At 64.7% G+C, this 225,716-nt stretch carries 211 protein-coding genes, 2 tRNA genes and 1 pseudogene (2 of these 214 only partly in view); 104 read left to right on the top strand and 110 right to left on the bottom strand.

Annotation, left to right across the window (positions count from 1 at the left end):
- Together LB551_RS08905 and LB551_RS08900 are read left to right on the top strand one after the other, a co-directional pair.
- Window positions 1-234 carry the 3' portion of an acyl--CoA ligase gene (locus LB551_RS08905; protein ID WP_224658932.1) on the top strand. It extends 1,287 nt beyond the left edge of the window, so only the last 234 of its 1,521 coding nucleotides appear in the window; its start codon lies beyond the left edge, outside the window; the stop codon is at window positions 232-234.
- A 2-nt stretch (window positions 235-236) separates the two neighbouring features.
- The gene (locus tag LB551_RS08900) at window positions 237-1,217 is read left to right on the top strand and encodes a 2-dehydropantoate 2-reductase (RefSeq protein ID WP_224626629.1); all 981 of its coding nucleotides are present in this window, start codon (window positions 237-239) and stop codon (window positions 1,215-1,217) included.
- A 206-nt stretch (window positions 1,218-1,423) separates the two neighbouring features.
- Here the strand turns inward: LB551_RS08900 and LB551_RS08895 are convergent, their stop codons facing one another.
- From LB551_RS08895 to LB551_RS08865, 7 genes are all read right to left on the bottom strand, one after another.
- On the bottom strand, window positions 1,424-3,319 hold the full coding sequence (locus LB551_RS08895) for an ABC transporter ATP-binding protein (RefSeq protein ID WP_140551672.1): 1,896 nt from the start codon (window positions 3,317-3,319) through the stop codon (window positions 1,424-1,426).
- Between the two features lie 208 nt (window positions 3,320-3,527).
- The gene (locus LB551_RS08890; RefSeq protein ID WP_224626634.1) at window positions 3,528-4,472 is read right to left on the bottom strand and encodes an acetamidase/formamidase family protein; all 945 of its coding nucleotides are present in this window, start codon (window positions 4,470-4,472) and stop codon (window positions 3,528-3,530) included.
- Window positions 4,462-6,105, bottom strand: coding sequence for an ABC transporter substrate-binding protein (locus LB551_RS08885; protein ID WP_224626637.1), 1,644 nt, complete (start codon window positions 6,103-6,105; stop codon window positions 4,462-4,464). Before LB551_RS08885 ends, LB551_RS08890 begins: the two co-directional genes overlap by 11 nt.
- Before the next feature lie 34 nt (window positions 6,106-6,139).
- Window positions 6,140-7,060, bottom strand: coding sequence for an ABC transporter permease (locus tag LB551_RS08880; protein ID WP_224626640.1), 921 nt, complete (start codon window positions 7,058-7,060; stop codon window positions 6,140-6,142).
- Complete coding sequence (locus tag LB551_RS08875; RefSeq protein ID WP_411910496.1) at window positions 7,057-7,965, bottom strand: ABC transporter permease; 909 nt, start codon at window positions 7,963-7,965, stop codon at window positions 7,057-7,059. Before LB551_RS08875 ends, LB551_RS08880 begins: the two co-directional genes overlap by 4 nt.
- Complete coding sequence (locus tag LB551_RS08870) at window positions 7,943-8,560, bottom strand: ANTAR domain-containing response regulator (RefSeq protein ID WP_224626643.1); 618 nt, start codon at window positions 8,558-8,560, stop codon at window positions 7,943-7,945. Before LB551_RS08870 ends, LB551_RS08875 begins: the two co-directional genes overlap by 23 nt.
- The gene (locus LB551_RS08865) at window positions 8,557-9,651 is read right to left on the bottom strand and encodes a transporter substrate-binding protein (RefSeq protein WP_140551678.1); all 1,095 of its coding nucleotides are present in this window, start codon (window positions 9,649-9,651) and stop codon (window positions 8,557-8,559) included. Before LB551_RS08865 ends, LB551_RS08870 begins: the two co-directional genes overlap by 4 nt.
- Window positions 9,652-10,636: 985 nt before the next feature.
- Here LB551_RS08865 and LB551_RS08860 point away from each other — a divergent pair.
- The 3 genes from LB551_RS08860 (at window position 10,637) to LB551_RS08850 (ending at window position 13,313) form a co-directional block, all read left to right on the top strand.
- Window positions 10,637-11,491, top strand: a complete 855-nt coding sequence (locus LB551_RS08860) for a MetQ/NlpA family lipoprotein (protein ID WP_224626646.1) — start codon at window positions 10,637-10,639, stop codon at window positions 11,489-11,491.
- A gap of 93 nt (window positions 11,492-11,584) precedes the next feature.
- Window positions 11,585-12,679, top strand: a complete 1,095-nt coding sequence (locus LB551_RS08855; protein WP_224658930.1) for a methionine ABC transporter ATP-binding protein — start codon at window positions 11,585-11,587, stop codon at window positions 12,677-12,679.
- The gene (locus LB551_RS08850) at window positions 12,660-13,313 is read left to right on the top strand and encodes a methionine ABC transporter permease (RefSeq protein WP_224658929.1); all 654 of its coding nucleotides are present in this window, start codon (window positions 12,660-12,662) and stop codon (window positions 13,311-13,313) included. The genes LB551_RS08855 and LB551_RS08850 overlap by 20 nt, the downstream gene beginning before the upstream one ends.
- A 43-nt stretch (window positions 13,314-13,356) precedes the next feature.
- On the opposite strand, the gene LB551_RS08845 is transcribed toward LB551_RS08850, so the two are convergent.
- Both LB551_RS08845 and LB551_RS08840 read right to left on the bottom strand, forming a co-directional pair.
- Entirely contained in the window at window positions 13,357-15,042 is a 1,686-nt protein-coding gene (locus tag LB551_RS08845) for a hydantoinase B/oxoprolinase family protein (RefSeq protein ID WP_224658927.1), read from the bottom strand.
- Between the two features lies 1 nt (window position 15,043).
- The gene (locus tag LB551_RS08840; RefSeq protein ID WP_224658925.1) at window positions 15,044-17,128 is read right to left on the bottom strand and encodes a hydantoinase/oxoprolinase family protein; all 2,085 of its coding nucleotides are present in this window, start codon (window positions 17,126-17,128) and stop codon (window positions 15,044-15,046) included.
- A 222-nt stretch (window positions 17,129-17,350) separates the two neighbouring features.
- Here LB551_RS08840 and LB551_RS08835 point away from each other — a divergent pair, with 222 nt between their 5' ends.
- From LB551_RS08835 to LB551_RS08815, 5 genes are all read left to right on the top strand, one after another.
- On the top strand, window positions 17,351-18,178 hold the full coding sequence (locus LB551_RS08835) for a ferredoxin--NADP reductase (protein ID WP_140551684.1): 828 nt from the start codon (window positions 17,351-17,353) through the stop codon (window positions 18,176-18,178).
- A 209-nt stretch (window positions 18,179-18,387) separates the two neighbouring features.
- On the top strand, window positions 18,388-19,428 hold the full coding sequence (deoC, locus tag LB551_RS08830; protein ID WP_224658923.1) for a deoxyribose-phosphate aldolase: 1,041 nt from the start codon (window positions 18,388-18,390) through the stop codon (window positions 19,426-19,428).
- A gap of 229 nt (window positions 19,429-19,657) precedes the next feature.
- A complete protein-coding gene (locus LB551_RS08825) occupies window positions 19,658-22,030 on the top strand; it encodes an aldehyde dehydrogenase family protein (protein WP_224658921.1) in 2,373 nt (790 codons plus the stop codon).
- A gap of 181 nt (window positions 22,031-22,211) precedes the next feature.
- Complete coding sequence (locus LB551_RS08820; protein ID WP_224658920.1) at window positions 22,212-22,943, top strand: SDR family oxidoreductase; 732 nt, start codon at window positions 22,212-22,214, stop codon at window positions 22,941-22,943.
- A gap of 166 nt (window positions 22,944-23,109) precedes the next feature.
- A complete protein-coding gene (locus tag LB551_RS08815; RefSeq protein WP_140551688.1) occupies window positions 23,110-23,955 on the top strand; it encodes a fumarylacetoacetate hydrolase family protein in 846 nt (281 codons plus the stop codon).
- A 173-nt stretch (window positions 23,956-24,128) separates the two neighbouring features.
- Here LB551_RS08815 and LB551_RS08810 read toward each other — a convergent pair whose 3' ends face one another.
- The 6 genes from LB551_RS08810 to LB551_RS08785 form a co-directional block, all read right to left on the bottom strand.
- Window positions 24,129-25,127 carry an ABC transporter ATP-binding protein gene (locus tag LB551_RS08810; RefSeq protein ID WP_224658918.1) on the bottom strand — a complete coding sequence of 333 codons (999 nt, stop codon included), beginning with the start codon at window positions 25,125-25,127 and terminating at the stop codon, window positions 24,129-24,131.
- A gap of 226 nt (window positions 25,128-25,353) precedes the next feature.
- Window positions 25,354-26,415 carry a Gfo/Idh/MocA family protein gene (locus LB551_RS08805; protein WP_224625279.1) on the bottom strand — a complete coding sequence of 354 codons (1,062 nt, stop codon included), beginning with the start codon at window positions 26,413-26,415 and terminating at the stop codon, window positions 25,354-25,356.
- Window positions 26,416-26,539: 124 nt separating this feature from the next.
- Window positions 26,540-27,379 (bottom strand): carbohydrate ABC transporter permease, encoded by an 840-nt coding sequence (locus tag LB551_RS08800; protein WP_224658917.1) that lies wholly within the window; start codon window positions 27,377-27,379, stop codon window positions 26,540-26,542.
- Window positions 27,380-27,600: 221 nt separating this feature from the next.
- Window positions 27,601-28,530, bottom strand: a complete 930-nt coding sequence (locus LB551_RS08795; RefSeq protein WP_224658916.1) for a carbohydrate ABC transporter permease — start codon at window positions 28,528-28,530, stop codon at window positions 27,601-27,603.
- A gap of 250 nt (window positions 28,531-28,780) precedes the next feature.
- Window positions 28,781-30,040, bottom strand: a complete 1,260-nt coding sequence (locus LB551_RS08790; protein WP_140551693.1) for an ABC transporter substrate-binding protein — start codon at window positions 30,038-30,040, stop codon at window positions 28,781-28,783.
- 117 nt (window positions 30,041-30,157) lie between these two features.
- On the bottom strand, window positions 30,158-31,108 hold the full coding sequence (locus tag LB551_RS08785) for an N-acetylmuramic acid 6-phosphate etherase (RefSeq protein WP_140551694.1): 951 nt from the start codon (window positions 31,106-31,108) through the stop codon (window positions 30,158-30,160).
- Between the two features lie 199 nt (window positions 31,109-31,307).
- Between LB551_RS08785 and LB551_RS08780 the strand changes: the two genes are divergently transcribed.
- The 5 genes from LB551_RS08780 to LB551_RS08760 are packed head-to-tail and all read left to right on the top strand — an operon-like array spanning window position 31,308 to window position 36,311.
- Window positions 31,308-32,186, top strand: a complete 879-nt coding sequence (locus tag LB551_RS08780) for an N-acetylglucosamine kinase (protein ID WP_140551695.1) — start codon at window positions 31,308-31,310, stop codon at window positions 32,184-32,186.
- Window positions 32,183-32,965 (top strand): GntR family transcriptional regulator, encoded by a 783-nt coding sequence (locus tag LB551_RS08775; protein WP_224625284.1) that lies wholly within the window; start codon window positions 32,183-32,185, stop codon window positions 32,963-32,965. The genes LB551_RS08780 and LB551_RS08775 overlap by 4 nt, the downstream gene beginning before the upstream one ends.
- A complete protein-coding gene (locus LB551_RS08770) occupies window positions 32,962-34,014 on the top strand; it encodes an SIS domain-containing protein (protein ID WP_224658915.1) in 1,053 nt (350 codons plus the stop codon). The genes LB551_RS08775 and LB551_RS08770 overlap by 4 nt, the downstream gene beginning before the upstream one ends.
- The gene (gene nagA / locus LB551_RS08765) at window positions 34,011-35,189 is read left to right on the top strand and encodes an N-acetylglucosamine-6-phosphate deacetylase (protein WP_224658914.1); all 1,179 of its coding nucleotides are present in this window, start codon (window positions 34,011-34,013) and stop codon (window positions 35,187-35,189) included. The genes LB551_RS08770 and nagA overlap by 4 nt, the downstream gene beginning before the upstream one ends.
- Before the next feature lie 9 nt (window positions 35,190-35,198).
- Complete coding sequence (locus tag LB551_RS08760; RefSeq protein ID WP_224658913.1) at window positions 35,199-36,311, top strand: NAD(P)/FAD-dependent oxidoreductase; 1,113 nt, start codon at window positions 35,199-35,201, stop codon at window positions 36,309-36,311.
- A gap of 106 nt (window positions 36,312-36,417) precedes the next feature.
- On the opposite strand, the gene LB551_RS08755 is transcribed toward LB551_RS08760, so the two are convergent.
- The 5 genes from LB551_RS08755 to LB551_RS08735 all read right to left on the bottom strand — a co-directional run bounded on the left by LB551_RS08755 (window position 36,418) and on the right by LB551_RS08735 (window position 45,825).
- On the bottom strand, window positions 36,418-37,947 hold the full coding sequence (locus LB551_RS08755; protein ID WP_224658912.1) for a malonate--CoA ligase: 1,530 nt from the start codon (window positions 37,945-37,947) through the stop codon (window positions 36,418-36,420).
- A gap of 217 nt (window positions 37,948-38,164) precedes the next feature.
- Window positions 38,165-38,908 carry a GntR family transcriptional regulator gene (locus tag LB551_RS08750; protein WP_224658911.1) on the bottom strand — a complete coding sequence of 248 codons (744 nt, stop codon included), beginning with the start codon at window positions 38,906-38,908 and terminating at the stop codon, window positions 38,165-38,167.
- Between the two features lie 265 nt (window positions 38,909-39,173).
- Complete coding sequence (gene rpe / locus LB551_RS08745) at window positions 39,174-39,851, bottom strand: ribulose-phosphate 3-epimerase (RefSeq protein WP_224658910.1); 678 nt, start codon at window positions 39,849-39,851, stop codon at window positions 39,174-39,176.
- A gap of 213 nt (window positions 39,852-40,064) precedes the next feature.
- Complete coding sequence (locus tag LB551_RS08740; protein WP_224658908.1) at window positions 40,065-43,835, bottom strand: DUF11 domain-containing protein; 3,771 nt, start codon at window positions 43,833-43,835, stop codon at window positions 40,065-40,067.
- Window positions 43,836-43,845: 10 nt separating this feature from the next.
- Window positions 43,846-45,825 (bottom strand): hypothetical protein, encoded by a 1,980-nt coding sequence (locus LB551_RS08735; protein WP_224658906.1) that lies wholly within the window; start codon window positions 45,823-45,825, stop codon window positions 43,846-43,848.
- Between the two features lie 568 nt (window positions 45,826-46,393).
- On the opposite strand from LB551_RS08735, the gene dnaK reads away from it, so the two are divergent.
- The 9 genes from dnaK (at window position 46,394) to LB551_RS08690 (ending at window position 53,701) form a co-directional block, all read left to right on the top strand.
- Entirely contained in the window at window positions 46,394-48,310 is a 1,917-nt protein-coding gene (dnaK, locus tag LB551_RS08730; protein WP_140551705.1) for a molecular chaperone DnaK, read from the top strand.
- Between the two features lie 213 nt (window positions 48,311-48,523).
- Window positions 48,524-49,654, top strand: a complete 1,131-nt coding sequence (dnaJ, locus tag LB551_RS08725) for a molecular chaperone DnaJ (RefSeq protein ID WP_140551706.1) — start codon at window positions 48,524-48,526, stop codon at window positions 49,652-49,654.
- 206 nt (window positions 49,655-49,860) lie between these two features.
- Complete coding sequence (gene pmtA / locus LB551_RS08720) at window positions 49,861-50,466, top strand: phospholipid N-methyltransferase PmtA (RefSeq protein WP_140551707.1); 606 nt, start codon at window positions 49,861-49,863, stop codon at window positions 50,464-50,466.
- 105 nt (window positions 50,467-50,571) lie between these two features.
- Window positions 50,572-51,168: an NADPH-dependent FMN reductase gene (locus LB551_RS08715; protein WP_224625293.1), complete on the top strand. Its 597-nt coding sequence runs from the start codon at window positions 50,572-50,574 to the stop codon at window positions 51,166-51,168.
- Between the two features lie 11 nt (window positions 51,169-51,179).
- Window positions 51,180-51,878, top strand: a complete 699-nt coding sequence (gene pyrF, locus LB551_RS08710; RefSeq protein ID WP_263495733.1) for an orotidine-5'-phosphate decarboxylase — start codon at window positions 51,180-51,182, stop codon at window positions 51,876-51,878.
- A gap of 28 nt (window positions 51,879-51,906) precedes the next feature.
- The gene (locus LB551_RS08705; protein WP_140491638.1) at window positions 51,907-52,194 is read left to right on the top strand and encodes a DUF1330 domain-containing protein; all 288 of its coding nucleotides are present in this window, start codon (window positions 51,907-51,909) and stop codon (window positions 52,192-52,194) included.
- A gap of 279 nt (window positions 52,195-52,473) precedes the next feature.
- Window positions 52,474-52,794: an ArsR/SmtB family transcription factor gene (locus LB551_RS08700; RefSeq protein WP_140551710.1), complete on the top strand. Its 321-nt coding sequence runs from the start codon at window positions 52,474-52,476 to the stop codon at window positions 52,792-52,794.
- Complete coding sequence (locus LB551_RS08695) at window positions 52,791-53,255, top strand: SRPBCC family protein (RefSeq protein WP_224658903.1); 465 nt, start codon at window positions 52,791-52,793, stop codon at window positions 53,253-53,255. Before LB551_RS08700 ends, LB551_RS08695 begins: the two co-directional genes overlap by 4 nt.
- Window positions 53,256-53,284: 29 nt before the next feature.
- A complete protein-coding gene (locus LB551_RS08690) occupies window positions 53,285-53,701 on the top strand; it encodes a GFA family protein (protein ID WP_224658902.1) in 417 nt (138 codons plus the stop codon).
- Between the two features lie 55 nt (window positions 53,702-53,756).
- Here LB551_RS08690 and LB551_RS08685 read toward each other — a convergent pair whose 3' ends face one another.
- From LB551_RS08685 to LB551_RS08655, 7 genes are all read right to left on the bottom strand, one after another.
- Complete coding sequence (locus LB551_RS08685) at window positions 53,757-54,830, bottom strand: D-alanine:D-lactate ligase-like protein (RefSeq protein WP_224659016.1); 1,074 nt, start codon at window positions 54,828-54,830, stop codon at window positions 53,757-53,759.
- Window positions 54,831-54,948: 118 nt separating this feature from the next.
- Window positions 54,949-55,830 carry an SMP-30/gluconolactonase/LRE family protein gene (locus LB551_RS08680; RefSeq protein WP_224658901.1) on the bottom strand — a complete coding sequence of 294 codons (882 nt, stop codon included), beginning with the start codon at window positions 55,828-55,830 and terminating at the stop codon, window positions 54,949-54,951.
- Window positions 55,830-56,468 (bottom strand): 2-dehydro-3-deoxy-6-phosphogalactonate aldolase, encoded by a 639-nt coding sequence (locus tag LB551_RS08675; protein ID WP_140551714.1) that lies wholly within the window; start codon window positions 56,466-56,468, stop codon window positions 55,830-55,832. The genes LB551_RS08680 and LB551_RS08675 overlap by 1 nt, the downstream gene beginning before the upstream one ends.
- Window positions 56,465-57,439 (bottom strand): 2-dehydro-3-deoxygalactonokinase, encoded by a 975-nt coding sequence (locus tag LB551_RS08670; RefSeq protein WP_224658900.1) that lies wholly within the window; start codon window positions 57,437-57,439, stop codon window positions 56,465-56,467. Before LB551_RS08670 ends, LB551_RS08675 begins: the two co-directional genes overlap by 4 nt.
- On the bottom strand, window positions 57,436-58,203 hold the full coding sequence (locus LB551_RS08665; protein WP_224658899.1) for an SDR family NAD(P)-dependent oxidoreductase: 768 nt from the start codon (window positions 58,201-58,203) through the stop codon (window positions 57,436-57,438). Before LB551_RS08665 ends, LB551_RS08670 begins: the two co-directional genes overlap by 4 nt.
- 154 nt (window positions 58,204-58,357) lie before the next feature.
- Window positions 58,358-59,707: a putative bifunctional diguanylate cyclase/phosphodiesterase gene (locus LB551_RS08660; RefSeq protein WP_140551717.1), complete on the bottom strand. Its 1,350-nt coding sequence runs from the start codon at window positions 59,705-59,707 to the stop codon at window positions 58,358-58,360.
- A 152-nt stretch (window positions 59,708-59,859) separates the two neighbouring features.
- Window positions 59,860-61,656, bottom strand: a complete 1,797-nt coding sequence (locus LB551_RS08655; RefSeq protein WP_224658898.1) for a GtrA family protein — start codon at window positions 61,654-61,656, stop codon at window positions 59,860-59,862.
- Between the two features lie 163 nt (window positions 61,657-61,819).
- Between LB551_RS08655 and LB551_RS08650 the strand changes: the two genes are divergently transcribed.
- From LB551_RS08650 to LB551_RS08635, 4 genes and pseudogenes are all read left to right on the top strand, one after another.
- On the top strand, window positions 61,820-62,830 hold the full coding sequence (locus LB551_RS08650) for a glycosyltransferase (protein WP_224658897.1): 1,011 nt from the start codon (window positions 61,820-61,822) through the stop codon (window positions 62,828-62,830).
- 4 nt (window positions 62,831-62,834) lie between these two features.
- Window positions 62,835-63,208 (top strand): annotated as a pseudogene (locus LB551_RS08645) (GtrA family protein).
- Between the two features lie 73 nt (window positions 63,209-63,281).
- Entirely contained in the window at window positions 63,282-64,223 is a 942-nt protein-coding gene (gshB, locus tag LB551_RS08640; protein WP_224658896.1) for a glutathione synthase, read from the top strand.
- Window positions 64,224-64,408: 185 nt separating this feature from the next.
- Complete coding sequence (locus LB551_RS08635; protein ID WP_224658895.1) at window positions 64,409-65,941, top strand: YifB family Mg chelatase-like AAA ATPase; 1,533 nt, start codon at window positions 64,409-64,411, stop codon at window positions 65,939-65,941.
- Between the two features lie 56 nt (window positions 65,942-65,997).
- On the opposite strand, the gene LB551_RS08630 is transcribed toward LB551_RS08635, so the two are convergent.
- The 7 genes from LB551_RS08630 to LB551_RS08600 form a co-directional block, all read right to left on the bottom strand.
- Window positions 65,998-68,169, bottom strand: a complete 2,172-nt coding sequence (locus tag LB551_RS08630; protein WP_224658893.1) for a malate synthase G — start codon at window positions 68,167-68,169, stop codon at window positions 65,998-66,000.
- A 162-nt stretch (window positions 68,170-68,331) separates the two neighbouring features.
- Window positions 68,332-70,371 carry a hydantoinase/oxoprolinase family protein gene (locus LB551_RS08625; protein ID WP_224658891.1) on the bottom strand — a complete coding sequence of 680 codons (2,040 nt, stop codon included), beginning with the start codon at window positions 70,369-70,371 and terminating at the stop codon, window positions 68,332-68,334.
- A gap of 309 nt (window positions 70,372-70,680) precedes the next feature.
- Complete coding sequence (locus LB551_RS08620) at window positions 70,681-71,307, bottom strand: CDGSH iron-sulfur domain-containing protein (RefSeq protein ID WP_224658890.1); 627 nt, start codon at window positions 71,305-71,307, stop codon at window positions 70,681-70,683.
- 107 nt (window positions 71,308-71,414) lie between these two features.
- Window positions 71,415-71,786 (bottom strand): hypothetical protein, encoded by a 372-nt coding sequence (locus LB551_RS08615; protein ID WP_140491675.1) that lies wholly within the window; start codon window positions 71,784-71,786, stop codon window positions 71,415-71,417.
- A gap of 113 nt (window positions 71,787-71,899) precedes the next feature.
- On the bottom strand, window positions 71,900-72,256 hold the full coding sequence (locus LB551_RS08610) for a hypothetical protein (protein WP_224625308.1): 357 nt from the start codon (window positions 72,254-72,256) through the stop codon (window positions 71,900-71,902).
- A 48-nt stretch (window positions 72,257-72,304) separates the two neighbouring features.
- Window positions 72,305-73,789, bottom strand: a complete 1,485-nt coding sequence (locus LB551_RS08605) for a pyridoxal phosphate-dependent decarboxylase family protein (RefSeq protein WP_224658888.1) — start codon at window positions 73,787-73,789, stop codon at window positions 72,305-72,307.
- Between the two features lie 12 nt (window positions 73,790-73,801).
- Entirely contained in the window at window positions 73,802-74,890 is a 1,089-nt protein-coding gene (locus LB551_RS08600; RefSeq protein WP_224658886.1) for a PLP-dependent cysteine synthase family protein, read from the bottom strand.
- 233 nt (window positions 74,891-75,123) lie between these two features.
- Here LB551_RS08600 and LB551_RS08595 point away from each other — a divergent pair, with 233 nt between their 5' ends.
- Both LB551_RS08595 and LB551_RS08590 read left to right on the top strand, forming a co-directional pair.
- On the top strand, window positions 75,124-77,193 hold the full coding sequence (locus LB551_RS08595) for a transcriptional regulator (RefSeq protein WP_224658884.1): 2,070 nt from the start codon (window positions 75,124-75,126) through the stop codon (window positions 77,191-77,193).
- 96 nt (window positions 77,194-77,289) lie between these two features.
- A complete protein-coding gene (locus LB551_RS08590; protein ID WP_181165187.1) occupies window positions 77,290-77,466 on the top strand; it encodes a hypothetical protein in 177 nt (58 codons plus the stop codon).
- Window positions 77,467-77,647: 181 nt separating this feature from the next.
- On the opposite strand, the gene LB551_RS08585 is transcribed toward LB551_RS08590, so the two are convergent.
- The 10 genes from LB551_RS08585 to LB551_RS08540 form a co-directional block, all read right to left on the bottom strand.
- Window positions 77,648-77,732 (bottom strand) — tRNA-Leu (locus LB551_RS08585).
- A 138-nt stretch (window positions 77,733-77,870) separates the two neighbouring features.
- Window positions 77,871-78,491, bottom strand: a complete 621-nt coding sequence (locus LB551_RS08580) for a 2,3-bisphosphoglycerate-dependent phosphoglycerate mutase (RefSeq protein WP_224658882.1) — start codon at window positions 78,489-78,491, stop codon at window positions 77,871-77,873.
- 92 nt (window positions 78,492-78,583) lie between these two features.
- Window positions 78,584-79,426: a 4-hydroxy-tetrahydrodipicolinate reductase gene (gene dapB / locus LB551_RS08575; RefSeq protein ID WP_140551731.1), complete on the bottom strand. Its 843-nt coding sequence runs from the start codon at window positions 79,424-79,426 to the stop codon at window positions 78,584-78,586.
- Window positions 79,423-81,294: an ABC transporter ATP-binding protein gene (locus tag LB551_RS08570; protein ID WP_224658881.1), complete on the bottom strand. Its 1,872-nt coding sequence runs from the start codon at window positions 81,292-81,294 to the stop codon at window positions 79,423-79,425. The genes dapB and LB551_RS08570 overlap by 4 nt, the downstream gene beginning before the upstream one ends.
- A 163-nt stretch (window positions 81,295-81,457) precedes the next feature.
- The gene (locus tag LB551_RS08565; protein WP_224658878.1) at window positions 81,458-82,483 is read right to left on the bottom strand and encodes a glucokinase; all 1,026 of its coding nucleotides are present in this window, start codon (window positions 82,481-82,483) and stop codon (window positions 81,458-81,460) included.
- A gap of 133 nt (window positions 82,484-82,616) precedes the next feature.
- Window positions 82,617-83,192: a cation transporter gene (locus LB551_RS08560; protein ID WP_224625445.1), complete on the bottom strand. Its 576-nt coding sequence runs from the start codon at window positions 83,190-83,192 to the stop codon at window positions 82,617-82,619.
- 61 nt (window positions 83,193-83,253) lie between these two features.
- The gene (mepA, locus tag LB551_RS08555; protein ID WP_224658877.1) at window positions 83,254-84,327 is read right to left on the bottom strand and encodes a penicillin-insensitive murein endopeptidase; all 1,074 of its coding nucleotides are present in this window, start codon (window positions 84,325-84,327) and stop codon (window positions 83,254-83,256) included.
- Between the two features lie 167 nt (window positions 84,328-84,494).
- Window positions 84,495-85,397: an SDR family oxidoreductase gene (locus LB551_RS08550; protein ID WP_224658876.1), complete on the bottom strand. Its 903-nt coding sequence runs from the start codon at window positions 85,395-85,397 to the stop codon at window positions 84,495-84,497.
- Window positions 85,394-86,548 carry a tRNA epoxyqueuosine(34) reductase QueG gene (gene queG / locus LB551_RS08545; protein ID WP_224658874.1) on the bottom strand — a complete coding sequence of 385 codons (1,155 nt, stop codon included), beginning with the start codon at window positions 86,546-86,548 and terminating at the stop codon, window positions 85,394-85,396. The genes LB551_RS08550 and queG overlap by 4 nt, the downstream gene beginning before the upstream one ends.
- A complete protein-coding gene (locus LB551_RS08540) occupies window positions 86,529-87,221 on the bottom strand; it encodes a glutathione S-transferase family protein (RefSeq protein WP_140551738.1) in 693 nt (230 codons plus the stop codon). Before LB551_RS08540 ends, queG begins: the two co-directional genes overlap by 20 nt.
- A 317-nt stretch (window positions 87,222-87,538) precedes the next feature.
- Here LB551_RS08540 and LB551_RS08535 point away from each other — a divergent pair, with 317 nt between their 5' ends.
- On the top strand, window positions 87,539-88,345 hold the full coding sequence (locus tag LB551_RS08535) for an undecaprenyl-diphosphate phosphatase (protein ID WP_140551739.1): 807 nt from the start codon (window positions 87,539-87,541) through the stop codon (window positions 88,343-88,345).
- A gap of 200 nt (window positions 88,346-88,545) precedes the next feature.
- Window positions 88,546-90,186: an ABC transporter substrate-binding protein gene (locus tag LB551_RS08530; RefSeq protein ID WP_224658873.1), complete on the top strand. Its 1,641-nt coding sequence runs from the start codon at window positions 88,546-88,548 to the stop codon at window positions 90,184-90,186.
- 661 nt (window positions 90,187-90,847) lie between these two features.
- Here LB551_RS08530 and lepA read toward each other — a convergent pair.
- A complete protein-coding gene (gene lepA, locus LB551_RS08525; RefSeq protein ID WP_224658871.1) occupies window positions 90,848-92,653 on the bottom strand; it encodes a translation elongation factor 4 in 1,806 nt (601 codons plus the stop codon).
- A 210-nt stretch (window positions 92,654-92,863) separates the two neighbouring features.
- On the opposite strand from lepA, the gene LB551_RS08520 reads away from it, so the two are divergent.
- The 4 genes from LB551_RS08520 to msrA all read left to right on the top strand — a co-directional run bounded on the left by LB551_RS08520 (window position 92,864) and on the right by msrA (window position 96,265).
- Window positions 92,864-93,943 (top strand): TadE/TadG family type IV pilus assembly protein, encoded by a 1,080-nt coding sequence (locus tag LB551_RS08520; protein ID WP_224658870.1) that lies wholly within the window; start codon window positions 92,864-92,866, stop codon window positions 93,941-93,943.
- Between the two features lie 354 nt (window positions 93,944-94,297).
- On the top strand, window positions 94,298-95,002 hold the full coding sequence (locus tag LB551_RS08515; protein ID WP_224658868.1) for a DUF1223 domain-containing protein: 705 nt from the start codon (window positions 94,298-94,300) through the stop codon (window positions 95,000-95,002).
- A 126-nt stretch (window positions 95,003-95,128) separates the two neighbouring features.
- Window positions 95,129-95,407 carry a hypothetical protein gene (locus LB551_RS08510; protein ID WP_224658867.1) on the top strand — a complete coding sequence of 93 codons (279 nt, stop codon included), beginning with the start codon at window positions 95,129-95,131 and terminating at the stop codon, window positions 95,405-95,407.
- A 132-nt stretch (window positions 95,408-95,539) separates the two neighbouring features.
- Window positions 95,540-96,265: a peptide-methionine (S)-S-oxide reductase MsrA gene (gene msrA, locus LB551_RS08505; protein WP_224658866.1), complete on the top strand. Its 726-nt coding sequence runs from the start codon at window positions 95,540-95,542 to the stop codon at window positions 96,263-96,265.
- Window positions 96,266-96,495: 230 nt separating this feature from the next.
- Here msrA and LB551_RS08500 read toward each other — a convergent pair whose 3' ends face one another.
- From LB551_RS08500 to LB551_RS08490, 3 genes are all read right to left on the bottom strand, one after another.
- The gene (locus tag LB551_RS08500; RefSeq protein WP_224658865.1) at window positions 96,496-99,108 is read right to left on the bottom strand and encodes a mechanosensitive ion channel family protein; all 2,613 of its coding nucleotides are present in this window, start codon (window positions 99,106-99,108) and stop codon (window positions 96,496-96,498) included.
- Between the two features lie 140 nt (window positions 99,109-99,248).
- Window positions 99,249-100,253: a cytochrome d ubiquinol oxidase subunit II gene (locus LB551_RS08495; protein WP_224625322.1), complete on the bottom strand. Its 1,005-nt coding sequence runs from the start codon at window positions 100,251-100,253 to the stop codon at window positions 99,249-99,251.
- A gap of 9 nt (window positions 100,254-100,262) precedes the next feature.
- Complete coding sequence (locus LB551_RS08490) at window positions 100,263-101,624, bottom strand: cytochrome ubiquinol oxidase subunit I (RefSeq protein ID WP_224658864.1); 1,362 nt, start codon at window positions 101,622-101,624, stop codon at window positions 100,263-100,265.
- Between the two features lie 363 nt (window positions 101,625-101,987).
- Here LB551_RS08490 and LB551_RS08485 point away from each other — a divergent pair, with 363 nt between their 5' ends.
- Both LB551_RS08485 and LB551_RS08480 read left to right on the top strand, forming a co-directional pair.
- Window positions 101,988-102,914, top strand: a complete 927-nt coding sequence (locus LB551_RS08485) for an ABC transporter ATP-binding protein (protein ID WP_224625324.1) — start codon at window positions 101,988-101,990, stop codon at window positions 102,912-102,914.
- On the top strand, window positions 102,911-103,672 hold the full coding sequence (locus LB551_RS08480; protein WP_140551751.1) for an ABC transporter permease: 762 nt from the start codon (window positions 102,911-102,913) through the stop codon (window positions 103,670-103,672). Before LB551_RS08485 ends, LB551_RS08480 begins: the two co-directional genes overlap by 4 nt.
- A gap of 155 nt (window positions 103,673-103,827) precedes the next feature.
- Here the strand turns inward: LB551_RS08480 and LB551_RS08475 are convergent, their stop codons facing one another.
- Window positions 103,828-104,865 carry a phosphatidylglycerol lysyltransferase domain-containing protein gene (locus LB551_RS08475; protein ID WP_224625325.1) on the bottom strand — a complete coding sequence of 346 codons (1,038 nt, stop codon included), beginning with the start codon at window positions 104,863-104,865 and terminating at the stop codon, window positions 103,828-103,830.
- A gap of 330 nt (window positions 104,866-105,195) precedes the next feature.
- Here LB551_RS08475 and LB551_RS08470 point away from each other — a divergent pair, with 330 nt between their 5' ends.
- Window positions 105,196-106,377: a flavin-containing monooxygenase gene (locus LB551_RS08470; protein ID WP_224625326.1), complete on the top strand. Its 1,182-nt coding sequence runs from the start codon at window positions 105,196-105,198 to the stop codon at window positions 106,375-106,377.
- Window positions 106,378-106,436: 59 nt separating this feature from the next.
- On the opposite strand, the gene LB551_RS08465 is transcribed toward LB551_RS08470, so the two are convergent.
- Window positions 106,437-108,440, bottom strand: a complete 2,004-nt coding sequence (locus tag LB551_RS08465) for a PhoX family protein (RefSeq protein WP_224625327.1) — start codon at window positions 108,438-108,440, stop codon at window positions 106,437-106,439.
- 287 nt (window positions 108,441-108,727) lie between these two features.
- Between LB551_RS08465 and LB551_RS08460 the strand changes: the two genes are divergently transcribed.
- Window positions 108,728-109,222 carry a hypothetical protein gene (locus LB551_RS08460; RefSeq protein ID WP_224625328.1) on the top strand — a complete coding sequence of 165 codons (495 nt, stop codon included), beginning with the start codon at window positions 108,728-108,730 and terminating at the stop codon, window positions 109,220-109,222.
- 188 nt (window positions 109,223-109,410) lie between these two features.
- Here the strand turns inward: LB551_RS08460 and LB551_RS08455 are convergent, their stop codons facing one another.
- Window positions 109,411-110,067 carry a response regulator gene (locus LB551_RS08455; RefSeq protein WP_140491751.1) on the bottom strand — a complete coding sequence of 219 codons (657 nt, stop codon included), beginning with the start codon at window positions 110,065-110,067 and terminating at the stop codon, window positions 109,411-109,413.
- The gene (locus LB551_RS08450; protein ID WP_140551757.1) at window positions 110,064-111,455 is read right to left on the bottom strand and encodes a sensor histidine kinase; all 1,392 of its coding nucleotides are present in this window, start codon (window positions 111,453-111,455) and stop codon (window positions 110,064-110,066) included. Before LB551_RS08450 ends, LB551_RS08455 begins: the two co-directional genes overlap by 4 nt.
- Before the next feature lie 160 nt (window positions 111,456-111,615).
- On the opposite strand from LB551_RS08450, the gene LB551_RS08445 reads away from it, so the two are divergent.
- From LB551_RS08445 to LB551_RS08430, 4 genes are all read left to right on the top strand, one after another.
- Entirely contained in the window at window positions 111,616-111,954 is a 339-nt protein-coding gene (locus LB551_RS08445; RefSeq protein WP_140493450.1) for a hypothetical protein, read from the top strand.
- Window positions 111,955-111,985: 31 nt separating this feature from the next.
- Window positions 111,986-112,687: a phosphatase PAP2 family protein gene (locus LB551_RS08440; protein WP_224658863.1), complete on the top strand. Its 702-nt coding sequence runs from the start codon at window positions 111,986-111,988 to the stop codon at window positions 112,685-112,687.
- A gap of 291 nt (window positions 112,688-112,978) precedes the next feature.
- The gene (locus LB551_RS08435; protein WP_140491757.1) at window positions 112,979-113,257 is read left to right on the top strand and encodes a helix-turn-helix domain-containing protein; all 279 of its coding nucleotides are present in this window, start codon (window positions 112,979-112,981) and stop codon (window positions 113,255-113,257) included.
- 67 nt (window positions 113,258-113,324) lie between these two features.
- Window positions 113,325-115,058, top strand: coding sequence for a SulP family inorganic anion transporter (locus LB551_RS08430; RefSeq protein ID WP_224658862.1), 1,734 nt, complete (start codon window positions 113,325-113,327; stop codon window positions 115,056-115,058).
- A gap of 39 nt (window positions 115,059-115,097) precedes the next feature.
- Here the strand turns inward: LB551_RS08430 and LB551_RS08425 are convergent, their stop codons facing one another.
- Entirely contained in the window at window positions 115,098-115,703 is a 606-nt protein-coding gene (locus LB551_RS08425) for a DNA-3-methyladenine glycosylase (RefSeq protein ID WP_411970936.1), read from the bottom strand.
- A gap of 73 nt (window positions 115,704-115,776) precedes the next feature.
- Window positions 115,777-116,637: an SMP-30/gluconolactonase/LRE family protein gene (locus tag LB551_RS08420; RefSeq protein WP_224658861.1), complete on the bottom strand. Its 861-nt coding sequence runs from the start codon at window positions 116,635-116,637 to the stop codon at window positions 115,777-115,779.
- 114 nt (window positions 116,638-116,751) lie between these two features.
- On the opposite strand from LB551_RS08420, the gene LB551_RS08415 reads away from it, so the two are divergent.
- Entirely contained in the window at window positions 116,752-117,555 is an 804-nt protein-coding gene (locus LB551_RS08415) for a helix-turn-helix domain-containing protein (RefSeq protein ID WP_224625333.1), read from the top strand.
- Window positions 117,556-117,576: 21 nt separating this feature from the next.
- Here the strand turns inward: LB551_RS08415 and LB551_RS08410 are convergent, their stop codons facing one another.
- A complete protein-coding gene (locus tag LB551_RS08410; RefSeq protein WP_224658860.1) occupies window positions 117,577-118,515 on the bottom strand; it encodes a CHAD domain-containing protein in 939 nt (312 codons plus the stop codon).
- The gene (locus LB551_RS08405; RefSeq protein ID WP_224658858.1) at window positions 118,512-118,985 is read right to left on the bottom strand and encodes a CYTH domain-containing protein; all 474 of its coding nucleotides are present in this window, start codon (window positions 118,983-118,985) and stop codon (window positions 118,512-118,514) included. The genes LB551_RS08410 and LB551_RS08405 overlap by 4 nt, the downstream gene beginning before the upstream one ends.
- Before the next feature lie 93 nt (window positions 118,986-119,078).
- Here LB551_RS08405 and LB551_RS08400 point away from each other — a divergent pair, with 93 nt between their 5' ends.
- The 5 genes from LB551_RS08400 to LB551_RS08380 all read left to right on the top strand — a co-directional run bounded on the left by LB551_RS08400 (window position 119,079) and on the right by LB551_RS08380 (window position 123,297).
- A complete protein-coding gene (locus tag LB551_RS08400) occupies window positions 119,079-119,768 on the top strand; it encodes a CerR family C-terminal domain-containing protein (RefSeq protein WP_224658856.1) in 690 nt (229 codons plus the stop codon).
- Entirely contained in the window at window positions 119,765-120,718 is a 954-nt protein-coding gene (locus LB551_RS08395) for an HlyD family secretion protein (RefSeq protein WP_224625337.1), read from the top strand. The genes LB551_RS08400 and LB551_RS08395 overlap by 4 nt, the downstream gene beginning before the upstream one ends.
- On the top strand, window positions 120,715-121,635 hold the full coding sequence (locus tag LB551_RS08390) for an ABC transporter ATP-binding protein (protein WP_224658854.1): 921 nt from the start codon (window positions 120,715-120,717) through the stop codon (window positions 121,633-121,635). The genes LB551_RS08395 and LB551_RS08390 overlap by 4 nt, the downstream gene beginning before the upstream one ends.
- Complete coding sequence (locus LB551_RS08385) at window positions 121,632-122,768, top strand: ABC transporter permease (RefSeq protein WP_140559144.1); 1,137 nt, start codon at window positions 121,632-121,634, stop codon at window positions 122,766-122,768. Before LB551_RS08390 ends, LB551_RS08385 begins: the two co-directional genes overlap by 4 nt.
- 223 nt (window positions 122,769-122,991) lie before the next feature.
- Entirely contained in the window at window positions 122,992-123,297 is a 306-nt protein-coding gene (locus LB551_RS08380) for a DUF1236 domain-containing protein (protein WP_140491773.1), read from the top strand.
- A 93-nt stretch (window positions 123,298-123,390) separates the two neighbouring features.
- Here LB551_RS08380 and LB551_RS08375 read toward each other — a convergent pair whose 3' ends face one another.
- A complete protein-coding gene (locus LB551_RS08375; protein WP_224658852.1) occupies window positions 123,391-124,371 on the bottom strand; it encodes a threonine/serine dehydratase in 981 nt (326 codons plus the stop codon).
- Between the two features lie 146 nt (window positions 124,372-124,517).
- Entirely contained in the window at window positions 124,518-124,841 is a 324-nt protein-coding gene (locus LB551_RS08370; protein WP_140491777.1) for a hypothetical protein, read from the bottom strand.
- Between the two features lie 176 nt (window positions 124,842-125,017).
- Between LB551_RS08370 and mbfA the strand changes: the two genes are divergently transcribed.
- A complete protein-coding gene (gene mbfA / locus LB551_RS08365) occupies window positions 125,018-126,001 on the top strand; it encodes an iron exporter MbfA (protein ID WP_140491779.1) in 984 nt (327 codons plus the stop codon).
- A 164-nt stretch (window positions 126,002-126,165) separates the two neighbouring features.
- On the opposite strand, the gene LB551_RS08360 is transcribed toward mbfA, so the two are convergent.
- Both LB551_RS08360 and LB551_RS08355 read right to left on the bottom strand, forming a co-directional pair.
- Complete coding sequence (locus LB551_RS08360; protein WP_224658850.1) at window positions 126,166-126,510, bottom strand: antibiotic biosynthesis monooxygenase family protein; 345 nt, start codon at window positions 126,508-126,510, stop codon at window positions 126,166-126,168.
- Entirely contained in the window at window positions 126,507-126,839 is a 333-nt protein-coding gene (locus LB551_RS08355; RefSeq protein WP_224658849.1) for an NIPSNAP family protein, read from the bottom strand. The genes LB551_RS08360 and LB551_RS08355 overlap by 4 nt, the downstream gene beginning before the upstream one ends.
- 160 nt (window positions 126,840-126,999) lie before the next feature.
- Between LB551_RS08355 and LB551_RS08350 the strand changes: the two genes are divergently transcribed.
- A complete protein-coding gene (locus LB551_RS08350) occupies window positions 127,000-127,674 on the top strand; it encodes an ArsR/SmtB family transcription factor (protein WP_224658847.1) in 675 nt (224 codons plus the stop codon).
- 78 nt (window positions 127,675-127,752) lie between these two features.
- Here the strand turns inward: LB551_RS08350 and ligD are convergent, their stop codons facing one another.
- From ligD to LB551_RS08335, 3 genes are all read right to left on the bottom strand, one after another.
- Window positions 127,753-130,266 carry a DNA ligase D gene (gene ligD / locus LB551_RS08345; RefSeq protein WP_224658846.1) on the bottom strand — a complete coding sequence of 838 codons (2,514 nt, stop codon included), beginning with the start codon at window positions 130,264-130,266 and terminating at the stop codon, window positions 127,753-127,755.
- 12 nt (window positions 130,267-130,278) lie between these two features.
- The gene (locus LB551_RS08340) at window positions 130,279-131,157 is read right to left on the bottom strand and encodes a Ku protein (protein WP_224658844.1); all 879 of its coding nucleotides are present in this window, start codon (window positions 131,155-131,157) and stop codon (window positions 130,279-130,281) included.
- A 107-nt stretch (window positions 131,158-131,264) separates the two neighbouring features.
- Window positions 131,265-131,771, bottom strand: a complete 507-nt coding sequence (locus tag LB551_RS08335) for a ferritin-like domain-containing protein (RefSeq protein ID WP_224625345.1) — start codon at window positions 131,769-131,771, stop codon at window positions 131,265-131,267.
- Window positions 131,772-132,167: 396 nt separating this feature from the next.
- On the opposite strand from LB551_RS08335, the gene LB551_RS08330 reads away from it, so the two are divergent.
- On the top strand, window positions 132,168-132,308 hold the full coding sequence (locus tag LB551_RS08330; RefSeq protein WP_013892047.1) for a hypothetical protein: 141 nt from the start codon (window positions 132,168-132,170) through the stop codon (window positions 132,306-132,308).
- 301 nt (window positions 132,309-132,609) lie between these two features.
- Here the strand turns inward: LB551_RS08330 and LB551_RS08325 are convergent, their stop codons facing one another.
- From LB551_RS08325 to LB551_RS08315, 3 genes are all read right to left on the bottom strand, one after another.
- The gene (locus LB551_RS08325) at window positions 132,610-132,993 is read right to left on the bottom strand and encodes a DUF1850 domain-containing protein (RefSeq protein WP_224658842.1); all 384 of its coding nucleotides are present in this window, start codon (window positions 132,991-132,993) and stop codon (window positions 132,610-132,612) included.
- Entirely contained in the window at window positions 132,990-135,110 is a 2,121-nt protein-coding gene (locus tag LB551_RS08320; RefSeq protein WP_224658840.1) for a TRAP transporter permease, read from the bottom strand. Before LB551_RS08320 ends, LB551_RS08325 begins: the two co-directional genes overlap by 4 nt.
- Before the next feature lie 223 nt (window positions 135,111-135,333).
- Window positions 135,334-136,293: a TAXI family TRAP transporter solute-binding subunit gene (locus LB551_RS08315; RefSeq protein ID WP_224658838.1), complete on the bottom strand. Its 960-nt coding sequence runs from the start codon at window positions 136,291-136,293 to the stop codon at window positions 135,334-135,336.
- Window positions 136,294-136,555: 262 nt separating this feature from the next.
- Between LB551_RS08315 and LB551_RS08310 the strand changes: the two genes are divergently transcribed.
- Together LB551_RS08310 and LB551_RS08305 are read left to right on the top strand one after the other, a co-directional pair.
- On the top strand, window positions 136,556-136,924 hold the full coding sequence (locus tag LB551_RS08310) for a YciI family protein (protein WP_140554494.1): 369 nt from the start codon (window positions 136,556-136,558) through the stop codon (window positions 136,922-136,924).
- 7 nt (window positions 136,925-136,931) lie between these two features.
- On the top strand, window positions 136,932-138,176 hold the full coding sequence (locus LB551_RS08305) for an RNA polymerase sigma factor (protein ID WP_224658837.1): 1,245 nt from the start codon (window positions 136,932-136,934) through the stop codon (window positions 138,174-138,176).
- 34 nt (window positions 138,177-138,210) lie between these two features.
- Here LB551_RS08305 and LB551_RS08300 read toward each other — a convergent pair whose 3' ends face one another.
- The 6 genes from LB551_RS08300 to hrcA all read right to left on the bottom strand — a co-directional run bounded on the left by LB551_RS08300 (window position 138,211) and on the right by hrcA (window position 143,744).
- Complete coding sequence (locus LB551_RS08300) at window positions 138,211-138,837, bottom strand: glutathione S-transferase family protein (RefSeq protein WP_224658836.1); 627 nt, start codon at window positions 138,835-138,837, stop codon at window positions 138,211-138,213.
- 173 nt (window positions 138,838-139,010) lie between these two features.
- Window positions 139,011-139,991: a cysteine synthase A gene (gene cysK / locus LB551_RS08295; protein ID WP_140554498.1), complete on the bottom strand. Its 981-nt coding sequence runs from the start codon at window positions 139,989-139,991 to the stop codon at window positions 139,011-139,013.
- A 192-nt stretch (window positions 139,992-140,183) separates the two neighbouring features.
- The gene (locus LB551_RS08290) at window positions 140,184-140,801 is read right to left on the bottom strand and encodes a LysE family translocator (protein ID WP_224625351.1); all 618 of its coding nucleotides are present in this window, start codon (window positions 140,799-140,801) and stop codon (window positions 140,184-140,186) included.
- Between the two features lie 126 nt (window positions 140,802-140,927).
- The gene (locus LB551_RS08285) at window positions 140,928-142,298 is read right to left on the bottom strand and encodes a PQQ-dependent sugar dehydrogenase (protein WP_224658834.1); all 1,371 of its coding nucleotides are present in this window, start codon (window positions 142,296-142,298) and stop codon (window positions 140,928-140,930) included.
- 116 nt (window positions 142,299-142,414) lie between these two features.
- Window positions 142,415-142,609: a hypothetical protein gene (locus LB551_RS08280; protein ID WP_140554504.1), complete on the bottom strand. Its 195-nt coding sequence runs from the start codon at window positions 142,607-142,609 to the stop codon at window positions 142,415-142,417.
- A gap of 37 nt (window positions 142,610-142,646) precedes the next feature.
- On the bottom strand, window positions 142,647-143,744 hold the full coding sequence (gene hrcA / locus LB551_RS08275) for a heat-inducible transcriptional repressor HrcA (RefSeq protein WP_140554505.1): 1,098 nt from the start codon (window positions 143,742-143,744) through the stop codon (window positions 142,647-142,649).
- 229 nt (window positions 143,745-143,973) lie between these two features.
- On the opposite strand from hrcA, the gene rph reads away from it, so the two are divergent.
- From rph to LB551_RS08250, 5 genes are all read left to right on the top strand, one after another.
- The gene (gene rph, locus LB551_RS08270) at window positions 143,974-144,690 is read left to right on the top strand and encodes a ribonuclease PH (protein WP_140554507.1); all 717 of its coding nucleotides are present in this window, start codon (window positions 143,974-143,976) and stop codon (window positions 144,688-144,690) included.
- A 183-nt stretch (window positions 144,691-144,873) separates the two neighbouring features.
- A complete protein-coding gene (locus tag LB551_RS08265) occupies window positions 144,874-145,284 on the top strand; it encodes a VOC family protein (RefSeq protein ID WP_224658832.1) in 411 nt (136 codons plus the stop codon).
- A complete protein-coding gene (rdgB, locus tag LB551_RS08260) occupies window positions 145,284-145,946 on the top strand; it encodes an RdgB/HAM1 family non-canonical purine NTP pyrophosphatase (protein ID WP_224658831.1) in 663 nt (220 codons plus the stop codon). The genes LB551_RS08265 and rdgB overlap by 1 nt, the downstream gene beginning before the upstream one ends.
- The gene (gene hemW, locus LB551_RS08255; protein ID WP_224658830.1) at window positions 145,943-147,121 is read left to right on the top strand and encodes a radical SAM family heme chaperone HemW; all 1,179 of its coding nucleotides are present in this window, start codon (window positions 145,943-145,945) and stop codon (window positions 147,119-147,121) included. The genes rdgB and hemW overlap by 4 nt, the downstream gene beginning before the upstream one ends.
- 168 nt (window positions 147,122-147,289) lie before the next feature.
- Entirely contained in the window at window positions 147,290-147,724 is a 435-nt protein-coding gene (locus tag LB551_RS08250) for an EamA family transporter (protein ID WP_140550510.1), read from the top strand.
- Between the two features lie 73 nt (window positions 147,725-147,797).
- Here LB551_RS08250 and LB551_RS08245 read toward each other — a convergent pair whose 3' ends face one another.
- Window positions 147,798-147,977, bottom strand: a complete 180-nt coding sequence (locus tag LB551_RS08245; RefSeq protein ID WP_140491829.1) for a hypothetical protein — start codon at window positions 147,975-147,977, stop codon at window positions 147,798-147,800.
- Between the two features lie 199 nt (window positions 147,978-148,176).
- On the opposite strand from LB551_RS08245, the gene rsmI reads away from it, so the two are divergent.
- On the top strand, window positions 148,177-149,088 hold the full coding sequence (gene rsmI, locus LB551_RS08240) for a 16S rRNA (cytidine(1402)-2'-O)-methyltransferase (RefSeq protein ID WP_224658828.1): 912 nt from the start codon (window positions 148,177-148,179) through the stop codon (window positions 149,086-149,088).
- Window positions 149,081-149,458 (top strand): YraN family protein, encoded by a 378-nt coding sequence (locus tag LB551_RS08235; RefSeq protein WP_224625355.1) that lies wholly within the window; start codon window positions 149,081-149,083, stop codon window positions 149,456-149,458. Before rsmI ends, LB551_RS08235 begins: the two co-directional genes overlap by 8 nt.
- Window positions 149,459-149,475: 17 nt before the next feature.
- Here LB551_RS08235 and LB551_RS08230 read toward each other — a convergent pair whose 3' ends face one another.
- The 8 genes from LB551_RS08230 to LB551_RS08195 all read right to left on the bottom strand — a co-directional run bounded on the left by LB551_RS08230 (window position 149,476) and on the right by LB551_RS08195 (window position 158,775).
- On the bottom strand, window positions 149,476-150,432 hold the full coding sequence (locus tag LB551_RS08230; protein WP_224659014.1) for an alpha/beta hydrolase: 957 nt from the start codon (window positions 150,430-150,432) through the stop codon (window positions 149,476-149,478).
- A 28-nt stretch (window positions 150,433-150,460) separates the two neighbouring features.
- On the bottom strand, window positions 150,461-151,141 hold the full coding sequence (locus tag LB551_RS08225) for an isochorismatase family protein (protein ID WP_140550514.1): 681 nt from the start codon (window positions 151,139-151,141) through the stop codon (window positions 150,461-150,463).
- 283 nt (window positions 151,142-151,424) lie between these two features.
- Window positions 151,425-152,729 carry a M24 family metallopeptidase gene (locus LB551_RS08220; RefSeq protein ID WP_224658827.1) on the bottom strand — a complete coding sequence of 435 codons (1,305 nt, stop codon included), beginning with the start codon at window positions 152,727-152,729 and terminating at the stop codon, window positions 151,425-151,427.
- A 147-nt stretch (window positions 152,730-152,876) separates the two neighbouring features.
- Window positions 152,877-153,842, bottom strand: coding sequence for a GlxA family transcriptional regulator (locus LB551_RS08215; RefSeq protein ID WP_224658825.1), 966 nt, complete (start codon window positions 153,840-153,842; stop codon window positions 152,877-152,879).
- 110 nt (window positions 153,843-153,952) lie between these two features.
- Window positions 153,953-155,122 (bottom strand): trans-sulfuration enzyme family protein, encoded by a 1,170-nt coding sequence (locus LB551_RS08210; protein ID WP_224658823.1) that lies wholly within the window; start codon window positions 155,120-155,122, stop codon window positions 153,953-153,955.
- Window positions 155,119-156,576 (bottom strand): pyridoxal-phosphate dependent enzyme, encoded by a 1,458-nt coding sequence (locus LB551_RS08205; protein ID WP_224625359.1) that lies wholly within the window; start codon window positions 156,574-156,576, stop codon window positions 155,119-155,121. Before LB551_RS08205 ends, LB551_RS08210 begins: the two co-directional genes overlap by 4 nt.
- A 374-nt stretch (window positions 156,577-156,950) precedes the next feature.
- On the bottom strand, window positions 156,951-158,291 hold the full coding sequence (locus LB551_RS08200) for an FAD/NAD(P)-binding protein (protein ID WP_224658822.1): 1,341 nt from the start codon (window positions 158,289-158,291) through the stop codon (window positions 156,951-156,953).
- Between the two features lie 25 nt (window positions 158,292-158,316).
- The gene (locus tag LB551_RS08195) at window positions 158,317-158,775 is read right to left on the bottom strand and encodes an RrF2 family transcriptional regulator (protein ID WP_140550521.1); all 459 of its coding nucleotides are present in this window, start codon (window positions 158,773-158,775) and stop codon (window positions 158,317-158,319) included.
- Window positions 158,776-159,496: 721 nt separating this feature from the next.
- Between LB551_RS08195 and tauA the strand changes: the two genes are divergently transcribed.
- The 4 genes from tauA (at window position 159,497) to LB551_RS08175 (ending at window position 162,518) form a co-directional block, all read left to right on the top strand.
- On the top strand, window positions 159,497-160,510 hold the full coding sequence (gene tauA, locus LB551_RS08190; RefSeq protein ID WP_224625360.1) for a taurine ABC transporter substrate-binding protein: 1,014 nt from the start codon (window positions 159,497-159,499) through the stop codon (window positions 160,508-160,510).
- A 152-nt stretch (window positions 160,511-160,662) separates the two neighbouring features.
- Entirely contained in the window at window positions 160,663-161,436 is a 774-nt protein-coding gene (locus tag LB551_RS08185; RefSeq protein WP_224625361.1) for a taurine ABC transporter ATP-binding protein, read from the top strand.
- A complete protein-coding gene (locus LB551_RS08180; protein ID WP_224658821.1) occupies window positions 161,433-162,293 on the top strand; it encodes an ABC transporter permease subunit in 861 nt (286 codons plus the stop codon). The genes LB551_RS08185 and LB551_RS08180 overlap by 4 nt, the downstream gene beginning before the upstream one ends.
- Window positions 162,294-162,311: 18 nt before the next feature.
- Window positions 162,312-162,518, top strand: a complete 207-nt coding sequence (locus LB551_RS08175; protein ID WP_224625363.1) for a hypothetical protein — start codon at window positions 162,312-162,314, stop codon at window positions 162,516-162,518.
- A gap of 7 nt (window positions 162,519-162,525) precedes the next feature.
- On the opposite strand, the gene LB551_RS08170 is transcribed toward LB551_RS08175, so the two are convergent.
- Entirely contained in the window at window positions 162,526-162,786 is a 261-nt protein-coding gene (locus LB551_RS08170; protein ID WP_411910489.1) for a hypothetical protein, read from the bottom strand.
- A gap of 234 nt (window positions 162,787-163,020) precedes the next feature.
- Here LB551_RS08170 and LB551_RS08165 point away from each other — a divergent pair, with 234 nt between their 5' ends.
- The 4 genes from LB551_RS08165 to LB551_RS08150 all read left to right on the top strand — a co-directional run bounded on the left by LB551_RS08165 (window position 163,021) and on the right by LB551_RS08150 (window position 166,265).
- On the top strand, window positions 163,021-163,389 hold the full coding sequence (locus LB551_RS08165; RefSeq protein WP_224625364.1) for a septal ring lytic transglycosylase RlpA family protein: 369 nt from the start codon (window positions 163,021-163,023) through the stop codon (window positions 163,387-163,389).
- Between the two features lie 230 nt (window positions 163,390-163,619).
- A complete protein-coding gene (locus tag LB551_RS08160) occupies window positions 163,620-164,897 on the top strand; it encodes a polyhydroxyalkanoate depolymerase (RefSeq protein ID WP_224625365.1) in 1,278 nt (425 codons plus the stop codon).
- A 172-nt stretch (window positions 164,898-165,069) separates the two neighbouring features.
- Entirely contained in the window at window positions 165,070-165,690 is a 621-nt protein-coding gene (locus LB551_RS08155; protein ID WP_224658820.1) for a transglutaminase-like cysteine peptidase, read from the top strand.
- A gap of 335 nt (window positions 165,691-166,025) precedes the next feature.
- On the top strand, window positions 166,026-166,265 hold the full coding sequence (locus LB551_RS08150) for a hypothetical protein (RefSeq protein WP_140524470.1): 240 nt from the start codon (window positions 166,026-166,028) through the stop codon (window positions 166,263-166,265).
- A gap of 88 nt (window positions 166,266-166,353) precedes the next feature.
- On the opposite strand, the gene LB551_RS08145 is transcribed toward LB551_RS08150, so the two are convergent.
- From LB551_RS08145 to LB551_RS08130, 4 genes are read right to left on the bottom strand one after another with little or no spacing between them, the layout of a single operon-like run.
- A complete protein-coding gene (locus tag LB551_RS08145) occupies window positions 166,354-166,722 on the bottom strand; it encodes a helix-turn-helix domain-containing protein (RefSeq protein ID WP_224658819.1) in 369 nt (122 codons plus the stop codon).
- Between the two features lie 10 nt (window positions 166,723-166,732).
- On the bottom strand, window positions 166,733-167,263 hold the full coding sequence (locus LB551_RS08140; protein ID WP_224658818.1) for a Smr/MutS family protein: 531 nt from the start codon (window positions 167,261-167,263) through the stop codon (window positions 166,733-166,735).
- A complete protein-coding gene (locus LB551_RS08135) occupies window positions 167,260-168,363 on the bottom strand; it encodes a murein transglycosylase A (RefSeq protein ID WP_224658817.1) in 1,104 nt (367 codons plus the stop codon). The genes LB551_RS08140 and LB551_RS08135 overlap by 4 nt, the downstream gene beginning before the upstream one ends.
- 24 nt (window positions 168,364-168,387) lie before the next feature.
- Window positions 168,388-169,092, bottom strand: a complete 705-nt coding sequence (locus LB551_RS08130) for a Tim44/TimA family putative adaptor protein (RefSeq protein ID WP_224625369.1) — start codon at window positions 169,090-169,092, stop codon at window positions 168,388-168,390.
- 213 nt (window positions 169,093-169,305) lie between these two features.
- Between LB551_RS08130 and LB551_RS08125 the strand changes: the two genes are divergently transcribed.
- On the top strand, window positions 169,306-169,806 hold the full coding sequence (locus tag LB551_RS08125; RefSeq protein WP_224658816.1) for an FxsA family protein: 501 nt from the start codon (window positions 169,306-169,308) through the stop codon (window positions 169,804-169,806).
- A 165-nt stretch (window positions 169,807-169,971) separates the two neighbouring features.
- The gene (gene secB, locus LB551_RS08120) at window positions 169,972-170,469 is read left to right on the top strand and encodes a protein-export chaperone SecB (RefSeq protein ID WP_140491875.1); all 498 of its coding nucleotides are present in this window, start codon (window positions 169,972-169,974) and stop codon (window positions 170,467-170,469) included.
- Between the two features lie 132 nt (window positions 170,470-170,601).
- On the opposite strand, the gene dnaQ is transcribed toward secB, so the two are convergent.
- The 5 genes from dnaQ to LB551_RS08095 all read right to left on the bottom strand — a co-directional run bounded on the left by dnaQ (window position 170,602) and on the right by LB551_RS08095 (window position 174,534).
- Entirely contained in the window at window positions 170,602-171,309 is a 708-nt protein-coding gene (gene dnaQ / locus LB551_RS08115; RefSeq protein WP_224658815.1) for a DNA polymerase III subunit epsilon, read from the bottom strand.
- Between the two features lie 97 nt (window positions 171,310-171,406).
- The gene (coaE, locus tag LB551_RS08110; protein WP_224658814.1) at window positions 171,407-172,000 is read right to left on the bottom strand and encodes a dephospho-CoA kinase; all 594 of its coding nucleotides are present in this window, start codon (window positions 171,998-172,000) and stop codon (window positions 171,407-171,409) included.
- A complete protein-coding gene (locus tag LB551_RS08105) occupies window positions 171,997-172,839 on the bottom strand; it encodes a shikimate dehydrogenase (RefSeq protein WP_224658813.1) in 843 nt (280 codons plus the stop codon). Before LB551_RS08105 ends, coaE begins: the two co-directional genes overlap by 4 nt.
- On the bottom strand, window positions 172,832-173,431 hold the full coding sequence (locus tag LB551_RS08100; protein ID WP_224658811.1) for a Maf-like protein: 600 nt from the start codon (window positions 173,429-173,431) through the stop codon (window positions 172,832-172,834). Before LB551_RS08100 ends, LB551_RS08105 begins: the two co-directional genes overlap by 8 nt.
- Window positions 173,432-173,712: 281 nt before the next feature.
- On the bottom strand, window positions 173,713-174,534 hold the full coding sequence (locus LB551_RS08095) for a pyruvate, water dikinase regulatory protein (protein WP_140550538.1): 822 nt from the start codon (window positions 174,532-174,534) through the stop codon (window positions 173,713-173,715).
- A 406-nt stretch (window positions 174,535-174,940) separates the two neighbouring features.
- On the opposite strand from LB551_RS08095, the gene hemE reads away from it, so the two are divergent.
- From hemE to rho, 3 genes are all read left to right on the top strand, one after another.
- A complete protein-coding gene (gene hemE / locus LB551_RS08090; protein ID WP_224658809.1) occupies window positions 174,941-175,972 on the top strand; it encodes a uroporphyrinogen decarboxylase in 1,032 nt (343 codons plus the stop codon).
- Window positions 175,972-176,508 (top strand): protoporphyrinogen oxidase HemJ, encoded by a 537-nt coding sequence (hemJ, locus tag LB551_RS08085; RefSeq protein WP_140491911.1) that lies wholly within the window; start codon window positions 175,972-175,974, stop codon window positions 176,506-176,508. The genes hemE and hemJ overlap by 1 nt, the downstream gene beginning before the upstream one ends.
- Before the next feature lie 174 nt (window positions 176,509-176,682).
- Window positions 176,683-177,948 carry a transcription termination factor Rho gene (gene rho, locus LB551_RS08080; protein ID WP_140491913.1) on the top strand — a complete coding sequence of 422 codons (1,266 nt, stop codon included), beginning with the start codon at window positions 176,683-176,685 and terminating at the stop codon, window positions 177,946-177,948.
- A gap of 207 nt (window positions 177,949-178,155) precedes the next feature.
- Here the strand turns inward: rho and LB551_RS08075 are convergent, their stop codons facing one another.
- Entirely contained in the window at window positions 178,156-180,177 is a 2,022-nt protein-coding gene (locus LB551_RS08075) for a thioredoxin domain-containing protein (RefSeq protein ID WP_224658807.1), read from the bottom strand.
- 64 nt (window positions 180,178-180,241) lie between these two features.
- Between LB551_RS08075 and mnmE the strand changes: the two genes are divergently transcribed.
- From mnmE to LB551_RS08040, 7 genes are all read left to right on the top strand, one after another.
- The gene (gene mnmE / locus LB551_RS08070) at window positions 180,242-181,564 is read left to right on the top strand and encodes a tRNA uridine-5-carboxymethylaminomethyl(34) synthesis GTPase MnmE (RefSeq protein WP_224658806.1); all 1,323 of its coding nucleotides are present in this window, start codon (window positions 180,242-180,244) and stop codon (window positions 181,562-181,564) included.
- Between the two features lie 541 nt (window positions 181,565-182,105).
- Window positions 182,106-183,986, top strand: coding sequence for a tRNA uridine-5-carboxymethylaminomethyl(34) synthesis enzyme MnmG (mnmG, locus tag LB551_RS08065; protein WP_140550543.1), 1,881 nt, complete (start codon window positions 182,106-182,108; stop codon window positions 183,984-183,986).
- Window positions 183,983-184,615, top strand: coding sequence for a 16S rRNA (guanine(527)-N(7))-methyltransferase RsmG (gene rsmG / locus LB551_RS08060; RefSeq protein WP_140550544.1), 633 nt, complete (start codon window positions 183,983-183,985; stop codon window positions 184,613-184,615). The genes mnmG and rsmG overlap by 4 nt, the downstream gene beginning before the upstream one ends.
- 57 nt (window positions 184,616-184,672) lie before the next feature.
- Window positions 184,673-185,473: a ParA family protein gene (locus tag LB551_RS08055; protein WP_224658804.1), complete on the top strand. Its 801-nt coding sequence runs from the start codon at window positions 184,673-184,675 to the stop codon at window positions 185,471-185,473.
- 57 nt (window positions 185,474-185,530) lie between these two features.
- The gene (locus tag LB551_RS08050; protein WP_224658802.1) at window positions 185,531-186,418 is read left to right on the top strand and encodes a ParB/RepB/Spo0J family partition protein; all 888 of its coding nucleotides are present in this window, start codon (window positions 185,531-185,533) and stop codon (window positions 186,416-186,418) included.
- 312 nt (window positions 186,419-186,730) lie between these two features.
- A complete protein-coding gene (locus LB551_RS08045) occupies window positions 186,731-187,357 on the top strand; it encodes a DUF1326 domain-containing protein (RefSeq protein ID WP_224658801.1) in 627 nt (208 codons plus the stop codon).
- A 33-nt stretch (window positions 187,358-187,390) separates the two neighbouring features.
- A complete protein-coding gene (locus LB551_RS08040; protein ID WP_224658800.1) occupies window positions 187,391-188,179 on the top strand; it encodes a DUF2182 domain-containing protein in 789 nt (262 codons plus the stop codon).
- A 31-nt stretch (window positions 188,180-188,210) separates the two neighbouring features.
- Here LB551_RS08040 and holA read toward each other — a convergent pair whose 3' ends face one another.
- Complete coding sequence (gene holA, locus LB551_RS08035; protein ID WP_224658799.1) at window positions 188,211-189,254, bottom strand: DNA polymerase III subunit delta; 1,044 nt, start codon at window positions 189,252-189,254, stop codon at window positions 188,211-188,213.
- Between the two features lie 323 nt (window positions 189,255-189,577).
- Here holA and LB551_RS08030 point away from each other — a divergent pair, with 323 nt between their 5' ends.
- From LB551_RS08030 to lpdA, 4 genes are all read left to right on the top strand, one after another.
- Complete coding sequence (locus LB551_RS08030) at window positions 189,578-190,810, top strand: 3-methyl-2-oxobutanoate dehydrogenase (2-methylpropanoyl-transferring) subunit alpha (RefSeq protein ID WP_224658796.1); 1,233 nt, start codon at window positions 189,578-189,580, stop codon at window positions 190,808-190,810.
- Window positions 190,811-190,813: 3 nt separating this feature from the next.
- Entirely contained in the window at window positions 190,814-191,827 is a 1,014-nt protein-coding gene (locus tag LB551_RS08025; protein ID WP_224625383.1) for an alpha-ketoacid dehydrogenase subunit beta, read from the top strand.
- A gap of 15 nt (window positions 191,828-191,842) precedes the next feature.
- Entirely contained in the window at window positions 191,843-193,219 is a 1,377-nt protein-coding gene (locus tag LB551_RS08020; RefSeq protein ID WP_224658794.1) for a dihydrolipoamide acetyltransferase family protein, read from the top strand.
- Window positions 193,220-193,458: 239 nt separating this feature from the next.
- Window positions 193,459-194,856 carry a dihydrolipoyl dehydrogenase gene (gene lpdA / locus LB551_RS08015; RefSeq protein WP_224658792.1) on the top strand — a complete coding sequence of 466 codons (1,398 nt, stop codon included), beginning with the start codon at window positions 193,459-193,461 and terminating at the stop codon, window positions 194,854-194,856.
- A 238-nt stretch (window positions 194,857-195,094) separates the two neighbouring features.
- On the opposite strand, the gene LB551_RS08010 is transcribed toward lpdA, so the two are convergent.
- Window positions 195,095-196,018 (bottom strand): hypothetical protein, encoded by a 924-nt coding sequence (locus tag LB551_RS08010; protein ID WP_224658790.1) that lies wholly within the window; start codon window positions 196,016-196,018, stop codon window positions 195,095-195,097.
- A 70-nt stretch (window positions 196,019-196,088) separates the two neighbouring features.
- Window positions 196,089-196,694 (bottom strand): 3-isopropylmalate dehydratase small subunit, encoded by a 606-nt coding sequence (leuD, locus tag LB551_RS08005; protein ID WP_140491959.1) that lies wholly within the window; start codon window positions 196,692-196,694, stop codon window positions 196,089-196,091.
- Window positions 196,695-196,848: 154 nt separating this feature from the next.
- Here leuD and LB551_RS08000 point away from each other — a divergent pair, with 154 nt between their 5' ends.
- The 4 genes from LB551_RS08000 (at window position 196,849) to LB551_RS07985 (ending at window position 198,627) form a co-directional block, all read left to right on the top strand.
- Window positions 196,849-197,268 (top strand): GNAT family N-acetyltransferase, encoded by a 420-nt coding sequence (locus tag LB551_RS08000; RefSeq protein ID WP_224658789.1) that lies wholly within the window; start codon window positions 196,849-196,851, stop codon window positions 197,266-197,268.
- Between the two features lie 72 nt (window positions 197,269-197,340).
- Window positions 197,341-197,661 (top strand): ArsR/SmtB family transcription factor, encoded by a 321-nt coding sequence (locus LB551_RS07995; RefSeq protein WP_224625388.1) that lies wholly within the window; start codon window positions 197,341-197,343, stop codon window positions 197,659-197,661.
- Complete coding sequence (locus LB551_RS07990; protein WP_224625389.1) at window positions 197,658-198,104, top strand: SRPBCC family protein; 447 nt, start codon at window positions 197,658-197,660, stop codon at window positions 198,102-198,104. Before LB551_RS07995 ends, LB551_RS07990 begins: the two co-directional genes overlap by 4 nt.
- Before the next feature lie 31 nt (window positions 198,105-198,135).
- Window positions 198,136-198,627, top strand: a complete 492-nt coding sequence (locus LB551_RS07985; RefSeq protein WP_224658787.1) for an SRPBCC domain-containing protein — start codon at window positions 198,136-198,138, stop codon at window positions 198,625-198,627.
- A 168-nt stretch (window positions 198,628-198,795) separates the two neighbouring features.
- Here LB551_RS07985 and LB551_RS07980 read toward each other — a convergent pair whose 3' ends face one another.
- A complete protein-coding gene (locus tag LB551_RS07980) occupies window positions 198,796-199,962 on the bottom strand; it encodes an NAD(P)/FAD-dependent oxidoreductase (protein WP_224658786.1) in 1,167 nt (388 codons plus the stop codon).
- Window positions 199,963-200,183: 221 nt separating this feature from the next.
- Between LB551_RS07980 and LB551_RS07975 the strand changes: the two genes are divergently transcribed.
- Together LB551_RS07975 and LB551_RS07970 are read left to right on the top strand one after the other, a co-directional pair.
- A complete protein-coding gene (locus tag LB551_RS07975) occupies window positions 200,184-201,080 on the top strand; it encodes an HpcH/HpaI aldolase/citrate lyase family protein (protein WP_224658785.1) in 897 nt (298 codons plus the stop codon).
- 57 nt (window positions 201,081-201,137) lie between these two features.
- The gene (locus LB551_RS07970; protein ID WP_140493464.1) at window positions 201,138-201,344 is read left to right on the top strand and encodes a DUF1737 domain-containing protein; all 207 of its coding nucleotides are present in this window, start codon (window positions 201,138-201,140) and stop codon (window positions 201,342-201,344) included.
- Here LB551_RS07970 and LB551_RS07965 read toward each other — a convergent pair.
- Window positions 201,331-202,008, bottom strand: coding sequence for a hypothetical protein (locus tag LB551_RS07965; protein ID WP_224658784.1), 678 nt, complete (start codon window positions 202,006-202,008; stop codon window positions 201,331-201,333). The two genes, LB551_RS07970 and LB551_RS07965, sit on opposite strands and share 14 nt — an antisense overlap.
- A gap of 169 nt (window positions 202,009-202,177) precedes the next feature.
- Between LB551_RS07965 and LB551_RS07960 the strand changes: the two genes are divergently transcribed.
- A complete protein-coding gene (locus LB551_RS07960) occupies window positions 202,178-202,807 on the top strand; it encodes a TetR/AcrR family transcriptional regulator (RefSeq protein ID WP_224658783.1) in 630 nt (209 codons plus the stop codon).
- Between the two features lie 18 nt (window positions 202,808-202,825).
- Here LB551_RS07960 and LB551_RS07955 read toward each other — a convergent pair whose 3' ends face one another.
- Window positions 202,826-203,248, bottom strand: a complete 423-nt coding sequence (locus LB551_RS07955) for a metallopeptidase family protein (protein WP_140550559.1) — start codon at window positions 203,246-203,248, stop codon at window positions 202,826-202,828.
- A gap of 267 nt (window positions 203,249-203,515) precedes the next feature.
- Here LB551_RS07955 and LB551_RS07950 point away from each other — a divergent pair, with 267 nt between their 5' ends.
- From LB551_RS07950 to LB551_RS07940, 3 genes are read left to right on the top strand one after another with little or no spacing between them, the layout of a single operon-like run.
- Complete coding sequence (locus tag LB551_RS07950) at window positions 203,516-204,601, top strand: ImuA family protein (RefSeq protein ID WP_224658782.1); 1,086 nt, start codon at window positions 203,516-203,518, stop codon at window positions 204,599-204,601.
- Window positions 204,543-206,018: a DUF6504 family protein gene (locus LB551_RS07945; protein WP_224658781.1), complete on the top strand. Its 1,476-nt coding sequence runs from the start codon at window positions 204,543-204,545 to the stop codon at window positions 206,016-206,018. The genes LB551_RS07950 and LB551_RS07945 overlap by 59 nt, the downstream gene beginning before the upstream one ends.
- Window positions 206,015-209,293 carry an error-prone DNA polymerase gene (locus LB551_RS07940; protein ID WP_224658780.1) on the top strand — a complete coding sequence of 1,093 codons (3,279 nt, stop codon included), beginning with the start codon at window positions 206,015-206,017 and terminating at the stop codon, window positions 209,291-209,293. Before LB551_RS07945 ends, LB551_RS07940 begins: the two co-directional genes overlap by 4 nt.
- Window positions 209,294-209,552: 259 nt before the next feature.
- Here the strand turns inward: LB551_RS07940 and LB551_RS07935 are convergent, their stop codons facing one another.
- The 4 genes from LB551_RS07935 to LB551_RS07920 all read right to left on the bottom strand — a co-directional run bounded on the left by LB551_RS07935 (window position 209,553) and on the right by LB551_RS07920 (window position 212,226).
- Complete coding sequence (locus LB551_RS07935) at window positions 209,553-209,804, bottom strand: Trm112 family protein (RefSeq protein ID WP_140550563.1); 252 nt, start codon at window positions 209,802-209,804, stop codon at window positions 209,553-209,555.
- Window positions 209,805-209,823: 19 nt separating this feature from the next.
- Complete coding sequence (locus LB551_RS07930) at window positions 209,824-210,495, bottom strand: LON peptidase substrate-binding domain-containing protein (protein WP_140550937.1); 672 nt, start codon at window positions 210,493-210,495, stop codon at window positions 209,824-209,826.
- A gap of 162 nt (window positions 210,496-210,657) precedes the next feature.
- Window positions 210,658-211,650: a thioredoxin gene (trxA, locus tag LB551_RS07925; protein WP_224658779.1), complete on the bottom strand. Its 993-nt coding sequence runs from the start codon at window positions 211,648-211,650 to the stop codon at window positions 210,658-210,660.
- A gap of 78 nt (window positions 211,651-211,728) precedes the next feature.
- Entirely contained in the window at window positions 211,729-212,226 is a 498-nt protein-coding gene (locus LB551_RS07920; RefSeq protein WP_224658778.1) for a prolyl-tRNA synthetase associated domain-containing protein, read from the bottom strand.
- 219 nt (window positions 212,227-212,445) lie between these two features.
- On the opposite strand from LB551_RS07920, the gene LB551_RS07915 reads away from it, so the two are divergent.
- The 3 genes from LB551_RS07915 (at window position 212,446) to LB551_RS07905 (ending at window position 214,541) form a co-directional block, all read left to right on the top strand.
- A tRNA-Gly gene (locus tag LB551_RS07915) sits at window positions 212,446-212,520 on the top strand.
- A 300-nt stretch (window positions 212,521-212,820) separates the two neighbouring features.
- The gene (locus LB551_RS30090) at window positions 212,821-213,117 is read left to right on the top strand and encodes an AAA family ATPase (RefSeq protein WP_224658777.1); all 297 of its coding nucleotides are present in this window, start codon (window positions 212,821-212,823) and stop codon (window positions 213,115-213,117) included.
- A 14-nt stretch (window positions 213,118-213,131) separates the two neighbouring features.
- Window positions 213,132-214,541 carry an ATP-dependent nuclease gene (locus LB551_RS07905; RefSeq protein WP_224658776.1) on the top strand — a complete coding sequence of 470 codons (1,410 nt, stop codon included), beginning with the start codon at window positions 213,132-213,134 and terminating at the stop codon, window positions 214,539-214,541.
- A gap of 46 nt (window positions 214,542-214,587) precedes the next feature.
- On the opposite strand, the gene LB551_RS07900 is transcribed toward LB551_RS07905, so the two are convergent.
- Window positions 214,588-214,911: a helix-turn-helix domain-containing protein gene (locus tag LB551_RS07900; protein WP_224658775.1), complete on the bottom strand. Its 324-nt coding sequence runs from the start codon at window positions 214,909-214,911 to the stop codon at window positions 214,588-214,590.
- A gap of 80 nt (window positions 214,912-214,991) precedes the next feature.
- On the opposite strand from LB551_RS07900, the gene LB551_RS07895 reads away from it, so the two are divergent.
- Both LB551_RS07895 and LB551_RS07890 read left to right on the top strand, forming a co-directional pair.
- Entirely contained in the window at window positions 214,992-215,723 is a 732-nt protein-coding gene (locus tag LB551_RS07895; RefSeq protein WP_224658774.1) for a hypothetical protein, read from the top strand.
- A gap of 63 nt (window positions 215,724-215,786) precedes the next feature.
- Window positions 215,787-216,272, top strand: coding sequence for a hypothetical protein (locus LB551_RS07890; RefSeq protein ID WP_224658773.1), 486 nt, complete (start codon window positions 215,787-215,789; stop codon window positions 216,270-216,272).
- 209 nt (window positions 216,273-216,481) lie between these two features.
- Here the strand turns inward: LB551_RS07890 and LB551_RS07885 are convergent, their stop codons facing one another.
- The 7 genes from LB551_RS07885 to LB551_RS07855 all read right to left on the bottom strand — a co-directional run bounded on the left by LB551_RS07885 (window position 216,482) and on the right by LB551_RS07855 (window position 223,761).
- Complete coding sequence (locus tag LB551_RS07885; RefSeq protein ID WP_224658772.1) at window positions 216,482-216,643, bottom strand: hypothetical protein; 162 nt, start codon at window positions 216,641-216,643, stop codon at window positions 216,482-216,484.
- Window positions 216,644-216,856: 213 nt separating this feature from the next.
- The gene (locus tag LB551_RS07880) at window positions 216,857-218,155 is read right to left on the bottom strand and encodes a tyrosine-type recombinase/integrase (protein ID WP_224658770.1); all 1,299 of its coding nucleotides are present in this window, start codon (window positions 218,153-218,155) and stop codon (window positions 216,857-216,859) included.
- 432 nt (window positions 218,156-218,587) lie between these two features.
- The gene (locus LB551_RS07875; RefSeq protein WP_224658768.1) at window positions 218,588-220,762 is read right to left on the bottom strand and encodes a VapE domain-containing protein; all 2,175 of its coding nucleotides are present in this window, start codon (window positions 220,760-220,762) and stop codon (window positions 218,588-218,590) included.
- Window positions 220,762-220,992 (bottom strand): hypothetical protein, encoded by a 231-nt coding sequence (locus tag LB551_RS07870; RefSeq protein WP_224658767.1) that lies wholly within the window; start codon window positions 220,990-220,992, stop codon window positions 220,762-220,764. The genes LB551_RS07875 and LB551_RS07870 overlap by 1 nt, the downstream gene beginning before the upstream one ends.
- A 451-nt stretch (window positions 220,993-221,443) precedes the next feature.
- Window positions 221,444-221,848 (bottom strand): hypothetical protein, encoded by a 405-nt coding sequence (locus LB551_RS07865; protein ID WP_224658765.1) that lies wholly within the window; start codon window positions 221,846-221,848, stop codon window positions 221,444-221,446.
- Window positions 221,849-221,892: 44 nt separating this feature from the next.
- On the bottom strand, window positions 221,893-222,993 hold the full coding sequence (locus LB551_RS07860; protein WP_224658764.1) for an HNH endonuclease: 1,101 nt from the start codon (window positions 222,991-222,993) through the stop codon (window positions 221,893-221,895).
- 42 nt (window positions 222,994-223,035) lie between these two features.
- Window positions 223,036-223,761, bottom strand: coding sequence for a thermonuclease family protein (locus LB551_RS07855; RefSeq protein ID WP_224658763.1), 726 nt, complete (start codon window positions 223,759-223,761; stop codon window positions 223,036-223,038).
- Between the two features lie 528 nt (window positions 223,762-224,289).
- Here LB551_RS07855 and LB551_RS07850 point away from each other — a divergent pair.
- The 3 genes in view from LB551_RS07850 to LB551_RS07840 are tightly spaced (each overlapping or abutting the next) and all read left to right on the top strand, a layout consistent with a single transcriptional unit that may run on beyond the window.
- Window positions 224,290-224,847, top strand: a complete 558-nt coding sequence (locus tag LB551_RS07850) for a hypothetical protein (RefSeq protein ID WP_224658761.1) — start codon at window positions 224,290-224,292, stop codon at window positions 224,845-224,847.
- Window positions 224,844-225,083 carry a J domain-containing protein gene (locus LB551_RS07845; protein ID WP_224658760.1) on the top strand — a complete coding sequence of 80 codons (240 nt, stop codon included), beginning with the start codon at window positions 224,844-224,846 and terminating at the stop codon, window positions 225,081-225,083. The genes LB551_RS07850 and LB551_RS07845 overlap by 4 nt, the downstream gene beginning before the upstream one ends.
- Window positions 225,083-225,716, top strand: the 5' portion of a protein-coding gene (locus LB551_RS07840; RefSeq protein ID WP_224658759.1) for a HesA/MoeB/ThiF family protein. It continues 470 nt past the right edge of the window; the window shows 634 of its 1,104 coding nt (coding positions 1-634); its start codon is at window positions 225,083-225,085; its stop codon lies beyond the right edge, outside the window. Before LB551_RS07845 ends, LB551_RS07840 begins: the two co-directional genes overlap by 1 nt.

Here is a 225,716-nt window from a genome sequence, read left to right as displayed (position 1 = left end):
GTGGCGCAGGTGGTCACCTTCGCCATGCCGCACGACAAGCTTGGCGAAGAGGTGGCGGCGGCCGTGGTGCTGCGCGAAGGCATGAGCGCCAGCGAAAGCGATATCCGCGCGCATGCCGCCATGCGGCTCGCCGACTTCAAGGTGCCACGCAAGGTGCTGATCCTGGACGAGATCCCCAAGGGCGCGACCGGCAAGCTGCAGCGCATCGGGCTCGCCGCCAAGCTCGGACTGTAACGATGAAGATCACCATCTTCGGCGCCGGCGCCATCGGCGGCTATCTCGCGGCCAAGCTTGCTGCGGCCGGCCGGACCGAGCTTTCGATCGTGGCACGCGGTGCCCACCTGGAAGCGATCAGGAAGAGCGGGCTGCGCATGATCGAAGACGGCGCGGAAACGGCGGTTCCGGTCAGAGCCGCGGCTCAGGCCGAGGAGCTTGGCGCGCAGGATTATGTCGTGCTGGCGCTGAAGGCGCATTCCGTCGGCCCCGCGCTGGACCGGATCGCGCCGCTGCTTGGGGAGCAGACAGCAGTCGTCACCATGCAGAACGGCGTGCCGTGGTGGTATTTCCACAAGGCGGGCGGGCCGCTCGAAGGCACCAGGCTGCAAGCGGTGGACCCGGGCGGCACGATCTGGGACCGGATCGGCGCGCGGCGCGTGATCGGCTCGGTCGTCTACCCCGCCGTCGAGGTCGACGAACCCGGTCTCATCCGCCATGTCGAGGGCAGACGCTTCTCGCTCGGCGAACCCTCGGGCGAGAAGAGCGAACGCGTGACCCTGCTGGCGCAGGAGATGGTCAAGGCCGGCCTGCAGGCCCCGGTGCGCGATGACATACGCAGCGAGATCTGGGTAAAGCTGTGGGGCAACCTCTCCTTCAACCCGATCTCGGCGCTGACCGGAAGCACGCTTGCCGCGATCGTGGCCGACGAGGCCACCCGCAGGCTCGCCCGCGCCATGATGCTGGAAGCACAAGCGATCGGAGAAAGCCTCGGCGTGCGCTTCCCTATTGAAGTCGACCGCCGCATCAAGGGCGCCGGCGATGTCGGCGAGCACAAGACCTCGATGCTGCAGGACCTGGAACGCGGCCGTCCGATGGAAATAGACGCGCTGGTGGGCGCGGTGCAGGAGCTAGGGCGACTGGTGAAGAAGCCGACGCCGACGATCGATGGGGTGCTGGCGCTGGTAAGGCGGCTGGCGATGGAGCGGGGATGTTATGGCTGAGGTAGTCCGGTCTGTCTCGATCCCGCCGGCGGCGTTTTGCGCCGTGATGTGGGATTTGGGGCTGCTGAACCCGTGCGCGCCTTAAGGCGGGCATCGCCTGACGCGTCTGCGCTTTTCCTGGATTTCTGGATTTGCGCCGGGGACCCGTCACGCATCGCGACAGAATGCTGCGATGGTTTCCGAGCTTTGCATGAGCAGCATACCCCTCACCCCGCCACCAGGTGACCGCCTCCGACATCGCTCAGCACCAGCCTCTGCGGGCTCTCGCCCAGCCTCCGCGTCGCACTTGGAATCTCCTGGTCCAGCCTTGCGAACCGGCTCCTGCGCTTCGCCGGATCAGGCACCGGCACGGCTTCGATCAACCGTTTGGTGTAGGGGTGGCGGGGGTTGGAGAAAACCTGGTCGCGCGTTCCCATTTCGACGATCTGGCCGAGATACATGACGGCGACGCGGTCGGAGATGTTTTCGACCACAGCCATGTCGTGCGAGATGAAGAGGTAGGCGACGCCGAATTCACGCTGCAATTCCTTCAGCAGGTCGAGTACGCGCGCCTGCACGGAAACGTCGAGGGCCGAAACGCTTTCGTCGGCGATGATCAGCTTCGGCCTTAGCGCCAGGGCACGGGCGATGCAGACGCGCTGGCGCTGGCCGCCGGAGAATTCGTGGGGATAGAGCTCCATCTGGCCGGCCGACAGGCCGACCCGCTCGAACAAAGCCGCCACCCGGTCCCTGCGCTCCTCCTTCGAGGCGACGCCATGGATGACCAGCGGCTCGGCAACGAGATCGCCGACGCGCATGCGCGGGTCGAGCGAAGCGTAGGGGTCCTGAAAAATCATCTGCACGTCGCGGCGCACCGCCTTGCGCTCGTCGCGGCCGAGGCCCGACAGGTTGCGTCCGCCGATGACGATGTCGCCGGTATAAGGCACCAGTCCGGCCAGCGCCTTGGCGGTGGTCGACTTGCCGCAACCGGATTCGCCGACCAGCGCCAGCGTCTCGTTGGAAGCGATCGAAAAGCTGACGCCTTCGACGGCATGGACGCGCCGGTTGACCCTGCCGAAGAAGCCGCCACGCAGGTCGAAGCGGACATGCAGATCTCTCACCTCGGCGACAGATTTTTTGGCGTCGGCGCTAGGCCCCCTCATCCGGCCCTGCGGGCCACCTTCTCCCCGGTGGGGAGAAGAGATTGGCGCGGACGCCGGCGATCTCCTCTCCCCTTGGGGAGAGGTCAGCCGAGCGAAGCGGAGGCTGGGTGAGGGGGCAGGCGCCGGGTCCAAATCCGGGCGCTTGCCGATGCGCGGCACGGCGGCGAGCAGCTCGCGCGTGTAGTCGGCCCGCGGCCTGGCGAAAATGTCCGAAGCCGTGCCTTCCTCGACCATGCTGCCATGCCGCATGATGATGACGCGGTCGGCCATTTCGGCGACCACGCCCATGTCGTGGGTGATGAGGATGACGCTGGTGCCGTGCTGGCGCTGCAGGTCGCGCAGCAGCTCCAGAACCTCGCCCTGCACGGTGACGTCGAGCGCGGTCGTGGGCTCGTCGGCGATCAGCACGTCGGGCTCGAGCGCCAGTGCCATAGCGATCATCACGCGCTGGCGCATGCCGCCGGACAGCTCATGCGGAAACTGTTTCAGCCGGCTTTCGGCTTCCGAAATGCGCACTGCCTTCAACGCCTCGATGGCGCGGCTTCGGGCCTCGGCGGGCGAGAGGCTGGTATGCGCCTCGATGGATTCGGTGAGCTGGCGGCCGATCGACAGCACCGGGTTGAGCGAGGTCATCGGCTCCTGGAAGATCATGGCGACGCGGTCGCCGCGGATGCGGCGCATGCGGTGCTCGTCGAGAGCTGTGAGATCGGTGTCGCCCGCATTCCCGCTGAGAAGGCGGATCGTGCCCGAAGATATGCGCGCGGCGGGCTGCGGCAGGAGCTGCATGATCGCCAGCGCGGTCATCGATTTGCCGGAGCCGGATTCGCCGGCAATGCAGAGCGTTTCGCCGCGTTGAAGCGTCAGCGAAAGATTGGAGACCACCTCGCGCTCGCCGTCCTCGCCGCGCACGGAGACGGAGAGATTGGCGATGTCGAGGATTGTTTCGCTGGTCGAGGTCATCGCACGAGCTGGGTTCTGAGAAGTTTATTGCGGCACGCCCCCCTCTGTCCTGCCGGACATCTCCCCCTCAAGGGGGGAGATCGGATGTCGCTTCGGCTTTCGCCAGTCTCCACCCGTTGAAAAAAGGCGAGGCGACGAAACTGCCAATCTCCCCCCTTGAGGGGGAGATGCCCGGCAGGGCAGAGGGGGGTGCAGCGCCGACCGAACATCATTCGAACACGCAGCGCGGGAAGTAGAACGACACCACCCAGTTCGGCATGTCGACGATCTCGCTGATCCTGAGATCGCCGCAGACCGAGGCCAGCATATAGGCCTCGACCGGATCAATCTGGTAACGGCCGGCGAGCAGGTCGATCATCTGGGCGACCGCCTCTTTCGCGCCGGTCATCAGGTCCGGGCCGATGCCGGTGGTCACCTCGTAACCCTTGGCGTCGAGGTGGCGCGTGACCGGGCCCGGCGTAGTGAAGCGCGGCATCTTCAGCCTGGCGTCCTTGACCAGGTCGAGCTTGAGCACGACGTCCATCGGGCTTTCGATCGCCGTGCCGCAGACCTCGCCGTCGCCTTGCGCGGCATGCGTGTCGCCGACCGAAAACAGCGCGCCGGCCACCTCCACCGGCAGATAGAGCGTGGTGCCGGCGGCGAGGTCGCGAATGTCCAGATTGCCGCCGACGCGACGGGGCGGCACCACCGAGTGATGGCCCATCTCGCCCGGCGCGTTGCCGATGGTGCCGGCGAAGGATTTCAGCGGCACGCGGCCGTTCTTGCCGAACAATGCCGGCTGGAGCGAGGCGGCGTCGTATTTCCAGATGTTCAGCGCCGGCTGCTTGAAGTCGTCGGCGAGCAGGCCGAAACCCGGAATGTTCGCCGTCCAGCCGAAGCCGGACGGTTTGAACATCTCGATCGTCACCTTCAAGGCATCACCGGGTTCGGCCCCTTCGACGAAGATCGGCCCGGTGACCGGATTGACCCTGGCGAAGTCCATCTTGGCGACGTCAGCGACCGTGCTGTCGGCTCGCAACTGACCGCCGCTGGCATCAAGGCACTGGAACTCGATGGTCGAGCCGGGCGCAACGCGCTCAGCCGGGACAAAGGAATTGTCCCAGCCGAAATGGTGGTGGCGCCCGTGGATGGTGTAATCGCAGTTATTGCACATCTTTTACGTACACATTGTCGTAGTTGATCGGGATATGGACCGGGTCGACATAGAGGTTGTCGGCGCCGCCCATGCGCGCGGACTTCATGGTAAAGCGCTGCTCGTTGAAGACCGGCGCCCAGGGCGCGTCCTCCATCACCTTGTCGTAGATGGCGCTCCACATCTTGTAGCGCTCGCCTGATTTGGCCGGGTCGACCACCGAGTCGGCCTCGGCTGCCTTGGCGTCGAGATCCTTGTTGCAATACCACGACCAGTTCCAGCCGCCCGGCACCGCGCCGGCGCAGCCGAGGATCGGGCCGTAGAAGTTCGACGGGTCCGGGAAGTCGGCGATCCAGGCCATGCCGCCCGACCAGATCATCGGTGCACCGGCCTTGTCGCCGCCGGCGGCGATGACGTTTGCCTGGGCGAGCGACTGGATGCTGGCCTTGATGCCGATCGCCGCCAGATCCTGCTGGATCGCCTGCGCGATGCGCGGGTTGGGATCGGTGTTCATGGCGAAAAGCTGCGTCTCGAAGCCGTCAGGATGGCCGGCTTCGGCCAGCAGCGCCTTGGCCTTGGCGACGTCATAGGGATAGCCCTTGAACTCTTTGTCGTAGCCCGGCATCGAAGGCGGCAGCGGCTGATTGGCCGGCACGGCACGGTTGTTGATGATCTGCACGACGCGCGCCTTGTTGATCGCCATGTTGACCGCCTGGCGCACCTTTACGTTGTCGAACGGCGCCATGGTGGTGTTCATGGTGACGTAGCCGGTATGCAGCTGCCCGCCCTCGACGACGCGCGCCTTCTGCTCGGGATCGGCCATCACCTCCTGGAACTTGGCCGGCGGAATGCCGTCGCCGGGCACGTCGATCTCGCCCTTCTGCAGGCGCAGCAGCGCCACGATCGGCTCTTGGCCGATCTCGAAGGTGATCTTGTCCAAATGCGGCAGTCCCTTGTGCCAATAGTCCGCGTTGCGCTCGAAGACGATGCGCTGGCCGAGCGTCCACTCGGCGAGCTTGAAGGCGCCGGTGCCGACCGGATGCTTGCCAAAATCGGCGCCGTATTTCTCGACCTCTTCCTTCGGCACGACATGCGAGAAGTTGATGGCCATGACATGCAGGAAGGTGGCGTCGGGCCGGGTCAGCTCGAACTTGACCGTGTAGGGATCGACCACCGTGACGCCGGACAGTGTCTCCGCCTTGCCGGCGGCGACGTCGTCATAGCCCTTGATCGAGCCGAAGAAGCCGGCGCCGGGGCTCTGCGTCTTCGGATTGGTGACGCGGTCGAGCGAGTATTTCACGTCGTCGGCGGTCATTTCGCGGCCATTGTGGAATTTCACGCCATGGCGCAGCTTGAAGGTGAAGGTCTTGCCGTCGGGCGAGATCTCGTAGCTTTCGGCGAGATCGGGCTTGAGGTTGGTGGTGCCGGGCTCATAGTCCATCAGCCCGTCGAACAGGCTCTTGATCATCGACCAGTTCTGCCAGTCATAGCCGATCGCCGGGTCCAGGGTCGCGACATCGTCCTTGTAGGTGATGGTGATGGCGCCGCCCTGCTTGGCGTTGGGATCGGCGGCGTCCTCGGCGCGGACGCTTGTCATGCCGAGCATCAGCGCCAGCGCCGATGCGGCCACGGTGGATGCGAGAAGCTTTTTCATTGTTATGTTCCCTTTCTCTGTTGGTTTTCTGGTTTCATCTGAGCTTGATGCGGGGATCGATGAACGGGGCGATGATGTCGGCCAACAGATTGCCGAGCACGATGGCGAAGGCCGACACCAGCGTGACGCCCATGATGATCGGAATGTCGACGCGCTGGATCGCCTGCCAGGCGAGCTGGCCGATGCCTGGCCAGCCGAACACGCTTTCGACCACCACGATGCCGCCCATGAAGATGCCGATATCGATGCCGATCATGGCGATGACCGGCAGGATGGCGTTGGGGAGCGCATGGCGAAACAGGATGGCGCGGCGCGCCAGGCCTTTGGCGCGCGCGGTGCGCACATAATCCTGACGCAGCACGTCGATCATCGAGGAGCGCATCATGCGCGCGTACCAGCCGGCGCCGAGAATGCCCATGGTCAGCGAGGGCAGCACCAGATGGCGCCAGGTGCCGTAGCCGCCGATCGGGAACCAGCCGAGCCGCACGGCGAACACATAGAGCAAAAGCAGGCCGACGACGAATTGCGGCGCCGAGACGCCGACGAAGGACGCGACCATCAGCGTCTGGTCGGTGGCGGTGCCGCGCTTGACGGCGGCGATCAGGCCCATCGAGAGCCCGATCAGCAATTCGCACAGAATGGCGCCGACCATCAGAAGCAGGCTCGCCGGCAGCCGCGACACGATGAGCTCGGTGACCTCGGAGCGCTGGATGTAGGAGCGCCCGAGATCGCCGCTGGCAAGCTTCATGAGATAGTGCCAGTACTGGACGACGAAGGGCTGGTCGAGGCCGAGCTGCTGGCGGATGTTCTCGACCGTCTGCGGCGTGGCGCTGCGGCCGGCGATCTGGCGCACCGGGTCGGCGGGCAGCAAATAAAGCAGCGCGAAGGTGACCAGCGAAACGCCGAGCAGGATGAGCAGCGACTGGATCAGGCGGCGGCCGAGATAGGCGATCATGCGCGGCCCCTTTGCGTCGGATCGAGGATGTCGCGCAGCGCGTCGCCGATCAGGTTGAAGGCCAGCGCCAGCGCCAGGATCGCGGCACCCGGGAAGAACACCAGCCAGGGTGCCGCCTGGAAGTAGGTCTGGTTCTCGAAGATGATGTTGCCCCATGAGGCGGTCGGCGGCTGTACGCCGATGCCGAGGAAGGAGAGCGTCGCTTCCAGCAGCACCGTGGTCGAGATGCCGAGCGTGCCCCAGACGATGATGGTGGGCAGGAGATGCGGCAGGATGTGGCGGAACAGGATGCGCGGCGCGCTGGCCCCAATGGTACGTTCGGCATCGATGAACTCGCGTTCGGCGAGCGAAGAGGTTTCGGTGTAGATGACACGCGCGGTCTGCACCCAGTTGACCAGCGCAATGACCAGAGCGACGATCCAGAGACTTGGCTCGAACACCGCCGCGAGACAAATGGCGAGCAGTAATGCCGGAAACGCCATCATCAGATCGGTGAAGCGCATCAGCGCGCTGCCGATCCAGCCGCGGAAATAGCCCGCCGTGACGCCGACCAGCGTGCCGATCAGCAGCGCCACGCCATTGGCGACGATGCCGATGATCAGCGAGGTGCGCGCGCCGTAGAGAATGCGGGTCAACAGGTCGCGGCCGAGCAGGTCGGTGCCGAGCCAGAATTTAGCATCGGGCGGCAAGGGCGAGCCTTCCAGCGTCAGCCCGTCGAACATCTGCTCATTCGGATCATAGCCGGTCAGCCATGGCGCGAGGATCGCGCCGGCGAAGACGATGGCGACGATGAACAGACCGAGCAGCGCCAGGCGGCGTTTGACCAGCCGGCGCCAGACGCCGGCGCGCGGCTTGACCGGCATGCGTGCGGCCGCAGGGAGGTCAGGCGCGATAGGACTGGTCATCGCCGCTTTCCCTGCCCGTCATGGGCTCATCCGTCATCGCCACGATGCGGCGCGCCGCATCCTCGACGCTGATCTGCCAGCTCATCGCCAGCGAGCGCAGCTGCGCATAGGCGCGCTCGTCGTCGGCGCCTTTCGAGAGTGCCGCGACCGCGCGCACGATGGTCTGGCGCTCGGCGACGCGCTGGCGCAGCGAGGCGATCTCGCCGGCCAGGTGTTTTCGCGCCTCGAAACTCTGCCTTGCGATCAAGAGCGCGCTGTATACGCCGGCAGTGCCGACGGGCTTCAGGAGCTGTGCATCGGCCTTGTGCGACAGTGCCCATTCGATGCGGCCGGGCGCCTCCGAACCGATCAGCGCCACCAGCGGCATCGGCGCCTCGCCGGCCTTCCAGGGGAATTGCTCGTCGAAGCCGAGGTCGGCGTCGAAGAACACGAAATCGGCGGCCAGCGCTTCGGGCGGCAGTTCGGGCCAGCAGTCCACCGTGACCAGGCCGATGGCGGACAATTGCCTGGTGATGGCCTGCACCGTCGGGTGCGGGCGATGCAGGACGAACGCCCTGGCGCCGCCGAGATTGGGGATGCGCGGCGTCCTGGTCACGACACCACCCTCAGGCGTGGCCGGCCGAACGTTTTCGCCGGGTCGTAGCGCGACAGATACGGATCCGGCGCGACCTCGTCTTCGCGGCTGACGACCTCGAAGAAGCCGTCGGCGATCCGGCCGATGATCACCGGCAGCGTCGCATGTTGGGAGTGGGCGTCGATGGCGATCGGCCCGAGCCGGGTGGAGAAGCGGCGCTTGGCGAAGGCTTTCGAGAATTCCGCCGGACCGGCGTCGGGATCGCGCGAAAGCACGTCGGCCATCACTTGCACGGAGGCATAGGCGGAGGCCTCGAAGGACGAGGCGAAGGCCGCCGACCGAGGCGCGAAATACGGCCCGACCGACAAATGCCCCCTGCCGTTTTCGCCGATCGCCGGCAGCTCACCCTCGGTGAGGTTGCAGGAGATGACCGGGCACACCCCGGGGCTGAAGGCCGGGTCCTCAACGCCCAGGTCGCGGTAGGCAGCCAGGAAGGCGTAGGAGGTGGTGCCTATGAGATTGTTGAGGACGAAACTCGGCCGCGTGGCCCGGATCTCGGCGATCAGCCGCGACACGTCGGTCTCGCCGATGCGCAGGTAGCGCTCGCCCAAGACCTTGCCGCCGGCGTCCGCGATCAGGTCGCGTGCGACGCGGTTCATTTCCCAGCCCCAGATGTAGTTCGAGCCGAGCAGGAAGCCGTTGGCGCCGAAGCGGGGCACGACATGGGCCATCAGCGGCACCAGATGCTGGTTGGGGCAAGCGTGCATGTAGACGACGTGCTCGTTGGCCTCGAAGCCTTCATAGGGGCAGGCGTACCAGAGCATGCCGCCGGCTTTCTCCAGCACGGGAATCGTCTCCTTGCGGCTCCAGGAGGTGACGCAGCCGACGACATGGCGCGCGCCGCTGGTCCTCAAGATGTCCTCGCACAGCGTCGCGTAGCGATCGGCATTGCTTTGCGGATCGCGCTCGACCGGCACCAGCTCGATGTCATGGCCGCGGTCGGCATTGATATCGGCAATAGCCCGCAGGGCGCCCATCCGGCAGGCATCGGAAACGAGCTGGTAGCTCCCCGAGCGGGAATAGAGGATGCCGATCTCGATACGCCGTTTCAAACAGATCCCCAAAAATAACAATGCCCCGCAGCCACCGCCGGAGGGCGAGGCATACGAGGCATTCTTGCCGCCCGGCGATCGGGGCCGGTATTTTCAACCTAAACTATTCCGTGCGACCGCGCAGTCAAGCAGGAAAGTGCGATCGGTCCAAGTTTGAAATTAAGGCTTGGGCCGCAAGGCGATTGGGCAGGAACCTTCTACCCAGGGATGGGGAGGTTTATGAATCCCTTCGACCAGGAGAACCTCTCATAGGCGAAGAAAGCCGACGACGTGATTGACGACGGCAAGGACCCGCCGCGAAGTGCTGAGGCGAGAGGCGAAAAGAAGCGCCGAGAACTTGGCACCAGAGCGGCGCGCCGAGATCGTCCGGAAGTCGGCTGAGAAACATTGGTCGGCTAGTTTCTCTAGCTCCGCAGGTGCCTCGACATGGTCACCGTTCGAAAGCGGCGCGATTGAAAACATGTGACCTTTTGGGCCGGTCGGAATCAGGCCGCCTTGCGCCGTATGAGAGATGCCAGGATGGTACGCATTCCTGAGTACGCCGGGCCGCCGATCGTCACTTCCCAGTCAGTACCGCGTTTTCGGGGAAACTTGGCACTGCGTAGCGCTTCACGGAATGCTGTCGGCTCAACGCCTACGGTTTGAGCCATTTCTTCAGCGGTTGTACATTTGGCTATCATGAAATCTCCTGTGCTTTCCTCCAGGCATATAGGGATTCAGAGCGGAATGCGCCAGCAGACCGGCCAGATCGCAAACCGAGACACTACGGAAAAGTGCGTTCATCAGCTCAACGGCGGCGCTGCGGCCCGCTCGGTGCGGCTAGGCCGGCGTGCTCGCCGTCCAGCAAATTTTGAGAGAATATTCCGGAGTTTGAGGCGAACCGGGGAACGCGGTTCTTTGATAATATCCGTAGAGTTTCTGATGATCAGGGCAAGGCTCGGCATTCCGCCCGGCTTTTGTGACTTCGCAACCGCAGAGATCCATCATGTCCGATTTCAGGAACACTTTTCCATCTTCTCTTTCGTCACACTTCAACCGGCGCGCGGGTCTTGCTTTGCTTTTCGCTTCGGCAGTCGCGGTCACCGGGCTGGTTGCGCCCAGCGCCTCGTTCGCCGAGGACAAGAAGGCGATCAAGGTTGGCATCATCAGCGGCGAGGACGAGGATGTCTGGCGCGTCGTCGTCGCCCAGGCGGCGCAAAAGGGCCTCAGCATCGAGACCGTTGTGTTCAATGATTACACCCAGCCCAACGAGGCACTGGAGCGCGGCGAGATCGACGCCAATGCCTTCCAGCACCAGCCCTATCTCGACAACCAGATCAAGACACAAGGCTACCACATCGTGCGCGTCGGCTATACCGGCGTCTGGCCGATCGGCCTCTACTCCAAAAAATACACGAAGATCGCCGACCTGCCCGAGGGCGCGGTGATCGGCGTGCCGAACGATCCCTCCAACGAAGGCCGGGCGCTGCGCGTGCTGCAGAACGAAGGCGTGATCAAACTGAAGGACGGCACCGGCATTCTCGCCACCACCGCCGACATCGCGGAAAACCCGAAGAAGGTCGAGATCAAGGAGCTCGACGCCGGCATTGTCGGACGCTCGGTCGAGGATCTCGATGCCGCCGTGGTCAATACCGACTGGGCGCTGAAAAGCGGCCTGACGCCGGAAAACCGCATCGCGCAAGAGCCCATTGCCGACAACCCCTATCGCAACTTCATCGCGGTCAAGGTCGGCAATGAGAACGAGCCCTGGGTGAAGACGCTGGTCGCGTCCTACCAGAATGAGGCGGTCAAGGCCGAATTCGACAAGGTCTACAAGGGAACCGGCCTCAGCGCCTATTGAGAACGGACCGGGCGCCCGGTTCGACAGCTATAGCGGTCCGCGCTCGAGCGCGGGCCGCAATTTCGTTTTCGGATGACGAGAACAGGAACACGCATGAACCAGCATTTCGCGGCATCAAAGACCGTCGGCCCGATCCAGGGCCAGCCTGACGCGTCCCAGGACGTGGTACGTCTTCTCGACCTGAGGCGCCGCTTCGGCGCCACGGCGGCGCTCGACGGCATTTCGCTGACGGTGCGCAAGGGCGAGATTCTCGGCATTATCGGTCGCAGCGGCGCCGGCAAGTCGACGCTGATCCGCTGCCTGAACGGCCTGGAACGGCCAGATTCCGGCGAGGTTCTCATCGAAGGCCGCGAGATCAGCCGGCTCGGCGAGCGCGACCTGCAGCCGCTGCGGCGGCGCATCGGCATGATCTTCCAGCATTTCAACCTTTTGTCGGCCAAGACGGTCGAGGAGAATGTGGCGCTGCCGCTCAAGATCGAGGGCCGCCCGAAGGCGGAGCGGCTGCGGCGCGCCGCCGAACTGCTTGACCTCGTCGGCCTGTCGGAGAAGGCCAAGGCGTATCCGGCGTCACTGTCGGGCGGGCAGAAGCAGCGCGTCGGCATCGCCAGGGCGTTGGCCGCGCGGCCGGCGCTGCTGTTGTCGGATGAAGCCACCTCCGCGCTTGACCCGGAGACGACGCGGTCCATCCTCGCCTTGCTGAGGGACATCAACCGGCAGCTTGGCCTGACCATCCTTTTGATCACCCATGAGATGGAGGTGATCCGCTCGATCGCCGACCGCGTGGCGGTGATCGATGCAGGGCGCATCGTCGAGCAAGGCCCGGTGTGGTCGGTGTTTGCCGAGCCGCGGTCGCAGATCACCAAAAGCCTGCTCGGCGCCATCCGGCCGCAATTGCCAGCCGAGCTCTCGGCTCGGCTGGCGCCGTCAGCCGGCGCGGAGACCATTGTGCGCGTGGATGTGGCCGGCGAGGCCGCGCGGAGCCCGCTTCTGTTCGATCTTGCAGCGACCGCGCCTGGCCCGTTCCGCCTCGTCCATGGCGGCATCGATCACATCCAGCAGGAACCGGTGGGAACGCTGTTCCTCTCCATTCCCGGCGACGATGCAAGCCATCTCGCCCAGGTGATCACGTTCCTAAAGTCCCGCCAGGCGCGGGTGGAGGTGCTTGGCCATGTCGCCGATTCTGTTTGAGCTTCTTTTGCGGTCAATCTGGGAGACGGTGCTGATGACGGCCGCTTCCGGCCTCATCTCGCTGGTGTTCGGCCTGCCGCTGGGTCTCGCCTTGATCGCCACCGAACGTGCCGGCATCGCCGAGAATCTTTGGGTCAACCGGGTGCTCGGCGCCGTCATCAACGGCTTCCGCTCGGTGCCGTTCATCATCCTTTTGGTGGCGCTGATCCCGGTGACGCGGCTGATCGTCGGCACCTCGATCGGCACCTGGGCGGCGATCGTGCCGCTGTCGATCGCCGCCACGCCCTACTACGCGCGTATCGCCGAAGTGTCGCTGCGCGAGGTCGACCACGGCCTGATCGAGGCGGCGCGCGCCATGGGCGGCAACCGTTGGACGATCATCCGCGAGGTGCTGGTGCCGGAAGCGCTGCCAGGCATCGTCGCCGGCTTCACCGTGACGCTGGTGACGCTGGTCGGCGCCTCAGCCATGGCCGGCGCGATCGGCGCCGGCGGCCTCGGAGACCTCGCCATCCGCTACGGCTACCAGCGGTTCGAGACGTCAGTGATGATCGCCGTGGTGATCGTGCTGATCATCCTGGTTTGCGGCATCCAGTGGGTGGGCGACCGGCTGGTGGCGAGGCTGGATAGGAGATGATGGTCTGCCGGTTGAACATTCGGATCGGCTGAGGCCGGCGAGTTCATGCCGCGCCGAACAAATCCCTGGCCTGTTCGGCCGTATAATAGCCAAGCCTGACGTCACGCGCGACCAGTTCCGGATCGCGCTCCAGCGGATCGCCATAGCCGCCACCGCCCGGCGTGCCGACGCGCACGCGGTCACCCGCCATGAGCGGGATGTCCTGCTCCTTGGAGAGGTGCGGCGGCACATGCTCTTCGCCATTGCGGAAAACCGTGACGGTGTTGACCGCGCCGTCCTTGCCGCCGAGCGCGCCCTGCGGGCCGAAGCGGCCATGGTCCATGACGAAGGAGGCCCGAGCCTCGCCGCGCAGGATCTCGACCTCGTAGGCGAGGCCAAAGCCGCCGCGATGCTTGCCGGCGCCGCCAGAGCCCTCGCGCAAGGCATAGTGACGGTAAAGCACCGGAAAGGCCTGCTCCATGATCTCGACCGGCGGCGACTTGGAGATGCCGATGGTCGAGCAGCCATTGCTCAGCCCGTCATGGCCGGCATTGCCGCCATAGCCGCCGCCGGAAATCTGGTACATGACATAGTCGCGGCCGCGCGCCGGATCGTTGCCGCCGAGCGCGAAATTGCCACTGGAGCCGGCGGGCGCCGCCGTCACCTTGTCGGGCAGCGCCTGCACCATGGCCGCGAACACCGCCTCGGCGATGCGCTGCGACACTTCCGCTGCGCAGCCCGAGACCGGGCGCGGATATCTGGCATCCAGGAAAGTACCCTCCGGCCGCTTGACCTCGAGCGGCTCGAACGCGCCGGCGCTGATCGGGACATCGGGGAAGATATGGCGCATGGCGAGATAAACCGAGGACAAGGTGGTCGCCAGCACGCTGTTCATCGGCCCCGCGCAGGGTTTTGACGAGCCGGCGAAATCGAAAGTCAGGGTGTCGCCCTTCTTCTCGACGGCGAGCGCGATTGTCAGCGGCTCGTTGACCACGCCGTCGGAATCGACGAAGGCCTTTGAGCGGTAGGTTCCGTCGGGAATGGCCGCTATGTTGGCGCGCATCTGCTCGGCGGCGCGGCGGCGCAGTTCTGCGATTGCCTCGACAACAGTTTCGTCACCGTAACGATCCAGGATTCCATTGAGCCTGTCCTGGCCGATCAGCAGTGCGGCAGCCTGCGCCCTGATGTCGCCGATGCGCTGGTCGGCCACGCGGATATTCGAACAGATGATGGCGTAGATCTCCGGGTCGAGCAGGCCCTTCTTGAACAGTTTGACCGGCGGCAGCCGCAAGCCTTCCTGCTCGACCGCCGTGGCCGAAGCCGAGAAGCCGCCGGGCACCGAGCCGCCAATGTCGGGCCAATGGCCGGTGTTCGACAGCCAGCAGAAAATCTTGCCGTTCCGATAGACCGGCATGACGAAGCGCACATCCATCAGATGCGTGCCGCCGAGATACGGGTCGTTGACGACGTAGATGTCGCCCGGCTCCGGGGCCAGGCAGCGGCCGTCGGCGATCATCTCGATCACCGTCCTGGTCGAATATTGCATGACGCCGACGAATACCGGCAGGCCCTGGCTGCCTTGCGCGATCAGCGAGCCGTCGACGGCCGAATAGATGCCGTCGGAACGGTCGTTGGCCTCTGCGATGACAGGTGAGAAGGCGGCGCGGGAAAAGGTCAGGTCCATCTCGTCGCAGACCTGCTGCAAGGCCGCCTGGAGGACCGAAAGCGTGATGGCGTCGAGCTTTTGCATCTCAGGCCTCGCCGATGTCGATGATGATGTTGCCGTCGGCGTCCGAGCGGGCGCGGTCGCCGGGTTCGAGCACGGTGGTGGCGTCCATCTGTTCGAGGATCGCGGGCCCTTCGATGACCGCATCGAGCGGCAGTTCTTCGCGTGCGTATACGGGCGTGTCATGCCAGCGCCCGCCGTACCAGACCGGCCGGATCTCGCGTCTTGCATCGTCGAGCGTCTTTGCCCGCCCGGCGGGGTCGATCAGCCGCGACAGATCGATCGCCGGCCTGACGCCCGTCACCGAGGTGTTCAGGTTGACCAGATTGGCGCGGATTTCCGGCAGCTCGACCTTGAAGCGCGCGAAATAGGCCCTTTCGAACAGGGCCTGCAGCTCCCGCCGGGTCACCGACGAGGACGGGAGCAGCACGTTGATGATGTGGGTCTGGCCGACGAACTGCATGTCGGCGGAATGGGTGACGCGGATGGTTTCCGGCTTCACCGCCTCCTTGCCGATCAGCTCCTCGCCTTCGTTTCGATGCCGTTCCAACACTTGGTGGAGCTGGCTTTCGTCGAGCACGCCTACGGGCTGGTTGATGGTGTTGACGAAGTCGTGGCGTAGGTCCGCGACGACGCAGCCGAGCGCGTTGGTGATGCCGGGCCGTGCCGGCACCAGTACCCTGGGCAGGCCTAGTTCGCGTGCCAAGGCCGTGGCATGCAGCGGCCCCGCGCCACCGAAGGCGAACAGCGCGAAATCGCGTGGGTCGTGGCCGCGCGACACCGACACCATGCGGATGGCGCCGGCCATCTTCATGTTGCCGAGCCTGAGCACCGCACCGGCCGCTTCGACGCCGGACAGGCCGGTCGCCTTGCCGATCCTGTCCTCGAAAATGCCGGTGACGCGCTCTGATGTGACCGGATTGTCGACCGCCAGCAGCTTCTTCGGCGCCAGCCGGCCGAGCACCAGATTGGCGTCGGTGATGGTCGGCTCCAGGCCGCCGCGCCCGTAGCAGATCGGGCCGGGATTGGCGCCAGCGCTTTCCGGGCCGATCTGGATCAGGCCGGCCGCGTCGACGCGCGCGATCGAGCCACCGCCGGCGCCGACCGTATGCACCGCCACCATCGGCACATGGATGGGCATGGCGTATTCGATCTCGATCTCGTTCGAAACCGCCGGTTCGGCGTTGCGGATCAGCGCCACGTCGGTCGAGGTGCCGCCCATGTCGTAGGTGACGAGGTTTTCGAAGCCGGCGCGCTTGCCCGTATAGGCGGCGGCAATGACGCCCGAGGCCGGGCCGGACATCACGGTCTTGGCCGATTCACGTGTGACGAAGCGGGCCGAGATCATGCCGCCATTGCCGTTCATGATCAGGAAATCGCGGGCATAGCCTTTGCCGGCAAGTTCCTTGCGCAGCCGCTCGATATAACGCTCAAGGATCGGCTGCACCGAAGCGTTGACCGAGGCGGTGACGCCGCGCTCGAACTCGCGCGCTTCCGACAGCAGCGCATGGCCCGTGGTGATGTAGCCGTTCGGCCAGAATTGGCTGGCGATCTCGGCGGCGCGCCGCTCGTGCGAAGGGTTGGCGTAAGAATGCAGGAAGTGGATGACGAGGGATTCGCAGCCGGCATCGATCAGCGTCTTCACCGCCTCGCGCATTTCGGTCTCGTCGAGCGGCGTGCGGACGGCGCCTGACGCTTCGACCCGTTCCGACACTTCGAGCCGCAGGTTGCGCGGGATGACCGGGATAAAGGTGCCCGTCATGCCATAGGGCTGCGGCCGCGTGCGCCGGCCAAGCTCGATCACGTCGCGGAAGCCGCGCGTGGTGATCATGCCGGTCCTGGCCAGCCTGCGCTCCAGCACCGCATTGGTCGTGGTGGTCGTGCCGTGTACGATGAGGTCGATGCCGTCGACGGGGAAACCCGTGGCGCCAAGCGCCGATACGACGCCGAAAGCCTGGTTGTCGACCGTGGTCGGCGTCTTTGCGATATGCACCTTGCCATTGTTCCTGCCGTCGATCAGAAGCAGGTCGGTGAAGGTTCCGCCGACATCGATGCCGGCGACGACACTGCCCAGGGAATCCGGCTGCTGCACCGAAAAATTCTCTTTCATTGTCGAAACCCGAAATGCTGGGACTACGGATATGTCACAGTTTGGAAAGGTGTTTTACGACGGCATCTTGACGCAAATATCGTTTGTATACTAATAAATTCCGGACACAAGAGCTTACCGCTTTGGAGTGTGCGAGCAGCACGCCGGGACCTGAACGGTTCGGGCGCGCAGGAATAAGGTTTGGCGCCCGCGTCCGTGAGTTGGGCCAGAAGGTTGGATTTGATGAACACCACATCCGCGTTCAGCACCGCCGGCGCCCGCCCGCTGCAATTTCCGATTCCGGCCAATGTCTATGCCGAAACCGTGGTCTCGGTGAAACACTACACCGACCGGTTGTTCTCGTTCCGCATCACCCGTCCGCAGTCGCTGCGCTTCCGTTCCGGCGAATTCGTCATGATCGGCCTGCCCAATGCCGAGAAGCCGGTGTTCCGCGCCTATTCCGTGGCCAGCCCGGCCTGGGACGAAGAGCTGGAATTCTTTTCCATCAAGGTACCGGACGGCCCGCTGACCTCGGAGTTGCAGAAGATCCAGGTCGGCGACACCGTCATCATGCGCCAGAAGTCGACCGGCACGCTGGTTGTCGACGCGCTGACGCCGGCGAAGCGACTGTTCATGATCTCCACCGGCACCGGCATCGCGCCCTTCGCCAGCCTGCTGCGCGACCCTGACACTTATGAAAAATTCGAACAGTTGATCCTGACCCACACCTGCCGCGACAATGCCGAGCTGACCTATGGCCAGGAACTGGTGGCGGCACTCGAAAGCGACCCGCTGATCGGCGAACTGACCGGCGGCCGCGTCACGCTTTACAACTCCACGACCCGCGAGGAGTCGGCGCGCATGGGCCGCATCACCGCGCTCATCGGCTCCGGCAAATTCTACGCCGACCTCGGCATAGAGAAGCTCAATCCCGAGACCGACCGCATCATGATCTGCGGCTCGATGCATATGCTCAAGGATGTCAAGGAAATGGCCGAGAGCCTTGGTTTCCAGGAAGGCTCGCTCAGCCATCCCTCGACTTTTGTCGTCGAGCGCGCCTTCGTCGGCTGAGGCCTGCTCTCCCCCGACGATCGAGCTTTTGACCTTCTGGTCAAAAATTAGCTGCTTTCGCGGCCTTTTTCATCTATCCCTCGCTTGAGGACTCGTGAAGCGCGGCTTCGCGGGCTATCTTCGTGCGTGTCGCCCAAAAGTGCCCAACGGTTTTGGGAGGACGACATGCACCAAGACATAAGCGCAGTCGCTGAGTGAAAGGGCAGGAGATGAGCAGCACAATCCGCGAGGCCGAGGCCAAGGTGATGCCGCTGCCGGCGCGCGCCGCGGCCAACACCGCCCTCCCGCTGGATCATCGCATCGCGCGCAATCCCGGCATGAAGCTCGACCTGGGCTTCCTGGAATCGGTGCGCAGCGTCAATCGCTCGGCGCTGGAACGGCGCGTCGCCAGCCTGACCAAGCGGCGCTCGATCAAGGCCGACAACCAGGCGGCCTGGCTGCTGCGGGCGATAGCCTGCATGGACCTGACGACGCTGAACTCCAACGACACGGAAGAGCGCGTGCGCCGGCTTTGCGCCAAGGCGATCAATCCGCTGCGCCGCGACATCGCCGAGGGCCTGGGCATTGCTGATGAAACCATCCGCCCGGCCGCCGTCTGCGTCTACCATCCCTTCGTCGCTACCGCGGTCGACGCCGTGCGCGGCACCGGCATCCATGTCGCCGCCGTCTCCACCGCATTCCCGCATGGCCTTGCGCCGCTGTCGACCCGGCTGCAGGAGATCGAGGCCTCGGTTCGCGACGGCGCCGACGAGATCGACGTCGTCATCCCGCGCGGCCTGGTGTTCGGGGCCAAATGGCGGGAGCTCTACAACGAGATCGTCTCGATGCGCGCCGCCTCCGGTGACGCGCATCTGAAGGTCATTCTCGGCACCGGCGACCTCGCCACGCTGCGCAACGTGATGCTGGCCTCGATGGTGGCGATGATGGCGGGCGCCGATTTCATCAAGACCTCGACCGGCAAGGAAAGCGTCAACGCCACGCTGCCCGTCGGCCTTGCCATGGTGCGCGCCATCAGGGCCTATTTCGAGGAGACCGGCTATCTCATCGGCTTCAAGCCGGCCGGCGGCATTTCCACCGCCAAGGTGTCGCTCGACTGGCTGGTGCTGATGAAGGAAGAACTCGGCCGGCCATGGCTGGAACCGGAGCTGTTCCGCTTCGGCGCCTCGAGCCTGCTGACGGACATCGAGCGGCAGCTCGAACATCACCTGACCGGGCACTATTCGGCCAATCACCGCCACGCGATGGCGTGAGGCGGAGTGAAGCCTTGAAGACCGCACCCTACGGCGCCCCCCTCTGTCCTGCCGGACATCTCCCCCACTTGGGGGGAGATCACGCGCTTCTTTGTTTTCGCCAACTTTCAGCATCGCAAGGTCAGCGACGCGCTGAAACTGCCGATCTCCCCCCTTGTGGGGGAGATGTCCGGCAGGACAGAGGGGGGCGCGACAGAGCTCCTGCCGAGACAATTATCTGGAGCACCCCATGAACATCCTCGAACGCTATCACGCCATGGAATACGGCCCGGCGCCGGAAGCCCGCAACGAGGCGGACGCGTGGCTTGCCGGGCGCGATTTTTCCAAGGCATTGTTCATCGACGGCACCTGGAAGGCGGCTGGCGGCGGCAAGACCTTCGAGACCAGCGAGCCTTCTTCCGGCAAGCTGCTGGCCAAGGTGTCGGATGCCGGCGCCACCGACATAGACGCGGCGGTCGTGGCGGCCACCAAGGCGCTGCCGAAATGGTCGGCCTCGTCGGGCTATGCCAGGGCCAAAGTGCTCTACGCCATCGGCCGCGCCATGCAGCGACACCAGCGCCTGTTCGCGGTGCTTGAGACAATCGACAATGGCAAGCCGATCCGCGAGAGCCGCGACATCGACGTGCCGCTGGCGATCCGCCACTTCATCCATCATGCCGGCTGGGCGCAGGCGCTGGACAGGGAGTTCCCCGGCCACAAGAGCGTCGGCGTCGTCGGCCAGATCATCCCGTGGAATTTTCCGCTGCTGATGCTGGCCTGGAAGATCGCGCCGGCGCTGGCCGCCGGCTGCACGGTGGTGCTGAAGCCGGCCGAATTCACGCCGCTGACAGCCATCCTGTTCGCCGAGATCTGCGAACGAGCCGGCGTGCCGAAAGGCGTCGTCAACATCGTGCAGGGCGGCCCGGAAGCGGGTGCGGCCATCGTCACCCATCCCGGTACCCAGAAGATCGCCTTCACCGGTTCTTCCGAAGTCGGCAAGATCATCCGCAAGGCTACCGCCGGCTCGGGCAAGAAACTGTCGCTGGAGCTTGGCGGCAAGTCGGCCTTCATCGTATTTGACGATGCCGATCTCGATAGTGCCGTCGAAGGTCTGGTCGACGGCATCTGGTTCAACCAGGGACAGGTCTGCTGCGCCGGTTCGCGGCTGCTGGTGCAAGAAGGCATCGCCGACGCCTTCATCGCTAAGGTCAAGGTCAGGATGAGCCGGCTGCGCGTCGGCAGCCCGCTGGACAAGAACACCGATATCGGCCCGCTGGTCGATCTGACGCAGCTCGATCGCGTCAAGGGCCTGATCGCCGAGGGCGCAAAGCAGGGGGCGGTCTGCTGGCAGCCGGATGCGGCGCTGCCCTCATCCGGCTATTACCATCTGCCGACCCTCGCTACCGGCGTTTCGCCGGCTAATATTCTCGCCCAGGAAGAAGTGTTCGGCCCCGTTCTGGCGACCATGACATTCCGCAACACCGAGGAAGCGGTCGAGCTCGCGAACAACACTCGTTATGGCCTTGCCGCTTCGGTGTGGAGCGAAAACGTCAACCTTGCCTTGCACGTCGCGCCGCAATTGAAAGCGGGTGTCGTCTGGGTCAACGGCACCAATATGTTCGACGCCGCCTGTGGCTTCGGCGGCTATCGCGAGAGCGGTTTCGGCCGCGAGGGCGGGCGCGAAGGCATGTTCGAATATCTCACGGCAAAACTCCCGCTTGGTCCCGTCATCAAGCCGGCGGTAGCCTCGACACAACCGGTCGAGCAGGCCGATGGCGCGGCAATCGACCGGACGGCAAAACTGTTCATCGGCGGCAAGCAAGTCCGGCCGGACGGCAATTACTCGTTGGCGATAGCCACCGCCAAGGGCAAGCTCGCCGGTGAGGTTGGGCTCGGTAACCGCAAGGATATACGCGACGCCGTCGCGGCCGCGCGAGCCTGCAAGGGCTGGCCGGAGGCGACCGCCTACAACCGCTCACAGGTGCTCTACTATCTGGCGGAAAACCTCTCCGGCCGGGCGGAGGAGTTCGCCGCCCGTCTCGTCCAGCTCACGGGCGCGACCGCAAAGGCGGCACGCGAGGAGGTCGACCAGTCGATCGAGCGCTTGTTTCTCTATGCCGGACTTGCCGACAAGTTCGAGGGGCGCGTGCACCAGCCGCCGGCACGGGCCGTGACGCTGGCATTGCATGAGCCGATTGGAGTCGTCGGCATCGTGGCGCCCGACAATCAGCCGCTGCTCGGGTTCATCTCACTGGTCGCGCCGTCGCTGGCGATGGGCAACACGGTGGTCGCGGTGCCTTCGGAGCGCCATCCGCTGCTCGCCACCGATCTCTATCAGGTTATCGAATATTCCGACGTTCCGGCCGGCACCATCAACATCGTCACCGGGCGCACGGCCGAACTTGCCGGCGTGCTGGCCAAGCATGACGATGTCGACGGGCTCTGGCTGTTCGCCGACGCCGAGACCTGCGCCAAGGCGGAGGCCGAGTCCATCGGCAACCTCAAGCGCATCTGGAGCGGCAATGGCCGCAGCCTGGACTGGGCCTCCGACGAGGCTGCGGGCGACGCCTTGCTGCGCCGCGCCGTCGAGGTGAAGAATGTCTGGGTGCCCTACGGCGACTGACGTTCCATGCTGTCACAATGGAGATCGGGTTCGGGCTTGACGCTCGGGCTTATGTTCTTTAACGAGAAAAAACATCTTTATCTGTGAACTGACACAGCAGGCCACATCATGGCCTGTGACTGGCACATGACGCCTTCGCAGGCCGCCGATAAAGGCAGTTGACCCAAGAGGAGAACAGCGCATGGCGGATCTGGCAGGCAAGGTCGTCGTCATCACGGCAGCGGCGCAAGGCATCGGCAAGGCAAGCGCGCTCGCCTTCGCCAAGGCAGGTGCCGTGGTCCACGCCACCGACATCAACGAGACGCTGCTGGCGGAACTCGCCAAGACGGCGGGAATCAAAACCCGCAAGGTCGACGTGCTCAACGACGAGGCGGTCACCACCGCCTTCGCCGGGATCGGCCGCGTCGACGTGCTGTTCAACTGCGCCGGCTTCGTCCACTCGGGATCGATCCTGGAGATGAAGGACAGCGATCTGGATTTTGCCTTCAATCTCAACGTGCGCGCCATGGTCCGCACCATCCGCGCCGTGCTGCCCGGCATGCTGGAGCGCGGCGACGGGTCGATCATCAACATGGCCTCGCTGGCGAGCTCGCAGAAGGGCGTGCCGAACCGTTTCGCCTATGGCGTCACCAAGGCTGCGGTGATCGGCCTGACCAAGGCAATCGCGGCCGATTATGTCGGCAAGGGCATACGCTGCAACGCCATCTGCCCCGGTACGGTCGAAAGCCCGTCGCTGCAGGATCGCATGCATGCGCAGGGTGATTATGAAGCGGCTCGCGCGGCCTTCATCGCGCGCCAGCCGATGGGCCGGCTGGGCACGCCGGAGGAAATCGCCGATCTGGCCGTCTACCTGGCCGGCGCCACCTACACATCCGGGCAGGCCTACAACATCGATGGTGGCTGGTCGATCTGACCGGATCGAGGAGTCTGAAAATCCCGCTCACCGGCTATCACGATATGGTGTCCGCGCTTGCCCTGGATCAGGCCGGTGGTACGGTCCGCCGGCTTCCTCAAGAGCCATTCATTTCGGTGAAGCGTTTGCAAAAGGCCGCGAGGCCGCAACCAGGAGAAGGGTTTAAATGAAACTGCTGCGCTATGGCGAGGTGGGGAGCGAACGTCCCGGCCTGCTCGATGCGGATGGAACGATCCGCGATCTCTCCGCCCATGTCGCCGACATTGCCGGCACCACGCTTCATCCGGCCTCGCTGGAGATGCTGTCCAAGCTCGACGCAAAGTCGCTGCCGGCGGTTTCCGGCAAGCCGCGGCTCGGCGCCTGCGTTGCCGGCACCGGCAAGTTCATCTGCATCGGCCTCAACTATTCCGATCACGCCGCCGAGACCGGGGCCACCGTGCCGCCGGAGCCGATCATCTTCATGAAGGCCAGCTCGGCCATCGTCGGACCGGACGATGACGTGCTGATCCCGCGCGGCTCGGAGAAGACCGACTGGGAGGTCGAGCTCGGCGTGGTCATCGGCAAAACAGCGAAATATGTCAGCCAGGCCGATGCGCTCGATTATGTCGCCGGCTACTGCGTCGCGCACGATGTGTCCGAGCGCGCCTTCCAGGCCGAGCGACAGGGCCAATGGACCAAGGGCAAGAGCTGCGACACGTTCGGCCCGACCGGTCCGTGGCTGGTGACCAAGGACGAAGTAGCAGACCCGCAGAACCTGAAGATGTGGCTGACCGTCAACGGCAAGACCATGCAGAACGGCTCGACCAAGACCATGGTCTACGGCGTCGCCTATCTCGTGTCCTATCTCAGCCAGTTCATGTCGCTGCATCCCGGCGACATTATTTCGACAGGCACGCCGCCCGGTGTCGGCTTGGGCATGAAGCCGCCGGTGTTCCTGAAGGCTGGCGACGTGGTGGAGCTGGGCATCGAAGGGCTCGGCCAGCAGAAGCAGACGTTCAAGGCGGACGAGTAGTCCCGACATTCTTCCTTCTCCCCTTGTGGGAGAAGGTGGATCGGCGCGCAGCGCCGAGACGGATGAGGGGTGCTCCAGCGGAGTGAGGCGCTGGCGTTCCCTGGAACACCCCTCATCCGTCGCCTTCGGCGACACCTTCTCCCACAAGGGGAGAAGGAAGACCAGTCGCCAGCTTACTTCAGCACCTTCCCGTCCGCCCCAAACCGGTAGGTCCTCGCCGGATCCGGCGTCGCGTAGAGCGTCGCGCCGGGCTCGGCGTCATAAACACCGAAGATGCGCACGGTGATCAGCCCGGCCTTTTCGCAGTCGAGGTAGAGATTGGTGTCGGCGCCGAGGTGCTCGGCATGCACGACCGTGCCTTTCCAGGCGCCGGATTTCGGATCAACGGTCAGATGCTCGGGCCGCACGCCGATGGTTTTGGCGGTTTCGCCGAGGCGAGTGCCGTCGATGAAGTTCATCTTCGGCGAGCCTATGAAGCCGGCCACGAACTCGTTTGCCGGCGCATTGTAGAGTTCCATCGGTCCACCGATCTGCTCGATTTTTCCGGCATTCAGCACCACGATTTTGTCCGCCAGCGTCATCGCCTCGACCTGGTCGTGGGTGACGTAGATCATCGTCGCCTTGAGGCGGCGATGCAGCTGCGCGATTTCCAGCCGCGTGTTGACGCGCAGCGCCGCGTCGAGATTGGACAAGGGCTCGTCGAACAGGAACAGCTTTGGCTCGCGCACCACGGCGCGGCCGATGGCGACGCGCTGGCGCTGGCCGCCCGAGAGTTCCGCGGGACGCCTTTCCAGATAGGGCTCAAGCGACAGCATGGACGAGGCGATGCCGATGCGGCGGTCGATCTCGGCCGCCGGCGTGCCGGCCTGCTTGAGGCCAAGGCCCATATTGTTCTTCACCGTCAGATGCGGATAGAGCGCATAGGTCTGGAACACCATGGCGATGCCGCGTTTCGCCGGCGGCGTGGCCGAGACATCCGCACCATCGATGACAACCCGGCCCGAGGTCGAATCCTCCAGCCCGGCGATCACCCTGAGCAAAGTCGACTTGCCGCAGCCCGAAGGGCCGACGAAGACGACGAATTCGCCATCCGTCACTTCGAGGTCGATGCCCTTCAGCACTTCCACCGGCCCGAAGGCTTTTTTCACGTTTTCGATCTTCAGGGAGCCCACGGCAGTCCTCCAAATTGACAAGCGGGCGCCAGGGCACCCCCCTCTGGCCTGCCGGCGATCTCCCCCTCAAGGGGGGAGATTGGCAGCTTCGAGGCCTCGCGCCTTTCTCCGGCGCTGATAATTGGCGAAAGCCGTGGTGACATCCGATCTCCCCCCGTGAGGGGGAGATCGCCGGCAGGCCAGAGGGGGGCGCCGTAGAGCGCAACCTCTGCCGACAATTCGCTGGTCACAACCGCACCGCCTTCCCGCTGCGCACGCTCTCGTCGGCGGCAAGGCAGACGGCGAGCGACTTGACTGCGTCGTCCATATGTTTGGTAAGGTCCAGGTCCTCCCGGATCGCCTTGAGGACAAAAGCCTGTTCGAGATCGCAGAGATCCTGGTGGCCGGGTTCGCCCTCCATCGACAGCATCTCATCCGGCTTGGCGAACTTGCCGTCCGCGCCGGTTGCCGCGCTGTGCAGGCGGATGGTCGAGGTCTTGGTGTGGGTGTCGATGTCGTCGGACTTCACGCCCTCCTTCATGACGATCGACACGCAGCCATTGGGCGACATGACATCCTTCACGAAGAAGGCGGTTTCCGAGATCATCGGTCCCCAGCCGGCCTCGTACCAGCCGACCGAGCCGTCATCGAACAGCACCTGGAGATGACCGTAATTGTACATGGAGGGTGCGACCTCGTCGGTCAGCCGCACGCCCATGCCGCGCACCTCGACCGGCCTGGCGTCGGTGATCTGCAGCATGACGTCGAGATAATGCACGCCGCAGTCGACGATCGGTGAGGTCGTGCGCATCAACTGCTTGTGCGTCTCCCAGGTGTGTCCGGAGGATTGCTGGTTGAGGTTCATGCGGAAAACATAAGGGCCGCCAAGCTTGCGCGCCTCGGCGATGAGCCTGATCCAGGACGGGTGATGGCGAAGGATGTAGCCGATCACCAGTTTCCTGCCATTGGCCCTGGCGGCCGCGACGACGCGCCTGGCATCGGCCACCGTCGTTGCCAGGGGCTTCTCGACGAAGACATGGCAGCCGGCCTCGAACGCCTTCACCGCATAGTCGGCATGGCTGTCGGAATAGGTGGCGATGCAGGCGACATCGGGCTTTTCGTCGCGCAGCGCATCCTCGAAGGAGCGCTTGATGCCATAGCTCGCCAGCCCGTCCGGCAGGGGCACGTCGGAGCGGTTGATAAGCGCCGCGACCTCGAAGCCCGGATTGGTGTGGTAGGCCAACGCATGGCTGCGGCCCATATTGCCGAGGCCCGCGACGACGACGCGAAGGGGTGGTTTGTCGCTCACCTGACTACTCCACTTTCTCTCGAGAGGGTGTCACCCCACCCGGCGCTTCCCCCTCGATGGGGAGGTCGGCGCGCAGCGCCGGGTGAGGTGCAGCGCGGCCCTACGAGGATTTGCCGCCCCTCGATCACTTCACCGCTCCTGACGTGATGCCGCGGATCAGCTGCCGCGAGAAGATGACGTAGAGGATCAGCACCGGCATGATCGCCAGCGAGAGCGCGGCCAGGATGGCGTTCCAGTTGGTGACGAACTGGCCGAGGAAGAGCTGCGCGCCGAGCGTCACCGTCTTGGTCTCTTCCGACGGCGCCAGGATCAGCGGGAACCACAGATCGTTCCAGATCGGGATCATGGTGAAGACGGCGACCGTCGCCATCGATGGCCGCACCAGCGGCAGCACCAGCCGGAAGAAGATGGTGTATTCCGACAGGCCGTCGATGCGGCCGGCGTTCTTCAGGTCGTCGGACACCTGTTTCATGAATTCCGAAAGGATGAAGACAGCCAGCGGCAGGCCTTGCGCGGTGTAGACCAGAATCAGCGCCGTCAGCGTGTTGACCAGCCCGCTCGCCACCATCAATTGCAGGATGGCGACGGTGGCCAGCCGGATCGGGATCATGATGCCCAGCGCCAGATAAAGGCCCATCAGCGTATTGCCGCGAAAGCGGTATTCCGACAGCGCAAAGGCAGCCATGGCGCCGAACAGCAGCACCAAGAACAGCGAGGCGACGGTGACGACGAGGCTGTTCTGGAAATAGTGGATGAAGTCGCCCTGGCCGATCACCGTGGTGTAGCCGATCAGGTCGAAGGTCTTTGGCGTCGGCGGCGTCAAAGGCGCGCCGAAAATGCCGGCGCGGGATTTGAACGAATTCATGATGACCAGGATCACCGGAAACAGCGCGATCGCCGTGTAGGTCAGCAGGACCGCATGGGCGCCGATGGTGCGGGGCAGCGAACGTGTGGCGGTGCTCATTGGAAAGCCTCTCGAGTGCTCAGAGAGGTTGGCGCCAGGGCACCCCCCTCTGTCCTGCCGGACATCTCCCCCTCAAGGGGGGAGATTGGCAGCTTTGATCTTACCGCCCATCTTGCAGCATCGACGATTGGCGAAAGCAGTTGCGACATCTGATCTCCCCCCTTGAGGGGGAGATGGCCGGCAGGCCAGAGGGGGGCATTCAGCCGTGACATCTCCAATCCTCAGAACTGGTAGCGACGCAGGCGCGTCTGGATGAGGAAGAGGTAGACGCAGACACCGCCGAGGATGATCAGGAACATGATCGTGGCGATGGTGGCGCCCATGTTGGGATCGCCGACCTGCAGCTGGAAACCGAAGAAGGCGCGATAGAGGAAGGTGCCGAGGATGTCGGTCGAATAATTCGGCCCGGCGAGTGCGCCCTGCGCGGTGTAGATCAGGTCGAAGGCGTTGAAATTGCCGACGAAGGTGAGGATCGAGATGATGCCGATCGAGGGCAGGATCAGCGGCAGCTTGATCTTCCAGAACTGCGCCAGGCCGGTGATGCCATCGCATTCGGCCGCCTCGATCACCTCGTCGGGGATCGACAGCAGCGCGGCGTAGATGAGCATCATCGGAATGCCGACGAACTGCCACACCGAGACCAGGCTAAGCGCGGTCAGCGCATATTGCTCCTTGCCTAGCCACGGCGTGAACAGGCTTTTGAGGCCGACCATATCCATCATATGCGGCGCCACGCCCCATAGCGGCGACAGGATCAGCTTCCAGGCGAAGCCGACGATGACGAAGGACAGGATGGTCGGCACGAAAATCGCCGTGCGGTAGAAGGCCGAGAAGCGCAGCCTGGGACTGGACAGAAGAGCGGCCAGCAGCACGCCGATCGGGTTCTGCACCAGCATGTGGATGATGAAGAACCAGACATTGTTGCGCAGCGCATTCCAGAAATTCACCGACCAGTTGGGATCGCCGAACAGGGTGCGGAAATTGTCCAGCCCAACGAAGACCTGCGACTGCTCGATGTTGCGGAACAGCGACAGCTGCAAAGTGCCGGCAAGCGGCAGGATCATGATCGCCGTGTAGACGAGCACCGCCGGCGCCAGGAAGACGGCGATATGCCAGCGGAACGGTCTTTTCGGTCTGATATCTGCGGCCATGAGTTCGGTCCCCGCCGATCAGGTCTGGGAAAATGCTTTCGACAACAGCGCTGCCCCTCATCCTTACCCTCTCCTGGTGAAGAACGGAGAGAGGAGGTCGCCAGCGTTGCGGCAACTTCCTTTCTCACCGTCACTGTACGGGGAGAAGGTGCCGGCTGGCGGGATAAGGAGCGGCGCCGTCCTTCGCAGTCGATGCTATCGAAAAACGCTGGGCCGTCCACCTGGAACGGCCCAGCTCATTGCCCGAGCCTTACTTGGCGGGCTTGTACCAGCTGTCGAGGCCGTCCTGCAGCTTCTTGGCAGCGGCTTCCGGCGTATCGGTGCCGTTGATGACATTGGCCGATTCGACCCAGGTCTCGTTCTCGAGGTTCGGCGTGCCGCGCGACAGGATCTGGTAGGTCGAGCGGATCGTCGACTTGCACTTGCCGCGCCAGGAGACGAACTCCTGCGCCAGCGGGTCTTCCATCTTCACCGGCGAGGAGTTCAGGCTGAAGAAGCCCGGCAGCGCGTTGGCGTAGATGGTGGCGAAATCCGGCGAGGCCACCCAGGACAGGAAGGTCTTGGCCGCGTCCGCATGCTTGGAGCCCGCATTCAGGCCCATGCCGATATCGGTATGGTCGGAGATGTAGCAGGTGTCGCCGGCCTTCTCGACCGGCGGCGGGAAGGCGCCCATCTTGAACTGGGCCTGGGTGTTGAACAGGCCGATTTCCCACGAGCCGGCCGGGTAGATGGCGGCGCGGCCGAGCGTGAACAGGTTCTGGCTGTCCGGATAGGTCTGAGCCTCGAAACCGTCACCGAGATAGGGCTTCCACTTGGCCAGTTCCTCATAGGGCGCCACCCAGTCCTTGTCGGTCAGCTTCTGCTCGCCCTTGATGAGGGCCGCGCGGCCCTCCTCGCCCTTCCAGTAGTTGGGGCCGATGTTCTGGTAGCCCATGGTCGCGGCTTCCCAGAGATCCTTGGTGCCCATCGCCATCGGGATGTAAGTGCCGTCGGCCTTGATCTTGTCGAGCGCGGCGAAGAACTCATCGCGGGTCTCCGGCACCTTGATGCCGAGCTTGTCGAAGGCGTCCTTGTTGTAGATGAAGCCATGGATGACGGACGCCATCGGCACGCAGAAGGTCGCCTTGCCGTCGTCGGTCTGCCAGGCGGACTTGGCCACTGGCGAGAAATTGTCCATGCCGGGCAGCGAGGAGAGGTCGGCGAGGTTGCCCTTCTTGAACAGCTCGAGCGACTTGTCGAACGGGCGGCAGGTGATCAGGTCGCCCGCCGAACCGGCGGCGAGCTTGGCGCCGAGGGCCGCGTCATATTCGGTCGGCGCCGACGGCGCGAACACCACCTTGATGCCGGGATTCTTGGCTTCGAAGGCCGGGATCAGCTTGTCCTTCCAGATGGCAAGGTCGTCGCCGCGCCAGCTTTCGATGTTGAGCGTTACGTCCTCGGCGTGAGCCAACCCGGCCGAGCCGAGAATGCTGGTGCCCAGAAGCAGTGCCGTCAGTAGTTTCGTTGTCATGCTCAGTCTCCCTGTTGACCTTTTTCAGGTTCGGTTTTGATGAGAACAGGGGCGTCGCGCCCCTTGCTCCCCTCGCAAGCCTGCTTCACCCCGATGGAAATCGGGATGAAACAGGCTCTATTTCTTCGTTCGAGCATGATCTTTTCCGAAAAGCGGTCTCCACTTTTCGGGATCATGCCCCAGCGCGGAAAGGGCCGGCCGCAGCTTCTGGCCGGCCTCTTCCAGTATCTTCTGCGCCGTGTCAGCGCTGTCGGCGCCGGCGGCAAGCAGAATGGCGGTCTTGACCGCACCGCCGCTCTTTTCGAGCAGGCGGGCCGCGTCGTCGCGGCTGCCGCCGCTGATGGCAGCAACGATCCGCGCCGCGCGGTCGCGCAGCTTGCTGTTGTCGGCCATGAGATTGACCATGTAGCCGTCATGGACATGGCCGAGATGGATGGCGGCGAGCGTCGACAGCATGTTGAGGGCGATCTTCTGGGCGGTGCCTGCGCCCATGCGCGTCGAGCCGGCGATCACTTCCGGCGGGGTTTCGAGCAGGATGGCGGTTCCAGACAGACGCAGCAGAGCTGAGTCCCGGTTGTTGGCGATGCCGATGGTGGCCGCACCGCGACGGGCGGCTTCCTCGATCGCCCGCAGCGCATAGGGCGTCGTGCCACTGGCCGAGATTGCGATCAGGCAGTCGCCCTTGCCGATGCCGGCGTTGGCGACCGCTGTCGCGGCCTCCTCGGTGTCGTCTTCGGGGCCGCCGGCCAGCGTCCTGAAGGCGTCGTCGCCACCGGCGACCAGAATGGCGATGCGGTCGCGCTGGATGCCGAAAGTGCCGGGCAGTTCCAGCGCATCGGCAAGCGCCATCAGGCCGGAGCTGCCGGCCGCGGCGTAGGCAAGCTTGCCGCCGTTGCTCAGGCAGCTCGCGATGACCTCGGCTGCTTTGGCTATGGAAGGGATGGCATCGCGCACGGTCTTCGCGGCCTCGACCTGCGCGTCGGCCAGCGAAGCAAGGATGGCTTCGGGTGCCTGGATATCCAGCCCCTCGGCGTTCCTGTGCAGCGCTTCAGTGCGCGTTTCGGCCATCCCAGTTCCTCCAATTCGGAAAACAATACCAAAAAAATACCACTTGTCCACACGCATTAACAAATTCGCGGTACCGAAATCGCTGACGCAGGTAAACGGCCAAGCTTTTCAATAAAAAATGCCCTAATCTTTTTGCAGCGGAAATTAACCCTTGGCTATTGGTATTTTATTGGTATTATCGGCCCGGAGGAGAAATCACGTGAAATTCGTGCTTGGCATCGATGGCGGCGGCACCAGCTGCAGGGCGGCCCTGGCAATGGCGGACGGCACGGTCCTCGGCCGCGCCAAAAGCGGCGCCGCCAACATCCGCACCGACCTGACGGGCGCGCGATCGAACATCGTCGAGGCGGCGCGGCAAGCCTTTGTCGCCGCTGGCCAGGATCCGGACCTGATCCCGCGAACGCCGGCCATTCTCGGCCTTGCCGGCGCCAATGTCGGCACCTACCGGCAGCAGCTCGAGGCGATTCTGCCGTTCAGCACCAGCCGCGTCGAGACCGACGCCGAGATCGCGCTCGAAGGCGCCGTCGGTTCCGGTGACGGCGCCATGGCGATCCTCGGCACCGGCACCGCCTACATGGCGCGCAAGAACGGCAAGTCACGCGCCATCGGCGGCTGGGGCTTCCAGGTCGGCGACCAGGGCAGCGGCGCCCGCATCGGCCGCGACCTGCTCGAACAGACCCTGCTTGCTCATGACGGCGTGCGCGCGCGCACGCCGTTGACCGACAGCATGATGGCCGTGTTCCGCGACAATCCGGAGGACGTTGTCGAGTTCACCACCAATGCCAAGCCCGGCGACTTCGGCGGCTTCGCCCCCAAAGTGTTCGAACATGCCGAAAGGGGCGACGCGGTCGCCAACTGGATCCTCGACAAGGCGGTCGCCGATGTCGAGGCCTCGCTCGGCGCGCTGGAGTTGGCGGACGACGCGCCGCTCTGCCTGCTCGGCGGGCTGGCGCCGCTCTACGCGCCGCGCCTGTCGGCACGCTACCGGGCGCTACTTCGGGAGCCGCTCGACGATGCGCTCGGCGGCGCCGTGCAGATGGCGGTCCGCCTGTTCGCGCCGAGGGGAGCGGCTCGATGAACGACGCCGCCGACCAGATCTTCGCTACGCTCAAGCAATCCTCGCAAAGCGGTGCGCCGCTTTACCTGCAGCTCAGGAAGAGCATCGAGGATGCCGTCAATCGCGGCCTGATCGGGCCCGGCGACGCGCTGCCTTCCGAGCGTGACATCGCCATCAAGGCCGATATTTCGCGTGTCACCGTGCGCAAGGCGGTGCAGGACCTGGTCAAGGGCGGCATCCTGGTCCAGCGCCACGGCTCCGGCACCTTCGTGGCGCCGCGCATGGAGCGGGTCGAGCAGTCGCTGTCGCGGCTGACCTCCTTCACCGAGGACATGGCGCGGCGCGGCATGGCGGTGCGCTCGGCCTGGCTCGACCGCGGCCTTTACGCGCCCTCGCCCGACGAGATGATGGTGCTCGGTCTGTCGTCGAACGAACTGGTTGCGCGCGTGGCGCGCCTGCGCATCGCCAACGACACGCCGCTGGCGATCGAACGCGCCTCGCTGTCGGCCAGCGTGCTGCCGGACCCCGCTGGAATTGGCTCCTCGCTCTACGCAGCCCTGGAATTGACAGGCAACAGGCCGGTGCGAGCGGTGCAGCGCATCTCGGCCGCCAATCTCGGTGACGGCGACGCGCGCCTGCTCGAGGTGCCGCCGGGCATTGCCGGCCTGCACATCGAGCGTATCTCCTATCTGGCAAGCGGCAAGGTGATCGAGTTCACCCGCTCCATCTACAGGGGCGACGCCTATGATTTCGTCGCCGAATTGCGGCTGACAGGGCCGAGCGAAGAGGGCCGACCATGACGACCGAGCCGAACAAATCGACTGAGCCGACCCATATGCGGCGCGAGATCGAGGAGATTCCGCAGGCCGTCGCCCGTCTGCTCGACGGTTCCGGCGCCGTGCTTTCCGAAGCCGGCCGCGGCATTCGCGAGCGCGACCCGCATTTCGTCGTCACCGTGGCGCGCGGCTCGTCCGACCATGCCGCCACTTTCATGAAATACGCGGTCGAACTCACCGCTGGTCTGGCGGTGGCTTCGGTCGGCCCCTCGATCGCCTCGATCTATGGCCGCAAACTCAGGCTCGGCGGCTCCGCGTGCCTGGCCATCTCGCAGTCGGGCAAGAGCCCCGACATCGTGGCGATGGCTGAGACGGCAAGGGCCGGCGGCGCGCTGACCATCGCCGTCACCAACACCGCCGATTCGCCGCTGGCGCGTGCCTCGGACCATGCGATCGACATCCTGGCCGGGCCCGAGCGCAGCGTCGCGGCGACCAAGACCTTCGTCAATTCCGCCGTCGCCGGCCTTGCTCTGATGGCGCATTCCACCGGCGACGAAGCGCTTCTCAAGGCGCTCGCCCGCTTGCCCGAGCATTTCGGCAAGGCGATCGCCTGCGACTGGATGAGCGTGCTCGTCGAAACGATCGAAAAGCAGAAGTCGCTGTTCATCCTCGGCCGCGGCCCATCCGCGGCAATGGCCAACGAAGCGGCACTGAAATTCAAGGAAACCTGCGGCATGCATGCCGAGGCCTACAGTGCTGCCGAAGTCATGCATGGCCCGCTGGCGCTGATCGGCCCCGATTTTCCAGTGCTGGCGCTGGCCGCACGCGACGCGTCCGAACCGTCCGTGGCCGAAGCCGCCGACAGCCTGGCGGCCAAGGGGGCGCCGGTCTTCGTCACCTCGATGCTTGCCACCAAGGCCACGCGCCTGCCGCATGTCGCTACCGGCCATCCGCTGACCGATCCGCTGGCGCTGATCGTGTCCTTCTACGTTTTCGTCGAGACTCTCGCGCGCCACCGCGGTCTCGATCCGGACACGCCGCGCAACCTTCGCAAGGTGACGGAGACAGTATGAGCGACCGTTTTGCCCTGACTGGCGCCCGGATATTCGACGGCGACGACTGGCATGACGGTCATGCCCTCGTCGTGCGCGACGGCCTGGTCGAGGCCATCCTGCCCACCGGCGCGCTTGCCGCGGATATGCGCCGCCTCGACACCGGCGGCGGCATGCTGGCGCCTGGCTTCGTCGACATCCAGGTCAATGGCGGCGGCGGCGTCATGCTCAACGATCACCCCGATATCGCCTCGATCGAGACCATCTGCCGGGCGCATGCGCCGTTCGGCACCACGGCGCTGCTGCCGACGCTGATCACCGATACAGCTGATACCACCGCCGCGGCGATCGCCGCCGGCGAGGCGTCGGCACTGCGGAAAGTACCGGGGTTTCTCGGGCTGCATCTGGAAGGCCCACATCTGTCGATCGCCCGCAAGGGCGCGCATGACCCGGCGCTGATCCGGCCGATGACGGACAAGGACGAGGCGATGCTGATGGCCGCGCGCGGCAAGCTCCCGGTGCTGCTCACCACGATCGCGCCCGAATCCGTCGGGGCGACCCGCGTGGCGGCCTTGGCCAAGGCCGGCATCATCGTCAGCCTCGGCCATTCCGACAGCGGTTACGCCACGGCCAAAGCCTTCAGCGAGGCCGGCGCCAGCGTGGTCACCCACCTGTTCAACGCCATGAGCCAGATCGGCAACCGGGAGCCGGGCCTGGCGGGCGCGGCAATCGACATCGGCAGCCTGTCCGCAGGCCTGATCGCCGACGGCATCCATGTCGATCCCGCCACCATCGCAATAGCGCTCCGAGCCAAGAGGGGGCCGGGCAGGATCGTGCTGGTCACCGACGCCATGGCGACGATCGGCACCGACATGACCTCCTTCACGCTCAACGGCCGCACCATCTACCGCAAGGACGGCAGCCTGCGGCTTGCCGATGGAACGCTGGCCGGCGCGGATCTCGACATGATCTCGGCCGTGCGTTTCACCCATCGCAGCGTGGGCGTGGAGCTTTCGGAGGCCTTGCGCATGGCGTCTCTCTATCCGGCGCAGGCGGTCGGCCAGTCGCACCGGCTCGGGCGCTTCGCCAAGGGCACCGCCGCCGACATCGTTTCGCTTTCGGACGATCTCGACATCAAAAGCGTCTGGATCGGCGGCGACAGGGTTTTTTCGACCAGCGTCGGCGGGCAACAGTGAAAGCCGGCCATGGCTGACGTCGATTGCGTCGTCGCCGGAGCCGGCGTCGTCGGGCTCGCAATTGCCAGGGCGCTCGCCTTGTCGGGCCGCGAAGTGCTGGTGGTCGAAAAGGCCGCCTCGATCGGCACCGTCACCAGTTCGCGCAATTCGGAAGTGATCCATGCCGGGCTCTATTACGCGCCCGGAAGCCTGAAGGCGCGTTTCTGCGTCGAAGGGCGCGAACGGCTCTATGCCTATTGCCGCGAGCGTGGCATCGGCCATCGACGCACCGGCAAGCTGATCGTCGCCGTCGAACCTGGCCAGCTGCCCCGGCTGAATGCAATCCGGGCCAATGCGGAGCAATGCGGCGTCGACGACCTCGACTTGCTGACCACCGCGCAAGCCGAAAACCTTGAACCGGCGCTGAGCTGCGCCGGCGCGCTGCTGTCGCCGTCGACGGGCATCGTCGACAGTCAGGCGCTGATGCTGTCGCTGCGCGGCGACGCGGAGGCGGCCGGTGCGTCGTTGGCCTTCCTGACCGCCATCGCCGGGGCGGCAATAGACCCCGATGGGATCCGTATCAGCACGCACGACGCCGACGGCGAGACATTCACGTTGAAAGCCGGCGCTTTCGTCAACGCCGCAGGGCTCGACGCGCAGGCGCTGGCCGGTAGCATCGAAGGGTTCCCCCCAGAGCTCGTGCCGCCGCTCTGGCTGGCGCGCGGCAACTACTTTTCGCTTTCGGGCCGCTCGCCATTCTCACGGCTGATCTATCCCGTGCCGGTCAATGGCGGCCTCGGCGTGCACCTGACCATCGATCTCGGCGGCAGCGCCCGCTTCGGGCCCGACGTCGAATGGATCGACCAGACGGACTATACGGTCGATCCCGGCCGAGGCGCGGTCTTCTATGACGAGATCCGGCGCTATTGGCCGGATCTGAGGGACGGCGCCCTGCTGCCGGCCTATGCCGGGATCAGGCCGAAACTATCCGGCCCGAACCAGTCGGCTGCCGACTTCATGGTGCAGGGGCCGGCCGACCACGGCGCCGGCCGGATCGTCAACCTGTTCGGCATCGAGAGCCCGGGCCTGACGGCAAGCCTGGCTCTGGCCGAGCATGTCGTCGGTCTCCTGTATCCCCGATGATGCCCAGGCGACCGCGCGAAACTGTTCGCATGTCCTCGTAACCTGTTCGCGCTGTGTCTCGTCAAACAGCAGGACTGGGAGATGAGGGCGTCTTGCCTGGATGGGTTCAATTAGCCGGCGTATTGCCAGAAAAAAGGTCCTTGTAGGCATCGCGCAGCAGGTTCTTCTGCACCTTGCCCATGGTGTTGCGCGGCAATTCGTCGACGAAGACCACGCGCTTGGGATGCTTGTATTTGGCCACGCGCCCGGCAATGGCGGCGAGTATTGCGGCAGCGGTGACGGTCGAAGCCGGCGAGCGAACCACCACGGCCGTGACGCCTTCGCCGAAATCGGGATGGGCAACGCCGATGACGGCGCTTTCCAGGACGCCGTCAAGCGCGTCGATCTCGCTTTCGAGCTCCTTGGGATAGATGTTGTAGCCGCCCGAGATGATCAGGTCCTTGCCGCGGCCGACGATGTGGACATAGCCGTCGGCATCGATCATGCCGAGATCGCCTGTGATGAAGAACCCATCGGCGCGGAATTCCGCCATGGTCTTTTCCGGCATGCGCCAGTAGCCGGAGAAGACGTTCGGCCCCTTGACCTCGATCATGCCGACCTCGCCCTGGGCAAGCGGCCTGCCAGTGTCGGGGTCGGCGATGCGCAGCGACACGCCCGGCAAGGGAAAGCCGACCGTGCCGGGGCGGCGTTCGCCATCATAGGGGTTGGAGGTGTTCATGTTGGTCTCGGTCATGCCGTAGCGCTCGAGAATGGCGTGGCCGGTGCGCTCGCGCCAGGCCTTGTGCGTCTCGGCCAGCAGCGGCGCCGAGCCTGAGACGAACAGGCGGATGTTTCTTGCCGCCTCGCGGGTCAGCCCGTCCTGCTGCAAGAGCCGGACATAGAAGGTCGGCACGCCCATCAGCGCCGTGGCGTCCGGCAAGAGCGAGGCGACGCGCCCTGCGTCGAACTTCTGCTCGAACAGCATCGAGGCGCCGGCCATCAGGATGACGTTGGTGGCGACGAACAGCCCATGCGTGTGGAAGATGGGCAGCGCGTGGATCAGCACATCGTCTGATGTGAAGCGCCAATAGTCGACCAGCACGCGCGCATTCGAGGCGAGGTTCTGGTGGCTGAGCATGGCGCCCTTCGAGCGGCCAGTCGTTCCCGACGTGTAGAGGATCGCCGCAAGATCGTCAGGACCGCGCGCCACGTCGTGGAAGTCGGGCGATTGCCGCGACGCCTGGTCCGTCAGCGATCCTTCGCCCTTGCCGCCGAGGGTGACGGCAAGGGCGCCGCACTTTTGCGCCAGGGCTTCGATGTCGGCTGCCCGAGCCGGATCGCAGACGACGAGCCGGGGCTCGGCGTCGCCGAAGAAATAGGCGAGTTCGGCCAGCGTATAGGCGGTGTTGAGCGGCAGGAAGACGGCGCCGGCGCGCAGGCAGGCGAGGTACAGCAGCATAGCCTCCGGGCTCTTCTCGACCTGCACCGCGACCCGGTCTCCGGGCTCGACACCAAGTTGCAAAAGCGCGTGCGCCAATTGCGCCGAGCGCGCCAGCATGTCGCCATAGGTCAGCACTCGGCCGTCATCCGTCCGCATCAACAGGCGTCCGGGCTTCGGCATCCGGGACCGGAAAATGTCGAACAGATGATTGCTCATGAGGTCTTCCTGCGTCTAGCGGAGAAAGGCATGTATCCGGACGGAGCCGGGCCTGTCTTCCGGTTCGGCCGCTTTGCACGGCGCCAGACTCTTGGTGGTTCTTGCCGACCCGTCAAGCCCGCAAGGGCGGCTCCACGCGGCCGCCATGATCATGTCGCCGGGCGAAAAGCGGAAAGGCCTTGCCGGTGAGGTGGCAAAGACTTGGCGCGATGCGGCGCTAACGTGGCGTGCGCTCGGCCCCGGCGCTGGCCGGCTCTGATGCTTCGACCTGCTTGAAGCGCTCCATGCACATGGCTGCCGTCAGGCGATAGTGATTGAGCAGGGCTTCGACCGCGGCGTCGGCATTACCGTCCAGCGCATTTTCCGCGATCAGGCGGTGCTCCGCGAAATCGTCGCGCTGGACGCCTTCGCCGTTACTGGCCATTCGCCGGTAGCGGTAGGCGTGATCGGAAAGCTGGTCGCAGAAGCCAACCAGCCATTGCGACCGGCAGGCCGAGATCAGCACACGGTGGAAAGTGCGATGCAGTCTCTCCCAGTCCGGATTGAGCGACATGTCCGGTGGGATGAGGCGCGAGGTGCGCCCCAACCGATGCAGCGCCAGCACCAGCTGTTCTTCCCACTCGGCGGTGCGGTGGGCGATGGATTCGCGAAGCGCCCGTTCCTCGAGCCAGCAACGGGTGCGCGTCAATTCCTCGAGCTCTGCCGCGCTGACCGGCATGATGAAGAAGCCTCGCTGGTCATGGCGACCGAGAAGCCCTTCCGAGGCCAGGCGATTGAGAGCCTCACGAACCGGGGAAGCGCCGGCGCCGTATTTGGAAACAACCCATTCGACCCGCAGCTTGCTCTCGGTTTCAAGGGCACCCCGCAGAAGATCGGCACGGAGTTGATGGTAGACGGTGCTGGCGAGCGTACTCTTCGAGCCGGTGCCGTCGTCATTCAGGTTGGCAGCTGCGTATGTCAAAATCGGCTCCTTGTCCCCAATTCCGGTCCTGGGCAATTCGAGTCCGAGAAACAGTTCCCTTTCCGTACACTTACCCTACCGCGCGCGTCTCGACGCGCTCAAGGGGAGATCGCGCCATTGTACTTTAGAACAAAGAAATATGCACGATCCTATATCTGGTCGAACGAAATCGTGTTCGGCTACAACCGCCAGAAATTTAACGTCCGCGGAATTGACCACGTAGGAAATCCAGGCCTCCGGCCCATAGGCTCCTTGTGCGGTGCTTTTAGCCGGCTGCCTTGTCGGCCGCCGTCCTGATCGCCTCGATATTCGCCCGGTAGGCTTCGACGCTGCCGCCCTTGAAGATGGCGGCGCCGGCCACCAGCACGTCGGCGCCGGCGGCGGTCACCAGCGGCGCGGTTTCGGGCGACACGCCGCCGTCGATCTCGATGCGGATCGGCCGGCCGCCGATCAGCGCCTTGACCCGCCTCACCTTGTCGACGATTGCCGGAATGAAGGCCTGGCCCCCGAAACCCGGGTTGACGGTCATGATCAGGATCAGGTCGAGCCTGTCGAGCACGTATTCGATCGCACTTTCCGGCGTTGCCGGATTGAGCGAAACGCCGGCCTTCTTGCCGAGATTCCTGATCGTCTGGAGCGAGCGGTCGAGATGCGGCCCGGCCTCGGCATGCACCGTCATGCCGTCGCAACCGGCCTCGGCGAAGGCGGCCAGATAGGGATCTGCCGGAGCAATCATCAAATGGCAGTCGAAGAAAGCCTTGGTGCGATTGCGGATCGCCTTGATCACCGGCGGACCGAAAGTGATGTTGGGGACGAAATGGCCGTCCATCACATCGAGATGGATCCAGTCGGCGCCGGCTGCCGCGACGGCTTCGACCTCTTCGCCCAGCCTCGAAAAGTCCGAAGCCAGCACCGAAGGTGCGATCAAGGTTTTTTTCGTCATGATGATGGGGCCTTTCCGAGCGCCTTTTTCATCTGGTCACTGCCTAAAGCGCAGCGGATGACTTGTCGAGAGCGCCAGCGTGGCGGTTCCACAGGCTGGGATAGTGTGGCGGCGTCCTCGTCGTGTTGCAGCCAGTTTCGGCTTGCTCCCGGGCTTCGAAGAACCCCGCCGGATTGCTCCGGCTGGGTTTCCGATGTGCCTTTCAGGCGATGGTTACTGCTGCTGGAGATTGAGGATTCTGTTTGGAGCCGTATCCTGCCGCTGTTCGGACTGCGGCCTGCGCCGTGGCAGAACCTGCTGCAACAGCATGCCCGGGTTGAGTTCCAGCGAGGGCTGCCCGCGCACCGGCCTGCAGTTTGGATAACGTCCGATCATGCCTTCCGGGCAACGCCGCGTGAAGATCGGCTGGCACTGGCCGTTGACCATTTGCGAGCCCGGCGCGCATTCGCTCTCTTGCCTGGACCGCCGGCATGCGCCGTCGATCACCTGGGTGCCACGCGGACAGACACACTCGCCGCGCTTGTTGTGGATCTGGCCGCGTATGTCGCACTGCTCCACATCGGACCGCTTGCGCCGGCACACTCCATTGCGCAGCTCGGTACCCCTTGGGCAGACGCAGTCGCCGTCCGCGCCGTGGACCTGACCACGGATGGTGCACTGTTCTGGCTTCGGCCGGACCTGACGACAGGCGCCGTTGCGCAGCTCTGTGCCCCTTGGGCAGACGCAGTCGCCGTCAGCGTCATGGACCTGGCCGCGGATGGTGCACTGCTCAGGCTTCGGCCTGTCGCGTATGCAGGCGTTGGCATCCCGGTCGAGATGCGTGCCCCTGGGACAGGTGCAGCGATCGCCGTCCGATGTCGGCACCGAGCCCGGTATCGCACAGCCCGGCCTGGAGGTCTTGACGCAGGCGCCGTTCTCCAGCTCGGTGACGCGCGGACAGACGCAGCGTCCATCCCCTGTGCGGATCTGGCCCTCGAGCAGCACGCAACGCTTTGGCTCCTTCGGCGGGATGATGACGCCGCCGGACGAGCACTGGCCGTTGCGATAGGTGGTGCCTTGCGGGCAGACGCACCGGCCGGCGTCGTTCATGACGAAGCCTGCCGAGCATTCCTTCTTCGTCTCATGCCTGATGGTGAAGGGATGACAGGCATAGGCCTTGCCGCGTTCGCTCTGGGCCTGGTCGCGGGAAAGCACATCGCCGCCGCCCTGCACCCGCGTGTCGGGAGAGAGCACGCCGACGCAGTTCTGGCCGTTGACGCTGCCTTGCAGATTGGCCAGGCGGCCGTCGTCGGGGATGACCACGGTAACCTTGTGGATACGGCTTTCGCCACCGCCAAGCGTCAGGTCGGCGATGCAGGACGCAGGCAAGACCGCCGGTTCCGGCGAGCAGCCGAAGGGCGGCTCGATCGAGGTGATCGCGACGCCTTCCAGCCGGCCGAGGCCTTCGACGCCTATCGCGTCGCCGATGCGGACCGCGCCGGCAAATTCCGTCGGGCCGTCATTGGTGATGGTGATCTCGAACGAGCAAGGTTTTCCGGGTCGGCACTCGCTGTCGCCGGTCTTCTCGACGCGGATGGACGAGGCCCCGCCGCCCTTGGCGCAGGCCCGGCCGATCAGATGGACGACATCGTCGCCCTGCGCCGGGCCGTAAGAGCCCCGCGCGCAGTTCTCGAACTCGCCGTTGGCCGAAACGGTGACGTCGAAGTGCCTGCTGGTTCCCGGCGTCATGACGGCACCGGGAATCTGGCACGCCAGCGTGTCGGCCGGAAGCGGTCCACACGCCCATTCCGCGCCGTCAGGGGTGACGGTCCGGATCTCGACGGGCGCGCCGCCCGACACCAAAGTGGCGGCGTCGTTGACCCGCACCGGACCGGTGGGGGCAGCCGTGCCGGCATTGCTGACGGTGATGCGGCAGGAGACGAAAGCGGCACCCGCCAGCGAGCCGCCGCATGTCTTGGTGATGCGCAGGACTGGCTGGCCGCCATTGGGACGAGGCATGCGTTGCTTGGCGCAGGCCCGGTTGTTGGTGAGGTCGGCCTCGCCGGGGATCGGTTTCACCTCGGCGCAATTCTCGATCGCGTCCGACCGATAGCTGGCCGGCACCACCGCCTTGACGACGATCGCCGTCGAGGCGCCCGGCGGCAGCGAGATGCCGGCATTGTCGCAGCGGAACTGGCCCGGACCGTTCGGACCGCATGTCCAGGGCGGGCTCGGGCCGAAAGTCGAGGAAGCCGGCGCCCCCCCGGGATAGGTGTCGATCACGGTCAGCGGCCCGCTATAGGTCGAGGTGCCGTTGTTGATGATGTCGATGACGAAGCTGCACACGCCATCGGCGGTGCAGGCTTCGGCACGGGCACGCTTTTTCAGGATCAGGTCGGTCTTCTTCTCGACCGGCGGCCGGCAATCGCGGTCGCGATCGCCACGCCGGCAGATCGGGATCGAGGCGCAGCCACGGTCGTTGGCCTGGCTGCCGAACAGCGGCTTGCCGCTGGCGGCATAGTTATAGGCGGCACAGTTGCGCAAGCTTGCGCCTTGCCAGCTCCCGGCCGGCTTGAAGCCGAGCTCGAGGTCGACGAAAGCTCCCGGATTGAGCGTAGTCACCGGATGGGTGCACGTCATCGGCGCGGTGCCGGGCACACAGACCCAGGGCGGATTGGGCCCTGAGTCGAGCGTCGAGCCGGCCGGCAGTGTCACGTCGTCGAGTACGATCTTGCCGTTATAGGGCGCGTCGCCGACATTGCTGACCCGGATGGTGAAGTCGCAGCCGCCGCCCATGGTACAGCGCGTGACATCGGCGCGTTTCTCGACCTTCAGGTCCGGTTGCCTGTCCCTGGGCGGACATCTCTGGTCACGCGGGATGACAATGTCGATGGTCTGCGTGCAGCAGAGCCCCCAACCCTCTTTCGGCCCGGCATAGGTTTCGATGCCGGTGACGACGAGGTGGATGACGTCGCCCGGCGAGGCGCCGACGATCTTCCAGTTCAGCACACCGCCGCCGGCCGGCACCTTCTGGGTGTCGGGAACTATGGTGATGCCGGGCGTCGTCGTCGAAAGCTGCACCCATTTGCCGCCCATCTCGGGACCGACAGGCATATGGTAGATGAAGGCGCCGCCGCCGGGCACGCAGTCGACCGTGCCGCGCTCCACCTTGAAGCATTCCTTGCCGGGTGGCGGCGGTGGCGGCGGATTGCACTTGGTCAGGTCGATCCGGATCGAGGTTTTTTCGCCGGTGAGAAAATTGCCGTCGTCCGGCTTACCGGGATCCTGCGACGGGATGACGGTTCCCGTGCCGGTGCCGACGGTGACTTTGATCAGGCCCTGATTGTCGACCGTCGCCGACGCGGGGAACGCCGCATGGTCGATCCTGGCGGTGATGCGGAACGTGATGACGCGTTCGTTCGGCGCGCCCGAGCCGTCGAGATCGGAAGCGGAAATCCGGAAATCGGAAACCGTTGCGGTGTCGTTGGGGCCGGCCGAATTGCTGAGGACGGCGTCGGGCAGAGATCCGCCGGACGGATTGGTGCCGTCACCGGAGACCTGCACATTGGTGATTTGCAGGCCGTGCGGCAGCTGGTCCTTGAAGTCGAGCCGGGCTCTCTTCAGCGAAGCCGCCAGGCCCGGGCTGGCGAAGCTTTGCGGGGCGCCGCGCAGGCCGAAGCTCAACGTGTAGAAGACATAATCGCAGCTTCGCTGGCCGCCGGTCTTGGTGAAGACCGGCACGGCCCGTCCGGGCTCCGGATTGATGATACGCGGATTGTCGAGCTTGAATTCCATATCCGGGCCGGCGGCCTGGACGGTCTTGGCCGAAGCCGTGCCTTCGGCAAGTGCCGGCAGTGCCGGCAGCGCCGGCAGCATGGCGACCGCGATACCGGCCGCCACCAGCCAGCGCGCGCCGCGCCTGGCATATGACAGGGGTTTCATGATCGTCTCCATGACGGTTTTTTGCGTGTTCGCCGCGAGGGGGCAGAGTACGAGATTGTTCATCGTCCCCTCCTCAACGCTCGCAGCTGACGGCTGGCGTTCTGAGCGGCAAGGTCATCTTGCAGCAAGGGTAGTAGCCGCCCTTGTCCTTGTCGGACTTCCTGTAGAAACAGAGCCCGACATCGACCGTGTCGCCCGGATCGTGGCCGGTGATGCCGATCGTGTATGGCTTGCCAGACACATGCGACATGGGTGAAGTCACCCCGACGCCTGGCGTCCTGGATTGGGCTTTGATCGAATCGCCGCCGAAGCCGGTATGGTCATGAAGGTAGAGGTCCGCCTCGAGCCCGCGCGGCGTGCAGAAATATCTGACATCGTCGACATCAAGACAGGGGGGCAGGTTGCCGGGCGGTGGGAAGTCCGGCGGATAGAACGGCGGCAGGTAGCCGCCCGGGATTTCCTCATAGTAGCCGGCGCGGTCCTCGCAGGGATGCCAGACGGCGACGTCGCCGACATGGCCTTCCACTTCCGGGTCCTCGAAATAGCCGTCGAAGTCGACGAACCAGGAGCCGAAAGGCGGCGCATTAGCCGGCTTGACCAGTTCCCTGGGCGTGATCTGCACGCCGTGCAGGGCTAGCGGCCCGCCAGCGGCGAGCCGCTCGGCAAGGGCCGGATCGTCACGCAATTTGTCGCCTGACTTGACCAGCGTCTGGGTGCAGGCCGAGGTATCGAGATTGCCCTCGGCGTCATAGCCATATTGCAGGTCCAGCCCGCCGGCCGACTGCCTGAAACCTTGCGGGAAGCCGACGGCATATTCCTGCGGCGCGTCCACCCAGGCCGATTCCGTTGCCGGATCGTCCGGGTTTTCGCTGAAGTAGCGGATGACCTCGCCCTTGCCGGAATCGGCGAACTGGCTGTAGTCGTAGCGATTCTCGACCGGGCCGCGCTGGGCCAGGTACATGAAGCCGCTATTGTCGAAGGCGATGTCGGTGACGGCATAGTCCTTGTCGGCCTTGACCGTCAGCTCCCAACGGGGATCGCCGGCGAAGCGGCCGTCGCGGGCAATGCCCACCGACCAGATCTCGGCCTTCTCGCCGACGGAATAATAGAGCCGGCCGCCATGATAGGCGACGGCCCAGACACGGCGCTCGTCTTGGGTGTAGCCCCAGGTCTCGGGGTCTTCTGTGTCGAAGGCGGCGCCCTTTATGTCCATGACGGCGCCATCGTCGGCGACCGGAGCCAGGCCATGCGCCGGGCGCCCGGCGACGCCATGGTCGAACGTGTCGACCAGCGCGCCACCGGCGTCGATGCGATGGATCAGGCCGGTATCGAGGTCGGAGGCGAAGACCTGACGGTGGATGGGGTCGAAGGAGAGATTGCCGATGCCCGGCCCGCTGTTGGTATCGATATCGGCGAATTTGGCGACCTGGCCGGTGATGCCGTCGATCTTCCAGATGGTGCCCGGCCCGCCGCCGTTCTCGGTGCCGAATTGGCCCTGCATGAAGACCGCGCCTGCCATGCCGCGGCGCTGCCGCTCAGGCCTGCCGTCATCGTCGGCGTCAGGCGTGACGATGCGGATGCCATGCAGCGAGGTGGCGCCGGCATAGAGATTGGGGATGCCTGACGGGACGCCGTCGCGCATGCCGTCATCATAGGTGAGGCCGAACACCTGGCCGATCTGGCCTGATGTCACCTCGAAAGGCGGCGGCGTGTAGACGAGCTGGCCCGAAGCCGGCCCGCCCAGGCTTGAAACGTCGAAAACGCGCAAGGTGGCGCGCGCCGTGTCGATGAAGGTTTCGTCGACCGGATCGACGCCGGGCGGCAGGCCCCCCTTTTCGGAATCAGAAGAGTCGAAATCGGGAATGACAGTGCCGGAAAAGCCGGTGACCGCCATCGAGCCGGGATAGATGATCCGGGTTTCCTGCGCCCGCGCGGGGCCGCCAAGCCACAGGCCGGCGGTCAGCGCCAGGACAAGAAATGCGCTGGGTGCCTTCGCCACGCGGCGCAATCGGCCGGCACGAAAGGGCACGAACCGGCCGTGATCGCGAGACATGGAACTCCCCCCGAAATCTAAGGGAGAACCAACCGATCCTGCCGCGCAAACCAAGGCAAGGCGCGGCGTTCCGGCACGTTCGTCCCCGATCGAATTGTCTGCTTTCCTCATGATTACGATACGCCCGCCCCTGTGCAGGGTCAACGGAACCAGCGGAAAGCCAAGCGCATCGACCTTGTCTCGAAGACGATGGTCGCGCCGAGCTCCTGTTGGTCGGGGAGGCCATGGCGTCCCTGGGGTGCTGGTCATGGTGGCTCCCTTTCCCGTGGCCGCATGATGCGGCGCCTGAGCGTCAGTCGGACGCGAAGGCGGAAAGGTTCACTGAGGGGCCTGGCTATTCTTCCAAACGACAGCGAGGCAGGCCTGATCGGGCCGTTTTTCCATGCGCTGGCGAGGATGGTGGAAGCGTTGCGCAGAATGCTTGCGCCCGATGCCGCCTGTTCTTATATACGCGCCAAGCCGTCCAGCGCCGCGACAGCGGTTGCCGAACGGGATTTCTTGTGAACAGGGGCTTTCGTCGGAACGCCTTACGGGTCCTGAGAGCCTGCTTAGCGGAGAGACTAGAAAAATGGCAAAAGTAATCGGTATCGATCTTGGCACCACCAACTCCTGCATCGCCATCATGGATGGCAAGGAACCGAAGGTGATCGAGAATGCGGAAGGCGCGCGCACGACGCCTTCCATCGTCGCCATTTCGGGCGACGGAGAACGTCTCGTCGGCCAGCCGGCCAAGCGCCAGGCGGTCACCAATCCTGAAAACACCATCTTCGCGGTCAAGCGCCTGATCGGCCGCCGCTATGACGATCCGGTGACGGAGAAGGACAAGAAGCTTGTCCCCTACAAGATCGTCAAGGGTGACAATGGCGATGCCTGGGTCGAGGCCGGCGGCAAGAAGCAGTCGCCCAGCCAGATCTCGGCCATGATCCTGCAGAAGATGAAGGAAACGGCGGAAGCCTATCTCGGCGAGAAGGTCGAGAAGGCGGTCATCACCGTTCCGGCCTATTTCAACGACGCCCAGCGCCAGGCAACCAAGGATGCCGGCAAGATCGCCGGCCTCGAAGTGCTGCGCATCATCAACGAGCCGACCGCGGCAGCCCTTGCCTACGGCCTCGACAAGAAGGACGGCAAGACCATCGCCGTCTATGACCTTGGCGGCGGCACGTTCGACATTTCGGTGCTCGAGATCGGCGATGGCGTGTTCGAGGTGAAGTCGACCAATGGCGACACCTTCCTCGGCGGCGAGGATTTCGACATGCGCCTGGTCGAATATCTGGCGGCCGAGTTCAAGAAGGAACAGGGCATCGACCTGAAGAACGACAAGCTCGCCCTCCAGCGCCTCAAGGAGGCTGCCGAAAAGGCCAAGATCGAGCTGTCGTCGACGACGCAGACCGAGATCAACCTGCCGTTCATCACCGCCGACGCGACTGGCCCGAAGCACCTGACGCTGAAGCTGACGCGCGCCAAGTTCGAAAGCCTGGTCGAAGACCTCGTCCAGCGCACCATCGATCCGTGCAAGGCGGCGCTCAAGGATGCCGGCCTGAAGGCTGGCGAGATCGACGAAGTGGTGCTGGTCGGCGGCATGACCCGCATGCCCAAGATCCAGGAGATCGTGAAGCAGTTCTTCGGCAAGGAGCCGCACAAGGGCGTCAATCCCGATGAGGTCGTCGCACTCGGCGCCGCCATCCAGGCCGGCGTGCTGCAGGGCGATGTCAAGGATGTGCTGCTGCTCGACGTGACCCCGCTGTCGCTCGGCATCGAGACGCTGGGCGGCGTGTTCACCCGGCTGATCGAGCGCAACACGACTATCCCGACCAAGAAGAGCCAGGTGTTCTCGACGGCCGAGGATTCGCAGTCGGCCGTGACCATCCGCGTCTTCCAGGGCGAGCGCGAAATGGCCGCCGACAACAAGGCGCTCGGCCAGTTCGACCTGGTGGGCATTCCGCCGGCCCCGCGCGGCGTGCCGCAGATCGAGGTTACCTTCGACATCGACGCCAACGGCATCGTCAACGTTTCGGCCAAGGACAAGGGCACCGGCAAGGAGCACCAGATCCGCATCCAGGCCTCGGGTGGCCTTTCGGACGCCGACATCGAGAAGATGGTGAAGGACGCCGAAGCCAATGCCGAGACCGACAAGAAGCGGCGCGCGCTGGTCGAGGCCCGCAACCAGGCCGAGGCGCTGGTGCATTCCTCGGAGAAGTCGCTGAAGGAATATGGCGACAAGGTCTCGGAAGCCGACCGCACGGCGATATCGGACGCGATCGCGGCGCTGAAGACCGCCACCGAGGGTGACGACGCAGCGGAAATCGAAGCCAAGAGCCAAGCGCTCGCGGAGGCTTCGATGAAGCTCGGCCAGGCCATGTACGAAGCCTCGCAGAAGGAAGCGGCGGAAGCCGACGCCAAGGCGGACGCCGCCAAGGACTCGGATGTGGTCGATGCCGATTTCGAGGAAATCGACGAGGACGACGACAAGAAGAAGTCGGCCTGAACCGGCTGACGGCAAGACAAAGCGGAAAGCCCGGCGCAAAGCCGGGCTTTTTTGCAACCCTGGCAGAAAAAGTGCGGAAAAAATCGTCGAAAAGCACGAACAGCTCCGCACCGGCCCTAGCATCCGGGCTGCGCCGATCCTAAATCGTGGCAACGTGCCGGCAAACGACGCAACACTGCATGAAGACGTTGAGCATCCGGACAGCGGGAAAAAATGAAAGCTGATTTCTACGAAACGCTGGGCGTGCACAAGGGTGCCGACGACAAGGAACTGAAGAGCGCTTTCCGCAAGCTCGCCATGCAGTTCCACCCCGACCGCAATCCGGGCGACCATGCCTGCGAGCACAAGTTCAAGGAAATCAACGAAGCCTACGAGACGCTGAAGGACCCCCAGAAGCGCGCGGCCTATGACCGTTTCGGTCACGCGGCCTTCGAGCAGGGCGGCATGAACGGCGGCGCACACGGTTTCGGCGCCGGCGGCTTCGCCGACATCTTCGAGGATATTTTCGGCGACATGATGGGCGGCCGCCAGCGCCGCTCTTCGGGCGGCCGCGAGCGCGGCGCCGACCTGCGCTACAACATGGAAATCTCGCTGGAAGAGGCCTTTGCCGGCAAGACCGCGCAGATCCGCGTGCCGGCCTCGATCTCCTGCTCGGAATGCTCGGGAACCGGCGCCAAGCCCGGAACCCAGCCGGTCACCTGCTCGATGTGCAACGGCCACGGCAAGGTGCGCGCCACGCAAGGCTTCTTCTCCATCGAGCGCACCTGCCCGCAATGCCAGGGCCGCGGCCAGACCATCAAGGATCCGTGCCCGAAATGCGCCGGCCAGGGCCGCGTCACCGAGGAGCGTTCGCTGTCGGTCAACATTCCGGCCGGCATCGAGGACGGCACCCGTATCCGGCTTGCCAATGAGGGCGAAGCCGGCCTGCGCGGCGGGCCGTCGGGCGACCTCTATATTTTCCTGGCGGTCAAGCCGCACGAATTCTTCCAGCGCGACGGCGCCGACCTCTACTGCAAGGTGCCGATCTCGATGACGACGGCCGCCCTTGGCGGCTCGTTCGAGGTGACGACGCTGGACGGAACGCAGACCAAGGTGAAGGTGCCGGAAGGCACCCAGAACGGACGCCAGTTCCGCCTCAAGGGCAAGGGCATGCCGGTGCTGCGCCAGCCCAATGTCGGCGACCTCTACATCCAGACGGCGGTCGAGACACCGCAGAACCTGTCGCGCCGCCAGCGCGAGTTGCTTGAAGAGTTCGAACAGCTCTCCTCACAGGACAATTCCCCCCAGTCGAGCGGCTTTTTCGCCCGCATGAAGGACTTTTTCGAGTCGTTCGGCGAGCATTGATCGACGGCCTGTGCGCGTATGGCTTGCCTTGCCGGCGTCGACTGCCTCCCCACCTGCCGGCAGCCAAGACACACCGTCAACCGCAGAAGGCGCGCATTTTTGGACGCGACGAAAACTATCTTATCCACGACATTGGCGTGACCCTGCCTTGCCTTGGGCGGCTTAGGTGTTAAGTAGCTCTCAGGGGAGCGCTGAGGAGAGCTTGCATGACACGTGGTCCGGGACTGCGGAAGGCGCTTGCCGAAAAGTTCGACGACGAGCTGAAGTTCTTCAAGGGCTGGATCGACAAGCCGAAGACGGTCGGGTCGATCGTGCCGACCAGCTCCATCACCGCCCGCAAGATGGCCTCGATCGTCGACCCGAAGTCCGGCCTGCCGGTGCTCGAGGTCGGGCCCGGCACCGGCGTCATCACCCGCGCCATACTGGCCCAGGGCGTGAGGCCTGAAAACCTCTACGCAGTCGAATATTCGACCGACTTCGTGCGCCATCTGCGCCGGCTCTATCCCGGCGTCAACGTCATCGAGGGCGACGCCTTCAATCTCAACGCCACGCTTGGCGACAAGAGCGGGATGATGTTCGATTCGGTGGTCTCGGGCGTGCCGCTGCTCAACTTCCCGGTCGCCCAGCGTATCGCCTATGTCGAAAGCCTGCTCGACCGCATTCCGGCCGGCCGGCCGATCGTGCAGCTGACCTACGGCCCGATGTCGCCGATCCCGCCCGGCCGCGGCGACTACACGGTCAAGCATTTCGACTTCATCATCCGCAACATCCCGCCGACGCAGCTGTGGATCTACCGGCGCGAGGCGCATTAGGGATCGCGAAGTCGACCGCGAATGTCTTCGAAAGTCGACGCTTTGCCTGATCTGCATTGATTTGAGCGGGCTCTGGCTGTACCTGTCCGGGAACAAGGTTGGCCAATGGCAGTGATCCCAAGAATCTTGGTCTTTGCCGGCTCGGTCCGGATCGGGGCCTTCAGTGGCAGGACTGCCGACGTGGCGCAGAAGGAACTTGCGGTGCAAGGCGCCGAGGTCACCCGCATTTCGCTTGCCGACTATCCCCTGCCGATCCTGGACGAGGATCTCGAGAAGGAAAAAGGCGTCCCCGAAAACGCCCTGAAACTCGCCCGGATGATCATTGCCCATGACGGGCTGCTGATCGCCACGCCCGAATACAACGGCTCCATTCCGCCGCTGCTCAAGAACACGATCGACTGGGTGAGCCGGGTGCGCAAGGATGGCGGCCGTGCGGTGAGGCCGTTTGCCGGCAAGGTCGCCGGCCTCAGTTCGTCTTCCAGCGGACACTTCGCCGGGATACGCTGCATCAATCATTTGCGCGCCGTGCTGGTGCGTTGCCAGATGGAAGTGGTGACGCCGGAATGCTCGGTGCCGGAAGGCGGCAATGCCTTCGACGAGGACGGGCGTTTCAGGGACGAACGACTACACCAATCGATGGAGCACCTATGCCGCACGCTGATCGAAACCTCGCGCATGCTGTCGACCCGGGTCGAGCCGTGATCGCCAGCGCGATGCAAGCCGACACAATGCGCGAAAGGCTGATCGTCGGCCTCGACGTGCCGAGCTTGAAGGAGGCCGAGAAGGCGGTGCGCGAACTCGACGGCGTCGTCTCCTTCTACAAGATCGGCTACCAGCTCGCCTTCGCCGGCGGGCTCGATTTCGCCAGGGAGCTCGCCAGCGGGGGCAACAAGATCTTTCTCGACATGAAGCTGCTCGACATCGACCACACGGTGGCCAAGGGGGTCGAGAACATCGTCAAGATGGGTATGACCATGCTGACGCTGCATGCCTACCCAAAGACCATGCGGGCGGCGGTGGAGGCGGCGAGAGGCAGCGAGCTTTGCCTGCTTGCCGTCACCGTGCTGACGTCGATGGACGAACAGGACGTGATCGACGCGGGCTACGAATACGATCCGCACACGCTGGTGCTGCGGCGTGCGGAACAGGCGCTGCATGCCGGCATGGGCGGCATCGTCTGCTCGGCCGCGGAAACAGAGGCGGTGCGCCGCATCGTCGGGCCCGACATGGCGGTGGTGACGCCAGGCATACGCCCCGCCGGCAGCGACCATGGCGACCAGAAGCGCGTGATGACGCCGGCCGATGCCATCCGAAGCGGCTCCAGCCATCTGGTCGTCGGGCGCCCGATCGTCGCCGCGGCGGACAGACGCGCGGCGGCTGAAGCCATCCTCGACGAAATGCGCTCGGCATAATTTCCAACGAACGGTTCGGAGAAGAAGAATGCCCAAGGGATACTGGATCGCCCGCGTCGATGTGCGCGATGCGGAAGGCTACAAGGATTATGTCGCCGCCGCCAAACCGGCCTTCGAGCGCTTCGGCGCGAAGTTCCTTGCGCGCGGCGGCGAGCATGAAAAGGCCGAAGGGGCCGGGCGCGCGCGCAACGTCGTCATCGAGTTCGAGACGCTTGCCGCCGCGCATGACTGCTACCATTCGCCGGAATACCAGCGCGCCGCCGCCATTCGCCAGAAGGTGGCCGACGGCGAGATCGTGCTGGTCGAAGGCGTCTGAAGTCTATCCCGGCCAGCACCCGGTGCTGGCGGCGGCCTTCACAGGAAGTCCTCACGGCTCACAACCCGCAGCCTGGCCAGCAGGCGATGCCCTGACCGGTTGTCCTTGAGAGACAACCGGCGCAGCCGTTCGACAACGGCCGCTACATGGCCGGCTCACAACCCGTTCAGCAATCGACGCCCGAGTAGGCCTTAGCCCCGGTTATCGCGATGCCGGCTGGTCGCCTGTTGACATGCAGGTATTTACCTGCATATTATGACTTCACACAGAGTGAAGCCGATGGATGCGGACAAGGTTTTCAAAGCGCTGGGCGACCCGACACGCAGAAGGCTGCTTGACCTTCTGTGCGAGAAGAACGGGCAGACGCTGGGCCAGCTTTGCGAACATCTCGATATGGCCAGGCAATCCGCCACCCAGCACATCGACCTGCTGGAGGCGGCCAACCTGGTGAGCACGGTCAAACGCGGCCGCGAGAAGCTGCATTTCATCAATCCCGTACCGCTGCACGAGGTCTACGAGCGGTGGGTGCGCAAATTCGAACGCCAGCGGCTCAGCCTGCTGCACGACCTGAAACAGGAACTCGAAGGAGAAGACCAATGACTGCAGAGATGACCAGCTTTGTCTACGTGACCTACATCCGCTCGACGCCACAAAAAGTGTTCGAGGCCATAACCAGGCCCGACATCGCACGGCGTTACTGGGGCCACGAGAACGTCTCGGACTGGAAGGTTGGATCGAAATGGGAACATATCCGCGCCAATGACGAGCGGACCGTCGAACTGGTCGGCAAGGTTGTCGAGATTTCACCGCCGACGCGTCTCGTGATGACCTGGGCAAACGCTTCGCAGGCCGACGATCCATCGAAATACAGCCGGGTGACGTTCGCCATCGAGGAATACGACACCATGGTGCGGCTGACCGTCAGCCATGACGAACTCGAAGCCGGCAGCGGCATGGCGAAGGGCATCAGCCAGGGATGGCCGGCGGTGCTGTCCAGCATGAAATCCTTTTTGGAAACCGGCAGCGGCATCGACATTTTCGCCAAGCCGAAATCGGCCTGACCAGCAAATCCGTCTGCGGGAAAACGACAATGACCAAACGCTACACCGGCGGATGCGCATGCGGTGCGATCCGCTATGAAACGAGCAGCCAACCCATCTTCGAAAACCATTGCCAATGCCACGAGTGCCAGAAGCGAAGCGGCACGGGCCACAGCTCCTATCTGACCTTCCCCCGGCGAGCCGATGTGACGATAACGGGCGAAGCGAGCACCTGGCGGGTGGCGGGCGACAGCGGCAACGAAAAGATCCACGCCTTTTGCCCGACCTGTGGAACGCCGGTCTACCTGACGCAAGTCGCAAGGCCGGAGCTGATAGCGGTGCACGCGACCAGCCTTGACGACCCGAGCCAGTTCAATCCGCAGGTGGTCACATATGCCATCCGCGGCCATGCCTGGGACATGATCGACCCCGCCCTGCAGACATTCGAGCGAATGCCTTTGGGATAGACACGCCGGAACGTGGAAGCATTACGATGTTGCGGGTTCGCTTACCGCCGCATCGCTAAGAAGCGACGGTCCGGGCCGTTATCCTGTTCGCGGCGGTTTCCGCCATGGCGTCGGCAAGCCCCAGCCCCCATTGCGACCTGCAATAGGCGCGGAAATCGAAGCAAGGCAGGCCGGGGCAAACCTCGAATTCTATGAGGTGAACGGTGTCGTCGGGCTCGACCCTGAGATCGATGGAAAACACGTCGCGCAGGCCGAGCCCGCTCATCAGCCGCTCGGCGATGGCGCGGACTTTTGCATCGGCGACCGGCTGGCTTTCGGCGACCGGAAGCAGAAGCGGCTCGGCGTATTTGCCCGCCGCCTTCGCCGCCTCGCCGGTCTCGCCGTAAAGCGCCAGGCTGTCTTCCATGGTCTGGAAATCGCCGCCGGACTCGACGAAGGCGACGCCGAGCGCTTCGACGCCGGTGTCCGGCCTCAGGCCCAGGAAACTGGCGCGCGCGTTGCGGCCGGCGACATAGGACTGGACGACGACGTCGTCGCGATAGGCGGCGAAAACACGCCGGCTAAGCTCCAGCGCATGGCCGAGATCGCCGCAGCGCGAATCCGACCAGATGCCGATCTTGGCGCCAAGCCGGTTCGGCTTGACGAACCAGCCGGCGGCGGAAACCGGCGGCTCGACCAGCCATTGTCCGTTGCGCGCCAGACCGGCCTGCGGCACCGGCAGGCCCAGCGCGCCGAGCACGGCGCCGGAGCGAAATTTGTCCTGGCAGAGGGCGAACAGCGCATCCTCGGGGCCGATCGTCTTCAGGCCGTTCAGCCTGGCAAGCGAAGGCGCCGCGCCGCCCCGGAAATAGGCGATGCCGTCGGTCAGCGTCCAGACCAGCGTGGCGGCCGGATCGGCCTTGGCGAGCATATCGGCGGCATCGTCCAACTCCACCGCCGCGAAGCCGAAACCGCGCCGCCCGAAGGCAGAAGCGAGCGCGTCGAACTCGTGCGCGAGATCGGTCGATTGCGCCAGGTAGGACGAAATTTCGGCGGCGCGTTCCGGCGCGTGACCCTCCGCGACCAGCCGCTCGAAGCAAGCCTGTTCCGGCTCATGGATAAGGATCAGCTTCGGCTGGCGGCTCGACATCATCAACGCTCCCGGCGAGGCGTCCACCATTGCATGGTGCATGCCGCCGGCTTTCGTGAAACCGACAGCGTCGGACGGTTGCGTGACAACGCCTCGGCCGGCAACCGGACGGGCAGGATCAGGCGATCAGCACGCGGGGCTCGAACCGGCCATTGACCTCGATGTCGAGGAGGAAGGTCATGCCGGCCTGCGGGTCGAGCTGACGCTGCTTGTCGTCCTTGCCGTGCCAGGCCGAGGTAACCGCCAGCCGGCTGGCGTTCTTGCCGACAAAGGCCGGGCAGGAAGGCTGCGTCACCGGCATGGCGATCGTGCGCACCAGCTTGCCGTCCGGGGCGTAGCCCTTGACCACCTTGCCGCCCCAGACGGCATTCCACAGGATGCCGTCGCGGTCGAGTACGGAGCCGTCGACGAAGCCCTTGGCCGACCGGTGATCGACGAACACCTTCGGCTCGCCCGCCGGCAGGCCGGTCGCCGGATCGCAGGCAACACGCATCAACAGCCCGGTCGACGTGTCGGTGTAATAGGCGAGCGCGCCGTCCGCGGAAAAACAGATCGAGTTCGACACGGTGATGTCGGAGAACAGCTTGCGCAATTCGCCCTTGAAGAACCAGTAGATCGCGCCGGCGCGCTTCTCCTCGCCCTTGCCCATCGTGCCGGTCCACAGGGCGCCGCAGGGATGGACGCGGGAATCGTTGGAACGGGTGACCGGATTGTCGGCCTCGACAGGCGTGTGCAGCGTCATCTTGCCGGTGGCGACGTCGCGGACAAAAAGCCCGGTTTCGGTGGCGATCAGCTGGCGCTTGTCATCGATGACGGCGATGGCGCTGGCCATCCGGCCGAGCTCGTGCACCCGGGTCGCGCCGCCGGACAGGCGCTTTTCCAGGAGATGGCCCTTGACGATGTCGAACCAGTAGAGCGTGTCGGTGGCGGGGTCGTAGCTCGGCCCCTCGCCGAGCTGGCAGACATGGTCGGAAAAAACCGAAACGATCGCTTCGCTCATCATGCCTCTCCGAACACCGCATCCCAGGCTGTTACCGCCGCCTGGGCCCGCGCGGCCACGTCGTCGACGCTCATGCCCGGCTTGAACAGGCTGGAGCCGAGGCCGAAGACGGAGACGCCGGCGGCCTTGTAGCCGGCAAAGTCCTTTTCCGAGACGCCGCCGACCGCGCCGACCAGCGTCGAAGCCGGTAGCACGGCACGCATCGCCGAAATGCCCGATGCACCCAGCACGCTCGCCGGGAAGAATTTCAGCGCCGAGGCGCCAAGCCGGATCGCCTGGAAGGCTTCCGTCGGCGTGAACACACCCGGCATGGTCACCATGCCGTAATGCATGGCGCGCCCCATCACCTCGGCATCGATGTTGGGGCTGACCAGCAGCCGGCCGCCGGCCTCGTGCAGGCCATCGACATCGACCGCGGTCAGCACCGTGCCGGCACCGACCAGGGCTGTTTTCGGCAGCACTTGGACAATCCTGGCGATAGACGAAAACGGCTGAGGCGAATTGAGCGGCACCTCGATAGCCTCGATGCCGGCATCGAACAATGCCTGGCCGATGGCGATCGCCTCGCTTGCCTTGAGGCCGCGCAGGATGGCGACCAGCCCGCGCTTGAGCTTCGGGAAGGCAGCGGTCTGACTCATCGGGCAACTCCGGTTCTGGCGATCATGCCGTTCTCGCGCGCCGCCTCGATCAGGCCGGCGCGCACCGCCTCGTCAGCGTCGACGGTCCGCACGCCAAGCCCGGCAAGGCCGAGCGCCTGCCGATAAAGCACCGCAAGCGCGCCGGAGGCAATCAGCACCACCGATGTGGCGCCGGCGGCCTGGCGGCGCCTCGCCGAAGCGATCTCGCCGCCGATCAGCAGGCCGGACAGGCAGGCCGCGGCATCGTCGGCCTTCAGATCCTGGAGCAGGCCGGCGGCCCGGATCGAAAACAGCCTTGCGGTGACGTCGCCACCTTCATCCAGCGCCGCCTCGCACCAGCGGCGGAAGAACGGGTTGTCGGCTTCAACCGGCTTGGGATGCTCGCCGAGCGAATGGCGCAGGATCGAATGCGCGGCCAGCACCGAGAACAGCTCGCCGGTCGGCCAGGTGCCGAAGCCGGCAACGGCGCCGTCCTCGACCAGAACCCATTTCGAATGGGTGCCCGGCATGCAGACGATTTCAAGGCCCTTTGCCGGCAAACCGGCGCCGGCCAGCTGCGTCTCCTCGCCGCGCATGACGTCGGGCGCATCGGCCAGGCGCTGGGCGAGGCCGGGCACGATGCGAATGTCGCGGCTCTCCCCCGGGATTCGGGCCGCGCCGGCCAGGATGGCGCCGATCGGCGCCGGCACGCTGACATAGGGCGCTTCGAGCCAGCCTTGGCGCGAGCCTGCCATGCCGCAGATGATGACGGGCAGCGTTTCCGGCGCGCCCATGGCGGCGAGATGATCCTCGAGAACTCGGGAAAAGCCCTTCTCGCGCGCGGTGATCAGTCCGTCGTCGCCGCGACGCTCGGCAAGCACCTTGCCGCCGCCGTCGATCAGCCAGGCACGAAGCCGGGTCGTGCCCCAATCGAGCGCCGCGACTGCCGGCACATTGCCGGCAAATCGGGGGCCGGCAAACCCGGGGCTCACAGGAAACCTCCGTCGACGATCAGCATTTGCGCGGTCAGCATGCGCGATGCATCCGAGGCCAGGAAAAGCACGGTGCCGACCAAATCGTCCGGCCGCATGACATCCTTGATGCACTGCTTGGCGACATGAGAGGCAAGCGCCTGCTCCGTGACCCAGCGTTCCTGCTGCCGTTCCGTGATGACCCAGCCGGGCGCGACGGCGTTGACGCGGATACGGTCGGGGCCGAGCTTGCCGGCCAAACCCTTGGTAAGGCCGAGTATGCCGGCCTTGGCGGCGGTGTAGGCCGGCATGTCGGGGTGGTTGATCAGGTAGGAGGTCGAGGTGAAGTTGATGATCGAGCCGCCGCCGGCGCGCTTCATGCCAGGCGCCACGGCCTGCGCGGTGAAGAAATGCGGTCTGAGGTTGATCGCCTGGTTGTTATCCCAGAACTCCACCGTCACGTCCTCGACGGCGTGGCGTTCGTCCCAGGCGGCATTGTTGACCAGCACGGTGACCTCGCCATGCGCTTCGGCCGCCTTCGCGGCAGACGCCCGCAGCGCTTCGATGTCGCGCAGATCGGTCTTGAGGTAGAGCGGCCGGCGGCCGAGCTCTTTCTCGATGCGGTCGGCAAGCGCGGTGCTGGGCTTGTCGGCGATGTCGATGAAGGCGACCTTGGCGCCCTGGCGCATGAAACCCTCGGTCAATGCCGCGCCGATGCCGGAGCCGCCGCCGGTGATCAGCACCGAAGCACTTTCGAGGTCGGCAAAACGTGCCGATGGCATCATGGTTTTAGTCTCCCGGGTTGACCGGCGCGCATCCTAGCCAGCCCGATCCGGCGAGCAAGGGCGAAAAGACGGATTTTCCGGCTTATGTCTGACAAAAAGCCTGGAGGCCGCGCACGGGCACGCCTGGACTTCGATCGGGACGGACGATCGCCGTTCAGATCGCCTTGGCGCGCAGGGCGCCACGGAAGGAGTCGCGGAGATAGCCGAGCGTGGCGTCGGCGTCGGCCGGCTTGCCGAACAGATAGCCCTGCCCACCGGCGCAGCCGAACTGGACGAGCCGGTCGGCCTGCGCCTCTTCCTCGATGCCTTCGGCGACGACATCCATGCCAAGCCCTTCGCACATTGCGAGAATGGCGCGGATGATGTGCTCCGACGGGCGGTCATCCAGAATGGAGGAGACGAAGGCGCGGTCGATCTTGAGCTTGTCGAAATGGAATTCGCGCAGCCGCCCGAGCGAGGACTGGCCGGTGCCGAAATCGTCCAGCGAAACGCGGATGCCGACGCGGCGCAGGTCCTCGACGATCTGCGCGGCCGAGGCCGGATCGTTCATCAGGCCGGTCTCGGTTATCTCTATCTCCAGACGGCGCGGATCGAAGCCGGTGCGGTCGAGGATCGCCAGTATGTGCAGGCCGGTGTTCTGGTCGACGAGCTGCGAGGGCGACAGGTTGAAGGACAGGAACAGGTCCTTCGGCCAGCTCCTCGCCGCCTCGGTCGCCTTGCGCAGCACCAGCTGCGACAGCGGGCCGATAATGCCGCGCTCCTCGGCGATCGGAATGAAGACGGTCGGCGGTACCGAGCCGAGATCGCGGTCGGTCCAGCGCGCCAGCGTCTCGAAGCCGATGGTGCGACGCGTGGCGAGGTCGACGATCGGCTGGAAATGCGGCTCAACCTCGCCGGCCGAGACGGCGCGGCGCAGCGCCTGCTCGATGCGGGTGACGCGCTTGGCCGCCTCTTCCATTTCGCGGGTATAAACGACGACCCGCCCGCGGCCGGACCGCTTGGCATGGTAAAGCGCCGTTTCGGCCTTGTTGATGAGGATCTCGGTGGTCTCGTCGCCGGAATAGAACAGCGAACAACCAACGGAGGCCGACAGCCTGGCGGTGCGCTCGCCGACATCGTAAGGGGCGGATAGGATCTCGATCAGCATGCGCGACTTTTCGGCCGCCGCCTCCTCTGAGAACACCAGCGGGTAGAGGAAGGCGAATTCATCGGCGCCGATGCGGCAGACCGTGGAATGGCCGTCCATCGAGGCGCGCAGCCGCATCGCCACCTGGATCAGGATGTCGTCGCCAGCCTTGTGGCCGAACAGATCGTTGATCGGCTTGAAGCCATCAAGGTCGAGAATGCCGACGGTGAAAGGCGCGGGATCGTCGGCACGGTCGCTGATCAGGCGATCGACCTTGTCGAAGAAGCGGCGATGGTTGCCAAGCCCGGTCAACGGATCGGTGAATGCCAGATCCGTGCTCTCCCTGTTTGCCTGACCGGTGCCAAACGAAGTTTGCATCGGTGTCCCTGTTTCTCGAAGTCGGAATTTATGCCCGAGACTGGCAGCAAACCCTTTAGGAAACGTAGCGGGAAAATCGATTTTCGCCGCTAAAGCGCGTTGTTCTCCGCAAAGCCGTCCGGGCTCAAGGGCGTCGTCGCTCACGCGGATTCTCAACCGGCGGGGCGAACGCGATAGAGCTCCAGCGGCGCGTCCTCAGTCTCCGCCACCGGTTCCAGCCAATCCGGCACCCTGCCATGCATCAGCCCGGCCAGAAAGCCGTCAGGCGCCTTGGCTGCGAGAAGCCTGGTTTCGGGGTTGCCGCGGCAGAGCGCGACAATCCCGACGCGATGGCTTGCCACGACGGCTTTCGCGTCAGTAGCCGAGCCCAGCAAGGCATCGAATACGAGCAGGTTTCCGGCAACATTGCGGTGGTAGGGCCCAGCGAGCGCGCGATGGCCGGTAAAGGCCAGGATCGGCGAGCCGAGATTGGAGACGGCCAGCACCGTGGTGTGAGGCATGCGGGCGAGCGCGGCGAACGAGGCCTTGCTGTTGCAAGGTGCATCGATGCCGGCGTCCGTGATGGCCGTACCGGTCTGGAAGGCATTCGATGCCGCCTCGGCGGCGCTGGACCAAACTGCATTGACCGAGATCAGCCAGGCTGCGGCCATACGGAGCACGGAGCCACCGGACGGACTGTTTTCGGCGCGCTGCCGCCATTTGGCGATCCAGGCGCAAAGCGGGATCACCGCGAAGGCGATGGAGAAGGTCGAGCCGCGGACCTCCCAGGCACTGACCAGGAAAGCCACCAGCAGCAGCGCCCCGACGAGACTGTCCTGCCGCCGCCAGCCGCCCTTGCCGAGGCGCAGCGCCATCAGGATGATCGCCACCAGCGGCGTCGCGAAGCGCGCCACCGCCCTGGCCGGATCGGCCGCGACGAGCTGGAATATCGATTGCGCTTCGTCGATATGACCGAGCCACATCTGCTGGAGGCGCGGGTCGAGGTCCGCATAGGGGGCAGCCAGGCATTGCGGGAACAGAAACATCACGACAAGGACAAGCACGAACGCCAGCAGGCCGAGCGAGACCAGGCGACGGCCGTACGTCGCATTGGCGGCGCCCCCTGAGGCGATGACCGCAAGGCCGGCGCCGGCAAGCGCGGCAACCACGAACTGCACAGTCGAGAAGGTGTCGCACTGGGCCTGCCCCCATGCCGAAGCCGGTATGGTGGTGATGAAAACAAGGGCCGAGACGGCGGTGACGCCCAAGCCAAAATCCCTGGCGATCAGCCTTTCGCCGGCACCGCTGACGAGGAACAGCAGGGCGACGACGGCGCCGAGGGTTCCAGCATAGGGGGCGCTTTCCATGCCGATCGCTAATGCCAGGGTGGCGCACGCGCCGGCAAACAGGGCGGCGGGCCGGTGGCGAGGTGCTTCAAGCAGCAAAGCCAGGCCGGCCAAGGTCAGCATCAGCTGGACATTGTGGTGATCGAGTGCGCCGGGCGAGAAGATTCCGAGATAGTACAAAGCCGCTCCGCCGACCACCGCAGCGGGCAGGACCGCGTGCTCGCCGGCGAAAGCGCGCGCGGCGCGCATGATGGAGAACAGCGCGAGCCAGAATTGCAGGAGAGGCCAAAGCACCTGCACGACCTGCTCGCCCAAAGCGGCACTGCCCGTCAGGGCCGACAGGGCAAGTATGCCGAGCGCCAGCGGGGCGTCGAGCAGCCGCGACCAGTGCATGACGAAGCCACCCTCCAGCCCCATCCTGTACTGGTGCAGGTCGAACCAGCCCTGGCCGGCCAGGAGGTCGCGAACCTCCACCAGTTGCAGCAGGCTGTCATTGTCGCCGGCCGGGTTGGCCAGTTGCGGGAATCCGGCATAGCGATCGAGCGCCAGCAGCAGCAAGGTGGCAAGCAACGCAAACGCGATGTCGGCCTTCCAGGTGGAAGCGCCGTTACTGGCTGTGCTCATCCCCATCGCCTCTGGCAGGAATGCCGGGCCTTTCCGGCCAATCGACACTCGTACAGTCCGGCCTTAAACCTAGCCTTAACGGCTTCAATAAATAGTAAAACCGCCTGAACGCGCCTGACTTTGGCGCGAACCGCGCGTGGCGGCGAGGCACCCGGAGAGGAAAATGCCGCAAGAGCTTCGCTACGAACCCACCATTGCCGTGCTCCTGCCTTGCTACAATGAAGAATTGACGGTCGCCGAGGTGGTGCGGCGCTTCCGCGAGACGCTGCCTTTGGCGACGGTCTATGTCTACGACAACAATTCGCGCGACCTGACCGCGTTGCGCGCCCGCGCGGCCGGCGCCATCGTGGTGCGCGAACCGCGCCAGGGCAAGGGCAATGTGGTGCGGCGCATGTTCGCCGACATCGACGCCGACATTTACCTGATGGCCGACGGCGACGGCACCTATGCGCCGGAAGACGCGCCGCAATTGATCAACACGCTTCTGACCGAGCGCTCCGACATGGTGGTGGGCACCCGGCGCGGCGTCACCAACGATGCCGGCAGGACCGGCCATGCCTTCGGCAACCGCGTCTTCAACAGCCTCTATAAAGGGCTGTTCGGCAGCGATTTCACCGACATATTCTCGGGCTACCGCGTCTTTACCCGGCGCTTCGTCAAGAGCTTCCCCGCCGTCTCCGGCGGCTTCGAGATCGAGACAGAAATGTCGGTGCATGCCTCGCAGCTCAAATTGCCCGTCAGCGAGATCGCGCTCGATTACGGCAAGCGGCCGGACGGCTCGTCGTCGAAGCTTTCGACCTTTCGCGACGGTGCCAGGATCCTTTGGATGTTCGCCATGCTGATGAAGGAAACGCAGCCGCTGCGTTTCTTCGGCGCCTTCGCCCTGGTCTTCCTGGCGTCGAGCCTGTTCCTGATGGCGCCGGTGCTGGTCGAATTCGCCGAGACCGGGCTGGTGCCGCGCATGCCTACATGGGTGCTGTCGGTCGGCCTGCTCTTGCTCTCGATGCTGGCTGGTGTGACCGGCGTGATCCTCGATTCGGTGTCGCGCGGCCGCGCCGAACAGAAGCGCATCTTCTACCTGTCGATGCCTTCGGGCCGCATCGAGCGGCGCGAGCGCGCCAGCGAGCCGACTGCCGCGAAGGCCGGCCCAGGCAAGACGCCTCGCGCCGCATGAAGCGGTGAGCCGTCTCATCCGCTTCCTCTTTGCCGGCGGCATCGGCTTCGTCGCCGACGCTGCCGCCCTCTGGCTGCTGCTCGCGGTCACGCCGCTCGGCCCTTTCAGCGCCCGCATGCTGTCCATCGGCTTTGCACTCTGCGTTACCTGGCAGATAAACCGGCATCTGACCTTCTCGCCGTCGAGCCGCGCTTGGTGCGGGAAGGCGCGCGCTATGGCGGCGTCGGCATCGCCACCAGCATCGCCAACTATCTGGTCTACTGCGCCATCCTTGTCGTTCTGCCGACAACCCCGCCATTGGCCGCCCTTGCTTTCGCTTCGCTGACCGCGATGGCGGTGTCCTTCCTCGGCTATTCCAGGCTGGTCTTCGACCGCTAGCGGCGTGGCCCGATTGGCAGAAGGCGCCGGGACCCTTATATCGCTCTCTCATCGACCGTGCTGGGGACCTGACATGAAGCTGAAAATCGCCGTCCAGATGGACCACATCTCCACCGTGTCGATCGCCGGAGACACTTCTTTCGCGCTGTCGCTGGAGGCGCAGCGGCGCGGCCATCAGCTCTACCACTACACGCCCGACCGGCTGTCGCTGCGCGACGGCAAGGTGTTCGCCCGCATCGAAGAGATGCAGGTGCGCGACGAAAAGGGCAGCCACTATTCGCTGGGGGAGAAGGTGCGCACCGACCTGTCGGAGATGGATGTGATCCTGCTGAGACAGGATCCGCCTTTCGACATGAACTACATCACCACCACGCACATACTGGAGCGCATCCACCCCAGGACGCTGGTGGTCAACGACCCGGCCTGGGTGCGCAACAGCCCGGAAAAGATCTTCGTCACCGAGTTTTCCGACCTGATGCCGGAAACGCTGATCACCAAGGATCCCCAGGAGGTCGCCGCCTTCCGCAAGGAATTCGGCGACATCATCGTCAAGCCGCTCTACGGCAATGGCGGCGCGGGCATCTTCCACCTGCTGGAGGCCGACCGCAACCTCGCATCGCTGCTCGAAATGTTCGGCCAGATGTTCCGTGAGCCCTACATCGTGCAGCGTTACCTGAAGGATGTGCGCAAGGGCGACAAGCGCATCATCCTGATCGACGGCGAGCCGGTCGGGGCCATCAACCGGGTGCCGGCCGAGCACGACTCCCGCTCCAACATGCATGTCGGCGGCCGCGCCGAGAAGACCGAGCTGACCGAACGCGAACGCGAGATCTGCGCCCGCATCGGGCCGGCACTGAGGGAACGCGGCTTCATCCTCGTCGGCATCGACGTCATCGGCGACTACATGACCGAGATCAACGTGACCTCGCCGACCGGCGTGCGCGAAGTCAAACGCTTCGGCGGCGCCGACATCGCCAGCCTGTTCTGGGACGCGGTGGAGGCCAAGCGGAAGTAGCCGTTTTCACTTCGTATTAACTATGTTCCGTTTTTGCAACCGGAGACAATCGCGCCGCAACTTAAGCGATTGCGTGTTCCTGTAATGTTCTTGATTTAGCCGAGGAACTGTGATTGTCTCCGGCCCAGGCCCTTCGCGGCCTGATTGCAAAAGGCTTGGGGCAAGCCCAGATCCGGGGGCAAAACATGGTGGCGCGGGTTCGCACGGTTGCTTTCCAGGGCATCGAGGCCGTGCCGGTCGACGTGCAGGTGATGATCGCGCCCGGCAAGGTCAACATGCACATTGTCGGCCTGGCCGACAAGGCGGTGGCCGAAAGCCGCGAACGGGTGCAGGCGGCACTCCATGCTTCCGGCCTGTCGATGCCGTCCAAGAAGGTCACGGTCAATCTGGCGCCCGCCGACCTGCCCAAGGAGGGCAGTCATTACGATTTGCCGATCGCGCTCGGCCTGATGGCGGCGCTTGGCGCCATTCCGGGCGACATGCTGGCCGGCTATGTCGTGCTTGGCGAACTCTCGCTCGACGGCACCATTGCCGCCGTCGCCGGCGCCCTGCCGGCGGCGATCGACGCCAATGCGGAAGGAAAAGGCCTGATCTGCCCCTTCGCCTGCGGCCCGGAGGCGGCCTGGGCCGGCAAGGATTTCGACATACTCGCGCCGCGCAGCCTGATCGCCATCGCCAATCATTTCCGCGGCACGCAGGTGCTGTCGCGACCCGAAGCCGGCATCCATGCCGCGGCGCGCAACCTGCCCGATCTTGCCGATATCAAGGGCCAGGAAACGGCCAAACGAGCGCTGGAGGTGGCGGCCGCCGGCGGGCACAATTTGCTGATGGTCGGCCCGCCCGGTTCGGGAAAATCGATGCTGGCGCAGCGGCTGCCGTCGATCCTGCCGCCGCTGGCGCCGAAGGAATTGCTCGAAGTGTCGATGATCGCCTCCGTCGCCGGCGAGCTCGGCGAAGGCAAGCTGACCGACCGGCGGCCGTTCCGCGCGCCGCACCATTCGGCCTCGATGGCGGCGATGGTCGGCGGCGGCATCCGGGCGCGGCCGGGCGAAGTGTCGCTTGCGCACCACGGCGTGCTGTTCCTCGACGAATTTCCCGAATTCACACCGCAGACGCTCGACGCGTTGCGCCAGCCGCTGGAGACCGGCGACTGCATGATCGCGCGCGCCAACCATCGCGTCACCTATCCGGCGCGCATCCAGCTTGTGGCGGCGATGAACCCGTGCCGCTGCGGCATGGCCGGCGAGCCCGGCTATCGCTGCCTGCGGGGAGAGCGCTGTCGCACCGACTATCAGGCCCGCATCTCGGGCCCGCTGCTCGACCGCATCGATCTCAGGATCGAGGTGCCGGCGGTTTCGGCCAGCGACCTGATCCGGCCCGACCGGGCGGAGAAGAGCGCCGACGTGGCGCTGCGCGTGGCGCGTGCCCGCGCCCTCCAGCGCGAGCGCTTCGAACGGCTCGGCGTCACCAGCGCCACCACAAACGCGCATTGCGCGCCGGCGGTCATCGAGGAGATCGCCATGCCCGACGCAGCGGGCCTGTCGCTGCTCAAGGACGCCAGCGAAAAGCTTGCCTTCTCGGCGCGTGCCTACCACCGGGTGCTGAAAGTGGCGCGCACGCTCGCCGATCTCGACGCCAGCGAGACCGTCGGCCGCATTCATCTGGCCGAAGCGATCTCCTATCGTATGAGCTCGGAGCGCGTGGCGCAGGCGGCGTAGCGCGCTCTCCCTCGAGAGGAGGGGAACGGAACGCCCGCCGGCTCCAACCCTCCGGTTCAGGCCGCTCCCTTCGCCTTCAGTTCCAACCGCCGCTTATGCAGCACCGGCTCGGTGTAGCCGTTGGGCTGGATGCGGCCCTTGAAGACGAGGTCGCAGGCGGCCTGGAAGGCGACGGAGCCGTCGAAATCGGCGGCCATCGGCCGGTACAGCGGGTCGCCCTGGTTCTGCTGGTCGACGATCGCCGCCATGCGCTTCATCGTTTCCATCACCTGCTCTGCGGCACAGACGCCATGGTGCAGCCAGTTGGCGATGTGTTGCGAGGAGATGCGCAGCGTGGCGCGGTCCTCCATCAGGCCGACATCGTTGATGTCGGGCACTTTCGAGCAGCCGACGCCCTGGTCGATCCAGCGCACGACATAGCCCAGAATGCCTTGCGCATTGTTGTCCAGCTCCGCCTGGATATCGGCCGGCGACCAGTTCGGCCGCACCGCGACCGGCACCGACAGGATGTCGTCGAGCTTGGCCTTCGGCCGGCTCTTCAGCGCCGCCTGTACGGCGTGCACATCGACCTTGTGGTAATGGGTGGCGTGCAGCGTCGCCGCGGTCGGCGAGGGCACCCAGGCGGTGTTCGCCCCGGCCTTAGGGTGGGCGATCTTCTCGGTGAGCATCGCCGCCATCAGATCGGGCATCGCCCACATGCCCTTGCCGATCTGGGCATGGCCGGCAAGCCCGCATTCCAGCCCCGTGTCGACATTCCAGGCCTCGTAGGCGGAAATCCAGGCAGCCTGCTTCATGTCGCCCTTGCGGATCATCGGGCCGGCTTCCATCGAGGTGTGGATCTCGTCGCCGGTGCGGTCGAGGAAGCCGGTGTTGATGAACACGACGCGCTCCCTGGCGGCGCGGATCGCCTCCTTGAGGTTGACGGTGGTGCGCCGCTCCTCGTCCATGATGCCCATCTTGATGGTATTTTTTTCCATGCCGAGCAGGGCCTCGACGCGATCGAAGATCTCGACGGCGAAGGCAACTTCCTCGGGTCCATGCATCTTGGGTTTCACGACATACATCGAGCCCGTGCGGGAATTGGCGCGGCGGCCGTTCGGCCCGACATCGTGCAGCGCGATCAGCGCGGTCATCGCCGTGTCCATGATGCCTTCCGGCACCTCGTTGCCGTCGCGGTCCGTTATCGCCGGATTGGTCATGAGGTGGCCGACATTCCTGACCAGCATCAGCGAGCGGCCGGGCAGCGTCACCGTGCCGCCGTTGCGCGAGGTGTAGGACCGATCGGGGTTGAGCTTGCGGACAAAGGTCCGGCCGCCCTTGGTGATCTCTTCGGCCAGGTCGCCCTTCATCAGGCCGAGCCAATTGCGGTAGACGACGACCTTGTCCTGCGCATCCACCGCCGCGACCGAGTCCTCGCAGTCCTGGATGGTGGTCAGCGCCGATTCCAGGATGATGTCGGCGATGCCGGCCGGATCGGTGCGGCCGATCTGGTTGTCGCGGTCGATCAAGATCTCGATATGCAGGCCGTTGCTCACCAGCAGCACGGCTTGCGGGTTGGCGGCGTCGCCGCGATAGGCGACGAACTGCCTGACGTCGGCAAGCGTGGTCGAGCCGGCGCCGGCGCTGAGCCGCAGCGCGCCATTGGCCAGCGAAAGGCCGTTGACGCCGGCCCATTTGCCCGATGTGAGCGGCACCGACTGGTCGAGAAAGTCCTTGGCCCAGGCGACGACTTTCGCGCCACGCGCGGGGTTGAAGCCCTTGCCCCTCCCGGCGCCGTCCGTCTCGGGAATCGCGTCGGTGCCGTAAAGCGCATCATAGAGCGAGCCCCAGCGGGCATTGGCGGCGTTGAGCGCATAGCGCGCATTCATCACCGGCACCACAAGCTGCGGCCCGGCGACGACGGCGATCTCGGGATCGACCTTTTCGGTCGTCACCGAGAAGGCCGGGCCTTCGGGGACGAGATAGCCGATCTCCTTCAGGAAGGTTTTGTAGGCTTCCATGTCGACCGGCGCGCCATTAGCGCGATACCAGTCATCGAGCTTTTCCTGTATAGCGTCGCGCTTTGCCAGCAGTGCCCGGTTCTTCGGAGCGAGGTCGTGGACGATGGCCGAAAAGCCGTTCCAGAATTTATCCGGATCGATGCCGGTGCCCGGAGCGGCCTCGTTGACAACGAAGTCACGAAGTTCGCGGGCGATCCGCAATCCGGCGATTTCGACGCGATCGGTCATCAGGCTGCTCCAGATGAAAGGCTTTCGCGCGCCTTTGGCATGTTGGGAGTGCAGGGTCAATTCAGCTTAGGGTGAAGGCAGGGCAGCTAGGCGCGGTTTTTAGGCTTGGTGCCGGCGGCGAAGCTGCCAATCTCTCCCCAAGTGGGGAGATTACACTCTCCATCACACCGCGATCCGTGGCCTGCCCGAAGCCACCGCCACCACATGCGCCTCGATGAACATGCGCTGGGCTTCGACGGTGGAGACGCGGAATTCGGTCGCGACATCGATTTCGGCGCTGTCGGTGCCGGCATCCCTGGCGCGCTGCGCCGCGATGGCGCGTACATCGGCCTCGGCGGCCGCGATCGCCGCCGCCTCGTCGAGGAAATCGCGCACGGTTTCGCCCGAGGCAAGACGGAACAGACCTTCCTTGGGCTGGCTGACGCGCGCCTCCGCCGATACTCGGACCTGGCCGACCACGGCGCCGAGCGCGTTGGCGACATCGGTGTCATCAGGCACCACGCAGTCATTGCCGACCAATGGCGGCAGTCCGGCATAGTGCAGTGGCGCCGAGGCACCGAGGCCGATCACCGGCCGGTCGAGCGCGACGCTCAGGCGCGCAATGCCGGGATGCGCGTCGACAGCGCGCTGCACCAGCGCATGCGCAACGGTGGCCGCGCCGTCGAGCCCGTCCTCGGCGAAGGCGGTTTCGAGGATATATTCGGCCGACCAGCGCGTCAGCGCCGCCAGCACGCGCTCCGAGATCGCCTCGGGAGAGGCCGCGATCGCCTGGCCGCGGCCGTCGCGCTTGCGCGCGAACAGCTCTGCGCCGAGGCGGGCGGCGGCGGCATCCCAGTTCGCCTGCTTGCCAAGCACATGCGCCGCATCCGACGGGGTGAAGCCTGAAATGTGCACCAGCCCGCGCGCCACCAGGCGGTTCAAGGTGGCGTTCTGCGCATTCGAGGTCAAAAGCCTGTCGAGAGGCAAGGGTATTGCGCCGATCGCTTCGTAGAGCCTTGATTCCGGAGCGGTCAGCCCGGCGGCAAGACGGTCGGGCACGCCGGTGCGCATCGCGAAACGGCCGTCCATGCGGCCGGTGTTCGGCGCGCGCAGCTGGCGCTCGAGTTCCGCCAAAACGGCCTCGCGATGCACCATGCCGGCCAGCGCCAGCGGCACCAGCCGGCGCGGTCCGAGCAGGAGCCTGGGATTGAGAGCGCCGTCTTCCAACGCCACTTCGGAATCGCCGCCGAGGCCGAAGGTGCGCATGGCGACGGCCTCGACCATGGTGCGAAAGCCGCCGACGGTGGCGCCTTCCGGATCGAGCCGCGGCCGGCCCCTGTCGAGCACGGCAACGTCGGTGGTGGTGCCGCCGATGTCGGAAACCACCGCGTTTTCCAACCCGGTCATGTGGTGCGCGCCGACCAGGCTGGCGGCCGGGCCGGAGAGAATGGTCTCGATCGGCCGCTGGCGGGCAAACGCCGCCGACACCAGCGCGCCGTCGCCGCGCACCACCATCAGGGGCGCCGCGATGCCGCGCGCCTCGAGAAAGCCTTCGGTCGCCGCCACCAGCCGGTCGATCATCGAGATCAGCCGGGCGTTGAGCAGCGTCGTCAGCGCCCGGCGCGGGCCGCCGAGCTTGGCCGACAATTCATGGCTTGCGGTGACCGGCAGCCCGGTTTTCTCCCGGATCAGCTCGCGGGCGGCGATCTCGTGCGCCGGGTTGCGGGTGGCGAAATAGGCGCAGACGGCAAAGCCCGAGACCGAGCCGCCGAGTTCGGGCAGCGCCGCCTCGAGGCCGGACAGGTCGAGCTTGGCGGTATTGCCGTGCACATCGTGACCGCCAGGGCAGAACACGACCGGATCGGTGCCCAATGCCGCCTTCAGCCCATCGCGGGCAAGGTCCGCCTCGGAAAAGCCGATCATGATCAGCGCGACGCGGCCGCCCTGGCCCTCGACCAGCGCGTTGGTGGCAAGCGTCGTCGACATGGAGACAAGCTTGATGGCGGCAGGATCGGTGACCGCTTTTTCCAGAACCGCGTCGACGGCGCCGGAAATGCCAACGGCGAGATCGTGCCTGGTGGTCAGAGCCTTGGCCTTGGCCAGCACCTTTCCCTTGTTCGGCCCGCTCTGCGGGCCTTCGGTTTCGGACCACAGCACGGCATCGGTGTAGGTGCCGCCGGTGTCGATGCCGAGGAAAAGAGGTTTTGGCTTGGTCTTGGTCATTTCTGATGATGGCCCGCATTTATCTACCTGCCCTTAGCCGATAGCGGCCGGCCGATAAAGCCGCGAGCGCTGGGCCAAGGGAAGCAGCGTTGGCGCGACGGAGGATTTATTGAGGGCCGGAGCGAGGCGCCCCCCTCTGTCCTGCCGGGCATCTCCCCCTCAAGGGGGGAGATCAGATGTCGCAACCGCTTTCGCCAATCGCCAACGTTGCAGAAGGAGCGCCGGCGTTCAAGCTGCCAATCTCCCCCCTTGAGGGGGAGATGCCCGGCAGGACAGAGGGGGGTGCCTCGCACCAACCTCCGCGATTGGCTACCCCACAAACCCCACCTTCTTATGCGATCCGTCGCAAAACGGCTTGTTGGCCGAGTGGCCGCAGCGGCACAGGAACGTGCGTGTCGTGCGCTCGACCGTGTGGCCGGTGCCGGTGACGATTTCCAGATTGCCTTCGAGTTTTAACGGGCCGTCTTTCGTCGGTGTCACTTTCAACGCCCCATTCCGCGCGTCCAGCGCCGGCGTGTCCTTCAGCGCCGGCTCGCCGGTGGCGGAAAAACCCGATTTGTTGTGGCTGCCGTCGCAGAACGGCTTGTTCTGCGACGCGCCGCAGCGGCAGAGCGTGGCGCGGTGGAACGTCTCGCCGTCGAGCATAATCTCGGCGTGGACGGCCAGCGGGCCATTTTCCCTGATGCGCACGGTGTTGACCAGCGGCGGCCTTTCCTGTGGCCCGCCATCCTTCCTGACATAGGTGATGGCGCCTGACGGGCAGCTTTCGGCAATGGCGACGATCTTCTCGACGCTGGCCGCGTCGGGATGGATCCACTCTCCCGGCGCGTTGGGGACGAAGACATGCGGGTCGCCCAGCACGCAATTGCGCGAATGGATGCAGCGCCGGCCGGCAAAGCCGACATCGATCTTCTCGCCCTCGACCGGACCCGCCATCGCCTTGCTCCTGTTGCCTGACGCACGCCGCCTGGACGCGGCGTGCTTTGGGTGCTGTTCTTGCAGGCTATGCCCCAGGCAGGAAAAGCGTCAAGCTGGCAAGCCGGTCAGGGGACCAGTTCGATCTCTTCGGTCTCGCCGCCGCTGCAGGTATAGCAGCAATCGTCGCATTTTTCCTTGTCGCCGGGGCCGACGCCCCAATAGGTGCCTTCGTCGCCGTCGACCCAGGCGCCGTAGCAGATCGATTCGCCCTCGTCGCAGGAGACCGGCAGTTGCCTGGTCTCGCCGTCATCGAGGTAGAAGTCCTTGCCGTTGCCCGGCCACACATAGTCGCGGTCCTGGCTGTAGAGCTCGAGGCGCATGGCATTGGGATGGCTGTTCTTGATGGCGAAGGTGACGTCGCCGGCATGGGCCGACGGCACCAGCAGCATGGCAAGAGACAGCGCGGCCAGCGAACGGCGCGCGTAGGCGTAGAACATGATATCCCCCAAAAATAAACGGCCACCCGGCCGCCTTGCGGGCATTGCACGGGGCCAGCGATCGCTAAAGGGGTCGACCGCGACAATCCCGGACTAATTTTGGGGAGATTGGCCTACTCGACCAGGTCGACGGTCTCGGTCGAATGGTCCACGCAGATGAAACAGCAATCGTCGCAGGGCCGGTCGTTGTCCGGCCCGACGCCGGCCGAGATGGCGTCGTTGCCGTTGACCCACGCGCCGTAGCAGATGCGTTCGCCCTCATTGCACGAAATCGGCACCGATTTGCGTGAGCCGGGATCGATCAGGAACACCTTGTCGTCGCCCGGCCAGACCGTTTCGCGGTCGCGGCTGAACAGTTCGACCGCAACGGCCTGCCCGCGCTGGTTCTTGACGAAGAAAGCCATGTCGGCCGCCCCGGCCGAGGTGGTGAAGATCAATGCCGCGACAGCGGCCGTGCGAAAGAGCGTCACGGTTGGACCTTTCGAATCATGCCGGCAGAATCGCATGGCCGCCGCGAACTAGGAAGCCGCCTCCACCGCGATCTGGCGTCCCAGCCGCAGCGTTTCCCGCACCAGCAGGTGAAGATCGTCGCGCCGGGTCCGGTGGTTGGTGATCGCCACGCGCAGGCAATGCTGGCCATGCACCGTCGTGTCCGACAGTGCCGCAATGCCTTGTTCCTGCAAACGCAGCATGATTTCCGTGTTGAACCGCTTAAGCTCCTCGCCGGACGCCCCGGCAAGCCGATGCCGGAAGCAGACGATGTTGATCGTGGTCGGCGCCATCAGCACCAGCGACGGCTCGGCCTCGATCAGTCCGGCGAGATAGGCCGCTTGCGCGATGTTCTGGTCGATCAGGCGGCCGAATTTGTCGGCGCCATGCTCCTTCAGCGCCATCCATACTTTGAGCGCGCGAAAGCCGCGCGACGTCTGCAAGCCGTAGTCATGCAGCCATTCGCCGGAGGCGAGACCGCGCGGCGTCGATTCTAGATATTCGGGGGTCACGGCGAAGGTACGGCGATGGGCGACGGCGTCCCTGACCAGGGCGCAGCCGGCCTCGAACGGTGCGTGCAGCCATTTGTGCGGATCGAGCGCGATCGAATCGGCCCATTCGATGCCGGCGGCCCGATGGGCGTTCTGGGGGGCGATCGCGACCAGGGCGCCGATGCAGCCATCGACATGGAACCAGAGCTCTTCCTCATGCGCCAGTTTGGCAAGCGCCCGCAGGTCGTCGATCGCTCCGGTGTTGACGGTGCCGGCGTTGCCGATCACGCAGGCCGGTTTGAAGCCCGCCTGGCGATCCTCGGCAATTGCCGCCCGCAAGGCAGTGATGTCGATGCGCAGCCCGGCATCGGTCGGTATTCGCCGCAAGGCCCGGTTGCCGAGGCCGAGCGCCTCCATGGCTTTGCGGTGACAGGAATGGAGCTGGTCCGAGCCATAATAGCGCAGGGGTTTCTCGATGGCGGCAACGCCATGCTCGCGCACGTCGACGCCGGCCTTGACGTTGCGCGCCACCGTCAGCCCGATCATGTTGGCCATCGAACCGCCGCTGACCAGCGTGCCGCTGGCCGAGACAGGAAACCCCAGCATTTGCTTGCACCAGTTGACGACTTGGCAGTCCATCAGCCCGGCGGCATGGTTGCCGCCGCCGAGATTGGAGCCCTGGATCGCCGCCAGGAAATCGCCGAGCGCGCCGGTGAGGTTGCTCGAGCCCATGTACCAGGCCCAGAAGCGAGGATGGATGTTGCCCATCGGGTATGACATCACGGTGCGGGAAACCTCGCCATAGACGGCGGCCAGCCGCGCCGGGGTTCGCGGCAGGGGTGCAGCGAAGACCTCCCTCACGTCAGCCGGCACCTCCCGCCAGACCGGACGGTCGCGCACGTCGCGCAGATAGTCGACGGCATCGTCGATGACCCGGTGAGACAAAGCCTGCACATCGGCCCAGTCCGAGGGGTCAAGCGTCTCCTCGGCCACAGTGGCAAGGGTTTCCTGCGCGACGTCCATGACAGCCTCCCGTCAAGTCGCCGGGAACTGGCAGCCGGGCGTCGAGCGCGACAGCGCCGTCTCGTCGGCGTCCATCTCGGCATCGATGCCGTCGAACAGCGGCGTCGTCATGTAGCGTTCGCCGGTGTCGGGCAGCATGCACAGGATCACCGATCCGGCCGGCGCCTTCTCGGCGACCTGCCGTGCCACGGCGAAGGTGGCGCCGCCGGAAATACCGGTGAAGATGCCTTCCTTCTGCGCCAGCGCCTTGGCCCATTTGATGCCTTCGGGTCCGGCGATCGGCATCACCTCGTCATAGAGGCCGGCGTCGACCGCTTCCTGCAGCACGTTGGGGATGAAATCAGGCGTCCAGCCCTGGATCGGATGCGGCTCGAAGGCCGGGTGGCTGGCGGCGGGCGCCCCGTCGGCACCGCGCTGCTGCGCCTTGCCGCTGCCGATGAGCTGGGCGTTGGCCGGCTCGGAAAGGATGATGCGGACATCCGGCCGCTCACGGCGCAGCACGCGCGCCACGCCGACGACGGTGCCGCCAGTGCCGTAGCCGGTGACGAAGCAATCGAGCCGCGAGCCGGCGAAATCATTGATGATCTCGCGCGCCGTCGTCGCCTCGTGGATGGCGGCATTGGCCCTGGTTTCGAACTGTCGCGCCAGGAACCAGCCATTGGCCTCGGCCAGCTCAACGGCCTTCTTGTACATGCCGAAACCCTTTTCGGCGCGCGGCGTCAGCACCACCTTGGCACCCAGCATGCGCATCAGCTTGCGGCGCTCGACGGAAAAGCTGTCGGCCATGGTGACGACCAGCGGATAGGCTTTCTGCGCGCAGACCATGGCGAGCCCGATGCCGGTGTTGCCGCTGGTGGCCTCGACGATGGTCTGGCCCGGCTTCAACGCGCCGCTGCGCTCGCCCTCCTCGATGATGTTGAGCGCCAGCCGGTCCTTCACCGAGGCAGCCGGGTTGAAGAACTCGGCCTTGACATAGATCGTCGCGTGGGCCGGGCCGAGATTGTTGATGCGGATGACCGGCGTGTCGCCGACCGCGTCCAAAATGCTGTCGAACAGGCGGCCGCGGCCGGCCGTGGTTCTGATTCTCGCTTGCTGCAACATATCTGGTCTCCTCGTCTGTGTTGGTGCCTTGCGGTCACGGGCCGGTTACAAACCGGCGGCTTGGGCGGCGAGGTTTCGAGACCTTGCCGCGCTAGGGTCGCTCGACGTGCCGGCAATGCGGCTGCCCGCATCCCGGCGCGCAACTCGCAAACCGGGTGCGTTCATGCCGTGTTCGGTGATAAAACGAGGGCCGACCGGCCAACGTGGGAGGAAGCGTGGGAGCAAGCGTGGAAATGCACGTGGAATCCGCTCGACCGAGCCTGGATTGCGGCAAGCCCGCTCTTGCCGTGCGCCTGCTCGGCCCGTTTGCGGTCGTGCGCGATGGCGTGCGGGCCGAATTGCCGGCATCGCGCAAGCTGCGCGCGCTGCTTGCCTATCTGGCGCTGGCGCCGCATCCGGTGGGACGCGCTCGGCTGTGCGAGCTTTTGTGGGATGTTCCGAACGATCCCAGGGGCGAGTTGCGTTGGTGCCTCAGCAAGCTTCGCGCCGTCCTCGATGAGCCGGGGCATCGTCGGGTCGAGACACAGGACGACACGGTCGCATTGCGCCTCGACGGCTGTTTCGTCGACGCGCTGGAGGTTAGCGCCGCCGCCGCGCAAGGGATCGCCTCGCTCGACGCCGAGCGCCTGCGGTCACTGTCGGAGCTGTTCGCCGGCGACTTTCTCGACGGTCTGGAGCTCGACCGCAGTCCGTTTTTCGAGAGCTGGCTGATCGCGCAACGACGCCGCTTCCAATCGTGTCACGCCGCCGTTCTGGAGCACCTGGTCGCGGCGCTTCCGCCCGGTTCGGAAGCGGCAGCCGCCGGTCTCGACCGGTGGGTGGAGCTGGCGCCGTTCGACGACCGCGCGCATCTGGCGCTGCTCACGCATCTGGCCGGGCGCGGCGCCATCGGCGCGGCCGAGCAGCATCTGACGGCGACGGCGCAATTGTTCCAATCGGAAGGGCTGGACTTCGGACCGGTGCGCGCGGCATGGCAGGCGCTGCGCGACAAGCCGCCGGTAGATCGGCCGGCTGTAGATAGGCCGTCGGTAGATCGGCCCGCGGTAGATCGGCTTTCGGCGCAGCCCGTCGGCATCGCGGCATCGCCGCCGTCGCCCGCTCCGGCGGGCGTGGAGCCCAGCCACGCCTCGCTGGCGGTGATGCCGTTCGTCGAGGCTGCCGGCCCTTGCGGCACGCGCGGCGGGATCGCCGACGGCCTGACCCATGACATCATCACGCGCCTGGCCAAGCTCAGGGATTTCTTCGTCATCGCGCGCGGCTCGGTCTTCGCGCTCGCCGAGAAGAACATCGCGCCGCAGGAAGCGGGGCTCAAGCTGAATGTGGACTATGTCGCCACCGGCACGGTGCGCACCGTGGCCGGCCGCGTCGTCATCGCCGTCGAGCTCATCGAGGTTCGCACGGCCAGGATCGTCTGGGCCGAGAGCTTCGAGCGCCGGGCCGACGACCTCTTCGGCGTGCTCGACGATATCGGCAACGCGATCGTCTCGTCTATCTCGGCCGAGATCGAGACGGTCGAACGCAACCGCGCGATGCTGAAGGCGCCCAACTCGCTCAACGCCTGGGAAGCCTATCACCGCGGCCTCTGGCATATGTACCGCTTCACCCAGCCGGAAAACGAGTTGGCGCAGCACTTCTTCGGCGTGGCGACGGCGCTCGACCCGACCTTCGCCCGCGCCCATGCCGGCCTGTCCTTCACCCATTGGCAAAGCGCTTTCCAGCGCTGGGGCGACCGCGACCACGAAAGCGCGCTGGCCTACGAGACAGCGGGGCACAGTCTCCTGGTCGACGAACAGAACCCTGCCGCGCACTGGGCGATGGGCCGGGCGCTGTGGTTGCGCGGCGAACAGGACGGGTCGCTCAGCGAATTGGAACGGGCAGTGGAGCTCAGCCCCAATTTCGCGCTCGGCCACTATGCGCTGTCCTTCGTCCACTCGCAGTCAGGCGATCCGCAGGCGGCGATCGGCTCTTCCGACCATTCGCGCCATCTCAGCCCCTTCGACCCGCTGTTGTTCGGCATGCTGGGCGCGCGCGCCATGGCGCATGTGCGGCTCGGCCAGTTCGAGGAAGCGGCCGAATGGGCGCTGAAGGCGGCGGCGCGGCCCAATGCCCACGCCATCATCCTGGCGATCGCGGCACACTGCCTGGCGCTGGCCGGTAGGCTCGACGAGGCACGCAATTTCGCCGCCGCCATCCGCAAGGCGCTGCCGGACTACCGTGCCGACGATTTCATCGGCACGTTCCGTTTCGAAGCAGATGCGGAGGCATTGTTCCGGCAAGGCGCAAGGCGGATCGGATTGAACTGAATCCGCGCAATTTCCGCCGGTTAACGATTTCGGAAGTGGTTGTTTAACCGTTCGTCGCTATGTCAGCGCCCGGAGGGGCATGACAGAGAGTGTATGATGAGCGACAGCCCTGACAAGCGCAATGAATGGCGCGCCATTCTTTACGTACAAGCCCGCGTGGCGGTTCTTTTCGTCCCGGTCGTCGCCAGCCTCCTGATCATCGCCGCACTTGCCGGCAACGACCGCAAATCCGTCCCGGCCGTGGACCGGACGGTAACGGGATCGGTGCGATAAGGGCACGGTCATCGACCGCGCACGTTTCCCAAGAGGCGTGCGCATGATGTCGGGCAAGTCCCCGCGGCTTTCCGTTGGCGGGAATGACCATGCGAGCGATCGTGCACCCAACAAAAAGCCCGGACGAGCCGGGCTTTTTGTTGGGTCTCCGAACCTTCGAACGGTTCGAAACGGGAAAAAATGGTGCCCAGAAGAGGACTCGAACCTCCACTCCTTGCGGAACACGGACCTGAACCGTGCGCGTCTACCAATTCCGCCATCTGGGCTGGTGCGGGCTCAATAAGCGGGCAAGCGGTGTGTGTCAACGCGGTTTTTGGAACATGATCCCGAAAGGTGGGACCGGCTTTCACAAAAAGATCATGCCCGGCCAGAACCGCAGCCTCTGACTGCCGGCCCCGGACCGGTCAGCCTTCCAGCACTTCCTTCGAGGCCACGGTGGAATCGGCGTTGAGCGTGTAGATGACCGGCACGCCGGTGCCGAGCTCCAGCTTGACGATCTCCTCGCCCGACTTGCCGTCCAGCGCCATGATCAGCGCCCGCAGCGAATTTCCGTGGGCGGCGACCAGCACCGTGCCGCCGCGCAGCACATGAGGCTGGAGGTCGTGCAGGTAATAAGGCCAGACGCGGGCGCCGGTGTCCTTCAGGCTCTCGCCGCCGGGGGGCGGCACGTCGTAGGAGCGGCGCCAGACATGCACCTGCTCCTCGCCCCATTTCTTGCGCGCGTCGTCCTTGTTGAGGCCGGAGAGGTCGCCATAGTCGCGCTCGTTCAGCGCCTGGTCGCGGATGGTTTTCAGGTCGCTCTGGCCGACGGCGTCGAGGATGTGCTGGCAGGTTTTTTGCGCCCGGACCAGCGCCGAGGTGAAGGCGATGTCAAACTTCAGGCCGCGTGCCCTGAGCTTCTGGCCGGCCGCCTTGGCCTCGGCGTGGCCCTGTTCGGTCAGGTCGACGTCGCGCCAGCCGGTGAACAGGTTCTTCAAATTCCATTCGCTCTGGCCATGGCGCACGAGCACGAGGGTTCTCGACATTTTTGCTCCTCTGGGATCTGAGCAATTCCAGCAGAAGTGGGAAGTGGTTTTCTGTCCGGAATTGCATGGGGACGAAGACGGTTCAGGGTCGTTCAGGCAAGCCCGAGTACGTCCCGCATCGAGTAAAGGCCGGGCTTCTTGCCATGCGCCCAAAGGGCTGCCTTGACGGCGCCGCGGGCGAAGATGGCTCGGTCCTCGGCATGGTGGGCGAGCGTGATGCGCTCGCCGGTGCCGGCCAGGATGACGCTGTGGTCGCCGACCACCGAGCCGCCGCGCAGCGTTGCGAAGCCGATCGAGCCAGGCTTGCGCACGCCGGTGTGGCCGTCGCGGACCCGCACATCGTTGCCGGCAAGCGGCACGCCGCGCCCCGCGGCGGCGGCTTCGCCCAGCAGCAGAGCGGTGCCGGACGGCGCGTCGACCTTGTGCCTGTGATGCATTTCGAGGATCTCGATGTCGAAATCGCCCGCGTCGAGGGCGCGCGCGGCCTGTTCGACCAGCACCGCCAGGAGGTTGACGCCGAGGCTCATATTGCCCGACTTGACGATCGTCGCGTGGCGCGCCGCGGCGGCGATCCTGGCATTGTCGTCGGACGAGCAGCCGGTCGTGCCGATGACATGCACGATGCGCGCCTGCGCCGCATAGCCGGCGAATTCGACGGTTGCAGCCGGGGCGGTGAAATCGAGCACGCCGTCCGCCCCGGCGAAGGCCGGCAGCGGATCGTCCGATATCGCCACATTGATGATGCCGATGCCGGCAAGCTCGCCCGCATCCTTGCCGAGATAGGGCGATCCCTGCCGCTCGATCGCGCCGGCGACGCGTGCACCCGGCATTGCGTGGATGGCGCGGATCAGCGTCTGGCCCATGCGGCCGGCGGCGCCCACCACCACCAGGCCCATATCGCCCGCGGGCCTGTCGGCTGTCGGCGTTTCACTCATCTCGCGCTCCCGGCGATGCCCTGCGTCTCGATAGGTTGCGTCGGCCCTGGCGCCGGAGTTTGGATCGGCGCGCCGTCATCGACAAGCCCTAGGCCCTTCCTGCCCTGCACCCGGTGAAAGCGGGAATAGACGCTGTGCGGATCGGCCATCAGCGAGGCATGGGTGCCCTGTTCGACCAGATGACCCTGTTCCAGAACGATGATGTGGTCGGCATTGACCACCGTCGACAGCCGGTGAGCGATGACGATGGTGGTGCGCCCCTCCATGACGTGGGTCAGCGCTTCCTGGACCTTGGCTTCCGCCTCGTTGTCGAGCGCCGAGGTCGCCTCGTCGAGCAGCAGGATCGGCGCCTGGCGGACGATGGCGCGGGCGATCGACACACGCTGGCGCTGGCCGCCCGACAGCGACGCGCCGTTTTCGCCGACGGGCGTGTCGTAGCCCAGCGGCTGCTGGCGGATGAAGCCGTCGGCCTGGGCCAGCCGCGCGGCCTGCTCGATCTCGGCGTCAGTGGCGGAGAGCCGGCCATAGCGGATGTTGTCGCGGATGGTGCCTTCGAACAGATAGGGCTGCTGCGAAACATAGGCGATGGAGCTGCGCAGCGACTGCTTGGTGATCTTCGAAATGTCCTGGCCGTCGATCTCGATCGTACCCGCCTCGACGTCGTAGAAACGCTGCAGCAGCGCCACCAGCGTCGTCTTGCCGGCGCCGGAGGCGCCGACGATGGCGGTCATCTTGCCGGCGGCGGCGACGAAGCTGAGGTCCTGCAGGACCGGCGCCTCCTCGACATAGCGGAAGCTCACATTGTCGAACCGCACTTCGCCCGTGGTGAAATTCGCCTCGGCGGCTCCCGGCGCGTCGCCCTGCTGCGGTTCGAGATCGAGGATTTCGTAGATCATGCGCGCATTGACCAACGCGCGCTCCATGCCGACCTGCATGCGCGCCAGCCGCCTTGCCGGGTCGTAGGCCAGCATCAATGCGGTGATGAAGGAGAAGACGGCGCCCGGCGGCTGCCCGAGGACGAGCGCACGATAGCCGGAATAAGCGATGACGCCAGTGACGGCGAGACCGGCCAGCATGTCGGAAATCGGCGACAGCCGTTCCGAAACCCGGGCGATCTTGTTGCCGCGGTGCTCGGCGCTGTTGGCGAGCTGGCCGATGCGCCGCGACAGCTCGTCCTCCATGGTGAAGGCCTTGACGATGGCGATGCCTTGCGTGGCTTCCTGCATGGCGCCGATCAGCCGCGAGTTGATCTGCACCGATTCGCGGGTGATGCGACGCACCCGGCGCATCAGATAGACAACGGTGTAGATGAGCGGCGGTCCGATCACCAGCGAGCTGAGCGACAGGACCGGATCCTGGTAGATCATGACGCCGAGCAGCCCGAACAGCGTCACCCCGTCGCGCGCGATCGACGTCAGCGTCATCGACAGCAGGTCGCGAATGCCGTTGACGTTCTCGTTGACCTGCGCTGCCAGCCGGCCCGATCTCGTGTCGTTGAAGAAACCGACGCCGAGCTTCATCAGGTGATCGAAGATGCGGCGCTGGTAGCGCGCAACCAGGTTGTTGCCGACCGTGGCCAGCGTCACCGCCTGGCCGTAGCCGGCGAACCCGCGCACGAGGAAGGCACCCATGATACCGGCGCAAATCCACACGATCAGATCGCCGCGCCGCTCGTAGAATATCTGGTTGACGACCGGGCTCATGATCCAGGCGGTGAACGCGGTCGTGGAGGACACGGCCAGCAGGCAAGCCCCGGCAAAGACGTAGGACCACAGGTAGTCGCGGCCGTTCTCGGCGATGATACGGCGCAGCACCGCCCAGACCTGGCCTGGGGTGGCTTTCTGCTTATGTGGAGCTTGGAGTGTCAAATCGGGAGCGCTTCGTGGTTTCCGCTTGGTGGGACCGGGCTGCACATTGCATCCCTTCTGGCGCCCCTCTTAGCGCCAAGCGGCCGGCTTGCCTATGCCCGCGGCTGATTAACTTCGTCGCGGGTATAGGACCGACGCCTGTGTCCGTCATGCGATCGCAGGGCTAAGCCTGCCAGCGGCGGCCTGCGGTCTGGACGCCGAACAGCGAAGGGTTCCTGGCGTAGGCGGCGAGGCCCAGAAGTGCCGCCAGCGGATGGGTGATGACATAGACGGGCAAGGTGCGCATCAATTCGCTGTGCGGCGCCTTGTCCTCGAAGGCGGTGCGGAAATTGCCCTGTTTCAGCGCCGGCACGATCTTCTGCGCGATGCCGCCGGTGAGAAAGACGCCGCCGCGGCTCATGAACACCAAGGCGAGATCGCCGGCGGTGCGCCCAAGGCAGGTGACGAAGATCTCCAGCGCCTCCTGCGCAACCGGATCGGTCCTGGCAAGCGCCGCTGCGGTGATCTCGGCCGGCGTGGTGAAGGACGACGGTTTGCCGTCGGCCTTGGCCACGGCCCGGTAGACGTTGACCAGGCCGCGTCCGCTCAGGATCTGCTCGCCCGAAATGCGGCCCTCGAGCTTCTCGATATGCGGGAAAACCTCAAAATCTCTGGTAGTGCGCGGGCCGATGTCCATATGGCCGCCCTCGCCGGGCACCGGGATCCAATGGCGCAGCGCGTGCACCAGCCCGGCGACGCCGAGCCCGGTTCCGGGGCCGAGCACCACGCGGCCGGCATCGGGTTCCGGCGCGCCGCCGCCGATCTTTTCCATGTGCTCTTCGCCGAGCGCCACGACGGCCAGCGCCTGCGCCTCGAAATCGTTGAGCACGACGATGTCGCTGAGGCCGAGGCTGGCGAACATCTGCCTGGGCTTGACGATCCACGGGCAATTGGTGAACTCGATCTCGTCGCCGTCGACCGGGCCGGCCACCGCCAGCACCGCCGAATTGGGGCGAACCGAGGAGCGGTCGAGCACCGCCGCCTGGATCGCCTCGTCTATGGTGTTGTAACTGGCGGTCTGGACGATCGCCGGCTCGCCGGCTTCCGAATTGGCGTCGAGCACGACCGAGAAGCGCGCATTGGTGCCGCCGATGTCGCCGATCAGGATCGGGAACCGCAGCGCCGTGTCGTCGTCGCCTGTGTTTGGCATGCTTTGTCGTCCGTCTCCGGCGCCCGACGGCCCATTGCCGTTCTCCCGTTGACTAGCGCATGAGTTAAAAAAGGGAAACGGTTTTCGAAACCGATGGTGCGCACGACCGATTTATGAAGTCGAACGGCCGCGACTAGGCTGCCGCCTTGTGCTCCTCGCGGGCAGCGGACCAGACCTCGCGGGCCGCATCGGCATTCATGGCGGCAATTCCCAGGCCGACAATCAGGTCGGGCCACGCAGAATGCCAGATCGCGGCGGTGAGAAGGCCCGCGGCGATTATGGCGACGTTGGCAAAGGCGTCGTTCCGCGCGGAGAGGAAGGCCGCCTTTGTCAGGCTGCCGCTGTGATGGCGGAAGCGCGCCAGCATGAACGCGCAGGACAGGTTCACGGCCAAGGCGCCGACGCCCGCAAGCGACAGCGGCAACGGCGCCGGCGCGACCGGCAGGTTGAACTTGGCCCAAGCCGTCCAGAGCGTCGCCAAGGCAGGCACCAGAAGAATCGCCGCCAGAGCCATGCCGACCCTTGCGCGGCTGCGTGCGCCCCAACCCAGGGCAACGAGAATAAGAAAATTGACCGAGGCATCTTCCAGGAAATCGACACTGTCCGCGAACAGCGACACGGAGCCGATCGCAGATGCCACGGCGAATTCGACGATGAAGTATCCCAGGTTCAGAAGGACCACCCAGCGGACGACGCGGCGAAGGCCCATATCCTGCGTTTGCAATACCGGCCCTCCTGCTCGCGGGAGACGGGTTGTCAGATATGACCAATCAGTTTCCCGGCCGTGGCCGCGGCAACGGCACGCCGATCTCCGGCGTCGCGGTGAAGGCGTTCACCACGCCTGGCAGGCCGGCCGTCCCGCTGGCCGCGGTGACGGGCAGCGACGGCGCTTCGGGTTCGGGCGCGGCGACCGCGACCGGCACGGTGCCGCCATGGTAGGTGGCGGCCTCGACCGAGGCCGGCCCGGGCGCGTCGAGGACGGCGCGGCATTCCCTGGGCAGGTTCGCCATCGTCATCAGATCGCGCGCCTTGGGCGCATCCGGGTTCTTGTTGGGCCGCCACGGCTCCTCGGTAAACCACCAGGCCAGCGGCTTGCCGCAGCCATCGTCGGCCGGGGTCGCTTCCTGCGCCTTGCAGTTGGGCGAGCCCGGCTGGCAGCCGATGCGCATGTGGAAATGATAGTCGTGGCCCCAGAACGGCCTGATCTTGCGCAGCCAGGAGCGGTCGCCCCTGACGGTGTCGCAGAGCTTCTTCTTGATGCCGGGATTGACCAGGATGCGCTCGACCTCGGGATAGCTCGCCGCGCGCTTCAAAAGCCGCGTATGCGCCGGCGTCCACAGCGCGTCCTTCACCAGATGCGTCTTTTCGTCGACCATCAAGGTCGCGCTCATCGTCTCGCGCTGCGCCCTCGACAGCGGCCGGCTGGGCATCGGCGTCAGCCAGATATCGGCGTCGAGACCGATCTGGTGCGAGGCATGGCCGGTCAGCATCGGGCCGCCGCGCGGCTGCGCGATGTCGCCGATCAAAAGGCCCGGCCAGCCGTCGGCGACGGCATCGCGCGACAGTTTCTCGACCAGCGCGATCATCGCCGGATGGCCCCAGCGGCGATTGCGCGACGGCCGCATCACCTGCCAGGTCGGGCCGTCCATGGGGATGGCGACGCCGCCTGCAAAGCAGCCCTTGGAGTAGAAGCCGAAGGATTGCGGGGCGGTCGCCGCCGGCAGTTTCTCGGCGCCGAACAGGTCCTTTGCCCGTTCCTCGGCCATTGCCGGCCGCGCGGCGAGAATTGTGAGGGCGAGCAGGCCAAAAGCCGCCGCCAGCCGTGAACGCTTGCCGAGCCGCATCGCTGTCTCCTTGAACCCCGCCGCAAACCCAAGCCCGAATCATAGCACGCAATAGACGTGGCTTCGATCACCGGAGCGGTTCCGTTTTTCACAAACAGGTCAACCGCCCTGTTTTCTTTTCCGACGCATTCCGGACCGAAACCGTGTCACGTGTTTCCTGGAATGCGTCAGCGTTTCATCGGGCTGCGCGGCGCGCCGTCGCGCCAGTCGCCGCTTGCCCACATATGGTCGAAGGCGGCGCGATAGTCCGGGAAGCGGAACCGGTAGCCCGCCGCCTTGAGCGTCGCATTGGCGACGCGCTTGTTCTCGCCATAGAAGGATCGCGCCATGGGCGAAAGTTGGGCGGCCTCGAAGGGAATTTCGGGCGGCGGTGTGACGCCCATCAGCGCGGCGGCATAGGCCACGACGTCCTGCGGCGGCGCCGGCTCATCGTCGGTGACGTTGAAGATGCCGCCTTTGTTGCTGCCGATCAGATACCACAGCGCGCAGGCTATATCGTCGCAGTGGATGCGGTTGAACACCTGGCCGGGCTTGACCAGCCGCCGCGCGGTGCCGTTTTCCAGATTGACCAAGGCATTGCGGCCGGGACCGTAGATGCCGGAGAGCCGCAGCACCGCCGCCGGCCTACCGATCTCGCGGCCAAGCCGCAGCCAGCCCTGCTCGGCCGTCACCCGCATCACCGAGCGTTTCGAGACCGGCCGGCATTGCGCCGTCTCGTCCACCCAGGCGCCGCCATGGTCGCCATAGACGCCGACGGTGGAGAGATAGCCGATCCATTCGAGCGCAGGCATCCGCGCGATCGCCGCGCGGGCGGCGTTCAGCACGGGATCGCCGGCCTCCTCGGGCGCGATCGAGATCACCAGATGGGTTGTTTTTCCCAGCGCATCGCCGATTTCGTCGGTCAGCGCGCCATCGAACAGCAGCGGCGCGATGCCGGCCTGGCGGAGCGCGTCGAATTTCTCTGCCGAACGCGTCGTGCCGCGGACCGTCGTGGCGGCATCCCGGTTGGCGCGCGCAAAAGCCTGACCCGAATAGCCGGCGCCGAAGATGAATATCCGCTTTTCGCTCATGCAGGCGCCCTGGCTGGAACCGGCCGCGCCCATTCCTCGCGCACGGCCGCGTCGCCCTCGGTTTCCAGGCCGGTGGCGGCGCGCTTACGATATTCGGCCTCCGGCACCAGCCGCGCCAGCGCCCATATTGCCGCGCCCCGCACCAGCGGCGAGGCGTCGGCGAGCAGTGCACGCACAGCATCTGAGAGCGCCGCATCGCGGGAATTGCCGGCGGCGATCAGCACGTTGCGGACAAAGCGGTCGCGGCCGATGCGCTTGATCGGCGAGCCGGAAAACAAGGCGCGAAAGGCCGTGTCGTCCAGCCGCAGGAGATCGGCCAGCGCCGGCTCGCGTAGATCCTCGCGCGCGGCGAGCTTGGCCTCGGACGCGACCTTGGCGAACTTGTTCCACGGGCAGGCGGCGAGACAGTCGTCGCAGCCATAGATGCGGTTGCCGATTTTTTCCCGGAATTCATGCGGGATCGGGTCCTTGTTCTCGATGGTGAGATAGGAGATGCAGCGCCGCGCATCGAGCCGGTAGGGCGCCGGGAAGGCATCGGTCGGGCAGGCGTCGAGGCAGGCGCGGCAGGAGCCGCAATGGTCTTCCTCCGGCATGTCGGGGACCAGTTCGGCGGTTGTGAAAATGGTGCCGAGGAACAGCCAGGAACCGTGCTGCCGGCTGACCAGATTGGTGTGCTTGCCTTGCCAGCCGAGCCCGGCGGCCTCGGCCAGCGGCTTTTCCATGATGGGCGCGGTATCGACGAAGACTTTCACGTCGCCTCCCGCCCGCGCCACGATCTTGCCGGCGATTTCCTTCAGCCGGCCCTTCATCACGTCGTGATAGTCGCGGTTTTGCGCGTAGACCGAGATCGCGCCCCGGTCGCGCCTGGCCAACAGGTCGCGCGGATCGTGGTCCGGTCCGTAATTCATCGCCAGCACGACGATCGAACGTACTTCGGGCCAGAGCATTGACGGCTCGCTGCGGCGTTGCAGCGTCTCGGCGAGCCAGCCCATGGAGCCGTGGAACCCGTCCGCCACGAAGGCGCCGAGCCGGGCCGGCGCCAGCGGGATCGCATCGGGGGTGGTGACGGCGACCGCCTCGAAGCCGGCGCGCCGCGCCTGCGCGTCGATCAGCGCGCGCAGTTTCGCGGCGTCAGAAATCGAGGTCCGCATAATGCGACACCGGCGACAGGCCACGCACCCGGTCGGTCAAGAGCGGCCGGAATGAAGGCCGCGACTTCACCCGCGTGTACCATTCGCGCGCAGCAGTGTGCTCGCGCCAGTCGATCTCGCCGAGATAGTCGAGCACCGAAAGGGTGGCGGCGGCGGCAAGGTCGGCATAGGTGACCCTCGATCCGGCCAGCCAGTGGCGGGTGCCGGCCAGCCAGTTGGTGTATTTCATGTGCTGGCGGATGTTGGCCCGCGCCGCGCGGATGGCGGCCGAATCGGGCGAGCCGCCGCCGGCGGTTTCCGGCATGACCGGCTTCAGCACGCGTTCGCGCACCAGATGCCGGGTGACCTCGCTCTCGGCCTTGTGGAGATACCAGTCGATCAGCCGGCGGATTTCGGCGCGCTGCATCGGGTCCTCGGCGAACAGGCGCTTGTCCCGCTTCAAGACGCCGCGCGTCTCGTCGAGATATTCCGAGATGACCGTGGCGCCGACGATCGGCACGTCGCCCTCGGCCAAAAGGATCGGCAGCGTGCCGGCCGGGTTCAGCGCCAGAAACTCCTTGCGCCGCGTCCACGGCTTCTCCTCGATAAGCGCCAGCTCCTCGCCATACTCGCCGAAAGCGAGGCGCACGAACCGGCAGGAGGCGAACATGGGATGATGGAAAAGCGTCAGCATGGTTCCGCTATGATAAAGCGCACTGGTGGTTTGGATTTGAACTTCCTGTCCCCTCAACGGCATCTGCGTTCAGGAACTTCAAATCCAAACCACACCAGAACTTGAAGTTGGCAGTGTGGCTCAGAATCCGGAATTCGCGCATCGCGCTCCTCCCGGCTGTGGCGAATTCCGGATTGCCACACTGGCGAATCGCCGGGCGCACCGGTAAGTCTTGGCCGCCCGGTAAGCGGGCCGTCAGGGTGTTGCGACCTATAGGGGGAGTTCGGCGCCATGACAAGCAAGCCTGTCAGCCCATCCCGCGAATGCCGAGGTAGCCAATGGAAAGCCAGACAATCGTCGAAGCCCTGCTGCTCGGTCTCCTGGAGGGATTGACCGAGTTCATTCCGGTGTCCTCTACCGGCCATATCCTGCTCGCCGGCCACTTTCTCGGCTTCCACTCGACCGGCAAGGCCTTCGAGATCCTGATCCAGCTCGGCGCCATCCTGGCTATTTTGAGCGTCTATTTCCGGCGGTTGTGGCAGATGCTGCTCGACCTGCCGCATGACCGGCTGACGCGGCATTTCGTCATCGGCATCCTCATTGCCTTCCTGCCGGCGGCCATCATCGGCGCGCTGGCGCATGATTTCATCAAGACCATCCTGTTCGAATCGCCGCGGCTGATCTGCATCATGCTGATCATCGGCGGCGTGGTGCTGCTCGCCGTCGACCGCATGAACCTCAAGCCGATGTACCGCGACGTCGAACGCTTCCCGACCCGGCTCTATCTGCAGATCGGGCTGTTCCAGTGCCTGTCGCTGATCCCCGGCACCTCGCGCTCAGGATCGACCATCGTCGGCGCGCTGCTGCTTGGCGTCGACAAGCGGGCGGCCGCGGAATTTTCCTTCTTCCTCGCCATCCCCACCATGGTCGGCGCCTTCGCCTTCGACCTGTTCAAGAACCGCAACGTGCTGACGTCGGCCGACCTGCCGATCATCGCCGTCGGCTTCGTCGCCGCCTTCGTCACCGCGCTGCTGGTGGTGCGCCTGCTGCTCGATTACGTCTCGCGCAAAGGCTACGCGCTGTTCGGCTGGTGGCGGCTGGTGGTCGGCATCGTCGGGCTCGTCGCGCTGATGATCTGGGGTTAGCAGCTTCTCTTTCTTCTCCCTCGCGGAGCGGGGGAGAGAGGAAGGCGCCCCCTCCCTGCGGAGCAGCGCACAAGTCCTGCGGATTCCAGAACACTCCGCTGCGTAAGCTCGCCCTATCATCCCTCAGGCAATGGCGTCCGGCGAGCCGCATCCGCCCCCGCGCACGCGGCCGGCCGGGCGCCCAACAAGAGGGAACGACGATGAAATTCATGCTGACCGACAGGAAATTGCACCCGCGGGCCAAACCCGTCGCCGAGGATTTCAGAAGCGGCGCCATCAACCGGCGCGAATATCTGGCGCTGATGGCCGGGCTCGGCGTCAGCGCCGCCGGCGCTTTTGCTCTGGGCGGACTGACCGCGACGCCGGCCCGCGCGGCGGAGCCCAAGAAGGGAGGCGTGCTGCGGGTCGCCATGAACGTCAAGGGTTTCAAGGACCCGCGCACCTTCGACGGCGTCGAAATGTCCAACGTCGCGCGCCATTGCAACGAATATCTGGTGCGCTGGAACACCGATTTCTCCTTCGAGCCCTGGCTGCTCGAAAAATGGGAGATGAGCGACGACGCCAGGACGCTCACACTCCACGTGCGCAAGGGCATCACCTGGTCGAACGGCGACGCCTTCAACGCCGACGATGTCGTCCACAACCTCACCCGCTGGTGCGAGGCCGGCGTTGCCGGCAATTCGGTCGCCGCGCGCATGGGCGCGCTGGTCAACGCCGACACCAAGAAGGTGGTCGAGGGCGGCATCGAGAAGGTCGACGACTATACGATCAAGCTCAATTTGCCCAAGCCCGACATTTCGCTGATCGCCGGCATGGCCGACTATCCCGCTTTGATCATGCACCGCTCCTATGACGGCGACGGTGATCCCCTGAAGGCGCTTTCGATCACCACCGGCCCTTGCGAGCTGGTGAAGTGGGACGCCGAGACCGGCGCCGAGGTGAAGCGCAAGGACAAGCCGTGGTGGAAGGGCGAATTCTGGCTCGACGGCATCCAATGGATCGACTACGGCTCCGACCCCAACGCCATGCTGTCGGCATTCGAATCCGGCGAGATCGACACCGACCACGAAACCGCCTCCGATGCCGTCTCGCAGACCGAGCAGATGGGGCTGAAGAATTCCGAGATCGCCACCGGCTCCACCATCGTCGCCCGCTTCAATGTCGCCAACGCGCCCTATGACGACGTCAATATGCGCCGCGCCGCGCAGCTCGCCGTCGACAATTCCGCCGTGCTGGCGCTCGGCCTCGGCGGCCGGGGCAAACCTGCCGACAACCACCATGTCGGCCCCATGCACCCCGAATATGCCGATATCGGCCCGGCCAAGCGCGATGTCGAGGCGGCCAAGAAGCTGCTGGCGGAATCCGGCAAGGCGGACCATGAATACGACCTCATCTCGGTCGATGTCGAATGGCAGAAGAGCACCGGCGACGCGATCGCTGCGCAGATGCGCGAGTCCGGCCTCAAGATCAAGCGCACCGTGCTGCCCGCCGCCACCTTCTGGAACGACTGGAGCAAATACCCCTTCTCCTGCACCGAATGGCTCGGCCGCCCGCTCGGCGTCCAGGTGCTGGCGCTGGCCTACAAATCGGGCGCCGCCTGGAACGAAAGCGCCTACGCCAACAAGGAGTTCGACGAGCTGCTCGACAAGGCACTCGCCACCCCCGACGCCGCCCAGCGCAAGGAGATCATGGCCGGCATAGAGAAGAATTTGCGGGACTCCGGCATCATCATCCAGCCCTACTGGCGCTCGGTCTATCGGACCTACCGCAAAGGCGTCGAAGGCTGCGAGCAGCATCAGGCGCTGGAGCAGCACTTTGAGAAGGTTTGGATCGAAAGCTGAGCCTTCGCCGCTTCTTCCTTCTCCCCTTGTGGGAGAAGGTGGATTGCCGCGAAGCGGCAAGACGGATGAGGGGTGCGTGACGGATCGCTGCCTTGCAGAATCAAACGCTGGTAAGCGCGCCCAATCTTTCCACCGCCTCACTCCGCTGGAACACCCCTCATCCGTCTCGGCGCTGAAGCGCCGATCCACCTTCCCCCACAAGGGGGGAAGGTAAGGCGCCGCAACGCCGGCGCTTTTTCTACAACGCTGGCGATTGGCGAATGCGGTGAAGGCAGCGTCCTTCTCCCGTTTCACGGGGAGAAGATGGCGGCAGCCAGATGAGGGCAGCGCCAACGCAGGTTCTTCCTTCTCCCCTTGTGGGAGAAGGTGGCCTCGCGAAGCGAGGTCGGATGAGGGGTGCTCCAGCTTGGCGGTACGTCAACAGCCAGCGAATCAAAGCAGATCCACCACCGCCTCACTCCGCTGGAATACCCCTCATCCGTCTCGGCGCTGGCGCGCCGATCCACCTTCTCCCACAAGGGGAGAAGGTCAGCAGCGTAAGCGCCCCGCCCCCATGCAGCAACGAGTGCGGTGAGCCGCATCAACAAAGCGAAGGTGTTCGGCGCGCTGACCATGCCCAGCGCTGCCCGCCGGGGCGATGCGTTCGGCCGGAGGCCGGACCTCAATCCCCCATCTTCAAGGCCTGAATAAACGCCTCTTGGGGAATATCCACCTTGCCGAACTGGCGCATCCGCTTCTTGCCCTCTTTCTGCTTGTCCAAGAGCTTGCGTTTGCGGCTCACGTCGCCGCCGTAGCATTTGGCGGTGACGTCCTTGCGCAGGGCCGAGATGGTTTCGCGGGCGATGACCTTGCCGCCGATCGCGGCCTGGATCGGGATCTTGAAGAGGTGGTGCGGGATCAGCTCCTTCAGCTTTTCGCACATCTGGCGGCCGCGCTTTTCCGCCGCCGTGCGGTGGACCAGCATGGAGAGCGCGTCGACCGGCTCCTCATTGACCAGGATCGACATCTTCACCAGATCGCCCTCGCGGTAGTCGGTGAGGTGATAGTCGAACGAGGCGTAGCCCTTGGAGATCGACTTTAGCCGGTCGTAGAAGTCGAAGACGACTTCGTTGAGCGGCAGGTCGTAGGTCAGCATGGCGCGTTTTCCCACGTAGGACAGGTCGGCCTGGATGCCGCGCCGGTCCTGGCAGAGTTTCAATATGCCGCCGAGATAGTCGTCGGGGGTGAGAATCGTGGCGCGGATCCACGGCTCCTCGATGGCCGAGATCTTGACCACGTCGGGCATGTCGGCCGGGTTGTGCAGCTCCTTCACCGAGCCGTCGTTGAGGAGCAGCCGGTAGACGACGCTGGGCGCGGTGGCGATCAGGTCGAGGTTGAACTCGCGCTCCAGCCGCTCCTGGATGATTTCGAGATGCAGCAAGCCGAGGAAGCCGCAGCGATAGCCGAAGCCGAGCGCCGCGCTGGTTTCCATTTCAAAGGAGAAGGAGGCGTCGTTGAGGCGCAATTTGCCGACGGCGGCGCGCAGATCCTCGAAATCGGCGGCGTCGACCGGGAACAGGCCGCAGAACACCACCGGCTGCGCCGGCTTGAAGCCGGGCAAGGCATGCGCGGTCTGGCGCTTGTCCTCAGTGATAGTGTCGCCGACGCGTGTGTCGGCCACTTCCTTGATCGAGCCGGTGAAGAAGCCGAACTCGCCGGGGCCGAGCTCATCGACATTGATGCGGGCGGGCGTGAACACGCCGGTGCGCTCGACCAGATATTTGGCGCCGGTGCCCATCATGCGGATGGTCTGGCCCTTCTTCAGCACGCCGTCGATGACGCGCACCAGAACGATGACGCCGAGATAGGCGTCGTACCAGCTGTCGACCAGCATGGCCTTGAGCGGCGCGGCAGCATCGCCCTCGCGCGGCGGCGGCAGCTGGTGGACGATGGCCTCCAGCACGTCGGGAATGCCCAGGCCCGTCTTGGCCGAGATCAGCACGGCGTTGGAGGCGTCGATGCCGATGACCTCCTCGACCTGCTCGCGGATGCGCTCGGGCTCGGCGGCCGGCAGGTCGACCTTGTTCAGCACCACGACGATCTCGTGGTTGTTGTCGATGGCCTGGTAGACATTGGCCAGCGTCTGCGCCTCGACGCCCTGGGAGGCGTCGACCACCAGCAGCGAGCCCTCGCAGGCGGCGAGCGAGCGCGACACTTCATAGGCGAAGTCGACATGGCCGGGCGTGTCGATGAGGTTGAGGATATAGTCCTCGCCATTATTGGCGCGGTATTTCAGCCGCACCGTCTGCGCCTTGATGGTGATGCCGCGCTCGCGCTCGATGTCCATCGAGTCCAGCACCTGCTCCTTCATGTCGCGCAGCTCCAGCCCGCCGGTCAGCTGGATCAGGCGGTCGGCAAGCGTGGATTTGCCATGGTCGATATGGGCGACGATGGAGAAATTCCTGATGTGGTCGAGGGGCGTGCTCATGCCGCGCGCTTTAGCAGGGGCGGCTTGCTGCGGCAAGGCTTGCGGCGCAAGGGGCGCCCCGGTCATCACAAAGCGGTGAACCGGGGGCAAAAGCCCGAAACGGCGGGCGGGAGCGGCCGGATGCTTAAACTTTGAACGATCATCTTAGACGCCGGTTTGCCGGCGCATGTTAGTTCCTGCGCAGATAAATCGTCTCTTGGGGTAGAAAACATGCTGGGGCTTTCAGGAAGGTTCGCCCGTTCGCGCGGCGGCTCGATGATGCCGCTGTTCTTCATCAGCCTGGTGCCGCTGGTCACCGTGGTCGGCTTCTCGGTCGATTATACCAGTGCGGTCCAGACCCGGTCCAACATGCAGCAGGCGCTCGACGCGGCGACGCTGGCCATCACCACGCTGCCGAAGACGACGGCGCTGGCGGCCCGCCGGCAGATGCTACAGGACACCTTTGCCGCCAATGGCGGGCAAGGCACCGTCACGCTGGTGAGCTTCACCATCGCGGCCAACGGCACCGCCACGGCGCAGGCCTCGGCGAGCTTCGACATGCCGACCGACTTCATGCAGATCGCCAGGATCAACACCGTGTCGGTCGGCGTCACCTCGGCCGTCAACAAGGCGCCGGCCCTGGTGCAGACCACCTTCAAGATCGAGAAGGCGTCGGGCTGGTGGGACAAGACCATGTATCTCTACGGCACGCAATTCGGTTCGACCACGAAGCAGAAGCTGATGCAGATCAGCTATGTCTACAACAAGGGCGGCGATCCAAAGGGTTATGGCACCACCACCGTCTCCACCGTCAGCGGCACCACGCTTACCCAAGTGCAGCAGCAGGTGTGCAACACCACGACGGTCGCCAATTTCGACAACACGCCCTCCGGCGCCATCACCAGCACCGACGGCAACGGCGTCATGCGGCAGACCGTCTGCACCACCAGCCCGGCCAACAGCGCCGGCGCGGTCATAGACGTCAGCCAGATGGACCAGCTCTATCTGGAGATGAACGTGCCCTCCGCCGCGACGGCCAAACCGGCCCAGCCGACCACGCTCAGGTCGAACGACCCGAAAACCTCGAACCGGCTCTATATCGGCACCAGCCCGACCGACATGCCCGAAATCGCAACGGGCCAGACCGTGGACATCTTCACCGCCGTGCCGTGCGGCCAGACAGGCTACCAGGCCTGGGAAGACGGCGGCTCCGCAGTGCCGGCGCCCGTCGTCAACGCCGACTTCTTCTACACCGTGATGGGCAAATGCGACTTCAACCAGCGCCCCTCGCAAACGGTGCTGACGCAGTGACGCTGCCGATCTCCCCCCTCGTGGGGGAGATGGCCGGCAGGCCAGAGGGGGGCGCTGTCCCGCCGACCTTGCCAGGGGTCCACGGAACCCCCACTTCCTGCCCCCTGCCTATTCTCCTCCGTCGCGCAACGATGCCTGTCGAGTCCCGCCTAGACTAGGTTGGCGCTCTACGGCGCCCCCCTCTGTCCTGCCGGACATCTCCCCCACGAGGGGGGAGATTGGCTGTCGCGTCCGCCTCACCAATTCCGGAACGTCCAGCAATCACAAACCGGTGAGCTCTGTAACGAAGCGGCGAATGGCGGCGAAGTGGGGGCATGAGCGGCGCATCGCAGCGCCGTCCCACGGAGCAACCCGATGTCGCAAGCCAAACGCCGCAGGTTCCTCGCAGTATCCAGCCTGGGCGCGCTTGCGCTCGCGGCGTCGCTCGGTGCGGCCGCGGCGCAGCCGCTTACCGTGGTCGAGCTGTTCACCAGCCAGGGCTGTTCGTCCTGCCCGCCGGCCAATGCCAATCTGATCAAGGTCAAGGACCAGCCCGGCGTGCTGGCACTGTCCTTCAACGTCACCTACTGGGACTATCTCGGCTGGAAGGACATTTTCGGCCGGCAGGAATTCACGCAGCGCCAGGTCAGCTACGAGCCGCCGCTCGGCCATGACGGGCCGTTCACGCCGCAAGTGGTGGTCAACGGCCATGCCGACGCGGTCGGCGCCGCGCCCGGCGAGATCGAACGGCTGATCGCGGCGAGCGGACGCATCAAGGGACCGTCGCTGTCGCTCGAAGGCGGCAAGGCCAGCATCGGCGCGGGGAGCGTGCCGGGCGGCAAGGCCGACATCTGGCTGGTGCGCTATGCCAGGGGCGTCGTCGAGGTGCCCGTGGCGCGCGGCGAGAACACCGGCCGCACCTTGCCGCACGGCAATGTCGTGCATGCGCTGACAAAACTCGGCAACTGGACCGGCGAGGCCACGACGCTCGACGTGCCGGCGGCCGCCGATGGCCTCAGCACCGCCGTGCTGGTGCAGTCGCCCGGCGGCGGGCCGATCCTGGCCGCTGCCGCCGATTAGCTTACCTCCGGGAACTTCCCGTTTGCGGGGAGAGACCATGCCCGACCAGAAATTGCGCAACGCCGCGCCTGCGGCGCCGCAACAGCCGGCCGCCGCAAGGGCGCGCCACCAACCAAGGAGACCATCATGACCGTTCTTTCCCGCCTGACGCTGCCGGCGCTCGCGCTCGCTTTGTGCTCGACGGCATTGCTGGCCGGCGGCATCGCCCGTGCCGACGAGGCCACCAACGCCATGAAACCCGCCGCCGACGCGATGAAACCGGCAACCGATGCGATGAAGCCGGCCGACCCGATGGCCGCCAATGCCATGAAGCCCGTCGACGATGCGATGAAACCGGCGGACGCCATGAAGCCGGCGGCTGACGCGATGAAGCCGGCGACGGATGCGATGAAGCCTGCCAACTAGGTCAACCGCGGCGGAGAGTTACGCACCCGCCGGGGCCGCACGAGAATGTGAGCCTCCGCCGCGACTCGCGCATCGCGCCGGTGACGCTAATTCAATAGACTGAACTCAATGGAAGCCATCAGGAGTGCAACCATGACCGATATCAAGAAGCGTTCGAGCGGCTTCGTCCGCGGCGCGCTCGCAGCTTTCGCGCTCGCCGTCGCGGGCGCCGCCTTCTGGCTGACGCCGGCCGTCTCGGCGGAAGACGCCGTGGTGATCCCGCCGCCGGCACTGGATGAAAAGGCCGCGGGCGGCAGCGAGACGGCAGTCTTCGCCGGCGGCTGCTTCTGGGGCGTGCAAGGCGTGTTCCAGCACGTCAAGGGCGTCACCAAGGCGGTCTCGGGCTACACCGGCGGTGCCAAGGACGACGCCGTCTACGAGACGGTGGGCACCGGCCGCACCGGCCATGCCGAATCCGTCGAGATCACCTACGATCCCTCCAAAGTCACCTATGGCCAGCTGCTGCAGGTGTATTTCTCGGTCGCCCACAATCCGACCCAGCTCAACTATCAGGGGCCGGACCAGGGCACGCAGTACCGCTCGACGATCTTCGCCGAGAACGACGCGCAGAAGAAGATCGCGCAGAGCTATATCGCCCAGCTCGACAAGGCCAAGCTGTTTTCCAAGCCCATCGTCACCACGATCGAAACCGGCAAGACCTTCTACCCGGCCGAGGAGTACCACCAGGATTTCCTGACGCTCAACCCGACCTATCCCTACATCGTCTACAACGACCTGCCAAAGGTGGCGAATTTGAAGACGCTGTTCCCGAAGCTTTACAGCGACAAGCCGGTGCTGGTGCTGTCGGCCAGCAATTGAGGCTTTGCAGGGTGGGAAGAACGACAGGTCGGCGGGACAGCGCGCCCCCCTCTGCCCTGCCGGGCATCTCCCCCACGAGGGGGGAGATCGGCGGCCTCGCCGTCCCGCCCCGCTGTCAACGTTAGAAATTAGCGAAAGCCGTCGCGACATCCAATCTCCCCCCTCGTGGGGAGATTGGCCGGCAGGCCAGAGGGGGGCGCGACGGATCGCGGCCTCTCCTGCGAAGAAGGTTACACCCTCTTGCGCCACGGCAGGCTCCAGCGCGCCTTCTCCAGCGAGGCCTTGGCTTCGACCGTGGCGGGGGCGGTCTGGGCTTCGCGGTATTGCACCGAGCCCTGCGGCGGATAGGGCAGGCTGTCGTTGAGTTCCAGCCTGTCGAGCTGGCTGAAATCGGGGAAAGGCAGTTTTTCCTCTTCACGCCAGGCGCTGACCCGCTTTTCCGCGGCGATGCGCTTTTCCTGGTCGAGCGGCAGGTCGGCGGCGCTGTATTCCAACTGCGCCGGGAAGGCGAACTGGGCGCCGGCCTCGTCCATCACCGCGATCATCGACAGCAATATGTCCTCGCGGATGGCGAGAAACTCCGAGGCATCCGCGGTCATGATGTAGGTGAAGACCTCGATGTCGAGCGAATAGGGGCCGAAGCCGACGAAGCGCACGCGGCAGGGATCGTCGATGACGCGCGGATGCGCGATCAGGAGCTTGCGCAGCGCCGCCAGCGTGTAGCGCAACTGGTCGGGCGTCGTCTCGTAGCGCAATTGCAGCGTCGTGGCGAAGCGGGTGCGGTCGCGATGGGCGTAGTTTTCGATCTGCATGCCGGCGAAGTCCGAGTTCGGCACCGAGATCACCGTACGGTCGACCGAGCGGATGCGGGTCGAGCGCATGCCGATATGCTCGATGGTGCCGGACTGGTTGCCGAACTTGCAGAAGTCGCCGACGCTGACCGGCCGGTCGGCATAGAGCGTCAGGCCGGAAAGAAAATTCTGCAGCGTCGGCTGCGCCGCCAGCGCCACCGCCAAGCCGCCAATGCCGAGGCCGGCCAGCACGCCCTGATAGGGGATCGCCAGCACCTCGGCCAGGAGCAGGAAGGCGACCACCAGTGCGGCGATGCGCGCCACGCCGGTCAGCAGCGAGATCAGCGTCTCGTGGTAGCCGGGCACGTTGAATGTGGCGCGATAGCGCTCGGCGATCTTGCCGATCAGGTGCCAGACGACGGGAACCGCGCCGATCAGGATCAGGCTCCAGGCCGCCGCCTTGGCGGATGCCGCGATCACCTGCGGCAAGCCGAGCGGCCGCAGGGCAAACAGCAGGAACAGGCCGAGGAAGATCGAGCGCACCGCCCATTCGACGACGCGGAAGAAGCCGGCCCGCCCCGAACTCCTGCCGCTGCGGGCGAAGAACACGATGACGGCGTTGGCAAGGAATCCGAAGGCGATGCCGGCAAGCACCGCAATGCCGAGCCCCAGCCATTGCCAGCGTTCGATCGGCCCGGCGCGGGTCAAAAGGGCAGGGCTGATCTCGCGGGCAAGGCCCCTCGTGGCGAAGAACGGATCGTTGCTGGCGAAGGCGGTGAATTCCGGCGCCACCGGCGCATCTTCGATATCGGCATAGAGCGTGCGGATGTTGGCCAGCGTTTCCGGCGTGAATTTCCACAGCTTGCCGCCTTTTTCGGTCCCCACCGGAGCGACGACGATGTTGCCGGCCGGGTGCTCGAAATACACATAGGGCGTGTTGCTTTGGGGATCGTCGGGAATTTCCTGCCAATAGACGTAGCCGATGCGGTCGATGACTTTCTTGAGATAGCTCTCGAGAAGAACCGCCTCGTCGGACCGCACCGCCGGATTGTAACCGCGCATGTCGAGCGCCGTTTGCGGCGAACTGCCATTCTGGTCGGCGATGCCGCCGAGCAGCATCTTGAACGTGTCGCGCGGCGAGGCGAGCTTGGCCGGATCGTCGACCATGTCGGGGGCTTCGCCACGCGCCGCCTGGAACTCGGCGAGCTTGGCCTGCAGCACGGCAAGCTGCGGCCCGACGATGAACCATTCGCCGGCCTTGCGGCGGAAGGTGACGTCGAAGAAAACCTTGCTGCCATATTGCTGCAGCCTGGCTGTCACCTCGTCGCCGGGGATCGCATCATGCGGCAGGTTCCACAGGCGCAAGGTGGCGTTGTCGATCACCGAAAACAGGAGCTTGGTGTAGTCGGGCATGTTGAGGCCGCCGCGATCGGCCTCCGTGACGTCGACGAGGCCGGCCGCCAGCGCGGCAAGGCCCATGCCGCCGCCGGTGGCGCGCGGCACATTGTCGGCGCCGCTCTCGTTCATGGTCTGCAGGAATGAGCGCATCGTCGTCATCGGGCTGGTCTGGTCGACCTTGAGGGTCTCGGCGGCGTCGACGCGCACGCCCGTCCACCATTCGGCGGTGGCGGATTCGAAACGCCCCATGAAGCTCGCGCCGTCCGGCGCCATGACGAAGCTGAACTCGCCCTGGCGACTGCCCTCGAACCAGCGGCCGAACAACTTTTCGCCTTCAGCCTTGGCTTCGATGCGGCCGCCATACAGGGGATAGACCCCCTTTACCTCGGCGCCGTCCTGCTCGAAGGTGATCTGGGCGCCGCCGCCGCGCCATTTGGTGTCCCATACACCGGCCCAGTTGGCCGTCTGCTGGGCATGGGCGGGCTGGACGGCGGGCAGCAGGCCGGCCAGCACAAGCGCGGCGATCAGCGTGACCAGGCGGATCAGGGCCAGAGCAACTCCAGGAACGCGGCGTAGGGATTTTCCCGGGAAAGGTGCGTAGCGCTGCCGCGCCTGCGGATCGTGTTGTATCGAGGCAACCGGGACACCGCGCATTGCATTGCCCTTCTTCTCGCACCGCTGCCATCAGGCCGCAGCATGTCGCGGAAGGTTATTCCGCGTGAAGATGAATATTGTCTTTCCGGCCGGCGACATGCGGCAGGCGGAGGCCCTGATTTCGCCCGTCGCTTGGCCCCTCAGTCGTAGGTCAGGTCCGTCGCCTTGCCGCCGAACACACGGTAGGCATAGAAGGAATAGAAGATGATGATCGGCAGCACGACGACGGTGCCGGCCAGGATGATGGCCAGGCTTTCGGGCGCGGAAGCCGCCTGCCAGATGGTCAGCCTGTCGGGCACCACGAACGGATAGAACGACCAGGCGAGCCCGGCAAAACCGAGCGCGAAGATGGCGGCCAGCGTCAGGAACGGCGTCAGCGAATGGCGGTCGTCGGGCCTGGGCAGATGGAAGGTCTGCCGCCACAGCCACAGGAACAGCAACGCCGACAGGATCGGCAGCGGCGACAGATAGAGCATTTCGGGCAGCACGAACCATTTGGCGAAGATGCGCGGGCTGGCGAAGGGCGTGGCCAGCGACACGGCGGCCATGCCGAGCGCGGTCAGCACCAAGGTGGTGCGCAGCCAGCGCACCGCCTTCTTCTGCAGGTCGCCTTCGGCCTTGTAGATGACCCAGGCAGCCCCCATCGCGGCGTAGGCCGCCGCCAGGCAGAACGCCACCAGCACGCCGAACGCCATGCCGCCCAGGCCGAAGTCGAGGCCAAGCACATAGACGCCCAGCATATAGCCTTGCGCCAGCGAGGCGATGAGCGAGCCGAGGAAGAAGATACGGTTCCAGCGGTGCTTGCGCTCGGTCGCCACCTTGGCGCGGAAGTCGAAGGCGACGCCGCGCAGGATGAGGCCGACCAGAAGCACGAACACCGGGATGTAGAGCGCGCTGAGGATGACGCCATGCGCCATCGGAAAGGCGACCAGCAGAAGGCCGACGGCCAGCACCAGCCAGGTCTCGTTGGCATCCCAGAACGGGCCGATCGCTGCGATCATCGTATCCTGCTCGGCGTCCTCGGCCGCCGCGAACAGGATGCCGATGCCGAGATCGAAGCCGTCGAGAATGACATAGATCAAGATGGCGAGGCCCATCAGGCCGGCGAAGATGAGGGGGAGGAGGGTCGGCCAGTCGTAGGTCATTTCTCTCTCCTACTCGCCAGCCGCCGGCTGCGACATCGGCCTGTTGAGCACGCCCGGCAGCGGCGATGTGTCACCGTCCTTGGCCGCCTTCAGCGCCAGATGGACCAGCACGCCGAGATAGGCGATCAGCAACAGCACATAGAGAACGAGATAGACGGCCAGCGTCAGCGCCACATGGCCGCCGGCCACCGGGCCGACGGCGTCGGCGGTCCGCAGCACGCCCGTCACCAGCCAGGGCTGGCGGCCGATCTCCGTAGTATACCAGCCGGCGAGCGTCGCCACCCAGCCGGAAATGGTCATCGGCACCATGAGCAGCGCCAGCGACCTCGGCAGGCTGTGGCGGCGCTTGAGGAAGAAGGCGGCCGACCAGGAGACGGCGAGCATCAACAGGCCGGTGCCGACCATGACGCGAAAACCCCAGAACACCGGGAAGACCGGCGGGTGGTTGCCGGGATAGTCGTTGAGCCCCGGCACCACGCCCCTGGCGCTGTGCCGCAGGATCCAGCTTGCCCCGTCGGGAATGGTCACCTCGAACCTGTTTTCCCTGGCCGCTTCATCGGGAATGGCAAACAGCACCAGCGGCACGTTGGGGCCGGTGTTCCAGTTGGCCTCCATGGCGGCGATCTTCTGCGGCTGGTGCTCGAGCGTGTTCAGGCCGTGCTGGTCGCCGGCAAGGATCTGGACGGGGATGAGGATAGCGGCGGTGAAGACGCCGGTGCGCAACGCCTTCCACATCGATTCCGAGCGGTCGCCCTTGAGGTAGCGCAGCGCCGACAGGCCGGCGATCAGGAACGACACCGTCAGGCCGGAGGCGAGCAGCATATGGACGAGCCGGTAGGGCATGGAGGGGTTGAAGAGGATCGCCCACCAGTCGACGGCATGGGCGACGCCGTCGCGCATCTCGAAGCCGACCGGCGTCTGCATCCACGAGTTCAGCGCGATGATCCAGAAGGCCGACACGGTGGTGCCGCCGGCGACCAGCACGGTCGCCAGCGTGTGGATGCGGTTGGAAACGCGGCGGAAGCCGAACAGCATGATGCCGAGGAAGGCCGCCTCGAGGAAAAAGGCGGTGAGGATCTCGTAGGCCAGCAGCGGCCCGGCGATGTTGCCGACCGTTTCCATGTAGCCCGGCCAGTTGGTGCCGAACTGGAAGCTCATGGTGACGCCGGAAACCACGCCCATGGCGAAGGACAGCGCGAACACCTTCACCCAGGTGAAATAGGCGCGCATCCAGGCCGAATCATTGGTCGCGTTGTAGCGGAGCTTGAAGAAAAGCAGCACCCAGCCGAGTGCGATGGTGATGGCTGGAAACAGAATATGAAACGAAATATTCGCACCGAACTGGATGCGCGAAAGGATGAGCGGGTCCATGGCGGGCTCCGGCTGCTTCTAATGGGCGGAGAATAGGCTTGTAGGGCCGGCCGGTCAAAGCGGCGTCCCGCCGCGAGGCGGAACGCCGCAGCGCCAAGCCAAGATGACGCAGCACCGGGCCTGCCGCGCTTCGCGAGCAGTCCCATCCCACTGTCGGACGTCGAACAGGCATGGGCCCGGGACGACCGCACCGTGTTTACCTTGGAGGGGCGGCACGCCCGATCTCGGCCTGTCTCTTCATCCGCGGGAATGGCCTGTCTGCAACGAGTGTCGAGAATTGTCAGCAACTTCATTGACTTCCGGTTGCATGCGGCGACATTCGGCCTATATCTGGGGTCCTCTTTCAAGCAGCCGTTTTCAGCCATGCAGCCTGTCATATCCATTTCCGGGGTCACCAAGACCTATGCCACCGGCTTCAAGGCGCTGAAGGAAATCAATCTCGACATCGAGCGCGGCGAGATCTTCGCGCTGCTTGGCCCCAACGGCGCCGGCAAGACGACGCTGATTTCGATCGTCTGCGGCATCGTCAACCGTTCGTCTGGCAGCGTCACGGTGGACGGCCACGACATCACCAAAGACTATCGCGCCGCGCGCGGCCTGATCGGGCTGGTGCCGCAGGAGCTGACCATCGATGCCTTCGAGAGCGTCTGGGCGACGGTCAACTACAGCCGCGGCCTGTTCGGCAAGCCGGCGAACCATGCCTTTGTCGAGAAGGTGCTGCGGGATCTGTCGCTATGGGACAAGAAGGACGCCAAGGCGATCACGCTTTCGGGCGGCATGAAGCGGCGGCTGATGATCGCCAAGGCGCTGTCGCACGAACCGCGCGTGCTGTTCCTCGACGAGCCGACGGCGGGCGTCGACGTCGAGCTGCGCCAGGACATGTGGGCGATGGTGCGGCGGCTGCGCGAGGACGGCGTCACCATCATCCTCACCACTCACTATATCGAGGAAGCCGAGGCGATGGCCGACCGCGTCGGCGTCATCAACCGCGGCGAGATCATCCTGGTCGAGGGCAAGGCCGAACTGATGCGCAAGCTCGGCCGCAAGCGCTTGGTGATGGAACTGCGCAGCCCGCTCGGCGCCATTCCGGACGCCTTCTCGCACTACGCCCTGGAACTGTCGCCGGATGGCGGGCAGATCACCTACACCTATGACAACCAGAGCGACCGGCCGGGCGTGGCATCGCTGATCCGCGATCTCGAGGCCGCCGGCATCCAGTTCCGCGACCTGGACACGCAGAACAGCTCGCTGGAGGAGATCTTCGTCAATCTTCTGAGGCAAGAGCCATGAACCTGCGCGCGGTATGGGCGATCTACCGGGTGGAGATGGCGCGCGCGCTGCGCACTGTTTTGCAGAGCATCGTCTCGCCCGTGCTGTCGACGTCGCTCTATTTCGTCGTCTTCGGATCGGCCATCGGTTCGCGCATCACCGAGATCGACGGCATCAGCTACGGCGCCTTCATCGTGCCGGGGCTGATCATGCTGTCGCTTCTGACGCAGTCGATCTCCAACGCCTCCTTCGCCATCTACTTCCCGAAATTCGTCGGCTCGATCTACGAGCTGTTGTCGGCCCCGGTCTCCTATCTCGAGATCGTCCTCGCCTATGTCGGGGGCGCCGCCACCAAGTCGATCATCCTCGGCCTGATCATCCTGGCGACGGCCTCGCTGTTCGTGCCGCTCTCCATCCAGCATCCGTTCTGGATGCTGGCCTTCCTGGTGCTGACGGCGGTGACCTTCAGCCTGTTCGGCTTCATCATCGGCATCTGGGCCAGGAGCTTCGAGCAGTTGCAACTGGTGCCGCTGCTGATCATCACGCCGCTGACCTTCCTCGGCGGCAGCTTCTATTCCATCAACATGCTGCCGGGCGCCTGGCGCACGGTGACGCTGTTCAATCCGGTCGTCTACCTGATCAGCGGCTTCCGTTGGAGCTTTTTCGGAAAATCGGACGTTTCGGTCGGCATCAGCCTCGGCATGACCGTGGTTTTTCTGCTGATCTGCGTGGCGACCGTCGCCTGGATCTTCAAGACCGGCTATCGGCTGAGGAACTGACGGGCGAAGACCTGCCAAGTCGCGGCCGCATCTAGAGCAATTTCAGCAAAAGTGTATACGGTTTTCCCGGGAAAAGCGCGTAGCGCTTTCCCTTGGGAGTTGCGTCAAAACAAAGAGTTAGAGCGGTTCTCCGTTTCCGTGAACGGTGAACTGCCCTAGATCGCCTTGACCAGCCGCAGCAGGCCCAGCATCTCCATGTATGTTCCCTTGCGGAAGGCGACGTAGACCGGCTCCTCGATGCCGTGGAAACGGCGCTTGAACGCCGCCTGCCCCTGCAGGTTGAAGCGGCGGCGGTTGACCCAGGGCGAATCATAGGCGCGCTGGAAGGCGTTGCGCCAGAAATCGCTTTCGGCAAATCCACTGGGGCCGACGTCGACCAGCGGCGACAGCCCGAGCGTGACGACCGAAATGCCTTCCTCGCGAAAGCGGTCGACGGCGAATTTGGTCAGGCCGACCTCCGCATGGGGCGAGGCGTCGATGTGCTTGCGCTTGAAGGCGGTGGTGTAGCCGATGACCTTGCCGCCGCGAAACAGCGGATCGAAGTCGAGCAGGGCGACCAGTTCGCCATCGGGGCCGTGCAGCACGAAGCGGCGCATGTCGACGCCCACATGGTCGGCGAAGTGCCGGTTGAGGAAGCCCATCTCCCAACGCTTGACGATGCGGTCACCGCGCCAATTCGCCGAAAGCCGGGAGATCTCGTCGAGAAAGATCGTCCGCTTGTCCTCGGCGAAGGAAAAGCCCTTTTTCAACAGCCAGCGCTCGGAGTAGCGCACGGTTTCGTTGCGCTTGCCGGAAAAATCGTGTTCGGGCAGCGGCAGCCGGGTGTCGATGCCCAGCCGGTTGACCTTGTAGCCGAGCCCGGCCAGCACCCGCGCCGACTGTCCGCCGATCTGCACGAACCAGGGGCTGCCGGCGGTCTCGACGAAGCGCCTGATGTAGTCGGCCCGATGGGCCGGATCGGCGACCGGGTCGCCGAGCGCGAAATGATGCTTCATCTTGGTGCCGAAGGCGATGTAACCGTCGGCGTCGCCGAAATAGGAGAGCCTGCCTTGCACGGCGGAGGAGTAGGCAAGCGAGAAGTCGCCATGGCGGCGCACCAGCGCCAGCCGTTCGGCATGGGTGAACGCCTGGCGCTCGACCTTGGGCGAGGCACGCTCGAGGATTTTGTCGAGATAGATCCGCAAGGAGGGCATGGGTCGAGATTCCGCGTGCATCTGCGGCGCGCACCCGGGTACGCTATACGCCGTGGCGCCTTGATTTTGCACAGGAAGCCGAAAAAAGCATTTCGAGGACTTCGGATTCCTGTACCTGTAACAGAGATCCGCCAGCCCCCGGATCTCGAATCAATCACATTGCCGCGACCTGATTATCGCCGATCTCGCGTATATGCCATATAGGACGCAACCGCGGTGCGGCGCATGGCCTCGAAATCCGGGGCCGATCTGCTGTATGGATCATGCGCGGGAGGGCGTCCTGCCGGCGTCGGCGGAAGCGCCACAAGGTGGAATGGGGTTCGTGATCGAATGGCAGATACGACAATCAGACCGGCAGCGCACCAGACGGTAACCATCGAACCGGCGATCGTCATCGGGGCCGGCGCCGCCGGTCTTGCGGCAGCGCAGGCGCTGATCAAGGCCGGCGTGGCGACGGTGATCCTGGAAAAGGAGCGCCGGTTGGCCGAGCCGTGGCATCGGCGTCACCAGCAACTGCGCCTCAATACGCACCGCGATCTTTCGGGACTTCCCGGCCTTGCCTATCCGAAGGGCACGCTCGCCTTCCCCCACAGAGCCGCCGTCATCCGCTATCTCAACGATTTCAGCGAGGCGAACCGGCTGCCGGTGGAGCTCGGCGTCGCCGTCGAGACGGTCCTGTTCAAGGGCGATCACTGGGCGATAGCGACCAGCGCCGGGATGCGCCTGGCGCGCCACGTCGTGATCGCCACCGGCCGCGACAGACAGCCGTTCATCCCCGAATGGAACGGAATGCGGGATTTCGCCGGCCACATCATCCATTCGGCGGATTTCGGCGACGCGAAGGACTATGCCGGCAAGAAGGTGCTGGTCGTCGGAGCCGGCAACTCGGGTATAGACGCGCTCAACCACCTGGCTCAGGCAGGCGCCGCCTCGCTGTGGCTGTCGGCCCGCAATGGTCCGTCGGTCCTGCCCAAGCGCATCGGCAAGATCGCCGTGCACCGGCTGTCGCCGCTGATGGCGCGGTTGCCTTTGCGGGTCGCCGATGCGGTGATCGCCTTGACGCAGCGCCTTGTTTTCGGCGACCTGACGAAATTCGGCGTGCCGCCGGCACCGGTGGGCGGCGCCAGCCGCCTGACCACCGACTACACCGCGATAGCCGCCGACGAGGGCGCGATCGACGCCATCCGCTCGGGCAGGATCACCGTCGTGCCGGGAGTGCGGGAATTCACCCGCGACGGCGTCATCCTGGCCAATGGCAGCCTGATCGATCCCGACATCGTCATTGCCGCGACGGGCTACCGCACCGGGCTTGAGCAGATGGTCGGCGATCTCGGCGTGCTCGACGGCAAGGGCGTTCCGCTCTTCAACGGCGGCGATGTCGATCCGAAACTGCCTGGCCTCTGGTTCACCGGCATGCGGCCGAGCATCCGCGGCTGCTTCGCCAACGCGGCCATCCAGGCCAAGGCGATCGCCGAGCGGATTGCCCGGCGGATCGCCAATTCCGGCCCCTGAAACGTGCTGGAGGTTCGTTTTATGCGTCGGACGGAAACCCACTTTCCCGGAATTGCCCTCTAAATCGCGATCTTGCCGCCGCCTTGCCTGGTAATGGCGACGACCGCCGGCCGCACCGGCATGTCCGGCTTGAAATCGGGCCAGCGCGTCGACGGATCCTCATAATAGGACGGGCGGCCGAACGCCTCCCAATCCTCGCCGCCGTCGCCCGGATGCTGGACGGCGACGAAGGCGGTCTGATCGTCGGGCGCAAACAGCGGCCCGCACATTTCGGCGCCGATCGGCACGCGGAAGAACAGTTTTGACGTCGCGCGCGCCGGCCCTTCGGTGTCGACCGCCCACAGGCCGTCGGTGCGGCCTGTGGCCTTCGGGCCCTGGCCGTCGGTGGCGACCCACAGGCGCCCGGCCGAATCGACCGCGCAATTGTCGGGCATGCCGAACCAGCCATTGGCCGTGGTGGCGGTGGAGAAGGTGGCGCCGACATCGGCAACCGCCGGATCGCCGCACTTCAGGAGCACTTCCCATTTGCCCTTGGTGCCGGCGAAATCGCCGCCATCCTCCGATATCTCGATGATGTGGCCGAAGGCGTTGTCGGCGCGCGGGTTGGCGGCGTCGACCTGGTCGGCTTGGCGCTTGGAATTGTTGGTCAGCATGACATAGACCTTCCCGTTGACACCATTGGGCTGGATGTCCTCGGGACGGTCCATCTTGGTAGCGCCGAGCAGGTCGGCGGCACGCCGCGTCTCGATCAGCACGTCGGCCTGGCCGGCAAAGCCGTTCTGCGCCGTCAGCGGACCGTGGCCGAAGACGATCGGCAGCCATTCCACGGTACCGTCGGCGGCGAATTTGGCGACATGCAGCGTGCCGTCGTCGAGCAGGTTCATGTTGGCGGCACGGTCGTCCGGATTGAAACGGCCCGCGGTGACGAATTTGTAGACATAGTCGAAGCGCTCGTCATCGCCGAGATAGAAGACGACGCGCCCATCCTTGGCGACGATCGATTCGGCGCCTTCATGCTTGAAGCGGCCCATCGCGGTGCGCTTCCTCGGCGTGGATGCCGGATCGTTGACGTCGACCTCGACGATCCAGCCGAAACGGTTGGGCTCATTCGGCTCCTTGGCGAGGTCGAAGCGGTCGTAATGCGCGCCCCATTCATAGGCCCCTTCCGGAATGCCGAGGCGCTTGTAATTGGCGGCTTCCTTATGGCCTTCCGGCAGTTCGCCGGAGAAATAGCCGTGGATGTTCTCCTCGGCCATGACATAGGTGCCCCAGGGTGTGACGCCGCCGGCGCAGTTGTTGAATGTGCCGATGACCTTGGTGCCGGATGGGTCGGCATTGGTCTTGACACGGTCATGACCGGCGACCGGGCCTGACAGCGCCATTTCGGTGTTGGAGGTGATGCGGCGGTTCAACTTGCCGTCGCGCACCACCTGCCACTTGCCGCCTTCCTTGCGGATCTCGACGATGGTGCCGCCATGTGCCGCCATCTCGACGTCGACCTGCTCCTTCGAGAGCGGTGCGAGTTCGGCCGCTTTCTTGCCGTCCTTCTCGACGATCTTGACGATGCCCGGGAACATCAGATGCGGATTGGTGTATTCGTGGTTGACGACCAGCAGGCCATGCTCGGCGGAGCCATCGATCCCGATATAGCCGACATAGTCGTTGTTGTAGCCGAATTGTCTTGCCTGGGCCTCAGCCGACTGTCTGGCCGGGTCGAACTCCGGCGAATCGGCAAACAGCGGATCGCCCCAGCGCAACAGCACGTCGGCATCGTAGCCCGGCGCGACATGGTGCTTGTCGTCGATACCGGCTTCGAGTTCGTCGAACGAAAAGGCCGAACCCTCGGCGGCACGCGCATCGTCGGCGGCCACGAGCGCCAACGGGCCGACGGTGGCGGCGATGGCCGAGACGGCCAGCGAACCTTTGAGGAAGGCACGGCGGGAGAACCGCTCGGCGATGATTTCGCCCATGGTGCTGTTGTCGGTGGGGTTGGGCGCCGGACCTTCATTTTCCTCAAGCAGGCTGGTGCGGAATCTGGCGTCGGGCGAGCGATGGTCGGTCATGGGTCTGCCTCTGGCTTCCTGGATGGCTGGAGCGTGTCACGCGTTTCGACCCCTTATAGACGATCGGTCACACTTTCGTGACATTCGTGCACCCGCCAGCTTGACCGCGAACCTCGCGCCACATCCGGTTTGAAGCTCGGACTAAGGTCCTAGACCGATCGGGGCGAAGGTCCGGATTGCCGCGGCATCGGTCGTGGGCCACTTACACGAACACGCCATGTCGCCGATGGTCGCGTACCTGCACGAGATGGCCTCTGAATTTGCCGGTCCGATCAAGTGAGGGACTGATGCGCAGCTCGATCATGGCTCATTGTTGCTGGCTGACCCTGAGAGCAGTGCCGGCACTGGCGCTGACCATAGCCCCCTATCACCTCGATTTTCACGGTTCCACCGCAGGCATTGCCGCGTCCGGCGCCCAGGCCGCACCTGGTGGGAACGGCGGCAATGGCGGGAATGGGGGTAACGGAAATGGTGGGGGCGGGAATAGCGGCGGCGGCAACAATGGCAACGCCGGTGGCAACAATGGCAACGCCGGCGGTAACGTGAACAATGGCGGCGGCAACAGTGGCAAGGGGAACGGTGCCAACAGCTCCGGCAAGCATGTGAACGCAACAACCGGCGATCGTGTCGAAATAGACGACAACAAGATCGTGGTGCAGCACCCTAACGGCTTCGGCGAAGAGATCGAGAAGGGTCGCTTCAAAATGACCGACGCGCTGGGACGCACGATCGTCGAGCGCCCTGCGACGGCGGCGGATATAAGCCGCCTCAAGGGGTTGTAGAGCGGGCAATAGGCATCGCCCGCTTTACGTGTCACCTCCGCCGCCCCCCGGCGGAGGTGACCTTGTCGCTCCGGCCCCGTATAGGGGCCGTCTTTTTTTGCCCTGGAGCGTTCCGCTGCACCGCGCTTCAGGTTTTCATTTATGCGTGTCGCTATCCCAAACCAGGGATCCCTTGCGGGCGACCAGGATTAGCTGCCGGCCCGATCCCGCGCTTCGCGCATCAGCAGCGCCGCCTCGGTGCGATTGCGCACGTTGAGCTTGGACAGCACACCGGTCATATGATGCTTGACCGTTTTTTCCTGCAGCGCCAGCCGCAGCGCCACTTCCTTGTTGCTCAGCCCTTCCGCCACCAGCTGCAGGATCTCGGCCTCGCGTCCGGTGAGCTGACGCAGGCGGTCCGTCCTGCCGTTGGCCGGCTGCAGCGATTGCAGGTCCGAAAGCAGGCGGGCCGACAGGGTCGGCGACACATAGGTTTCGCCGGCCGCGACACCATGCAGGATTTCGGCCAGCATGCGCGAGCCGACCCCCTTCAGCACATAGCCGCGCACACCGGCGTTCAGCGCCCGCGCCACGTCGGCATTGGCCTCCGAGACCGTCAGCATGACGATCTTCTGTCCGGGATTGGCACCCAGTATGCCGGCCACCGACGCAAGACCGTCACCCGGCATGCTGATGTCGAGCAGCAGTATGTCGGGCTGCAAAGTCGAGGCGATGCGTTCGGCATCCTGCGCCGTGGCACCCTGGGCCACCATTTCGAAGCCGCCGATCTCCGACAGGCTGCGGGTAACGCCTTCGCGAAACAGGGGGTGGTCGTCGACAATGGCGACACGGATGGTACCGATCATGGTTGATCCTCGACGGCTAGCGTAATCATCAATCGTGTTCCCTGCGGGCCGGTCGTGGTCTCGAACTGGCCACCAATGCTTTCGATGCGCTCCCTGATGCCGGCAAGCCCCAGGCCCTCGGCCCGCCTCGGATCGAATCCGGGCCCGCCGTCCGATACTTCAACGAAGAACTTGCCGCCTGTCATCCCGGCCTTCACCTCCTGATCCTTGCCCTGCCCATGACGGTAGGCGTTGTTCAGCCCCTCCTGGACGAAGCGATAGATGCTGATCTTCTCCGAAGCGCCCAGTTCGGGCAACTGCCTGGATAGGGTCAGCGCCACGGAACTGCGGGTCCTGCGTTGATGCTCGTCGACGGCAAGACGCAGAATGTCGCCGGCCGCGGCCGTTTCTATCTGCGGCAGGACAAGGCCGTTGCAGATGCCGCGGATTTCACGCATCGCATCGTCCAGCGCCATGCGGATCATGGCGATCTCGGCGTTGCGGCTGTCGCTGGAGGCACCCTCGCCGGAAATGGCGGGGCTGTCCAAACGCAGCGCCGCCAGCGCGACGAGCTGAGCCGGCCCGTCATGAAGGTCGGCACCGATGCGACGCAAATATCGTTCATTGAGCGCCGTGGCACGGCGCGACGCCTGCTGGACGCGCAGGCGCAGCGCCCGGTTCTGCGAGACCAGCGCCTGCAGCTCGGAGACCTGGCCCTGCAGAACGCCGCGCTGCTTGTCGATGGTGCGGCTGCCACGTATGACGATCCCCGACAACAGCAGCAGCGCCGCCAGCGTGGCGCCGGCCACGATCAGCCAGCTCGACAGCAAGGCGGAAGCCAGAGCCGCCTGGAAATCGTCGGCGATCTCGTAGAATTCGGTGACGGCGACCACCTCGCCGGACCAGGGTTCGCGGACCGGATTGTAGATTTCCAGCAGCGGCACGCCCGCGGCCCTCTCCTCCTCGTCGTCCTCGTCGCCTAGCTCGTTGAACTCGGCGACGACATTCCCGGCGAAGGCGGCACGCAGGTTGGCGCTCGGGCCGAACTGCCGGCCGATCAAGGCCGTGTCCTTCGAATACAGCACCGTGCCGTCCCGACGCCACAGCTTGAAGGAAAACAGTCGTTTGCCGAGCGCGCCTTGGCCGAGGGTCTCGTCAAGCGCCCGTTTGACGGTGTCATCGAGCTGGCGGTTCGTGCGCAGATCGGGGAGCAGCGGAGCGATCACGCTGTCGACATAAAGGGCAGTCGTGGCCGCCGAATTATGGAGCACGCTTTCGCGGATTTGCGCGGTGACCCAGAAGCCGACCACCAGCATCACCGCAAGCAGCCCAAAACCGCCGGCAATGATGAACTGCAGAGCCAGCGTAAGTCCGTTCCAGCGCCGCGACAAGGTTTCGAGAAATCGCACGACACGCTCCTCGCCCCCACCCGCAGGGGCAGGGCAGTGGCCGCGACTTTGGCGCTTCGGTCCTGCCGACACAAGAGCCTGGTCCCACGGCAGCTGCTTGACGTCCCGACGCGCTTGCGAAACAAGGCACGGACGACCGGGATCAATATCGAGGGGCAGGGTGAGTTTTTCGGGGTTACTTCAGCTCGGTCTTTCGACCGTGATCTTTCTGCTGGCGGCGGCGGCGGCCAAGCAATGGGGGATGGCGCCCAGCCTGGGCAAGATCGTGCTGACGCTTGCGCTCTATTCGCTGGGCAACCTGATCATGCTGCGGCTGATTCGCGAGTTCGGCATGTCGGTGTCGTTCAGCCTGTCGGCCGTCATCCAGCTGGTATCGGTCAATCTGGTGGCTCTGATATTCTTCGGCGAGCGCATCAATACGCTGCAAGCGGCCGGCATCGTGCTGGCGATCGCCGCCGTGGCGCTGATCACGCTCGGACCCTATGTGCAAGGGCGATGACCGGCAAACCATGGTTGCGAAACGAGGTCCGATGAAGACTGCGGCAAAGGCTCTGCTGAGGCGGGTCGAATTCCCGGTGCTGCTGGCCGGCCTTGTGGTCGCCGCCGGCCTTTGGGGCTTCGTGGAATTGATGGAGGTGGCACGGGCCACCACCCCGCACGCCTTCGACGCTGAAATCATGCTTGCCTTCCGCCAGGCGGGCCAACCCGGTATCCCGATCGGCCCGCCATGGATGGAAGGGGCGATGCGCGACATCACCAGCCTCGGCAGCACCAGCGTGCTGGTGCTGATCACGGCGGCGACGATCATCTATCTGCTGTTGATCCACAGGCCCGGGACCGCGCTTCTCATCTTCGTCGCCGTGGCGGGCGGCCAGACGCTGTCGAGCCTGCTGAAGCTCGGCGTCGACCGGCCGCGGCCCGAGCTCGTCTCGCATCTGGTCAACGAGACCTCGCTTTCCTTCCCGAGCGGCCACGCGATGCTGTCGGCGGTGACCTATCTCACATTGGGCTCGCTTGCGGCGCGCTTCCTGCATGGCCGGACGACGAAGATCTATGTTCTGGCCCTCGCCGTGCTGACGACGGTGCTGGTCGGCATCAGCCGCATCTATCTCGGCGTCCATTGGCCGTCGGACGTGCTGGCCGGCTGGTGCGCGGGCTTTGCCTGGGCCATGCTGTGCTGGTTGGCGGCAAGGGTCCTGCAGCGGCGCAGGGTGGTGCGTGACGATGCCTGACGACGCCCGAGCGGGAAGCGGTCAGATCAGCCGGTTGATCAAGTGTCCGCAGCCCGTTAGCAGAAGGACCACCGATATCAGGCATGCCGATGTCGTCAATGTCTTGAAAATGGTCAACCGCGTTATCCCCTGCCCCAGATGGAACACCATAGCTCTCAATGCTCGGGAAGTATCCGAAAAAATGCTCGGCAGCTATGATGATCAAGGGTCAGCCGTGCATCCTGATGCTTGAAACATCATAATGATCATATTATACATCATATCCGCAGACTCAGACGGGGATCCCGGCCGATGATCACTGCCGCGCAGATGCGCGCCGCGAGGGCGCTGGCCGGCATCGATCAGAAGACGCTCGCCGAGCGCGCCGGCGTTTCGCTTCCCACCATCCAGCGTATGGAAGCGAGCGATGGCGTGGTCAGGGGCGTGGTCGATACGCTGATGAAGGTCATCCAGGCCCTCGACGAGGCCGGGGTGGAGCTGATCGGCGAGAATCAACCCAGTGAGCGCGGCGGCCGGGGCGTGCGCCTCAAGCCTGCCGTGCCGCCCAATCCGAAAGCTGAGCCGGCATAAGTCGCGACGGCGACCGCCGACAGTCCTGCCGACGATCCCGCCGCCTTTCAAGTGCGGAAGGCAGTCCATGGACGAGATCGGGCAGACACTCCACAAAACCGCGCGCAAACCGGTCCATGGACCGGCAAAGCCGACTTTTTCCGAACTGTTCACACCGAAACTGGTGACGGTCTGGCGGGAAGGCTACGGGCTCGACCATCTCAGGGCCGATGCCATTGCCGGGCTGACCGTCGCCATCGTCGCCTTGCCGCTGTCGATGGCAATCGCCATCGCATCGGGGGTGACGCCGGAGCGCGGGCTCTACACATCGATCATCGGCGGCTTCATCATTTCGGCGTTCGGCGGCAGCCGTTTCCAGATCGGCGGCCCCGCGGGCGCCTTCATCGTGCTGGTGGCGGCGACGGTCGCGCGGGTCGGCGTGGACGGGCTGTTGCTGGCGACGATGATGGCCGGCATCTTCCTCATCGCCATCGGGTACCTGCGGCTCGGCACTTACATAAAGTTCATTCCCTATCCGGTGACGGTCGGCTTTACCGCCGGTATCGCCGTCATCATCTTCTCGGGCCAGATCGTCGAACTGTTCGGGCTGAAGCTCGCCGGCAAGGAGCCTGGCCCGCTGGTGCCGAAGCTGACGGCGATCGGCGAGGCGGCCGGCACGATCAATCTCGCGGCGACCTTCGTGGCGGTGCTGACAATCGCAACCATCGCTTTCCTGAAGCGCTGGCGGCCGAAATGGCCGGCGATGTTGATCGCCATCGGGCTGGCGTCACTCGCGGTGGCGCTGTTTGCGTTGCCGGCCGAGACGATCGGCACGCGCTTTGGCGGCATCCCGCGCAGCCTGCAATGGCCGGCGCTTCCCCCTGTCAGCCTCGACAGGATGATCGACGTGCTGCCGGACGCCATCGCCTTCGCGTTGCTGGGCGCCATCGAATCCTTGCTGTCGGCCGTCGTCGCCGACGGCATGACCGGCCGCCGCCACCGTTCCAACTGCGAACTGGTGGCGCAAGGCTTCGCCAACATCGCCTCGGCCCTGTTCGGCGGCATCTGCACCACCGGCACCATTGCCCGTACCGCCACCAATGTGCGGGCCGGCGCGCACGGGCCGGTTTCGGGCATGATCCACTCCATGATCCTGCTCGTCCTGATGCTGGTGGCAGCACCGCTCGCCAGCTACATCCCGCTCTCCGCCCTCGCCGGCGTGCTGGCGGTGGTGTGCTGGAACATGTTCGAGAAGCAGGCTTTCGCCACGCTGCTGCGCGCCTCGCGCGGCGATGCCCTCGTACTGATGGCCACCTTCCTGATCGTGGTCTTCCGCGACTTGACCGAAGGCATCGTCGTGGGCTTCGCGCTGGGCTCGATCCTTTTCATCGACCGCATGGCGAAATCCATCGCCGTCGAAGCCGACCAGACCCTGGTGCCGGAGGATGTCGCCGACCGCGAGAGCGTCTATGATTCCAGGGACGCGACCGACGCCGACACCGTCGTATACCGCATCTCCGGCGCGTTCTTCTTCGGCGCCGCTTCGACCGTCGGCGCGGTGCTCGACCGCATCGCCGACCAGCGCAAGAACTTCATCCTCGACTGCTCGGCGGTGCCGTTCTTCGATTCGACCGCGGCCAATGTCATCGAGGGCGCCGCACACAAGGCCAGGCGCGCCGGCGTGCGCTTTGTCATATCGGGCGCTTCGCCGCAGACAAGGCGCACGCTGATCAACCACGGCCTCAAGCGCCCTCTGGTGACCTACGCCGCCTCGATCCGGGCCGCGCGAGCGCAGTTGGAGGGAAAAAGGGCGGCGCAGTAGTTGCATTCTGCTTGCTGTCAACGCGCCGGGAAGCACCTCTCATGGGTTGAGCGATCGCGAACCGCTGACGAACGGACTTCCCCGGACATAAAATCGCAGCAGGCGGTCCGCATCCTTCGAAATGCCGATCCGAACGCCCTGCCCGATTTCGCCGGGGTCGCGGCCATCGCTTGCAAGCCATAGAGGGCCTTCCCGGCAAAGATCGAGCCCGTCGAGCGAACGGTCGATCCGCAACGCCATGGCGAGCCTTCCCGGTCCTCGCGCCAGGTCACGCAGGCGCTCGATGCCGCGATTGAGCCGCATGGTCGGAATGCCGTCGAGCGGCTCGAGTGCCCTGATCAGGACGCCGGTTCCGATTCCGGGCACCTCGCTCGAGACATTCAGCATGTATGATATGCCGTAGGCGAGATAGACATAGGCATGCCCGCGCTCGAGAAACAGCGAGCGGTTGCGCGAGGTCATTCCCCGGTAGCCGTGCCCGGCAGCATCGCCGGCGACATACGCCTCGGTCTCGACGATGCGGCCGCTGGCAATGCCTTCGGGCAATTCCCGCACCACGATCTTGCCGATGAGATAGCGCGCGAGAACGGCCGTATCGTGCGGCAGTTCCGAACGGGCGAGCGGGCGGCGGACGACCATCCTCATGGCGGCTGGTTTTAGATCCGCCCGGCCCATGTGGCAAAGGCTCTCGTAGAGTCGGCGCCGAAAATCTGGCTTCTCAATCGAGCCTCAGCGCCACGATTTCGCCCTCGTTCATCAGCGGGACATAGAGGATCGATTTGCCGTCGGTGCCGATGTCGGCGCTGCCCGGCCTGAAATGCGCCACTGCTTCCGGCGTGCCGCCCTCTCTGTACCGGTAGAGCGTGCCGGTCATGTAGGCCGTGGCGTAGATGCTGTCGCCGATGACGACGACGCCGTCGAGGTCGGCGAATTTTCCCGCGCCGGGCAGCGGCGTCACCGTCTTGCCGGCGAGGTCGACCGCCAGCAGCCCGCCGGGCTCGCCCGTACTGAAATCCGGCTTGATGCCCTTGCCCCACGACGCCACGATCAGCCTGCCGCCATGGGCGAAGATGCCGTTGGGCGAAGCAAGCAGTGCGTCCTTGACGAACGGCACCGGCTTGTCGCCGTCGATGCGGTAGATGGTGTCGGCCAGCATGTCCGTGACATAGACCTTGCCGGAGACATCCGACGTCATGTCGTTCAGGAAGACGGCGTCCTGCACATCGATGCTGGAGATGAGCTTGCCGCTGGCGAGATCGACGACGCGGACCCTTGTGATGTCGGCGACGTAGAGCCTGCCGCCCGAGATCGCCATGCCTTTCGGAGCGTCCATGCCGCCGACCCAGTGACGGGTGATCAGCTTGCCGTCGGAGGATAGCAGCGACAGATAGCCGTTGCCGTCGGCCTCGCCGGGATTGCCGACGATGTTGGAGACAATGATGCGGTTGCCGGCGGCGTCGAAGAGCGCCGATTCCGGTTGCTCGAAACCGGTGGCGCGCCAGGTCTCGCCGGCCTGCGCCGGGAAGGCTAGCGCGATGGCGGCGACCGCGACGGCGACAAGGATGGAGGGGCTCTTCATGACTGGTCTCCTATGATTGGCGGCGCAGAGCTAGCGATTTCGATACTTCCCGGGAAGACCGATCGCTGCTAGTATCGGAAATCGATACGAAACCTTGCAAAAGAGATTCATTCGATGAACGGTCCCATCTTCGAGGCGCTGAAGCGGACATTGAAGGCCAAAGGCCTCACCTATCGCGCGCTTGCCGAACGGATGGGTGTCTCAGAGCCGACGGTGAAGCGCATCTTCCACGAACGCAACTGCAAGCTCGACAGGCTGATGGAGATCTGCGCGGCCGCCGGCGTCGAGCTGGAGAACGTGCTCGGCTCGATGAACAGGGGACCGGGACCGGTCAACCACATCGCGCCGGAGATCGAGCGCAGGCTCGCCGGCCGGCCGGCGCTGCTGTTCGTCTTCGTCATGCTGTCGGAAAAGTTCACGCCGCAGGGCATCATGCGCTCGCAGGGACTGAGCGAGGCCTCGATGTTCCTTTATCTGCGCGACCTCGAGGAACTGGGCCTGGTGGCGCTTGGGCGCGGCCTGTCGGCAAGGCTGCTGGTGGAGACGCCGATCCAGTGGAATTTCGAAGGGCCGCTGAGGCCGTTATTCGAAATGACCAACAAGAATTTCATCGGCTGGGCCATAACCCATATCGAGAACGAGGCGACCTTCGTCAGCTTCTCCAGGCGCATGCGCCCGGAAACGGCCGAGATGGTGCGGCGCGAGGCGGAAGAACTGGCCGACCGAGCCCGGCTGCTTGCCCATCATGACCAGCACACGACGCCGGAGGACGCACTGGTCGGCTACAAATGGACGTTCGCCTTCGGTGCGACGCCGTTTCCCGCAATCATGCCGATCGGCCCGCACCCGCGTGATGCCGGTGCGCGAATGAAGGGCCAGCCCCTCCCGGCGAGCCACCCACGGCCAATGCCGGCATGACCTGCGATGAATGCCGTTGCGTCACCTCGCCGCCAATTCCTCCGCAGGCGGAGCGCCGGCAAGATCGTCGCGCGCCTTGCGGGCCAGCTTCTTCGTTGAGCGCCTGGGACTGTCGCCGAAAAGTTCGGCCGCCTCGGCAAGGCAGGATTTCCTCAGGCTCTTTTCGGAGCGCTTCAGGAGTTTGCCAAGGAGTTTCGTATCCCCGGGCGGCCCAAGCGGCTCGCCGCCGGCATCCAGCATCGCGCGCATGACGAAGACGTCGTGCAGTTCGCCGAGTTGCTCCGCGAGCTTGTCGACCGCCTTGCGACGAGCCTTGATTGGCGTTGGCCACAGGCGGCCGAGCAGCGACAGATGCATGCTGTGGGTCTTTGCCGCCTTGCGCAGGTCGTGGAAATCCTCGGCCTCGCCGCTCGAGGCGGCCTTGTCGAGCGCTTTGCGCGCGCGCCGCAATATGGCGCGGGCGCCCTCGGCCAGTATGTCGGCGGCCCGCTCCGGCTGGTCCGGCAAGGACAGCCTGTCGACGCGTTCGAGGCCCTCCTGGCAGGCGGCGATGGCAGCTTCTATGGCCCCGTCGAGACCGGCGCCGGCATGAAGCGCGTGCTGGCGCATCACCAGGCGATCGCGGGCGGGGCCGAGGCCGTCACCGGCGCTTTGCCCCGGAAAGGCGTTGGCCAGACGGTCGATCGTCTCGATCAAGGCGGTCGCCTCGCGCGGTCCGGCGAGCAATGCCGAGACCTGCCTGTAACACTCATTCTCCGTGCGGCAGAATGTTTCGTCGCCGGAACGGACCAGACGCAACAAGGCGCGCACGCTCTTCAGTCGTTTGCGGGATTTGTGCAGTCCCTGCTCCGGCCTGTCACGCGCCGTGTCGAGATGAGTAAGCGCCTTGCCGATTTCCTCGGCCAGGATACGCCTGACCTCGCCGGTCAGCGGCAGGCGCGGATCGATGCGAAAGCTCATGCGGCGATCTCCGGAATCCCCCCGAGGGCGAGCGACGCGTTGTAGAATTGCTGTTCGCCAGTCACCTCACGGCCGAGCCAGTCTGGCAGCATTTCATCCGGAACATCGTCCGGCGTCTCGAGTTCGGCCACCACAAGCCCCGCCAGCGCGCCGCCAAAGACATCGACTTCATAGAGATAGCCGCCATGCCTAACATGATGACGTGTCTTCTCGATGACACGCCCGATGGCGAAGCCGAGCATCTCCACGGCGTCGGCCAGCGGAATGGGATATTCGAATTCGTCGCGCTCGCGCGCCTTGCTGCCGAATTTCAGCGTCAGCCTGGCCGAGGCGCCGTTGCTGATGCGCACGCGCACCGTGCGCCCCGGCGCGGCGGCGAGATAGAACTGGAGGATGCGGATGTCCGCCTCGACCAGATCCCGCCATGCCGTGCCGGAGACCAGGAACTTGCGCTCGACTTCCTTGCCCATGGCCGCGCACTAAAGCCCGCGCGGGCCGGCATGGCAAGCCATGTCCGCGATCCGATTTGACTTTAATCAATCGATTGATTTAAAGTGTGCCGCATGATCAAGCCGCCTGAAGCCCGAAACCTTCGCCGCGAGCCGCCCGCCGCGGAGATGACGCGTGAAGCCCTGGTCCGCGCGGCGCTCAAGCTGTTCGGACGACAAGGCTTCGATGGCACCTCCACGCGCGAGATCGCGGCCGAGGCCAAGGCCAATATCGGTTCCATCGCCTATCATTTCGGCAGCAAGGAAGGGCTGCGCCTCGCCGCCGCCGACCATATCGTGGAGACCATACAGTCGGTCGCCGGCCAGGCACTCGGCGAGGCGCGGGGGCCGGCAATCGCGAACCCCGAGACGGCGCGCGCGCAGCTGTTCGCGGCGCTGGAGCGGATGGTGGCATTCGTCGTGGCGCAGCCGCAGGCCGGCGAGATCGTGCAGTTCGTGCTGCGTGAGCTCTCGCACCCGACCGCGGCGCTCGACCGCATCTATGAGGGCGTATTCGAGCCGACGCATCGGCGCCTGTGCCTGCTCTGGGAAGAAGCGACCGGCGAGGCGGCCGAGAGCGAGGCGACCCGGCTCACCGTGTTCACGCTGATCGGACAGGTCATCTATTTCCGCATCGGCCGCGAGGCGGTCATGCGCCGCATGGGCTGGCGCGAGATCGGCGCCGCCGAGGCCGCCAAGGTGGCGGCCGTCACATCGGACAACCTCGGCGCCATACTGGCCGCCCGGAAGGGATCGAGACGATGAGCTTTCTGTGTTCGCTGCCGCTTGCCGCTCAGCTCTTCGGCGCCTGCGCACCGGCTTCGCCGCTGGCCGTCGGCTATGTCGAAGGCGACTATGTGCTGCTGGCACCGATCGAGGTGGCGCAGGTCGAGACCGTCGCCGTCAAGCGCGGCGATCGCGTCACGTCGGGCACGACGATCGTGACGCTGGAAAACGCCGACGCGAAAATCGCGGTCGCACAGGCCACGGCGAGTCTCGCACAGGCGCAGGCGCAGCTTGCCGATCTGCAAGTGGGCAAGCGGCCGGAAGAAATCGCCGCCCTCAAGGCCCAGGTCGACATGGCCAAGGCACAGGCTGACGATGCCAGACGCAAATACGACCGCGCCGCCGACCTGTTCAGGCGCGGCACCGGCACGCAGGCCGACTACGACACCGCCTCCGCCACGCTGGAGACGGCCAATGCGCAGGTCGGACAGGCGCAGGCCAATCTCGCCGCCGGCGGCCTGCCGGCGCGTCCCGAGACGATCAAGGCCGCCGAAAGTCAGGTCAAGCAGGCGCAGGCCGCGCTCGACCAAGCGGCGTGGCGGCTGTCCAAGCGCACCCTGGCGGCCCCTTCTCCGGGCCGCGTCAGCGACGTCATCCGCAATCCGGGCGACACGGCAGGGCCGACCGCGCCCGTCATCTCGGTGCTGCCCGACGGCGCGGTGAAGCTCAGCGTCTATATACCGGAAGCCGCCTTCTCCTCGGTCAAGGTCGGCACCTTGCTCCGCGTCCATTGCGACGGCTGCGGCCCGGATGTGAAGGCGCGCGTCAGCTATGTCTCGCCCGATCCGGAATTCACCCCGCCGGTGATCTATTCGCTGGAGAACCGGCAGAAGCTGGTCTACCTCGTCGAGGCGCGGCCGGAGGGTGACGCCAGCGCCCTGCAGCCGGGCCAGATCGTCGATGTCGAGCTGGCGGTTTCAGGGAAATGAACGTCATCGACGTGCACGGCCTGGTCAAGCGCTTCGGCGACAAGACCGTCGTCGACCATGTCACGATGACGGTGGCGGAAGGCGAGATCGTCGGCTTCCTCGGCCCCAACGGCTCGGGCAAGACCACCACCATCCGCATCATGTGCGGCCTGCTGACCCCGGACGAGGGCGAAGGCACGGTGCTGGGTTTCGACATCCTCACCGACAGCCTGCGCATCAAGCGCGAGGTCGGCTACATGACGCAGAAATTCTCGTTCTACGAGGATCTGACGATCGGCGAGAACCTTGAATTCGTGGCGCGGCTCTACCGGCTGAAGCCGGTCGAGGAGCATGTCGCCAGGACCCTGGAGGAACTCGGCCTGACGACACGCCGCAACCAGCTCGCCGGTACGCTGTCGGGCGGCTGGAAGCAGCGGCTGGCGCTGGCCGCTTGCATCATGCACAAGCCGAAGCTGCTTCTGCTCGACGAGCCGACGGCTGGCGTCGACCCCAAGGCGCGGCGCGAGTTCTGGGACGAGATCCACCGGCTGGCCAACGGCGGGCTGACCGTGCTGGTCTCCACCCACTACATGGACGAGGCCGAGCGCTGCCATCGCATCAGTTATATCTCCTACGGCAAGATGCTGGCGACGGGCACCGTCGCCGAGGTGGTCAGGAATGCCGGCTTGACCACTTTCGTGCTGCAGGGCCCGCGCCTCGACCAGGTGGCGCAAGCGCTCGAAGGCCAGCCGGGCGTCGACCAGGTGGCGCCGTTCGGCGCGACGCTGCATGTCGTGGGAGCCGACAGGAAGAAGCTGGAGGCGGCGCTGGCCGATGTCGAGAAGGAGCACAAGGGCGTGACGGTGGCGCCGGGCGAAACCAGCCTCGAGGACGTCTTCATCCAGTTCATGTCCGGCTCGAAGGACAACATGGCATGAACGCGGTCTTCTCCTTCGCCCGGCTCGGCGCGCTGCTGATCAAGGAGTTCATCCAGATGCGCCGCGACCGCATCACCTTCGCCATGATGCTGGGTGTGCCGCTGATCCAGCTGGTGCTGTTCGGCTACGCCATCAACAACGACCCGAAGAGCCTGCCGGCGGCACTCGTGGCGACGAGCAGCGATCCCTATACGCGCGCCATGGTCTCGGCGCTGCAGACCACCGGCTACTACCGCTTCGACCATGTGGCGCAAAGTGCCGAGGAGGCCGAATTCCTGATGGCGCGCGGCGACGTCGCCTTCGTCGTCACCATTCCGGCCGATTTCGCGCGGCGGGTGGAGCGCGGCGACAATCCGCAGATCCTGATCGAGGCCGACGCCACCGACCCGGCGGTGGCCAGCGGCGCCATCTCGACGCTCAGCACCGTCGCCGGCCAGGCGCTGCTCAGAGCGCAAGGCATGCAGGAGGCCGCCGCCGAGGCCGCCCGGGGCCAGCTCGATGTGGTCGTGCACCGGCGCTACAATCCGGAGGGCATCTCGCAATACAACATCGTCCCCGGCCTGCTCGGCGTCATCCTGCAGATGACGATGGTGATGATGACCTCGATCGCGCTGACGCGCGAGACAGAGCGCGGCACGATGGAGAACCTGCTCGCCATGCCCTCGAGCCCGCTCGAGATCATGCTGGGCAAGGTGCTGCCCTATCTGGCGGTCGGCGCGGTTCAGGTCGTGGTGGTGCTGGCGGCGTCGAAGCTTCTGTTCGCCATCCCCTTCACGGGGTCGATGACGCTGCTCTTGTCGGCGGTGCTGGTGTTCGTGCTGTCCCTGGTGCTGCTCGGCTACACGATCTCGACCGTCGCGCGCACGCAGATGCAGGCGTTGCAGCTCACCTTCTTCTTCTTCCTGCCGTCGATCATGCTTTCCGGTTTCATGTTTCCCTATCGCGGCATGCCGGGCTGGGCGCAGATCTTTGGCGAGATCTTTCCCCTCACGCATTTCCTGCGCATTACCCGTGCCGTCATGCTGAAGGGCGCGCAGCTGCCGGCGGTGGCCGTAGAGATCGGCTGGCTGGTGGTGTTCGTGGCGCTGTTTGCCGGCGTCGCCCTTGTCCGCTTCCGCCGCACGCTGGACTGAACAGCCCCCGGAAGGTTGGAACCATGCTTCTGCCCCGGCGTTGTCGATCAGCCTCGCCGCTGCCACTTGCGGGCCAAGATGGCCCCCTTAGTGCAAGCGAAGCCTTTGGCATCTCGACGTCCAGCCGGATCATCTGGCGGGATGCGGAATGCCATCAAAACAACGGGATAGAGCACAGACTTGCAAGTGTATTGCGCTCTATCGACCAGCAATGGAGGCAATGATGAGACTGTATCTTTCCGCCACCGCGGCCGGGCTTCTGCTTGCCGCCGGCATCGGTGCCGCCGCCGCTCAGGACGTGATCATCGAGCCGCAGCAGGAGACCGTTATCCGCGAATATGTGCACAAGAAGCCGATCGCCTCGGTCGACCTGCTGGGCGTCCAGCTGGCCATCGGCTCGACCTTGCCGGACACTGTGGAGTTGCATGCGATCGATGTCCCTGATGTGCAGTACCGCTATGTCGTCGTCAACGGTCAGACCGTCCTCGTCGATCCCGGAACCCGTCGCATCGTGAAGGTCATCGACTGACGGCACTGGGGCAATTCCAGGAAAAGTGCGCAGCGGTTTCCATCCGGAATTGCGAAACAACAAGGCTGCCCGCCCTGCCACGCGGGGCGGGCCTCAGGCGGCAGCAGCCATGATCTTGGCATAGGCGTCGAAATCGACATTGCCGCCAGAGAGCACCACGGCCACGCATTTGCCGGCCAGGTCGATCCTGCCCGACGAGAGCGCCGCCAGCCCGACGCAGCCGCCGGGCTCCACGACCAGCTTGAGATGGGCCATGGCGTCGCGCATGGCCTGCTTCGTCGCCTCCTCCGAGACGGCAATGCCGCCGGCCAGCGTCTTGCGGTTGATCTCGAAGGTGAGCGCTCCCGGCTCGGCGACGAGAAGCGCGTCGCAGATCGAGGTGTGGCCGGGCTCGTTCGCTACCCTGGCGCCCTTGGCCAGCGACCGGCTGGTGTCGTCGAAAAATTCCGGCTCTGCCGCCCAGACGGCGGTGGCGGGCGAACCGTCCTTGACCGCGATCGAAATCCCGCTGCTCAGCCCGCCGCCGCCACAGGGAACGACGACGGCGTCGAGGCTCACGCCAAGCGCCTTGGCCTGACGCAGCAGTTCGAGGCCGATCGTGCCCTGGCCAGCGATGATGGCGGGATCGTCATAGGGCGGCACCAGGACCATGCCCTTCTCCACGTAAGGCCGAACCACGGCCACGCGGTCTTCGCGGACGCGATCGAAGGCGACCACTTCCGCGCCCATCTTGCGGACATTGCCGATCTTCATGGCCGGTGCGTCCGACGGCATGGCGATGACCGCCCTGACGCCGAACATGGCGGCGGAAGCGGCAACGCCTTGCGCATGATTGCCCGAGGAAAAGGCGACCACGCCGCGGCCGCGTTCCTCGGCCGATAGCGAGGACAGCTTGTTGTAAGCACCGCGGAACTTGAACGAGCCGGTACGCTGCAGCGTTTCCGGCTTGAACAGGATGCGGCCGCCGAAGCGGCTGTTGAGCTCGGGCGATTCGATCAGTGGCGTCTCGACAATAAGGCCTGACAGCCGGGCGGCGGCGGCGTGGATATCGGCGATGCCGGGAGGCGTGGTCATGGCGGGTCCTGTAGATGTGGTTCGGCCATGGTGCACGCAAAGGGCCGCGCGAGGCCAACAAAAAAATGTAACCGTCACAAGGTTTGGGGTCACGACGGCCGGCAGTGCTGGCCGTCACTTGCCTGCCGGTCCGTCCAGTTCAACCCTCACCCCAACAACGTCCGCTGCCGCTTGTTGCCGCCGGCCTTGCGCCAGGCGTTGAAGCGATGGGTGGCGGCGGCGAAGGAAATCTTCATCTGCTGGGAGACCGAATAGCGCGACTTGCCTTCGTCGAACATGCGGTAGCAGCACTCGACGCCTTCCTCGGTCAGCTTGCCGTCGAGGGTCTTGTTGTGCGGGTTGGCCGGGTCGAACTTCTCGATCTGCTGCTCGACCAGGCCTTTCAGGCGCTGCAGGTCGGCCTCGATGCTGGCGATAAGGTCGAGGACGGGTTTCGGGTCGAAGTGATGGGCGTGCGGCTTTGCTGTCATCGGGCTTCCTCGGTTGTTGGCTTGAGTTCCGTCATATAAGTGAACATTTGCCGATAATGAAGGGCCGGCGCCAAATGGCTGCTTCAACAAATCTTGACCGGCCGCCCAGGCGCACGATTGACCGATGCGGCAGCAAACTTTAGTTTAGAACAATTCTAAACTAGGGTGATTTCCTCATGCTTTCCCGTGTTTTCGGCTTCGGCCGCCGTTCCTTCGATTCGCTCTCCGAACAGGAGATCCTGGCGCTTGCCATCTCGTCGGAAGAAGACGACGGTCGAATCTATCGCGCCTATGCGGATGGGCTGGCGGAGGATTTTCCGCAATCGGCCAAGATGTTCGAGGACATGGCCGAGGAGGAGGACGGTCATCGCGACGCGCTGATCGAGCTTTTCCGCAGGCGTTTCGGCGAGCGCATTCCGCTGATCCGGCGCGAGCATGTGAAGGGCTATTACGAGCGCAAGCCCGACTGGCTGGTCAAGCCGCTCGGCATCGAGCAGGTACGCCGCCAGGCCGAGGCGATGGAGCGGCAGGCCTATCTGTTCTATGTCGAGGCGGCCAGGCGCACCACCGATGCCTCGACCAGAAAGCTGCTCGACGAACTGGCGGCGGCGGAACAGAGCCATGAGAGCATGGCGCAGCGGCTGGAGCAGCAGCACGTGCCGGGCACCGTGAAGGTCGAGGAGGCGACGGCCGAGCAGCGCCAGTTCATCCTCACCTATGTGCAGCCGGGACTGGCCGGACTGATGGACGGCTCGGTATCGACGCTGGCGCCGATCTTCGCCGCCGCCTTTGCCACGCACGACACCTGGCAGACGCTTCTCGTCGGCCTCGCCGCCTCGATCGGCGCCGGCATCTCGATGGGCTTCACCGAGGTCGCCTCCGACGACGGCAAGCTGTCGGGCCGGGGTTCGCCGGTCAAGCGCGGCCTGACCGTGGGCATCATGACGACGCTCGGCGGCCTCGGCCATGCGCTGCCTTACCTCATCCCGCATTTCTGGACGGCGACAGCGGTCGCCGCCGTGGTGGTGTTCTTCGAACTCTGGGCGATCGCCTTCGTCCAGAACCGCTACATGCAGACACCCTTCCTGCGCGCCGCCTTCCAGGTGGTGCTCGGCGGCGCGCTGGTGTTCGCGGCAGGCGTGCTCATCGGGAACGCTTAGGCGCTTCTTCCTTCTTCCTTCTCCCTTGTGGGAGAAGGTGGATCGGCGCGTAGCGCCGAGACGGACAAGGGGTGTTCCAGCGGAATGAGACCTTGACGTTCCCTGGTGCACCCCTCATCCGACCTCGCTTCGCGAGGCCACCAAGGAAGAGCCGCGCCACTCCCTTACCCGTTCACCGCCCGGCTGTCCGCCGGCACCTCTTCCCTTTCCGTCAGCCCGTAGTCCCTCACCACCTGCGCAATCCGCAAACGGTAGCCGGCAAAGATGCCGCCGCGCCCGGCCTGCTGCGCCTGCCGGTGTTCTTGCGTGTTGCGCCATGCCTTCACCGCTTCCTCGTCGCGCCAGAACGACAGTGACAGGATGCGGTCCGGATTGGCGAGGCTCTGGAAGCGCTCCACCGAGATGAAGCCATCGATGCCTTCAAGCAGCGGCCGCAACTCGGCGGCGATGCCCAGATAGGCGTCGCGCCTGCCCGCGGCCGGTTCGACCTCGAAGATGACGGCGATCATGGCAGCACCAGTTTCGCGTGCGGGCCGGACGCCAGTTTCAGGAACATGCGGTCCTCCTTGAGGATGAATTTTTCACGGCGGGCGAATTCGTAGTTTGCCTTGCCGGCCGGGTCGGCGGCAAGCCGGGCCCTATAGGCTTCGTAGGTGGCCAGGCTTTCTATGTTGTAGGCGGCATAGGCGGTCGTGGCCGAGCCTTCATGCGGCGCGTAGTAGCCGATCAGGTCGGCGCCGCAGCGCGGAATGGCCTGACCCCAGTTACGGGCATATTCCTCGAATGCGGCCTTACCGAACGGATCGATCTCGTAGCGGATGAAGCAGGTGATGGTCATTTCGGTCTCCCTGAGTTGGCGCACGGATAATTCGATCTCTGTCGAAACGTCGCCTACGCCGTTGTGCTAGCAGTTTCCTGTCAGGAGCATCGTCAGCGCTCCTTGAGCTGAGCGAAGGATAGTGATTATCTGGCGAGAATGCTTCGATAGGGATGAAACTATGCGTGAAGGACCCGACATTGCCCGCATCGCCAGCCTGATCGGCGACCCGGCCCGCGCCAACATGCTCAACGCACTGATGGGCGGCACGGCGCTGACGGCGAGCGAGCTGGCGCTCGAGGCCGGCGTATCGATGCCGACCGCCTCCTCGCATCTGTCGAAACTGATGGAAGGCGGGCTGCTGACCGTGGCAAGCCAGGGCCGGCATCGCTATTACGGGCTCGCCGGCCCGCAGGTGGCTGGAATGATCGAAGCCATCGCCGGTGTCGCCGAAACCATCGGCCCCAGGCGCGTGCGGCCGGGCCCACGCGACGGAGCGATGCGCGTGGCGCGCGTCTGCTACGATCATCTTGCCGGCGAGCAGGCGGTGGCGATGCTCGACCGTCTCATCGACCGGAGGCTGTTGCTGCGCGACAAGGGCGAAATCCGGTTGGCGCCTTCGGCCGCCTCGCATTTCGCGGCGATCGGCATCGATGTGGAGGCAAAGGCCCGGCGGCCGGTGTGCCGTGCCTGCCTCGACTGGAGCGTACGGCGCTCGCATCTCGCCGGCACGCTGGGTGCGGCGATCCTCGACAAGATTCTCGCCGAGAAATGGGCGCGCCGGGAGAAGGACAGCCGCGCGGTGATTTTTTCGCCGCCCGGCAAACAGGCGTTCGAGAAGGTGTTTTTGGCTTGAGGGATCGACGCTGTCGCCAGCATCGATCCGTCGGCGGGACAGGCACGAAGGATCGCGGCGCTTCAGATGCGGCCAGAATTACCCCCGCTTCAACACCTTCCCCTTCTTGAAAAAATCCTTCCACGGATCGGCTTCCGCCAGCCGCTTCAGCGTCGTCTTGTCGCCGATGGGGAAGGCGTTCGGCGGCAGGCCGGCCTCGATCTCGTCCCAGGTCACCGGCATCGACACCGTGGCACCCTTCTTGGCCCGCGACGAGTAAGGCGCGACCGTGGTGGCGCCGCTGCCATTGCGCAGATAGTCGACGAATATCTTGCCGGTGCGCGCCTTCTTCGACAGCGTCGCGGTGTAGCGGTCGGGCGCGCCCTGTTCCAGCGCGCGCGCGAAATCATGGGCGAAGCCTTTCACCTCCTCCCAGTTGGCCGACGGTTTCAGCGGCACGACGACATGAAAGCCCTTGCCACCCGATGTCTTGACGAAATTGGGCAGCGACAGCTCGTCAAGCTTACCCCTTATGTCAAGCGCCGCTGCGCGGACCGCCTTCACGTCCACCCCCTCATCGGGATCGAGATCGAAGACGATCTGGTCGGGCCGCTCGAGCTGGTCGACGGTGCAGCCCCAGATGTGGATCTCGACCACGCCGAGCTGGACAAGTGCCGCGATGCCGTCGAAATCGCGGATGAACAGGATTTCCTCGCCGTCCGTGGGGTCCTTGGTCTTCTCGATCTTGTCATGCATGCCGGGCGAGGCGTGCTTCTGGAAGAAGCGCTGGCCGCCGACACCGTCGGGGGCCCTGACCAGGCTGAGCGGGCGGTTGACGACGAATTGTTTCATGCGCGGCCACACCAGCGCGTAATGGTCGAGCAGCCCCTGCTTGGATATCTTTTCGTCGGGCCACAGGAGCTTGTCTGGATGCGACAGCTTCACCGTGGTGGTTGCCGCCCTTGCCGGCGTTGCACCGCCTGACGCCGGCTTGGCCCGGGCCGTGCTCTTGCCTGTCGGTGCCTTCGGTTTCTCCTGCACGACTTCCTCCGCCGGCTTGTCTTCGCGCAACCCCTGGAACGAGGCGTGGCGTACTATACGGTCGGAGGTCCAACTGCGGAACTCCACTTCGCCGACAAGCTCCGGCTTCACCCAGACCAGGCCCTTGCCCCTCGGCACGGCCTTGTCGAAGGGCGACGACTTCGTTTGCAGAGCATCGAGCTTCTTCTTCAGGGCATTGGCGCTGCCGGTCGAGAAGCCGGTGCCGACGCGGCCGGCATAGTGCAGCTTGCCGGCCTCGAAATAACCGAGCAGCAGCGAACGCAGCCCGCGCCCGGTCTTGTCGGACGGCAGGTAGCCGGCGATGACGAACTCCTGTCGCAGCGTGCACTTCGACTTCACCCAGGACAGCCCGCGCCCGCTGCGGTAGACCGCGTCGGCGCGCTTGGAGACGACGCCTTCCAGTCCCATGCGGCAGGCATGCTCGAGCATCACCTTGCCGGGCTCGGCGAAGTGGTCGCTGAAGCGAACCGCCGAATCCTCCGGCTGGCTGGCCAGCAATTCCTGCAAGGCCTGCTTGCGCTCGACCAGCGGCTCGCGGCGCAGGTCCCGCCCATTCAGCCGCATCAGGTCAAAGACGTAGTAGATGAAGCGGTCCGTGCGCTTCGCCGACAGGTCGGCCTGCAAAAGCGCGAAGGAAGAGACGCCGCTGTCGGCCAACACCACGATCTCGCCGTCGATGATGGCGTCGCTGCATTTCAGCCCGGCGAGCTCGGCGACGATCGCGTCGCCGAATTTCTTCGTCCAGTCGAGGCCGGTGCGGGTGAGCAGCCGCACGTCCGGGCCGGCGATCTGCGCTTGCATGCGATAGCCGTCGAACTTGACCTCATGCAGCCAGTCCTCGCCCGGCGGCGCTTCCCGCTCGAGGGTGGCCAGTTGTGGCTCGATGAAGTCGAGGCGCTGTGCGTGTCCGGCCTTGGCTTGGGCGGCGGCCGGTTTGTTGGAGTGCCAGACCTTCGCCTTCTCACCTTTCGCGGCCTTGCCCGCCCCGACCTCCTCGATGGTCAGGCCCGACTTCACCGATTTCGGCGCTTCCTCCAGAATATCCTCGCCCGGGCGCGCCGCGCTATCGTCCGACTTGATCAGCAGCCAGTTGTCGCGCTTCTCGCCGGGGCGCGGTCTCAGCCGCACCAGGTGCCAGCGGCCGTGCAGCTTATGGCCGTTGAGCTCGAAGTTGATATGGCCCTTCTTCATCGCCTTGGCGGGATCGCCCTCGGGCACCCATGTGCCCTCGTCCCAGACGATGACCGAACCGGCGCCATATTCTCCCTTGGGAATGGTGCCCTCGAACGGCGCATAGTCGATCGGATGGTCCTCGACATGCACGGCCAGCCGTTTCTCGTGCGGATCGAGGCTCGGGCCGCGCGTCACCGCCCAGCTCCACAGCACGCCGGCATGTTCGAGGCGCAGGTCGTAATGCAGCCTGGTCGCCGCGTGCTTGTGGATGACGAAGATGCCGCCGGCCTCGCCCTTCTTGCCGCGAGCGACCTTGCCGTGAGGTTCGGCGGTTTTCCTGAAATCGCGCTTGGCGTGATATTGTTCGAGGCTGGCCATCCCTTGGTGTCCTCACGCCGATTTGCGCTTGGGCGCGGCTTCTTTCGGCTTGCCGCGTTTGGCCGGCGGTTTGGCTTTCACGGAGGCCTTGCCGCGGCGTTCGCCGGATCCACCATCCGACGAGAGGCTCTTCTTCAGGGCATCGAAAAGATTGACGACGTTGGACGGCTTGGGCGCGGCCTTGGCCTTGGGTGCCTTGCGGCCCGCCTTCTTCGCGCGGATCAGTTCGAGCAACGCATCCTCGTATTTGTCCTCGAATTTCGAGGGATCGAACTTCGCTTTCTTCTTGTCGATGATGAGCTCGGCCAGATCGGTCATCTCCTGATCCGTCTTCACCGATTCGATGTCGCCGAAGACGGTGTCCGGCTGCCGCACCGTGTTGTCGTAGCGCAACGTCGTCAGCACCATGCCCTTGCCGAGCGGTTCGATGACCACGGGACGTTCGCGCCGATAGAGCACGATGCGCGCCAGGCCCGCCATCTTCTTGCCGGCCATCGCGTCGCGGATGACGGCGAAAGCGTCCTGCGAGACCTTGTCGGCCGGCGCGACATAATAGGGCGTATCGAGATAGATCTGCTCGATGGAGGATTTGTCGACGAAGCCGTCGAGGCTCATCGTATGCGAGGACTCGATCTGGACGGCCTCGATCTCGTCTTCCTCGATGTGGATAAAACTGCCATCGTCGTCCTCGTAGCCCTTGATCTCGTCGCCGTCGTCAAGCGGCTTGCCGGTTTCGGCGTCGACATAGATCCGTTTCACCGTGTTGCCGGTCTCGCGGTTGAGGATGCGAAACGAGACCTTCTCGGCATGGGTTACGACGTTTGTCAGTTCGATGGCGCAGGTGACCAGCGAAAGCTTCAGATAGCCTTTCCAGGCGGGACGCGGCGCCATGATGATTTCCTAGAGAAAGACCAGGCTGGAACGGACGACGACCCCAACGGTTCCAGTCCGGTCGAGCCAAGGCCGGCGCGATTGCCGCCGGCCCCGGCTTTCAGCCCCTATTCGGCGGCCTGCAGGTTGATCTTGCTTTCCGCGATTTCGGTCAGCTTGCGATCCGTAGCCTGCTCTTCCTTGAGATTTTTGGCCAGCACGTTGGCGCAATCGCTGCGGCCAAGCTGCTTGGCCCAGGCGATCAAGGTGCCGTAGCGGGTCATCTCATAGTGCTCGACCGCTTGCGCCGAGGCGATCAGCGCCGCATCCAGCACCTCCTTGTCGTCGACGTCGCCGCTGACGTCGTCCGCTTCCTCGAGGATGCCGTCTATGGCCGGGCAATTGACCTCCTTGGCCTTGACGCCGTGCAGTTCGAACACCTGCTCGACGCGTTCGATATGGCCCCTGGTCTGCTCGAGATGTTTCTCGAAGCCGGCCTTCAGCTGCGGATCGGTCGCCTTGTCGACCATCTTCGGCAATGCCTTCTCGATCTGCTTTTCGGCATAGTAGATGTCGCGCAGCGTGTGCACGAACAGATCGTCCAGCGTTTTGATGTCCTTCGAAAAGAAGCCCATGATTGTGACCCTTCCTTTGCTCTGCGGTTGCGGGTTGGAGGGACACCGGTCGGCGGCCCCATCGGCCGACCATGCCGGCTCGAGGAGTCAACGTCTCGTCCCGGGCCGGGTTCCGGACTTGCGGCGTCGAGCAACGAAATTCTCCCGCCAGGACGAAAGCTGAAACGCAACCGCACCCAGGCGACATCCAAACGAAACATATGTGATGCAAAAGTCACACACGCCGAAATGGCGACAAAAGGCGTGGAAAGACCCCGAATCAGCCGCATTCCGGCCATGAAGCGACGGGTTTTCGACCAGAAATTAACATCGCGTTCACCGACTATTCACGCCTCGACGCTATGATTTCCGCAATTCGGAAGGGACACCCGAAAGTCGGGACAGGGACCAGGTAAAATGAACTTCCTCACGCACCTCATCGGCTATGCCGCAGCGATCCGCGAATTCGTCGCGCCAACCTATCGGCCCGAGCGCTACTACATGCGCGGACCGGGCCCGGCCTGCGCTCGTCGCGGCACCTCGTTGGGCGCGCACTGACCATGACTTTCGAGAGCCGACACAACAGCCGCATCTGCAGGCCGGACGCCGAGTCGCGCGCCACCACCTATCGCGCCGAGCGCCCGGCCTTCGCCGATCGGCGGCGTGCGACATCGCCGCGGCTTTGAGACCGCCTTCGCTGGCTTAATGTCTCAGGACACGGGGCTGCGGGGCCTGCGTGAGCGACCTTCTCCAGTCGGGCCCCAGTCCAGTCGGCCCAGTCCAAGCCGTCCTTCTGAATACCCTTCGATGCAAGCCATCCGCTGACCGTCTTCGACAGCGTTTGCTCCAGCCGGATGAGTTACCGCGGCCGGCTCGCGCCGTCCGGCGCACATGGCTCCAGCACAATCGTGCCGCCCGCCACCTTGCCGAGTTCTCGGCAACCCTGACCTGTGCACAGTGTCCAACCATCACCGGTCGCGCCGGAGGCGGCGAGCACGAGGCTCCGCTGCGGCCCGACCTTCGGAGCATAGGCCCACCAGCCGTCTCGCAGCACCGCGCCCTCCGGCGGCTCCATGCCGGCGCCCGAGCCCTTTATGCGCGCCTCGGTGACTTGCAGGCCGGAAGGCATCACCTTCCAGTCTTCCTCCCAGCGCGTGCGCTCCACCGAATGCGTCCAGGACAGGGTGAAAGCGGCGGCCGCCAGCGTCACCGTCTTGCCCACGGCAAGGATACACAGGCTCATGCCTTGGCCGTCACCCGCCGCGCGCGCCAGAAATGCCAGCCGATCCAGGCGAACGACAGTGCCCAGCCCGTCTCGTCGGTGAGCGGGATCGCCGCGACCAGCAGCACGCCGGCGCAGAAGGCGACGAGCCGTTCCCACCACGCCATGCGCCTGGCAAGGAAGCCGACGGCGGCGGCGCCCCACAGCACGATCCCCATGCACGCCTTGACGACGATGTAGGCGACCTCGACAGGGTAGCCGAATTGGGCGGCGATCGGGCCTGGATCCTGTAGCATCAGCGCCGGCGTATAGACGGCCATGAACGGCACGACGAAGCCGGCAATGGCGAGCTTGGTCGCCTGGATGCCGATCTTGAGGCCGCTTTCCCTGGCCATCGGGGCGGCCGCGAAGGCGGCCAGCGCAACCGGTGGCGTGAGATCGGCCATGATGCCGAAGTAGAAGACGAACATATGGCTGACCACCAGCGGCACGCCGAGCGACAGCAGCGCCGGGCCGGCCAGCGAGGAGGTGATGATGTAATTGGGAATGGTCGGGATGCCCATGCCGAGCACCAGGCAGGTGAGCATGGTCAGCACCAGCGACAGGAACAGATTGTCCTCGCCGATGGAGATGATCCAGCCGATGAAGGTGGAGGCGATGCCGGTGAGCGTCAGCGTGCCGATGACGATGCCGACGATGGCGCAGGCGATGCCGACCGGCAGCGCGTTCTTGGCCCCTTCGGCGAGTGAATCCACGCAGATCCGCAGCGTTTCGCGCCCGCCCTTGAAGGCGAAGCAGGCGACGACGAGCGCGGCGATGACGAGGCCGAGTATGTTGACGCCGAAGCGCATGAATGAGGCGGCGGCGAGCCCGAGCGCCAGCCAGAAGACGACGCGGAAGGCGAGCGGGCCGATCAGGGCCGCCAGCGGCGTGCCGAGGATGAGCACGATGGTCAGCGCCAGGCCCATCGTGCCGGCGAAGATCGGTGTGTAGCCGGCAAACAGGAGATAGATGAGGGCCGCCAGCGGCAGCACCAGCGGCCAGTGCTGGCGCACGGCATCCCAGGGATTGGGCAGTTCGGCCTTGGCCATGCCGTGCAGGCCGGCCTTGCCGGCTTCCAGATGCACCTGCCAGAAACAGGCGCCGAAATAGAGCAGCGCCGGTATGATCGCCGCCTTGACCACTTCGGCATAGGGGATGTTCAGCGTCTCGGCCATGATGAAGGCGACCGCGCCCATCACCGGCGGCATGATCTGGCCGCCCATCGAGGAGGTCGCCTCGACGGCGCCGGCGAAGGCCGACCGGAAGCCGAAGCGCTTCATCAGCGGGATGGTGAACTGGCCGCTGGCCACGACATTGGCGACGCCGGAGCCGGAAATGGTGCCCATCAGCGCCGAAGACAAAACGCAGACCTGCGCCGGGCCGCCGCGCCACGAACCGACCAGGCCGAGCGCGAAATCGTTGAACAGCGCGATCATGCCGGCGCGTTCGAGGAAGGCGGCAAAGACGACGAAGATGAAGATATAGGCGGCCGAGACATAGACCGGCGTGCCGTATATGCCTTCGGTGCCATAGGCGAACGTGTCGACGAGCTGGGCGAAATCGTAGCCGCGATGGATGAAGGGCGGCGGCAGGTGGTTGCCGACGAAGCAGTAGGCGAGGAAAATGAAGGCGATGATTGCCAGCGGCAATCCCATCAGCCGCCGGGCCGCCTCGAAGACCAGCACCACCAGCACCGCGCCGACGATCTGGTCCGGCACGGTGAGGAAGCCGGAGCGGCGGATGAGGTCGGTGTAGAACACCCAGTTGTAGAGGCCGGTGCCGAAGCCGAGCACGCCGAGCGCCCAGAACACGGCCTTGGCCGGCAGGCTTCGGGCGCGCAAATTGGCGATCAGGCCGAAGCCGAGCAGCAGCAGGAAGCCGACATGCATGGCCCGCACCACCTGGCTCGGAATGCTGCCATAGGCGGCCACGTAGATCTGGAAGACCGAAAAGGCGACGGCGATGAGGAAGGCAGCCTTGCCGGCGATGCCGTCGCCAAAGCCCGGCGGCAAGCCTTCGACCTGCTCTTCGGCGACGGGGAGATGGAAGGTGGAGGATTTGCCGTCGGCAGGCGTTCCATGCGTTGCTTCGCTCATCCGGCCAACTCCAAAGCGAGCGAATTGTAGCGCGAGGCGCCCCCCTCTGCCCTGCCGGGCATCTCCCCCAGAAGGGGAAAGATTGGCTGTCGCAATGCTCTTCGCCAAACGCCGACATTGCAGGATAAACGCCGACATTGACGCTGCCGATCTCCCCCCTTGTGGGGGAGATGCCCGGCAAGGCAGAGGGGGGCGCCTGGCGAAGACATGTCCGATTACCCGCCTATTTCAACAGCCCCTTCTCCTTGTAGTACCGCTCCGCGCCCGGATGCAGCGGCACCGGCATGCCGTCGAGCGCCTTGGCGGGGTCGATTGCCTTGGCGGCGGCGTGGGCGGCGGCGAGCTGATCGAGATGCTCGAACATCAGCTTGGTCATCTGGTAGGCGGTCTCGTCGGAAACGTCGGCGCGGGTGACGAGGAAATTGCCGACGGCCGCGGTCGCGACATCATCGGCCTGGCCCTCATAAGTGCCCTTGGGGATAACGACCGACAGATAGGGGGCGCCGATCTTGGCGACATCCTCGGCCGGCACGGCGACGACATTGATCGGCACCGAGGTGGCGAGGTCGCGGATCGAGGCGACGCCAAGCCCGGCCGACTGCAGCGTGGCGTCGAGCTGGCGGTTCTTGATCAGCTCGACCGATTCGGCGAAGGGCAGGTATTCGACCCGGCCGAGATCCTCGTATTTCAGCCCGGCGGCGGCGAAGATGGCACGCGCATTAAGCTCGGTGCCGGAGGCCGGCGCGCCGACGGACAGGCTCTTGCCCTTGAGGTCGGCCAGCGTCTTGATGCCGGATTCCTGGCTGGCGACGATCTGGATGTAGTTGGGGTAGATGGCGGCGATGCCCCGCAATTTGTCGAGCTTGCCGGGGAAGCCGGCTTCGGCATTGCCTTCGGCGGCCATCTTGACGGAATCGCCGAGCGCGAAGGCGATCTCGCCCTTGCCCTGCTGCAGCAGATTGAGGTTCTCGACCGAAGCTTTGGTGGCCTGCACCTGGGTGCGGGCGCCTGCGATGCCCTTGCTGTAGATTTCCGACAGCGCCACGCCGAGCGGGTAGTAGACGCCCGACGTGCCGCCGGTCAGCACGTTGATGAATTCCTGTGCCCTGGCCGAGGCAATGCCGAGCCCAAGTGAAAGCGCCATTGCGCCGGCCGCAACGAACTTCGTTCTGAAATGGAACATCCGGTTTCCTCCCTGAAAATATTGGCTGCCGCACCACCTCCTCGATGCGAACCGGCCGAGTTTAGACGGCGGGCCGCAAATGCCAACCCGCAATTGCATTCATTAGACGAACGGTTGAATGGATGCGGAAACAGCTCCCGGCTTGCGCGGGACGCGACCCTGGCCGAAAGATTTTTTCCGGCACCTGTCGAAATCGGCCCTTGCCGCGCGACATATGTCCGGCTCGCAAGGACGCGGCCTATGAAACCACGGGAGAAGACCCATGCGATACATGCTTTTGATCAACAACGACGAAGCCGCACTGGCGAACACGCCGATCGAGAAGGCCCAACAGATGAGCGCGGCCTATGGCGCCTATACCGAAGCGTTGAAGAAATCCGGCGCGTGGCTGGCCGGAGAAAGGCTGCGCCCGACCCAGGCAACCACCTCGGTGCGGATCACCGACGGCAAGACCAACGTGATCGACGGCCCCTATGCCGACACCAAGGAACAGCTTGCCGGCTTCTACATGATCGAGGCGCCCGACATCGATACCGCCATCGAATGGGCGGCGCGCTGCCCAGCGGCCAGCACCGGCACGGTCGAGTTGCGGCCGATTTGGGAAATGGCCGAATACATGCCCAAGAAATGACGATGTGATGGACAGCAGCGAGCAGATTGCCCGGGCAGCCGCCGAGGCCGCCGCCCGGCAAAGCTACGGCAAGCTGGTCGCCTGGCTCGCGGCGCGCACGCGCGACGTGGCCGCCGCCGAGGACGCGCTGGCCGACGCCTTTGCCGCGGCGCTCGAACGCTGGCCGCAGACCGGCGTGCCGGAAAAGCCGGAGGCCTGGCTGCTTGCCGTGGCAAGGCGGCGGCGTGTCGACGCGGTGCGGCGGCGGCTCACCAGCGAAGCCGGCCGCGACCATCTCAAGCTGATTGCCGAGGAGGCGGATGCGTGCATGACCGACCAGGACCTGCCCGACGAACGGCTGCGGCTGATGTTCGCCTGCGCGCATCCGGCGATCGAGCCTGGCGTGCGCGCGCCATTGATCCTGCAGGCCGTCCTTGGCTTCGACGCAGCGACGATCGCCTCCGCCTTCCTGGCCCCGCCGGCGACAATGGGCCAGCGTCTGGTGCGGGCCAAGGCCCGCATTCGTGAAGCCGGCATTCCGTTCCGCGTACCGGAGCGGGCCGAACTCGGCGAGCGCCTGGATACCGTGCTGGAGGCCATATACGCGACCTTCGCCGAGGGCTGGTCCGACCCGGCGGGCACCGAGACGCGGCGCCGGAACCTGGCCACCGAAGGAATCTGGCTCGGCAGGCTGGTGGCCTCGCTACTGCCGGACGAACCGGAGGCGCTGGGCCTGCTTGCGCTGATGCTGTTCGCCGAGGCGCGCCGCGCCGCGCGCCGCGATGGGTCCGGAGAGTATGTGCCGCTCGCCGAGCAGGACCATGCGCTGTGGGATCACGGGCTGATCGACGAGGCGGAAGCCCTGCTCGGCCGCGCCGCCACTCTGGACGCCATCGGCCGCTACCAGCTCGAAGCGGCCGTGCAGTCCGTCCACGCGGCGCGGCGGCTGAGCGGCGAGACCGACTGGGTGGCGATCCGCGAATTCTACGATGCCTTGCTTTCGATCGCACGATCGCCCGTGGTGGCGATCAACCGCGCGGTGGCGATCGCCGAAGCTGAGGGCGCCGTGGCGGGGCTGGCGGCGCTGTACGTGCTTGGCGACGACAAGCGGCTCAATGATTACCAGCCCTATTGGGCCGCGCGCGCCGGCCTTCTGGCCAGGCTCGGCCAGGTGCCGCAGGCGGTCGAAGCCTATGACCGGGCGATCGGCCTCGAAAGCGATCCGGCGGTACGCCGTTTCCTGCAGGTAAAACGCGCGACGCTCAGGCATTGAAATGCTTGAGCGCGGTGCTTTGCCGACGGCCCGTTCAGCCCGGCCACATTTCGTGCGATGCGTTGAGCGTCTTCATCAGCGGGTGCTCGCGAAGCTTGGCCCACAGGCGTTCGATGTCGGGCCAGGCGGTGCGTGCCTTACCGCTGTCGGGATGCCAGGCCACCAGCATGGCCAGATAGATATCGGCCACCGACATCGCCTCGCCTGCCAACCAGTCGCGGCCGCGCAGGGCGGCATCGACGACGGCAAAGCCGCGGTCCATCTCGGCCAAGGCCGCCTGCTTGACGGCCTTGGCGCCGTCGGCGTCGACCGTGTAGCGCGGCGCGTAGTAGAAACGCAGCACCGCCGGATAGAGGGCGGACGACATGAACGCCATCCAGCGCAGGAAGTCGGCGCGGGCCGGGGCATCGGCCGCCGGCGCCAGCCCGGCCCGCGGATGGCGTTCGGCGAGCAGGATGCAGATGGCTGCCGATTCGGTCAGCGAGCTTCCGTCCGGCAAGGTCAGCACCGGCACCTGGTTCAGGGGGCTGATGGCCAGGAAAGCGGGATCGGGCCGGTCGGATTTCGGTACGTCGATCTGCTCGAACGGCGCCTTGGCCAGCGCCAGGGCCGCCTCGACAACGAAGCCGCCGCTGCCGGGACGGGTGTAGAGCTTGTACATGAGGTCCTCCGCCGGCCCTGCGGGGCCCCGGGGCGATATGAACCGGAAGCAGGGCGCTGCTCAAGCCCGCGGCATCCGCCACGGCTGGTTTTTCAGCGGGCCAGGCGAGCAGCGGCAAGACCTTTTGACGTCGGCGCGAAGGATCGCGGCGAATCTATGCTGCGTGCCGCGTACTACGCCCCCAAACCCTCGAACAGGATGGTCGACAAGTAGCGTTCGGCGAAGGACGGGATGACCACCACCAGGTTCTTGCCTTTGTTCTCCGGCCGCGAGCCGACGACGATCGCCGCCTGCAAAGCGGCGCCCGAAGAGATGCCGACCGGCACGCCTTCCAGCCGGGCGACGAGGCGGGCATTGGCGACCGAATCCTCGTTCGAGACCGTGACGATTTCGTCATAGATGGTGGTGTCGAGGATTTTCGGCGCGAAGCCGGCGCCGATGCCCTGGATCTTGTGCGGGCCGGGCTGGCCGCCTGACAGCACCGGCGAGGTTTCCGGCTCGACCGCGACCACATGCAGCGAGGGCTTGCGCTTCTTCAGCACCTGGCCGACACCGGTGATAGTGCCGCCGGTGCCGATGCCGGAGACGATGATGTCGACCTCGCCATGGGTGTCGTTCCAGATCTCCTCGGCCGTCGTCGTGCGATGGATCTCGGGATTGGCCGGGTTCTCGAACTGCTGCGGGATGATGGCGTTGGGGATGGTGGCCGCCAGTTCGTCGGCCTTGGCGATGGCGCCCTTCATGCCCTTCGGCCCTTCGGTCAGCACCAGTTCGGCGCCGAGCAGCGCCAGCATCTTGCGGCGCTCGACCGACATGGTTTCGGGCATGGTGAGGATCAGCTTGTAGCCCTTGGCGGCGGCGGCGAAGGCAAGCGCTATGCCGGTATTGCCCGAAGTCGGCTCGATCAGCGTCGTCTTGCCGGGGGCGATCTTGCCCGATGCCTCGAGCGCCTCGATCATCGCCACGCCGATACGGTCCTTGACCGAGGCGATCGGGTTGAAGAATTCGAGCTTGGCGATGAGATGGGCAACGATGCCCTTCTCCTTGGCGAATTTGTCGAGCCGCACCAGTGGCGTGTCGCCGATCGTATCGGTGATGGAATTGTAGATGCGGCCACGGCCGGGAACACGAGCGGAGGCGGCGGACTTGTTCATTGGTTTGGCTCCCAGAATGTCAGGCGGATGGAACTGATCTCAGACGGATGGCCGCCAGGATAGGCCTTCCACGGACGCAAGATAGACCGTCGCCCGAAAATATCCGAGTGGGGCGCGTGTCTAAAACGCATCGGCCTCGGAAAAGCATTCCCGCAAAAGCCGAGCCGGCGGAATGCTTTGGCAAAAATGGCCCTATTGGCGGGCGGCGATCGCCGCCGCCGCGCCGACCATGAAACCGGCCGCGGTGCGGTTCAGCGCCTTCAGGGCGCGCGGCGAGCGCAGGAACCAGCGCGCCTTGGCCGCCAGCGCCAGATAAGGCACCAGCACCACGAACAGGACGAGGACGGTGAGTGCGGCGAGGATGCCGTAATCGGCCAGCGTGATGGTCTTGAGGTCGACGATGGTCGGCGTGATGGCGAGATAGAAGATCATCGTCTTCGGATTGCCGAGCGTCACCGTCAGGCCGGCGAGGAAGCTCGACGCCAGCCCGCTCTTGCCTTTCCTGGCCTCGACCGTCTCGGGCGTGATGCCGGCGGTCCAGAAGCGCCAGCCGAGGAAGGCGAGATAGGCGACGCCGGCCCATTTGACGGCGAGGAACACCAGGCCGAAGGTCTGCGCGACGAAGGCAAGCCCAAGCACCACGGCGGTCAGATAAAGGAGGTCGCCAAGCATCAGGCCGAAGGACATGGCCAGCGAGGAGCGGAAGCCGGAGCCGAGCGCGCGCGCCACAAGCGCGGTGATGCCGGGGCCGGGAATGGCGGCGGCGAGGCCAAGGGCGGCGCTGTAGGCGAGGAAGCCGGTGAGGGTCATGGATCGAGCCTTGCGTCCGCGAAACTGCTGGGACGCCTTGTCGCACAGAGTTTCGCAGGCGGGAATTGCCTGGATCCGGATTTGGTTGCACCAGGCATGCGCCGCGCTCGGGACCTCCCAAGCGGATCAGGACCGCCCGTCGCCGTAGGTCACGCGCCAGATGGTGCCGTTGCCGTCCTCGGTGACGATCAGCGCGCCGTCATTCGCCACCGCCACGCCGACCGGCCGGCCCCAGACCTCGCCGCCGGAGGTGACGAAGCCGGTCATGAAATCCTCATATTCGCCGGTCGGCTTGCCGTCCTTGAACTTGAGCCGCACCACCTTGTAGCCGGTCCTGTTGCCGCGATTCCACGAACCGTGCAGGGCGACGAAGGCGTCGCCCCTGTATTCGGCCGGAAAACCGGATCCCGCGCGGACATTCCTGCCGTCGTAGAAGGCGATGTTGAGCGGCGCCGAATGCGCCTGCATCAGAATGTCGGGGACGGTGACCTTGCCGGCAAGGTCGGGACGCGCGCCCTTGTGGCGCGGATCCTCATTGTCGCCGATATAGTACCAGGGCCAGCCATAAAAGGCGCCTTCCCTCACTTCGGTCGCATATTCGAACGGCACATTGTCGCCGAGCGCGTCGCGCTCGTTGACCACGCACCACGGCGCGCCCGTCGCCGGCTGGATGGCCATGCCCGAACAATTGCGCAGGCCGGTGGCAACGATGCGGCCATTCTTGCCGTCCGGGTCGAAAGCCCTTACGTCGGCGCGGCCTTCCTCCGAGCCCCAGGCGGCGCCGAGCGGCTTCGACTTGGCCCAGGCATCGAGCCCGCCCCGCGGTTTCCTTGCCATGTCCTGGGCGGCGTTCGAGCCGGAGCCGACCGAGTAATAGAGCGTCTTGCCGTCCGGCGAGAAGGCGATGTCGCGGGTCCAGTGATGAGTGGCCGGAATGTCGCGGACAATCGTTTCCGGCTCGCCGGAGGCCTTCAGGTCGCCATCGCGGTAGGGAAAGCGCACGATGCTGTCGCTGTTGGCGACGTAGACCCATTGCGGACTGTCCCCGGGCGGATAGAAGGCGATGCCGTAGGGCTGGTTGAGATTGCGGGCGAAGACGCCGTCACTGACGGGTTTCGCGTTGCCCTCGCCCAGACGGTAGACGCGGATCTGGTTGGCCTCGCTGTCGGCGACGAACAGGTCGCCATTGGGCGCGACGCGCACGACGCGCGGATTGTCGATGCCCGAAGCGATCAGTTCCGCCGAAAAACCCGCCGGCAGCCGCGGCTCGGCGCCTTGCGGCCTTTGCACCGGACCGGCGCTGTTCGAGGCGGATCTGGTGACATAGGGCCTGGGCTGGTCTTGCGGGCTGATCAGCCGGCGCACGCCCGGCTTGTCGGCCCGCCAGTCACCGAATGCGGCCGCGCCCTTGAGCACCGGCTCTGTCTGCTGGGCCAATGCCGTCGCGGCGAAAAGCAATGCTGCAGGGATCGCCACGGCGCCGGCAAGTCTGATCATCCCAGTCTCCAGCTTCTCGCTTCGCTATGCATGTCGTTGTCCCAAGACCGAGGATCACATGCATCAAGGGAACGGGCGGGCTCGGCAGTCGTTCCGGACGACACGGGGAATTCGGGTCAGGTATCCGCGTCGAGATCGGCGTCGAGGTTCTTTTCCAGTTCGACGAGGTCGGCCGGCAGCGGCATGCCCATGGCGCGCATTTCGCGCAGCTTCTCGCGCAATTGCTCCTGCACTTCCCGCACATCCTCAGGCTGGTTGACCATCTCCTCCAGCAGCAGGCTGATCTGGGCCTTGAACGATTCCAGCGCCATCTTTTCTCTCCTCGGCCGTCTGGATCGATCCCAGCTCTCAGCGCAGCATGCGCGATATCAGCTGCGCCGTATAGTCGACCATCGGGACAATGCGGGCATAGTTGAGCCGGGTCGGGCCGATGACGCCGAGCGCGCCGACGACGCGGGCGTCCTTGTCGCGGTAGGGTGCCACGACCAGCGACGAGCCGGAGAGCGAGAAAAGCTTGTTTTCCGAGCCGATGAAGATGCGCACGCCCGGTCCGGCCTCGGCGAGGTCTAGCAGCTGGATCAGCCCGTCCTGCGTCTCCATGTCCTCGAACAAATGGCGCAAGAGTTCGATGTCGGCCTGGGCGGTGACGTTTTCGAGAAGATTGGCGCGACCGCGCACGATCAGGCGCGCCGGCAGGCCGCTTTCCGCGCCGGCCCACACCGCCAGCCCTTTCTCCACCAGGTCCTGCGACAGCGTGTCGAGCGCCGCCCTTGTCTCTTCCTTGATACGCGCGACCTCCGCCCGCGCCTCGGCCAGCGTACGGCCGCGAATATGGGCGTTGAGGAAATTCGAGGCCTCGTGCAATTGCGAGACGGTGATGCCGGCCGGCAGATCGATGACCCGGTTCTCGACGTCGCCGTTCTGCGACACCATCACGGTCAGCGCCTTGGTCGGCTCGAGCTGGATGAACTCGATGTGCTTGAGCGCCACCTCGTTCTTGGCGGCCAGCACCAGGCCGGCGCCGCGCGACATGCCAGACAGCATCTGGCTGGCCTCGGTCAGCATGTGTTCCAGCGTGGCGCCCGAGCCGGAGGCGCGCACCTGCGCCTCGATGCTGCGCCGCTCCTCGTCGGAGAGGTCGCCCAGTTCCATGAAGGCGTCGACGAAGAAGCGCAGGCCGGCCTGCGTCGGCAGGCGGCCGGCCGAGACGTGCGGCGCATAGATCAGGCCGAGATGTTCGAGGTCGCTCATCACGTTGCGGATGGTGGCCGGCGACAGCGAGGACGGCAGGATGCGCGACAGGCTGCGCGATCCCACGGGCTCGCCGTCCCTCAGATAGGAATCGACGATACGCCGGAAGATGTCGCGCGAACGCATATCGAGCGCCTGAAGTGCCGGCGCGGGAAGAGCGAGCGACTGCGAAGCGGGATCGACTGCCTTGGTCATTGCGGCCATAACCTCCGGTTCAAGGATATAGACTTCGCGGCGCCGCGCGCAACCCGGTGTCGCACTTGCGATCATCCCGGTGTCGCACTTGCGATCATCCGGTGTCGCGTTGCGCGATCACCCAGTGTCGCCGCGTTTGCGGTCGCCGGTCCATTTTCCTTTACGCCGTGCCCCGCATGCGTCTAAAAGCCGGCCAAGATTCAAAAAAGCTGACAAGAAAGCAGGCCGAATGCGCCCCTCCAAACGCCAGTTCGACGAAATGCGCGCCATCTCCTTCGAGCGCGGCGTCTCCAAACATGCCGAAGGCTCGTGCCTGGTGAAGTTCGGCGACACGCATGTGCTGTGCACGGCAAGCCTGGAGGAAAAGGTGCCGGGCTGGATGCGCAATTCCGGAAAAGGCTGGGTGACGGCCGAATACGGCATGCTGCCGCGCTCGACCGGCGAGCGCATGCGCCGCGAGGCCTCCGCCGGCAAGCAGGGCGGGCGCACGCTGGAGATCCAGCGGCTGATCGGCCGCTCGCTGCGCGCCGTGGTCGACCTGCAGGCGCTGGGCGAGCAGCAGATCACCGTCGACTGCGACGTCATCCAGGCCGATGGCGGCACCCGGACCGCCTCCATCACCGGCGGCTGGGTGGCGCTCTACGATTGCCTGCGCTGGATGGAAGCGCGGCAGATGGTGAGCGTCGGCAAGGTGCTGAAGGACCATGTCGCGGCGATTTCCTGCGGCATCCATGAAGGCCAGCCGGTCATCGACCTCGACTATCTCGAAGATTCCTCCGCCGGCACCGACGCCAATTTCGTCATGACAGGCAAGGGCGGCATCGTCGAGATCCAGGGCACGGCCGAGGGCGAACCCTTTTCGGAAGGGCAGTTCGCCGAGCTGATGGGCCTAGCCAAGAAAGGCATCCAGAGGCTGGTGAGTTTGCAGCAGATGGCGGTGGTTTGAATCCTGGATGCCGAGCGTGAGCGCCCCCCTCTGTCCTGCCGGACATCTCCCCCACGAGGGGGGAGATTGGCAGCTTTGGCGCTCCGTTCACTTCTACAACGAAAGTAATTGGCGAAAGCCGCGATGGCGGCTGATCTCCCCCCTTGTGGGGGAGATGCCCGGCAGGGCAGAGGGGGGCGCCTCGTGATACCCTCCGCCATTCTTGAATCAGCCCTCTACGTCACCGACCTAGCCGCCGCGGAAACCTTCTACACCGACATTCTCGGCCTCACTCCTCTCGGGAAGGTCGAGGGCCGCCATCTCTTCTTCCGTTGCGGAGCCGGCGTGCTGCTGATCTTCAACGCCGAGGCGACCAAGGTCCCGCCCGCGCCCGACGCGAGGCTGAAAGTCCCCCCGCACGGCACATCGGGCGAAGGCCATCTCTGCTTCGCGGCGACCGCCGATGAAATCAGCCGCTGGAGATCCCATCTGGAGGCGAAGGGCATCGCCATCGAAAGCGAATTCGAGTGGCCGCAAGGCGGCCGCTCGCTCTATATCCGCGATCCTTCCGGCAATTCGATCGAATTCGCCGAGCCGAGAATCTGGGGACTTTGATGCATTCACTCGACGGAAAAAAGATCGTCGTCGCCAGCCACAATGAAGGCAAGCTGCGCGAATTCGCCGATCTGATGGCGCCGTTCGGATTCGAGGCGAAATCGGCGAAGGACTATGGCTTGCCCGAACCCGACGAAACCGGCACCACCTTCGAGGAGAACGCCTATATCAAGGCGTTCGCCGCGGCCAAGGCGACGGGCCTGCCGGCGCTGTCGGATGATTCGGGCCTGTGCGTCGACGCGCTCGACGGCGCGCCCGGCGTCTACACCGCCAACTGGGCTGAAACGCCTGATGGCAGCAGGGATTTCGGCATCGCCATGCAGCGCACCGAAGTGGCGCTGCAGGAAGTCGGCGCGGCCACGCCCGCGCAGCGCACGGGACGCTTCGTCGCCGTCATCTGCCTCGCCTTTCCCGACGGCGAGGCAGAATATTACCGCGGCGAGGCCGAAGGCACGTTGGTCTGGCCGCCGCGCGGCGAGCTCGGATTCGGCTGTGACCCGGTGTTCCTGCCGGACGGCTTCGAAAAAACTTTCGGTGAGATGAGCGCCGAGGAGAAACATGGCTGGAAGCCCGGCCAGGCCACGGCGCTGTCGCACCGCGCCCGCGCCTTCCAGAAATTCGCCCAAGCTCGATTGGGTCTGGCCAGGTTAGGCTCGGCATGATCAGGCCCGGCGCCACCATGCCGCTCGACCGCAGCCCCGGTTTCGGCGTCTATGTGCATTGGCCGTTCTGCGCGGCCAAGTGCCCTTATTGCGACTTCAACAGCCATGTCCGCCACCAGCCGGTCGACCAGGAGCGCTTTGCCGCCGCCTTCGAGGCGGAACTGGCGACGATGCGCCAGCGCACCGGCCCGCGCGAGGTGACCAGCATCTTTCTCGGCGGCGGCACGCCGTCGCTGATGAAGCCGGAAACGGTAGCAAGGGTCCTGGACGCCGTGGCGAAGAACTGGACGGTGCCCGACGACATCGAGGTGACGCTGGAGGCCAATCCCTCCTCGGTCGAAGCCGAACGCTTTCGCGGCTATCGCGCGGCGGGCATCAACCGGGTCTCGCTCGGCGTGCAGGCGCTGAACGACAAGGATTTGCGCTTCCTTGGCCGGCTGCACAATGTGGACGAAGCGCTGCACGCGATCGGACTCGCGCGGGAGATATTCCCAAGGCTCTCCTTCGACCTGATCTACGCACGGCCAGGCCAGACGCCGGAGGCTTGGGCATCGGAGCTCGAACAGGCGATCGGCCACGCCGCCGACCATCTGTCGCTCTATCAGCTGACCATCGAGGAAGGCACGCCGTTCCACGCGCTGCACGCGGCGAAGAAATTCATCATCCCCGACAACGACCACGCCGCCGACCTTTATGCGCTCACGCAAGAGGTGACATCAGCCCATGGTTTGCCGGCGTATGAGATCTCAAACCACGCCCGGCCGGGTGCCGAAAGCCGGCACAATCTGACCTACTGGCGCTATGGCGAATATGTCGGCGTCGGCCCTGGCGCGCATGGCCGCTTCGTCGAGAACGGCCACCGCGTCGTGACCATCGCGGAGAGGATGCCGGAAACCTGGGCCAATCTGGTCGAGGCCAAGGGCCATGGGGTCACCGGCGGCGAGACCCTGACGCGCTCCGAAGAGGCTGACGAGTTCCTGCTGATGGGACTGAGGCTGGCGGAAGGCATCGACCTGTCGCGCTACGAAGCGTTTTCCGGGCGCGGCCTGTCGAGCGCACGGCTGTCGGTGCTGCAGGGCGAAGGCCTGGTGGCGCCGATCGGCAACGCCCGCCTGCGCGCCACGCCCGCCGGCATGATCGTGCTCGACGCGGTGGTGGCCGATCTGGCGCGGTAGGCCCCCACATCCACCAGTGAAGTCATCCACCAGCGGAGTAATGCGAAGCGGCGCGCAGATCCGAGGAGGACGAAGGCGGGATCCCGCTCTCAATCCCGAAGCCGGAGATTGCGCTTCTGGAGGCGCGGGTTTCACGTTATCTGGACCCAGGACATCGCGAGGCCCGAAATGAACCTGACGCTTTCCTGGCAATTCTGGGCGCTGCTGTCAGCGGCGTTCGCGGCACTGACGGCGATCTTTGCCAAGGTGGGCATCGAAACGATCAATTCCGATTTCGCCACCCTCATCCGGACAGCCATCATCCTGGTCGTGCTTGCGGCCATCCTCGCCGCCAGTGGCCAATTCCAATCATGGGCCTCGATCTCCGGAAAGACCTGGCTTTTCCTCGGCCTGTCGGGACTGGCGACCGGAGCCTCGTGGCTCTGCTATTTCCGCGCGCTGAAAATCGGCAATGCAGCGCAGGTGGCGCCCATCGACAAGCTAAGCGTCGTGCTTGTGGCGGTGTTTGGCGCGGTCTTTCTCGGCGAGCGGCTCACCAGTGCGAACTGGCTTGGCGTCGCCCTTATCGCGGCGGGCGCGGTGCTGGTCGCTTATCGAGGGTAGTGCTGCGCCGTGGCGGGCGTTCTTGGTTTCGAGACGGGTGATGAAAATATCGAAGCGATTGGGCATCGTCCGGTCAGTGCTCCGTCGTGCTGTCGGGTTCGTTGTCGGGTAGCTTGATCTCTGGTGGCGGGCGGCGCGCGGGCCCCTGCTTGCCGTCTGTGGTGGCGGGCGGCTTCCCGTCTCCTTGCGCGGCAAAGCGCTTGCGGCCTGCATAGTAGGGCTCGAAAGCGTCCTGTATCGTCAGTCTGTCCATCCTGTCCTCCCGGGGGAATCAGGGGCTAAATCTGCGAAAGCCGGTTTCGTTCCCTACTGTGGCGAAGGAATGGCGCTCGCCTTACATTACAGCCCCTTTTGCAACCCGGCGCGGGCCGTGCCAAACAGGGCGGATGATTTCGGAACGTCCTTCGCGGCTCCATCTGGACGCGGGCGCGCCGCTGACGGAGAAGGCACCGGTGACTGGCGAGACGGGCAAGCGCAGCTATGTGATCGGACAGACCGAGATTACGGCCCGGCCGCTGGAACCGGCGCTCTATCTGGTGGCGACGCCGATCGGCAATCTCGCCGACATCACGCTGCGCGCGCTTGAGACGCTGGCCGCCGCCGACATGGTCGCCTGCGAGGACACGCGCGTGTCGCGCGTGCTGCTCGACCGCTACGGCATCCGCCGCCGTACCTCGGCCTATCACGAGCACAATGCCGGCGAGGCCGGGCCAAAATTGATAGCGGCGCTCCAGTCGGGGCAGAGCGTGGCCCTGATCTCGGATGCCGGCACGCCGCTGGTTTCCGATCCCGGCTACCGGCTGGTCGGCGAGGCGCTCGACCAGGGCATTCGCGTCGTGCCCATCCCCGGTCCGTCGGCGCCGCTTGCCGCGCTCACCGCATCCGGCCTGCCTTCGGATGCCTTCCTGTTCGCCGGCTTCCTGCCGGTCAAGGCGGGGCAGCGGCTGGCGCGGCTGGAAGCGCTTAAAGCGGTGCCGGCGACACTGATCTTCTTCGAATCGCCGCGCCGGCTGGCCGAGTCGCTCGGCGCGATGGCCGAAGCGCTCAGCGGTGAGCGCAAGGCAGCGGTCGGCAGGGAACTAACCAAAACCTTCGAGGAGATGCGCACCGGCACGCTGCGGGCGCTGGCCGACCACTATGCCGCGGCCGATACGCCGAAGGGCGAGATCGTCGTCTGCGTCGGTCCGGCCGAGGCCAGGGCGGAGACGCCCGCGGACATTGATCGCCTGCTGTTGTCGCTCGCCGCCGAGATGCCGGCCTCGAAGGCGGCGGCGGAAGCGGCCAGGATGACTGGCGGCCAGAAGCAGGCGCTCTATCGGCGGCTGCTGGAACTCAGGGATGCCTCTGGAGAGGACCGTGGCTAGGCTCCCGAGCGTCAGCCGCCAAAAGGCCTATCGGCGCGGCCATCGCGGCGAATGGCTGGCGGCGGCCGCGCTGATGCTGAAGGGCTACCGTATCCTGGCGCGCCGCCATCGCACCCGTTTCGGCGAGATCGACCTGATCGCAAGGCGCGGCGACCTGGTGCTGTTCGTCGAGGTCAAGGCGCGCCGCACGCTGATCGAGGCGATGGAGGCTATCGCCCATGAATCGGAGCGGCGCATCGAAGGCGCCGCCGACATCTGGCTGTCGCGCCAGCCGGATTATGGTAGGCTGTCGATGCGGTTCGACATGATTGCCGTGCTGCCATGGCGCTGGCCGGTGCATGTCGAGAACGCGTTTTACGGGCGCAATTGAGGGCTGCGTCGCGGGGTTCAGCGTTCGACGAGCCATTCGCCCGCGCCAAGTGCCGCGATCGCCGCGATTATGCGCCGGAACGCCTCGGCGGCGGCCGGCACCGTGGTGCGGGCGCGCAGGAAACTGTGCACGAGGCGCTTTTCCTCACGCCAGCTCGCTTTGCCGCCGACGGCCAGGATGCGGTCGCGATAGGCCTCGCCGTCGGACGACAGCGGGTCGCATTCGGCGGTAAAGACGACGGTGGGCGGTAGGCCGGAGAAGTCGGCGTCGCGCAGCGGCGAGAAGGTCGGATCGTCTGGCGCCTGTCTCTTGGCCGAGCGGACGTGGCGGTAGAAGGCGACGTCGCCGGTCGACAGAAGCGGCGCCTCGGCATGCTCGATATAGGAGCGGGCAGTCTCGTCGCCGCCGAGGCCGGGATAGATCAGCACCTGGCCGGTCGGCCTCTTCGCGTGAGCGCGCGTCGCATGACTGACCGCCGCCGCCAGATTGCCACCGGCGCTCTCGCCGCACAGCAGCAGTGGCCCGCTCGCCGTGGCCGCCGCCCATTCGAAGGCGGCCAGAGCGTCGTCGAAGGCGGCGGGATGAAGATGTTCGGGCGCTAGCCGATAGTCTACCGAGAGCACGGCAAAGCCGGTGCCGGCGCAGATCTCGGCGCAGATATCGTCATGGCTGTCGAGCCCGCCGAGGATGAAGCCGCCGCCATGGTAATAAAGCACCGTGGCCCGCGCGGCGGTGCCCGCCATACGGTAATGCCGCACCGCGATGTCGCGGCCAGGAGCGGCGATGAGGCCGTCGCTGGCCGTCACCCCGGGCGGATAGGGCTGGCGAAGCGCCCGGCACATCCTGTCATAGATGGCCCGCTGCTTGGCGATCGGCAGGTCGATCGTCTCGGGCGGATACCAGGCGTTGATGCCGTCTATATAGGCCCACAGCGCGGGGTCGAGCAGCATCGCGTATTTGCCGCGGCCGGCCATTTCACTGCTGCCCACGGAAGGCATTGCCTCAAAGCTCGCTGTAAAGCCTGGCCGCGTTTTCAAAGCTGAAGCGCAGCGGTACCGAGCCCTCGACCTGCCAGACGGTGGCGCTCTCTCCGGCCAGCAGCCGGCAGGCGCCGTCTGTGTCGGTGACGGCGCCGCCATAGAGCCGGTTGGCGAGGTTGAGGATGGCGGTCTGGTGCATGGCGGCACTGCCGCTGCCGCAGGCATCCTTGACCAGAAGCACGCGAAAGCCGCGCGCCACGGCGTCCTTCACTGTGGCGTCGATGCAGGCCTCGGTCCACACGCCTGCTATGACCAGCCATTCGATGCCGCGCGCCTTCAGCTGGTCGGTAGCCGGCCCCGACCGGAAGGCGCTGGCCTCGGCCTTGATCAGCAGCGTCTCCCCCTGGGCCGGCGCCACCTCATGGCAGATTTCGGTCAGCGGATCGCTCTTGTCGGAGAAAGCGGACTTGCCGTCCTCTCCGACGGGATGGAAGGGCCGGTCCTGCTTGTCGAGATCGACAATATAGGCCCAGTGGTAAAGCGGCACATGGTTCTGCCGCGCCGCCGCCTGCAGGCGCTGGACGTTGGCGAGAATCGCCTCAAAGCCCTCGACGAGGTAGCGCGGGTCCTGCCGGTGCTCCTCCTGCAGGTCGATGAAGACAGCGGCAACCGTGCCGCACTTGATGGAGAGGGGGGTTTTCATGGGCGTGAGCCCTCGTCATGGAAGGGCGCGGCGGTCCACGATCCTTCCATATGCCGGAGGGTAAGCGCCCCCCTCTGCCCTGCCGGGCATCTCCCCCTCAAGGGGGGAGATTGGCGGCCGCGAATGCTTTCGCCCATAACCCGCGTTGCAGGAAAAAGCGCCGCAAGCGAAGCTGCCGATCTCCCCCCTAGAGGGGGAGATGTCCGGCAGGACAGAGGGGAGCGCCAGGGAATGAGGCGCTCGTTCTTCAGCTGCGATACGTCGCCGAGGCAAGCAGCGAACATCAAACCTGCTTCTCCAGAAATTCATCCTCATAAGGAAAACGCGACAGGAGCTCGGTGCCGGTCTCGGTGATCAGGATCTCGTCCTCCAGCTTGACGCCCTCGCGGCCGCCCTTCTCGCCAATATAGCTTTCCACGCTCACCACCATGCCTGGCACGATATGGCCGTCGCGGCCATAGGTTTCGTAGTCCATGGCGTGCGCGATGAAAGGCGTCTCGCCATGCATGCCGACGCCGTGCATGACCGAGGTGTAGCGCTGGTCGACGAAGCGGTCAGGGATCTTCCATGCCTTTTCGGCGATCTCGCGGAAAGCCATGCCGGGCTTCACGATCGAGATGTTGTGCTGAACCTGGTCGTGCGCCATGCGGTAGAGCGATTTCTGATAGGGGGTCGGCTTGCCGGGCCCGCAGCGGAAGGTGCGCGAGAAATCCGAGTAATAGCCATAGCAGCCGATCGTGTCGGTATCGAGCGCCAGCAATTCGCCCGGCCGGATTTTTCGCCCGCTGGCCTCGTTGAACCAAGGGTTGGTGCGCTGGCCAGACGTCAACAGCCGCGTCTCGATGAACTCGCCGCCCTGGCGGATGACCTCGCCATACATGATGGCGAACAGCTCGTTCTCGGAAACGCCGGGCTTGATCGCCTCGCGCACCGCATAGACAGCGGCTTCCGCGCCGGCCATCGACACCTGCAGGCATTTCACTTCCTCCGGCGTCTTGACCGCGCGCACCGCCAGGATCTCGCCCTGGCAATCCCGGACCTCGCAGCCGCGCTTTTCCAGGGCCAGCGCCTGCAAGTGGCTGCAGCGGTCGAGCCCGAGCTCCATCGAGCCGCCGCCATGCTGCTTCAGGAGTTCGGCGATCTCGTCGGCGAAGGGACCGGCGGTCTCGTCGTCGCGGCCCGACACCGACGACCAGACGAGCTTGGACGGACGCGCCTCGTCGATCGTGTCGAGCACCATCGAGACATGGTAGCTCTGCGGGTATTCGAACAGAACGATCGGCCCTTCTGTCGGGATGAAGAAATAGCGGGTCGAATTGCGCAGGAAATAGCCGAACATGTTGCGCGAGCCGGTGGCGTAGCGCTGGTTGTAGGGATCGAACAGCACCACGCCGCCATAGCCGGCCTCACGCATCCAGCCGCGCAGCTTGGCAAGCCGGCCTTTACGCAGGGCGTCGGCATCGATGAAGGACGGCTCGGTGTCGGACAGCCACATGCCGCCCGCCGGATCGGCCGCCGCGGGGTGGCGCATGCGGTCCTTGAAGTCGACGTCTTCAGTGCTGTCGGGGTCGAATACGACGATGCTCATGGGGGCTGACCTTGGGTGGGTTGCAAGGCTTGACCATGGCGCAGGAGGGGCGGATGCATTGTGCGGAAAACCGCGTGTGTTGTGCGGGATGCCGCTACGATAACGAGAGATGCAGGTGCCAGGCGCCCCGCCAACCTTCGAAAGTACCTAATGCCGTCGCGCCAGTTTCGGCGGATGCCCATGCTCCTCCCGGAACGCCCGGGCAAAGCTCGACATCGAGGCAAAGCCGCAGGCCAGCGCCACGTCGCGCACCGCGAGCGTCGAGTGCGCGAGCAGATCGGCGGCGCGCTTCAGCCGCAGCCGCCGGTAATAGCCATTGGGCGAGATGGCGAGTTCGGAGCGGAAGGAGCGTTCGAGCTTGTCCGAAGACACGCCGAGCCTCGCGGTCAGCTCCGTCATGCCGAGCCGCTCCTCCACAGCATCCTCCATGATGGCGATGGCCGACAGCACCAGTTCGTTCCGCACGCCGGTGCGCAGGCGTAGCGGCATCAGCTTGCGGTCGATGCTGGAGCGCAGCTGGCTGTGCACGAACCATTCGGCGACGCCGGCCGCAAGTTCGGCGCCGTAGTCGCGGGTAATAATCTCCAGCATCATGTCGAGGCTGCCGACGCCGCCGGCCGAGGTGAAACGCTTGCGGTCGATGACATAGAGGTCGCGCCTCAGCTCGACGTTGGGAAAGGCCTCGGTGAAGGCCGCCTGGCTGGTCCAGTGCAAGGTGCAGGCATGGCCGTCGAGCAGGCCGGCGCGGGCGAGGAAGAAGGCGGCATCCGCCACCGCGCCGATATGGGCGCCATTGCGCAAGCTGCGGCGGATCCAGCTTGCCGCATCCTCGGCGACGAGATGATCGGCATCGCCGCCCGAGCAGACGACGATGCGGTCGACCTTGGGCGCATCCTCGGCATAGAAGCCCGGTTGGATGACGACGCCGTTCGAGGCCTCGACCGCACCCTGGGTAGCCCCGACGATTATCCAGCGATAGCATTCCCGCTTCGCCAATATGTTGGCGGCGCGCAGCGGCTCGATGACGGACGAGAACGCCATCATCGGAAAGCCGGGGAACACCAGCACCGCGAAGGTGAGGGGCGTATCGGGAGATGTGTCGCGCGTGCCCATAGCGCTACATCTCGGGCAGATGGGATTTGGGTCAACGGGGTTGTGGCTGGCTTTCTGCGAAGTTGGCGCTGGCTTTGGAGACTGGCTTGTCTCAGCGGGAGTGCCGCCCCTCAGCCCCCCAGCGCCTGCCCCAGATCCGCGATCAGATCGTCGCCATCCTCGATGCCCGCCGACAGCCGCACCAGCGAATCCGATATGCCGATCTCTTCGCGCTTCTGCGCCGGAATCGATCCATGCGTCATCAGCGCCGGATGCTCGATCAGGCTCTCCACGCCGCCCAGACTTTCGGCCAGCGTGAACAGTTGCGTGCGTTCGAGGAAGCGTTTTGTGCCGACGAGGTCGCGGTCGAGCACGGCTGATATCATGCCGCCGAACGCATGCATCTGCTGGACGGCAACGGCATGCTGCGGATGGCTGGCGAGGCCGGGATAGATGACCCGGCGCACATCCTTGCGGGCTTCCAGCCACTGAGCGATCTTGAGGCCGTTCGACGAATGGCGCTCCATCCTCAGTGCCAATGTCTTGAGGCCGCGCAGGGCGAGAAAACTGTCGAACGGACTCGAAATGGCGCCGATCGCGTTCTGCAGGAATTTCAGGCGATCGGCCAAATCCTTGTTGTCGCCGACAACAGCCACGCCGCCGACCATGTCGGAATGGCCGTTGAGGTACTTCGTCGTCGAATGCACCACGATGTCGATGCCGAGCTCCAGCGGCCGCTGCAGATAGGGGCTGCAGAAAGTGTTGTCGGCAACCGAGAGGATGCCCTTGCGCCTGGCGAGGGCTGCGACGCCTTCGAGATCGACGATGCGCAGTAGCGGGTTGGTCGGCGTCTCGACCCAGAGCATTTTCGTCTCCGGGCGGATCGCAGCCTCGACGGCGGCAAGGTCGGTAAAGTCGACGAAGGAGATCTCCAGATTGGCGGAGCGCTTGCGCACACGCTCCATCAGGCGGAAGGAGCCGCCATAGATGTCGTCGGTGGCGACGATGTGGGCGCCGGAATCGAGCAGCTCCAGCACGGTGGCGATCGCCGCCAGCCCGGAGGCGAAGGCGAAGGCGACCGAGCCGCTTTCGAGATCGGCCACCGCGCGCTCGAAGGCAAAGCGCGTCGGATTCTGACTCCGGGCATATTCAAAGCCCTTGTGCACGCCGGGCGACTGCTGGCCATAGGTCGAGGTGGCGTAGATCGGCACCATCACCGCTCCGGTCAGGGGATCGTGGCTCTGGCCGCCATGGATGGTGCGCGTGGAGAAGGCCAGGCGGTTCTTTCCGGATGCGGTCATCGTGCACGGCGCCTCAGATGGTTGATCAGGTCGATGCGGGTTATCAGGCCGACGAACTCGTCGCCGTCGAAGATGATGGCGACCTCGTTGCGGTCGAATACCGGCAGCAGCGCGTCCAGCGTCTGGCTGGCCTGCAAAGTGTGCAGATTGGAGGTCATCGCCGAGCGCACCGGCGCGTTGAAGCGCTCCCAGCGGCCCTCATAGGGGCCGTCGACCTTGGCCAGAATGTCGCTTTCGTCGACGATGCCGATCAGCTTGCCGTCGTCGAGCACCGGCAGCTGCGAGACATCGGAGCGGCGCATGCGGCCATAGGCGTTGAGCAGGCTCTCGTCCGGACCGACATAGACGGTGTCGCCGGTGCGGTGCGTGCGCATCACCAGGTCGCGCAGGTCGCCATGCTGCTCGTGCTCGGCCAGCCCCTGTTCGGCCAGCCAGAAATCGTCGAAGACTTTCGACAGATATTTGTTGCCGCTGTCGCAGACGAAGGTGACGACGCGCTTGGGCGAAGTCTGTTCGCGGCAATAGCGCAAGGCGGCCGACAGCAGCGTCCCCGACGACGAGCCGGCCAGGATGCCTTCCCGGGACAGGAGATCGCGCACCGCCAGCATGCTCTGCTTATCCGATATGGAATAGGCCTTCTTGACCAGGGAAAGATCGGCATTGGGCGGCACGAAGTCCTCGCCGATGCCTTCCACCGTCCAGCTGCCGGCCTCCACCATCTTGCCGGTCTTGATCAGCGGCGCCAGCACCGAGCCGACCGGATCGGCCAGCACCATTTCCGTCTTCGGCGATGCCTTGGCGAAGAACCGGCCAAGGCCGGTCAGCGTGCCGCCTGAGCCGACGCCGACCACCACCGCGTCGACATCGCCGTCGAGCTGCGAAAAGATTTCCGGACCGGTGGTGGTTTCATGCGCCTCAGGGTTGGCCGGATTGGCGAACTGGTTGGCGTAGAAGGCGCCGGGCAGCTCGGCCGCGATCTTTTCGGCCATGTCCTGGTAATATTCGGGGTGGCCCTTTCCGACATCGGAGCGCGTCATGCGCACTTCCGCACCCAGCGCGCGCAGGTGCTGGATCTTCTCGCGCGACATCTTGTCGGGCACGACCAGGATGATGCGGTAGCCCTTGGGGATACCGACCTGGGCGAGGCCCAGGCCGGTATTGCCGGCCGTCGCCTCGACGATCGTGCCGCCTGGCTTCAGCCTGCCCCCTTTCTCGGCGGCGGCGATCATCGACAAAGCGATACGGTCCTTGATCGAGCCGCCGGGATTCTGGCTTTCGAGCTTGATGAACAGCCGGCATTTGCCGGTGTCGAATTGGGTCAGCTCGACCACGGGGGTCTGGCCGATCAGGTCGAGCACCGATCCGTAAGGTGGCCGCAGGCGCGACATTGCGTTTTCCGAAGCGACGCTTTCCAAAGGGGCGCTATCCGAGGGCGCGATCTTGTGCCTGCTCATATCGATGCTCCATGATCAAGCGGCCGCCTCGTGCAGGGCGGCAGCGTATCCTCTTTTCCAGCCCTTTGCAGTGGGAAAGAAGATAGATCGTGCCAATCGACCGGCTAGATGGAGAATGAAATTCCCGTTCGGCGTTTTCGCTGTGGTGCAGGACTCGGACGTTGGCGGGACAGCGCCCCCCTCTGGCCTGCCGGCCATCTCCCCACGGGTGGGGAGATTGGCTGTCACCACGGCTTTCGCCAATCTCCAACGTTGAAAGAATGGTGCGGTCGGCGAAACTGCCGATCTCCCCCCTTGTGGGGGAGATGGCCGGCAGGCCAGAGGGGGGCGCCGTAGAGCGCCAGGCTCGATAGTCGCACGCCTGTTGCCGTGCCTCAGCCCAGCAGCTGCTTGCTCAACCTCGCACACTGGACGCGAATATCCGGAATGGCGTCGATCTCGAAGAAGGTGCCTCTGGTCAGCGGGCCGACGGCGAGGATCTTCCTGGACACCGTGCCGTCGCCGGCGATGATCTCGCAATTGGCCGTCACGTCGAGGCCGATGCGCAGCGGATCCGGCCGCGCCAGGGAGCGGTCGACCAGCGAGCGCACGACGCTGTTCGACGAGGCCGAGATATCCCTGACGATGCCGGAGCAATCATAGATGCGGGCGACCTTGAACCTCTCCAGCCGCTTGGTGTGGCGCGACTGGACCTGGACCGTGAACTCCTGGCCAGCCGCGATGTCGACGACACGGCCGGCAACGAGGCGGATGCGGCCGGACTGCACGGCTTGCGTGACGCGGGAATGGACCTCGGGCGCCATGCGGTGGCGGTGGATATCCCACCAGGCCTTGGTGTGCTCGACGAAACGGCGCTTGGCGGAGGCCGGCCAGTTCTGCCAGATCTTCTGGTTGAACGGGCGCAGGCCGTCGACGACGTCGCGCCAATCGATGCCGGCCTTCTGGTTTTCCCGGATCAGATCGCGGAACCAGCCGACGAAATAGGAAAGCTGGGTACCGAGCGGGATGTCGGCGACGTCAAGCTTGATCGGATTGCCCTTGCGGTGCGGCGAGGGCAGCAGGCCGCGCCGCGACACCGCGACGATCTCCGCGCGGTGGCCGCGCTGTTCGAGCGCCAGGAATGCATCGACCATGCTGAGGCCGGTGCCCAGCACCATGACGCTCCGGTCGGGATCGAGCGCGGTGTCGGCCTCCGATCCCATCCGAACCGCATGGCCTTGCCCCATGGCCGGCACCTCGTCATGGCCGGTGGCGAGTACCGCCAGATGGGCGACAACGCTGGTGCCGTTGGCGAGCGCCACTTCGACCCCCGAGGCCGTGGGCGAGATCGACAGGCTTTCCTCATGGATCAGCCGGAGGCGTCCGGTCTCCCTCTCTCGCGCCTCGAGATCCTCCAGCAATTCGCCGAGGTAGCGGGCATAGATGCTGCGCGGCGCGTAGACCGGGGCCTGCTCCGGCGTTGCCAGGCGGCGTTCCAGCAGCCAGCGCCAGAAATTGCCGGGATCGTCGGCATAGGCGCTCATGCCGGCGGCGCTGACGTTCAGCACATGCGCGGAGAGCAATGTGGAATAGGCGATGCCCTGGCCGAAATGCGGGCGCTTCTCTATCAGCGTGACGCGAAGGTCGGGATTGGGCTGCCTCAGCAGATGCGCGGCGAGCACGACGCCGCTGGCGCCGCCGCCGACAATGATGATCGAGCTGCCGCGGCCGCTCATGCCGGCCCCGTGCGACGCGCCGGCGTCAGGCCTTCACCGCAACCGGCAGATCGTCGGTCGCAAGGTCGTCGAGGCCGATGTCGCGCATCTCGGCGAGGCTGCGCTGGTCGAGCACCTCGGCAATCGCCTGCCGGACTTCCAGCATCAGATGTCGGACCTGGCATGTCGCCTCGTTACAGTCTTCGCAACGCTGATACTGGGTGCGGCTGGCGCAAGGGATCGGCGCCAGCGGGCCGTCGAGCACGCGCACGACATGGCCGACCCTGATTTCCTCCGCCGGCCGCGCCAGGCGATAGCCGCCATCCTTGCCTTTGCGGCTCTGCACGAAACCGGCATTGCGCAGTTCGCCCAGAATGGCGTCGAGAAACTTCTTCGGGATGTTGTTGCCGGTCGCGATGTCGTTGACGAAGGCAAGTTGCCCGGCCGGCATCCGCGCCAGGTGGACGAGCGCCTTGAGCCCGTACTTGCCTTTCTTGGTGAGCATGATCCGAACGTTTCTCTGTCATGCGATGGCTCGAGGCCATCCGTTGCGAAACGCCTGGCGTGCCTCCCGCCGCGCTCAAGCACCCATGACACATAAATTCTAGTGACATGATATACAAGCCAATCGCGATTGATCTTGCTTGGTTTTCAAGCCGCTGCGGTCATTTTGGACCCGCCTTGTGACTCCGGGGACACAAAACGTGGCGCGACGGCCTGAGACTGGTGCCACAGGTGATCGCCGCGATACGGATGGGTATGACCTCTCATCGCCGCCTCCAAGTCTCTATGTCCATAAGCTTACTATACTTAAATCCGAATAGGCGGAACATGTTTTTAATTTCCTGGTCATTTGAGGCATGATTTTCTCGATATCATGCCAGAAATGCGAACCGTTGTTCGCGGATGAGTGTGCCGGCGCTTGCCCCCAGTGTCGTCGGATTTTCCGGATCTCGTCAAGGCCGACAAGGACCGTAGCGACGCGGCGCAGATCCGAGGATGACGAGGCCTGGCGGTTTTGCCGAGCACCATCCTGTTCATGCGGCGAATTGGCATCGAAGGCGATGAAGGCGGTTGCGGCCGCCAAATCCGTCCGGGCACCCCGTCACCGACGATTTTTTTCCAACAAATCCGCCGCAACTGGAAGAATTTAACTCTACAATAATGATAGAATTAGCGGACTATCATGAAGCAATCCGGTTTTCCCCTGTTTCATGGAGCCCTTGATGTCCACCACCATTTCGCGACGCATCCTTCTCCTGTCGGCGGCGCTTGCCGGCGCCGCCTTCCTGGGCCCGGCTTTTGCCGACGATCTCAAGATCACCATCGGCTACCAGACGGTGGTCGAACCCTCCAAGGTGCCGCAGGCCGATGGTGCCTATGAAAAGGCTACCAAGGCCGCCATTGACTGGCGGAAATTCGATTCCGGCGCCGATGTCATCGCCGCGGTCGCATCCGGCTCGGTCGACATCGGCTATGTCGGTTCGAGCCCGTTGGCGGCGGCGGCGAGCCGCGAGTTGCCGGTCCAGACGATCTTCGTCGTCGGCCTGATCGGGCCATCCGAAGCCCTGGTCGCACGCAACGGCGCCGGCATCGAGAAGGTCGCCGACCTCGCCGGCAAGAAGGTGGCCGTGCCCTTCGTCTCGACCACGCATTACAGCCTGCTTGCCGCGCTCAAGCATGAGAGTGTCGACCCGAAGTCGGTCGAAATCCTCAATCTCAGGCCGCCGGAAATCGCCGCCGCCTTCGCACGCGGCGACATCGATGCGGCCTATGTCTGGGATCCGGCGCTCGGCCAGGTCAAGACATCAGGCAAGGTGGTGCTGGATTCCTCTGAGGTCGCCGCCTGGGGCGCGCCGACCTTCGACGCCTGGATCGTGCGCACCGACTTTGCCGAAAAGAACCCGGAAGCGGTGCGCGACTTCGTCAAGATGACGGGTGCAGCCTATGCCGAGTACCTGGCCGAGCCCGATGCCTGGTCGGCAGCGTCGCCGCAGGCGGCTGAGATCGCCAAGCTGACCGGCGCCAAGGTCGAGGAAGTGCCTGAACTGCTCAAGGGCTATGTCTTCCCGACACTCGAAGAACAGGCCTCCGACAAGTTCCTCGGCGGCGGCACGGTCAAGGCGATCGCGGCGGCATCCGCGTTCCTCAAGGAGCAGGGCAAGGTCGACGCCGTGCTGCCGGACTATTCGAAATATGTGACATCGAAATACGTCACCGAGGCGCTGGCCTCGAACTGATCCGACTGTTGGAGCGCCCCATGCCATGACAGGCAGGTGGCGCCCGATGAGACGCGCACGTCTTTCTTGACGCCGCGTGTCGTCTGTCCCGGAGCCGCTGACGAGGCGCGGCTTCGGGCAGGTGGACTTCAACGAACTCCCTGCGAGGGCTCATGTCGCATCTCGTGCTCGACAGAATCTCGGTCCACTATGACGGTCAGCCCGCACCGGCCGTCGAGCGGGTGTCGATCGATATCGCCAAGAATGATTTCGTCATCCTTGTCGGCCGTTCCGGCTGCGGCAAGACCTCGCTGCTCAATGTCGCCGCCGGCTTTGTCACGCCGGCACGCGGCACGGCCACGATCAACGGCCGGCCGATCGCAGCACCCGGTTCGGACCGGGCGGTGGTGTTCCAGAACGACGCGCTGTTTCCTTGGCTGACCGCGCGCGAGAACGTCGCCTTCGCGCTCAGGCTACGCGGTGTCGGGCCATCCGAGCGGGCACGCCGCGCCGACGAATTGCTCGGCCTGGTCAAGCTCACCGATGCCGGCGACAAGCGCATCTGGGAGCTGTCCGGCGGCATGCGCCAGCGCGTCGGCCTTGCCCGGGCGCTGGCTGCCGAGCCGCAATTCCTGCTGCTCGACGAGCCGCTCGGCGCGCTCGACGCGCTGACGCGCGAGCGTATGCAGACGACGCTGCTCGACCTGTGGACGGCAAGCAAGGTCGGCGTGCTGATGGTCACGCACGGCACTGACGAGGCGCTGGTGCTCGCCACCCGCATCGTCGTCCTGGCGCCCGGCCCGGGCCGGGTGGTGCGGACCTTGGAGCCGGGCTTCTCCAGGCGCTACGCATCGGGCGAGGCCATCCGCGCCATCAAGGCCGATCCTGGCTTCGCCGCGGCGCGCGGCGAACTGACCGACGCCATCTTCGAGGGAGAGGCGGCATGACCGTTTCATCCTACACCGAACGCTCCAGTTCCAGGATCGAAGAGGCCGACGGCCTGTCGGTGCCGTGGTCGCGCCCGATCCCGAAGCGCAAGGGCGTTTCGGCGCGCATGGTCAGCGCGGCCACCATTCTTCTGGTGCTGGCGCTTTGGACGCTGTCGGCCCGCCTGCAGCTGGTTTCGCCGGTGTTCCTGCCCTCGCCTTTAGCGGTGTGGAACAAATTCGTCGTCGTCGCCCGCGACGGCTTTGTCGACGCAACGCTCATCCAGCATATCGCCGCCAGCCTGGGGCGGGTGTTCGCGGCGCTCATCGCGGCGCTCCTCGTCGGTGTGCCGGTTGGCCTCGCCATCGGCATCAGCACCGTCGGCCGCGGCATTTTCGATCCGCTGCTGGAATTCCTGCGGCCGATCCCGCCGCTCGCCTATCTGCCGCTGGTCATCATCTGGTTCGGCATCGGCGAGCCATCGAAGGTCCTGGTGATAGCCATCGCCATGCTGGCGCCGGTGGCCTTGTCGACCGCGTCCGGCGTCCGCGGCGTCTCGCAGGAGCGTATCAACGCCGCGCGTTCGCTTGGCGCGACGAGGCGCCAGGTGGTCCGCCACGTGATCCTGCCCAGCGCGCTGCCGTCGATCCTGACCGGACTGCGCATCGCGCTCGGTGCCGGGTGGTCGACGCTGGTCGCCGCCGAACTGGTGGCGGCGACGCGCGGGCTTGGCTTCATGATCCAGTCGGCGGCGCAGTTCCTGGTCACCGACGTGGTGGTCATGGGCATTTTGGTGATCGCGGCCATCGCCTTCGTGCTCGAATTCGCCATCCGCAGGACCGAGCGCGCGCTTGTGCCGTGGGCGGGACGCGAATGATCGGAAACGGAGATGACGATGACCCATTCCACCGCCATGCTGTTCGCCCATTTCGGCACCTGGCTGCTGGGCCTGACATCCGATGACAAGGCTATAGAGGAGGACAACACGACAAGGGAGGACGGTCCGCGCTCGCCGGCGCCCGTCCAACTCCCGGCCGGGCGTGACCACCTGCCGCCGCGAGATGAGAGCTTCTACTGGGCCTGGCAGTACTGGTCGCAGTGAGAGCGGCTCAACCGCGCGAAGGGTTCGCCCACACCAGCCCGGTGAGACCAACCAGCATGACGACGATGCCGATGGTGAGCCATTGCGACTGGCCGGTCATGAAGCTGCCGCCGATCACGCCGATGCCTTGCAGCGACCACAGCGCGCCGACGGCCACCACGATCAACGCCAGCAAATTTTTGGTCAGTCTCGTTGCCGGATTCTCCTTCCGAAGTTGATCGGTTGCATCGCCGCCGTCGCGATGAAAGAGGCAAAGGAATCGGGTCAAGGGCAGCATCTTCTACTTGGATGTTGCCGCTCGATCTTGTCAAACAAGACATGGCTGTGGACTGGAACATCATCGTGACTTGATCGCGGATCAGCGGAAAATCACTGACAGACTGTTACCGGGCGACTCTAAACGTGTGCCGATGCCACGGAACTGCCAGATGATTGCCGCATTTCGTGCCTTATTGTCTCCGTAACGGCTGGGGTCTGTCAAAAACGGAGCCTTCCCCCAGATATGAATAACAACAACCGGACCGCGCTTGCCGCGGTGACGATCGCTGCTGGCCTGATGGTCGGCGCCTCCGCCACTCCAGCCGCCTCCGCCGCCGGCCAATGCGGCCGCGCTTCCTGGTACGCCCTTCACTCCAGGACCGCGTCGGGTGAACGGATGAACCCTTCGGCCTTGACCGCCGCCCACCGCACGCTGCCTTTCGGCACCAAGCTGCGGGTCACCAACCAGCACAATGGCCGCAGCGTCGTGGTGCGCATCAACGATCGCGGCCCGTTCATCAGGGGACGCGTGCTCGACCTGTCGAAGGGTGCCGCCGGCCAGCTCGGCTTCATCGGTTCCGGCCACACCGCGGTCTGCATGGCGCGCGTCTGACCACGTTGCCCGGCCTGGCGGCCGGGCCGTCGTGCCGCCTTCGCACCTGCACAATGAGCCGGCTTGTACCGTCCAAGGCTGATTTCCAAAGCTTTGGACCAAGAATGCGTATAGATCACGCCACGTGACGTATTGCATCGCAGCAATTAGTTGTTAACTTCCCCGCGAGACAGTTAGGGCCAGGCGCTGCTCGCCGCCCCTTCGGTCGCAGGCCGCAGCGGGGTAAACGGATGTTCTACCAGCTCTATGAAATGAACCACGCCGCCCTGCAGCCGGCCCGTCTCTATGCCGATGCGGTGCGGCTGTTCTATTCCAACCCGCTCAATCCGTTGTCGCACACGTCCTGGGGCCGCTCGATCGCGGCGGGCGCCGAGTTGTTCGAGCGCACCACGCGCCGCTACGGCAAGCCGCAATTCGGCCTCGACAAGACGGTGGTCGACTGGAAGAGCGTGGCAGTGACGGAGAAGACCGTCTGGTCGCGGCCGTTCTGCAACCTGGTGCGTTTCGAGCGCGCCGTGCCCGCCGGGCGGCGGCGCGATCCGAAGCTTCTGATCGTGGCGCCGATGTCGGGCCACTATGCGACGCTGCTGCGCGGCACGGTCGAAGCCATGCTGCCCCATGCCGACGTGCACATCACCGACTGGATCGACGCCCGCATGGTGCCGACGGCCGACGGCCAATTCGATCTCGACGACTATATCGACTATGTCGTCGACATGCTGCATGTGCTGGGCCCCGACACGCATGTGATGGCTGTTTGCCAGCCTTCCGTGCCGGTGCTGGCGGCCGTGGCGCTGATGGAAACGCGCGGCGACCCCTTCGTTCCCGCGACGATGACCCTGATGGGCGGGCCGATCGACACGCGCCGCAACCCGACCGCGGTCAACCTTCTGGCCGAGGAGAAGGGCATAGACTGGTTCCGCGACAATGTCGTGATGCGCGCGCCCTGGCCGGTGCCGGGCTTCGGCCGCGAAGTCTATCCAGGCTTCCTGCAGCTTTCGGGCTTCATGAGCATGAACCTCGACCGCCACATCATCGCCCACAAGGACTTCTTCATGCACCTTGTGAAGCATGACGGCGACAGCGCCGAGAAGCACCGCGACTTCTACGACGAGTATCTGGCGGTGATGGACCTGACGGCGGAGTTCTACCTGCAGACGGTCGACACGGTGTTTGTCCGGCATGCCTTGCCCAAGGGCGAGATGACGCATCGCGGCACGCCGATCGATCCCTCGGCCATCCGCAATGTCGCGCTGTTCACGGTGGAGGGCGAGAACGACGACATTTCCGGCCTCGGCCAGACGCGGGCGGCGCACGATCTGTGCGTCAACATTCCCGCCGACAGGAAGGCGCATTACATGCAGCCCGCGGTCGGGCATTACGGCGTCTTCAACGGCTCGCGCTTCCGCTCCGAGATCGTGCCGCGCATCGTCGACTTCATCACCAGCTATGGCCGCCAGAACCGGGTCGCCGTGAAACCGAAGCTGGTCCGCACCGCCAAAAGATAGGCAGCCGGCATTGCCGGCCCGATAGCGCGGGACAGGCCGGGCAGGCCTGTCGCACGGCGCCGCTGCCATGCGTCTCGCGAGTAACCATGTCGCAAATCACCCAATCGTGGTAATTGACACGGACTGTAGATCGCCCTTAACCTTTCATTAATAACAAGGGCGAGCGGGGACAATGAATTCCTCACCAATGGCGCGAACGCTTCGTGCGTGCGCAGTAGCCGGACTGGCGACAATGATGGGAGGCTGGGTGGCGCCGGCCCTGGCGGCTGGAGCGATGACGACCGGCGGCGTCGCGTCGCAACCGATCGGCCATTATGATTTCTGCAGGCTCAATGCCCGCGAATGCGCGATCCATCCCGGCAATCTTGCGCCGGCGGCGATGACGGACAGGTTGTGGCGCAAGCTGGCCAAGGTCACCGCCAGGGTGAATGCCGCCGTCAAGCCGATGAGCGACATGGACATCTACGGCAAGGACGAGGTCTGGGCCTATCCCGCCAAGGGCGTCGGCGACTGCGAGGACTACGTGCTGGAAAAGCGGCGCCTGCTGTCCCGCATGGGCATATCGCTTGCCGATCTTCTCATCACCGTGGTGCGCAAACCCGACGGCGAAGGGCACTCGGTGCTGACGGTTCGCACCGACAAGGGCGACTATGTGCTCGACAATCTGACCGACAAGGTCAAGGCCTGGGATGAGACCGGCTACCGCTTCCTCAAGCGCCAGGCGATCGACAACACCGGCCGCTGGGTCTCGATCCGCGGCGGCCAGCAGGTGCTGGTGGGGTCCGTAGAGTAGGACTGCGGCGGGCGGCGCGGCCAACCGCCGGATGTCGGCTCCGCCCTTCATTCCCCTGCAGGGCATTTCTCCCCGTATCGTGACGAGGAGAAAGACGCTGTCATCGATGACTTCGCCAATTGCCGACGTAGCAAGAAGTACGCTGCGGGCGCGGCTGTCTCCCTTCTCCCCGTCACGATACGGGGAGAGGTGCCGGCAGGCGGATGAGGGGCGGCGCCGACGTTGCAGTCACGCGCCTCGCTCACTCCCCAAAAAATTCCCACACCCTCCGTGAACCATTTCGGCCCGGCCGGCGACACACAGCCGTGAACCGAAACCAACCATGGAGACTTCAAATGACTGCTTTCCTGCGCAACACCCTTCTTGCCGCTGTCGCGGTGTCGGGCATGGCCGGATCCGCTCTGGCCGATCAGACCATTCCAAGCTGCGCCAACACCAATCTTAACGACCTGTGGAGCGGCCGCTGTTGCGGCGCCGCCGGCGCATCGGACTGCCTGGGCGGCGGCAATGGTGGCCGCGGCCATGGTGATCACGGCCGCGGCGGCAATGGCGGCAGCACGGCCGGCAAGAACTGATCTCGTCACGGCTGCCCGCCGGCTGCTGCTGGCGGGCACCGTTTCGCGATCGGGAGCTCAGCCGCCGCGTGAGCCGGGCAACCCCGACCTACCGTCGCCGCCCCAGCGCCGCCCGGATCGAGGCGGTGATGCGGCGCAGTTCCTCCTCGTCGAGCTTTTCGATGTTCTCGGCCAGGAGGTTGGCAAGCTCGGTCGCGGCCGGGCTCAGGCCGGACGTGTCGAGCCTGACGCGCGGATGTGAGGCTTCGGCCAGTCGCGCCAGTTCCTCGGCGTCGTCCCAGATGATGTTGAAATAGCCGATGATCTTCTGGATCAACGTCCAGGTCGGCGCGCCGCGCCTTCCATGCTCGAGCGCGGACAGATAGGCCGCGCTGACACCGATGGCGGCGGCCATGTCCTTCTGGGTGACGCCGCGCTCGGCCCTCAGCGCCCGCAGCCTCTCGCCGAACGGGGTCACGACCCCACCCTCACGACCGGACCCGCCGCAGCCTGACATAGAGCGCGCCCGAGCCGCCATGGTTGCGCGCGGCATAGTCGTGGCTGGAGACCAGCGGCCGGAACGCCGGCGTCGACAGCCAGGCCGGCACCGCGCGGCGCAGTACGCCGTCGCCGCCCGACGACGAGCCCTTGCCGGTGATGACCAGGACGTAACGGATGCCGCCGGCATGGGCGCGGTGCAGGAAGGAGAACAGCAGCGAATAGGCTTCGTCCTGCGTCATGCCGTGCAGGTCGACCCGGCCTTCGATGGGCAGCCGGCCTTTCGACAATTTGTCCAGCGTCGGCTCGTCGAGCGCATGGGAGACATGCTGGGCCTTCGGCTTCGCCGCGCCGGCCGGACCGGCAAGGGGCCGGGCCTGTTGCGTCGGCGCCGGCTTCGCCTCGAGGTCGAAATCCGGGACGGGCACGGCGGCCTTGCCTTTCAGCGGCTTGGCTGTGCGCGCCACCAGGTTCCACAGCACCCGGTCGTCCTCGCTCAGCCTCTCGGTGCGGCGGGTCATGGCTTCAACCCCGAGACGAGCGGGCGCGGCACCAGCGCGTAGAAATCGGCCGGATTGCGCACCACGCCGGCGATCTCGCCGGCGGCATCGCCCGAACCGGCGAAGAGGTCCCCGCGCGCCGGCCCGGTGATGGCGGAACCGGTGTCCTGCGCGATCAGCAGGCGGCGGAACGGTTTTGCCTCGAAAGCCGTCAGCGATGGCGCATCGATGTAGAAGGGCGTGCCGAATGTGTGCAGCAGCCGGTCGACGGCGATCGAGCGGCCGGGCGTCAGCGGCACCTTGGCGGCGGCGATCGGCCCGAGCGCCGCGTCCTCCACATCAGCCTCGCGAAAGAAGATATAGGAGCGGTTCTGCCACAGGACCTCGTCGACGCGGTCGGGATGCGCCCTGAACCAGGCGCGGATCGACTGCATCGTCACTTTTTCCAGCGGGATCTCGCCGAGCTCGCTCAACACCTTGCCGGGCCCGGTGAAGCGCTGGCCGGACTTGGCCGCATAGGTGACGCGGCACAGCCGGCCATCCGTCATGAGAAGCCGCGCCGCGCCCTGCACATGGATGAAGAAGGCGTCGACCTTGTCGGCCAGCCAGGCGATTTCCAGGCCCTTGCCGGCGAGCGCGCCGCGCTCGATCGCGCCGCGGTCGAAATATTCGGCCGGCCCGTCCGGCGTCCGGCGCGCGAAAGCGAGATAGGGGTCCATTCCGTCGGGCCGGTTGGCGTCGTCGATGTCGACGAGATCGGCGGGACGCGACAGCAGCGGAACGGCAAAACGCTCCGTGCGCACCGGCGAGGCCTCGACCTGCGGCTCATAGAATCCGGTGACGAGGCCGGCGCCGGTCTCTGGGCGCACCAGCATGGGGACGAAATGACGCTCGAAGAAGCTCCGCGCCTCCGACCGGCTGGCAGGAGGGGCCGCGCGCGCCTCGGTATAGGCACCGGCAAAGGCGTCAAATTCGACGCCGAGCGCGCCGCTGCGATAGGGCTTGGCCAGGACATGGAAGGCAGAGCGGCGAAAGGCTTCGAAAGCTGCCAGATGGTCGTCGTCATCCCAGCCGGGCGGATCGCCGAAGGATCTTTCGCTGAATGCCTGATGGAAGGACACGACAGGTCCGCCGCGGTCGGGGATTCAGTCTTCTTCTTCGGTGGCGACGAGCTTCCAGTTCGGATCCCGCGAACGCGTGTCGCGGGCGAAGGTCCAGACATCCTTGACCTCGGCGACGGTTTCGGGGTCGCCGTCGATGACCGTACCGGCCTTGTCGCGCGTCGCCGAAATCAGCTCGCTGATGATGCGCAGCGTGACATGCGCCTCGCCGCCCTTCATCTCGGCCGAGACGATATCGGCCTTGTCGATGCCGACGAAGGAAGACTGGATCTTTTCCGACCGCGCCTCGCGCTCGCCGATGGCGGCGACGAAACCGTCATAGACATCGCGCGACAGAAGGTTCTTCAGCGTTTTGCGATCGCCGTCGGCATAGGCCATGACGATCATCTCGTAAGCCATCTTGGCGCCGTCGACGAAACCCTTCGGGTCGAACGACGGATCGTTGTCCTTGATCGTGCGCAGGCCCTTGTTGAGGTCGGTGCCGGGCTTGGCGAAGGCGTCGATGGCCGCATAGACCTCGCCGGCCGGCTCGCCGGGCTGGCGCTTGCGCGGCAGCGACACGACATTCTCGGGTTTCTGCGCATCCTTGTCGCCGGTGCGGGCGGCGGTATAGGGGTCGAAAGGCGGCCGTTCGCTGCCGGTACGACGGCCCAGCACATTGCGCAGCTGGAAAAAGATCACAACTGCCGCAATCAGAAAGAAAATCGTGCCGAAGTCGAAGAAACCCATATCTTCCGCCAATCAATCCTGCCCTCGGCCGGACCGCCCGGCCAACAGGGCAGCGGTCGCATAGCGTTCAACATGCAAACCATATAGAACGCAAGGCGCAATCATTCAAATCAAAGACAGCCATACCTATCTAACAGCCTCGGCGCCAGCGGCGGGCGGCCGCCGGCCGGCAAAACAGACCAACGCCAGAACGATCGGAAGGATCGGCAAGACTTGCGCATTTCGTTATTTCCCGTTTTTCTTCTGGCGCTTCCGCTGCTGGAGATCGCCGGCTTCGTCATAGTCGGGCGCCAGATCGGCGCGCTGGCGACGGTCGGCCTGGTGCTCGCCTCGAGCATCGCCGGGGCGCTGCTGCTCAGGCATCAGGGTTTTGGCGTCATGAGCCGCATCAGCACCGAGATGGGCGCCGGCCGCGATCCGAGCCGCGAACTCGCGCACGGCGCCATGATCGTGCTCGCGGCGATCCTGCTGATCATCCCGGGCTTCATATCGGACATTTTCGGCATTCTCTTGTTCCTGCCGCCGGTGCGCGACCTTGCCTGGCGCAGGCTCAAGGGCCGCATCGTGGTGGCGACGAATTTCTCGGCCGGCGGCTTCCGCGGCCGGCCGCGCGACAGGGTCATCGACCTCGACGACGGCGATTATTCGCGCGAAGACGATTTCAAGCGCGGACCGGACCACAACTCGCCATGGCGCCGGCTGAAGGACGATTGAGACTGTATCGATATTCCGGTGGTGCCGGCCTGACCTGAATCTCGACACGGTCTAGCCCCTCGGTTCGCAGGGCGGCAAACCTTGTCTTGTCATGCCGGCCATGGTAGCGAACGCCCGATTTCAATTCGGTCAGCAATGCTGCCCAGGCAAAAGGACACAAGGCTCATGGCCAGCAAAGATGACGCGCCGGTCGGCGCCAACGGAAACGGCAATACGGCGCAGCCCTCGCTCAACGTCCTTGCCCAGTATGTGAAGGATCTTTCCTTCGAGAGCCCCGGCGCGCCGAACTCGCTGCGCGGCCGCGACAAGGCGCCCGGCATCGCCATCAACGTCAACGTCAACGCCAATCCGCTCTCCGACAAGCAGTTCGACGTCAATCTGACGCTGAACGCCAAGGCGTCCTTCGACCAGGAAGTGCTGTTCAACGTCGAGCTGGTCTATGGCGGCGTTTTCGCCATCAGTGGTTTCCCGCAGGAACACATGCTGCCGATCCTGTTCATCGAATGCCCGCGCCTGCTGTTCCCGTTCGCCCGGCAGATCATCGCCGAGGCGACGCGCAATGGCGGCTTCCCGCCCCTGATGCTCGACCCGATCGATTTCGCGCAGATGTTCCAGCAGAAGCTGGCCGAGGACCAGGCGGCGTCGAAGGTCCAGGTGAGCTGACGGCGGCTCTTCCGCAGCATTGAAGAATCCGGCCTCGCGCCGGGTTTTTGTTGGACAGGCAGGCGGGACAGCATCCCCCTCTGGCCTGCCGGGCAGGGGGCGCGAAGGAACGCTACCTGCGCAGCTGTCCGTTCACTCTGCGGCCATCACCTTCAGCCACAGCGCCTTCTCGCCCAGCGTGGCGACCATGCCGGCATGGGCTGCGCGCTCGGCTTCGCTCAGGCGCGGGGGCAGGGCGATCGGCCGCGTGCCGACGGAGATGTCGATGTCGGCCACTTCGCCCGCGCCGTTCATCTGCACGGCAACGGTATCGAGGATCAGAGCCGTCTGCTTGCCGCCGATCAGCTCGATATAGACTTCGGCCAGCAGCTCCGAATCCAGCAAGGCGCCGTGCTTGGTGCGCCGCGCATTGTCGATGCCGTAGCGCCGGCAGAGCGCGTCGAGCGAATTGGGACCCATCGGATGCCTGCGCCGCGCCAGCGCCAGCGTGTCGACGACGCGCCCGATGTCGACGGCCGGATGGCCGAGCCTGCCAAACTCGACGTTGAGGAAGCCGATGTCGAAAGTGGCGTTGTGGGCGACCAGCTTGGCGCCGTCGGTGAAAGCGATCCACTCCTCGACGATCTCGGCGAAGGACGGCTTGCCTTGCAGGTCCGCCATGCTGATGCCGTGCACGGCCTGCGCCTCGGCGTGGATCGAGCGGCCCTGCGGGTTGATGTAGTGGTGGAAGGTCCTGCCGGTCGGAAAGCGGTTGACCAGCTCGACGCCGCCAAGCTCGATGATGCGGTCGTCGCGCATGTCGAGGCCGGTGGTTTCCGTGTCGAAAATGATCTCACGCATCGAATCAGTCGCTCCAGAGAGCAGAATCATACACCAGAACAAAATGGCAATGGGCAATGCCGTTTTTCCCTTCTTCCCTTGTGGGAGAAGGGAAGCGTCAGTGACCAGACACCCCGGTCAGTTTCGCGATGATGGCCGCGACGGCGGCCCGCGCGGCGTCCAGGCCCTGGCTGGTATCGATGACGAAATCGCCCTGGCGCCGCTTTTGCGCATCGGGCACCTGGCTGGCCAGGATGGAGGCGAGTTTCTCTTCGCTCATGCCGGGACGTGCCAGCACGCGCTGACGCTGGACTTCGGCCGGCGCGGTGACGACGACGACCTTATCGACGCGGTCGCGGCCGCCGGTTTCGAACAGAAGCGGAATGTCGAGGACGGCCAGCGGCGCGCCGGCGGCGCGGTTGCGCGCCAGGAACGCGTCGGCATCGGCGCGCACCAGCGGGTGGATGATCGCTTCCAGCCTTTTCAGCGCGGCCGCATCGCCAAGCACGCGGGCGCCGAGCTTTGCCCGGTCGACGCCTCTTGCGTCGGTGGTCCCGGGAAAGGCGGCCTCGACCAAGGGGGCTGCCTTGCCGGCATAGAGGCGATGCACCGTCTCGTCGGAATCGTGCACCGGCACGCCGGCCTCGGCAAACATTTTCGCCGTCGTCGACTTGCCCATGCCAATCGACCCCGTCAGCCCGAGCACGATCATGATTTGGGCGCCAGATCGGCAACGACAAGCGCGCGCAACTCGGGGGTAACCTTGGGCCTGACGCCGAACCAGCGCTCGAAACCGGGCACCGCCTGGTTGAGCAGCATGCCGAGGCCGTCGACGGTCTTCAGCCCTCTTGCCCGCGCCGCGGCAAGCAGCGGCGTCTCGAGCGGCACATAGACGATGTCGGTGACGATGGCGTGGTCCGGCAAAAGGGCCGGGTCGGCGGCGAGCCCCTCATTGCCTTGCATGCCGAGCGCCGTGGTGTTGACGAACAGGCCGGCATCGGCAAGCAGTTCACCGGTCGCCTCCGTGCCATGCGCCGAGACACCGGCGCCGAACCGGTCCCGCAATTCCATCGCCCGGGCAAGCGTGCGATTGACGATGCGGATATCGCGGATGCCGCGCTCTTTCAGCGCGTGGATGACGGCGCGCGAGGCCCCGCCGGCGCCGAGCACCACCGCCGGGCCAATGGACGCCCAGCCCGGCGCATGATCGTCGAGATTGGCGGCGAAGCCATGGCTGTCGGTGTTGCCGCCCCAGAGCCGACCATCTTCCAGCCACAGCGTGTTGACCGCGCCGATCTGCTGGGCCGCCTCATCACGGCGCTCGACCAGGGCGAACGCCGCCTCCTTGTGCGGGATGGTAACGTTACCGCCGAGATAACCGCTCGCGTGCAATGTCCGCAGGAATTCGGCGAAATCCTGCGGCGCCACGTCGATCGCCTGGTAGCTGCCGTCGATGCCGTATCTGGCCAGCCAGTGGCCGTGGATCTTCGGTGAGCGAGAATGCTTGATCGGGTGACCGGTGACGAAGGCCTTTTTGGTCGCCTCAGCCATCGATCGCTCCCAGCGTGCGCAGTTCGGCCAGCAGCGGCAGTAGCGGCAGGCCGACAATGGTAAAATGGTCGCCCTCGATCTTCTCGAAGAGCTGGATGCCTTCGCCTTCGACCTGGTAGGCGCCGACGCTCGACAGCGCCCTTGAGCCGACGCGCGCCAGATGGCGGCCGATGAAGGCCGGATCGAGCTTGCGCATGGTGAGGCTGGCGATGCCGACATGGCGCCACAGCACCTCGCCATCGCGGATCAGGACCGCGGCGCTGTTGAGCTGATGGGTCTTTCCCGACAGCGCCAGCAGATGGCGGCGCGCCCCTTCCATGTCGGCCGGCTTGTGGAACACCTCGTCGCCCAGCGACAGCGTCTGGTCGCAACCGAGCACCAGTGCGCCGGGCCTGCGCTCGCTTACTTCGGTGGCCTTGGCTTCGGCAAGCACCAGCGCGACATCCTCGGGCGAGGCGCCGCTGCCTTGCAGGGGCGCCTCGAGCGCGCGCTCGTCGACGTCAGGCGCAACCGCCTCGACGTCGATGCCGGAAGCGAGCAGCATCGCCTTGCGGAATGGGCTGCCGGAAGCGAGGATGATTTTTTCGGTCATTTTTTCACTCGGATGCAAACACGGGCGGTTGGCGTATGAGGCGCTTTGATCTGTAGAGTCGGCGCCGCCCTCATTGTCCTGCGGGACATTTCTCCCCGTAAAGAGACGGGGAGAAAGGGCAGCTTCGGCGCAAGCGTTCTTTCCGGCCGCGCTGGCGATTGGCGAAACCATCGATGACAGCGCCCCTCTCCCGTCACTATACGGGAGAGGATGCCGGCAGGCAGGTGAGGGGCAGCGCCGATTTCCGCCAGAAAAACTCGGAAAAACTCACTCATCTGCACCTACCGCGTCTTTCCCCGCAGGGCAACGATGGCCGCCGCCGTTTCCTCGATCGAGCGGCGGCTGACGTCGATCATCGGCCAGCCGTGGCGGGTGCAGATCTGGCGGGCATAGGCGAGTTCCTCATTGATGGCGGCGCGGTCGACATAGTCGCCTGGCATATAGGCGCTCGAGTTGCCGAGGATACGGTTCTGGCGGACATGCGAGATGCGTTCGGCGGTGGCGACAAGGCCGACGATCAGCGGCGTCCTGGCGTTGACCAGGCTTTCAGGTACCGGCACGCCGAGCACGATCGGAATGTTGGCGGTCTTGATGCCTCTGTTGGCGAGATAGATGCTGGTCGGCGTCTTGGACGTGCGCGAAATGCCGACCAGCACGATATCGGCATCGTCCATATTGGCCGGCAGCTGGCCGTCATCGTGCTCCATGGTGAAGTTGAGCGCGTCGATGCGGCGGAAATATTCGGCATCGAGGACATGCTGGGCGCCGACGCGGCGGCCGGCCGGCGTGCCCAGATAGGACTGGAAGACGGTGAGCACCGGCTCCAGCACGGAGACGCAGGGCAGGCCCATGGCGGCGGAGCGCTCGTCGATGCCGCGCGCCAGCTTCTGGTCGACGACGGTATAGAGGATGATGCCCGGCTCCTCCTCGATGTCCTCGAACACTTTGGCCACCTGTTTTTCGGTGCGGATGAGCGGGTAAATGTGCTCGATGGCGCGCGCATCCTTGTACTGCGCCGAAGCTGCGCGGCCGGCCGCGAGCAGCGTTTCGCCGGTGGCGTCGGAGATCAGGTGCAGGTGGAAGAAGCTCTGGGGTTTGTTCACAGGGTTTTACCTAGGGCTGTGGGCGGATGTGGATAAAGCAGGGTTCGGAAGACCCGCCGGCCAGGGCGACTGTATCAGATGCCGGTTTGTCCACAATTCGATGCGCTGTAGGCTTCGTCGGGCGGCTGGGGACAAGTCCGTGGACGAACATTTTTGCCTTTTGTCCGTCCACAGGACGAGCCTGCAGGATCGCTGCTCTAGCGTGTTGAGTCCAATGGAAGATTCCGGATCGTCCCCAGAACCCTTGCAAGGGGCGATTGGAAATGCGCGACAATATGCTTGCTGGTGTTTTGACGGCCAAAGCGGGACAGGTGACAACCACCACAACCAACAGACTCTTAGAATCAGAAGATTCTCTAGAAATAAGATATTTGATTAAGGGAAAGCCGGGAGAGGCGAGCGCTCTATGCCTGCAAGACGGATCATGCTGGACGTGCTGAAGGGTGAGACGGTGTTTCCGCCGCCGCTCTGGATGATGCGCCAGGCCGGGCGCTATCTGCCGGAATACCGCGAGACGCGCCGACGCGCAGGTTCGTTCCTCGACCTCTGCTATGATCCCGACCTTGCCTTCGAGGTGACCATGCAGCCGATCGAGCGCTTCGGCTTCGACGCCTCGATCCTGTTCTCCGACATCCTTGTCGTTCCGCATGCGCTCGGCCGCGACGTGCGCTTCGAAGAGGGGCGAGGGCCGTTGCTGACGCCGATCACGGCGGCTGAAATCGCGGCCCTGGACAGCATGGTGTTTCACGTGAATCTCGAACCGGTCTACGAGACGGTCCGCCGGTTGCGCGCGAAACTGCCCGATGAAACCACCCTGATCGGCTTCTGCGGCGCGCCATGGACAGTGGCGACCTACATGATCGCCGGGCACGGTACGCCGGACCAGGCGCCGGCGCGGCTGTTTGCCTATCGCGAGCCGGCGGCGTTTCGTCAGTTGCTCAAGGTGCTGGCCGATCATTCGGCCGCCTATCTCATCAGGCAGATCGAGGCCGGCGCCGATGCGGTGCAGATATTCGATTCCTGGTCAGGCGTGCTCGACGATGCCTGTTTCGAGCTGTTCTGCGTCGAGCCGGTGGCCGAGATCGTCAGGCAGGTCCGGGCGGTCCATCCCGATGTGCCGATCATCGGTTTTCCCAAGGGCGCCGGCGCGCGCTACCGGAGCTATCGCGAGAAGACCGGCGTCACGGGGCTGGGGATCGACTGGACTGTGCCGCTGGAGACAGCCAAGGCGTTGCAGCGGGAAGGGGCCGTCCAGGGCAATCTCGATCCGCTGCGGCTGGTGACGGGCGGCAAGGCGCTGGCTGACGGCGTCAGCGCAATCCTGGAGAGCCTGGCCAGCGGCCCGCTGATCTTCAATCTCGGCCACGGCATCACGCCGGAAACGCCGGTGGCGCATGTCGAGGCGATGGTGAAACTGGTGAGGAGCGCGACACGCTAATGGCCGGGATGAGCAACACCAACAGCACGGGCCAGGCGATGATGCGCATGGTGATCGGCATCGCCGCTTTGGTTGTCCTGACAGCGCTGCTGTTTCTGGCGGCGCCCGACGGCTTCTATCTCTGGGCCAAGGCGATCCATGTTCTTGCCGTCATCTCCTGGATGGCGGGCATGCTCTATTTGCCGCGCCTGCTGGTCTATCACGCCGATGCCGAGAAGGGTTCGGTGCAGTCGGAGACCTTCAAGGTGATGGAGCGCCGGCTGCTGCGCGGCATCATCAATCCGGCGATGATCGTCACCTGGGTGTTCGGCCTGTGGCTGGCCTGGAAAGGTTTCGGTTTCCAGGGTGGCTGGCTGCACGGCAAGATCGCGCTGGTGCTGGTCCTGTCGGGCATCCACGGCTATCTGGCCGGCGCTGTGCGAAAATTCGCCGAGGACCGCAATGAAAAGCCTGCGAGGCACTGGCGGATCGTCAACGAAATCCCCACATTGCTGATGATCGCTATCGTGATCCTGGTCGTCGTCAAGCCGTTCTGAACCCTCAGACCTCTCTCACGACCTGCTAAAAGGCGGCTTGCTCTTTCAGCCGGCCGACGATAAAAGACGGGTCTTCCTTCCCGTCATGCGCCGCCCTTCATTGCTTTTGGCCGCGCCCGGCATTTATCGCATCCCGCCGATTTCCTCCCAAAAGCCTACCCAGAGTCTATCCTAATGCAAGAAATGAAACTCACCGAGTTCAAGAACAAGAAACCGCCAGAGCTGATCGCCTATGCCGAATCACTCGAGGTGGAGAACGCCAGCGTCATGCGCAAGCAGGAGCTGATGTTCGCAATCCTCAAGAAGCTGGCTGCGCAGGACATCGAGATCATCGGCGACGGCGTGGTCGAAGTCTTGCAGGACGGTTTCGGTTTCCTGCGCTCGGCCAACGCCAATTATCTGCCGGGTCCCGACGACATCTATATCTCGCCATCGCAGATCCGGCGCTTTTCACTGAAGACCGGCGATACGGTCGAAGGGCCGATCCGCAGCCCGAAAGAGGGCGAGCGCTATTTCGCGCTGCTCAAGGTCAACACCATCAATTTCGACGACCCCGAGAAGATCCGTCACAAGATCCACTTCGACAATCTGACGCCGCTCTATCCGACCAAGCGGCTGAAGATGGAGATCGACAACCCGACCTCCAAGGACATCTCGCCGCGCGTGATAGACCTGGTCGCGCCGATCGGCAAGGGACAACGCGCGTTGATCAACGCGCAGCCGCGTACCGGCAAGACGGTTCTCATGCAGAACATCGCCCACTCGATCACCGCCAACCATCCCGAATGCTATCTGATCGTGCTTCTGATCGACGAGCGGCCGGAGGAAGTGACCGACATGCAGCGCTCGGTGAAGGGCGAGGTGATCTCCTCGACCTTCGACGAGCCGGCCGTGCGCCACGTACAGGTCGCCGAGATGGTCATCGAGAAGGCCAAGCGCCTGGTCGAACATGGCCGTGACGTGGTCATCCTGCTCGATTCGATCACCCGCCTCGGCCGCGCCTACAACACCGTGGTGCCGTCCTCGGGCAAGGTGCTGACCGGCGGCGTCGACGCCAACGCACTGCAAAGGCCGAAGCGCTTCTTCGGCGCTGCCCGCAACATCGAGGAAGGCGGTTCGCTGACCATCATCGCCACCGCGCTGATCGATACCGGCAGCCGCATGGACGAAGTCATCTTCGAAGAATTCAAAGGCACCGGCAACTGCGAAATCCAGCTCGACCGCAAGGTCGCCGACAAGCGCATCTACCCGGCCATGGACATTCTGAAGTCGGGTACCCGCAAGGAAGACCTGCTGGTGCCGCGCGCCGACCTGCAGAAGATCTTCGTGCTGCGCCGCATCCTGGCGCCCATGGGAACCACGGACGCGATCGAGTTCCTCATCGACAAGCTCAAGCAGACCAAGACCAACGCCGACTTCTTCGATTCGATGAATACGTAAGGTTTTGGGATGGGCGTCGAGTTCCTTCGCGCCCCCCTCTGTCCTGCCGGACATCTCCCCCTCGAGGGGGGAGACTAGCAGTTTCACCCTGGCACCTTTTCTTAGACTTCTTAGACGTCGAAAATCGGCGGAATCGCCGCGATATCCGATCTCCCCTCTTGTGGGGGAGATGCCCGGCAGCGCAGAGGGGCGCTGTCCCGCCGGTGCTTAGTCTGATCGACGCAACAGTTTATCGAGAGCTCCTGGATCGGCCACGGCGGGCAGACACACCTGCCCCGTACAGAGCCACGCACCGGGCTTGTCGGTCGGCGGCGATACTCCGCCCGGCAAGGAAGCTCGATTCGCCTGCGTACCGACCGCCAGCACAACATCCACCCGACGCGGATCGGGATTGCGATTCGCTACGGGAACGAGCTCTGGATTCGTCAGATCCTCCACAAGCACCAGCTTCAACGGCTCGATGGCGAGCGCCGAAGCGTTGACGATGCCCGCCTGGCCATAGACCTGGTGCGCTGCGCGGCCGGCGGCGTGTTCGGCGACTTTCGTCGCTTTCTCCTGCAGCTCGAGATCGCCGGTCAGCGCGGCGAGCCGGACCAACGCCTCGATGACCTGGCCGGTGGCGGACGCAATGGCCTCGTCGACATCGCCCCTGATGCGGATCGGCACGTCGGTGCTGTCGGAGGCGGTGAGATAGTATCCGGTGCCGTCGGCATCGGCATGCCAGCGGTCGAGCTGCTCGACGAATTGCCGGGCCCGATCGGCGTAGTTCCAGTCGCCGGTGGCTTCGAACAGGGCGATCGCCGCATTGGCCATCGCCGCATAGTCGCTCGACAGGGCCGGGAACAGTTTCTTGGCGCCGAGCATGGAATGGGGCAGCCGTCCTCCTTCGGCGGACCCGGCGATATGGGCGAATGCGGACTTGGCCGCATCGATCCAGTCTCGCCGCGCCAGAGAGCGCCCCGCTTCGGCAAGCGCCGCGATCATCTGGCCGTTCCAGTCTGCGAGGACCTTGCCGTCGCGGCCGGGCCTGACGCGCCGTTCCCGGACCGCCAGCAGCCTTGCCTTGAGAGTGGCCAGAAGCGGCTGCTCGGCGATGCCTTGCGTCTGCTGGGCCTGCGTCTGGTGGATGACGGGCTTGCCTTCCCAACCGGGTGGGCTGGAGAGCGTGAAGTGATTGAAAAATAACGGAGATTCGTCGCCTAGCGCAGCCTCGATCTCCTCCCGGCTCCATGTGTAGAAAAGGCCCTCCTCGCCCTCGCTGTCGGCGTCGAGGCTGGCGGCGAAGGCACCGCCATCGACGCGCATCTCTCGCAGCAGCCAGTCGATGGTCTCCTCGATTCGGACCCGGAACAAATCCTTTCCGCTCGCGGCGTAGGCCCAGTTGCAAAAACGGATGAGCTGGGCGTTGTCGTAGAGCATCTTTTCGAAATGCGGCACCAGCCATTGCGCGTCTGTCGAATAGCGGCTGAGCCCGCCGCCGACATGATCGTAGATGCCACCGGCCAGCATCCGTTCGAGGCTCAACAGGACAGCGTCGCGATGGCCGGCATTGCCGTCGCGCAGCCAGGACAGCCACAGCGTCTGCATGAACGGCGCGTTGGGGAATTTCGGCGCGCCGCGCAAGCCGCCGAAATCCTTGTCGATCATGCCGTCTATGCCTTTGGCGAGAGCGGCCAGCGTGTCGCGGTCGAGCGCGGTGCCGGCATGCGCGCCGGCGAGCCTGGTCTCGACATGGGCAGTCAGCCCGTCGGCGCTCTGGTTCAGGCTTGCCCTTTTCTCCCGCCAGGCCTTGTCGATCGCTTCCATCACCTGGATGAAGCCCGGGCGGCCATAGCGCGGTTCGCGAGGGAAATAGGTGCCGCCCCAGAACGGCTTGCCGTCCGGCGTCAGGAACATGGTCAGCGGCCAGCCACCCTGCTCGCCCATGGAGGACAGCGCCGCCATGTAGATCTGGTCGATGTCGGGACGCTCCTCGCGGTCGACCTTGATATTGACGAACAGACGGTTCATGACGGCGGCGACGTCGTCATTCTCGAAGCTTTCATGGGCCATGACGTGGCACCAGTGGCAGGCAGCATAGCCGACCGACAGCAGGATCGGCCGATCCAGCGCCCTCGCCTCGTCAAGCGATGCCGGCGACCAGGCCCGCCAATGCACCGGATTGCCGCTGTGCTGCTGCAAATAGGGGCTGGCTTCGTCGGCAAGCAGATTTTGAGCAGGCAATGTCACGATGAGGCGATCCGGCGAAACAGGGTTGGACAATGAAGCTAGGGCGGTCCAACAAGGCGGGCAAATGATTTCGGCCGACACAATCGTCGCGCTTTCCAGCGGGCGCGTGCCCGCCGGCGTCGCCGTCATCCGTATTTCGGGGCCGAAGACTCGATTCGTTATCGAAACGATTGCCGGGGGCATGGTTAATAACCGTGTGGCAAGACTGCGCAAGCTGCGGGCGCCCGATGGCAGCGTGCTTGACAGCGGCTTGGTGATCTTTTTCCCAGGCCCCGGCAGCTTCACCGGCGAGGACGTGGCGGAATTCCAGGTGCATGGCGGCCGCGCCGTGGTGGCGAGGCTGTTAGAGACGATCGCGGGCTTCGAAGGCGTCAGGCACGCCGAAGCGGGCGAGTTTACTCGCCGGGCCTTCCTCAATGGCAAGGTCGATCTGGTGAGGACGGAAGCGCTGGCCGATCTGGTCAACGCCGAGACCGAAGCACAGCGACGCTTCGCGGTGCAGAATGCTGAAGGCGTCCAAGCCGAGCTTTACCTGAGCTGGCGTCGGCGGCTCATCCATGCACGCGCCATGATCGAGGCCGAGATCGATTTCGCCGACGAGGACGACATTCCCGGTTCCGTTTCAGATACGGTCTGGTCCGATGTCCGGACATTGATCGGGGAGGTCGACCGCCACATTGCGGGGTTTCGTGCCGGCGAAATCATCCGCGAGGGGTTCGAGGTCGTCATCCTCGGCGCCCCGAACGCCGGCAAGTCGAGCCTGTTCAACGCTTTGGCGCGGCGCGATGCAGCTATTGTAACGGATGAGCCGGGCACGACGCGGGACCTGCTCGAAATCGTGCTTGACCTCGATGGCCTGCGAGTCAGGCTGACCGACACCGCCGGCCTACGCGATGCCGCCGGAAAGGTGGAAGCGATCGGCATCGAGAAAGCGCGAGCCAAGGCGCATGGCGCCGACCTCTTGCTCGTGCTCGAGGACATTGCCGACCCGCATCCCGTTGCTCTGCCACGCGAGGGAATCGCGACATTGCGCGTGGGCACCAAGCTCGATCTGGTGCGGGGGCAAGCGGCCGCCGGCGGCTACGATCGCGTCATTTCGACAAAGGACGGGACTGGCGTAGCGGCGCTGCTAGCCGACATCGGCAGGCTGGCGGCCCAACAGGTCGGCGACGCGGGTGACATCCTGCCCTCCCGGCTCCGACACGTCGAGTTGCTTGGCGAGGCGAACCGCTTCCTGCTGCGCGCGGCCGAGAGCCCGGACGCGGGGCAGGAACTGCGAGCCGAGGATCTTCGGCTGGCCGCCGACCGGCTCGGCCGTATTGTCGGCGCGGTGGATGTCGAGGACATGCTGGATGTGATTTTTTCGCAGTTCTGCATCGGGAAATGATTCACGTGGAACATTGTCGAGGTGCGGAGGGGGCCGCGGCTTCCCTTCGCCCCGTCACTAACGGAGAAGGTGCGGTAGGCGGATGAGGCGCGGCACTTACTTTGGCAAAGTATTTATCACGGGCCCGGCTGATGACTCACGTGAAACAGAGGGCGCTTCGATCTAGCTTTGTTTCACGTGAAACCGCTGCGCGCCGGCCAATCGCCAGCGTCGGCGCTGCCCTCACCTGCCTGCCGTCGTCCTCTCTCCGCAAAGTGGCGAGGAAAGGGGCACTGTGTCGCCGCGTTCGCCAATGTAACGTCGCAATGAGTCACCGGCGTTGCGGAAGCACCTCCTCCCGTCTCTGGACGCGAGAACTGCCCGGCAGGGCGATGAGGGCGGCGTCTGTCGACGCACATGACTCACGTGAAACACACCACGAAGGCCGCCGACCTTTGAAGGTTCGCCGTCCTGTTTCACGTGAAACTCCCGCGAAGTTTCTTGACACCGTCATCCTGCGGGGACATCTGTCCACCAACTTCGAATCCAGGACGTTTTTGAAATGACCGATCACTATGATGTGGTTGTGGTGGGTGGCGGCCATGCGGGCAGCGAGGCAGCCAGCGCGGCTGCGCGTTCCGGCGCCAGGACGGCGCTGGTGACGCTGCGTTTCGACACGATCGGCGTGATGTCCTGCAATCCGGCCATTGGCGGGCTCGGCAAGGGCCATCTGGTGCGCGAGATCGACGCCATGGATGGACTGATGGGCCGGGTGGCGGACGCCGCCGGCATCCAGTTTCGCCTGCTCAACCGGCGCAAGGGGCCAGCCGTGCGCGGCCCGCGCACCCAGGCCGACCGAAAGCTTTACCGGCTCGCCATGCAGGAAGCGATCCGGCAGCAGGACGATCTCGATGTGATTGAGGGCGAGGTGCTCGACTTCGACATCGACGATTCGGAGTGCCTGCGCGCCGTTATCCTGGCCGACGGCCGGCGCCTTGCCTGCGGCGCGGTGGTCCTGACCACCGGAACCTTCCTGCGCGGGCTGATCCATATCGGCGAAAAGAAGATCGTCGCCGGTCGCATGCACGAACAGGCGAGCCTTGGACTTTCGGTGACGATGAGCCGCGCGGGCTTCAAGCTCGGCCGCCTGAAGACCGGCACGCCGCCGCGCCTCGACGGGCGCACCATCGACTGGGCGTCGCTGGAAAGCCAGGCGGCGGATGACGATCCGGTGCCGTTCTCGCTGATGACCAATCGCATCGAGACGCCGCAGATCGAATGCGGCATCACGCGCACGACCGCGGCCACACATGAGCTGATCCGCGCCAATCTCGGGCGCTCAGCCATGTATTCGGGCTCTATCGAAGGCGTCGGGCCGCGATACTGTCCGTCGATCGAAGACAAGATCGTCAAGTTCGGTGACCGTGAAGGCCACCAGATTTTTCTCGAGCCGGAAGGCCTGGACGACGACACGGTCTACCCGAACGGCATCTCGACCTCGCTGCCCGAGGAGGTCCAGTTCAAAATCTTGAAGACCATCCCGGGGCTTGAACGCGCGGTGATGCTGCAGCCCGGCTATGCCATCGAATATGACCATGTCGATCCGCGCGAGCTCAATCCGACACTGGAGACCAAGCGCGTGGCCGGCCTGTTCCTGGCCGGGCAGATCAACGGCACGACCGGCTATGAGGAGGCGGCCGCGCAAGGCCTGCTCGCTGGGCTCAATGCGGCAAGGCGGGCGTCAGGCGCCGAGCAGGTCGTGCTCAGCCGCACGGAAGCCTATATCGGCGTGATGGTCGACGATCTGACCAGCCGCGGCATCAGCGAGCCCTACCGCATGTTCACCTCGCGCGCCGAGTTTCGGCTTTCGCTGCGCGCCGACAATGCCGACGAACGGCTGACGCCGTTGGCGACAAAGCTGGGAATCGCGTCCGCGCAGCGCTTGTTGCGATTTGGCGAGGTGGAGCAGCGCCTAGCTGAAGCGCGCCGGCTGGCGCTCGGCGTCAAGCTGACCCCCAACGAGGCGGCGCGCCACGGGCTGGAGGTCAATCGCGACGGCGTGCGCAGATCCGCCTATGAACTGCTCGCCTATCCCGGCGTCGACGTGGCCTGGCTGGCGCGAATCGATGCCAATTTCGGTGCGATCGATGCCAGGACCGCGGAACGTCTTGAAACGGAAGCGAAATATTCCGTTTATCTCGATCGCCAGAAGAGCGACGTCGCCCAAATCCGGCACGAGGAAAGCCGGCTCATCCCCGAGACGCTCGACTTCGCCGAGGTTCCGGGACTGTCGAACGAGCTGAAGCAGAAGATGCGTGCAAGGCGGCCGCGTTCGGTTGCCGACGCGCAGCGCATGGAAGGCATGACGCCGGCGGCGCTGGCGATCATCGTCGCTCATATCAGGCATTCCGAAAGCGCGGCCGGCCAAAGGGATGTCGCGTGAGCGCTGCCACTTGGAAGAGCCTGCAGGACGCTGCCGGTCCCGTTTCACGTGAAACATTCGACCGCCTCGTGGCATTCGAGGAGATGTTCCAGAAATGGAACCGCAGCATCAATCTCGTCGCGCAGTCGACGGCGGCCGATGTCTGGCAACGGCACATACTGGACAGCGCGCAGCTCTGGCGAATCGAGGACAAAGCGCGGCGATGGGTCGATATCGGTTCGGGCGGCGGGTTCCCGGGACTGGTGCTGGCGTTCCTGCTTGCCGAGCGTGACGGCGCCAGCATCGACCTGGTCGAAAGCAATCGCAAGAAAGCGGGATTCCTGCAAGCCGTCGTCGGCCAGTTCGGGCTGCCGGCGCGTGTCGTGGCGCGTCGCATCGACGAAAGCCATGCGCTTGTCGAGGCACCGCAAATCGTCACGGCGCGGGCGCTGGCGCCGCTTTCGACCTTGCTCGAGCTGGCGGGGCCGTGGCTGACATTAGGCGCGCGCGGGCTATTTCACAAAGGCCGGGATTACCGCGCCGAAGTGCAAGAAAGCGTTAACCGCTGGAGCTTCGATCTGGTAGAACATCCAAGCATGACCGACCCTGGCGGCGTCATCCTTGAACTGTCCAATGTGCGACCTGTCTGAACAAAGACCTGTCCGAATCCGTGTTGGCGACCCAAAATGAATTCCTGGCATAGACCCATGATGAAGAACGGCCCTCGAATCATCACCGTAGCCAACCAGAAGGGTGGTGTCGGCAAGACCACCACGGCCATCAATCTGGCCACCGCGCTGGCGGCGATCGGCGAGAAGGTGCTGATCGTCGACCTCGATCCGCAAGGCAATGCCAGCACCGGCTTCGGCATTGACCGCAAGGACCGTACGGTGTCGTCCTATGACGTGCTGACCGGCGAGCTGGAGCTTGAGGAGGCGGCGATCCCGACGGCGGTGCCCGGCCTGTCGATCGTGCCGTCGACGCTCGATCTGCTCGGCATCGAGATGGAGATCGCCTCGGCGCCGGACCGGGTGCTGCGGCTGCGTAACGCCTTGCGCGCAGCGTCGGCGCGTTCGGCCGGTTTCGGCTATGTGCTGATCGACTGCCCGCCGTCGCTCAATCTTTTGACGTTGAATTCAATGGCCGCGGCCGATTCGGTGCTGGTGCCGCTCCAATGCGAGTTCTTCGCGCTGGAAGGCCTCAGCCAGTTGCTCGAGACCGTCGAGCAGGTGCGCCGCTCGATCAACCCGGACCTCACTATCCAGGGCATCGTGCTGACCATGTATGACGGCCGCAACAACCTCGCCAACCAGGTGGTGCAGGACGTGCGGGAGCATATGGGCGACAAGGTCTACGAGACCGTCATTCCGCGCAATGTGCGGGTGTCTGAGGCGCCGTCCTACGGCAAGCCGGCGATCCTCTACGATCTCAAATGCTCCGGCAGCCAGGCCTATCTGCAGCTTGCGTCGGAAGTGATCCGTCGCGAGCGTAAATTGCGCGCCGCTTAACAAGCGGCCGCGCATGGAGCAAAAGCCGATTCGATACCGAAACAATCTGGAACCGACATGAGCGAAGACCTTTCGAGAAAAAGACTGGGCCGCGGGCTGGCGGCGCTGATCGGCGAGATCGACCGTCCGAGCGCGCCGGAGAAGCCTGGCATGAGTGCCGACGGCAAGGTGCCGATCGAGTTCCTGACGCCCAATCCGAAAAACCCGCGCCGGCATTTCGGCGACGCCGAGCTGACCGACCTGGCGCAATCGATCCGCGAGCACGGCGTGGTGCAGCCGGTGGTGGCGCGGCCTTCGCCGGCCCAGGCCGGGCGCTACGAGATCATCGCCGGCGAGCGACGCTGGCGTGCCGCGCAACGCGCCGGATTGACCGAGATTCCGGTCATCGTGCGCGAGGTCAACGACCGCACGGCGCTGGAACTGGCCATCATCGAGAACGTCCAGCGCGCCGACCTCAACCCGGTCGAGGAAGCGCTCGGTTACCAGCAGCTCATCGACGATCACGGCTACACCCAGGCCGATCTCGGCCAGGTCATCGGCAAAAGCCGCAGCCATGTCGCCAACACGCTGCGGCTGTTGAAGCTGCCCGACGTGATCCGCGACATGCTGGTCGACGGGGCCTTGTCGGCAGGCCATGCCCGCACCCTGGTGACGGCGGAGGACCCGGCAGGGCTCGCCAAGCGCATCGTCGAGGAAGGGCTCTCGGTGCGCCAGGCCGAAGCGCTGGCGCAGATGCCGGCCGGTCCGACGCCGGCCAAGCCGAAGCAGGCGAAAAGCGCGCCGGAAAAAGACGCCGATACGCTGGCGCTGGAAAAGCTGATGACCGGCACACTGGGCATGATCGTGACCATCGATCACACGAACAGAGGCGGCGAGATTCGCGTGGCGTACCGGACACTGGAGCAGCTTGACGAGCTGTGCCGGAGATTGAAACAAGAGCGGTAGTTAGCCGGCGAAGTTAGGAAAAGCGGGAGCTTGATTCAGCGCAACGAGGGCTGGCCGTCGGTCAGCCCTTTCGTTTGAGGCGCCGACGATTGGCAAAAAAGCGGCCCATCAGCACCTGTCGCCAGCCCTGGCGCTCGCGGCTTGACAGTGCCCGGCAACGGCGTAACCTCTATTAGACAAGGCTTAAATTAATTGCCCTGGCGTGCCGGTCAGTCGCGGCGAGGGCTATCTGCCATTCGTGCAATAGTCGTGAAATGGCACCGCCTCGCCAACCAATATGCCGACGCGCCTGACGCAAGTGGGGAGGTGCAAATGGCAGTCCGTTGGCAATTGTCCGGAAGTTACTTCGAAAACTGTAGCTGCGATGTCGTGTGTCCTTGCCTGCTGTCCACCAACGCGCAGCTGACATCAAGGCCGACGAAAGGCGTTTGCGACGTCGGCCTGGTCTTTCATATCGATACGGGCACCTACGGCGATGTTCGGCTGGACGGGCTCAGCGTCGCGATGGTTGCCCACACGCCGGGTCCGATGGCAGACGGCAATTGGACGGCCGCCGCCTATATCGACGAACGGGCCGATGACAGGCAGACAGAGGCGCTGGGCGCCATCTTCACTGGGGCCGCGGGTGGCCCCATGGCGGTGCTGGCACCCATGATCGGCACGAACCTCGGCGCCAAGAAGGTGCCGATAAGCTACCGGATGGACGGCAACAAGCGGTCGGCGGAGATTGCCGGCGTTATGCGGATGGCGGTCGAGCCGCTGCCGACGATGCGCGAGGACGGGCAGATGTGGGCGGCCACCGGCCATCCCGTCAACCCCGACTGGCTCGCCTTGGCGATGGGGGCGGAAGGCAGCACATTCAGCGACCATGGCATGAGCTGGGACAATTCCCGCCGGAACGGACATTACGCCCCGATCAATTGGTCCGGGCAGCAGTAGCGCTGGCCGCATAGTACGGAACATACTTCGTCCATGGTGCAGACGTTGCAGCGATACGTCATTCTCGTGCTGCTGATCGCCATCGCGGCGGCGGCGTGGACCTTGCTTATCTGGCAGCAGACGGGCATGGGCGCGGACATGCCCATGGAAATGTCCTCACTCACCATGGGCATGAAGGCGCCGCTGTTTCTTGCCGTCTGGATGATCATGATGATTGCCATGATGTTTCCAACGGCCGCACCCATGATCCTGACATTTCACCGGGTCCAGGCCGGCAAACAGGGCCGGGGCGAGACCTTTGTCTCGAGCTGGGTGTTCGTGGCCGGGTACATGCTGGTCTGGGGCGTGATGGGCGTTATGGCCTTTGCCGGCGCGGCGGGTGCGGAAATGCTTGCCGGGCATGTGGGATTGTCCACAGTGACGGCCGCGCGTATCGGCGGCGCGCTGCTGATGCTTGGGGGCGCCTATCAACTTTCCCCACTGAAGGATCTGTGTCTGGCCAAATGCCGCACGCCGATCGGGTTCATCCTGACCTCATGGCGCGATGGTTACTGGGGCGCGGTTCGCATGGGTCTGGAGCATGGACTTTTCTGCCTGGGCTGCTGCTGGCTTTTGTTTCTCGCCCTCTTTCCTCTCGGGATCATGAACGTTGCCGCAATGGCCGTGGTCACCTTGCTGATATTCGCGGAAAAGACGCTGCCGTCTGGAAATGGGATCGCGAAGCTATCGGGTATCGCTCTGCTGCTCTATGGCGCGGCGGTGCTGGCCTTTCCCCAGGCGCTGCCGACCTTTGAGCCGGTGGGCGCCATGACAATGAATTGACCAACGGAGGCAGCGCCCGGCGCCAAAGGGCCTAACGCTGCGCCAATCTCGCGCTTTCCACCGCAATGCCGAGCAGCGCCTGCCTGGCCAGCGCCGCCGCCAGGTCCGGCCTTCGCCGCGTCTGGAGCACGGCTGTCTGCAGCCGGGTCAGCGCGCGGCCGAGCGCCTCTACGCTCCAGCGTTCCAGTGCCTTCTCCACCAGCTTGCGGCGCGAGAAGAAAACCGGCGGGCGCGCCGCCGCCACCACCGACGCGGCATTGCGGCCGCCGGCCTCCATCTGGCCGCGCATGGACTGCATCGCATGAAACTGTCGCATCGCCGAGGACAGCACCAGGAAGGGTTGGCCGCCTGCCTGGCAATGGCGGGTGAACGCGGTGTCGAACTCGCCGACCTTGCCTTCGAGAAGCGCGTCGACGGCATCATCGAAGGACGCGCCGGACACGTCGCCGGACATCGCCCTGACGTCTTCGAGGCCGATTTCCTTCTGGCCATGGACATAAAGCAGCAGCTTGTCGATCTCGCCGCGCGAGGCCAGCCGGTCGCCGCCGAGATTGCGGCGCAGGGCATGTCTTGCCTCCAGCGTCATCGTCGCGCCTATCTTGCGCAGCTCGTCATCGATGACGGCATCGATGTCCCTGGCCTCGTCGGCGTAGCAGGGCAGCGCCATGGCGTTGTCGGCTGCCTCGACGACGGCGCGCAGCCCGACGCCCTTCTTCAGATCGCCGGCCTCGATGAGGATGATCGCGTCCCGCACGGGCTCCGCCGTCAGCGCCTTGACATCGTCGGCCAGCGCCTTCTGGCCGCCGGCATTGCGCACCCACAGCAGGCGCCGGTCGGAAAACATCGGCACGGTGCGCGCCTCGTCGAGCAGGCGGCCCTCGTCGCGCTCGACTTCGGAGCCGTCGAGCCGGACCACCGAGAAGGGGTCGTCGAGCGGCAGGCCGGTCTTTTCAGCGAAGGCTTTCGCACGTTCGGTGACGAGCCCGCGATCCGGACCGTAAAGCAGGACGATCAAGATGCGCGGATCTGGCTTCGCCAGCCAGGAATCCACCTCGTATGCTTTCTTCTGAGCCATGAGGGGTGGTTAGCATGGCACGAGGACGGAGTGAACGGTGGAGCGCGTGATCTCCCCCACAAGGGGGGAGATCGGCGCTTCACCGAAGCGCCGACCAACAATTCTTTTATCTTCCGACAAACCCGGAACAACCTTGCCCCAAATTGCGCGCCGCCGCCCAACATCGACAAGAAATTACGCGGACATATCTTCATCTTGGTGTGCAGGAGGCTGGATCGGCCGGCGCGGCTGGCCCGTCGAGCGAAAGGGCCGGCGAATTCGCACTGGTCTGGCGGCGCGGATATGCAAATATCGGTGCCGGGCGCCATTGGAGGACGAAGGTCATGGCCGATGCTGGGATGTTGCGCTTCCATGTTCCGGAGCCCGAGGTGCGGCCGGGCGGCACGCCTGATTTCTCCAACGTGACCATCGCCGCTGCCGGCTCGGTGCCGCGCCCCGAAATCGATGTCGATCCGCGCATCATCCGCGACATGGCTTTCTCAATCATCCGCGTGCTGAACCGCAATGGCGAAGCCGTCGGGCCGTGGGCGGGGCTGCTCTCGGACGAGGAACTGCTCGAAGGCCTGCGCCACATGATGACGCTGAGGACCTTCGACGCGCGGATGCAAATGGCGCAGCGGCAAGGCAAGACCTCTTTCTACATGCAGCATCTGGGCGAAGAGGCGGTGAGCTGCGCCTTCCGCAAGGCGCTCGCCCCGGGCGACATGAACTTCCCGACCTATCGGCAGGCCGGGCTGCTCATCGCCGACGGCTACCCGATGGTCACGATGATGAACCAGATCTATTCCAACGAGGCCGACCCGCTGAAAGGCCGGCAGCTGCCGATCATGTATTCGTCGAAGGAACACGGTTTCTTCTCGATCTCGGGCAACCTGGCGACGCAGTACATCCAGGCGGTCGGCTGGGCGATGGCCTCGGCGATCTCGAACGACTCAAGGATCGCCGCCGCCTGGATCGGCGACGGCTCGACCGCCGAATCCGACTTCCATTCGGCGCTGGTGTTCGCCTCCACCTACAAGGCGCCAGTGGTGCTCAACGTCGTCAACAACCAGTGGGCGATCTCGACGTTTCAAGGCATAGCGCGCGGCGGTTCAGGCACTTTCGCGGCTCGAGGCCTCGGCTTCGGCATTCCGGCGCTGCGCGTCGACGGCAATGACTATCTGGCCGTCCACGCCGTGGCGAAATGGGCGGCGGAGCGGGCGCGGCAGAATCTCGGGCCGACGCTGGTCGAATATGTCACCTACCGCGCCGGCGCGCATTCAAGCTCCGACGATCCCTCGGCCTACCGGCCGAAGACCGAGTCCGACGCCTGGCCGCTCGGCGACCCGGTGGTGCGGCTGAAGAACCATCTCATCCGGCTCGGCGTCTGGTCGGAGGATCGGCACAAGCAGACCGAAGCCGAAATCCTCGACACGGTGATCGCGGCGCAGAAGGAGGCCGAAAGCCACGGCACGCTGCATGCCGGCGGCAAGCCGTCGACGCGCGACATGTTCGAGGGCCTCTATGCCGAGATGCCGCCGCATCTGAGGCGCCAGCGCCAGCAGGCGGGGGTCTGAGCCATGCCGAGGCGGACCATGATCGAGGCCATTCGCGACGCCATGGACGTGTCGATGGGGCGCGACGCCAAAGTCGTCGTGTTCGGCGAGGATGTCGGCTTTTTCGGCGGCGTGTTCCGCTGCACGCAAGGCCTGCAGGCGAAATACGGCAAGAGCCGCTGCTTCGACGCGCCGATCAACGAATCCGGCATTGTCGGCTCGGCCATCGGCATGGCCGCCTATGGACTGAAGCCGTGCGTGGAGATCCAGTTTGCCGACTACATGTATCCGGCCTACGACCAGCTGACCCAAGAAGCCGCAAGGCTGCGCTACCGCTCCAACGGCGATTTCACCTGCCCGATCGTGGTGCGCATGCCGACCGGCGGCGGCATTTTCGGCGGCCAGACGCACAGCCAGAGCCCGGAAGCGCTGTTCACCCATGTGTCGGGGCTGAAGACTGTCGTGCCCTCGAACCCGCATGACGCCAAGGGGCTGCTGATCGCGGCGATCGAGGATCCCGACCCGGTCATCTTCCTCGAGCCGAAGCGGCTCTATAACGGTCCCTTCGACGGCCATCATGACCGGCCGGTGACGCCGTGGTCGAAGCACGAGTTGGGCGAGGTCGCCGACGGCCACTACACCGTGCCGCTCGGCAAGGCGGCGATCCGCCGGGCCGGCTCCGCCGTCACGGTGCTGGCGTACGGCACCATGGTCTATGTCGCGCAGGCGGCGGCCGAGGAGACCGGCATCGATGCCGAGATCATCGATCTCAGGACGCTGTTGCCGCTCGACCTCGACACCATCGTGGCGTCGGTGAAGAAGACCGGGCGCTGCGTCGTAGTGCACGAGGCGACGCTGACCTCCGGCTTCGGCGCGGAGCTGGTCGCGCTGGTGCAGGAAAACTGCTTCTACCATCTGGAGGCGCCGGTGGCGCGCGTCGCCGGCTGGGACACGCCGTATCCGCATGCGCAGGAATGGGACTATTTTCCGGGTCCGGCCAGAGTCGGCCGGGCGCTTGTGGAAACATTGGAAGCCTAGAAGGGGGAGCCTGAGATGGGCGAACACATCATCAAGCTGCCCGATGTCGGCGAGGGTGTCGCCGAGGCGGAACTTGTCGAATGGCATGTCAAGGTCGGCGACATCGTGCGCGAGGACATGATGCTGGCCGCCGTGATGACCGACAAGGCAACGGTCGAGATCCCTTCCCCCGTCGATGGCGAGATCCTGTGGCTGGGCGCCGAGATCGGCGACACTGTGGCGATCGGCTCGCCCATCGTGCGGCTGAAGGTGGCCGGCGAGGGCAATGCGGCGGGTGAGGCGGCGGCGTCGAACGCTGGGTCGACGCCATCCTCGGATCACGCATCCCCGAGCCTCGTGCCGGCATCCCCAAATCTCGCGCCCTCAAAGCTCGCATCGTCGTCATCCTCGGGCTTGTCCCGAGGATCTGCCGACACTTCGAGACCAAACGCGTCTCATACTCCCAGCACGGTAGATCCTCGGGACAAGCCCGAGGATGACGGTCGCGCGAAGGGGGCGCCTCGCCCCGAGGGCGAAAAGCCGCTGGCATCGCCCGCGGTCAGGCTGCGCGCAAAAGAGGCAGGCATCGATCTGCGCCAGGTGTCGGGAACCGGCCCGGCGGGCCGCATCGGGCATGAGGACATCGAAGCCTTCCTCGCGCGTGGCCCGCAGCTTGCCAAGGCCTCCGGTCTCGCTCGCAACGACGCCGTCGAGCATATCAAGCTGATCGGCTTGCGGCGCAAGATCGCCGAGAAGATGACGCTGGCGAAGTCGCGCATCCCGCACATCACCTATGTCGAGGAGATCGACGTCACCGCGCTCGAGGAATTGCGCGCCGCGCTCAACAAGGAAAAGCGGGCGGCCAAGGGGGCGCAAAGGCCCAAGCTCACGCTGCTGCCGTTCCTGATGCGGGCGATGGTCAGGGCGATCGCGGACCAGCCGCATCTGAATTCGCTGTTCGACGACGAGGCCGGCATCATCCACCAGCATGGCGGCATCCATATCGGCATCGCCGCGCAGACGCCGTCGGGACTGGTGGTGCCCGTCGTCAAGCACGCCGAAGCGATGGATATCTGGGAGTGCGGCGCCGAGGTCCTTAGGCTGGCCGAGGCGGCCAAGTCGGGAACCGCGACGCGCGACGAGCTCTCCGGCTCGACGATCACCATCACCTCGCTCGGCGCCATGGGCGGCGTGGCAACGACGCCTGTGATCAACCACCCTGAGGTGGCGATCATCGGCGTCAACAAGATGATGGTGCGGCCGATGTGGGACGGCACCCAGTTCATCCCGCGCAAGATGATGAACCTGTCGTCGAGCTTCGACCACCGGGTGATCGACGGCTGGGACGCGGCGGTGTTCATCCAGCGCATCAAGGCGCTGCTGGAGACGCCGGCGCTGATTTTTGTGGATTAGAGGGGGCGCTGAATGACGGAAATGACGGCGGGCCAGCGCCCCCCTCTGCCTTGCCAGGCATCTCCCCCACAAGGGGGGAGATTGGACGTCACCTCGGGTTTCGCCAATCTCCATCGTTGCAGGAATGAGCGAAGCGACGAAGCTGCCAATCTCCCCCCTCGTGGGGGAGATGTCCGGCAGGACAGAGGGGGGCGTGAAGGATCACGACGGAATATTCCCTCGGATCGAAGGGTCGCAACATGAAAGAAATCTCCTGCAAGCTGCTCGTCATCGGCGCCGGGCCGGGCGGTTATATCTGCGCCATCCGGGCCGGGCAGCTCGGCGTCGACACCGTCATCGTCGAGACCGGCAAGCCGGGCGGCACCTGCCTCAATGTCGGCTGCATCCCGTCCAAGGCGCTGATTCATGCGGCGGAGGAATTCGAGAAGGTCGCGCAGATGGCGGGCGGCAAGAGTCCGCTCGGCATTTCGGTGGCCGCTCCGGCGCTGGATCTGCGCAAGACGGTCGCCTGGAAGGACGGTATCGTTAGCCGGCTGAACAGCGGCGTAGCCGGACTGCTCAAGAAGGCCGGGGTGAAGACCGTGCACGGCTGGGGGACGTTCCGAGACGGCAAGACGGTCGCGGTCGAGACCGAGACGGGAAGCCAGGTGATCCGCGCCGAAACAGTGGTGATCGCCACCGGCTCGGCGCCGGTCGAGCTGCCGGGCTTGCCGTTCGGCGGTCCGGTGATTTCGTCCACCGAGGCGCTGGCGCTCAATGAGGTGCCGAAAAAGCTCGCAGTGGTCGGCGGCGGCTATATCGGCCTGGAGCTCGGCATGGCCTTCGCCAAGATGGGCGCGGGGGTGACCGTGGTCGAGGCCTTGCCGCGCGTGCTGGCGCAGTATGACGCCGAACTGACGCGGCCGGTGATCAAGCGGCTCGCGGCACTCGGCGTCGAGGTGATGCCCGGCGCAAAGGCCAAGGGCCTGTCGGCGAAGGGCGATGCGCTGCTGGTCGAGACCTCGGACGGCAAGGATGCGAGGATCGCCGCCGACAAGATCCTGGTCACGGTCGGCCGCAAGCCGGTGACGGAAGGCTGGGGGCTCGACCAGATCGACCTCGACATGGCGGGACGATTCATCCGCATCGACGAGCAGTGCCGCACCTCCATGCGCGGCATCTTCGCCATTGGCGACGTCACCGGCGAGCCGATGCTGGCGCACCGGGCGATGGCGCAAGGCGAGATGGTGGCCGAAATCGTCGCCGGCCATAAGCGCAGCTGGGACAAGCGGGCTATCCCCGCCGTCTGCTTCACCGATCCGGAGCTGGTCACCGTCGGCCTGTCGCCGGAAGAGGCCAAGGCGCTCGGCGGCGAAATCAAGATCGGGATGTTTCCCTTCGCCGCCAATGGACGGGCGATGACCAGGCTTGGCGAGGATGGCTTTGTCCGCGTCGTGGCGCGAGCGGACAATCATCTGGTGCTGGGCATCCAGGCGGTCGGCCAAAGCGTGTCGGAACTGTCGACGGCCTTCGGCCTGGCGCTCGAAATGGGCGCGCGGCTGGAGGACATCGCCGGCACCATCCATGCCCATCCGACACAGGGCGAAAGCTTCCAGGAAGCGGCGCTGAAGGCGCTTGGACACGCGCTGCACATTTAGGGCGCGACAGGTGATGTTGGCGGGGCACTGCCCCCTCTGCCCTACCGGACATCTCCCCCTCAAGGGGGGAGATTGACAGTTTCGGCGCCCCGCTCACTTGGCAACGTTGGGAAATTGGCGAAGGAAGAGGTGACGCCCGATCTCCCCCCTTGAGGGGGAGATGTCCGGCAGGACAGAGGGGGTGCTGGCCCGCCACCGGTGCGCAATTCCGGACTGAAAACCGTTTCCCGGAATTGCGCTAATTCGCCGCGCTCATCGCCTTGTCGAGCGCGGCCTTCACGTCGGCCGGCCAGGTCTTCACCGGGGGCTTAGCGTCCGGCTCGCCATTGTCGCCGCGGCGAGCAAAATAGAGCTTATGCTGGGCCGGGTCGACCGCCATGAAGCCGTCATTGCCGCCGCAATCGTGCGGAACGCAGCCGCTGGCATAGAAGGCGCCGGACGCGGTCTTTTCGGTGCCGCCGCCGACCAGCAGGCTGGTCGCCATGTCGGGCATGTCCTTGCCGAGCAACGCTTCGGCGGCCTTGTAGACGGCCTCATTGTGGAAGGCGTCGATGATGTTGTCGTATTTCGACGGATCGATGTCTTTCCAGTCGGTGCCGGGTTCGGGCATGTAGGTCAGATTGCCGGAGATCGTCAGCCCCGATGTCGGCGACCACTGCAATGCCGGTTTCGAATCGCCAGGCAGGAGATAAGGCACGAAATAGATGGCGTTGTCGGAGACGGCCGTGGGCGGCGCGCCGCACTCGTCCTGCTCGACGGTGGTGCTCTGGATATCGCCGCCTTCCGGTTTCCAGACGATCACTGTCGCCGGTCCGCACTGGTTGCCGCCGTCGCCGACATCGAACAGCGCCACCTTGACGCCGCCGACCTCGACTATCCTGTCGAAGAAGACGTCGTAATTGCTGGCCAGTTGCTTGCCGTCATAGGCAAGCACCTTCTCGCCATACTGTTCCTGCTGCGTGATGGTGAACTGACCGCCCTCGAACGGGACCGGCGCCTGTTTGTCGTCGTCGGAAACGTCGGCGGCTCCCTGATCCGTGGCCGGCGTCTCGGTTACCGCCGGTGGCTGCGTCGCTGGCGTCTCGGCCTGCGCATGCGCGCCGGCCAGCGTCGCCACGGTCACGGCCAGGGCGCAGGCGCTGGCAAGAAGCGGGCGTGTCATGACTGTTCCTCCTCCAGCCGCCGCAAACCCGGCCAGCGACGGCCGGGCCGATGTCGTCAGTCCGCGCCACTCAGGCCCAGGGGCGCAGCTCGGCGTTCTTCTTCTCGAACGAAGCGATGGCGCCGGCCTTCTCCATGGTCAGGCCGATATCGTCGAGGCCGTTCAGCAGGCAATGACGCTTGAAGTCGTCAAGATCGAACTTGACCACGCCGCCGTCGGGCCCGCGGATCTCCTTGGCCTCGAGGTCGATCGACAAAGTGGCGTTGGAGCCGCGCGAAGCGTCGTCCATCAGCTTGTCGAGATCCTCGGGGCTGACGGTGATTGGCAGCACGCCGTTCTTGAAACAGTTGTTGTAGAAGATGTCGGCGAAAGAGGTCGAGATGACGCAGCGTATGCCGAAATCGAGCAGCGCCCACGGCGCGTGCTCGCGCGAGGAGCCGCAGCCGAAATTGTCGCCGGCGACGAGGATCTGCGCCTTGCGGTAGGCCGGCTTGTTGAGCACGAAATCCGGATTCTCCGAACCGTCGTCCTTGTAGCGCATCTCGGCGAACAGGCCGCTGCCGAGCCCGGTGCGCTTGATCGTCTTGAGATAATCCTTGGGGATGATCATGTCGGTGTCGACATTGACGATCGGCATGGGCGCGGCGACGCCGGTGAGCTTGGTGAATTTTTCCATGGTCTTTGCCCGTCTTCCTGGCATTGCTGGGGATTGCTGGCGCCCGGTTTACACAAAGCCGGCGGCAAATAAAAGGCAGGTGTTCGCGCGCGTCGGCACGGGGTACGGCACAAAGGGCTTCGGATTCGCGGCCCGATGGTGCAGTCTGGCTGCGATGGCTGAAAAAATCCTCTATGCACGCGAACCCGCGCTCGACGTCGCCGAATTCCGCCGCGTGCTGGTGGATTCCGGCCTCGGCGAGATCCGTCCCGTCGATGATGCCGACAGGCTGCGGGCGATGCTGTCGGGCGCCAATCTGGTGCTGACCGCGCGGCTGGATATCGAAAGCAAGCCGCTGGTCGGCGTCATCAGGGCCGTGACGGACTTCTCCTGGGTCTGCTACATCTCTGATCTTGCCGTTTCCGGATCGGCGCAGGGGCTCGGCATCGGCAAGGGACTGATGGACGAGGCGCGGCGGCAGCTCGGCCCGGCCGTCGCCATCAGCCTGGTCTCCGTGCCCGACGCCGCCGGCTTCTACGAGCGCATCGGCATGACGCGCATGGCCGACGCCTTCTGGTTCTCCCGCACGCGCTGACATCGCACCGTTGGCGGCGGGATGCGCGATCTTGTTGCTTGACATGCAACCAAATGGTTGCATATTAATGCCATGAGCATGGACGCTGTTTTCAGGGCGCTGGCCGATCCGACCCGCCGGCAATTGCTGGACAGCCTCCATGCCAGGAACGGGCAGACGCTGAACGGGCTATGCGAACAGATGGCCATGACGCGCCAGGCGGTGACCAAGCACCTGGCGATCCTCGAGGAAGCAAACCTCGTCACCACTGTGCGCAGAGGCCGTGAGAAGGAGCATTACCTCAACCCGGTTCCGATCAACGAGATCGCCGAACGCTGGATCGGCAAGTTCGAGCGGGGGCGGCTCGCCGCCCTCAGCGACCTGAAGAAACGTCTTGAAAGGGACGACCGATGAGCAACGCCTTCGTCTATGTGACCTATATCCGCACCACGCCCGAGAAGCTTTGGCAAGCGCTGACCGATCCGGAATTCAACCGGCAGTTCTTCCTCTGCTCCCATCAGGAGAGCGACTGGAAAGTGGGCTCGAGCTGGAAGCTGGTCTTCCCCGACGGCCGCATCGCCGACTCAGGCGAGATCCTGGAGGTCGACCCGCCGCGGCGTCTCGTCATCAGGTGGCGCAACGAATGGCTGCCCGAGGTGAAGGAGGACGGCTACACGCGCTGCACCTTCACCATCGAGGAGGAGGGCGCCCTGATGAAGCTCAGCGTCGCCCACGAAGCCGACGGTCCGCACAGGCTGATCGAAAACGTCGCCAAGGGCTGGCCGCTGGTGTTGTCCAGCCTGAAGAGCCTGCTGGAGACCGGCAAGGGCTTTGAGCGCCCGCCATCGAAAGGGTGATCGTTTCGGAATCAATCTCTGGGAGGCAGCCATGCCGCATGAGCCCGCCACGCACGCCATGACCAATGGCGAGACCGTGTTCGCCACCGCCGATATCAGTGCCCCGCCCGAGCGTGTCTTCCGGGCGCTGAGCACGGAAGAAGCTGAACTGTGGTGGGGATCCGCCGACACCTACCGGATGGTCGGGTGGACGGCCGATCTTTGCGTTGGCGGCCGCTGGGCGGTTGTCGTCAGAACCGCTGACGGCAAGGACATGCCAGCCAGCGGCCAATTCCTGGAGATCGAGACGCCGCGCCGGATCGTCCAGACGCGGGCCTATGGGTGGGACCACCCGACGCTCGGCCGGCGGGAGACGAAGGTCGCCTGGCTGCTGGAGCCGATCGCTTCCGGCACGCGGCTTACCGTTTGCCACGGCGGTTTTGCCGGCCGGCAAGAGGCCGCGGCCGAGCACGCCGAGGGCTGGGGACGGGTGCTGGCATGGCTGCAAGATTATTTCGAGGCCGGAAATAGAGCCGCGGCTTAGAAGCGCCCTTTCCTTCTCCCCTTGTGGGAGAAGGTGTCGCCGAAGGCGACGGATGAGGGGTGTTCCAGGGAACGCCAACGCCTCACTCCGCTGGAACACCCCTCATCCGTCTCGGCGCTGACGCGCCGATCCACCTTCTCCCACAAGGGGAGAAGGAAAGGGCGCTCCTCAAATGACATTCAATTCCCGGAACGCCCTTCCTTCGGCGATGCGTGCGTAGCCAAAGGCGGAGCAGTCCACCGTGCGGTAGCCGCCATGGACGATCAGTTCGGCCAGCGCCTTGCCCACGGCGGGCGCCTGCTGCAAACCGTGGCCGGAAAAGCCATTGGCGAAGAGGAAATTGCCGACTTCGGGATGCGGGCCGATCACCGCGTTCTGGTCAAGCGTGTTGTAGTCGTAATGGCCGGCCCAGGCGCGCGTCGGCTTGATCGCCTCGAAGGCCGGGATGCGGGTCGCCAGCACCGGCCAGATCACCTCTTCGAACAGCGGCCAGTCGACGTCGAAATCGGCGGGGTCGGCCGGACCGTCGCCCTCTTCCGGCTCGGCGCCGCCGGTGAGATAGACCGAGCCTTCCGGCCTGACATAGATGCCGGAGGGATCGACCAGCAGCGGCATGTCGGCATATTTCTCGCGCGCCTCGAAGACGAAGACGTTGCGCTTGCGCGGCTCGACCGGCAGCGCCAGCCCGGCGAGCGCGGCGACCCTGCCGGCGTTCGGCCCCGCGGCATTGACGAGGATGCCGGCCTCGAGCCGCTCGCCATTGTCGAGGCTGACGCCGGCAACGCGCTCACCTTGACGCTCGATGCCGGTGACCGAAGCGTTGATGAAGTCGATCTTCTTCTCCCGCAACGCCTTGCGGAACAGCATCAGCATGGCATGCGCGTCGAACCAGCCCTCGCCGCTGCGGCCATAGGCGCCGGCGGTGATGCCCTCGGCCGACAGCCATGGGAAACGGCGCACCAATTGTTCGGCTTCCTCCAGCAAAATGTCGGCCCCTTCGGCGACCTGCGCCTCGTGATTGGCTTTCAGGATCGGCAGCCCGGCCTCGCCGGCGAGAATAAGATAGCCGCCCTCGCGAAAACCGATGTCGGCGTCCGCGCCGAATTCTTCCTTCAGCCGGCGGAACAGTTTCAGCGTGAATTGCGACAGGCGGATGTTTTGCGGAATCGAGAATTGCTGGCGGATCGAGGCCATGGATAGCGTCGTCGCCGCATGGGAAAATTGCGGGTCGCGCTCGACCAGGGCGATCGAGCCGGAAAAGCCTTCCTCGCGCAGATAATAGGCGATCGAGGAGCCGACGATGGCTCCGCCGATGATGACGATGTCGTAGCGCACGTTTCAGGCCTTTCCGAATCGAGCCGCGGATGGGAGTCACGCGGTTGGCAAAACAGTGTCGAAGCGCGTGCCGCGCCCGGAGTCAACCAGCCGCATCGTGCCATCCTGCGCTTTCAGGAGGGCCAGCGCGATGGCGAGCCCCATGTAGGTAGCGTCGGTAGAGCGCCGCGCGATGCCGCCTGCTCCTTGCTTCAACCCGCGGCAGGCGGCATAGATTTGGCATGACGACCGATCCCTACCGCCCGCGCCGCTCGGTGCTCTATGTCCCGGCCTCGAACGACAAGGCGCTGGCCAAGATGGCGCAGCTTGCCTGCGACGCCGTCATCGTCGATCTGGAGGATGCCGTCGCCCCGGCCGACAAGGTCGCGGCGCGCGAAAGGCTCGCCGGCCTCTTCAGCAATCGTCCTGATACCAACTATATTGGCCGGCGCTGCGAGATGATTGTGCGCATCAATGCGCTCTCCAGCGAATGGGGCGGCGGCGACCTGCTGGCGGCGGCCAAGGCGGAGCCGGACGGCATCCTGCTGGCCAAGGTGGACACGCCCCGCGACGTGCTCGAGGCTGGTGACGTGCTCGACGACAATTCCGTTCCCGACAGCGTGAAACTATGGGCGATGATCGAGACGCCCAAGGCCGTGCTCAATGTCGGCGCCATTGCCGAACTTGGCCGCGATCCCGCCTCGCGGCTCGATTGTTTCGTTGCCGGAACGAACGACCTGACCAAGGACACCGGCATTCTGGCGACGCCGGACCGGCATTATCTCTTGCCGTGGCTGATGCAGATGGTGCTGGCGGCGCGTGCCGGCGACCTCGATATCCTCGACGGCGTCTTCAACGATTTTCGCGCGCTCGACGCTTTCAGCCGCGAATGCGCGGAGGCGGCCGCCATGGGCTTCGACGGCAAGACGCTCATCCATCCCGCCCAGATCGAAGCGGCGAACCGCGCCTTTGCGCCGTCCGTGGAGGCGGTGGCCAAGGCGCGCGCGGTGAAGGAGGCCTTTGCGCTTCCGGAAAATGCCGGCAGAAACGTGATTGCGCTGGAGGGAAGAATGGTCGAACGGCTGCACCTGGCGCAGGCCGAAAAACTGCTGGCGAAGGCCGCGGCCGTCGGCGCATGATGTGCCATGTGTGGATTGCCGATCGCGGGCGATGGGACTGACGACAGGAATTGAATGATGAAACTCTACCGCTTTCTCACCGCTCCGGACGACGCCAGCTTCTGCCACAAGGTGACGGCGGCCCTGAACAAGGGCTGGCATCTGTTCGGCTCGCCCACATATGCCTACGACAAGAAGACCAAGACCATGCGCTGCGGCCAGGCCGTGGTGAAGGATGTCGAGGGCCAGGAATACGGGCCGGACACCAAGCTCAGCGATTGGTAGGCCCTCGCATCCACAGCCACGCCGCCAGCCAGGCGATCGATGCCGCAAGCGTCGCCAAGCCCAAATCAAGAGCGAGCTCCGGAACGAACGCACGAAGCGCGATCGGCACCGCGCCAATGAGATAGAGGGCGAGAGGAATGCGCGGCACGCCTCTTGCAACGGCGAGAGAGATCACAAACGCGAGCGTTCCAACCAGAAAAAGAACTGAACTGGCGACCAGAGCCAGACCGAGCGGCCCGGTCCGCAGCTCGACGATGGTTGCGAGCGGAAGCTTCGAAAATACCAGATTGATCACCACTTCCACGCCTACCAGACTTGCCAGTGCAACGAAGTTGACGACAAACGCGACAGTGCCGAACAGCCCCGCGCGCCGGCCAAACGCAAGAAACAGGCCCACGACGAGGCCAAGCGCCAATATCTCGGCGACCGGCGCGAGAAGTTGCGTCAGATCGGTGGTCGCGATGAGCGAGCTGCGTTTAGCCGCGTTGACCAGAAGAATAAGCGCGCTTCCCATCCCGGCGACGGCGGCAAGCCGATAAAGCGTGAAGGAGGGCACAGTCGCGCTCGACGGGACAATCGCGAAATTCTCCTGCTGAGGTTCTTCGGCTGGACTCTGACGCGAAATGACCGATTGCGGGCGGGGTGAGGCTGTTCTGGCGAGCATGTTCGTCTCCTCAGCGGGGAGTTCCGGAGCCGCGAAGACCGCAGGCCTGTTCCGATCCCATCAGTAATCACTGCTTACATGCTCTGGCCGGAATTGTAAACGGCGATTACATAGATCGCGGAATCATGCTACAGAGGCGGGAGCAGCTCCGCGGAACGAAGGGAAAGAGATGGCAAAAGCCAAGGCGCCTCATCGCACTGGTTACCACCATGGCAATTTGCGGGAGGTCCTGATCGATGCCGCGGTTCAACTGGTCGAGGAAGGCGGCCCCGACAATGTGAGCGTGCGCGAAGCCGCAAAACGTGCCGGCGTTTCCCCAGGTGCGCCGTTCCGCCACTTTAGCAACAAGACCGCATTGATGACGGCTGTCGCGGAGCAGGCAATGAGCCGGTTCCGCTCGGAGATCACGGACGCGGTCGAGAAGGTTGCGACGGACGATCCGATCGAACGCTTTGCCGCTGTTGGAATCGCCTATTTACGCTGGGCAATTCGAAACCCCACCCACTTCCAGATCATCTCGACACGCAATCTTATTGATTGGGATGCTTCAGAGTCGCTGCGTCACGATAACCAAGCGGTGCGTTCGCTGATGGAAGCGTCAATGGCAGAAGCACAGCGACGAAACATGCTCCGGTCGGACGACATGGCAGAGACCCAGATAGCCGCGAGGGCGCTCGTCTACGGGCTCGCACGCATGTACATTGATGGACATTTTGCGCAATGGGCAGTGGCAGGACATACCGGGGAGCAAACTGTGCAGAACGTATTAAAACATTTCGTCACACTCATTGTGAAATGACGGCCTGACGTAGAACCGTCACTCGGCCGCCTCTTCGATCTTCTCCATATCGTCGTCGGAGAGGCCGAAATGGTGGCCGATCTCGTGGATCAGCACATGGGTGACGATGTCGCCCAAGGTCTCCTCGTTCTCGGCCCAGTAGTCGAGAATGGCGCGGCGGTAGAGCGTGACGCGGTTCGGGCCTTCGCCGGTCTGCGGGTTCCAGCGCTCGGCAATGCCGCGTCCCTCGAACAGGCCGAGCAGGTCGAAGGGCGTTTCCAGCGACAGGTCGTCCATGATCTCGTCGGTCGGGAATTCGGCGATCTGGATGATGATCTCGCCGGTCAGCTTGCGAAAATCCTCGGGCAGATGGGCGTAGGCCTCCAGCGCCAGGAACTCCATCTCGTCGATCGACGGCGAAAGCTGGTCATGCCAGACGCGGGTCTTGTAGATGCGGGCCATGCTTTGTCCTTTGATCCCGGCATATAGGCTTTCGCGCCACAATCGGCAAATGACGCGGGATTTCCCCGGTTCAAACCCGGAGCAGGGAATTGCGCATGGCGCCGGGGGCCGTTTCGCCTGGCTTGGGGGCGCGGCCGGCTTTCCCGGCCAAACGCGACACTCCTATCGGAGAGGAATAAATTCCCCGTGAGTCTGCTTGACTCTTGGGGTCGCCTCTGGAATCAATAGGAACATAACAGGAACAATTGTGAGTGGAAGCTGACCGTCATGGCGATGACCGCCGTGGCGCGGGAGACTGTTTTTGCCCTGCGCCGCCAGATCGCGAAGATCGAGGGAACGCTGCCCGAGCGCCTGCAGGCGCCGGCCGGCGCGGCTTCCGACGACGGCATGGCCGACGCGGACCGCACCGTGGTCCGGCGCGGCATCGCCGTGGCCAGGCCGGATGCTTTCCTGCGCACCGGCGTCGGCCGGCTCGATGCCCTCTTGGGGGGCCATTTGGGCGACGATCTGGGCGGCGGCCTGCCGAAAGCGGCCTTGAACGAAATCCATGGCGTCGAGACCCGCGATGCCGGAGCCGTCGCCGGCTTCGCCCTGTCGCTCGCCAGCCTGATCCTCAAGCCCAGCCTGATCCTCAAGCAAGGATCGCGATTGCCGGTGCTTTGGATCGGCACCCAGGGGGTTTTTCGCGAGGCGGGCTTTCCCTATGCCAGGGGCCTCCACGCCGCCTTCGGCATCGAGCCGGAGCAATTGCTGTTCTCCGAGGCGCCAAGGCTCGCCGATGCGCTGTGGGTCGCCGAGGAGGCGGCCCGCATGACGGCGCTCGCCGCCGTCATCCTTGAAGTCCGCGGCAATCCGCAGCGGCTGGACCTGACCGCGACGCGCCGGCTGCACGCCCGCGCGCAGAGCGCCGGCCGGCCGGTCTTCCTGCTGCGGCAGGCGGCCGAACCCGAACCGACGGCGGCGCCCGTCCGCCTCATCGTCTCGCCGGCGCCGGCAGGGCCGCGCGACACGGTCGCCGGGCCGCTTGCCGGCTCGATCGGCCGCCCCGCCTTCACCATCAGCATCGGCAAGAGCCGCACGGCCCTGCCAGGACAATTCATATTGGAGTGGAACCCCGATGAACGCGTATTCGATGAAAGAAAGATTGGGGAAAGAAGGATTGGGGAAAGAAGGGCCGGGGAAGAACGAGCAAAGAATCCTGTCCCTGTGGTTTCCCTATATAGCGGCCGAACGGATCCTGCGGCAGCGCCTGGGGCGGTCGTGGCGTTCCCGGCCGTCGGATCACCGGCCGCTGGTGATCAGCCATCGCGACAGCAACGCGCAGCGCATCTTAGCCCTCGACGAGCGGGCTGAGGCGCTGCATCTGAAGCCCGGCATGGGCATTGCCGACGCGCGCGCCATGCATCCGTCGATCGACATAGTGGAGGCCGATGCCGAAGCCGACCGGCGCCTGCTCGAAGGCCTTGCCGACTGGTGCGACCGCTACACCCCGCTGGTGGCGCTCGACGGGACCGACGGCCTGTTCCTCGACGTCACCGGCTGCACCCATCTTTTCGGCGGCGAACGCACCATGCTGGACGAGATCCTGTCGCGCTTCTTCCAGCAAGGGTTCGACGTCCGCGCCGGTCTTGCCGCGACGCCCGGCGCCGCCTGGGCGGCGGCGCGGTTCTGCGGCGACCGCATCGTTGCCGGCGGCGAGGAGGAAGCGCTTCTGGCGCCCTTGCCGCTGGCGGCGCTGCGCATCGCGCCGGAAATCCGCGCCAGCCTGGAAAGCGTCGGCCTGCGTACGGCGGGCGCGGTCATGGCCGCGCCGCGCGCGCCGCTCGCCCGCCGCTTCGGCGGCTCCCTGCTGTTGCGCCTCGACCAGGCGCTCGGCCGCCTCGACGAGGCGGTGTCGCCGCGCCTGCCCGTCGCGCCGCTTTCGGTCGAACGCCATTTGGCCGAGCCCGTCACGCTGACAGAGGACATAGAACGGCTGGTGGGCATGCTGGCGACGACCCTGAAGATCGACCTCGAGCGGCGCGGCGAAGGCGCGAGAAGCCTGGCGCTGCTCTTGTTCCGCGTCGACGGCGCCGTCAGCCGCATCGCGCTCGGCACGTCGCGGCCGATGCGCGAACCGCGGCTGATCCAGAAATTGTTCCATGAGCGGCTGGCCGCCCTCGAGCAGCATATCGATGCCGGCTATGGCTTCGACCTGGTGCGGCTCTCGGTGCTGGCGGCGGCCGTCTTCGACATGCCGCAAGCCGACCTGACAGGCGAAGCGACCGACGACGGCGCCGATATCGCGCTGTTCGCCGACCGCATCCGCGCCCGGCTCGGCGAGGGGGCGGTTCTCAAACCGGTCGCCGTGGAAAGCCACCTGCCCGAGCGTGCCGTCGCCACCATCCCCTTCACCGAAAGCCCGCGCCGCACCACGCCGCCGAAGAAACCGGACAGGATGCAGGCGCCGATGACCATCTTCCCGCCGGAGCGGCCGATCCGGCTTTTCCGCTCGCCCGAGCCGATCGAGGTGCCGGCCACCGAAATGCCCGAGGGACCGCCGCTGAATTTCCGCTGGCGGCGCGCGCTCTACCGGGTCGCCCGGGCCGAAGGGCCCGAACGCATCGCGCCGGAATGGTGGCGTGAATCTTCAAGCGACGAGGCGGCGTCGACACGCGACTATTTCCGTATCGAGGATGCCGACGGCCGCCGCTACTGGCTCTACCGGCAAGGTCTCTATGGCGGCTCTGAAATCCCGCCGCGCTGGTTCCTGCACGGGGTCTTCGCATGAACGCGCTGACCGCCATTCCCTATGCGGAATTCGGCATCCAGTCGAATTTCTCCTTCCTGCGCGGCGCTTCCAAGCCGGAAGAGCTGGTCGTCGCGGCCAAGCTCATGGGGTTCTCCGCGATCGGGCTCGCCGACCGCAACACGGTGGCGGGCGTGGTGCGCGCCTGGCAGCAGGCCAAGGTCGAGACGCTTGCCTACCACCCCGGCTGCCGGCTGGTCTTCTGCGACGGCACGCCGGATATTCTCGCCTATCCGCGGAACCGCAAGGGCTGGGGACATCTGTGCCGCATGCTCACGCAAGCCAATCTGCGGGAGGAGAATGAAAAGGGCGCGACCCTTCTGCGGCGCGACGATCTTCTCGAATGGGGCGATCTGATGTCGCTGGCGGTCCTGCCCGACCTGACGGCGGGGGCCGAGGGAGCATTGGTCCTGCTTGGCGAGCTCAAGCACCGTTTCGGCAAAAGCCTGCGGCTTGGCGTTTCGCCCGATTATGCGGGAAACGACCGCTTCAGGATCGAGCAGGCGGCGGCGATGGCGGAACTGGCCGGCCTGCCCTTGATGGCGACCAACGACGTTCTCTACCACACGGCCGAACGGCGCCCCCTCCAGGATGTGCTGACCGCGATCCGCCTCAACATTCCCGTTTCGGAGGTCGGGCTGGAACTCACGGCGAATGCCGAGCGCCATCTGAAGCCGCCGTTGGAGATGGCGCGCCTGTTCCGCAGGCATCCGGAGGCGCTGGCCGAAACGCTGCGCTTTGCGCAGGAGCTGACCTTCTCGCTCAGCGACCTTCAGTACAACTACCCCGACGAGCCGACGCAATCGGGCCTCGGCCCGCAGGCGGAGCTGGAAAGGTTGGCACGGGAGGGGGCGGCCAGGCGCTATCCCTCGGGCGTGCCGCAATCGGTGACGAAGCGCATCGAGGAAGAGCTCGCCCTCATCGAGCGCCTGAACTATGCCCGTTATTTCCTGACCGTTCACGACATCGTCACATTCGCCCGCAGCCAGGACATTCTCTGCCAGGGCCGCGGTTCGGCCGCCAATTCGGTCGTCTGCTTCTGCATCGGCATCACCGAGGTCGGGCCGGAGCGCATCGACACGCTGTTCGAGCGCTTCATTTCCGAGGAGAGGAACGAGCCGCCCGACATCGACGTCGATTTCGAGCATGAGAAGCGCGAGACCGTCATCCAGTATATCTACGAGAAATACAGCTCCAAGCGCACCGCGCTGGCCGCCGCCGTCATCAGCTATCGCGGCCGCTCGGCGCTGCGGGAAGTGTCGAAGGCGATGGGCCTGTCCGAGGATGTCAGGGCGTCGCTGTCCGGTTCGATCTGGGGCTGGTCGACTTCCGAGCTTGGCGAGAAGGAAGCTCGCGCCGGCGGCCTCGACCGGAGCGATCCGGTGTCGCGGCACGTGATGGAGCGCGCCAACGAGATCATGGGCTTTCCCCGCCACCTCTCCCAGCATGTCGGAGGCTTCGTCATCACCCGCGACCGGCTCGACGAGATCGTTCCCATCGTCAAGACGGCGATGGAGGAACGCAAGATGGTCGAATGGGACAAGGACGATCTCGACGCGGTCAAGATCCTCAAGGTCGACGTGCTGGCGCTCGGCATGCTGACCTGCCTGAAGCGCGCCTTCACTCTGCTGATGGACCATTATCCGCAGGCGCGAGACCCTTACGGGCAGCCCTATGTCCTTGCCACCCTGCCGGAAGAGGAGGAGCCGGTTTATAAGATGATCGGTCGCGCCGACACGATCGGCGTCTTCCAGATCGAATCGCGTGCGCAGATGTCGATGCTGCCGCGTCTCAAACCAAAAGAATTCTATGACCTTGTCATCGAGGTGGCGATCGTGCGGCCCGGTCCGATCCAGGGCGACATGGTCCACCCCTATCTGCGCCGCCGGCAAGGCAAGGAGCAGCCTGAGTATCAGAAACCGGAGCTGGAGGCGATCCTCCATAAGACGCTAGGCGTCCCTCTGTTCCAGGAACAGGCGATGAACATCGCCATCGTGGCCGGTGGTTTCAAGCCGGGCGAGGCCGACGAGTTGCGCCGCGCCATGGCCACCTTCAAGCGCACCGGCACGATCGGCAATTACCGCCGGCGCATGATCGACGGCATGGTCGGCAAGGGCTACACCCGGGACTTCGCCGAACGCTGCTTCAAGCAGATCGAGGGTTTTGGCGAATACGGCTTTCCCGAAAGCCATGCCGCCTCCTTCGCGCTGCTGGTCTATGCCTCCTGCTGGTTCAAGACCTTCTACCCCGACGTGTTCTGCGCCGCGATCCTGAATTCGCAGCCCATGGGTTTCTACCAGCCGGCGCAATTGGTGCGCGACGCGCGCGATCATGGCGTCGACATCCGCGAGGTCGACGTCAATTTCTCCGTCTGGGACTGCACGCTGGAACAGGCGACTTTCGACCCGGCCCACATCCTGCCGCGCCATGCCGAAATGCGCGGCGTCATCGCGACGCAGCATGCGGTGCGGCTCGGCTTCAGGCAGATCAAGGGACTTTCCGAGGAGCGTATGGAAGCCTTCGTCGAGCGGCGCGGTTCAGGCTACGCATCCGTCCGGGATGTCTGGCTGCGCTCCGGCCTCGATGTCGGTGAACTCGAAAGGCTGGCGCAGGCCGACGCTTTTCGGTCCATCGGCCTCGACCGCCGCGCGGCACTATGGGCCGTGCGCGCGCTGGACGGCAAGAGCGCCGCCGAGAAGCTGCCGCTGTTCGACCGGCCAGCCCTTGGCCTGCGCGAGCTGGAGCCCGAAACGAAACTGCCGAAAATGCCGCTCGGCGAGCATGTCATCCATGATTACCGCTCGCTCGGTCTGTCCTTGAAGGCGCATCCGGTCGCCTTCCTGCGCGAGCGGCTCGACCGGGCCGGGGTCATCCCCAATGCCAGGTTGGGCTCCGTGCGGGACGGACGGCGTGTCTCGGTCGCAGGCCTCGTTCTGGTGCGGCAGCGGCCCGGCAAGGGCAATGCGGTCTTCCTGACGCTGGAGGATGACGAGGCCGTCGCCAACGTCATCTTCTGGGAGCGGACCTTCGACCGCTTCCGCCCCATCGTCATGGGCGCCCGTTTCGTCAAGGTCACCGGCAAATTGCAGTCGGAATCGGACGTCGTCCACATCGTCGCCGAGAAGATCGAGGATCTGACGCCCTGGCTGACGGTGCTCCTGGAGGAGGTGAAGCCGAACGCGCCGGCCCGGCAGGATATCGCGACGCTGGCGGACAAGGCGGAAAAGGTCATGCCCAGGGGGCGCAATTTTCAGTAGGTGCGGGGACGTGATCTGCGGCAAAAAGAAATCGTCCGATACTGATAAGGCAGCGGGACAGCGCCCCCCTCTGCCCTGCCGGACATCTCCCCCACTTGGGTCCCACTGGGGGGGAATTGGCAGCTTCGGCTGCAGCGCTCTTTTTTGGACGTTGAAAATTAGCGAAAGCCGTTGTGACGTCCGGTCTCCCCCCTCGTGGGAGAGATGTCCGGCAGGGCAGAGGGGGCGCCGTAGAACGCCGGCCTCAATGACCGCCCCGTCACGTCGAGCCGGCCGGCCCGCCCAGTCGGGGCGGCGACAGCACGTCTTCCGCCGGGATGCTCCGCGCCTCCGAAGGCAGCATGATCGGGATGCCGTCGCGCACGGGATAGGCGAGCTTGGCGACCCGCGAGATCAGTTCGCCGCGCTCGGGATCCCAGGCCAGCGGCCCCTTGGTCAGCGGGCAAGCCAGTAGCTCCAGCATCCTGGGGTCGACATTCGCTCTCTTTCCGTCACGCCCATCCGCCGCCATCGTGCCCTCTCTCAACATCCTACTGCAGGCTCGAGCCAAAATCCTCGTTCTCGCGCGCCAGCGCCATTTCGGTGATGGCGATCAGCGTTTCGGCGCGGGTTTTCAGATCGGCCGCTTCGAGCAGTGCCTGCTTCTCGGCTGGTCCATAGGGCGCCATCATCGACAGCGCGTTGACCAGCATGGCGTTTTCGGCCCGGCTGACGCTCTCCCAGTCGGCCTCCAGGTCGTTGGCCTGAAGATAGGAGCGGAACGCCCGCAGCAGCGCCGGCCGGTCGACCTCCGCGGCCGCCTGATCCTCGTCGAGATCGGCGAGAAAGGGGGCGATCTTGCCTTGGCGGAACGGCGTCTTGACCGTCAGCTCATGGGTGACACGGAACCGGCACACGCCCTGCAGCGAAATCAGGTAGCGGCCGTCGCCGGTCTCGGAAAGCGCTATGATGCGGCCGGCGCAGCCGACATTGCAGAGCTCCGGCTCGCCATCGTCGCGCAAGGCGCCGTCCAGGCTGGGCTGGATGACGCCGATCAGCCGGGAGCCGGCGATCGCCTCGTCGACCATCTGCAGGTAGCGCGGCTCGAAGATGTTGAGCGGCATGCGGCCGCCCGGCAGCAGAAGCGCGCCCTCGAGCGGAAAGACCGGAATGGTCGACGGCAGATCCTTGCCGAGCCGGTAGTGAGCGTTTCCCGCCTGCACCTCGTTCCTCCGATCGCTTCGCCCGGGAAGCGCGTCCATGCCGCGATCCGCCTGTCGCCGCCCGGGCTGTTGGCTTCCCGAGGGAAAGGCGGGCCGGATTGGTCCTATCTGGCGCGGCCGGCGCCGGGTGCAAGCCCCGCGCGACCATTCGGCCGCGCTGGCTCAGGAAAACAGCAGCGACGACAATTTGCGCCGCGCGGCAAGCGTCGCCTCGTCGGTCATGCCCCAGGCCTCGAAGAAGCGCAGCAATTGCGCCCTGGCGCCGTCCTCGTTCCAGCCGCGATCAGCCTTGATGATGGCCAGGAGATTGTCGGCGGCCGCGTGGCGCTCGCCCCTGGCGTTCTGGACCATGGCCAGATCGAAGCGGGCCTGATGGTCGCCGGGATTCTCGGCCAGGCGGCGCTCGAACTCCGCCGGGTTGCCGAGTTCGGACGCTTGCGCGGCCAAGGTCATCCTGGCGCGCAGCGCGGCCAGCGGCGGCGCATCGGCCTTGGCCTCCGGCGCCCGCGCCAGCATTGCCTCGGCGCCTTCGACATCACCGGCCTCGAACAGCAATTCACCCAGCCCCGCTATTGCCTCGATCGTTTCCGGCGCCTGCTCGAGCACGGCGTCATAGATGTCGGCCGCCGTCTGCACGTCGCCGGCCGTGCGGGCCTCGGCCGCCGCCGCCAGCGCCTCGGTCACATCAGGAGCCCCATTGCCCTTGCCGCCGACCTTGTCGATGAACTGGGCGATCTGGCTCTCGGGGATGGCGCCCATGAAGCCGTCGACCGGCTGGCCGTCCTTGAAGGCGATAACCGCGGGAATGGACTGGATGCCGAGCTGGCCGGCGATCGAGGGATGGTCGTCGATGTTCATCTTGACCAGCTTGACCTTACCCCCGGCGGCGCGGACCGCCTTTTCCAGTTGCGGCGTCAGCTGCTTGCACGGCCCGCACCACGGCGCCCAGAAATCCACCAGCACCGGCTGGCGGCGCGATTCCTGGATGACGTCGGCGGCAAAGGCCGCGGTGGTGGTATCCTTGATGACGTCGCCGGCGGGCGCGGCGCCGGCCGCAGGTTTTTGCGGTTCCGCGCCGCCGCCATACTGCACCGTCGTGGCATACTGGCCGCCGCTATTGCCAAAGGAGCCGCCAAACGGATTGTTGTCACTCATGTCGTCGCCCTTTCGGTGGCGCCAGCGGATCGGCGCACTGTCCTTGGTTGGAAACCGGTTTCGCCATCCATGTGGCGATCATGCCGAGACTTTCAAGATAGCAGCATCGTGCCCGGTTGCCTCGACGAATCTGATGAGGTCGCCCGATGCGATCGACGTCGTCGCCTCATTGGTCAGCGGATGCGCGTTGATCACCGCATGCCGCATCAGCGCCTCGTCGAGCACGACCTTGACCCTGTGCTGCGTGTCGTTGATCAGGCCAAACACCGTGACTGCGCCCGGCGCGACGCCCAGAAGCTCCATCAGCATCTCCGGCTTGCCGAAGGAAACGCGGCCGGCGGCGCCGATCACATGGTGGATCTGCTTCAGGTCGACGACAGCGTCCTCGCCGACCGTGACCAGGAAGAAGGCGTCCTTCTTGTCCTTCAGGAACAGGTTCTTGGTGTGGCCGCCGGCGATTTCGCCGCGCAGTGCCTGCGAATCGGCGACCGTATAGAGCGGTGGATGGCGTTTCGTCGAAACGGCGATGCCGAGTTCGGCAAGAAAGGCAAAGAGCTCGGCTTCGGTCCTGGGCATGGGGTTCTCGTCTTCGGCTGGTTTTCCAGCCATGCCGTTTACGGCCAATGACATGGTCGAGACAAGACCGCCGCGCGACGCGGCGCCGAATCCTTCCGGCTGCCGCCGCCGGCCCCCGCCGGCCTCCTCCGGCGCATTGAAAAAAGCCTGCGATTTCCCTGTTGCAATCGCCGCGCTCTTCAGCCATATAGGCCCGGCTTGCGGCCCAAAGCCGCGCGAGCGGGTGTAGCTCAGGGGTAGAGCACAACCTTGCCAAGGTTGGGGTCGAGCGTTCGAATCGCTTCACCCGCTCCAGTTTCCTCTAGGGGATCAAGCATCGAAAAGCCGCGGTTTCCCGCGGCTTTTTCGCTTTCTGGCGGACCTCGACAGGATAGGGCGCCGGGGTGATCCAAAGGTCCGGGTTACACGCGGGTCACCAGTTCGCGGCTTCGGCGCAGCGCGGGATCGGTGTGTTGCGGGACACGCCGGATACTCAACCTAAATGGTCACAACGCTACTCATGCGCGCTTAATTCGAACCGAAACAAATGGGCTGTAGTTGACTGATTGATCACCACTCGCTCTATCCTTACCGATTGGGACGGAGGGACAATAAGTGAGAATCAAGTCCATCGACATTGGCAATTTCAAAGCCATCAGCTCGACGAAGGTCAATCTTGTAGACTTCAATGTCATTGTTGGTGCGAATGGCTCCGGCAAAAGCTCTGTGCTGCAGGCCATGCACTGGATGTTTCAGTCGGGGAGGAACCGTCGGGTTGAGGCTCGGTCAAAGTCGTCAGACGGGGTCACGCTTTCCGAAAAAATGCAACATATATGCCATCCCCGGACTACCGAAATGCTGGTCACTCGTCGGAGTACGGCAATAAGACGGGTACGCCCCAGCTTGATATGAGCGTAGTAGCTATCATGGACGATGGCTCTGAGGTAACAGCAGAGCTTTGGATCAAGTCAGCTCGTAACGCGGGTATCCTCGTCCACATCCCCAGCGGCAATACGTTCATCAGCAACCTTCGAGACCCTTCGCGAGAATTTAGTGCATACATCCCCGGCTTAGCCGGCATTCCACTAAGCGAGGAGAAGCGAAGTCGGGCAATCGTTCACCGCTTGGCCGCAGCTGGCGACGCAAACACGGTCCTACGCAACGTCCTCCACCTCTTAAAAGGCACCGAAATAGATGGCAAGAATGGCCTGATGTTGCTCGAAGAGTATGTATCACAAGTAATGGGGAAAATATCGCTCGACGTGACGTTTGTGGATGAAAGGGACTCCACCATCTCGGCTCGCTTTACAACGGCCGACATGCAAGCGTCTGAAAAGAAATGGAAGCCACTTGAACTCGCTGGCGTTGGGTTTCTACAGGTCATCCAGATATTTGCCTATCTGCTGTACTTTCGACCCGCGCTTTTGCTGGTGGATGAGCCCGACGCCCATCTGCACCCCACAGCTCAAGAGCGGCTCATACCGGTATTGGTTGCAGCTTCTCAGAGGACGGACACACAAGTTGTTCTGACGACCCATAGCCCATCAGTGGTTCGTGCCCTTCCAAGCGATGCACAGGTCATTTGGATGAAGGAAGGGAAGGTGCAGGATGGCGGCGACACCGAAGGCCGGCGGCTAATGGGCTGGGGTCTATTGGATCGGAAGATTCTTATGCTGACCGAAGATGAAGATGCCGGGATGATAAGGACCATTTTATCTCAATGGCCTCATCTGGACCGCGCGGTCGCCGTTTGGCCTGTACGCGGATCAGGAAAAGTGCCGGAAGCAGAGGTCATCAAGGATTTTATTGAGATCACCGCTGGTAGTCTTAAGGTTGTTATACATCGCGACCGTGACTTCTTAATGCCCGGAGAGTTAGCCACTCTTCGCGGCCCCTATTCCGACAAAGGCCATGTCGTATGGTTCACCAGGTATTCCGACATGGAGGCGTACTGGACCAATGAAGCGGCGATCGCTTCGCACTTTGGTATTTCGGAAGAGACCGCTCGGCAGTTACTTGAAGATGCGGTCGCGGAAGCTGTGGCAAATAACGTTGCTCTAGAAACACGTCGACGCAAGCGCAACGACGCTGCAAACAAATTTAACAAAAAGGGCAATCTACCGCAATTCGGCGACTCTGAGGTTGAAGTCGAGGCCGCCGAGCACGGAAAACAGTATGTGGTTCTCGGCAAAGATCTGCGAAACGCGATACGAAAGGTGACACACAAGGCAGGGCTGAAAGCGGGACCGAGCTACTCGTTGATTGTTCCAGCAGCCTTATCCGGCCAAATAGCTGACGACTTGCGCGATTTGCTTGAAAGTGTACTCAAGAGCTGAACCGCATATGGAGATGCTTGCTTCAGGTTGCCAAACGGGCGAGACGTTATCGCCGTTCGGTAGCCAGTGCTTCGATCATAACCACCACGCGTTCGAGATCGTCGTTTCGTAATGCGGCTAAGGCCGCAATCGTCCGCTGCCGTGCCACTTCTTCCGGCGCGCTTTTCTCAAACGAGGCTATCAAAAGCTCATTGGGCGATGTCGCCAGCACTGACGAAATCCTCACCAGAGTCGCGAGGTCTGGCTCGCGGCGGCCGCTGACATAGTTTCCGTATCGCCGTTCGCTTAAACCAGCGCGCCGAGCCACCTCGGCGTTGGAAAGCCCGAGCTGCTCCGCTCGCTTCCTGAGATTTGTCGCAAACAACTCCATGCGAACGAAATGTTCATGACATACCCCACGGGTCTATGTACGTTATGGCGTGGTAGTTCACGCCATTTCGTGGGGGAACTTTGAAGCATCAATACGTCGGCGACGTTAGCGACTATCGGAAATATGCATTGTTGCGGGCTCTCTCGTGGGGCGGGGCTAATCGTATCGGCGTGTGCTGGATGCTGACGCCCTCAGACGGCGGCTCCGACGGCGGGAAGCTAGCCTACCTTCAGCAGCCTGATCGGTATCGGCACTTTGACCCGGAACTGTTCGACACCCTGGCGCACGCCGCAGATCAGCCGGATCGTCGACAGCTTCAGACCATTGAGGACAGCGGAGTCATTCTAGGCGCAGCCTACTTGAACGAACTGTTGCCGGACGACCTGTCGGGCCGTGCTGTTTTCATGGAGCGCTGCCTGTCCTCATTCCACAGCGTCGAGCTTGTCTTCTTTGATCCCGACAACGGTCTTGAGACCTCGCTTTCGAAGGGCCGCAAGAACTCCTCCAAGTATCTTTACTTGGACGAGGTGGCTGCCTTCTACGCATCGGGAAAGTCCCTGCTGATCTACCAGCACTTTCCTAGGGTCGAGCGCCGGGCCTTTCTGGCTTCCTGTATCAAGCGGTTGCGCAGTGTCGCTTCGGACGCCATGGTCTGGACGTTCACCACTGCCCATGTGGTCTTTCTCCTTGTCGCCCATCCGGAGAGTCCGGCACGGCTGGCTGTTGCCGCAACTGAGGCCTGCGGGCGCTGGGGCGAGGGTTTCATTACTGGCCGATTTGTCAGCCAGTCGCGGTGTGACACCAATAATTGACAGCGAAGTTCGCGCGTGATTTTTCGAATAACGCAGCATTTCAAATGGCTTGGGGAGAAGACGATGACCAACAACATTCTCGCGCGTGCTGTGCTCGTGCCGGCAATACTGGCGCTGGGCGCTTGCGCCGGCACCAACACTATCCGTACCTCACAGAATACCGCGATCGTGCAGGCGAGCGCCGCTCCGGTCTGCGGCGGCATCGGTGCGGCCAGGGTCGCCCAAAAACAGGCGGCGATCGAGACGATCAAAGCGGGCTATGATCGCTATGTGATCGTCGGCGCTGCGGCGGCGGACAACGTTCATGTCGCCCAGATGCCAGGCAGCTATCAGACGACAGGCGTGGTCAACGGCGGATATCTCAATGCAACGACCACATATCGACCCGGACCAACCATGGTCTATGGCAGTCACGACCAGAATTTTGGTATCCGCATGTTCCATGATGGCGAGCCTGGTGCCTCCAACGCCATCTCCGCACGGCAGACCTTGGGCGACAAGTGGCAGGAAATGGTGAAGGCCGGCTCTGTTAGAACGTGCACCTCCTGAACAAGAGAATTTGCTTCCTACCGGGTACAGGGTACGAAGGTGCAACCCGTTCGCAAGGCCGAACGGGTCCCTCCGACCCCATTGTACTATTGCTACAACAAGGGGGAGGGTCGAAACGCGCGCCCGGAGGGCGGCGCACATTTGAAGATGCGGCGATCGAGAGGCGACCGCCGCAGTGGGGAGGCGCATCTGTGTAGTGGTGGCGAAGCTCATTCGGGCTCAATGGCGATGTGACCGACCGACTCACACTCCCCAAACTCTTCCAGCGCCCATTCGATCTCGGTCGCGTCCAGTTCCATGACTTCCGCAGCGGCTTCGAGCGGCATCCATTCCTCGTTGCCAGTTCGCTTGTCCATGATCAGGATGTGCATCGATCTCTCCTACTGTCCAACAGGACAGTAAAACACGGCGAGAGCTCAGGCACAATTATATCAGCGATATCAGCATGTTAGAGACGGCCACTATGTTGCAGGCCTGCACCGCAGCCGTGCACCGCCAGCGGGGGTGCACGGCTGGCCGGCTGCCGTACCCACAGCGCTGAGCGTATGGTCCCCGTGGCGCGGCGTGGCCGGTGCCGGCATAGGCTATCCGCTGTAGGCCCGGTCCAGTGCCGCGATGGCGGCGCTACCATCGCGCACTGCCTGGGTATAGTGGCCGAGCGTCACCGTCGGGTTCGCATGGCCGGCGATCTGCGCCACAAGGCCGATCTCGATGCCCTGGGCCTGGAGCATCGAGATGAAAGAGTGGCGGGCAGAGTGCGGCGTGACATATGGAAGGCTGAGCGCTTTGAAAACTGGTGCCCAATAACGCTTCCGAAAATTCTGGTAGAGCAGCGGACCGCCGCCGCCAATGCGGGGCTTAGGCCATTCCTGTAGCCGGCCGGGGCCGGGGAACACGCGGTGCAGCTCCTTACCCGACCTTGGGCAGCGAACCCGCCACGCCAAAAGCATCTCGCGAAGCACGGCGCTCATCGGGATCTCTCGGGTGCCGGCCTCTGTCTTGGTCATTTCGGTGAGCGAGCCGTCCCGCTCCTGGATGCGCCGGATGCGGACAATGTTGCGGTCGAAGTCAACCTCGCTCCATAACAGACCCAGCTGCTCAGACGGCCGTGTGCCGGCGAGGAAGGCGAAGGCGTAGTAGATGCCTTGTTCCAGATCGTTCTTGGCCGCTGCGATCAGCTTGGCGATATGCTCGGTGGCCAGGATCGTCTTTTTGATTTTGTGCCGCGCCCGCGCCAACCCGGTCGGCATCGAGGGCGCGCGGATCGAATAGTCTTCCTCCGCCAGCGCCAGGATGGACTTGAGGTGCGATTTGGCCCGATTTGCGGTGTAGCTGCCACACTGCTCCGTGACGGTCTTGTGCCAGACGCGGATCATTGCAGTTGTCAGGTCCGACAGCTTGATATGTCCGAGCAATTTGATGAAGCGGGCGTTCTTGGGTGGAGTGCCGGTCTCGGTGAAGTCAGCACGTTCCTGCTTGGTGCCTACCAGCAATGGCCCCCGGATTGCACCATACACCACCACCTTGTAGCCCATCAGCGTCGATGGCTTGACGTTGCCCTCCTTGGTCTGAAGCCAGTGCTCGATGGCCTGCGCAACGGTTGGAGCCTTGCGCTCATCCATGTAGCTGCCTTCCGAGACCTTCAGCAGCAGCGAGTTCCGGAATGCCTCGGCGTCCTTCTTGCGGTTGAAGGCGCGGCGGCGGCGCTTCTGCGTCAGGGGCTCGCGATACTCACAGTAATATTGCGGATAGAGAGCGACTTTACCGTCGCGCAGCTTGCGGCGACGCGTTGCGGTGGTGATGGAAACGTTGAAGTCAGTCATGGTGTTGCTCGTCCAAAAAGGAAAAAAGCGGGAACGAAAACACGCGTCGGTAACCAGCACAAGTAATCGCCGGAGCGGCCAGCGACCCCGTGAAACGGCTCAAACTGTAACCAGGCGCGTGACCTCGACAGGGTGGAAAAGGTCGAAGCCGCGAGACGACGCGGCCACGGATATCTCGGATTCCTCGGCCACCGAGGTTGAAATCGCAGTGACTGAGTATATCGAGTGGCGAAGACGGAGGCGGTTGTATTGCAAGGGCGGTAGCGGCCGGTGTCGCAATTTTCCAACATTCCGACCACACGTCGTCGGGCCACCGCCAGCTCACCGCACGCCCGGGCAGCACAGCTGAACACTATAAAAACACCGCCGGGTGGCGGGTGGCGGTAGTGGCATGGCACCAGCGAGGTGCCCAGGCGGCACAGGGGGGCACAGCGCACACACTGCACCCAGGGAGTCCCTACGGTACATGCCACCGCTGCCACTGCCACCACCCTAAAAATTCGCGGCGGCGCCGATAGGGGAGTTATCGTCGACGTGGTCTTCGGACCTAGGGCGATGAAACCCGCGTAGGGTCTTACCGGCCACTTTGAACTTGCCCGGCTCCCAACCGAGTTCACGCATCAGCGCGGTGAGCCGTTTCGCATGTCCGTTGTGCTGACGCTCCAATGGAATCTCTAGCAGCTCTCCCAGTAATTCGGCCGTGTAAGCCCTCACCTCGTCACCGACCGCTTTGCCTCGGACGATCGCGAGCTTTTCCTGCCACGGATCGTCTTCAAGGCGGTCCTCCTGTTCGGCTGCGGCTATTGCCCAAAGCTCCTGCGGCAGCACGATGCTCTGGCGCTCGGCTTCCAGCTTCGCCGCCTCGGCCCAGAGCTGGTTACGGTCGCGCCGAAGCGCCTCCAGGTCTATGAGGCCTGTCTTGACGGGCAGGAAGCGGCGGTTGCCGGTTCGGTCTTTCAGGTATTTGTGCTCGTTGGTGGTGCCGACAAAGATGGTTTGCCGACCGCGCGCTTCCGAGAAACGGCCATACGACATCCGGGCACGGTCGACGTCACGCGACGCGAACGCCTTCATGCGTTCGACCTCGCTTTTGCTGAGACCCGACATCTCGCTTAATTCGTATATCCAGACTCCCTCCATAGCCTCCATCTGGGCTTTGGTATCAAGGGTTAGCAATTCATTGTCGGAGTGATTCCCCGGCCCCGCGAGGATCCGCAGTGCCGTGGACTTGCCCGTTCCTTGCTTGCCCTCGAAGATGATGATGGTGTCGAATTTAACGCCCGGATCCCGTACACGCCTGACCGCCGCAATGAGCATGATCCGACCAATCGCTCGGTTGAGAGGTGTATCCTCGGCTCCCATGTACGACGCGAGCCATCGATCTATGCGTGGAATGCCGTCCCATGTCAGTGCATCGAGCATCTGCCGGACAGGATGGAATGTGTGTTCCAGACACAGCTGGGTTACCGCGTCGCGGACGTTCTCGGCTTTTGGATCGAACCCGAAGGCCTCGATGATGAACTTCCGTAGCAGGGCGCAGGCGTCGTCGCTGATCTCGCCTTCATGTTCATCCAGCATTTCGCCGTTGACGACCTTTCGGTGCCGGAACAGGTCGTGAGAGAAGGTGAAGCCCAGACGTTGTAGCGCGATAACTGTGTTGCGCATCGTGGCTTTCGGGTGCCCGCTCATGTCGCAGTCGGGCCAGCCATTCGACACAGCCGCCAAAGCGGAACGTGCCTGCCTCAATGCATATTGAACTGGCTTTCTCTTCTCAAGTATCGAGCGCGAAATACCAAAAGCAGGGTTGATGAGGACACCAGCTATCTGTGTTTCCGGACAGCCGGCACGGGCGAGGTCGCAAGCAATTCGAAACACGACCTCGCTTCGCGAACGAAAACGGGGAGATTCGCTTTCACGGGGGCGCTCGGGGTCGTCACCCAACTCGATAAGCGTCCGCGTTACCGGCAACAGCGACTGCGGAAGCTCGTCCATGCTGACCGAAACAACAGGCGCGTCTTGCGCGACCTCATTCTTCGACCCTGTTGGCTCGGGACCCCCGCCCTCCGGGAAATCGTCCAAGGAATAAATCAGCGACCAATCAGCCTTCACCAGACGAGCAAGCTCGGGCCTCCGTCCTGCCTTTTCTTTCTTAGTGCTCGGGATGTTCACCGTGCCCGGCAGGCGCATAATCCGATCAACGTTATGGCATTTGTCGCCGCCCAGTGCCTTCGCTATGGTCATGTTGATCGCTTCCACGCGGACGAGATCGTCGGCGGGGTCTTTCAGCTTCCAATAGCCGTGATAACCACCACCGGAGAACACAACTGCGGTTGGGCACGGGCGGAAGCTGAGGAGACGTTCCTCAGCACCAGGATCATCGATATCGACGTGTATGAACAGCGCCGCCGCCACATCTCTCTTGGTCGCCTTTTTGTTGCGAACCGATGGTCGCAGTCTGTTCACGTGAAAGTAGAGGTTATCCTCCCTCTGAACTGCGTCGATCCATTGACGCATGGCCTCCTCTTCGTAAGCCGCGAAAGTGAGGGCCTCGATTCGACCTCTAAGCGGAATCGCGACAAGGTGGCGCGGCTGGCCGGGAAACATATTTACGAGGAACTCGACTGTCTCGTCGGTGTTGCCATCGGGGATAACGAATGTCTTGTGCATCAGGCCCCTCCCTGACGGGAGGAGTCGATGTACGCCACCACCTCGGACAGCTTGACTAAGGGACGCGAGTTGTAGGGCGTGTAGGTGGGAATGTGGCCGCGCAACGCGAGGCGTTGGATTTGCCAGTATTTGGCACCTACCGCTTCAGCGGCTTCTTTGAGGGTGAGTAGTCTTTCGGCGATAGTACCCGGTGCGTGATACGGACCAGGTATCTGGAACGAAGCATCCATCTGCATTTCCTTTGCAGAGGAGCGAGCGCTGTGACGGTAGCATTCTCAAACCAGCACGCACGCCTGCTCCCAGTTGATTTCTGGGGTTAAGCGTGATTGCCGGAACGATGCTCGTTAGGGTCTTAGTGCTATGTCTAGAACATAGCCCGCCTTGGAGGTTAGCCACCTTAGCATCCCAATCGCTTGGGCGGGCGCAACACGTCATTCAGGACTGTCTAGGATGTCCCCACGTGAAGCCTCTGCGAATCACCCTATGATGTTTGCTGGTTTCAAATGGCGAGTCCAGCCCCAGGTTTACGGCGACCACAAACCGTGAACATCAAGTGCTATCGCGCGCCCATGTAGCTGCGCCGCTGCTGAAAGGCGCGGTATATGCGCAGCGCCGGCAGCAGGGGGACACGGGTACGCTGAGACGGGCTGAGACGGCTGAACCGTTGTTCGTCTACCTAAGCTAGATTTTGTAGGGTTTGAGCAGCTCCACGGTCCAGGCGGGAAGGCTCCGCCAAGAATACCAACCTCGCTCCGCCCAGGAAGCCGTTTCGCTAAACCTTCCCCGAGGCTCGACGAGCGCTAAAACATCATCGTGAGGATAGACGTAGCAGGCATAGCCTGTGAGGAAAGCTATGTGGAGATCCTTGCCGCGATATTTCTCATAGAGCGAAAACCTCGGTTTAAGCTGAACTCGTAAGACTGTGGTGCCGCCGACGTGCACTGCGAGGAAATCCGCACCATTCCAATCGTCGTTCAGGCGCAAGGAGTTGTATCCGTAGTCGGCAAGTCGACCAGCTACCTTATGGAAATTGTAGTTTTCCTTCTGTCGTGCATTGAGGTTTTCGTATCGAACTTTTTCGAACATCCCGATATCTTCGCTTAGTTGCTACTTCGGTCCCACCAGCTTACCTAACCAGTAGCTGCAAGCATGGCCTTACGTTCTTCTAGAGCCTTGGCGCTCGGCCGCTCCCGAGGATCGGTGGGCGATCGGATTGGGCGGCCGTGAAACGCTTGATACTCACTGCCGGTCAAACGCTCGGATACGACCACCCTCATTGTTGTTGGGTCTATCTCAAGGAGCCCGCAATCGAACAACGTGTGCAGGTCTGAGCGAAGTAGAACGCCGTTGCTCGCCACGTTAGTATGGTCCCCACGATAGGGGTAGATGTGGGCGGCCTCCAACACATCGGTGACTGCACACCCAGAAATTGCACACTTCCCGCCGTATGCCTTCAAGAGTTTGTCCCTGAAAGGCTTTTGCCCTCGCCTCCTGGCTATCGTTTTCAAGACACGCTCGCGCGCATCATTGACTTCACTTGGATCGAAAGCCTCATCGTCGGCCGGGTCTGGGTCAATCGCATCCGGCGCGACGACCGCAGAGCGAAGCACGAAATTGGTCGGTGACGAGCCAGAATGTCGGACGTACTCATAAGGGCCGAAATACCGAAATCCGGCGCCATCGAATTCGTACTTTCGCTCTCGAAAGAACAGGAGCAGCTCAAGGCCCAGGTCGCGGTGACCGGTGATAAGGTGGTCAGTTCGACCGGATGTTTGTCCCTGCCAATACAGGAGATCGCCCTCGATCCTGTCTCGATATTGGGTTCTGTCGGCCGTCTTTTCCTCAGTAACGAACAGCCAGACCGATCCCAGGTCCTTTGGCTTGAAAACCCCGTTGTTTAGAGTCGCATCAACAATTCCAAAGATTTCGCGTAGCTGGTTGCGAGTGTAGGTATTGCCCACACGCAAAATGGAGGATGCCGACCCTTCTTGTTTCGTAGAGCTTGTACTGGAATCTAAATCGCTCTCGACTCTTTCAAACCGCACCAGGTTGTTACTGGGGTCGTAGAAGGCTTCGTAGTCGTTATTCAGCCATTGGGAGCGCCTAGACGAATGATGGCCTCGCGCGTTCGCCCAGAACTGCGGGGTGCGGGCCTCTTTTGGGAGAGTACCGACCAGGCTTTCGATTTCGGTCAGTGGTAGTCGCACCGACCCAGCGGACTGTGCCCTCAAGAATTCCCCTAGTGGATCATACCGGCTTGCCATTTGCTCCCCTTAGCAAAGCGTTTCGCATGCGACACCATCTCCATCGCGATCCAGCTTCCGACCCCAAGAGCAGTTGTGCAAATACCATTGGGCCTCGTCACATGAACCGATCTGAGAGCAATAGCGGCGCGGCTCGCACGAATAGCTCCCGCTCTGCGCGACCAGCTTGCGGCTGACGATGCCGAGCGACTGGCTCGGCGGAGCCGTTCCATTTCCGTGCGCCGCGCGCCATTCCCAGGGTGCCTGGAAGTTGCCGACCCACAAACCGAGTTTTACGTTCTCCGCTTTCGCCTGCTGTGGTGCATAGGCACCGTGGCTGTAGCGCGACCAATCGAGTGCCTGGCCCTGCTCGACCATCCACGCGGCCACGTTAGCCCCATCGGCCCGACGGCAGTCGCCGACGAAGCGGCGATAGCGATCCCAGGCCACGAACATGCACTGAACCGGCCTCGATGCCGCGAGGAATGTATCCAACGCCTCCGCCGCTCGTCGGCCACATGGATATTCAAAGCCCTTGGCATCTTCGCAGTACTGCTTGCTCTCCGGCGCGTCGATGCCATTGAAGCGAATGCGCTGGCCATGGATTTCGATTGTGTCTCCGTCGATTACGCTAGCGATGCCAGCGATGGGGACAGGCTTCCGGCCTAGCGAATTCGATGTGCTGATGTCGGCTATACGGTCGCCGCGCTGCATGACGGTCTGGACGACCAAGGCGGCTGCAGCGGCGACAATCACAAAGAGTAGCCGTACCGGGACGCCCGCCCAACGCGGTGCCCAAGGCCACGTACCGGTGCGCTTGCGCCACCGGTCCGGCCGATTATTGTGACGATACCTGTCCAAGCCCCAGCCTTCCCCCGAAGGCCAAAATGCGTCCATTCAGGCGCAAAGTCCAGTGACCCATGAACCGGCAATCCTTTAGCCATATGCGACATGAGTCGTTGGCCAATGGCGTCAAAGACATTGCGCTCTGTCGGCCGGCAGACGATAATCACCAGACAACTAATCCCGTTGGTCCTCCTCTATTTTGGTTTTTTGCACTTCATGGAGTTTCTACTTACTATTGGCGGACTCTGGATCGTTGTCTGGGTGCTGCGGAAAGTGTTTGGTTCAAAGTCGAACCCGTCGACGCTTAGCCCGCCGCATTCGGATCAGGAGCCACACGCCCGCCCCGCGCCCCCGTCATCTCCAAAGTCAAAGGATGTTTATCGTCCCCGAGCCGGAAGCCCAACGCGGCCTCGTATTGTCTTTGAACCCCCACTTCCGATGGAGCCAACAGGCTCACTACCGACGCAGCAATCCCTCGAAGGGCTTCACGATGCTTTCACCGGCGCACCGCTCAATGTCGCGCTTGGGCTGCACCAATGCGGTACATGCAAGGTTTACTACCATGCTTCGAGCGTGGAAGTTCTCCGGCAGGAGAACGGCTTGCGTTGCGTCGCATGCGGCAATGCCTCCATTGGTGCCCTCTCTGGCGCTCAGGCGCGATCCACACGCGGCCGCGACTACAACCCAGATATCGTCACCCTGGCGAATTTTAGGTCGCATTTCGACCGCGTGGTTACCTTTGAAGGCCGTGTCCACGCAGTGCGTGTCAGCCGTCGCGGGTCAGATTTCGCCGTCATGTTCGAAAACACCTCGTGGGCACGCGGCCTTAAACTGGTGTTTTTCAGGGGCGCGATCCGGGCCGTCGGCGGCACCGACTTCATCCACAGCCTTGCAGGACAGTCTGTGCGAGTGCGCGGGCTTCTCATCAACCACAACCAGTTTGGTCCGGAGATCATTATCTCCGAGCGCAGCATGATCCTTTCGGTTTCGCGATGAAGTGGCAGAACATAGAACTTGGCTACAAGGGCCGAATCGAACAGTTAGCCAAGCTCTCACCGTGGGAATTGCTCGGCGTTGCTGAAAGTTGTACGCCGGCAGAGCTAAGAGCGGCTTATCTGCGCTTAGTAAATACCTACCATCCCGACCGCGCGGACCCTTTCATGAGCCGAAACAATGAAGAGGTCGTCAAGCTGATCAACGCCGCCTATGATCGGCTCAGGAGCAACAGCTAGTGTCCGAAAACCGATATCTCCGTCACAATCTCATCGACTGGTTCTCTCAGGAAAGGCTCGCACGCACTCGCGCTGTCGTAATTGGCGCGGGGGCGGTAGGTAACGAGGTTTTAAAGAATCTCGCTCTTCTCGGCGTCGGCGAAGTCCGCGTTTATGACTTCGACCGTATTGAGGAACATAACCTCACTCGCAGCGTCCTATTCCGTGATGCCGATATCGGAAAGCAGAAGGCGGAGGTGGCGGCGGATCGGGCTCGCGAACTCGACCCAAACATGTCTGCGGAGGCAGTGGTGGGGGACTTTTGGGATCACCTCACCCTCTCGGACCTCAAGTCTTTTGATGTACTGTTCTGCTGCGTCGATAACTTCGAAGCGCGCATTCGCAGCAACATGTTATGCCAGATCGCACGAGTGGATTTTATCAATGTCGGCATCGACAGCCGATTCGCCCTCGTGGAACAGTACCCGTTTACCCGCAATCACACAGGCGGCTGTTTCGAGTGCGGCCTACCACCCTCTGTCTACCGGAGGATCTCGGAGCGATATTCCTGCGGCCATCTACGCAAGCTTTCCTACATTGAAAGGAAGGTGCCAACAACTATTATCACGTCGAGCACGGCGTCGAGCCTAGCTG

Origin of the sequence: Mesorhizobium sp. BR1-1-2, from assembly GCF_020165435.1 — a bacterium.
GTDB lineage: Bacteria > Pseudomonadota > Alphaproteobacteria > Rhizobiales > Rhizobiaceae > Mesorhizobium.
This window is presented reverse-complemented; position numbering and strand designations above follow the sequence as displayed.

Excerpts from the sequence above, each read along its gene's own strand:
- lepA (WP_224658871.1), bottom strand. The coding sequence starts at position 92,653 with ATGAGCACGCCCCTCGACCACATCAGGAATTTCTCCATCGTCGCCCAT.
- lpdA (WP_224658792.1), top strand. The coding sequence starts at position 193,459 with ATGAAAGAAATCTCCTGCAAGCTGCTCGTCATCGGCGCCGGGCCGGGC.
- LB551_RS08565 (WP_224658878.1), bottom strand. The coding sequence starts at position 82,483 with ATGCCAAACACAGGCGACGACGACACGGCGCTGCGGTTCCCGATCCTG.
- LB551_RS08200 (WP_224658822.1), bottom strand. The coding sequence starts at position 158,291 with ATGAGCGGCCGCGGCAGCTCGATCATCATTGTCGGCGGCGGCGCCAGC.
- LB551_RS08205 (WP_224625359.1), bottom strand. The coding sequence starts at position 156,576 with ATGAGCAGGCACAAGATCGCGCCCTCGGATAGCGCCCCTTTGGAAAGC.
- rph (WP_140554507.1), top strand. The coding sequence starts at position 143,974 with ATGCGCCCCTCCAAACGCCAGTTCGACGAAATGCGCGCCATCTCCTTC.
- LB551_RS08415 (WP_224625333.1), top strand. The coding sequence starts at position 116,752 with ATGAACGGTCCCATCTTCGAGGCGCTGAAGCGGACATTGAAGGCCAAA.
- LB551_RS08360 (WP_224658850.1), bottom strand. The coding sequence starts at position 126,510 with ATGATCGCCGTCATCTTCGAGGTCGAACCGGCCGCGGGCAGGCGCGAC.
- LB551_RS08000 (WP_224658789.1), top strand. The coding sequence starts at position 196,849 with ATGGCTGAAAAAATCCTCTATGCACGCGAACCCGCGCTCGACGTCGCC.
- LB551_RS08130 (WP_224625369.1), bottom strand. The coding sequence starts at position 169,092 with ATGGGTTTCTTCGACTTCGGCACGATTTTCTTTCTGATTGCGGCAGTT.
- gshB (WP_224658896.1), top strand. The coding sequence starts at position 63,282 with ATGAAGCTGAAAATCGCCGTCCAGATGGACCACATCTCCACCGTGTCG.
- LB551_RS07885 (WP_224658772.1), bottom strand. The coding sequence starts at position 216,643 with ATGCACATCCTGATCATGGACAAGCGAACTGGCAACGAGGAATGGATG.
- LB551_RS08700 (WP_140551710.1), top strand. The coding sequence starts at position 52,474 with ATGGATGCGGACAAGGTTTTCAAAGCGCTGGGCGACCCGACACGCAGA.
- LB551_RS08775 (WP_224625284.1), top strand. The coding sequence starts at position 32,183 with ATGAACGACGCCGCCGACCAGATCTTCGCTACGCTCAAGCAATCCTCG.
- LB551_RS08845 (WP_224658927.1), bottom strand. The coding sequence starts at position 15,042 with ATGCAAAAGCTCGACGCCATCACGCTTTCGGTCCTCCAGGCGGCCTTG.
- LB551_RS08685 (WP_224659016.1), bottom strand. The coding sequence starts at position 54,830 with ATGTCGAGCCGCCAGCCGAAGCTGATCCTTATCCATGAGCCGGAACAG.
- LB551_RS08375 (WP_224658852.1), bottom strand. The coding sequence starts at position 124,371 with ATGACCACGCCTCCCGGCATCGCCGATATCCACGCCGCCGCCGCCCGG.
- tauA (WP_224625360.1), top strand. The coding sequence starts at position 159,497 with ATGTCCACCACCATTTCGCGACGCATCCTTCTCCTGTCGGCGGCGCTT.
- LB551_RS08590 (WP_181165187.1), top strand. The coding sequence starts at position 77,290 with ATGAGCGACAGCCCTGACAAGCGCAATGAATGGCGCGCCATTCTTTAC.
- LB551_RS08735 (WP_224658906.1), bottom strand. The coding sequence starts at position 45,825 with ATGTCTCGCGATCACGGCCGGTTCGTGCCCTTTCGTGCCGGCCGATTG.
- deoC (WP_224658923.1), top strand. The coding sequence starts at position 18,388 with ATGAGCAGCACAATCCGCGAGGCCGAGGCCAAGGTGATGCCGCTGCCG.
- LB551_RS08850 (WP_224658929.1), top strand. The coding sequence starts at position 12,660 with ATGTCGCCGATTCTGTTTGAGCTTCTTTTGCGGTCAATCTGGGAGACG.
- LB551_RS08520 (WP_224658870.1), top strand. The coding sequence starts at position 92,864 with ATGCTGGGGCTTTCAGGAAGGTTCGCCCGTTCGCGCGGCGGCTCGATG.
- mnmE (WP_224658806.1), top strand. The coding sequence starts at position 180,242 with ATGATTTCGGCCGACACAATCGTCGCGCTTTCCAGCGGGCGCGTGCCC.
- LB551_RS08220 (WP_224658827.1), bottom strand. The coding sequence starts at position 152,729 with ATGAGCATCGTCGTATTCGACCCCGACAGCACTGAAGACGTCGACTTC.
- dnaQ (WP_224658815.1), bottom strand. The coding sequence starts at position 171,309 with ATGCGTGAGATCATTTTCGACACGGAAACCACCGGCCTCGACATGCGC.
- LB551_RS08025 (WP_224625383.1), top strand. The coding sequence starts at position 190,814 with ATGCCGAGGCGGACCATGATCGAGGCCATTCGCGACGCCATGGACGTG.
- LB551_RS08665 (WP_224658899.1), bottom strand. The coding sequence starts at position 58,203 with ATGATGCCATCGGCACGTTTTGCCGACCTCGAAAGTGCTTCGGTGCTG.
- LB551_RS08740 (WP_224658908.1), bottom strand. The coding sequence starts at position 43,835 with ATGAACAATCTCGTACTCTGCCCCCTCGCGGCGAACACGCAAAAAACC.
- LB551_RS08335 (WP_224625345.1), bottom strand. The coding sequence starts at position 131,771 with ATGGGCTTCTTTTCGAAGGACATCAAAACGCTGGACGATCTGTTCGTG.
- nagA (WP_224658914.1), top strand. The coding sequence starts at position 34,011 with ATGAGCGACCGTTTTGCCCTGACTGGCGCCCGGATATTCGACGGCGAC.
- LB551_RS08715 (WP_224625293.1), top strand. The coding sequence starts at position 50,572 with ATGGCAGTGATCCCAAGAATCTTGGTCTTTGCCGGCTCGGTCCGGATC.
- LB551_RS08540 (WP_140551738.1), bottom strand. The coding sequence starts at position 87,221 with ATGCTGACGCTTTTCCATCATCCCATGTTCGCCTCCTGCCGGTTCGTG.
- LB551_RS08550 (WP_224658876.1), bottom strand. The coding sequence starts at position 85,397 with ATGAGCGAAAAGCGGATATTCATCTTCGGCGCCGGCTATTCGGGTCAG.
- LB551_RS08635 (WP_224658895.1), top strand. The coding sequence starts at position 64,409 with ATGGTGGCGCGGGTTCGCACGGTTGCTTTCCAGGGCATCGAGGCCGTG.
- LB551_RS08515 (WP_224658868.1), top strand. The coding sequence starts at position 94,298 with ATGTCGCAAGCCAAACGCCGCAGGTTCCTCGCAGTATCCAGCCTGGGC.
- LB551_RS07875 (WP_224658768.1), bottom strand. The coding sequence starts at position 220,762 with ATGCACAAGACATTCGTTATCCCCGATGGCAACACCGACGAGACAGTC.
- rpe (WP_224658910.1), bottom strand. The coding sequence starts at position 39,851 with ATGACGAAAAAAACCTTGATCGCACCTTCGGTGCTGGCTTCGGACTTT.
- LB551_RS08340 (WP_224658844.1), bottom strand. The coding sequence starts at position 131,157 with ATGGCGCCGCGTCCCGCCTGGAAAGGCTATCTGAAGCTTTCGCTGGTC.
- LB551_RS08410 (WP_224658860.1), bottom strand. The coding sequence starts at position 118,515 with ATGAGCTTTCGCATCGATCCGCGCCTGCCGCTGACCGGCGAGGTCAGG.
- LB551_RS08825 (WP_224658921.1), top strand. The coding sequence starts at position 19,658 with ATGAACATCCTCGAACGCTATCACGCCATGGAATACGGCCCGGCGCCG.
- LB551_RS08020 (WP_224658794.1), top strand. The coding sequence starts at position 191,843 with ATGGGCGAACACATCATCAAGCTGCCCGATGTCGGCGAGGGTGTCGCC.
- LB551_RS07975 (WP_224658785.1), top strand. The coding sequence starts at position 200,184 with ATGACGACCGATCCCTACCGCCCGCGCCGCTCGGTGCTCTATGTCCCG.
- LB551_RS07940 (WP_224658780.1), top strand. The coding sequence starts at position 206,015 with ATGAACGCGCTGACCGCCATTCCCTATGCGGAATTCGGCATCCAGTCG.
- LB551_RS08300 (WP_224658836.1), bottom strand. The coding sequence starts at position 138,837 with ATGTACAAGCTCTACACCCGTCCCGGCAGCGGCGGCTTCGTTGTCGAG.
- LB551_RS08595 (WP_224658884.1), top strand. The coding sequence starts at position 75,124 with ATGCACGTGGAATCCGCTCGACCGAGCCTGGATTGCGGCAAGCCCGCT.
- LB551_RS08885 (WP_224626637.1), bottom strand. The coding sequence starts at position 6,105 with ATGAAAAAGCTTCTCGCATCCACCGTGGCCGCATCGGCGCTGGCGCTG.
- LB551_RS08155 (WP_224658820.1), top strand. The coding sequence starts at position 165,070 with ATGAATTCCTCACCAATGGCGCGAACGCTTCGTGCGTGCGCAGTAGCC.
- LB551_RS08600 (WP_224658886.1), bottom strand. The coding sequence starts at position 74,890 with ATGTTGCAGCAAGCGAGAATCAGAACCACGGCCGGCCGCGGCCGCCTG.
- LB551_RS08210 (WP_224658823.1), bottom strand. The coding sequence starts at position 155,122 with ATGACCGCATCCGGAAAGAACCGCCTGGCCTTCTCCACGCGCACCATC.
- LB551_RS08615 (WP_140491675.1), bottom strand. The coding sequence starts at position 71,786 with ATGTTCTACGCCTACGCGCGCCGTTCGCTGGCCGCGCTGTCTCTTGCC.
- LB551_RS08250 (WP_140550510.1), top strand. The coding sequence starts at position 147,290 with ATGAACCTGACGCTTTCCTGGCAATTCTGGGCGCTGCTGTCAGCGGCG.
- cysK (WP_140554498.1), bottom strand. The coding sequence starts at position 139,991 with ATGAACAAGTCCGCCGCCTCCGCTCGTGTTCCCGGCCGTGGCCGCATC.
- LB551_RS08790 (WP_140551693.1), bottom strand. The coding sequence starts at position 30,040 with ATGACAACGAAACTACTGACGGCACTGCTTCTGGGCACCAGCATTCTC.
- hemJ (WP_140491911.1), top strand. The coding sequence starts at position 175,972 with ATGGCCGGGATGAGCAACACCAACAGCACGGGCCAGGCGATGATGCGC.
- LB551_RS08165 (WP_224625364.1), top strand. The coding sequence starts at position 163,021 with ATGAATAACAACAACCGGACCGCGCTTGCCGCGGTGACGATCGCTGCT.
- LB551_RS08470 (WP_224625326.1), top strand. The coding sequence starts at position 105,196 with ATGGCAGATACGACAATCAGACCGGCAGCGCACCAGACGGTAACCATC.
- LB551_RS07920 (WP_224658778.1), bottom strand. The coding sequence starts at position 212,226 with ATGCCCAGGACCGAAGCCGAGCTCTTTGCCTTTCTTGCCGAACTCGGC.
- LB551_RS08350 (WP_224658847.1), top strand. The coding sequence starts at position 127,000 with ATGCGTGAAGGACCCGACATTGCCCGCATCGCCAGCCTGATCGGCGAC.
- LB551_RS08315 (WP_224658838.1), bottom strand. The coding sequence starts at position 136,293 with ATGTTCCATTTCAGAACGAAGTTCGTTGCGGCCGGCGCAATGGCGCTT.
- holA (WP_224658799.1), bottom strand. The coding sequence starts at position 189,254 with ATGGCTCAGAAGAAAGCATACGAGGTGGATTCCTGGCTGGCGAAGCCA.
- hemE (WP_224658809.1), top strand. The coding sequence starts at position 174,941 with ATGCCTGCAAGACGGATCATGCTGGACGTGCTGAAGGGTGAGACGGTG.
- LB551_RS07900 (WP_224658775.1), bottom strand. The coding sequence starts at position 214,911 with ATGGAGTTGTTTGCGACAAATCTCAGGAAGCGAGCGGAGCAGCTCGGG.
- LB551_RS07990 (WP_224625389.1), top strand. The coding sequence starts at position 197,658 with ATGAGCAACGCCTTCGTCTATGTGACCTATATCCGCACCACGCCCGAG.
- rdgB (WP_224658831.1), top strand. The coding sequence starts at position 145,284 with ATGCATTCACTCGACGGAAAAAAGATCGTCGTCGCCAGCCACAATGAA.
- LB551_RS07865 (WP_224658765.1), bottom strand. The coding sequence starts at position 221,848 with ATGTTCGAAAAAGTTCGATACGAAAACCTCAATGCACGACAGAAGGAA.
- LB551_RS08225 (WP_140550514.1), bottom strand. The coding sequence starts at position 151,141 with ATGAAAACCCCCCTCTCCATCAAGTGCGGCACGGTTGCCGCTGTCTTC.
- LB551_RS08880 (WP_224626640.1), bottom strand. The coding sequence starts at position 7,060 with ATGATCGCCTATCTCGGCCGCCGCCTGATCCAGTCGCTGCTCATCCTG.
- LB551_RS07950 (WP_224658782.1), top strand. The coding sequence starts at position 203,516 with ATGGCGATGACCGCCGTGGCGCGGGAGACTGTTTTTGCCCTGCGCCGC.
- LB551_RS08620 (WP_224658890.1), bottom strand. The coding sequence starts at position 71,307 with ATGGCGGGTCCGGTCGAGGGCGAGAAGATCGATGTCGGCTTTGCCGGC.
- LB551_RS08040 (WP_224658800.1), top strand. The coding sequence starts at position 187,391 with ATGGTGCAGACGTTGCAGCGATACGTCATTCTCGTGCTGCTGATCGCC.
- LB551_RS08045 (WP_224658801.1), top strand. The coding sequence starts at position 186,731 with ATGGCAGTCCGTTGGCAATTGTCCGGAAGTTACTTCGAAAACTGTAGC.
- LB551_RS08310 (WP_140554494.1), top strand. The coding sequence starts at position 136,556 with ATGCGATACATGCTTTTGATCAACAACGACGAAGCCGCACTGGCGAAC.
- secB (WP_140491875.1), top strand. The coding sequence starts at position 169,972 with ATGGCCAGCAAAGATGACGCGCCGGTCGGCGCCAACGGAAACGGCAAT.
- coaE (WP_224658814.1), bottom strand. The coding sequence starts at position 172,000 with ATGATCGTGCTCGGGCTGACGGGGTCGATTGGCATGGGCAAGTCGACG.
- trxA (WP_224658779.1), bottom strand. The coding sequence starts at position 211,650 with ATGAGTGACAACAATCCGTTTGGCGGCTCCTTTGGCAATAGCGGCGGC.
- rho (WP_140491913.1), top strand. The coding sequence starts at position 176,683 with ATGCAAGAAATGAAACTCACCGAGTTCAAGAACAAGAAACCGCCAGAG.
- LB551_RS08800 (WP_224658917.1), bottom strand. The coding sequence starts at position 27,379 with ATGAGCACCGCCACACGTTCGCTGCCCCGCACCATCGGCGCCCATGCG.
- LB551_RS08675 (WP_140551714.1), bottom strand. The coding sequence starts at position 56,468 with ATGAGTCAGACCGCTGCCTTCCCGAAGCTCAAGCGCGGGCTGGTCGCC.
- LB551_RS08480 (WP_140551751.1), top strand. The coding sequence starts at position 102,911 with ATGAACCTGCGCGCGGTATGGGCGATCTACCGGGTGGAGATGGCGCGC.
- LB551_RS08485 (WP_224625324.1), top strand. The coding sequence starts at position 101,988 with ATGCAGCCTGTCATATCCATTTCCGGGGTCACCAAGACCTATGCCACC.
- LB551_RS08560 (WP_224625445.1), bottom strand. The coding sequence starts at position 83,192 with ATGGGCCTTCGCCGCGTCGTCCGCTGGGTGGTCCTTCTGAACCTGGGA.
- LB551_RS08760 (WP_224658913.1), top strand. The coding sequence starts at position 35,199 with ATGGCTGACGTCGATTGCGTCGTCGCCGGAGCCGGCGTCGTCGGGCTC.
- LB551_RS08330 (WP_013892047.1), top strand. The coding sequence starts at position 132,168 with ATGAACTTCCTCACGCACCTCATCGGCTATGCCGCAGCGATCCGCGAA.
- hrcA (WP_140554505.1), bottom strand. The coding sequence starts at position 143,744 with ATGACCAAGGCAGTCGATCCCGCTTCGCAGTCGCTCGCTCTTCCCGCG.
- LB551_RS08770 (WP_224658915.1), top strand. The coding sequence starts at position 32,962 with ATGACGACCGAGCCGAACAAATCGACTGAGCCGACCCATATGCGGCGC.
- mbfA (WP_140491779.1), top strand. The coding sequence starts at position 125,018 with ATGCTTTCCCGTGTTTTCGGCTTCGGCCGCCGTTCCTTCGATTCGCTC.
- LB551_RS08105 (WP_224658813.1), bottom strand. The coding sequence starts at position 172,839 with ATGGCTGAGGCGACCAAAAAGGCCTTCGTCACCGGTCACCCGATCAAG.
- LB551_RS08705 (WP_140491638.1), top strand. The coding sequence starts at position 51,907 with ATGCCCAAGGGATACTGGATCGCCCGCGTCGATGTGCGCGATGCGGAA.
- LB551_RS08285 (WP_224658834.1), bottom strand. The coding sequence starts at position 142,298 with ATGATCAGACTTGCCGGCGCCGTGGCGATCCCTGCAGCATTGCTTTTC.
- LB551_RS08380 (WP_140491773.1), top strand. The coding sequence starts at position 122,992 with ATGAGACTGTATCTTTCCGCCACCGCGGCCGGGCTTCTGCTTGCCGCC.
- LB551_RS08495 (WP_224625322.1), bottom strand. The coding sequence starts at position 100,253 with ATGACCTACGACTGGCCGACCCTCCTCCCCCTCATCTTCGCCGGCCTG.
- LB551_RS08440 (WP_224658863.1), top strand. The coding sequence starts at position 111,986 with ATGAAGACTGCGGCAAAGGCTCTGCTGAGGCGGGTCGAATTCCCGGTG.
- LB551_RS08280 (WP_140554504.1), bottom strand. The coding sequence starts at position 142,609 with ATGGCGCTGGAATCGTTCAAGGCCCAGATCAGCCTGCTGCTGGAGGAG.
- LB551_RS08050 (WP_224658802.1), top strand. The coding sequence starts at position 185,531 with ATGAGCGAAGACCTTTCGAGAAAAAGACTGGGCCGCGGGCTGGCGGCG.
- LB551_RS08860 (WP_224626646.1), top strand. The coding sequence starts at position 10,637 with ATGTCCGATTTCAGGAACACTTTTCCATCTTCTCTTTCGTCACACTTC.
- LB551_RS08855 (WP_224658930.1), top strand. The coding sequence starts at position 11,585 with ATGAACCAGCATTTCGCGGCATCAAAGACCGTCGGCCCGATCCAGGGC.
- LB551_RS08195 (WP_140550521.1), bottom strand. The coding sequence starts at position 158,775 with ATGCTCACCAAGAAAGGCAAGTACGGGCTCAAGGCGCTCGTCCACCTG.
- LB551_RS08655 (WP_224658898.1), bottom strand. The coding sequence starts at position 61,656 with ATGAGCACAGCCAGTAACGGCGCTTCCACCTGGAAGGCCGACATCGCG.
- LB551_RS08630 (WP_224658893.1), bottom strand. The coding sequence starts at position 68,169 with ATGACCGATCGCGTCGAAATCGCCGGATTGCGGATCGCCCGCGAACTT.
- LB551_RS08820 (WP_224658920.1), top strand. The coding sequence starts at position 22,212 with ATGGCGGATCTGGCAGGCAAGGTCGTCGTCATCACGGCAGCGGCGCAA.
- LB551_RS07890 (WP_224658773.1), top strand. The coding sequence starts at position 215,787 with ATGACCAACAACATTCTCGCGCGTGCTGTGCTCGTGCCGGCAATACTG.
- ligD (WP_224658846.1), bottom strand. The coding sequence starts at position 130,266 with ATGGCCAGCCTCGAACAATATCACGCCAAGCGCGATTTCAGGAAAACC.
- queG (WP_224658874.1), bottom strand. The coding sequence starts at position 86,548 with ATGCGGACCTCGATTTCTGACGCCGCGAAACTGCGCGCGCTGATCGAC.
- LB551_RS08325 (WP_224658842.1), bottom strand. The coding sequence starts at position 132,993 with ATGAGCCTGTGTATCCTTGCCGTGGGCAAGACGGTGACGCTGGCGGCC.
- LB551_RS08305 (WP_224658837.1), top strand. The coding sequence starts at position 136,932 with ATGGACAGCAGCGAGCAGATTGCCCGGGCAGCCGCCGAGGCCGCCGCC.
- leuD (WP_140491959.1), bottom strand. The coding sequence starts at position 196,694 with ATGGAAAAATTCACCAAGCTCACCGGCGTCGCCGCGCCCATGCCGATC.
- LB551_RS08355 (WP_224658849.1), bottom strand. The coding sequence starts at position 126,839 with ATGACCATCACCTGCTTCATCCGCTACGAGATCGATCCGTTCGGTAAG.
- LB551_RS08530 (WP_224658873.1), top strand. The coding sequence starts at position 88,546 with ATGAAATTCATGCTGACCGACAGGAAATTGCACCCGCGGGCCAAACCC.
- LB551_RS08625 (WP_224658891.1), bottom strand. The coding sequence starts at position 70,371 with ATGACCAAGACCAAGCCAAAACCTCTTTTCCTCGGCATCGACACCGGC.
- LB551_RS08320 (WP_224658840.1), bottom strand. The coding sequence starts at position 135,110 with ATGAGCGAAGCAACGCATGGAACGCCTGCCGACGGCAAATCCTCCACC.
- LB551_RS08430 (WP_224658862.1), top strand. The coding sequence starts at position 113,325 with ATGGACGAGATCGGGCAGACACTCCACAAAACCGCGCGCAAACCGGTC.
- LB551_RS08395 (WP_224625337.1), top strand. The coding sequence starts at position 119,765 with ATGAGCTTTCTGTGTTCGCTGCCGCTTGCCGCTCAGCTCTTCGGCGCC.
- LB551_RS08160 (WP_224625365.1), top strand. The coding sequence starts at position 163,620 with ATGTTCTACCAGCTCTATGAAATGAACCACGCCGCCCTGCAGCCGGCC.
- LB551_RS08215 (WP_224658825.1), bottom strand. The coding sequence starts at position 153,842 with ATGGGCACGCGCGACACATCTCCCGATACGCCCCTCACCTTCGCGGTG.
- LB551_RS07905 (WP_224658776.1), top strand. The coding sequence starts at position 213,132 with ATGGACGATGGCTCTGAGGTAACAGCAGAGCTTTGGATCAAGTCAGCT.
- LB551_RS07960 (WP_224658783.1), top strand. The coding sequence starts at position 202,178 with ATGGCAAAAGCCAAGGCGCCTCATCGCACTGGTTACCACCATGGCAAT.
- LB551_RS08580 (WP_224658882.1), bottom strand. The coding sequence starts at position 78,491 with ATGTCGAGAACCCTCGTGCTCGTGCGCCATGGCCAGAGCGAATGGAAT.
- LB551_RS08390 (WP_224658854.1), top strand. The coding sequence starts at position 120,715 with ATGAACGTCATCGACGTGCACGGCCTGGTCAAGCGCTTCGGCGACAAG.
- LB551_RS08660 (WP_140551717.1), bottom strand. The coding sequence starts at position 59,707 with ATGCAAACTTCGTTTGGCACCGGTCAGGCAAACAGGGAGAGCACGGAT.
- LB551_RS08385 (WP_140559144.1), top strand. The coding sequence starts at position 121,632 with ATGAACGCGGTCTTCTCCTTCGCCCGGCTCGGCGCGCTGCTGATCAAG.
- LB551_RS07965 (WP_224658784.1), bottom strand. The coding sequence starts at position 202,008 with ATGCTCGCCAGAACAGCCTCACCCCGCCCGCAATCGGTCATTTCGCGT.
- LB551_RS08815 (WP_140551688.1), top strand. The coding sequence starts at position 23,110 with ATGAAACTGCTGCGCTATGGCGAGGTGGGGAGCGAACGTCCCGGCCTG.
- LB551_RS07850 (WP_224658761.1), top strand. The coding sequence starts at position 224,290 with ATGGAGCCAACAGGCTCACTACCGACGCAGCAATCCCTCGAAGGGCTT.
- LB551_RS08795 (WP_224658916.1), bottom strand. The coding sequence starts at position 28,530 with ATGGCCGCAGATATCAGACCGAAAAGACCGTTCCGCTGGCATATCGCC.
- LB551_RS08510 (WP_224658867.1), top strand. The coding sequence starts at position 95,129 with ATGACCGTTCTTTCCCGCCTGACGCTGCCGGCGCTCGCGCTCGCTTTG.
- LB551_RS08245 (WP_140491829.1), bottom strand. The coding sequence starts at position 147,977 with ATGGACAGACTGACGATACAGGACGCTTTCGAGCCCTACTATGCAGGC.
- LB551_RS08370 (WP_140491777.1), bottom strand. The coding sequence starts at position 124,841 with ATGACAGCAAAGCCGCACGCCCATCACTTCGACCCGAAACCCGTCCTC.
- LB551_RS08875 (WP_411910496.1), bottom strand. The coding sequence starts at position 7,965 with ATGACCAGTCCTATCGCGCCTGACCTCCCTGCGGCCGCACGCATGCCG.
- LB551_RS08460 (WP_224625328.1), top strand. The coding sequence starts at position 108,728 with ATGCGCAGCTCGATCATGGCTCATTGTTGCTGGCTGACCCTGAGAGCA.
- dnaJ (WP_140551706.1), top strand. The coding sequence starts at position 48,524 with ATGAAAGCTGATTTCTACGAAACGCTGGGCGTGCACAAGGGTGCCGAC.
- LB551_RS08755 (WP_224658912.1), bottom strand. The coding sequence starts at position 37,947 with ATGAGCAATCATCTGTTCGACATTTTCCGGTCCCGGATGCCGAAGCCC.
- LB551_RS08175 (WP_224625363.1), top strand. The coding sequence starts at position 162,312 with ATGACCCATTCCACCGCCATGCTGTTCGCCCATTTCGGCACCTGGCTG.
- LB551_RS08605 (WP_224658888.1), bottom strand. The coding sequence starts at position 73,789 with ATGGACGTCGCGCAGGAAACCCTTGCCACTGTGGCCGAGGAGACGCTT.
- LB551_RS08695 (WP_224658903.1), top strand. The coding sequence starts at position 52,791 with ATGACTGCAGAGATGACCAGCTTTGTCTACGTGACCTACATCCGCTCG.
- dapB (WP_140551731.1), bottom strand. The coding sequence starts at position 79,426 with ATGAGTGAAACGCCGACAGCCGACAGGCCCGCGGGCGATATGGGCCTG.
- LB551_RS08150 (WP_140524470.1), top strand. The coding sequence starts at position 166,026 with ATGACTGCTTTCCTGCGCAACACCCTTCTTGCCGCTGTCGCGGTGTCG.
- LB551_RS08900 (WP_224626629.1), top strand. The coding sequence starts at position 237 with ATGAAGATCACCATCTTCGGCGCCGGCGCCATCGGCGGCTATCTCGCG.
- LB551_RS08475 (WP_224625325.1), bottom strand. The coding sequence starts at position 104,865 with ATGCCCTCCTTGCGGATCTATCTCGACAAAATCCTCGAGCGTGCCTCG.
- LB551_RS08785 (WP_140551694.1), bottom strand. The coding sequence starts at position 31,108 with ATGGCCGAAACGCGCACTGAAGCGCTGCACAGGAACGCCGAGGGGCTG.
- LB551_RS08895 (WP_140551672.1), bottom strand. The coding sequence starts at position 3,319 with ATGACCTCGACCAGCGAAACAATCCTCGACATCGCCAATCTCTCCGTC.
- msrA (WP_224658866.1), top strand. The coding sequence starts at position 95,540 with ATGACCGATATCAAGAAGCGTTCGAGCGGCTTCGTCCGCGGCGCGCTC.
- LB551_RS08500 (WP_224658865.1), bottom strand. The coding sequence starts at position 99,108 with ATGCGCGGTGTCCCGGTTGCCTCGATACAACACGATCCGCAGGCGCGG.
- LB551_RS08180 (WP_224658821.1), top strand. The coding sequence starts at position 161,433 with ATGACCGTTTCATCCTACACCGAACGCTCCAGTTCCAGGATCGAAGAG.
- LB551_RS07995 (WP_224625388.1), top strand. The coding sequence starts at position 197,341 with ATGAGCATGGACGCTGTTTTCAGGGCGCTGGCCGATCCGACCCGCCGG.
- LB551_RS08425 (WP_411970936.1), bottom strand. The coding sequence starts at position 115,703 with ATGAGGATGGTCGTCCGCCGCCCGCTCGCCCGTTCGGAACTGCCGCAC.
- LB551_RS08535 (WP_140551739.1), top strand. The coding sequence starts at position 87,539 with ATGGAAAGCCAGACAATCGTCGAAGCCCTGCTGCTCGGTCTCCTGGAG.
- hemW (WP_224658830.1), top strand. The coding sequence starts at position 145,943 with ATGATCAGGCCCGGCGCCACCATGCCGCTCGACCGCAGCCCCGGTTTC.
- LB551_RS08465 (WP_224625327.1), bottom strand. The coding sequence starts at position 108,440 with ATGACCGACCATCGCTCGCCCGACGCCAGATTCCGCACCAGCCTGCTT.
- LB551_RS08890 (WP_224626634.1), bottom strand. The coding sequence starts at position 4,472 with ATGTGCAATAACTGCGATTACACCATCCACGGGCGCCACCACCATTTC.
- LB551_RS08140 (WP_224658818.1), bottom strand. The coding sequence starts at position 167,263 with ATGACCCGCCGCACCGAGAGGCTGAGCGAGGACGACCGGGTGCTGTGG.
- LB551_RS08010 (WP_224658790.1), bottom strand. The coding sequence starts at position 196,018 with ATGACACGCCCGCTTCTTGCCAGCGCCTGCGCCCTGGCCGTGACCGTG.
- LB551_RS07985 (WP_224658787.1), top strand. The coding sequence starts at position 198,136 with ATGCCGCATGAGCCCGCCACGCACGCCATGACCAATGGCGAGACCGTG.
- LB551_RS08030 (WP_224658796.1), top strand. The coding sequence starts at position 189,578 with ATGGCCGATGCTGGGATGTTGCGCTTCCATGTTCCGGAGCCCGAGGTG.
- LB551_RS07935 (WP_140550563.1), bottom strand. The coding sequence starts at position 209,804 with ATGGCGGCGGATGGGCGTGACGGAAAGAGAGCGAATGTCGACCCCAGG.
- mepA (WP_224658877.1), bottom strand. The coding sequence starts at position 84,327 with ATGCGGCTCGGCAAGCGTTCACGGCTGGCGGCGGCTTTTGGCCTGCTC.
- LB551_RS08400 (WP_224658856.1), top strand. The coding sequence starts at position 119,079 with ATGATCAAGCCGCCTGAAGCCCGAAACCTTCGCCGCGAGCCGCCCGCC.
- LB551_RS07870 (WP_224658767.1), bottom strand. The coding sequence starts at position 220,992 with ATGGATGCTTCGTTCCAGATACCTGGTCCGTATCACGCACCGGGTACT.
- LB551_RS08435 (WP_140491757.1), top strand. The coding sequence starts at position 112,979 with ATGATCACTGCCGCGCAGATGCGCGCCGCGAGGGCGCTGGCCGGCATC.
- LB551_RS08840 (WP_224658925.1), bottom strand. The coding sequence starts at position 17,128 with ATGAAAGAGAATTTTTCGGTGCAGCAGCCGGATTCCCTGGGCAGTGTC.
- dnaK (WP_140551705.1), top strand. The coding sequence starts at position 46,394 with ATGGCAAAAGTAATCGGTATCGATCTTGGCACCACCAACTCCTGCATC.
- LB551_RS08290 (WP_224625351.1), bottom strand. The coding sequence starts at position 140,801 with ATGACCCTCACCGGCTTCCTCGCCTACAGCGCCGCCCTTGGCCTCGCC.
- LB551_RS08835 (WP_140551684.1), top strand. The coding sequence starts at position 17,351 with ATGAACACCACATCCGCGTTCAGCACCGCCGGCGCCCGCCCGCTGCAA.
- LB551_RS07955 (WP_140550559.1), bottom strand. The coding sequence starts at position 203,248 with ATGGCCCGCATCTACAAGACCCGCGTCTGGCATGACCAGCTTTCGCCG.
- LB551_RS08650 (WP_224658897.1), top strand. The coding sequence starts at position 61,820 with ATGCCGCAAGAGCTTCGCTACGAACCCACCATTGCCGTGCTCCTGCCT.
- LB551_RS08455 (WP_140491751.1), bottom strand. The coding sequence starts at position 110,067 with ATGATCGGTACCATCCGTGTCGCCATTGTCGACGACCACCCCCTGTTT.
- LB551_RS07845 (WP_224658760.1), top strand. The coding sequence starts at position 224,844 with ATGAAGTGGCAGAACATAGAACTTGGCTACAAGGGCCGAATCGAACAG.
- LB551_RS08230 (WP_224659014.1), bottom strand. The coding sequence starts at position 150,432 with ATGGCCGGCCGCGGCAAATACGCGATGCTGCTCGACCCCGCGCTGTGG.
- mnmG (WP_140550543.1), top strand. The coding sequence starts at position 182,106 with ATGACCGATCACTATGATGTGGTTGTGGTGGGTGGCGGCCATGCGGGC.
- LB551_RS08185 (WP_224625361.1), top strand. The coding sequence starts at position 160,663 with ATGTCGCATCTCGTGCTCGACAGAATCTCGGTCCACTATGACGGTCAG.
- pmtA (WP_140551707.1), top strand. The coding sequence starts at position 49,861 with ATGACACGTGGTCCGGGACTGCGGAAGGCGCTTGCCGAAAAGTTCGAC.
- LB551_RS08055 (WP_224658804.1), top strand. The coding sequence starts at position 184,673 with ATGATGAAGAACGGCCCTCGAATCATCACCGTAGCCAACCAGAAGGGT.
- pyrF (WP_263495733.1), top strand. The coding sequence starts at position 51,180 with ATGCAAGCCGACACAATGCGCGAAAGGCTGATCGTCGGCCTCGACGTG.
- LB551_RS07970 (WP_140493464.1), top strand. The coding sequence starts at position 201,138 with ATGAAACTCTACCGCTTTCTCACCGCTCCGGACGACGCCAGCTTCTGC.
- LB551_RS08690 (WP_224658902.1), top strand. The coding sequence starts at position 53,285 with ATGACCAAACGCTACACCGGCGGATGCGCATGCGGTGCGATCCGCTAT.
- LB551_RS08100 (WP_224658811.1), bottom strand. The coding sequence starts at position 173,431 with ATGACCGAAAAAATCATCCTCGCTTCCGGCAGCCCATTCCGCAAGGCG.
- LB551_RS08680 (WP_224658901.1), bottom strand. The coding sequence starts at position 55,830 with ATGAGCGAAGCGATCGTTTCGGTTTTTTCCGACCATGTCTGCCAGCTC.
- LB551_RS08405 (WP_224658858.1), bottom strand. The coding sequence starts at position 118,985 with ATGGGCAAGGAAGTCGAGCGCAAGTTCCTGGTCTCCGGCACGGCATGG.
- LB551_RS08490 (WP_224658864.1), bottom strand. The coding sequence starts at position 101,624 with ATGGACCCGCTCATCCTTTCGCGCATCCAGTTCGGTGCGAATATTTCG.
- LB551_RS08420 (WP_224658861.1), bottom strand. The coding sequence starts at position 116,637 with ATGAAGAGCCCCTCCATCCTTGTCGCCGTCGCGGTCGCCGCCATCGCG.